Source organism: Candidatus Acidiferrales bacterium, from assembly GCA_035934015.1.
Lineage (GTDB): Bacteria > Acidobacteriota > Terriglobia > Acidiferrales > UBA7541 > DAHUXN01.
Window position 1 is genome coordinate 173,015 of sequence record DASYYH010000003.1, and the last position, 230,686, is coordinate 403,700.

A 230,686-nucleotide genomic window follows, 5' to 3' on the forward strand; every position below is an offset into this window, starting at 1 on the left:
GTGAACACGGCGAGGCTGACGGTGACGATGAAAAACAGCTCAGCGAGAGTGGCGTGAGCGGCGGAAACGGGAGGGTCGAGGAAAGTCTTTACGGTGAAGCGGCCAAGGAGAGCCTGAGCCACGACAAGCAGAAACGCAGCAACACCCAAAATCCTGACCCAGTGGCGCGATTCGCGCAGCCAGATGAAAACGGCGAGAATGGAGGTGAGTATGGCGACCGTGGCGGCAGCGAGGCGATGGCTCCATTCCCAGCGAATGCCCCCGACCATGGGCGGAAAAACGGTGCCATAGGCGAACGGCCAGGTGGGAATGGACAAGCCGGCTTGGTTGCTAGTGACCAGCGCGCCGGCAATGATCAAAAGAAACGTGCAGAAGGCCGTCAGCACGGCGAAGCGATGCAGCGCGGGATTTCCTGCTTCTCTCAAAACTCGATCGTCCCTACACTATGAAGCAAAACTCGAAACAAATATTTCCGCGAGCCGCGAGGCGTTCACAAGGAAAAACAGCTGCACTGCATGGGCTCTTGAGCAACCCACCCTTCGCGACAGCAGCGAAGGATGGGCCACCCACGAAACCTGGTTAAAGCGCACAGGCTAAGAGTCTGTGCCACTCAAATACAATTACTGCGCCTTGAACGTAAAGTCCGACGTGGCGGCCTGGCTGGCGGCAACGGTTACCGTCTGATCGAGAACGCCGTACTTTTCCTGCCAGGCTTCGACTGTGTACGTGCCCGGAGGAACGCCCTTAATTTCGAACTTGCCGTCCTTGGCGGTGACAGAAAACAGCGGATTGGCCATCACGGCAAAATAACCCTTCATCCACGGGTGGACATTGCACTTGACGGGAATGGCGACTTCGGGCCGCGCAAAAGTATCCGTAATGGCCGGAGCATTAGGCGGCTGAGATTTGTTCCATTCGCGATTGTCGGCAGGCGTCGGATGAATATTGTGAGTGGTTGCGTCGCTATTGAGAACCTGAAGCTGCTGGCCGACCATGAGCGCGACGACGTGCGGCGTATACATGCAACCCTTCTGGTCGAAGGTGACGGGATCCGTGGGCGTGGGGAAAGAATAGCCCTCGGCACCGGACTTCACATAGACGACAACATTGGCGAGCGTGCCGCCATCGCCGGTGACAACTTCATCCGGGAAGACCGGCTTGGGATTCGCCTTGACGCAATAGGGATCCGCGCTCATGTTGATGGGCTTATATTTCGGTGGCGCGCCATCGAGCTTTACGACACCGCTGATGGAGCCGACAGTAGCCATATCCACGGTCTTCGTAGCGGCAGGCGCGGCGGACTGCTCCTGGCTTGACGATTCATTCGAACTCTTGCTGCATCCCACGACGGCGATGGCAAAAACAAATGCAGCCATCCCACACAACCATTTGCGATTCATAATGCGATGATTCCTCCTCGTTTAAACTTGGTCCGGCTATGGAATTGAAAACGACCCAACGAAAATCTCGCCTTTATAGGATATTACTTTTTGGCCGAGGATGAACCGGAATTCGGCGCAGACGGGGTGCGCCCGGTCACCATCGCCTGTTCCTGCGGCGTCATTTCAAAGAGATAGCGCGTGAGCAAATCGGCTTCGTCGCCCTTGTATTGCTTTGCGGCGGCGGGAAGCGGGCCATTGAAAACCCAGCGATCGTCCTGACGGACAAACAAACCGGACGGCATAGCTGTGCCGGGGATGATCGTGGCCGGCTCCGTAATCCAGCGCTGGGTCCACGGAGCGCGAAGACGCTGGCCAGCCAGCAACAAATTGGGTGCAGTGGCGTTTTTGTCGTGCGCCAGATTGCCGGTCATATGGCACTTCAAGCAGGGAGCGGCCGGACTCGTGAAGATGCTGCGAGCGAGAGAGCGCTCCTGATCGGTGAGCGGCGCAAGATTTTGCGGAATGAACGGCTCCTGCTGCGACGACAAAGCCTCAAAAAAGAGCACGAGCTTGCGGATCTCGTCATCGGAGAGGAAGAACGTGGGCATGCGGACTTTCAAATACTGCCGCACGCCGTCGCGATCGACGTCCGTGGCACTGAGCGCAGGGTTGGCGAGAAAGCCCTTGAGCCATTCCGGATTGACGCGTGCGCCCTCACTGGTGAGCACCGGCGGAAGGTTGATGGCGTTATCGCCCTGATACATCGGCAGGCCCATCAGAACGGTTTTCTGGCCTATATCGACCTGATGGCAGCCGATGCAGTTGTATTTCGTGACGATCCACCAGCCTTGCTGAATGTACTTGCGCTGGTCGCTGGGCAAATACTGATAGCTTGGCGGAAGCGTGGATTCCGTGCTGCCGAGCAGGAAGGAAACCAGAGCGTCGCGCTGCTGCCCATCGATATTCGGCTTGGGCATGTGCAGCCGATCCATCGGGTCGGGCTTGTACTTGCCTTCGTCGAAAATCTCGGGGTTCGAAAGCTTCTCGTCAAAGAAACCCTTCAGGTCATACCAAGAACTCGGCTCGCCGTCGCGCATCAGGCGCTTGCCGTCAGGCAGAATGCCATCCTGAGCTTTGGTGTAAAGCAAAGCGAAATCGAAGCGCTCGATGGGTTTGCTGCCTTCCTGAGTGAGATCCGTTCCGACGCGCGCAGCGTCTTCGAGACCGGAAATTTCGTGACAGCCAGCGCAGCCATAGTGCTCGACAAGAGTGCGGCCTTTGTCGAAGAGCTTCGGATCGTTGATATACGAGGCCTGATCGTAATGCGCGCTGGGATCTTTTTGCGTCATCAGATAGCTGGCGATATCGCGCGCTTCCTCCCAGCTGAGGCGGAAGTCCGGCATGATGGTCTGCTGTTCGACGACCAATTCGTGACCATCGACAGGACTCGTGGAATGCTGAAGATCGAAAACGAATGGGAGGCCCTTCTTGGCGTAATCCGCAGGCGTGAGATCCCGGTGAAGATAGGGATCATAAGGCGCGGTGCGCGCGCGCGGATCGTGAATCCAGCGAACCAAATAATCGTAGTTGGCCTTTTCGCCGACGCGGCTGAGATTGGCAGCCACATCGCCGCCTATTTGCTGCGAGCCGCTGCCCATGGAATGGCAGGCGAGGCATCCGAGGGAATTGAACAGATCCTTGCCCTTGGCGGCGTCACCGGCGGGCTGCTTATCGAGCGCTGGGCCCTTCAACCCTTGCTGCCAGATGAACGCAGAGATAGCCTGGACTTCGTCGGGCTGCAACTGGAATTGCGGCATTTTGGTCGTGGGATCGAAATTCCACGTGCGGCTCAGCCAGTACGGAATCCAATTCGGATTGAGCTTCATGCGGACTTCTTTGAGGTCCGGACCGACGCGCTTCACTTCCTGCTGCAAGCTGTGGCTCAATTCGTCGAGCTGTTCAACGCGCGCGTCAATTTTACTGACGCTGACCGTGAGGTCGGTTGCCTCGGCATAGAGTTTCTGCGCCGTGGCGTTGTCCGGGGCCTGGTCGCCTTGCTTATTCAACTGGGGAATTTCCTGATTGTCCGCGTCCTTTTCTTTTTCGAGACTGGCGATTTCGCGAATGGTGTCCTGCAACTGATCGGTCTGGCTGTCAAATCCGGAATAATTGTGGCAGCCGATACAGCCCTTTTCACGGAAGAGCATCTTCGCTTCGTTCAAGACAGGAGCGTGTTCGGTCCAGGCGTCAGCGGAATGGCATTGCTGGCAGCCAGCTTCGTAATTTTCCGGATAGTAAAGAGGCCAGAGCCAGTGTTCATAGCGCCCGTGGGCTGTTTCTACAGTGTCGAGAGCGCGGCCATTGCCGCCATGGCAGGGCGAGCAGCCGAATGTATCTAGCGGATGCCACTTGAAAAGATCTTGATCGGGATGGCTAGAGAACGGAGCGTCTTTGCTTTTCGCCATGCCGAGATCGGTTTTCGTGAGAGTGAAGCCAGGCGGCACGTATTTCGGGTTCATGCCGACGTGGCAGGACTGGCAACGATCCGTGAGGCCAACGCCGCCGACATCGTTGATTTCGTGACCCGGCGGATTGACATTGATCTGGACCAGCGTGACGTCCATGGAATGAACCGTGTTCAGCAGACCCTCTAACTGAGAAGAGTTCAGACCCGCGAGCTTTCCGCCCAAGTACGCATCCAGAGCGTCCTGCGCATCCTTCACGGGCTTATTGGCGTCGCCTTCGCTGGCGGTGAGCTGAGCTTTCTTATTGAGCAGATCGTTAAAACCGTCGTTGAGCTGCTGATAATTCATCTCGCGCGGCGTGGTTTTGCCGCCGGCTTCGGGCCAGTCCACCGAATAGGTTCTGGCTTCGGCGTCGAGGACATCTTTCAAACGGCTCTGTTTTTCGCTCTTGTATTCGGCAGTATTCGGAACAATCTCGTAATCGTAGATGAGCGAGCCGACCAAGCTGCGGTCGGTTTGAAAAGCGTGGAGGATGGCGGCGCGCTGGAGATCCACGATGGCGATTCGCTGTTCGATTTCGGCATCTTTGGGCTTGGCCGCATCCTGAGCCTGCTTCAGACTGGCTTCCAGCTTCTGGTAATCAGCGGAGGAGGAGACAGCCTTTTCCGCCGCCTTGCGAGTGCGAATTTCCTTCTGCAAATAGGTGGAATAAGCGGAAGCGAATTCGCGTTGATAGCTGCGCCACGGGCGCAGGCCGATGAACTCCTGATACATGGACCAGCTCACGCAGAGGAGCAAGACGAAGAATGCAATCAGAATAACGTTGGCAAACGACCGGCTCTTAATCGGATCGTCTGGCGGAAGTTCAGGCAAACGGAATCTCCTCTAAGCGGGCGCCGACAGCAGCTAGATGCTGAACCATGGCGTCTCCCAGATGTACTTGATGCGGAACACGAGCCGGAGAAAAATCGTCACCGGCAGAAAAAGCATGGTGATCAAGAAAACGTACATGGTCACGGTTTGAAGCAGACTCATCTTACGATAAATTTTGCGGCTGTACTCCGTACGCATGCAAATCCAGTGAATGAACAGAACCGCGAGGACGCCGTAGACGACCATGGGAATAATTCCGAAGAGGCCCTTGGCAATCAGAGGAGCGCTGGCCTGCCAGCTCGACGGCAAAATATGCGCGAGCCATGTGCCATCTACGTGAAAGACCTGATCGAGGTTCTGGTTCACGTTGAACTCAATACGATCCGGGTCCCAAGTTTGCGTGGGCCAATACCACATGAAGCCAGGGCCGCGGATGAACGTGCCGATGGAGACGAGCACGAGCCAGATAGCTTCGAAACCGATCAAATACGTCCAGACGGCGTGGCGGCGCTGCTTATAGGTGTAATAGCCGTTGCCGAGCGGATTGGCGTCAATGAACGGAATGGCCATGAGGCCAACGATGATCAACGTGGGAATGATGACGCCGGCGATCCAGGGATCGAAATATTCGAGCATTTCCTGCAGGCCCAAAAAATACCACGGCGCTTTCGCAGGATTCATGGTGACACTGGCGTTGGCAGGCTCTTCGAGCGGCGCGTTCAACGTCATTGCCCAGATCATCAGAATGATTGTAACGATAACCGCGGCGAGCAATTCCTTGCGCATCAGGAAGGGATTGGTGTGCAGCTCGCGCTCCCAGCGGGAGTTATAGGGATACGTGGTGCGATGGTGGGTGCGGGCCAATTGCGGATCGGCCTCAAGCTGCGCGATCAGGCGATCATTGGCCGATGCGTTGTGGAACGCGTACCACGTGAAAAATGGCACGAGGATCAGCATGGCCACGATCGGAATGTTATCCGGCGCGGATATGATCACCCAGAGCTGGTGCCAATCACCCCACATCTTCTGCGTTTAGTTCCCTTCTCTAAATTTTAGGCACTTGGTCAGTTTGAATTTTAACTTCTTGTGTCACGATCAAGAAAATTCAAACTGACCTGCCAAATTTTCCTTGCCACTCACGCATCTCGCGGCGCGGCCAGGGGCGAGGATACCGCCCGGCTACCCCTAAACTTTGGCTTCCGACTCCAACATCACCGGAGACGGCCCGGAGATGCCGCCGTCTTTGCGGACGCGCCAGAAATGCACACCCATGAAAATCGAAGCAATCAATGGAATCGCGATGCAATGCCAAATATAAGCACGAAGCAGCGCGTTGGCGTCAACAATCGAGCCGCCCAACAATCCGAAGCGGACGTCGTTATAGGACGTCATGCCTAATTGCGGACCGAACGGCCCCTGCGAACCAAGCAGCGGCGTTGCGCGCGCCATGTTCGTTCCGACCGTGACAGCCCAAAAGCCGAGCTGATCGTCCGGCAGCAAATAGCCGGTGAACGAAAGGAGTAAAGTCAAAACCATCAGGAGGACGCCGATGCACCAATTGAATTCGCGCGGGCGCTTATAAGAACCCGACATATAGACGCGAAACATGTGCAGCCAAACGGCCATGACCATCAAGTGTGCAGCCCAGCGATGCATATTGCGCAGCAGGCGGCCGAAGGGGACGTCGTTTTCGAGGTACAGAATGTCGCGAAAGGCCTGAATCTTTGTGGGGTGGTAATAAAACATCAAACACACGCCGGTGAAAACCAGCACGATGAAAAGATAAAACGTGATGCCGCCCATACCCCAGGTGTAGCTGTAGCGCGTCGCATCGCGATTTACTTTTGCGGGATGAATGTGAAAGAAAAGGTTATTGAGAGTGGAGAGCGCGCGATTGCGCGGCTCGTCATTATGCTTAATACGGAAAATCGCGCGATAGAGCTGAGTTTCCTGGGGCTTCTTCAGCTCTTCGGCCTGCTCGCGAGCTTTACTTTTTACCGTCTCGCCAAGCTCTTGCGTTTTTTCCTTCAGGGTGTCGAGAACGCCGGTTTTCCGCCCGTTCTCCCCGCTCTCATCGGCCATTTATAGCTTTTTGTCCTTCCTGACCCTTCTACAGTTCGAAACATTTGGAAACGATGCTTCCTGCGATTTCAGACGGCGATATACGCACCCGGGTCATTAAACTGGTTTGTGCCCGCGGCCGGATCCATGATGTAACGTCTGCTTGTGTCTACAACGATTTGACCAGACGGATCGATCTGAACAAAGCAGCGGTCCATCGGGCGCGGCGCGGGGCCCGCGAAGTTGACGCCTTCGCTGTCGTACTCGCTGCCGTGGCAGGGGCAATGAAAAATGTTCTGGGCCGCTTCCCAGTCGGGAGTGCAGCCAAGATGCGTGCACTGGGCGAAGATCACGAAAAGGCGGCCCGGCTCGCGCACGACCCAGCAGCGCTCCGATTGCAAAAAACGCTGATCAATTCCGAGGCTGAAATCCGCCGGATATCCCGCGTTATAGATGGTGGGAGGCTCGAAGAGGGCGCGCGGGAAAAAATACCGAAGGAACATCAGAAAATTGACGCCGAGATAACCCCAAAGGCAAGTCCAGATAAGACGGCGACGCTGCCGATTGACCACTTCAGGCGAATCCGAGGAATTGGATTTTGCAGCGGCGGCTGGCGATGGAGAAGCGCCAGGTTTTTCAGCACTCTTCGGCTGTATTTGTTCCGGCATCGTGCGATCTAACTGCTTACTCGCGCGTGTGTATCAATATGAATTCTATGAGCGCGTAGCAAAGATACTTTTATATTCTGACCGGCAAGCCGTGTCAAGAGCTTATACGGCACTATTTTCTGATGCATCGCGGCACGACAGAGCGATGGACCTTGCTATTGCATGGCCTTCAGTGTGAGGTCGACGAGGGCACTGATGAAAGTCGGCGAATCGTTGAGCGAGGGCATCATGAGGAATTCCCTGACGCCGAGGTGTTCGGCCTCTTCGCGGGCCTCGATATTGATTTCGTGGAGCGTTTCGATGTGCTCAGTGACGAAAGATATGGGGACGATGAGCATGCGGCTTACTCCGCTCTTCGCAAGCGATTCGATTGTGCTAGTGAGCGAGGGCTCAAGCCATTTCTGACGGCCGACGCGGCTCTGAAAGCAGAGCGTATGAGGATTTTTCCAGCCGCCGGCAGATATCACAAGACAAACGGTCTCCTCGATTTGCTTTGGATATGGGTCACCGCGCTCGATCAGGCTCAATGGCAAGCCGTGAGCGCTGAAGACAATGTGCAACGACGACGGGTCCGAGGCTTTGGCGAATGCTTCGTTCATTTTTTCGACCAAGGCTGCGATATACAAAGGATGCGCATGGAAATCTCTGACGGTGCGGACTGGCATGCCATTGTTGCGATAGAGACGCTGCCATTCTTTCAGGCTGCTGCCGGTCGTAGCGAAACTGTAGTGCGGGTAAAGAGGCAGGAGGACAAGCTGCTCGAATTTCGCGTCCTGCAATTGGGCGACGGCCTCTTCCGTGCGCGGATGCCAGTAACGCATGGCGACAACGACTTTGGCGTCAACGTGAGGCGCAAGAGCTGCGCCGAGAGCGGCGGCCTGGCGATTTGTGAGATCAATGATCGGAGAGCCGCCGCCGATGGCCGCGTAATGCTCCTTGACGATTTGCGAGCGGCGCGAAGCGATCCATTTGGCGAGCGGCCGACGCGCGAGACTGGCACCCATGAAATTGATGATTTCGGGATCGCAAAAAAGATTGTAGAGAAATGGCTCGACGGCCTCGAGCGTATCGGGACCGCCAAGTTGAAATAAAACAACGGCGATTTTTTTGCGCGATTCCATTTGCAGCTTGCGGAAGCCTTTTCCGGCGAGACTCTCCTTACTTGCCGGGCAACCGGCGCTTCAATTCGCTAAGGTCCTTTTCGACGCGCGCGATGCGGCGAGCGACGGTAAAATCGTAGATAAAAAAAATGGCCCAGACCGCGATATATGCGGCAAACAAACTGCCAAAATTCTGGATGTGCATTCTGCCTCCTAAGAATTTCGGATCGCAGCCGCCGATTCGGAAGCCTCTTCGACGGAAAGTCTCAGTTCCTCGGCTTCATGGCGCAGGCGCTCCAAACGATAGCGCTTGATCACGAGGAGAATCATGAGCAGAGTCATCACACCACTGCAATAAAAAAATACTTTGGCCATCGTGGGATCGAGGCCGGAATTTTGTCCGCCGAAAATCACAGGCTGCGGGTGCTGCGTGCGCCAGATGCGGATGGAGAGATAGTCGAGCGGGACACCGAGAAAGACGAAAATGCCGAAGACGGCGGAAAACACGGCGCGGCGTTCCGGATCGGAAAGGAGAGTACGAAAAATCATGTAGCACAGGTAGAGAATCCAAATGACGAGAGTGAGCGTCAGGCGCCAATCCCAGGTCCACCAGACACCCCAGACGGGATGCGCCCAGATCGGTCCGGTGACCAGCATGACGGTCCAAAACGCCACGCTGACCTCGACGGCTGAGATAGCGAGCCAGTCCCATTTCAAATCGCGCTTGGCCAAATAGGCGATGTTCGCGAAGAAAACAATCATTGACGCTTCCATGGCAGCCCAACCGGAAGAGGCGTGAAAATAAAAAATGCGCTGAATGGCGTGCATAGTGGCTTCGTCGGGAGCGATGAAGAGCGCGGCATAGCCCGCGAAAACCATCAGCCCTGCGAGAATCAGCGCGAAGATGCCGTAGCGTTTCATGGCCCGTCATTCCTCCAACAAATAATCGCACAGCAGCCACGACGCGGTGAAAAAAACAACGTCGAAGGCGATCAGCATGGAAAGCCAGGTCCGATCGAGCGCCGCGGGTTTTTCGAAAAGCCCTGCCGTTGCTTCGACGGCGGCGCTCAGGAGCGGAATCATCACCGGCAACAACAGCAGAGGCAGGAGCAACTCGCGAAGCCGCGCCTGCGTGGCCAGCGCCGAGAAAACCGTGCCGACAACGACCAAGCCAAATGTGCCGAGTAAAAGCACCAGCGCAAGGCGGCCCAGCACGGGAAGCACGGGCACGTTATATAGCACGGAGAAAACGGGAACGAGAATTATTTCGGTGATGGAAAGAAACAACAGATTCGCGAGCGTCTTGCCGAGGACGATGGCGAACGACGTAGCGGGCGCCATCCGCAAAGCATAGATGGTGTCGTTATTTTGCTCTTTGGCGAAAGACGGATTCAACATCAACGACCCCGCGAAAAGCAGCGTGATCCAGATCAGGCCCGGGCCGATGCGGCGCGCTTCGGCGACGTCAGGCTCGAAAGCGAAATTGAAGAGCGTGACGACGATGATTACAAAAACGATGGTGGTTTGCAGGAGCTCGCGCGTGCGCATTTCAGCGCGGACTTCCCTGCCGAAGACAATCGCGGCGGCGCGAGCTGTGGTCATTCAGGCGCTCGCTTGCATTTGCGCGAAGAGCGGGCGAGGATCGCCGCCCGTGCCGGTGTCGCGCTCGACGCGGCCACTGGCGATGAGGATCGCGCGCGTGAAGATGTCGAGAGCTTCATTGCGCGCGTGAGTGCTCATGAGGATGGTGCGGCCTTCGGCCCGGAGACGGCGAAGAGTCTCTGCAAACCAGACCGAGCCCTGATGATCGAGGCCGGCAGCAGGCTCGTCCAAAAGCAAGAGTGACGGAGAAGATAGCAGCGCGCGAGCGATAGCCAGGCGCTGGCGCATGCCGCGAGAAAATGTGCGCACGAGACTCATGGCACGAGTTGCGAGACCGACGGCGTCAAGAGCTTCGGCGGCGGATCTTTTGGGCGAATCGAGATCGTAGAGACGCGCGAAGAACTCGAGATTTTCTTTCGCGCTCAATTCGTCATACGCGAGGATGTTGTGGCCAACCATGCCGATGTAACGCTGAACGGCGATGCGATCCTGCGATTTCGCTCCGGGAAAGGAGACGCGGCCGGAAGAAGGGCGAACGAGAAGCGCGGCGGTTTTCAGAAGGGTCGTTTTACCGGACCCATTGTGGCCGAGCAAAGCCACACATTCGCCGGGCAGAATTTCCAGAGAAATTTGACGGAGAGCGAAGAACGCGCCGTAGCGTTTTTCGACTTGCACGAAGGAAACACCGATGGAGTTGTTCGGTTGCAAAGTCGGCAAGGAGGTAGCTCAGCCCTTCACCAAATCGCGGAGAATGGCTTCGGTTCGCTGGCGCTCGCGGGCGTAATCTTCTTCGCTGATTGTGCCTGCCTGATGGCGCAGCTCGAGACGAAAGAGATTTTCCTTCAACTCATCGAGACTATGCGTCACTTCGCGCTGCACTTGAGCGACGGATGCGGCAGAAGCCTTTTCTTCCGCGGCCCGGCGCGGGAAGCGCTTCCCAGGCGCAGCAGGCGGCGCGCCAATAGCCGCGCCGGACGCAACCGGCACAGCAGCAGGCTTGCGCCACAAAAACAGCACCCCGAGAATGAAAAGCCCCGAAAATCCGGCAATGAGGATGTACTTCAAATTGTCGTCGAGACGCGGCGGAAGCGTGGTGACAGAAGCCGCAGCGTCACTGGAATCGGCTCGCGAGTTTACGGAGGGATCCTGCGTGTCACCGGGCGAAGCTGCCGCGGGCTCGGGGGCCGTCCCAGAGACAGCGATGCTGATCGGCGTATTCGCGGCCACGGAGTCGCGCGTATAGACGTTGTAACCCTGCTCCGTGCCAGCGGGAGCGAAACCCTCACTCGAAACCTGAAGCCCCGGAGGCGCGACGAGAAGCACGCGCTGGACGTTGTAACGGGAGGAATTCTGAAGCGTCGCCTGATTTGAGGCATAGGGAAGCTGATAGGTGATGCGGATGCCATTGTCGCCGGGACGGAATGGCCAATCAACAGCTTCAAGGCCTTTACCCAAATCAATTGTGCCTTGAATGACGGGCATGCCCGTCGCGCCCCAAGCAGACACCTGATTGAGCTGACCACCGGAAGGAACCTGGAATTTGAACGTGCCATCCTTCAAGAAATAGGCGACAGGAGGGTTCGACTGATTCTGAATGTCGTATTCTTCGCCGACGAGCAGATCGGAACCCTTTGGCTGAAGAATGATAGCGCGAGAGGTGACCGTAAACGAGTGCGGGTCGCTTGTTGGCTCATAGATCTCGACGTCGGCGGTTGTAGCACCGGGCGAAATCGGCTGATGGTACAGGACGCCCTTATAGGGAACGCGAAGAAGCATGGGAGAGCCGCCGAGCGCGTCGTTGGTGATCGAAAAGTGGCCGCTGGAATCGGTTTTGGCCGTGGCAACGGGATCCATGCCCCCCTGCAATTGGAGCAGGATGACTTCGGCGCCGGCGACAGGTTTATTGGTTGTTCCGTTGCGTACCGTGCCGGTGACCGTGCCCGCGACGGCGAGCATCGCGCCGCAAAATGCAAAAAACAAAACGACAGACCCGCTCTTTATTGCGCGCCGCCAACCGGGAAACTGATTGCCTGCCACGATCTCTCCTGTCCTATATCCCGATGCTAATCTTATAACGCGAACGGCATTCATGCTGGATTTTCCGGAAATTTCATCGGCGCGATCTCTCCGCCATAGCCTGCCGGACGGCGGGCGTGGGCGCGCCGCCGGTGAGTTTGTCCATCTCGCCGATGACTTTAGCCGCCTCGATTTCCAGCGCGCGCCTCATTTCTTCGAAATCTTCTTCGGAAAATTTGCCGGCGCGATGCTCGAAACGAAGATCGCGCAGGTTTTCGTAAATGATGTCGCGCCGCTCGAGCAATTGATCGAGCTTCGAGCGATGCGGCGCGGTGTCGGAGGCGTCCAAGCGAATGCCGAACACGAACCATAAAGTGCCGATCGCGAGAACAATGCAGCAGACGGCAACGAGAATCCATTCGGCGGTCATATAATAATCATTAGTCGTCGAGGCGACGGTCCATTTCGCTTTGCGCGCGCGCCAAGAGCTCGGGCGAAATCTTCGGCGCGCCACTGAGCGCCACTCTCTTCCTCCAGCGCATAACCACAAAAAACACAAGGGCGATACCGAGCAAAGGCATCACCACGGGCATGGCCCATGCCCAGAAGTCAAAGCCGCCCGCACCCGGAGAGATTAAGACCGTTGGGCCGTATTCCTGCACGAACGACTGCAAGACCAAATCATCGGATTGGCCGCCAGCAATGCGGTCGGAAATTTCCTTCATTTCCTTCTGCGCGACATCGCACGGGCCGGCAAACGCGCCACCCATGTGATTGCACTTCCCTGCAGTTTCGTTGCAACCACCGCACATGCACATGACGCGATCGTTGAGGGCCTTGGCGCGTGCGTCCGGTGAATTTTGCGCAACGGCAGGGAAAGCCAGAGAACCGGCAAAAAAAAGTCCCGCTGCGAACGCGGCGAATTTGCGAGGCAGGGACATGGCGTCAGTCATCTCCTGGGTGCACAACAGCAACAGGTACGCGGCGCGACTCTGCCGGCGACATTTCCGGCGCCGCGTGCAAGGCAATCTGGAGCTGGCGGCTGGGAATCAGGGCAAGGACGGTTCCCAAGACCAAGACGAGGCCGCCGAGCCAAATCCATTTGACGAGCGGATTCAAGTATACGTGGAGAACGGGCGTATTGTCCTGCGGACTCGTGCCCGCGTAAACGACATACAGATCGCGTGCGAGAGTCGAATGCAGAGCGACAACCGTTTGCGTGATACCGCTTGCCGTGTAAAGGCGGCGCTCTGGGTAAAGCATCATGATGGATTTGCCATTTTCGAGGACTTCGACCGTGGCGCGATCAGCGGTGTAATTTGCGTTGGAAGTTTCGTCGAAATTCTGGGCGACGAGTTGATAGGGACCAATCGTCAAAGAGGAACCGACTTTCATTTCCTGCTGAACGTCGCGGTTAAAAGCCTGGCCGGAAATGCCCACAAAAATCATAACCATCGCGAGATGCACGATATAGCCGCCGTAGCGGCGCGTATTGCGCATGGTCAATTGACCGACGGAGACAAAAAGGTTTTCGCCGCTGCGAACGGAAAGGACGCGCGCGCCACGGAAAAACTCCGAGAAAATCGTAAGCGTCACGAAAACGCCGAGGATAAGGCAGATGAGGGCGTAGAAATTGTTGTCACCGAACGCAAACGCAACGATGCCTGCGAGAAGGCCGCCAGCGAGGGGCCAGGCGAAATTGCGTTTGAGGCTCGAAAGCGACGTTCTGCGCCAGGCGAGGAGCGGGCCTACACCAGTCAGGAATAGCAGGAAAAGGGCGATGGGGATGTTCACTTTGTTGAAGAAAGGCGGGCCGACGGTGATCTTGCTACCCTCAATCCACTCGGAGAGGACCGGGAAAAGCGTGCCCCAGAGTACGGCGAAGCAGGCGGCGAGAAGAATCAGATTATTGAACAGGAAGCTCGATTCGCGGGAAACCACGGAATCGAGCTGATTGTCGGTCCGCAGATAGTCGCGATTTTTCCAATAAGCAACGAAGCAGACGACGAAAATCAACGCAAGGAAGCTGAAAAACCAAGAGCCAATCGACGATTGAGCAAAAGCGTGGACCGAACTGACGATGCCGGAGCGCGTCAGCGATGTTCCAAGGATGCTCAGCATGAAGGTGATGAAAACGAGCCAGACATTCCAGACGCGCATCATGCCGCGTTTTTCCTGCATCATGACGGAATGCAAGAAGGCGGTTTCCGTGATCCACGGCAGAAGCGAAGCGTTTTCGACGGGATCCCACGCCCAATAACCGCCCCAGCCGAGCACTTGATAGGCCCAGTGACCACCAAGCAGGATGCCGACGCTCAGAAAAGCCCAACCGACCATGGTCCAGCGGCGCGTAATGTGAATCCACTTTTCGCCGGGATAGCGGCCGAGCAGAGCGGCCAGCGCGAACGCAAAAGGAACCGTGCAGCCCGTGTAACCGAGATACAGCATTGGCGGATGGATGACCATCTCGGAGTACTGAAGCAGCGGCGTCAGACCGTGGCCGTCGGCCAGGGTGACAACATGCGTGGCCCCGGCAGCGCTGACCGTCCCCACAAGGCTGAAGGGGCTGGCCACGAAATTGTTCAAAATCAGGAAAAACAATTGAATGCCGCCGAGAATGACGCCGACGAACGGCATCAGCTCGGGATGCTTTTTGCGGTTGGAGAAAATTGCGATGAAGGCATAGATTGAGAGCAGCCAGCTCCAGAACAGCATGGAGCCTTCCTGCCCGGCCCATAAGGCCGCAAATTTATAGAAAAGCGGAAGAGCACGATTGCTGTGCTCGGCTACGTAAGCGCTGGAAAAGTCGTTGCGGAAAAAAAGTGTGAGGAGAGCCGCAACGCCGACGGTCACCAGCGGAAATGTGACCATTCCCGCATTGAGCGCGCTCCTTGTGACGAGAGCGCGGCGCGTCCGTATGCCAACGATTCCGGCGGCAAATGCGTATCCGGCCGCGAGAAGCGCAAGGACTAACGCAAAGGAACCGATGATATCCACTGAATTTTGTTGCTCCCGTTAACTACGCGGGCCTGCCGTGCCCGCTGGCTGAGCCTGAGTGGTTGACTTGGCTGGCGAAGATTCCGCAGGCTGGCCGCCTGGAGTTGCCTGATATTTCGAGGCGCACTTCGCCTGGATTTGTTCGGCGACAAAGCGGCCATCGGGCATCAGTTTACCTTCGGCCAACGCCTGCGCGCCATCCTTGAACGTGTCCGGCAGAGGTGCATCGCCGACATAACTTACCGGAAGCGTCTTGCCCTCCTCGGTGAGCACGAAATCGATGCGACCAGGCAGGCGCTTGATGGAACCTTCCTCGACATTGCCACTGACGCGCATGCGCTGGTGCAGAGCCGATCCTTGCAAAGATTGCAGCTCCCTAATCGTGTGGTAATAAGTCTTACTTTGCGAGGCGCCGACCCATCCGAGCCACACCAACGTACCCACGATGATGACGGCACCGATGGAAAACTTTGTACGGGCGTTCATAATTATGAGGGCCCCCATAAAAGAGACTATGACTCTTATAAAGGAGCAGTCTACCACAGTCGGTGACGGGGGACACAAAGACCCGTGTCAGAGATCACACGCGCGTCACAAGGCGCTATGACCGACCCGCGGCCTTTTCACGGGGAGTACCTTTTACGAGCAATGCAGTCAAATCCGCTTGAAAGCGCGCGACCGCAACGGAGTCGCTGAAGTCCGGGAAGTCCAGCGGCTCTGCGCCTTGGAGGACGAGGCTTTCTCCCAATGAGGATTCACGAAGCGCGGACAGATGAGGGGAAAGGCGGTGCGAAAGAGGGATGATGCGCTTTGGTCGGTACGAAAATCTGATTCGACGAACGACGGAGGGCAAGAGATTGCGCAACGTGCCGTCGGCGACGATGTGCGCGCTCTCCGGCGGACACTCCGACCAATCCGCAAGAAAACAGCCGGCTCGCTGGAATTCTTCCAGCAGGGTCTTCTCGTCCCGACACGGCGAGGCATCAATGCTCGCAGCGGAAAGCACCGCGCGGAAAAAACCTCGCGATTCCACGCCGCGGTCATCAGAAGACTTGGAAGGTCTGTAGAAGTAATCTTCAAAACGCGCTGGCGGCGAAGGAATCAGAATCAGCGCATCGATGTGAATTGGCCGGAAGCGCGTGGCAAATTCGAGGCGAGAGACACGGAGGCGCAGGTGATCGCCAGTGACAAGCGCACCACAGCCATCGCAGCAAATCTCCTTATTCGGATTCATCGCGGCAAGAATCGCACGCGAAACACGCGGAAAGCAAGCTCGCCCGTCAGGCGCCCAATTTGTTTTTCAGACAGGCGTGCAATTCGGGAGCGAGTTCGGTGATATTCATGCCGGGAGAAACCATGAACTTGCAGCTTAGAATCGGACGCGGAGCATCTTCGTCAGGGAGCTGGCACATGACGCGGCAATACTGGCACTCCTGATTCCAGCAGAAGCGGCCGTAGGGAATCGTCTCAGGACTGATGAACTGGAAGCAGCGCAGGAGAGAGTTTTTTTCCGGAACGAGAAAAGTCTTCCCCAGAACGGTGATTTCAACCAACCGCTCATACGGCCGAAACACTTCCCCTGACGCCATCGCCCCCGCCTCGCCTTCCATGTGAGTCCCCTCCACCGCCTCACGCTATGTCAGGCGAAAGCCATGAGCAACTGGCGCCTGCGGTAAAGTGTCCAAGTCGCAAACACCAACTGCTGCCGGATGGGAACTGCTCAGGCGCGGGCCATGTTGCGATACTCGATTTCGGAAGACGCCGGCAGCAAAACCCAGAGCGTATAAATCCCCAGAGCCGTACCCAAGGGGAAGCGCAGAAGCGACAGAATGCCGGCGATGATGCCCACAATACGCCCCCAGTTTTGGCGTTCAAGAAGTCCCCAGGCTGTAATGAACGCGAGGGCTGCCTGCAAAACGAACAGCGCCGACGCAAATGCGATTCCTCCCATAACAACGCGATCAAGCGGAGATCCCTGCGTAAATCCGGGAAGCACGGAACCGAGTACGGACGGTACGATCATTCTTCCCGCAAACCAAATCCATCCGACTTCCAGCAAACGCAATAGTGCAGCGACTACCCAAAGGATTCCCAAAGTACGGATGTGCGCATCGACGCGACGCTCAGGCGCCGACGCAACGTAACCATACTGCACCGGCGCGCCAGCAAAACGCGCAGGCTGACCGACCGTTTGGACGGCCATAGCACGGCCGCAGTTGGTGCAGAAATGTGCATCCAGCGCCGCTTCCCTGCCACACTGGTCACAGAACACGGGTCACCTCCCGGGCTTATTGCAAGCCCAACTAAATACAGGTACGCAACGGGTTGCGAAAAAGTTTCGAGCCGCGATCGGTCGCGGAGGGTTAAAAGTCAGCTCCTATATATCAAAAGCGATCAACGGCTTTGCTTCAAGGGCTAAAGTCCCCATTTTTTGCCGATTTATGCAGAGCTAAAGTCTGCCTGTGCGGGCGGGCTCCAACCTTCTGAAACTATTTGTGAGGTGACTTCTAGAAAAACAGACCCATTTTGCGGAACTTCACGTAACGAGCTTCCAGAAGATCTTTCGGCGGAAGCTTGGAAACTTCGTCCAAGGCGCGCGTCAGGGCAACATCGAGGAGTTTCGCGGCAGCGTCGTGGTCCAGATGGGCGCCGCCTTCGGGCTCGGGGACAATTTCATCAATCAATTTCAAGGTCAGCAAATCGGTGCCAGTAATTTTCAAGGCTTCTGCAGCAACTTCAGCTTTGGAGGCATCTCTCCACGTGATGGAAGCGCAGCCCTCCGGTGAAATTACGGAATACACGGAGTTCTCCAGCATCAGAATGCGATCGCCAATAGCGACGGCGAGCGCTCCGCCGGAGCCGCCCTCGCCTGTAATTGTAACGATGATAGGAACGGGCAGGCGCACCATTTCGCGCAGGTTGAGCGCGATTGCCTCCGCCTGTCCGCGCTCTTCCGCATCGACGCCGGGATATGCACCGGGCGTATCGACGAAAACTACGATTGGACGGCCGAACTTCGCGGCCAGCCGCATCGCGCGGAGAGCCTTGCGGTAACCCTCGGGCTTGGCCTGGCCGAAATTGCGCTCGACGCGCTGCTTCGTATCGTGGCCCTTCTGATGGCCGATCACCATCACGGGGCGGCCATGATAGTCCGCCATGCCGCAGACAATGGCAGGGTCGTCGGCGAAGCTGCGGTCACCGTGAATCTCGTTGAAATTTTCGAAAAGACGCGGGACCAAGTCGAGCAGATACGGGCGCTGGGGATGTCGCGCAATCTGGAGCCGCTGCCAGGCGCTCATGTGCGAATAAAACTCAGCCTTCAGCTCAGCGATTTCGCGGCGGAGCCGATCGAGTTCCTGGCTGGCCTTGACGTCACTGGGCGCCAGAGGAGCGAGATGCTCGACATCGCGCTCGAGTTCGTCAATTTCGCGTTTGCGTTGTCTATCTTTCAAAATGGAATTCCCGCAGCAGCGGCCGTGGCCATCGCGCCATTTGCGCTCACAAGCGTTACCGAATCCGCGCCGCAAATCTCGCGTACACGCGCCAATACCTCTGGCGTTGGCTCAATTCTCTTCTCGGCATCCAGCGTGGCCACCGTCCCATCGTCCGACAGAAGATCGAATGCAACATGGCATTTGCCCGGACACTCAGCGAGCACCCGCTGCAACTGATCGAGCACGCCAGTGTCCACGGCCATGAGGTTGACGCGAATGCGCATTAGGCCTGGAGGGCGGTTGCCGTTCATTTGCCCAATTTTTTCGATGAGGCGCACGTCCAAAGCGACGAAGCGAGTTCCGGCTTCTTCGACGTTGACGCGCCCACGGACCAAGATCGGCGTCGCGCTTTTGAGAAGATTCTCGTACCGCTGAAAGGTCTCTGGGAAAACGAGCACCTCCACGCCACCTGTGCGATCCTGCAAGCTGCAAATGGCCCAGCGCGCTCCGCGCCGCGAGCGCATCGAGCGTGTCTGCACGACGATTCCAGCGACCGTCAACTCTTCGCCATTGCGCCGGCCCTCCAATGCGCCAAGCTCGATGGCGCCCAAATCTTTCAACTGGCCTGCGTATTTGTCGAGAGGATGGCCGGAAACATAGAATCCAAGGACAGAATGCTCTCCCGAAAGCATTTGTTCTTCGGTCCAATCTTCGGCAGGCAACAAAGTGTTTTGTGGCTGGTCTCCCGGAGCGGCCGCAGCGCCGCCCAAAAACAAACCATGCTGGCCAACGCTGCGCTGCCGGTCCATTTTCTGCGCGTGACTCATCGCACCTTCAATAGCGGCCCAAAGGCGCGAGCGCGGAACGGCGAAACAATCCATCGCGCCGGCTTTCACCAAACTTTCCAAAACACGGCGATTCAAGAAGCGTGGCTCAATGGCGGCACAAAAACCGTAAAGATCAGCGAAGTTTCCGTGCGTGGCGCGCACATCGCAGATGGCCTTTGCGGTGTTTTCGCCGACATTTTTGATCGCAGCCAAGCCAAAGCGTACATCTTCGCCAATGGGCGTGAAATACAAGCTGCTTTGATGCACGTCGGGAGGCAGGACGCGAATGCCCATCCCGCGGCACTCATTGATGTACTTGACCACTTTTTCCGTGTTGCCCGTCTCCGAAGTCAGCATCGCCGCCATGAATTCGACAGGAAAATGCGCCTTCAAATAGGCGGTCTGATAGGCGAGGAGCGCATACGCGCAGGAATGCGACTTATTAAATCCGTATCCGGCAAACTCAGCCATGAGATCGAAAATCTTTTCGGCCTTTTTCGCGGGGACTTTTCGCGCGGCGCATCCCGCCAGGAACTTTTCGCGTTGCGCGGCCATTTCTTCGCGTTTTTTCTTGCCCATAGCGCGCCGCAGAATGTCGGCTTCGCCAAGCGAGAAACCCGCAAGGCGATTGGCGATTTGCATGACCTGTTCTTGATACAGGATGACTCCATAGGTTTCCGAGAGGATCGCCTCAAGCTCCGGCAGATCATAAGACACTTTCTTTTTACCGTGCTTGCGGGCAATGAAATCGTCGATCATCCCGCCCTGAATCGGCCCGGGGCGATATAGAGCGTTGAGCGCGGTCAAGTCTTCGAGACGCGCGGGCTGATAGCGACGCAGAATTTCGCGCATTCCGTGCGATTCAAACTGGAAGATTCCGGTCGTGTCGGCCTTGCCGAAAATCGCGTAGGTATCTTTGTCGTCCAGCGGCAATTCAGAGAGCTTCAATTCCAAACCACGATTTTGCTTAATGAGCCCAACTGTATCTTCAAGCACGGTAAGCGTCGTCAGGCCCAGAAAATCCATTTTCAGCAGGCCGATGCGCTCGAGCGCGTTCATGTCGTACTGCGTGGTGATTTCATCGCGCGTTGACCGATAGAGCGGGACAATCTCTGTAAGCGGACGCGGAGAAATTACCACGCCGGCGGCGTGTGTAGATGCGTGCCGCGCCAGTCCCTCGAGGCGCATCGCGACTTCGACCAATTCCTTGACGCGCTCGTCGCTATCCCGCTGAGCAGCGAGCGGCGAAGCCCCGGACAACGCATCCTCGAGCGTGATATTGAGCTGATTCGGCACGAGTTTGGCGAGACGGTCAACCTCGCCGTAGGGCATGTCGAGTGCACGACCGACGTCTTTCAAGGCAGCCTTCGCCGCCATTGTTCCAAACGTAATGATCTGAGCGACATTTTCCTGGCCATATTTCTGGCGCACGTAATCGATCACTTCGCCGCGACGGCGCATGCAGAAATCGATATCAATATCCGGCATGGAAATGCGCTCAGGATTCAGAAAACGCTCGAAGAGAAGATCGTACTGCAGAGGATCGACGTCCGTGATGCGCAGCGCGTAACTAACCAGACTGCCCGCAGCTGAACCACGGCCAGGCCCGACGGGCACTCCCTGCGCGCGGGCGTAGCGAATAAAGTCCCAAACAATCAAGAAATAGCCGGAAAATTGCATTTTCTTGATCATCTCGATTTCGCTGGCCAAGCGCTGTTCGTAGACAGCGAGCGGATAGCGCAGGCGATTTTCTTTCGCCTGCTTTTCGAGTTGCGGGGCGTGTTGCGCGAAGCCTTCGCGCACGACGCGCTCAAAATAGGAATCCGTTGAGTCGCCTTCTGGAACGCGGAAAACCGGAAACGGATCCTGCACACGCTCAATTTTGACGTGACAACGTTCGGCAATCGCGAGGGTTCGGGAGAGTGCGTCAGGCAACTCGCGAAATACCTGCGCCATCTCCTGCGCGGTTTTGAAATAAAACTGGTCAGTGGCGAAACGCATGCGACTCGTGTCGCTCATCGTCTTGCCGGTCTGAATGCACAGGAGAACTTCCTGCGCGTGTGCGTCGGATTTGGTCAGATAATGGCAGTCATTCGTTGCCACGAGCGGGATGCCCGTTTCTTTTGCCAGGCGCACTACACCCTGATTGACGCGCTTATCGACATCGAGACCTTGATCTTGAACTTCGAGAAAAAAGTTCTGTTTACCGAAGATTTCCTGGAGGCGGTAGGCTGAAGTTCGTGCCTGTTCGTGGCGCTCTTCGAGAATGTGTTCGGTCACTTCACCGCGCAAACATGCGGAAAGCGCAATCAGGCCGCGGCTATGTTTCGCCAAAAGTTCGTGGTCGATGCGCGGCTTGTAATAGAAGCCTTCGAGGAACCCTGTGGAGACCAGACGAATCAGATTGCGATAGCCTTCGTCATTTTCACAGAGAAGGACAAGATGATTGGAGCGCTCGGCATCAGCGCCTTTATTCTTGTGGCTGTCTGGCGCTACGTAGACCTCGCAGCCGATGATCGGCTTCACGCCGTGCGTGGCCGCTTCGTGAAAAAAATTGGCTGCGGCAAAAAGATTGCCGTGATCCGTGACGGCGACGGCAGGCATCTTCTGACGCGCAGCCTCGGCCGTTAATTCCCCAATCTCGCAGGCACCATCCAGGAGCGAGTAGTCCGTGTGCAGATGTAAGTGAACAAACTCTGCAGAACCCATGCTGGCCTTCTTTCTAAACCGATGAATGCGACTTGGCTACGAGCGATAGCCTACCGCCGCGATTCCGCCGTTCATCGTCGTGCGTGCTTTTTAGTCTTTCGCGACGGCTTCGTGCGTTTTCGAACCGCTGGACGCGGAGCATGCTTGTGCGCTGCCGCCGCGGGCGCTTTGGCGCTGGCGGCAACCTTCGCCGGAGCTTGCCCAGCGACTTCGCCGGCTGTCTCGTTTTCCGCCGCATGTTTCGCGGCGTGCTTCTGGCGCACAGCGTGAAGTTCTCTGCCGCGCTTCTTTCTCTCCTCCTTAGCCGACTTCTTAGGCTCTTCCTTGATTCCGGCAAACTGCTTTAGGAGTTTGGTGACATCCTCAGGCGTACGACCTTTTCCGCGAAGTTGGGCTTCAAAAAGCTGTTCGATGACTTTATCAAAATTCGCTCCGCGCGGCACTCCGAGGTTGCCTAATTCCGTTATGGGCAAATTCAAACGCAGCGGGCGCCACTTCTGCAAGTAATTGCGAATCTTGCTCGCCGCTCTTGGATTTCTGAACTCTGCTTGCATAAATACCAATCGCTCGTTAGGAGTCCGTAAAATCAAGTCATAGGCTTCCCGGGGTGTTTTGGTTTTGTTTCCACGAAGTAATTGCAGCAATTTCCTGGCTTCGCTCGGAAGATGTTGGACGCTTGCCACGGTCGCGGCGGGAATATCCAGACCTTTCATTACGGAGGCCATGCGCGGTTCGAGCTTTCGAAACATGTAATAGAGGGAGGCCGTCACGGGACGAACTTTCAACCCAACAGACGTAAAGTCTTCTTTTGCCTTCGTAAGCCTTGCCAATCCGTCATAATCCGGGCGCCGCCTTTGTAACTTCGGATGAATAACTTCGAGAAAATCATGTTCTTCGAATTGTTTCAGTATCGCGGCTGGATTTTCGTCACGCGCCACGTCCATCGCTTCCTGACCAATGGCGTGCCGCTCGATGGTTTCGTTCAAACGGCGCTCGATCGCCAAGTCGAACCATTCCTGCGTCCGCTGCTCCATTTTGAAACCCATCCGTGCGCAGAATCGCAACGCCCGCATAAGGCGGATAGGTTGATTTGTGAAAGCATGGATGGAAAGCGCACGAACTTCGCGGCGCTCCAAATCCGCGAGGCCATTCGTGGGATCGAGGAGCAAGCCGCGCGAATTGGGATTCAAGGAGATGGCCACTGCATTGATGGAAAAATCGCGTCGCCGCAAATCTTCCATTGCCGTAGACCAGCGCATCTCCGGCTTGGCGCCGGGACGCGCATAGAATTCGTCGCGAGCCGCGGAAATCGATCCATCAACGTCTCCCACGAAAATCAGCTCGTAATGGCGGAGACGTTCATCCTCGGACACTATATGCGCACCGCCCTTTTCCAGTTCGCGCACCATGCGCACGGGATTTCCTTCCACAGTGAAATCCAGATCGCGCAACGGCATGCCGCAAAGCAGATCGCGGACCGCCCCACCCGTCAAATAGATATTCGAATCCTGAGCCCGTGCCAATTCCTGAACACGCAAAAGAAGCGCGCGCTGTTCAGGCGAAAGCCGGCTTTCCAGTAAATACATGTAATCAGGCATCGAAGATTCTGCCTCCCGCAGAGCATACCCATGTATGCACTAAAGCATGATGTTGCCCCAGTCTGAACGCGCCCCGCGCTCAGGCTCGAGGATGATGCTGCTTATAAACTTCCTTCAGACGATCCTTCACCACGTGCGTATAAATCTGGGTCGTTGAAATGTCTGCGTGCCCAAGCATCAATTGTACCGAGCGCAAATCCGCACCTCTTTCGAGCAGATGCGTCGCGAAACTGTGCCGCAACGTGTGCGGTTTCAGTTTGATCCGAAGTCCTGCGGACCGGCCATATTCTGAAAGCTTCTTCCAAAATGCGATTCGGCCCATTTTCCCGCCGAAACGATTTAAAAAAACGTACGGCGAAGTCTTGCTTCCCAGAAGCTTCGGCCGCGATCGCGTTAAATATTCTTCAAGAACGCTGACCGCTGAACGACCCATCGGCACGAGCCGTTCTTTGTTTCCTTTGCCGATGCAACGCAGACGGCCCGCTTCCAGATGAATGTCGCTGGCCTGCAGATTCATAAGTTCGGAGACTCGCAATCCTGTCGAGTAAAGCATCTCGATCATGGCTCGATCTCGCATCCCTCCGACAGCCTTCGTGTTCGGCTGCGCAAGCAGACGATTTACTTCTTCGCTTGTCAAATGTACCGGCAGTCGCATGCGAAACCGAGGCGCTTCCACATTAGCGGCGGGGTCCTCTACGATTAAACCTTCTATTTCTGCAAATCGAAAAAAGTTTCTTAACGAAACCAAATGCCGGGCGACAGAGCGGCTATCGAGTCCCGCGCGATAGAGTGTGCGAAGGAAATCAACCACATCGTCGCGACTGATTTCTTTGAGATCACGACCTCGCTTCTCAGCAAAATGGTCGAATTTCTTCAAGTCACGCCCGTAGGCCAGGATCGTATTCTTCGACAAACCCTTCTCAATTCGCAGGTAGTTGAGGAAACTGCGAATCAGACCCTCGATCGAGGTTCGAGGGTGCGCCTGAGTGGCGATAGCCTCTTTCATCATGCCGCTGCCCCCGCCGGCCTGCGCCAAACTTTTTGCAATTCGCGCAACTCCTCGCATCGGAATAGCCAGGCCAGACAAAGATACAACGCGACCGCTCCCACGATGCCGGCGGACAGCAGCCCGACTCTCGGCAACAAGTGCCCCTCAGGACTGAAATGGACGTACCGCAAGAAAGCCGCGCATGCAAAGCCCATGGCCGTGGATGCAGCCACCACACGCCCCAGGGACGCCATGACTTTCTTGAAACCCAACCGTCCAAAACGCTTTCGGAAAATCCAGAGCAACACAAAAAAATTGACATAAGCCGCCAAGGATGTGGCCAGGGCGGGACTTCCGTTGTAGAACGTGCGGAAAAAGAGCCCCAGGAAAAGCGCGTTCAATATCACATTAATGAGCAAGACGAATCCCGCAACTTGTACCGGCGTTCTGGTGTCTTGCGCGGAGTAAAACAGCGGCACCACCATTTTCACGGCGGCAAAAGCAGGCAGCCCCAAACCGTAATAAAGGAGGGCGCGCGCGGCGAGCGAAGTGGACTCCGCGACGAATTTTCCATGCTGGAAAAGCACCTGAACGATGGGTGCGCGCAACAAAACTAGCCCCACCGCAGCCGGAATCGTGATGAATGAAACCAAACGCAGCGCGAAGGTGAATGTTTTCTTCATTTCCTCGTGCTTCTGCGCAGCCGCCTGGTGGGACATCATCGGCAATATCACGGTTGACATGGCAATTGCGTAACTTCCAAGAACCAATTCCATAATGCGTTCCGCCACGTAGAGCGAGGTAACGCTACCGCGCGGCATTCGAGATGCGGTAGCAAAAATTGTGTCCACAAAAAAATTGATTTGGTAAATTCCAATGCCGAAAAAGCCGGGCCCCATGAGCTTCCCTACCTGGCGCACACCTGGATCTTTGAAGCTGATTCCAAAATCGAAATGCATTCCGCGCCGAACCAATGCCGGCACCTGCGCAAGAAACTGCAGCGCGCCGCCCACTAGGATTCCCACAGCCAGCGCGACCGCCGGAGTGCGATATGCCTGGGGCGCCCATTTCATGATGGGCCGATATAAAGCGCCGACGGAAAACAGAATGACCGAAAGATTGAACAGAATTGGCATAGCCGCGGGCAGGGCGAATATCTGAAAGGAGTTGAGGATGCCGATGGCTAGTGCGGCCAGGGAAACGAAAAAAATGTAAGGAAAAATGATGCGATTCAGATATACGGCAAGGCCCCAGTGACCACTGGAATAGCCAAATATCGTGAAGATGTGAATGAGCTGGGAGGAAAAAATCATCCCCAGAATTGCTAACGCCCCCGCGAGGAGGGCAAGCGTCCAAAAAACGCGATTGGCAAACTGCCAGATGGCCTTTTCGTCTTGGGTCTTGAGGTAGCGAGCAAAGACTGGGATGAAAGATGCGGATAACGAGCCTTCTCCTACTAACCGCCTCAAAAGATTAGGGATACGGAATGTCAGAATAAACGAATCCGCCGCAACCGACGTACCCAACAAAAGGGTGATTCGCTGGTCCCTGAGATATCCGCAAATACGGCTAATCAGGGTTACCGCTGTGACAACGGAGGCCGATCTGAGAATCTGCCTATGTTCGGTCAATCGGCAGCCGCTCCGTTCCTAACCCATTGAAAAACAATAGGTTGACAACAGGCGATGGCAACAATAACATAGCTCTGTTCCTTTCGCAACATCTTTCCAGCTTTCCAGCGAGGCCCGGCTCTAGTGATGAAGCGCGCGGCGAGCACAACGCACAAGAAAGTGGTGCTACTGCTACTGGATCTCTCGCGCGAGCAGGGTTTTCTTAATCCTACCGGACTTGGAAGGACGGAAACCGTCGAGATTTTGTCTCGCGAAGGCGAATATCACACTCTGGACCTCGCCAAAATCAAGTCCATTCACTTTGTCCGCGATTTTGCAGAGGATTTTCAGTTGGAGAGAAAGACATTCCTGAGCCGCCCAAAACTCGATGGACTATGGGTGCGCCTTCGGTTCCGCGACGGTGATGAGCTGGAAGGCATTATCTCCAATGACTTGCTCGATCTGCTCGAAAACGGTGTCCGGCTGACGCCTCCTGACCTTCATGGCAATAGCCTCTGGGTTTTCATTCCGCGAACCGCACTTGCGGAAATGAACGTTCTTGGAGTGGTAGGAGTGGCTCGCCGCCGTCCTGCGGTCGCGGTACCTTCACAGCCAAAGCTTTTCAGCGAATAGCCGCGCTTCTTCCGCTGCAACTGCACGCTCGTTTCCGGGCATCACTTTGATGTACATTTTCCGCGCGCCTTTGCGCGGCGGCTCGGCGACATTTCCCAGGTGCATGGACGCGAAAGCGCGGTGATGGAGGAAATTATGAAGCTCGGAGAAATTGCGGACCGGCTCCAGTGCCACCTTGATGGAGACCCGGAGATAGAGATTCAGGGCGTCGGCGCAATTGAGGACGCTACACCGGGTCAGTTGACATTTCTCGCCAACCGGCGTTATCGCTCGGCGGTCTCGACGACTCGCGCATCCGCCATCATCGTCCCTAAGAACGAGCAAGACATACCGATTCCCGCGCTACGCGCTGACGATGCCTACCTGGCGTTCGCGCATGCCATCGAGTTTTTTTACAAAGCGCCGACATATGAGCCAGGACTTCACCCAACGGCCGTCATTTCCAAATCAGCACGAATCGGCACGGAGGCACATATCGGACCCTATTGCTTCGTTGACGACGACGTGGTGATCGGGAGACATGCTGTTTTACACAGCTTTGTCAGCATTTACCGCGGGGCGTGCATCGGGGACGATTTCTTCGCGCATAGCCACGTGGCGGTGCGCGAGAACTGCCAGATCGGCAATCGTGTCATTTTGCAAAATGGCTGCGTCATTGGTGGAGATGGTTTCGGCTTTGCGCGCCGGGCAAACGGTTCGTGGCACAAAATTCAGCAATCCGGAAGCACTGTCATCGGCGATGACGTGGAAATCCAAGTGAATAGCGCCATTGACCGCGCCACCGTTGGAGAGACGGTCATCAAACGCGGAGCGAAAATTGACAATCTCGTGCAAGTAGGACATGCCTGCGTTGTTGGCGAGGACACCCTTCTCTGCGGACAAGTAGGGCTCGCAGGATCGTCCGTGATTGGCAATGGCTGCATCATGGCTGGGCAATCCGCTGCCGCCGGGCATCTGAAGATCGGCGACCGTGCCATCCTTACCGCGCAGAGCGCTGTGTCGCATGATGTTCCGGCCGGTGCCACTTATTCTGGTTCACCCGGGCTCGAAAACAAGACATGGCTGCGTTGCGTTGGTGTGTTCAACCGGCTTCCCGATTTACAGCACGAAGTACGCGCCCTGGAAAAAGAAGTGGCACGCCTTCGCGCGGCTTTCAAAGAATCCTGATTGCTCTTTGCGTTTCCTGGGACGATTACAGCGTCATTCTGGCGCGCGATCTTGCAATCCCGCAGCGACAGCGTCGCGCACACGGCGCATCAGCTCATCGCGGTCATCGAGGCCGTAGCGGCCGATTTCGATCGGCGGTCCGAAGCGAAGCAGGATTTCTCCCGGAATCGTAGCGAGTTTTCCCTTTGGCATGCGCTCCCGGCTACCGAGAATGGACACAGGCACAACCGGCACGCCGGCTTGAATGGCCATCACAAATGTGCCTTTTTTGAATGTCATTAGACTCCCATCGTTGCTGCGGGTGCCTTCGGGAAACACGAAGAACGAAATACCTTCGCGAAGAATAGCGATGGCCTGATCGATGCTCGCCATTGCCGCCTCCCTATCTGCGCGATCCACGGGAACAATCTTCCCTAGGCGCAACGCCGTGCGCACGACCGGGATTTTGAAAACTTCCTTCTTTGCAAGGAAAGAGATACGCCGGGGAACACCAATAAGTGCGGCTGGCGGATCCAGGTTGCTTACGTGGTTTGCCGCAAAGATACATACGCCAGACGGGATATGCTCAGCGCCCTCCGCACGGACACGCACTCCAGACAGCCGCATCGCAAAGCCAATTCCCCATTTTCCAGCCCGATAGAGCAAACTGCTGCTCTGCCTCAGAATCGAGTACGCGATTACAGGCAATCCGACGACGACAATATAAACTGCGAGGAAACTTGCGCCTGCCAGGGTTCGAATCATTGTGAACGTGAGCTGAATAAGATTCTAATTTGTGACGCCGCGCAGCATGCCGTCGCGAATTCGCTTTTGGCGCGCGTTCGCGGTGGGAATCTCGGATATCGAATACAACAGGACGACTCGCTTTCCGAGTGGATAGGAAATATCCCTCTCGATTCCATTTCTTTCAATGCGCAACCTGACTTCATTCCCCGGTGAGCCCTGAAGGGCATATTGCAAGGCCTGACGTCCAAAAGGCCGGCCATCGACTTGTAATATGGCATCACCAGAGCGGAGTCCCGCTTTTTCCGCGCTGCTTCCCTGGGTCACAGAGGAAATCGCTCCGGTGGCGAAGGAGCCACGCGAAATCTGGAAACCCAAATCGGCTACGGCGCGCTGTTGCGCTTGAGCCTGCAACCCGGCCGCGTGGAGAAAGTCGTTGTACGGAATTTCCTCCGTACCAGCGACGTACTCTTCGAAAAACTCCTTGAAGTTCCTGCCTGTAATCTTCTCGACTTCTTCCTCGACCCCTGCGCTATCGTTATAAAAGTGGCCCTGGCGCGCGTAATCATCATTCATAGCGCGCATCACGTCGTCGAGAGACCTATGATTATCCGTTGCGTCGCGAATGGCCAAATCAAGCATCACACCCAAGATTTGGCCTTTGGTGTAATACGAAATGCTCACCTCCGGACGATTGTAATAGTCGTAGAGGTCCAGCCATGTATCCAGACTCGACTCCTCGGCGCTCTGCCATTTGTGAGCGGGACGAGTTTCCAGCCCCGTGAACTGCTGCGCAAGGTCGGAGTAAAACTGCTTGCGATCCCAGAGGCCGCTCCGAACCATCGTAAAGGATGCGTACGTGCTCGTCACGCCCTCGGCGAACCATAACGCGCGCGTCCACATTTCTTTCGTGTAATCCACGGGCTGAAGTGTCTGTGGGCGAATGCGCTTCACATTCCACAGATGGAAAAACTCGTGCGCTGCGACGTCAGCGACCGCGTCTCCTGACGAAACTGCGATCGCTGTGCAATTCGAATGTTCCATTCCGCCGCCGCCCATCTCGGCATACGGCCCAAAGTGAAAAACGAACATATATTCGCGAAAAGGAATGTCGTGCATCATTCCGGTCTCGTAGGAGACGATTTTCCGCAAAGTGTCGCTCAAATCACCCTGATTCCAGTCTTCGCCATCGACTACGACTCGCAGATGGGCGCTTCCCGCGTCGATTTGGAATTCGCGAAATGCGCCGATTTCCGCCGGCGCATCCACAAGCGCATCGTAACTTGCCGCCGTGAAGCTCTGTGGAGCCTGAGCCGCGGCAAGTTCCTGCGCGACATGCCAATTTGCCGGCAGATCCGTGTATTGGACGACGGTCTCTTCCGTGCGCCGAGCCGGAACGTAGAACAATACTTCGGCGAGATTCATATACGCGTGGTGTTCGTTGAGCTGCGAGGAGAATGGCCCGACATCATCCCAGTAATCATCGTACTGAATTGTGACATCGCCAAGATTTGATGCAGAATTCGCACTCGTCGCGGTAATCCGCCAGGTTTGCTTGTCGAGTTTTTCCGCATGCAACGGTGCGGAATCACTTCCACCGGCCGCCCGCACTTGCGTTACACGGTAGGCAAAATCGCGGATGTCGTATGTCGCGTTCCACGCGGGCATGGCGACCACGAGTTCATGGCCAACGGCTGGAACGCTCATGGTGACGTGAAATATGTGCTGGCCTGGTTGCGCCAAAGAAACCGTATAGCGAATCGTCGCATTCGCCCGCATGGCAATGCACGAGATGAGCAAAGCGAAGTCGATAAACGTACGCAATGAAATTCCCAAGCGCTTCTTCACGATTTGTGAGCCGCAAGTCCTTTCTCGATCGCCTCAACCAGTTTTGCGCAGAGACCGTCGAAACTGCCGTTCGACATCACCAGAACCAAATCGCCCGGCGCCAACTGCGGTCCAACAAATTCGGCAATTTCTGCCGCGGAGCGGAAGGAATGCGCTGATTTCCCCTGTTCTCGAATCGCAGCTACGACACGCTGGGTATCCATGCGCTCGGCATCGGAAAGCAGATGCGGACGGTTCACGGGGCCGAGGACAACGCAGTCTGATGTTGCAAGCGCCTCGGCCAATTCACCTTCGAAAATTCTGCGGCGCATGGTGTTCGATCTGGGTTCAAAAGCTACCCATATCCGGCGGCCTGGCCAGCGCGCACGAGCAGCTTCGATTGTCGCGCGAATGGCCGTCGGGTGGTGCGCAAAATCTTCAACGATCGTCACGCCATTCGCTTCGCCTTTGATCTCCAGCCGCCGGCGAACGCCGTGAAATTTCTCGAGCGCGGCTTCAATCGCTTCGCATTGCACGGAGCGGCCAAAAGCCAGAGCCACGCACGCCACGGCATTCATGACATTATGACGGCCAACGAGCGGTAGGCGAATTCGAGCAACTTCCTCCCGATGGTAGACGACGCGAAAATGAGTCATCCCGTCGCGCCACTCAATATCGCCCGCATGCCAATCCATTTCGGACGACAAACCGTATGTTTCTACAGGGCAAAAAGCCTTTTTCGTGCACGCAACTAGATTCTGAGCTTTGCCCCAAACTAAAATCTTGCCGCGCCGGGGGATGAGATTCACGAGCCGCTCGAACTGCAACTCAATCGCGGCGAGATCGGAGTAGATATCCGCGTGATCAAATTCCAGAGACGTCAGGATGAGTTCGTCGGGATGATAGTGCAGAAATTTCGGAGCTTTGTCAAAATAGGCTGAGTCGTATTCATCGCCTTCGATGATGAATTCCTCTCCGCCCCCAAGGCCGTAGCTGCGATCCCCGAAATTGGGTACGACGCCGCCGATCAAAAAATCCGGCCGCCGACCCGCGACGTGAAAAATCCATGCAAGCATGGAAGTCGTTGTGGTCTTTCCGTGCGTGCCGGCGATCACAATCGACGTGTGCCCCGGCAAAAAAAGCTCTTCGATTATCTGCGGCATCGACCAATATGGAATGCGTCCGTCGAGGACTGCTTCGAGTTCCGGGTTGCCGCGTGAGATCGCGTTCCCAACGACAACCAAGTCAGGAGTCGGCCGCAAATTTTCTGCGCGAAAGCCTTCATTCCAGCGGATCCCAAGGGAAGCGAGCAGTGTTGACGCCGGCGGATATACACCCGTATCGGAACCCGTCACCGTGTAGCCACGTTCCTTCAGCATGCCGGCGACTGGTGCCATCGCCGCGCCGCCGATGCCGAGCAAATGGATATGTTCCAGAGAGCGATTCAGAAGCGCCGTGGCGTTTTCCCTCGAATGTTTTTTTCTTCCGAAGAGCCCACGCAGGCTGGCTCCAGTATGTCCAGGCGGCCGCTGCCCTGCGCCACAAGCCGCGCCTTAACGCCAAGAGGAATCGTCAGCATGGCTCTTGCCGTGTGACCCACAGGCGCGCCCCAAACTACAGGAATCCCAAGCGGCTTCAGGATGCGCTCGCAGACGTCGCGGACGGTCGCACCGTCCGGCGGCACCTGACACTCCGGAAATTCCCCGAGCAAAATTCCCCGAACGCCTCTGAATTTTCCCGCCTGTTGCAAGTGCACCAAGGCGCGATCCACCTGATACGGCTTCATGGCGACATCTTCCAGCAGAAGTATCGCGCCAGACGTTTGAATTTCCCACGGCGTGCCCAAAGTAGCCGCGACGAGCGTGAGGCATCCGCCAAGAACCGTACCTTCGGCACGTCCAAAAAACAGCGTCTCGCCTTCCAGGTTGAGCACCCAGCCGCGACTTGCTTGCGTCAGAGCCTGCTGAAATGAAGCAAGATCATAACCGCCAGCGACGTCCGCTCCTTTATCGAAACCCGAAGCAACCATAGGACCATAGAAACTCACCCATCGTTTCTTCCGCCACAGGAAAAGTTGCAACAGCGTGACATCGCTATAGCCCAGCAGTGCTTTTGGCTGCTTCAATCTTCGCGGCTCGATGCGATCCAGCAAATATCCCGATCCGTATCCGCCGCGCGCGCAAAAAACCGCCCGCGATGAATTTTCCTCAAACGCCAGCGTCAACTTTGCCAGCCGCTCTTCCGCTGAACCTGCGAAATATCCTTGACGGGCCAATACTCGCGGGTCCCATCGCGGCTCGTATCTTAGCCGCTCCAGCTCCGCGCATCCTTTGCGTAATACAGTCTCGTCCACGGGACTCGCCGGCGCAATAATACGCACCTGGTTTCCTTTTTCGAGCGCGGGTGCCTTAATTGTTTTCGGCATGTACCGCAAACGAGCATAGAAAACTTTGGCAGGTGAGTCCAGTGACGCGACGGCACACGCATCCGATTAGTTCATAAGGCCTGAAAAAATCATTCGTTTAGGCGGAAGCATTCGGCCGACAACTACAGACGAATGTGCGTCATTTTGACGAGTTCGCGCGCCCTGTTTTCCACATCTCGCCGCTTCAATGTTCGCAAACGCTCAACTCCTAGCTTCTCGACGGCGAAACTTCCCAGAACCGACCCGTAGACCATCGCTTTGCGCATAAACTCGTAACTGCTCTTTCCCTGACTCGCGAGGTATCCCATGAAGCCGCCGGCAAAACTGTCGCCCGCACCCGTGGGATCGTAAACCTTCTCGAGCGGATAGGCAGGGACTGCCGCAATTGTGTCGCCTTGAAATAGCATCGCGCCGTATTCCCCGCGTTTGATGATCACTGCGCTTGGGCCCATCGACATCACTCTCCTTGCTGCGCGGAGAATATTGTGTTCGCCCGCCAGTTGGGAGGCTTCTTCGTCGTTAATCAACAAGGCATCGATCATTCGGAGCGTCTTTGCCAACTCCTCGGAGGAGCCAGCAATCCAATAATTCATCGTATCGAGTGCCACGAGTTTTGGCCGGCGCCGCATCTGCGCAAGAACGTGCCGTTGCAGCACAGGATCAATGTTCCCCAAAAAAACATATTCTGAATCCTGATAAGCTGCTGGCAGCTTCGGCTCAAATGCCGCAAAAACGTTCAATTCTGTCGTCACCGTTTGGCGGGTTCTTAAATCGTCACTATACCGGCCCGACCAGAAAAAACTCTTTCCCGGGGCGCGCTCCAAGCCATCCAAGTCGATTTTTCTGCCGCGAAACGTGGCTTCATCGGCCGCGCTGAAATCATCTCCCACGACACCCACTAACCTGACCGGCGCCATCAGGGATGCCGCCAGCGAAAAATACGTCGCGGCGCCGCCGAGCGTGCGGTCCGTGCTTCCAAAAGGAGTTTGCAAGGCGTCGAATGCAACTGAACCCACGACGAGAAGTGACATTTGATGTATTTCTCCTGATCAGGAAATATATTTCCTGATGATCGGGGCGAGACGCCGCTTTGTTGCAGTTGGGATCAGCTTACGATCCGTTAACAGCGCGTGTGCCAGGGCTGATCCGCACTTGCAATCTCGCGCATCGGGAAGGCTGCGGATCGCTTCGCGCAGGACACGCTGCACATTCTCGGCATTTCGATTGAGATTGTTGATGATGTCCGGCACGGAAACTGTGTCGTGCTGCGGATGCCAGCAGTCATAATCGGTGATCATCGCGACGGTTGCGTAACAGATTTCCGCCTCGCGCGCCAGCTTCGCCTCGGTCAAATTGGTCATGCCGATCACATCGAATTTCAAATGCCTGTAGGTGTGAGATTCGGCGAGAGTCGAAAACTGCGGCCCTTCCATGCATACATAGGTCCCCTTCGCGTGTACCTTCACACTAGCTCTCTCACACGCAGCGGTGAGCAATTTGCCCAGCTCGAGGCATGTCGGCTTGTCGAATCCCACGTGCGCGACAAGCCCGCTGCCGAAGAACGTTGCGATGCGACGATGCGTGCGGTCAAAAAACTGATCCGGGATCAAGAATTCCAGTGGATGCAAATCCTCCCGCAAGGAGCCCACGGCGCTCACCGACAAAATGCGCTCGACGCCAAGAGTTTTCATTGCGTAGATGTTCGCACGATAATTAATTTCACTTGGCATGATGCGGTGACCGCGTCCATGACGCGCGAGAAATGCTACGCGGCGCCCTTCCAAGTCCCCGAGCACAAAAGCATCCGAGGGCTCTCCGTACGGGGTTTTCACCCGCGCTTCCCGCACGACACTAAGGCCTTGCATCATATAAAGACCGCTCCCGCCAATGATGCCGAGCGTGGCGCGCTCTTTTGCCGCGAATTTTCCAGGACTCTTTTTTCCCTTTGCCACTTTTGTCGCCTTACTTGTTGCTATTGGGAATTGCCGGCCAGTCTAATCAATAGAAACGGGTTCGGCTTCGTAATTGTCTTTGTTTTTGCGAAGGTATGCCGCTCGCACCTTCGTATCGTGTGCGAATAAGGCGAGCCAGCCATATTTCGCAATCTGCGGCAGCCATTTCTGCTTTTCTTCAAGCGTCGTCAATGGAAAAAGATCAAAACCCATGATCCATGCCATCGGCAAATGTGCCGTTGTCGGCACAAGGTCCGCCAGAAAAATCGCCGTCTTTCCGCCGCCCTCGAGCTTCACGCACTGCATCGCCGGCGTATGGCCAGGCACTGGAAAAACAGTCACTCCAGGGACAATCACTTTTTCACCTTCGAGCAGATTCCATTGCCGCGCCTCTTCCACCGGGAGGTAATTCTCGAAGAGGTAGCTTGCGCGGTCGCGCAGCGTCGGGTTCTTTGCGTGCGCGAAATCGCCTTTCTGGATGATGTACTGTGCATTCGGAAACGCCGGGCGCGCTTTTCCATCAACGATACGCGTGTTCCATCCGCAATGATCGAAGTGCAGGTGCGTGTTGATGACAAAATCCACGTCGCCGGGCTTGACGCCATGTTGCGCGAGTTGCTCCGGCAAACGCGGCGCGCCTTCGAGTGCGTAAATGTCGCGCAACTTCGCGTCCCATTTGTCTCCCGCGCCGGTTTCCACCAGGATTGTCTTCCCGCCCACGCGAATCAGGAGACAATTCATTCCGAGCACGATGCGATTTCGCTCGTCGCCCGGAATTTTCTTCTCCCACATCGTTTTTGGCACAACCCCGAACATGGCCCCACCATCCAGCCGCAGGGTGCCGTCGGTCAGCACCAGAAATTCCAAGTCGCCGAGTCTCAATGTTTCTCCCTCGAGGCAGATTTTTCCATAATTTCATTCACCGCAGAATACGGGTCACGCTTCCGTTCCGCCACTTCCGCTGCGAGCCTTTCCAAAAGGTTTTCGCTTGAAACGTGCGCCAAAGCCAGCCGCACCAACTGCTCTTGCAACAGATTGAGCAAGCGTTCCTTCCACAAGGAGATTTCCTTTGCTCTCTTTTCCGCTTTGCCGCCGAAATGTTCACGAAAGCGGTCGATTTGCCTTGCCAGCTCCGCGACTCCCTCGTTTTGCGTGGCAACGGTCAATACAATTGGAGGCCTCCAACCGTCGCGTTCTGGAATGAGTTGAAGAATCGCACGAAGCTGCTGCTCGAATCGATCGGCGCCCTCGCGATCGGCCTTGTTCAGGACAAATACATCTCCGATTTCCATTAGGCCAGCCTTTAGGTTCTGTACGTCGTCGCCCATCCCCGGAACGAGAACGACCAACGTACAATCGGCCAAGCGTGCGATCTCGACTTCCCCCTGACCGACGCCAACCGTCTCAATCAGTACCAACTGCTTTCCGGCCGCATCGAGGAGCAAGGCTGCATCGCTTGTCGCCTGCGATAATCCACCAAGGGAGCCGCGCGTAGCCATCGACCGGATGAAAACGCCGCTGTCGGATGCATGCCCTTGCATTCGAATCCGGTCGCCAAGTATCGCCCCGCCCGTGAATGGACTCGAAGGATCGACTGCGATTACGCCAACCGTTTGAAGCTGCGATCGATAGTATGCGGCCAGCCGATCGACAAGAGTGCTCTTGCCCGTCCCCGGCGCACCGGTGATTCCGATGCAATACGATTTGCCCGTGTAGGGAAACAATTCGCGCAAAAGATTTTCCGCGCCCCGCGTCCGGTTCTCAATCCCCGTCATCGCACGCGAAATAGCGCGCACGTCGCCCGCGCGCACTTGCTTTGCCAACTCTTGAATGTTCTGCGTCATGGGCTGGACCGGGAGCGCAGCAGGCATTCTTGTGCGCCTAGCCCTTTCCGAGAAGCTGCCGCGCAATCACGAGGCGCTGAATTTCGCTCGTGCCTTCGCCAATCGTGCAGAGCTTCACATCGCGGTAGTATTTTTCTGCCGGATAATCCTTCACGAAACCGTAGCCGCCAAAAATTTGGACCGCCTCGTTGGCCACGCGTACAGCCACTTCCGCCGCAAACAGTTTGGCCATGCTCGATTCGCGTGTGAATCTTGTTCCTCCGCCCCCCTGCCGCAGTGATTTGTCCGCCAAGTAGGCTGCTTCCCAAACGAGCAGTCGCGCGGCCTCGATCTCCGTAGCCATGTCCGCGAGCTTGAATTGAATGGCCTGAAACTCGCTAATTGCTTTGCCGAATTGCTTGCGCTGCTTCGCGTACTTCACCGCCGCTTCATACGCGCCTTGCGCCATACCTAATGCCAGCGCCGCTATGGAAATTCTGCCACCATCCAGGATTTGCAGGCTATTGATGAAACCCTCGCCTTCTTTGCCCAGCAAATTTTCGGCCGAGACGCGGCAGTCGCTGAAAATCACTTCCGAGGTGTCGCTCGCGCGCATTCCCAGCTTGTTTTCCTTTTTCCCTGGATGAAATCCTTGTGTCCCTTTTTCCACGATAAAGGCCGAAATACCGTGCTGCTTCTGCTCCGCGGCGGTTACAGCCATTCCCACGCACACATCCGCATAGTGGCCGTTCGTGGTGAATGTTTTCGCACCGTTCAGTATCCAGCCACCGTCTTTCTTGACCGCGATTGTGCGCGTCCCGCCGGCATCCGAGCCCGCGCCTGGCTCCGTCAACGACCAGCAGCCCAGTTTTTTGCCTTGCGTGAGCTGCGAGAGGTATTTTTCTTTTTGATTTTCGCTTCCGAACTTGTAAATGTGATTGGAGCACAGCGAATTGTGGGCAGCGACAATCAGACCCACGGACCCATCCACGCGCGCCAGTTCCTCAATTACAATCGAATACTCAAGGTAGCCCAGGCCCGCGCCGCCATATTTTTCCGGAAAGATAACGCCGAGCAGCCCCATGTCTCCGAGCTGCGGAATGATTTCCTGAGGGAAATGCGAAGCTTCGTCCCACTCCATCACGTGCGGCGCGATTTCGCCTTCCGCGAATTCGCGGACGGTGCGCTGTAGCTGCTGCTGTTCCTCAGTTAGTGAAAAATCCACACCACCTCACTCTGGCCGTAACTCCGCCGCGCGCAAAAACTTTACCACATCGCGCATCGCCTCCAAACGACGGAAGACTATGCGTGTGTTTTGACGGCGGCGCTGCAAACCTCGCTCAATATTTCAATGGCGCGGTCCATGCCCGCGCGGTCCACATCGTAGTGCGTGACCATGCGGACCAAGTATTTGTCCGTCGCTGCGCAAAGTACGTTGCGCTTTCCAAGTTCTCGGCAAATCTCCGCGCCTGTCCTGCCGGTCCCGCCCACATCAAAGATCAGGATATTCGTCACAACTTTCTTTGGGTCAACCGCGATGCCCGCAATCCTCGCCAGCCCCTCGGCCAAGCGCCGTGCATTTTCATGGTCTCGATGAAGGTTTTTCGGTGATTCCTCGAGCGCAACCAGTCCGGCTGCCGCGAGCACGCCTGCCTGGCGCATTCCGCCGCCAAGCATCTTGCGATTCACGTGCGCTTTCTCAATGAACTCTTTGGAGCCCACGAGCATCGATCCTACCGGCGCGCCAAGCCCCTTCGACAAGCAGAACATCACCGAATCACACTTGCGGGTTAGTTCCTTAACACTTTTGCCCAAGGCAACAGAGGCATTGAAAATCCTGGCACCGTCCATATGCACACGCAGCCCCGCCTCATGCGCGCAGTCGCAAATTTCCTCGACGACTTGCGTCGGGTAGAGCGTTCCACCAGCCATATTGTGCGTGTTTTCCAGCGTAACCAGTCCGGTTTGGGAATAGTTCGGATTCTTGGCACGAATCAGTGACTCGACGACAGGCCAGGTCAAAATTCCATCCTGCGCGAAAGCCGCTCGCGGAAAGCACCCCGCCACGGCAGACATAGAAGCCAGCTCGTATTGATTCACATGCGCGCGCTGCTCACAAATCACTTCCATCCCGGGCTGTGTCCACGTCTTTATCGCGACGAGATTTCCCATGGAACCGCTCGGCACAAAGAGTGCAGCCTCGCGATCAAAGATTTCTGCGGCACGCGCTTGCAGATGGTTGACCGTCGGGTCCTCGCCGTAAACGTCATCACCCACTTCCGCTTCCGCCATAGCACGACGCATGGCCGGCGTAGGCCGCGTCACTGTATCGCTGCGCAGGTCAACGGTCGCTTTGCCCCTTTCGTCTGGTCCTTTGGAGTCATACATTGGCGTCTCCCGCTACCCCAGCAATTCAACAAACGCTTCATTCGAGATCGTGAGCTTCCCCGGGCTCAGGCGAATTCTCTCGGAGTTGCGCTCAATCAAACCATTATTGATCAATTTGGTCACACGCGCAGTCAGATCGGCACCGTACTGCTTTTCGATGCGCGTCAGGTCAACGCCCTTCAACTCGCGGAGTCCCAAAAACAATTCTTCTTCGAGCGCCTGTTTTTGTGTCACCGTCTCTTCCTGCTCGCGCACCGATGCTCCGGTCTTTATTGCCGCGGTATAGGCCGAAGGGTCGTGAACATTCGCCCAGCGCCGTTTACCATCAAAAGAATGCGCGCCCGCTCCGAAACCAATGTATGGCTCTCGTCGCCAGTATTTCAGATTGTGTTTCGACGAGCGCGCTGGCTGCGCCCAATTTGAAATCTCGTAATGCTCGTATCCTTCCGCGGTGAGCCTGGCGCAGCCTTCATCATAGAAAGATGCCATTTCATCGTCGCTTGGCACCGCGTTCGCTCCATATCGCGTCCCACCCGCAAGGATTTCTCTTCCGAGCCTGCTCGCTTCGTCCACTTCCAAGAGATAAATCGATATGTGCTCGGGGCGCAACACAATCAGTTCATCCAGCGACGATTTCCAGCTGGCGCTTGTTTGATGCGGCAATCCCGCAATCAAATCCATGCTAATGTTTTCGATTCCTGCGCCGCGGCATATCTCATTCGCGAAGTGAATATCCGCTCGCCGGTGCATCCGCCCGGCTGCGCGCAGTTCCTCATCACAAAACGACTGTGCTCCCATGCTGATGCGATTAATGCCGGCGGCGAGCCACGCTTCGGCCCTTTCAGACATGATCGTTTCCGGGTCGGCTTCGAGCGTGACTTCCTGCAAGTCATGCGGGTACGCCAAACGAATCGTGCCAAGAATTCGCGCTAGATCGGACGGCTCGAGCAGGCTGGGAGTCCCACCGCCGAGATACACGGTGTCGACGGTCAGATCGCGCAAATCACGAGACTCGCAAATTTCACGGCAGACGGCGTCTACGTATGGGCGGTACAAACCGCGTGAAAAGGCTCCCGTGTGGAAATTGCAGTAGGTGCATTTCGTCTGGCAAAAGGGCACCTGCACATAGATTCCGAGTCTGGAAGATGTCGTCATTGCGTTGTATCCGGTACAACTTTCACGCGCACTTCTCTCCGCCGCGGCCCATCAAATTCGCAAAAAAAAATTCCCTGCCAGCGGCCAAGTTCAAGTTTGCCATCCGCGATGAAGATGGTCGCAGTTGTCCCGGTAATGGCCGCCTTGATGTGCGAATCTGAGTTCCCTTCTGCGTGACGATAGCTACCCGCCGTCGGAACAAGCCGGTCTAGCGTCGCACCGATATCCCTGGCCACATCCGGATCGTCTCCTTCATTGACGATCACACCCGCCGTTGTATGCGGGACATAGACGTAACAAACGCCACTTTGACAGCCTGACTCTGCGACAACACTTTCGACTTCATCTGTAATCTTCTTGAGCTGCGTGTGCTGCGACGTCTGCACGCCGATTGTGCCCGTCATCGTTCGAGAGGAACGGGCGTGCTCGGCGTCGTTCTTCATCACAGGCTCGCTCAAGCCAATGCCGCCGCAGAGGCCGCGCCATAAAATCCATACCACGGCTTGGCCGCTCGTAGTCCGCGATTGACGTTCTCGATGTTTTTCACGCCCTGGTCCGCCAGCCAATCCTGAAAGGCACTCAATCCCTGCTTCGCATAAATCGGGACGCCATCCTTCCACGTCGCCCGCCCGCACAACACGCCAGAGAAATTCACCCCCGCTTCGCCCGCCAATTGCAGCGTCTCAATGAACGTATCGTTGCTAACCCCCGCCGAAAGATAAATGAACGGCTTCTTCGCCGCTGCCGCTGCGCGTAGAAAATGCTCTTCGGCTTCTTCCTTCGTATAGGCGGCTTCTCCTTTGCAAGAGCGCGCACCAGCGACGTATGCCATGTTCACCGGTACTTCCACTTTCAGAATGTCGATTCCATATTGTGGTTTCGAAAACTCTTCCATGCTGCGCGTTACGATCTCCGGCTTTTTCCTGGCGAAGTCGATGCCCTTCTCGTCCGCGCCTTCCTGATACCCGACAAACTCCGCGAACAGCGGAATGTCTTCACCGGCGCACTCTGCGCCGACGCGCTCCATCCACGCATGCTTTACTTCATTAATAGGCGCCGGATCGAACGGCGTGTAGTACATCAAAATCTTAATGCAGTCCGCCCCGGCTTCCTTCAGGCGGTGCACCGACCAATTCTCAAGCAAATCCGGTAATCGTCCTGCGCGCGTGTTGTCATACCCACTATTTTCGTAGGCCATCAGCAGACCGGCATTGTTGGAACGCCACCGCGCAGGCTGCAAGCCGTATTCAGGATCGAGCAGAATTGCGCTAGCGTGGGGCGTCAAGACCCGCACAACCGCTTGTTTGAATTCGCTCAGCATCTCCGGCGTCACGCCGTGGGGGTCAATGCCTTTTTCCTTGGCAATCGCCTTCCTTAAGGAGCCGCGCTGATCCATCGCCGCAGCGGCAATCACCCCTGCGGAATTCGAAACTTTTTCGAGTCCCTTCAGCTTGCCCGGTGTCATTTTCATCTTATCGCCTCCTCAAATCGCCACACACCGCGTTGGCAGCACATTTCGTCCGAATGGACGGCCAGCAACTCTGCAAGTCAGTCGATTTTATCATGGGGCTTCATCAGGAGGCAGTCATCGTTAACTTGTTACGAAATCCAGCAAAACCCCAGGTGCATAATTTACAGCATCACAACCCTATGCCCTGCGCACTGTTTCTCCATCTCTTTGGCGAGGCGGTCCAGTAGTTCCATTCCTTGGCTCGCCAGAAAAGGCAGCAGGCACATACTACGTTCTTGCAGGCCCCGATGCGGATACAGCGAGCTCAGAATCTGGCGTTCATGGCGGTCGAGGATCCCCGTTCGCAGGTTTTCCGCATTCCCCGTTTTTCCCTGCAGCTTCGTAAATTGGTGGAGCATTTTTCGCTCGGCCGTATCCAGCGCCCCGATGAGAGTCTTGTCCAACTTGCCGAGCGGTTTGCGATAGCCAACCAAGATCCGACGCAGCGTTTTTTCGTCGCGCGCGAATCGCGCCGCCAATCCTCGGGGAACGTGCTGCAGTCTCATTTTTCGAAGCAGCGATTGCCGGCCACCAAGGACTTCGCGAAAGTCCAATCCATATCTTTCCAGCGTGCGCTTCACTTCGGAGGGGATCAGCGTAAAGCTTGTGCGAGGAAGGATCGCCGGCATTCGCCCCAGAATGCGCTGGTACGTAACCTGCGCTTGCGCCATGTATGCGACTTCCGCCGGACCGCCGATGTAAGCCGCCGTCGGCAAAATCGCATCTTGCAAAACAGGCCGCAGGAGTACGCTCGCCGTCAGCGATTCCGGCTGTTTGTCAACTTTCTCGACCATCTCTGACGGGCTCAACTTCATATCGCCGGCAACGAAATCGCCATTCCGCCGCCGCACGGCTACGCGCTTACCATTCACATCGAAGAACAAAAGCGTTCCCTGCGGCGTCACTTTTACCTGTGCGTGAAAACCTCGCCGGTCCAACAATTTGCTGCGCGCCATCAACGCTTCATCAAGTTTTTGCGAATCCTCCACGGCTTGGCGATACACCGCGCGTGCAAGTTCGTGAAATCGCTCGTCAAGCGGATCGAGCAGAATCAGTCCGCGTCCTTTGAAAAGACGCGCGGACAATTTTCCGAATGCGGAACCAAATGTTTCATTGGAACCGTATGATTTCTGGAGCGCGTCCGCAATCGTTTTTGCGTCCGGCCCTTCGAGAAGCTCAGCCGCATGTGCAACGGCTGTCTCTGCCATCGGACCGAGACCAATTCGACCGACGCTCGCTCCCACTATGTCTTTCGGAAGTGGCAGCTCAATCCGCGCAACTCCCTCGCGCTGCCCGAAGTTTGCTTGATTGACTTCGGCCAAGTCGTGGTCTTCTGTCGCCATCCAAAAAATAGGCACGGCATCGACGCCGGCTTTCGTCAATTTCGCTGCCCACCGAATCGCGTCGAGCGCTTTGTAGATGCTATACGCAGGGCCGCTGAACAACCCCACCTGCTGACCGGTAACAATCGCCACCGCGCCACCCGCAAGCCGGTCGAGATTCGCATCCGTTTCTTGCGTTGAGCCAAACAGCCGATTTTGCTCGCGCAGAACTTGTGCCACGGCGGCGCGCGTTTTAGGGGCGAGGTGAACTTCGTTCGCCGCCGCACGCACACCAGCTTCATCCGGGGTGTGCGCATAGAATTCCTTCACGCGATTAAAATCACTGAGATAGGTTGAGAATAATTTCGTGGTTCCCGGAATTTCGTCGAACTGAAGACAGTGGCACTCCATGGAGGATGTGATGATACACGGCGCTTTCGGTCGCAGCAAGAAGCACAGCTTCTGCGGACAAGGCTAGAGTTATGCGGCGGAAATAGCTCATCGAAAAGCGCAACGGATTTGAATGATGCCGCGAATTGCTGAAGGAAAGGCCTAGCTCAGCACGTCCTCGGTTTTCATGGAAATGAGCAGCGTATCGATTTCCCTTTTCGCGTCTTCCGACAAGGGAAGCAACGGTGCGCGCGGTTGTCCACCAAAATAACCCACTCGGTCCATAGCGAATTTGAGTCCCGCAACTCCAAATTTTGTCGTAATCGTCCCCGCTGGATTGATCGCGCGCTTCTTGATCTGCTCGACTCGGCGCACATCGCCGGTTTTCGCCGCGTCGTATAATTCGACGCACGCTTCCGGAACAACACAGGCAATGGCCAGAATTGCACCCGACGCACCTTCGTTCAGCGCCTCTTCCAAAGTCAATGCAGACCCGGTCAGCGCGCTGAAAGTCTTTGGGACGGAAGCCACGATTTCTTTCATTCTCTGCACGTTCCCTGAACTGTCTTTGATTCCGACGATGTTCGGATGCGCGGCCAGCTTTGCGGCCAGAGGAGCTTCGACGGTATAGTTCGTGAAGACGGGAACCGAGTAAATCAGCACCGGGATCGGCGAAGCGTCCGCAACGCGCAAGAAATGCGCTGCTTCTGCCTCGAATGTCATGAATGGCTTGTAATAGCTTGGCGTGCGCACGAGCGCAGCTTGATATCCGAGGGCTGCGGCGTGCTTTGTGTGGCGGATCGTCTCATTTGTCGCTTCCGCGCCAGTGCCCGCGATCATGGCTTTTCCTTCTGCAGCGGCCTCTCGTGCGACAGCCCAGGTGCGCTCGATTTCCTCCCAGGTCAGAAGCACGGACTCGCTGGTGGAGCCATTCATTACATATCCGGCCAGACCGATCCTGTTATAGCGGCTGATGTTTTCCTTTAACCGTGACAAATCGACTTCACCATCCGGAGCGAATGGTGTCGTGACTGGCGGAAAAATTCCCTGGAGTTTCATTGCCTGCGGATTTTACCAGAATCGCGCTCTACTATCCCAGATAGTAGTTGCGCTTCAGCTTCCCGAAGAAACGCGCTGCGCTGCCGAAGAATTCGTCAGCTCTTTCGCATGCAAGTCTTGCAGCGCCGCAACGCCACCAAATCCCTCCGAGAGTGCGCGTATCCCTCGCGCCGCGGCAATCGCCGCAGAGAGCGTCGTAATGCAGGGCAGCATGTGGCGGACTGCAGCACGGCGAATCGATTTTTCATCATAGAACGACTCGCGTCCAAGCGGAGTGTTAATGATTAAATTCACTTTTCCTGTTTTGATCAAATCCACAATATTGGGCCGGCCCTCATTTACCTTGTATACGGGATCAACCTGCAATCCGGCCGCGCTGATCGCCTGATATGTCCCGCGTGTGGCGATCAGTTTCAAGCCCGCGGCAATCAGATCCTTAGCCAGCGCCAGCAAGTGCCGTTTGTCATGATCATTGACGCTAATAAAAACCGTTCCTTGCCGCGGGAGCCGCTGCCCTGCGGCCAACTGCGCCTTTGCAAATGCCAGCCCGAAACTCTGCGAAACCCCCATCACTTCGCCGGTTGAACGCATTTCCGGACCCAAAATCGTGTCCACACCGCGGAATTTGCTAAACGGAAACACCGGCGACTTCACCGAAAAGTATTCGCGGCTACGCAACTCCGCCACGCCGTTGTATTCCGTCACCGGCAATTTCATATCCGCCAGCTTTTTGCCGGTCATTAGTCGCGCCGCGACCTTCGCCAGCGGTACGCCTGTGGCCTTCGAAACGTAGGGTACGGTTCGAGAGGCGCGCGGATTCACTTCGAGGACGTAGACTGTGTCGCTGCCTCGGGGAATGGCATATTGGGCGTTCATTAAGCCCACGACGCGCAGCGCCCTGGCCAGCTTGGCCGTATATTCACGAATTCGCGCAAGATCGGCAGGCTTCAGCGTCACCGGCGGCAGGACGCATGAAGAATCGCCGGAGTGAATGCCTGCCTCCTCGATGTGCTCCATAATGCCCGCGATCACAACGTCACTTCCGTCGGCAAGCGCGTCCACGTCCACTTCTACGGCGTCTTCGAGAAACTCATCCACAAGTATCGGCCGAGGAACTCCGCCGCTGCTCATCAACGACGCCTGCAGCGCCGTGCGCTGCACCGTTTCCATGTCGTAGGCGATGACCATGGCGCGCCCGCCAAGCACATAGCTTGGACGGACAAGCACTGGCAATCCGATCTCTTGAGCCACGCTTACAGCTTCGTTTGGAGTCAGGGCTGTTCCATTTCGTGGCTGAGGAATGCCCAGCTCTTCGAGCAACTTGCCGAATCGCCTGCGATCTTCGGCCAAGTCGATCGACTCGGGCGCCGTTCCAATGATTGGCGCACCATTACGCTTTAGATCCAGTGCCAAATTCAAAGGCGTCTGCCCGCCGAACTGAACTATGACGCCCTCGGGCTTCTCCCGCTCCATCACCGAGAGCACGTCCTCAAGCGTCAAAGGCTCAAAATACAGCCGATCCGATGTGTCGTAATCCGTGGAGACGGTCTCCGGATTACAATTCACCATCACTGTCTCATAGCCATCTTCTTTGAGTGCGAACGCTGCATGGCAGCAGCAATAATCAAATTCGATTCCCTGCCCGATACGGTTCGGCCCACTGCCCAGAATCATGATTTTTCGCCGCGCCGTCGTCTCCGCCTCATCCTCATCTTCATAAGTTGAGTACATATACGGTGTGAAGGACTCGAATTCCGCAGCGCATGTATCCACGCGCTTAAACACGGGCCTCAAGCCGTGCTTTGTTCGCACGGCTCGCACTTCCGCGGCCGTCGTATTCCAAAGCTGCGCTAGTTGTTCATCGCTTATTCCTGCGCGCTTTGCTTCTTTGAGGACAGTCTTCGAGACCGCAGGAGGACTTACGGAAGTAATTTCCTTTTCAATCGTTATGGCTTGTTCCATTTGGCGCAGAAACCACGGATCAATTTTCGTCAGCGCCACAATGTCAGCAACTTTCATTCTCTGCCGGAGCGCCGTCAGGAGCCAGTGAATCCGATCCGGCCCCGGAACATGCAATTTTTCGCGCAGCACCGCATCGCTGATCTCGTCCGGCGCGCGCCAGGGCGCGTGCGGTTCCAGGGAACGAATGCCCTTGCCGAGAGCTTCCGCGAACGTCCTCCCGATGGCCATCACTTCGCCCACGGATTTCATTTGCACAGAGAGGGTGGGATCCGCGCCCGGAAACTTTTCGAATTGCCACTTGGGAATCTTCGCCACAACGTAATCAATCGTCGGCTCAAACGACGACGGCGTTTTCTTTGTGATGTCATTCGGGATTTCGTCGAGCGTCATGCCTACGGCAAGCTTCGCCGCGATTTTCGCGATGGGGAATCCGGTCGCCTTACTCGCCAACGCGGAGCTTCGCGAAACGCGCGGATTCATCTCAATCACCACCATCCGCCCCGTTGCTGGATCGACCGCAAACTGAATGTTCGATCCGCCTGTGGCCACGCCAACTTCGCGGATCACAGCCGCAGCGGCGTCGCGCATGCATTGATACTCTTTGTCGGTCAGCGTCTGCGCCGGCGCCACGGTAATTGAGTCTCCTGTGTGGACACCCATGGGATCAAAATTCTCGATGGAACAAATCACCACGAAATTGTCGCGATGATCGCGCATCACCTCGAGCTCGAATTCCTTCCAGCCGAGCACCGATTCCTCGATCAACGCTTCGTGCACAGGGCTCGCATCCAGCGCCCGGGCGATCGCTTCCGTGAATTCTTCATGGTTGTATGCGATCGAGCCGCCAGTGCCGCCGAGGGTGAACGACGGCCGAATGACCACGGGATAACCCATCGCGTCGGCAATTCTTACAGCCTCTTCAATATCGTGAACCACTGCCGATGCTGGCACGTCCAATCCCACGCGCTGGCACGCGTTCTTGAATTGCAAGCGGTCTTCGGCAATGCGAATCGCCTCGAGCGACGCTCCGATCAACTTCACACCGTACTTTTCTAGAATGCCGTTTTCCGCCAGATCCACGGCAGTATTCAGCCCGGTTTGGCCGCCGACCGTCGGCAGCAGCGCGTCCGGCCGCTCTCGCGCGATAATCAGCTCCAGATACTCCTTCGTCAGCGGCTCGATGTAGGTTCGCTCCGCAATTTCCGGGTCGGTCATGATCGTCGCCGGATTCGAATTCACCAGCACTACTTCGTAACCTTCATCGCGTAGCGCCTTGCACGCCTGCGTGCCGGAATAGTCGAACTCGCACGCCTGGCCAATCACAATTGGCCCCGAGCCAATGATCATGATTTTCTTTATATCAGTGCGTTTGCCCATGTGCCTATGATTTCTTGAATGCCAGTAAAATCGTGAATCCGGCGATAACAAGTGTCAGAACCACCAGAACAATCGTCAGGCCGATGAGCCAACACGTAAGCGTTCGGCTCGATTTGTCAAACTGCCTTATGGCGTGTAGCAAACGGCGGGTCAGTTCCAAATCCAGCATGTGCCGGTGGTAGTCGCCGGCACCGGCCATCCACGTATACAACTCCCGACGTTCGTCGTTAGACAGACGCTCCGCGCGGTCCAGACGACCGAGCACTTCCTCTAGGTCCCTAAAGTTCATGTCCGGTGCTGCTTCATCAAAGTAACGAACTGTTCAAACAAATAGCGCGCGTCGTGCGGACCGGGCGACGCCTCCGGATGGTACTGCACGCTGAACATCGGCAAATTCCTGTGCCGCATGCCTTCATTCGTGTGGTCGTTCAAATTTACGTGCGTAATTTCCACGTCGCTCGACGGCAGCGAATCCGGGTCCACACAAAATCCGTGATTCTGCGCGGTAATCTCCACTTTTTCCGTCAGCAAATTCTTCACTGGGTGATTCGACCCGTGATGGCCGAATTTCAGCTTGAATGTTTTCCCGCCGAGCGCCAGCCCGCACAACTGATGCCCGAGGCAAATTCCAAAAATCGGCACACGCCCCATCAGCTTGCGAATATTCCGGATGGCAAAAACGGCCGGCTCGGGATCACCAGGGCCGTTGGACAGAAACACGCCATCGGGCTTCATGGCCAAGACGTCTTCCGCTGCAGTTGCCGCCGGAACCACCGTCACGTCACAGCCGTGGTCGACCAAGAGGCGCAAAATGTTTCGCTTAATGCCAAAATCGTAGGCCACCACTTTGTGCTGCCGCCCTGCAGCCTCATCTCGCACTTTTGCCGAAACCGCTGCTGCTTGCCACAGCGGACCTGCTCCCACCGCCGCTTGTGCCGCGAAGCCCGCCGCCAGAGGAATCGAGCCGCGCTCCCAGCGATACTCCTTCGCACACGTCACTCGGCTCGCCAGTTCTTGACCGGCCATCGAAGGCAGCGCTCGCGCCTCCGCGACAAGAGCCTCCACGTCGCTTCCATCCGTGGACACCACACCGCGCAGCGCTCCGGTGATTCGCAAATGGCGCACCAGCGCACGCGTGTCAACATCCCAGATGACGGGAATTTTGTGCCGTTCCAGATAAGTATTCGCGGTTTCGCTCGCACGCCAGTTCGATGCCACTTGAGAAAAATCGCGCACCACGAGCGATTCGATGTAAGGGCGCGGCGATTCCTCATCGTCGAGGTTCGCGCCAACATTTCCTATGTGGGGATACGTGAGGCAAACAATCTGGCCTGCATAACTAGGGTCAGTGAAAACTTCCTGATAACCGGTAAGACTGGTATTGAAAACGACTTCGCCGCCGCGACGGCAACGTGCGCCCGCCGCGCGGCCCTTAAATACTCTTCCGTCTTCGAGCGCGAGTATCGCGCTCTCTTCGTGCGACCGCTTCAGTGTGTCCTCCGGTTGCACTCATCTTATATCAGCTTCTCGCACTATCTCGTGTCACAAAATTAAGGTGCGGAAATTTCCCCGAACCGCCGGAAGGGCCAGTACGCGAACACAGCCTTTCCATAAATATATTTTCTCGATACCGGCCCGAAAATCCGAGAATCGTTCGAACTATCTCGATGGTCACCCATAACAAAGTATTGGTTCCGCGGAATCGTCACCGGTCCGTAGCTCGAATCATCAAAATATCGCCTTGGAACATAAGGCTCGTTCACTTTCTGGCCATTGATGTAAAGCTTGCCCTCGCGGATCTCGATGGTATCTCCCGGCAAGCCAATCACGCGCTTGATGAACGATTCCGATCGGTCCAGCGGATACCAGAAGACGATTACATCGTCTCGATGAATTGGCTCAAATCGATAGACGAACTTGTTGATAAAAATTCTTTCTTGGTCGCTGAGCAACGGCGCCATGCTCGTGCCTTCGACCTTCACAGGCTGGTACAGAAATACGATGATGACGAGCGCCAGAGCTACGGCGAACGCAACGTCGCGCAACCATACCCACATTTCCGCTTTCAAAGAAGGATGATGCTGCTGGTCTATTGGGGAGGTGAAATTAGGGCTTTTTTCGTCAGCCATTCTTTGCTTCCATCCAATATAACATCCGAGAGTTAGCTCGCCAACCTAAATCTCGCATGAAGCGAGCCACCGGATTCTGGGTGCTCGCAGCACGTTAGTGCTGTAAGATGCGCTTTACCCCATCCGCGTTCACGGCGTCAAACAGCGAAAACCTGCAACCGAACTACCTATGAAGAGATCCGTTCAGTTCCCGTGTCAGCAGCACTATCGAGAAACCAGATCTCTTCGCCTTCCGGGCGCAGCATCGCAACGGGGAGCCCCTCAATTTCCTCGGCCAAATTCCGCTGAAGCGTGGCGACGATTCCTCGCTTATCGGCGCCAGCCACCAAAAAATACGTAGCTCGCGCGCGACGCAGCACCGGAAAAGTCAAGGTAATGCGGAGTGGCGGATCAGCCGGCGCGCGGACACCCACGACCCATCGCTTCTGTTCTGCAAGTGCAGGAGAACCTGGAAACAGCGAGGCAGTGTGCCCCTCAACCCCTACACCAAGAAACAACACGTCGAAGGATGGACCTGTGTCCCCGATAAAGGTTCGCAGCACTTGCTCATATTCTTTCGCGGCGACCTCGGGCTGGCTCGCGCCTGTCTGTATTGGATGAATGTTTTCTGGAGGAACAGGCACATTTTTGAACAGCGTCTCGCGCGCCATGTGATAGTTGCTCTTCGGGTCGTCCGGTCCGACAAATCTTTCGTCACCCCAGAAAAAATGCGTCTTCGCCCACGGCATCTTGTTGCGGTATTCGTCTGCCCAAATTTGATTCGCCCGCTCAGGGGTGTGACCGCCAGAAAGGGCAATCAAGCATCTTCCCCTGATGCTCACAGCTTCGTTCGCCACTCGAACGCATTCTTCAATCGCCGCGTGACTTAAAGCGTCTATATCAGGAAAAATCCTCGCGCATTGCTTCAGGCCTTTGTCCACGTTCGTCCCAGATCCTTCAACAAGTTATCTGCCTCCGCCGGGCCCCAACTCCCCGCCGCATACGGCACAACCTTCGGCTTCTCCTCGAGCAGCGGCGTATAGAGTTTCCACGACGCCTCGACCCAATCGTCGCTGACAAACAACGTCGAATCGCCGCGGAACACATCGAGCAGCAAGGTTTCGTACGCCTCTGGCAGAGGCCCAAATTCCTCTGAATACCGGAAATGCAAATCGCTTCGCTGTATCTTAACGTCCTGCCCCGGGGCCTTGATTTCGAAATAAAGATCGAACCCCTCGTCGGGCTGGATTGTGATGACCAGTGAATTCGATTGAATATCATCGGCTCCAAACGGTTTGAAAATCCAGACCGGCGGCCGTCGAAAATTCACCACAATCTGGCTCGCGTGCGCCGCTAATCGTTTCCCCGTGCGAAGAAAAAACGGCACGCCGTGCCAGCGCCAGTTTTCGATTTCCAGGCGCATGGCGACAAAAGTCTCCGTTTGCGAATCATTCGCCACGCCAGGCTCCTCGCGGTATCCCGGCACAGGTTTTCCGCCAATCGTTCCAGCCGTGTACTGGCCCAGAATCACATCTTCCACGCGAACGGGTAACACCGAATGCAAGACCTTCACTTTCTCCCGCCGAATGGACTCTGCGTGAAACGCCTCTGGCACTTCCATGGCCGCAAGAGTCGCGAGTTGCGTCAAATGGTTTTGCACCATATCTCGCAGCGCGCCAGCGGTCTCGTAATATCCGGCGCGATGCTCCACGCCCAACGACTCCGCGACGGTGATCTCCACACTCTCGACTCGATCACGATTCCATTGCGGCTCGAAAAGTGCATTTGCAAAACGGAAAACCAATAAATTCTGCACCGTCTCTTTGCCAAGATAATGATCGATGCGATAGACCTGTTCTTCCTCGAAATGTGCGTGCACCACGCGGTTTAAATCCTGCGCGGACTTCAAATCCCTTCCAAACGGCTTCTCGATCACCAGCCGAATCCAGCCGTTGCTTTTGTTCAAACCTGCTTTTCCCAGCCCGGCAATCGCCAAAGGAAAAACCTTTGGTGGCAGGGCCAAATAAAAAACGCGATTCCCTGGCAAGCCAAATTGCTTCTCGATGTTTGCAACGCGACTGGAAAGTGTCTTGTATTCCTCATCGGTTCCCTTTCCGATCGTTTGATAAAACAAGCGATTCTCCGAAGTTACGTTTGCAATCTGATCCTTCGGAATGTTTTCTCCTTCCAGGTCACCACGGCATTTCGCCCGAAAGCTTGCATCGTCCAAATCCGTCTCGATACCAACGCCAAGAATCACACTTTTGGGACCCAGGGCGTTCCGCGCGATCAAGTTATTTAATGAAGGCAAAAGTTTCCGCCCGACCAAATCACCGGTTGCGCCCATAATCACGAATAAATGCGGATCAATTTGCGCTTCCATTTGTGTCCCCTTTTCCCAGGCCGTACTGCGCCAACATTTCTCTACGCGAACTCCACACCGTATTTCCTCAACTCTTCCTCCATCTGCGTCGCGTGACGAAAGTGAATTGTGCGCATTCCCATTTCACGTGCGCACTCAAGATTCAGCCCGCGGTCGTCGATGAACACACATTCCTCGGCCACACGCTGCGTAATACTCAGCGCCAGATGGTAAATGGCCGCGTCCGGCTTACGCACACCTAAGTAACACGAACTTAAAAACACATCGAAATATTTCCTCAAATTGAACCGGCGGATGCGATATTCATTCAAATCGCGCGACTCATTATTCAGCGAACCCAACAAATAATTCCCAGTTGCTGCTAAACGCCGCAGTACCTCCAATGTTTCTGGAATCGGCTGCGACTGTGCATAAATAAAATCTGCGAAATCTTTCTTGGTAAACGACCGGTCGCGATAAAAAACGACCCGGTCCAAATAGGCATCGAGGCTTGCTTCCCCAATCTCGAATGCGTTCAGCATCAGCTCGTGCCGGTCTTCAAAATCCTCCCAATCCAAATGGAATTTTACCGCCGCCTCGCGCCGCGCAGCTCTGTCCCAACCATTCGAGAGAATTACCCCGCCGACATCCGAAAATACCGCTGTTACTGGCGTCATTTCTACCTCGCGCTTGCACAACAAGTCCGGCTTCCGTGCCACCTCAATGCAATTCAGTCTTGCAATCGGTTTGAAACAGGGTAAATCATACCAAACGCGGCATCAGTTCAGAGAGTCGAGTGCTCTGTGCGGTCTCTTATGAAGCCTCTCATTTTCACCATCGGCCATTCGAACCGTTCCGGAGGCGACTTCCTCGCGCTTCTGCGCGCCCACAAGATTCAACGCCTCGTCGATGTGCGGACAATCCCGAAGTCCCGTCACAATCCACAATTCGACGGCGAAGCACTGGCCGCGGCGCTTCGCGCGCAGCAGATCGCTTACACGCATCTGTTTAAGCTCGGCGGCTTGCGGCGCGCCGACCCCAATTCTGTAAACACAGGCTGGATCAACTCAAGTTTTCGCGGCTTTGCCGATTACATGCAGACTCGCGAATTCGCCACGGCGCTCGCCCGCCTGGAAAAATATGCCGCTCATAAAACCTGCGCCATTATGTGCGCGGAGGCCATCCCCTGGCGTTGCCACCGTTCTCTCATCGCGGACGCACTCAGTGTGCGCGGCCATGCTGTCAGACACATTATGACTGCCCTGCGCGCCGACCTCCACGAGTTGACGCCTTTCGCGCGCGTCCGCGGAATGCAAATCACTTATCCGCCGAACAAAACTACGCTCGCCTATGCCGCCAAGAGGCTTCGGTTGAACAAAGGAAAAGTTTTCCAGCGTAAAAGCTCGCATGCTTCAGCTGAAAGAAGAATCCTAAGGACAATTACGAAGAAAAATAAGTAATGGACAATGGCTTCGTGAGCAACCCGCATCGCTGTGGGTGCTCACGCGGCAACTAATGAATTCCACTTCCCGCGTTGGGTCGCGCGTAGAACCCCATGCTCTCCGGAGAAGGAAGCTCTCCCAAGACCGAGAAGTTTTCTTCCAAGCCATCGATGCTTTCGATTTTTTTCTGAATGTTTTCTGCCGCACTATCGTAACGAACCAAAACGTTTTCCAGCCAGCCTTCGTTGTTTTCCGCGAGCCAACGCTTGCTGTATTCACGACGCAATTCCATCAGGCTCTCGCGCAAGTCTTGCAAATCTCCGTTGATCGAACTGAGAACCTCTAGGTTTCTCATCACATTGCTTTTTTCCTTCATGTCCAAGAACGCAGTCCAGTACGCCTCACTCATTTCCTGTGTGTACTCGAATTTCATTCCCAGCATATCCAGACGTTTCGCAGCAAAAAACAAGTCGTCTAAGGTGCTGGCGTTCATCTTTGCCTTGCTACGATTTTCAAGAAGCGATTCCCATGCCCGCTCTGCATCCACGCGCAATTCATGCGTTACCGGCTCGGCCGTCGTCGCGTCGTTGGCTCCGATTTGCGAAAAAGGGTCGCTCCAGAAATACCGGACGTGCGTCGCATCCATCTTCAAACTATTCAGAAGTGTGTTCGTAGCTGCAAGTTTGTTTAGAATGTCCTCGAACGTATGGTCTTCGTTGCGGTAAAACGCCCAGTCATAGTTGTCGCGAAATTGCTCGATGGATGACTCGCCCGCCTGCCATCCACAGGCGGCGCCAAATACCAGACCTGGCCAATCCATCCCACCGAGTTCTTCGCCGCGATCCTTCCATTCTGTATTTAGGATTCCGATCGCGCCGAACTTCTGACCATCACGCGTTAAATTCGCGATATTCCGGAAAGCCGCGTTGAAATCAGGATACAGTCGTCGCCAGTTGGAAATCCCCGGCGAAACAAAAATCGGCAGCCCGGCTTTTTGAAACGGTGCGAGCCGATTGTCGTACGAATCCTCCGGCTCGTACGCCCAAACTACGGCAATCAAGTCCTTCGGCAAAGTCGGCAGAAGGTCGGAAAACTTTTCGGCGATGTCCGCCCAAAACATGGTCTGCTTCTGGTACGGCTTCAGCATCGCATCTAGCTTCGCGATGTGCGCGAGATACACTTGGCCGAGGCCTTTTTCTGCAATGAGTTGTTTGGTTTGCCCTTGGCCAAGTTCAAATGTTTCATCCGCACCGATGTGAAAAAACGGTCCAGTGAATAACTTTGCCATCGGCTCGACTAACTTCTGAATCAAGTCGTACGTTCCCGGTTGAGTCGGCGTCAGCACCGAGCCGTGAGGGATCTCGGCCAGGTCGCTATAAATGTCGTAACGCAAAATATTATGTACATGACCAAAGGTTTCGAGCTCCGGCACAATCGCGACGTAATATTTTTTTGCGTATGCGACGAGTTCTGTGATTTCTTGCGCCGACAAGGCGTCCGGTGGCGCAAATAATTCGTTCCCCTCAACCTTAAACACATCCTCCATGTACAACCCATAGAGGTTGAGCTTATATCCCGCGAGCACGCGAATTTGGTTTTCCATGAACGCCAGCGTCGGGATCGGCCCGCGGCTGATGTCGATGCTCACACCGCGCCATTTCATTGCCGGCCAATCGCGAATCGTCACAGCAGGACAATTTAAGTTTTCTTCCGCACGCTTTCCATCTGCTGCCGCCGGATGGAGCAACTGCCGCAAGGTTTGCACACCATAAAAAGCACCTTGCTCGCTCGCGCCTGCAACGAGAATACGGTGACTGTCGGCTGATATCGCATACCCCTGCGTATCGAATTCTTTGTGCATCGCCAAACCTGATGTTCGCAGCGCGTTGCGCAACTTCGCGTCTTCCATCGCATCGCCGATGTAAATAAAATCGGATCCGCCGGGCATTTCTTTTGCATCCGTTATTCTTGGCTTCCAGCCTGTCCATCGTGTGATTTCTTCGGCTAACATTTGCGCGCCCTGGGAATTTGCTCCGCCCATGGACCTCTCAACTACAACGCGTGTGTGCCGGGTCACTGTGAAGGCGGCGCCGCCCATTTCTTTCACTTCTCTAGGCTGTGGTATCAACTTCAAATCTGCGGCGCGCGCCGACTGCGCACAAATTGCGCCTGCTAAAATCGCCACGCTGCAAATCCATGCGTTTCGAAGCTTCATTCTCTCGTCCTTATTTCGTTATTCATCTGGCGTCGCAGCCATGACAGTCTCCGGCGCTTGCCAGAATTTTGTTGCGCTTTCCCGCCACGCTCGGAAGTTGCGTAGTATACCTGCGACAGGCAACGCGCCACAGAAATCTCTTGGCCGATTCGCCTCCTAGCGCTCGCCGCAGGACGCAAAAAAAGGTGTGAAATGTGGCGATTAGAAATGCACCGGTCCTGTGTTTTGTGTAAGTTACGGGCAATTCTAATTTCAGATGTGTGGCGATTAGAAATTATGCATTTTCGGGGGATTCTCTCTGCAGAAGGGCTGCTCTGGGCCTGCCTTCCGCCGCAGCGGGCAAGCAGCAGGCAGAGCGGGTTTTGCTTGGCGTATGGCCTGCTCACCCGGCTCCTTAACCGATTCAATTAACGACACAACTAGCAAAGCATAGATGCCACGAAAATGCCAGAGGCAGCGGGTGTGGATACGGTGTCGCGCAATGCGGGGCGGCCCCAACAAACTGGCCCACTGCGACAGTGTGAATTAGCGCGACGCGACCAGAAGCACACCGGTTTATCGCATCAAAAAATCGCCTCGCGGAAAGCCCAAAGTGCGCGCGATGGTTTCAGTACACTACGTCTTAGGAAAAAGCCAGTACGACAGATGCAGCAGCCCCGTGCGGGCAAAGAGCGCTTCGCCATCACGGCGAAATCCCAGCTTTTCGAGAACGCGATGCGACCCAGCATTCTCGGGATGACGCCCGGCGAAAAGCTTCCGCGCGCCGAGCGTGCCGAAAGAATAGTCAATGATTGTGCGGCCTGCCTCTTCTGCCAGGCCCCTACCCCAAAAAGCAGGACGAAAATGAAATCCCAACGTGAAGATCTTTTCGTCGAGATGATAAGGACGCAATCCGCAACAACCCGCGAATTCGCTGCCCTCGAGGAGAAAGACCGGCCAATATTGAAATCCGTTTGCCTGCTGGCAAGCCATTTCGCGCGCCACCCTCTCCTGCACTTCGGCGCGCGAATACGGGCCGCCGATGAAGCGCATCACATCGGGATCGCAGCAAAGAGAAATCGCAAGGGGAAGGTCGTCAGGCGACCAGCATCGAAAACCCAACCGTACTGACTTCAGGAAATAACCGGTCCCGGGCGCAGCAGGCACACAAAAAGTTTATTGCGACGGCGATTCGTGAACAAGCACGAAAATGCCAGCCAGCGCCACGCCGTAGCACATCCCTGTGGCCAAAAGCTGAATTACGTCGACGGTATGAAACGCTTGAAAGCGCGGGCGCGCCGTGAGATTGATAAAACCGATCGACCCGACCACGACAGGAAGCAGGATGGAAGAAACAACGGCCTTGGAACGGGCCAACATAGACCCTCCTTGGAAGCACGCAAGCTAAGTGAGGTGACACTACGCTTGAACTCCAAGGGCGTCAAGTAATCACCTGCTGCAATGCTCGCAAGCCGCGCCGTTGGAGAAGAGTCACGACGACAGACCAACCCATGATGAATGCGATGCGTCGAAATAACGTGGCTTGAAAGTCGCGCGGAAAATTGTCACCCTTAGTCCTCCAGCCATTTGCTTTCACTGTTTGTTGGGCGAGCATTGCAAAAATGAATTTGGGCTCAACGCCCGGGGAGAGGTCCCATTATGTTGAGGCGGCTTGTGATGGCGTGGGTGATGTTTTTCGCGGTGACTCCCGCCTGGGCACAAGCTCCAGCGCACGGGATGCACCGAGGGTTGACCATTGAGGTCGGAGGCGGCTATGCCTTCACGCAATTCAATGCGGGTCCAGGATGGCCGAATGTGATCGGAGTGTATGGCTCCCTCGCCGTGAACGTCACACCCTGGATGCAGATTTATGGCGATGGTGTCGCGCAATTCCGCTCCTATTCGAACACGAGTACGAAAATCTACACGAACGATTTTGGGCCGCGCTTCTTTATTCACCGAAAGTCTCTCCCTCTGACGCCCTTTGCCGAGTTCTTTGTCGGCGGAGCGCGCTTGGACTTCAACGTCACAAGCTCGGGCACGACAACAAAATATTCTCAGAACGGATTTTCTTTCAAAACCGGTGGTGGATTCGATATTCCGCTCACGCCGCATTGGACCTTTCGTGCGATTGACGTCGATTACTTCAGCACTCCTTTTTTGAATACACGGCAGTCGAACGTCTATTTCGCTACGGGTATCGTTTATACCTTTGGACGTCGAAACTATCCGCGCTAGGCATTACCGCTAGCGGCTCCAGTCCAAGCCCGATTTATCCCCTCGTATAAAGAATTCCATTGCGCGCGGCAATCAAACTCGATAATTCTTTATACCTCGCGCCCGTAGCTCAGCTGGATAGAGCATCTGCCTTCGAAGCAGAGGGTCGGGAGTTCGAATCTCTCCGGGCGCGCCACTTTATCGCGCACCATGTTGGCACTCTTTCGCGATTTTTTCTCGTTTCGCTTTTTATCTAGGGTAATCAAATAGGTCTTCCCTTCAGGGCCACAGGAAACGACGCCGCCACTCGTTCGGCCTCCGCTGACGTTCACGAGCATTCGACTTTGGGCAAATGCATGGCAGGCCCAGGATTATAACTGCCGCATTTTAAACACGTACGCTAAGTTCGACTTTACGTAATTACGAATCATTGACATAGCCAAGTGGGGATGTTATAGGAATGAAGCTCCCTTACAGAGAATTACGGTGACCCAGCTCAGGCCTAGAACAACCGTTCCTCGGCATATGCGTACCTTCAGCCAGACCTCATTGCTCTGCGCAAGAGGCGCTTTTCTGCTCTTTTCGCGTGGGGCCCCCCACGCCGACCACAACGGTGCTCTCTGTACCAGCTGTGAAAATACCTCAGGCTTCCACCCTGCCGCTTACAGCCACGATCAGTCCGGGAAAAACTGCCACGGGACTTGTAACTTTCACGTTGGGATATGACCACTTTGCACAGGTGCCCGTAGCTGGTGAGGTGGCGCAGACGGGTGTGCAGACAGATGAAATTGGTACATATGTCCTCAGTACACAGTACAGCGGCGACGTGAATGACCTGGCCTCTCAGAGCGGGAACCTAAGCGTCGCTTTCACTGGAACAACCCAGCAGCAAATCGTGGCGCAAACCGGCACGCTTGCCCACTCGATTACCGTGAATGTCACGGTCCAATAGGCGCCCGGGACCGGCGTTTTAACGGACAAAGACATCTTGCATAACTTACAATAATCTCAAGCCGCCGACGTGTAATCGAGAGCTCACGAGTGTGGCGCTTCAGTGATTGCCGCGAACGCCATTCGCACCGCTGAGTTGCGCGTCAGCGGCTTGCCGCATCGTGCTTGCGGGCGGAAGGAGTCAGTTTTTTGATGAGAAATTCCTGGAGGAGATTATCCGCGGCTGTTAGGGCAATACCGACGCCTGTGACTTCAAATGTCAATGCAACGCCATTTTGACTCTGGGGCGGGTAGTAGAGATTTGAAAGGCCGCCGGACGCGAGGTTCCCCAGAACGCCCGAATAATTCGGCTGCCAATGCCCATTGTCGCCTTTGCAGATGACCGCGTTGGCGATGGCATATAGAATCCGCGAGCGCTTGCTGCCTGTTCCCTTATAGAAATAACGCGGATCCTGCTTGAGAATCGCGGGAAATATAACGCTTCCGAAAAGCGTACCGGTGGCGAAGTCAGCATAGGAAGCGCCGTAGCGTTTGCCATAGCCTTGCGCGCCTTGGCCGTACCCGGGAAACTGATCATCCGATTGTTGAATTCCGGCGATAGCTCCAATGAGGACGAACGTGACCGGATCTACGGCGTCTTTCCAGGAAAGCTCGGCCTTCTGTTTAGCATCCAGCGGAGCCGCATTAGGAATATAACTGACATAAAAATTCGGAATCACTTTGAGGACGCGCTGCTGTTCTTCCACTTTAATTTGACGTTCGGCGACTACGTTCGTTGGCTCCACATGTATGACCGTCGTGACTGTTGCGAGCGTCACTATGATGGGCGGCACCATGAAATTCTGCCCCGAAATCATCGTCCCGGAGTATGTTTCCGTAGCGTAGGCTGGCGCTTCAATGCTCAAATGGAATGGCCCGGGAGCAACGTTAAAAAAAACGAACCCCCCGTCATCGCCCGACTGGACGACTTGTTTGGGCGATTGATCATCTCGCGTGAGCGTCACTTGAGCGCCGGAGATGACGTTTCCATCCTTGTCGGTCACCCTACCACTGATGTTAGTCGGCTCTGGTTGACTGGTTTGCTGCTGCCCGAAGGCGGTCGGCACAAACGAGCACAGAACCGCGGCAATAGCAACGAAAGCAATCCCAAGCACAAGCCGGCTGACAGCGCTCATTTTATTCACTATGCCAAAACTCTCTCGCCATATCGAGCGAACGATCCAGCGTCCTCACAGTAATAGTTACGGCCGTTTTGATTCGCGAAATCGAACAATGGTTTTGTCGATTGCGTTTCGCTATGCCTACCGGCTGTGGATTATGCGCAATTACTCCCGTGAACATGCCGGCTCCTATTTGAGCCTCATCTCCGCCGACCGGTGTATACTCCCGGACATCTGACAATGTTGCGAGAACATCATTATTTTTAAATCTTTAGGCGAAATTTTTTGTGGAGGACACCGTCATGAATGCCAAGAAAGCCCTGGGTGCAATCGTTGTAGCTTATCTCGTGCGCATCGGTCTGCAGTATTTTGTCTATAGCGTTCTCATGAGGCCAGAATTTGCGGCCAGTGCCGACGTTTGGCGCTCCCAGGACGACCTCATGCACCGCATGTGGATCATGCTGCTGGCCCAGTTTATTTTCACCGTCGGAGCGGTGCTCATCTATCAGCGTGGAATCGAGAAGAAGCCTTGGCTCGGCCAGGGAATTCGCTTCGGCATACTGCTTTCGTTCGTGAGTGCTTTTCCCTTCGCGATGTCACAGTATGTGGCCGTACCGATACATCACCGCGTCGCTCTGCACGAAATCATCGCTGAGACATGCATTTCAATTCTCATGGGACTGGTTATCGCCGCGATCTGCAAGAAAGAAACCAGCACAAACTAGCTTCCAGATTCGTGCGATATTCATTGGTTCAAGCAAGCAGTGAAGTGATCTTTTTCGACGACGAAAAGCCGCCGTCAACATAACCGAAAGGTCCGCAGATAACCAACTTCCCGGCACGCTACATTCCTGCCACAGTTCCACAATAGAATGCATCCTTACATATCGTATAGAATCGTCTTGTACTGACGCTTCTAGACGCATTAATATGCGCACTCCGTTTGCGGATGGATTGGAGATGTGATTATGCGTAGGGGCATCTTGGGCTTGGGTATTGTTTTTGCATTTGTTTGTTGGGGGCCGCGCGGTTTCGCACAAACAGGCGCACAAATCTCTGGAATGGTAATCGACCAAACCGGGGCTGTGGTTGCACATGCGGCTGTGACGGCGACAAATTTGGAAACTGGCGAAGTTCGCACGGCAGAGACGGACAGCACCGGCAGGTTTCAGTTATCGGCCCTGCCGGTCGGCGTGTATGAAGTCCAGTCTTCCAAGGCTGGATTCGAAAGAGAAATTCGAAAGGAAATTCACCTTGTTGTGGGACAAGACGCGACGATCAACTTTCGCTTGAATGTCGGCGAGGTAAGCCAGCAAGTCACAGTCAATGGAGAGCCGCCGGCCGTGGCCGTTACGACCGCGGACATTTCCGGTCTGGTGGGTGAGCGCCAAGTGAAAGTTCTTCCGCTCAACGGCCGCAGCTACGATGAATTGATGACACTCGATCCGGGGGTGGTGAATTTTACGTGGGAGAAAACGGGCGGCGTAGGAGTATCAAATTCCACAGTCGGAAATATGTTCTCTGTCTCCGGGAATCGTCCGCAGCAGAATTTGTTTTTATTGAACGGAATCGAGTTTACTGGCGCTGCGGAAAATAATATGCAGCCCGGTGGGACCAGTGGCTTGCTGCTCGGCGTGGACGCGGTGAGAGAATTTAACGTCCTGCGTGATTCCTACGGCGCAGAGTACGGCAAACGCCCCGGAGCGCAGGTGGTGATGGTCACGCAATCCGGCACGAATGCACGGCACGGTTCCACATATGAATTTTTCCGCAATAATGCCCTGGATGCAGCGAATTACTTCGATCACGGAGGGACCCCGCCCCTGTTCCAGCGCAACCAGTTTGGCGCCTCTCTGGGAGGTCCAATCAAAACGAATAAGACGTTCGTTTTCTCGAATTACGAGGGCTTTCGGCAGCACTTGCATGAGACGAACGTGACCCTCGTCCCCGACACGAATGCGCGGAATGGCATGTTGCCATGTGCGCTTGTGACGCCAGCGCCCAACCCATGCCCCGGCAACGGGCTATACGACGTCGGCGTTGCGCCGGGAGTAGCGCCTCTGTTTAACCTCTGGCCCGCGCAAAGCTCGACGGCTCCGGACTTTGGGGGCATTGCCGAGACCTTCAGCAATCCCCTGCAGACAATTCGCCAAGATTTTGGAACCACACGTCTCGACCATATTTTTTCGGAGACCGATTCTCTGAGCGGCGTCTACACGATCGACGATAGCGCGGATACGACTCCGACGAGCAACCCCTTCAGCACGGATATCGAAAGCTTGCGCGAGCAGGTTTTGAGCTTCGAAGAAACGCACGTGTTCAATTCGAACTTGATCAATACAGCCCGCTTCGGCTTCTCCCGCGCCAGCTATTTTTACACTGGTGAGCCCACGCCAGGCACCTTGGCCGCAAGCGTACCCACATTTTTGACCGGCGATCCTGTCGGCGCGGTGGTTGTGGGAGGCAGTGCGGCCTCGAATCCCGCAGCCCAGCTCAGCCTTGCCGGCAGCAACAATGGCAGCAATCTGGACGTCAATCGAAATATCTTTACTTACGAAGATCAGGTTTCCTTCACCAAGGGACGGCATCAATTCTCCTTTGGCGCATCATTTCAACGCTTACAATCAAACGAGAATCTAGCGTTGAGCCAATACGGTCAGGCGACATTCACCGGTTTGCAGGGTTTCTTGCAAGGCAACGCCAATTTTCTCTTTGACCCCACATCTACGCCGCTCGGATGGCGGACACTTCTCGGAGCGTTTTATGCGGAAGACATAATCCGCGTGAACTCAGAACTTACGCTTTCTCTCGGGCTGCGCGACGAATTCACCACCGGCTGGAACGAGGCATCCGGCCGAGCGTCGACATTTGTCTTCACCAACGGCGTGATGCAAACGCAGCCACGGATCGGAGATTCGGCGTTCACGACAAACAACGCCACGCATCTCTTCCAACCGCGCATCGGCATGGCATGGAGCCCGTTCAGTTCGAAAACAGTGATCCGAGCGGGATTTGGGATGTATAACGACCTGCAGGACGCACTCGGCTATCGCATGGATCAAAACGCGCCCTTTAATCCGACCTATAGCGTCGCGTTGCCAGTATCGCAGTTCCCTCTTACACCGAGCGCGCCCGTACCGGCAGGAACTAAAATTCTCCCCGGCGGAGTTCAGCCGGATTTGAACACGCCGACGCTGGTTTCGTACTCACTGCGAATCGAGCAGGCCTTGGGAGCTAATACGTCCGTGAGCGCAGGCTACGTGGGATCGCACGGCTATCACGAAATCGTCAGCTTGGATGCCAACGAACCGATCCCCAAGATTTGCCCGGCGGCCGCATGCCCCGCAACCTTGCCGACTGGCCAGCCTGTTCCTGCCGGAACGTTTTACATCCCCGCAGGAACGCCAAAAGCAAATCCGGCGCTCGGAAACTCGTGGGGCTGGCATTCGGAAGGATCGAGCTCGTATAACGCACTGCAATTGGACATGAATCATCGTTTCAGCGAAGGGCTTGCGTTTCGCGTCGCGTACACCTGGTCAAAGGCGCTTGATGACGGCGATTCTCTAAACGCCACGGCCGCGGGCAATGCGCCTGGGCTGGTGATGAATCCGTACGACATTCGGGCCGATTGGGGACCGGCGACTTACGACGCGCGCAATGTTGGCGTAGGAAACGTAACTTACGCACTGCCCTTTGGCCAATCGCAGCGATGGCTTGGCAACTGGAATGGATGGCGCGGTACGATGGTGAGCGGGTGGTCGGTTAACAGCATCATCACGCTTCAGGGCGGCTTTCCTTTTACTCCGCAGCTCAGCTACAACCCGTCGAACAACGGCGACACACGAAATCCTGTGCGGCCATTCGTCAATCCCGCGTTTACCGGCAACGCGATCGAAGGAGGAGTCACCCAGTATTTCAACCCCGCGGCGTTCATCGCTCCGCCGCTGAATAGCGGATTCTATGGGAACCTTGGCCGCGATGCGCTCACCGGACCCGGCCTGGCAACCTGGGATTTCTCTGCAATGAAGGACACGCAAGTGGCCGAACGAATACGGCTCGAATTTCGCGCGGAAATTTTCAACCTTCTCAATCGCGCGAACTTCAATACGCCGAATCCCATCGTGTTTACCCCATCTGGAGTGTCGCCAACGGCAGGCGTGATCACGAGTACTTCGACTACCGCCCGGCAAGTGCAATTCGGCCTCAAGCTCCTATGGTGAGCGGCGCATAGGGTATACTCTGCGGGCGGCAGACAGCGAATGGTGGCCGAAACCGCCCTTCCGGAGGCGCTCCGATGCGACGATCAGAGATTGCCCTGACTTGCGTGATATTTATTTTCGCACTTCCCTTTCTTGCTCAGCTTGCCCATGCCCAAGAAACATCCGTACCGGAAATCCAGTACGAATCAGTTCCGAATTTCCTGAAGCTTCCACCGAATTTGTATCTTGGGGAGGTTTCTGGCGTTGCCGTGAACTCCAAGGGGCACGTGTTCGTCTTTTCGCGCGGCAATACAACTGGCCCGGCGTACGGCGCGACGGCCGCACAACTGCTCGAATTCGACGCGAATGGAAATTTCGTGCGCGAGATTGGCCACAATCTGTACGCGTGGTCCTTTGCGCACACCGTAAAGATCGATTCGGAAGACAACATTTGGGCGACGGATAAAGGCTCGGACATGGTTATTAAGTTCGATCCGCAAGGCCGCGTGGTGATGGTCTTTGGTCGCAAACAAGAAGCAGCCGATGAACACACCGGCCCACTCGCCCATCCGAATCCGCCTTTGCCCCCAGTCGATGGGCTTTTCCGCCAAGTCACAGACGTCGCTTGGGACGCCGCAGGCAATACTTACATCAGCGATGGCTACATCAATTCACGCGTGGCGAAGGTAGACAAGGACGGCAACTGGCTCATGTCCTGGGGCGGGCCGGGCGATAAGCCGGGCCAGTTCAATACTCCGCATAGCATTGCCGTTGACGCCGCGGGCCGTGTTTACGTCGCAGATCGCGGCAATCGCCGCATTCAAGTCTTCGACGGCAATGGAAAATTCCTGCGCCAAATCACCATTGACGCCCCGGCGCCGCCCGATGCCCGCCCCCCGATTGGAAACAAGGCGGCGAATCCCCGCGGTACGATGGCGCCGGGCGCGCCCTGGGCCATTTGCATCACGCCGGGCCCGCATCAGGTGCTATACAGCGCCGATGCATTTCCAGGGCGCATCTATAAGCTGAGCCTCGACGGGAAAATTCTCGGAATGTTTGGCAAATCAGGCAAACAGCCCAAGGAATTCGGCTGGATTCATGAAATCGCGTGCCCTTCCGAAAACGAACTTTACGTCGCGGAAATACTCAACTGGCGTGTGCAGAAACTGATTCTTCGGCCGAACCAATAACGTGCGTTCAATGACGCTTCGAGTGGGAACTCCGAGAATTCAACTTTGAGACTTTTGCGATTTGTATTATAGAGGGCTGCTCACTGGCGCGCGGTCCTGAAAACTGCCGCGCTTATGCGACCTAGTATAAAGTGAACGACTGCAATCTTGGGGGTGTGAATTGAAAGCTACAGAACCGTCATTAATCACGTCTGGAAATCTTGCCGCCGGTGTCTTGCTGATTCTGTTTGCCATCCTCTCGTGCGTTCCTGCTCGCGCGCAGCAGAAGCGCCCTCTTAGCCTTGACGACCTCGCGCGCATGCGCGATGTTCGTGATCCGCAATGTTCGCCTGAGGGCAAGCAAGTCGCCTACGTCGTGAGTACTATCGACGTAAAAGGCGACAAACATAGTTCGCACATCTGGATGGTCAGCACCGACGGTTCGAGCGATCGCCAGATTACGGAGAGTCAGGAGTCCGAGAGCAGCCCGCGGTGGTCTCCCGACGGGAAATACTTGGCGTTCACTTCTGGACGCCCGGGCGAAACTAAGGGAAGCCAGGTCTGGCTTCTCAATCGCGATGGTGGCGAGGCAATGCAGATCACAAATGTCACCAAAGGCCATTTGCAATCCTACGAATGGTCGCCCGATTCAAAGCGCCTTGCGCTCGTGATCAAGGATCCGAATCCACAGCAGCCCGAGCAAGAGGAAGAAAACGGCAAGCCGCAACCTCCCAAACCCATCGTCATCACGCGCTATCATTTCCGGCAGGACGTCGTCGGCTATGTGCTCGCCGATCAGCGCACGCACATCTATCTCTTCGATATCGCCACGAAGAAAATGGAACGCCTGACAACGGACAATTCGCATGACGAATTGGGCCCCGTGTGGTCTCCGGACGGAGCGCGCATCGCATTCTTGAGCAATCACGAGCCAGATCCTGATCGCGATCCTGTCCCGCAGATTTTCGTCGCCGAAGCACGACCCGGCGCGCCGGAAACTCAAGTCACCCACTACGCGACGCGCGGAACACGCGGGCGCCTCGCGTGGAGCCCGGATGGAAAATGGATCGCTTTCTTGCTTGGCGATGAAAAGAAGTGGGACGCGTATGGCATGAGCCGTCTGGCCATTGTCTCCTCCGACGGCTCCGCCGAGCCGGCCGTCCTCACTGAGAAGCTTGATCGCTCCGTTTCCGCACCCTATTTCAGCACCGATGGAAAATCGATCATCGTTGATGAAGAGGACGATCGCTCGGAATATCCGATCTCCGTGAATATCGCTGACCACAGTGTCCAGCGGCTTCTCCAACCGCCCATTGTCATTGGCAGCATCTCGCATTCCAAAGGATGTCTTGCTGGCCTTACAGGCGGCGACTACAAAGCGACTGAAGTCTACTCATGGGATGGCGGTACGCTTCGGCAACTGTCCCATCAAAACGACGCGCTCTTCTCTCAGCTCGAACTGGCAAAGACCGAGGACGTCAACTACAAGTCTCCCGATGGAACGGAAGTCCACGGCTTATTGACCTATCCCTTGGGATACACCCAGGGCACGAAAGTCCCACTGCTCCTGCGCATTCACGGCGGCCCGAATGGACAGGATGCACATTACTTCAGCTTCGAGCGCCAGATTTTTGCTGCCAGTGGATACGCCGTGCTCAACGTGAATTATCGCGGCAGCTCTGGACGAGGGCAGAAGTTCCAGCGCGCGATTTTCGCCGACTGGGGACACTACGAAGTCGAAGATCTGAAAGCCGGAATTCAGCGCGTCATTTCGATGGGCGTTGCCGACCCAGACCACATCGGCGTGGGCGGCTGGAGCTACGGCTGCATACTCACCGACTACATGATCGCGAGCGATCCTACGCTGAAAGCCGCAACGTGCGGCGCCGGCACGGGCTTCACCGTGGCGCTTTACGGAGTGGATCAATACATCATTCAGTACGACAATGAAATCGGCCCGCCCTGGGAGCCGAAGGCCTGGGACACCTATCAGAAAATTTCGTATCCGTTTCTGCATGCCGATCGCATCAAGACGCCCACGATCTATTTCAGCGGCGATAAAGACGCCAACGTTCCAATGATCGGCAATATGGAAATGTATCAGGCGCTTCGCAGCCTGGGCATCCCCACCGAATTCATTATTTACCCGAACGAGTTTCACGGCATTCAGCGGCCCAGCTTCCAGCGCGACCGCTACGAGCGCTATCTGGCGTGGTACGCGAAATACATTAAAAATGGCAACGCACAGTAATAAAATCGGCGGCAAGCGACTCTTTTTGCGCCAACGAGCTGATTTCATTTGCGGCATAAGACGGCAGTGATGCTTTTGCGCGCAGTTTAGGACTATCGGGACTTTTCGTCCGCATCTGCTCGCCACTGTCTGAATCTGCGCGACATTCCAGTCTGAGTCTCCTTACGATGAATTGGCCCCCGCACAATTGTGGTGGAGGCCGGCGCATGCGCGGAGAGAGCCTTCGGCTAATGCATCTTGACGCGTAGCCGGAGAATCTAATGCGGACATTTGTGCCAGTTTTACGGGAGGAGCCTTGATCGATCGTGCCGATCATGTTGTTGCGGTGATTTTTGTTTTGAGCGTCGTGCGTGGGAACGAGACCATAGGGAAGCCGCAACCGAATGAACCGCTGGGTTCGTTTCGCCGGCGCTTTGCCGGAGCGGCGATGCTGGCCTTACTCTGTCTTGCCGCGGCGATCGGCGGCGGAATATTCACGCGACAGACTGCCCACGCGGCTGCTCCTCCGCAAGGGCAGATGAAATCGCATATCTTCGGCAATCCGGACGTCTGGCATTGGGCGCCCAGCCGGACGTACCACGTGGAGAACTATAAATTGGCATTTCATTTTGATGAACCGAAGGGCAAAGTCTTTGGCGACGAGGTCATCACACTCCGTCCATTCGATCAGCATTTTCACAAATTTTATTTGAACAGTGCGGGACTGCGGATTGAATCGGTGACCTTGGAGCCTGCGCAGGGCGCCGCCGTGAGGCTCGCCTATGACGCTGACGGTAAAGATTCGCGCCTGTGGATTACACTCAATCGCGAATACAACCCTGCGGACTCGCTGCGTGTGCGCATCGTCTACCACGGCCTTCCGCGCACCGGCCTTTTTTTTGTGAATCCCACAAGGGACTATCCGAATTTGCCGCGCGAGGTCTATTCACAAGGCGAGCCGGAGTTCAATCAATACTGGTTTCCGTGTTGGGATTATCCGAATGACATGGCCACGAGCGAAACGATTACGACCGTTCCCGAGGGACAAGTCGTCGTTTCCAATGGCAAACTCGTGAAAGTCACTCGCGCAGCCGGACAAGTGACCTACGACTGGGTGGAAAGCATTCCCCACAGTTCCTATTTGACTTCGCTCGCCATTGGCCCATGGCATAAAATCTCAGATAAGTACGAAAACAAGCCCGTCGATTATTATGTCCCGCCGTATATTGATGACGCCACGACGCGTCGCTCCCTGCATCTGACGCCGGACATGATTGCATTTTTCTCGCGCGCTACCGGCGTCGATTACCCCTACGAGCAGTATGCACAAACCATGGTGCACAATTACGTTTTCGGCGGTCAGGAGAACGTTAGCGCGACCACGCTCACCGATTTCCTTTTGCACGATGCTCGTGCCGAGCAGGATTACCCGAGCACGGACGTTGTCTCCCATGAACTCGGCCAGCACTGGTTCGGCGATTATGTGCAGGGGTACGACTGGCCGGATATCTGGCTGAATGAAGGATTTGCCACGTACATGGAGGCACTTTACACTCAGCACCACGAAGACTATGACGCCTATCGCTTCGCTATTTACAACGATCAAATGACGGAGCAGACGGAAGGCCGCGAAAATTACTCGCGCCCGATCGTGGACCGTCACTATAACGATCCCCTCGATATGTTTGACGCGACAACGCACGAAAAGGGCGCGGCAATCCTCGACATGCTTCGGTATCTGATCGATGGCCCCGAGGCAGCCTCTCACGAGCCGTCGCAAAATGAACTATTTTTTCGCGCTTTGCATCACTATCTCGTAGCACACCACGAGCAAGTTGCGGACACTGCGGGTCTGATCTCCGCGTTCCGTGACACAACCGGACAGGAACTCGGCTGGTTCTTCCACGAATGGGTCTACATGGCCGGTCATCCGGCGTATCGTGTGCAAGCGACATACGACGCCGCGGAAAAAATGGAAAAGATCAGCGTCGCGCAGACTCAGCACGTGGACGCAGAGACGCCTGTCTTCGACATGCCCATTGAGCTTGCCTTCTACGGCGCAAACGGCGAACACAAGCAGATTCAAGTTCGCGATAATTTGCAGCAGCAAGAGTTTTTTGACGTTTCGCTGGACTTTACGCCTCAGTGGGTGGACTTCGACCCCGATGACTTCATAGACAAAATCGTGGACTTTGAAAAGCCGGCGGCCATGCTGGCAGCAGAGGTGCAAAAAGACCCCTCGATGATGAGCCGCCTCTGGGCAGCGCAGCAGCTCGGCAACGAAAAGAGCGCTGATGCAGATGCCGCCGTCGCAGCGTTGGCTTGGACGCTGGCCAACGACAAATTTTACGCCGTACGAGCTGCCGCAGCTTCCAGCCTTGGAAATCTTCGAACCGATCAAGCGAAAGCCGCGCTCCTCGCTGCCTTGCGCCAGCCTGACAGCCGCGTCCGCACGGCAGTCGTCGAAGCGCTTGGTAATTTTTCGCAGGACAAGACAGTTTACGACGCCTTCGTTAACGAACTTCACAGTGACGATAGCTATGCAGCCGAAGCTGCAGCAGCCGAGGCTATCGGCGCATCGGGCAATGCACAAGCATTTGAAGTCCTGCAAGCTGAAAGCGCGTCGCATCTGGAAGTTCACGTGATGCAAGCCACGCTCGCTGGACTGGCGGAGACAAAAGATCCCCGCGCTCTTTCAATACTGCTTGCGCAATCGCGTGCGGGCGTGGAAGAACGCGTCCGCATGACCGCGCTCGCGCTCTTGCCAACGTTTAAGGACGCAATGAAACGCGAGCACGCGCAGGAACTTGTTAACCTTGTCCGCACGGCGCTTGACGATCCTTATGTTCCCGTGCGCATGGGCGGTGAACGCCTCGCGGCGTCGTTTGACTTGACACAGTTCCGGACCGATATTCAGGCCGATGTCGATGCCCCGCTCGTATTTCGACGCGAACTCGCGCGCAAAGTTCTTGAGGAATTAAAGACATCCAAACAATAAACCGAGGATATGCTTGGAAACGAAATATGAATTCGGCCGCGGCCCAACGCAAGAAGGATGCACCGTTCGCCGCTCTGGCCCAGCCGATAGCCAACGAATGGCGAATTTTTCCGGCCAGCTCGGTTATCCTTCCACTGCCAAGGAAGTCCGCGCTCGGCTGGCGGAAATTCGGCGATCAGATGATTGCGCCGTCTTCGTCGCGGAACTCGCCGATGGTCAAATCGCAGGATGGATTGGCGTGTATATTTTTCGAAGCGTTGAAATGAATAAGCTCGTAGAGATCAGCGGCCTTGTCGTGGGAGAGGGGTACCGCTCTCGTGGTATTGGGAAGGTTCTTCTGGATGCCGCCGAAGAATGGGCGCGAAGTCGCGATTGCAAAGTGATCTCCGTGCATTCAAACGTCAAGCGCCAGCGAGCCCACGGATTTTACAAGAAAAACGGCTACGGGTGGTGCAAAACTCAGGAATTGTTTACGAAAGACCTTTGAATTAAACGGTCGATGTCGCAACCACGTTTCTGCAAAACATTTTCGAGTCGCCGCGAGCGCCTTCGCCGCAGGCTGCGGAAAAGCGATCTTGTCCTATTTTGCGAAATCAGCTTGGCCCAGGGACTGCGTTGAGGTCCGGCAAGCAACCACCAGACGTCGCCTCCTCCCAGCAAGCCAAAAGCACGTCCACTTCCCCTCATAACCTGCGGAAAGAACTCAATCTTTTCGATGCCGTGGCTATCGTCGTCGGGACAACGATTGGATCTGGAATTTTTCTCATTCCCAGTTCCATTGCCTCGGAATTGAATTCCCTTGGCATTGTTCTTCTCGTCTGGATTATCGGCGGGGTTTTGACCATTTTTGGAGCTTTGTCTCTGGCCGAACTCGGCTCGATCTATCCCGGAACCGGCGGACTCTGCACGTACTTGCGTCAGGCGTATGGCCCATTCGTCGCATTTCTCTATGCTTGGGGTCTGCTTTTCATGATTCACTCCGGCAGCATCGCGGCGCTTGCGGTTGGATTTAGTCTGTATGCCGGGCAAATTTTCCCACTGACATTAATTGACGAAAAACTTTTGAGTGCCGCTCTAATCCTGATCTTCACGTTCATCAGTTGCCTTGGAATCCGCGGCGGCAAACTCACGCAGAATCTCATTGCCACGGCGAAAATCACTGGCCTTGCGGGAATCATCCTCCTTCTATGCTTTAAAGGCACGCGCCCGATTCATCTTTTCAACGCGCTGGCGGACCCGGGCGCTCCGGCGTTTTCTTTCGCAGAATTTGGTATTGCATTGGTCGCAGTGCTCTTCGCCTACGAGGGTTGGCATGTCATTTCGTTCGTTGCGGGTGAAATGAAGCGTCCGCAAATTGATCTGCCGCGTGCCCTTTTCTATGGCACCGCCATCATTATGCTGATTTATCTGACGGCGAATATCGGCTACTACCATTTGCTCTCGCCCGCCGAGATTCGTGGCAGCGCCGCCGTCGCAGCATATTCTGTCGGAAAAATCCTGGGGCCCATTGGCAGAAACGGTATCTCCGTTCTCATCCTCGTCTCCATTTTGGGCTCCATAAACGGCATGGTGCTTACCGGTCCGCGTGTGTATTACGCAATGGCCCACGACAGCGCGTTTCCTCGCATCTTCGGCCAGATCAACGATCGGTACCGGACGCCGATGCTCGCTCTGATCGTGCAAGGAATCTGGTCCGCCGTCTTGGCGCTGTCCGGCACATATCAGCAGCTTTTCACCGACGTGATTTTTGCCGCGTGGATTTTTTATGGCTTGGCCGTCGCCGGAGTTCTGGTTCTCCGTCGCAACCGCCCGCAACTCGAACGGCCGTTTCACGTTCCCGGATACCCGTGGATCCCGCTTCTATTCTCCATGGCTGCCATTGGAGTCGTGCTCAGCACGATTATCGAGCGGCCCATTGGGGCGCTCGTGGGGACTGCTCTCGTGGCTAGCGGCGTCCCGGTTTATTTCTTTGTCGTTAAGCGTGCAGCGCTGAAAACGCAGCAGATCGATCGCGCAGAAACCTGAAATGAGAGTTTCCGCGGAAATTTTGGAATAAGTGTCCCGCGCAAAGAATGAGGAAAGCGGCGGACAACATCTGCGGCCAGATACCAGTCTTAATTTAGCGGGCGAATCTATAAGCCGGATTTTGTACGTTTCGCGCCGCCTTCGAATTGCTCCGAAGACAAACGAAAAACGCGGCGATCATTCCTCTGGGCCTTCGATCGCTCGAAAGCTCGATGCGGCCTACCCGAGGGTAAATCCTTTTCGAAGCGGCGAACCGCCTCTCGAGGATGAGGCTCGCGAACTGATTTGCAGTTCTCGAAGCCTCGTCGGGCCGGGCCAGCCCTTCCCTCCTATTTGGCCTTGCTCCACGCGGGGTTTGCCGTGCCTCCAATGTCGCCATTGGAGCGGTGGGCTCTTACCCCACCGTTTCACCCTTGCCTGTGCGGCTGCCCAAGAAGGCCAGCGAGAGGTTTTGCCTCATGCCGGCCGCCGAGGCGCGATCCTCACCGGCGGTTTACTTTCTGTGGCGCTTTCCGTGGCCGGACCCTTGCGAGTCCTGCCCCCTGGCGTTACCAGGCGCGTCGCCCTATCCGTTCCTAAACGGCGGAGTCCGGACTTTCCTCCAGCGCAGCCATCTTTCGACGGCTGAACCAGCGATCACCCGATCCGCCCGCTACTGCAATTATAGGCGCCCGCGCATCATCAGGCAACCTGTCATCATTAATGTTGCCCGTTGCATGATAACTGTGCCGGGGGTACCATCGTCGCAAAGACCCTAGGGACCTGGCGAGCGTCCGGCGCAGAACGTCTCGAACGTGGCGCTCCCCGCGCAAACAACGGAAAAGCGTGAGTAACGCTGCTCATTCCTCGAAATCCACAGCCGAAAGGGATCTCGTTGGAAAGACTGTGGGCCGCTTCGCCATAGATGCAAAGCTCGGTTCCGGCGGAATGGGCGAAGTTTACCGCGCACGCGACACCAAACTGCGCCGCATTGTGGCGCTCAAGCGCCTTGCCGCGAATCTCTACACCAATCAAAACTCGCGCGAGCGTTTGTGGAAAGAAGCCGTATTCGCCTCGCGGCTGAATGACCCGCACATTGCGGCGATTCATGACGCCTTCGAGGAACAACACGAAATTTTCATCGTAATGGAATACGTCGAGGGCCAAACCTTGCGCGACCGAATGCAGCAACCGATTTCCCTGCGCGAGTTCTTGCCCATTGCCGTGCAGTGCGTGGCCGGTCTCGAGGCGGCACATCGCGCCGGAATTCAGCATCGCGACGTCAAACCGGAGAATATCCTGCTGACTCGAAATGGCCACGTGAAGATTCTCGATTTTGGAATCGCCCGTCGTTTGCCCGGCGACACCGAGGGTACGACGGTGGATACGTTGGCAAGCGGCGGCATGATTGGCACGGTTACCTACATGGCGCCGGAGATCATCGAACAGCAGCCTGCCGATAGCCGCGCGGATATTTTTTCCCTTGGCGTGGTTTTCTATGAGGCTCTCACCGGGCAGCATCCTTTTCGCACTTCCTCATTTTTCGAAATTTGTAACCGCATCCTCAAGCACACTCCGCCTCCGGTCAGCTCGTTAAACGCCGATGTGCCACAAGCGCTTGACGCCGTTGTCTCCCGCATGCTCGCAAAGCGGCCTGCCGATCGCTACTCAACAGCCGCGGACATTCTCGCGGACCTGGAGCAACTTCAAGAATCGCTCGATATAACCCGCGAACTGCCGCCATCTCCTCCGCGGCTTGCAAGGGGCTTTGCCTCGAAAAAGACTTGGGCTGGGATTGCAGCCATTGTGCTGGCGCTGTCCGCCGCATCGTGGTTTGCATACCGCCGCGTTCAAAAGCCGGTGCTGACGGAGCATGCTTCCATCCTCATCGCGGATTTTGAAAACCACACCAGCCAGCCGCTTCTGGACCAAACTGCCACCGAGGCGGTGCGCGAATCGTTGGAGCAGTCGCGTTATTTTCGCGTGATTCCACGATCTCAGATCCACGAAGCGCTGCAACTGATGAGCAAGACCAATACCATGCGAATAGACCGCTCCCTCGGACGCGAGCTATGCCTGCGGGAAAACTGCAGCGCGGTCCTCGCCGGCTCCATTTCCAATTTCGGCCAGAAGTATGAAATTTCCGAGTATCTGATTGATCCCCAGAAGGACACGCCCGTGCTCGTGGAGAGCGCATCCATGAATTCCGTTTCGGACCTCTATGCTTCCATTGACGCATTGAGCAGGCAATTCCGTAAACGTGCAGGCGAGTCCATCGCGCAGATCTCCCATGATAGTCAGCCGCTCGCCCGCGTGACCACGCCCTCTCTCGAAGCTCTGCAACGATATTCTCGCGGGCTTGACCTTTACGCCTCGACAGATCTCAACGGGTTTTTGCCGCTCGGTGAGAGCGCCGTTCAATTGGACCCCAACTTCGCGATGGCTCATCTTTATCTTGCCCGCGCCTACGATGCGCTCGGAAACGAACCCAGAGCTCTGGAGCATCTCGCAGCGGCGGAGCGGGGATTGGATCATGTAACGGATCGCGAGCGCGATTTGATTTTGGCTGATGGTTTCGAAATTCAAGAGGACTACGACAAAGCTGCGGAACAATTCCGCCTGCTGACGGAAACCTATCCGGATGATATTCAGGGATTCAGCGGGCTGGCGGCGACTTCCATTTGGACGGGCCGCTTGGAGGAGGCTGTTCCGGCTGAGGAGCATGCACTCGAACTTTCGCCTCACAGCGCAATTGACCATTTTAATTTGATTCTTGATTTGGATCGTTTGAACCGATTCGATGAAGCGCTCGATGCCCATGCGGACGCCAAAAAAGACGGCGTCGATATTCCCTTGCTGCACTGGGGAACCGGTCTGGCGTATTTGGGTAATGACGATGCTCAGCAGGCGCAAACGGAATTCGAACTACTGGCTTCTCAGGGAGGGCCTTCGGGCGAAAACCTCGCGTCGTTCTACCTGGCGCGTATCCTGATGTATCAAGGTCGCCTGCGGAGTGCCGCTAAGGAATTGCGCAGGGGCTTGGTGCTTGACGAAAAGATGAGGAGCGAGTCCTACATGCCAGTGCGGCATTATCTGCTCGCGGAGATAGCGCTGATGCGCGGCGACACCGCGGGGGCACGAAGCGAAGGCCAACAGATGGCCCGGGAGGCTCTTCGCAATCCTCAGTCGGAGGACCTTCGTCGCGCAGGTGAGATTTTGGTCCGCATCAAAGATCTATCTGCCGCCCAGACAGTGTTGCGCGGCCTGGGAAAGTTGCGCGCTGAGCACGACAGCGAATTCGTGCAAAGCTGTTATTACAATCTGGATGGAAGCCTGAAGTTAGCTCAAAATGAAGTTGCGGACTCGATTGAAAGCCAGCGCAAAGCTTCCATTTTCTTCCCGCTGTACGATGCCTACCTTGGCTTGGGCGATGCGTTGGCAGCACGGCGTGATTGGAATGGCGCGGCCCAGGCGTACAGCAACTATTTGAACTTCAAAGGTGAGATATTCGAAGACGACTCACCCGCCACTTGGGTCCTCGCCCATTTGGCCTTGGGCAGAACTCTCGCTCACGAAGGCAAAGATGCGGATGCTCTCAAGTATTACAACCAGTTCCTGCAACTATGGGCCAACGCGGATAGCGATTTGCCTCCGCTCCAGGAAGCTCGCTCGGAGCGTAGGCGGCTAAGTACGAATGGAAAGACAGCCCCAGCACAAGCGTCGGATGTCTTGCAGCACCGCTAAATAAACTTCGCATGGAGGCAGATATGTCAAGCGCAGATGCAGCCAGAGCAAAAAGCAGGATGCCACTGACCGAGGAACAACTCGAACACATGCTGGAATACCATGTTACTGCTCACCTTGAAAAGGACAGGAACATGATGGAAATTGGATGGGCGGTCAGCTGTGGCCACAAAACCTGCCCCATTCCCCATAAAGCCGTTGCTTTCTATTACTGTCCGTGCAGGCCTTGTCCGCCGACAAGTTGAGGCCGGACAGCGCCGGGTAGCTGGCGCCGAAAAATATATGCGCGGCCCGAAAACGTCCACGTGATCTCGGGCATGGGCGTTTCTGTATTTTCTCGCAGCCTGTCAATTCAAACGCTCGGCGAAGACGAAACGCCTCAGGGTTCTCACTGAAACTTTTCCTCTAGAGCATGCGTCAATCAATCGGGTAAGAACTCTGATACGAACGATACAGGCTAAGCCAACAAATCACGCTTGGTCACGTTCCAAGCATATTTTTCGCGGAAGCGCCCGAGGAGGCGATGCATGACCGAACATTCGAGAATGCGAACCTTGATTCGACCCGTCACTTTTTACACCACGGCCCTTTTACTGGCAGCTACACTCATCTCGACAACAAGAACTACAGCAAAAAATCACCTCGTCTCGCCACCCATGCAAGCAGCGGCAACGTCAGGTTATCACTTGATTAAAACCATTCCCGTATCGGGGGATAGTTTTTGGGATTATTTGAAATATCAGCCTTCGACGCATCGCCTGTTTATCACGCACGGAGACCACGTCGCCGTCGTGAACGCTGAAACCGGCGAGCTGGTGGCAAACATCGGCGGAATGCAGGGCATTCATGGAGTCGTGCTCGCGCCAGAATTCAATCGCGGATTTGTGACCGATGGCCGCGCCGCGAAGGTTTGGATTTTCGATCTGAACACTCTCAAAGTTATCGGAAGCGCTCCAGCAGATCCTGACGCAGACGGCGAAGTTTACGACCCCGCCTCGAAGCGCGTATTCACGATGAATGGCGATTCGAAATCGTCCACGGTGATCGATGCCAAAACAGGAAAAGTTGTTGGCCATATCGATCTCGGCGGTGGACCCGAATTTCCCGTTGCGGATGGACAGGGTCACGTCTATGCGAACATCGAAACGACGAGCGAAATTATAGAAATTGACTCGCACACAATGAAAATCACGCATCGCTGGCCGCTCGCTCCCGGCGAATCGCCGAGCGGGCTGGCGATCGACGTCAAGAATCGCCGCCTTTTCTCCGGTTGCCGCAATAAACTAATGATGGTGATGGACGCGGACAGTGGAAAAGTTGTCGCGTCGCTTCCGATTGGCCAGGGCGTGGACGCAACGCGCTTCGATCCCGGAACAGGCTATGCGTTCAGTTCGAATGGCGATGGAACGCTCACCGTGATTCATGAAGATTCGCCGGATAAATTCAGCGTGGTAGAAAACGTCAAGACGGAGCGGGGGGCGCGGACCATGGCGCTCGATCCGACGACGCATAATGTTTATCTCGTGACCGCTCAGGTGCAGCGTATCCCGAACCCGCCGCCGCACACGCGGCCATTCCGGATGGTGCCGGGAACATTCCACGCGCTCGTTTTTGGAAAAGACTGAAGCAGTCGAAACAAATTCAGACGCCGGGCGTCGCCATGCGGCGCTCGCCGTTTATTTTTTGCCGAGAAGTTTTTCGAATGCGGCTTCGTCGATTATAGGGACGCCGAGGGATTGGGCTTTTGCCAGTTTCGATCCCGGATCGGCGCCGGCGACGACGTAATCCGTTTTCTTGCTCACGGATGAGATGACTTTCCCGCCGTGCGCGACAACAAGTTCGGCGGCCGTTTCGCGGGGATGGCGATCGAGCGTTCCGGTGAAAACGAACGACTTCCCTGCCAGGCGGTTACTCGCGGGCGCGCGGCGCTCTTCCTTCATGCGCACGCCTCTTTCGCGCAGGCGCTCCATCAATCTACGATTCGCTTTTTCTGAAAAGAAATCAGAGACGGATGCGGCGACTTTCGGGCCGACCTCCGGCACCTCCGTCAGTTCTTCGACGCTGGCATCGGCGATTTTTTCGAGCGAGCCAAAATGTGAAGAGAGCAGTTGGGCCGTGCGTTCACCGACAAAGTCGATTCCCAGAGCGTAAATTAACCTGGGTAATTCATTTTTCTTGCTTGCGGCAATTTCATCAAGAAGATTCTGTGCAGATTTGTCGGCCATGCGCTCAAGCCCGGCAACCTCATCGAGCTTCAGATCATAGAGATCGGCATAGTCTTTGACGAGACCTTTGCCGACAAGCTGATCAACGATTTTTTCACCGAGACCGTCGATGTTCATGGCATGGCGGCCCGCAAAATGAATCAGCGATTCCTTGCGGCGCGCCGGACACGCCGGATTCACACAGCGATACGCGACTTCGCCTTCGACGCGATGAACGCGCGTGCCGCATTCAGGGCATTTCTCGGGCATGCGCACAGGCTTTTCTTCGCGGCCATGCTTCACGACCTTGAGGACGTGGGGGATCACATCGCCGGCGCGCTCCACGAGAACCCGATCCCCTTCGTGAATATTGAGGCGCTCGATTTCATCCATGTTGTGCAGAGTGGAGCGGCTAACGGTGACGCCACCGATGGGCACAGGTTCAAGAATTGCAACGGGAGTGAGTGTGCCAGTGCGGCCGACATTGAATTCGATGGTCTTGACCAGAGTTTCAGCCTGGCGCGCTGCCCATTTATAAGCGATGGCCCAGCGCGGGGCTTTCGAGGTGTAGCCAAGCTCATTCTGCAAACTGATTTCGTTCACTTTGATGACGACGCCATCGACTTCGTAGGGCAGCTTGTCGCGCTTAACTTCCCACTTGTCGCAATATTTCTCGACGGCTTCGACTCCGTGGCAGATTTCGAAATCCCCACTCGCCTTGAATTGCAGCTTCGTCAAATCTTCCAGAGCCTGCGAATGGCGCTTCACAGGAACGCGCCCTTCCGAGAGCAAGTAATACGCAAAAAATTCGAGTTTGCGGGATGCGGTAATCTGCGGATCGAGAACGCGGACGGCGCCAGCTGCAGCGTTTCGCGGATTGGCGAAGCGTTTGCCGCCGGCGGCATCCTGCTGGCGATTCAATTCTTCAAATGCAGCGCGCGGCATCATGGCCTCGCCGCGAACTTCGATGTCGAGAGGCAGGCCGAGCTTCTTAAGTGTTTCGCGTTTCAGGCTTAGCGGAATGGTGCGAATGGTGCGCACGTTCGCGGTGACGTCCTCGCCGGTCTGGCCGTCGCCGCGCGTTACACCGCGAACGAGAACCGCATCTTCATAGATGAGCGCGAGACTGAGCCCGTCGAATTTGTGTTCGGCGACGTATTCAACTTTCTCGCGGCCAGTCAATTCACGAACGCGGCGGTCAAAATCACGCAAGGCCTCCCGCGAGAGCGCATTGTCGAGGCTCATCATCGCACGGACATGACGGTAGGTTTGAAAACCTTCGCGAGGTGCGCCGCCGACGCGCTGCGTGGGGGAGTCGGGGGTGGCAAATTGGGGATGCTCGGCTTCTAGGGCCTTGAGGCGGGTCATGAGGCGATCGAATTGCGCGTCAGAAATCTCCGGCGAGTCGAGGACGTAGTAGAGGTACTCGTGCTTGCGAATTTGCTCACGGAGTTTTTCGACTTCCCGGGCGATGGTTGCCGTGGCGGCCATCAGGGCTTCACCGGGTTGAGATTGTCTCGCGAGATGACAGGTGCGAATCCGAAAAACGCGCAAAAGTTTACGATTAGAAAATGACTGGTCCTTTGTTTTGTGTAAGTTACGGAAACTTCTAATTTCGCGGTGTGGCGATTAGAATTCAGCCCCTGAGACCCCCGACAAAGGCTCTGGAGCGGCGAGAATCGCTCACAATTGCCCCCCTTGAACGCCGGAGCTTTGTTGGAACCGGGATTCGCAGCGGAGGTCAGGTGGGGGGCGCATAGAGTGGACGAAGGCGCGGTGGCGCGAAAGGCTCGTGAACCGGAATTTCTTTTGCCAAGCACCAGATTCACTTTCACCGTCAGCCTCGATTACAGCCTAATTAGGCTAGCACGAAGCGGAGAAATTTTCAGTGGGCGTTGGGTGTAAGACGCGTCGGTGTCCGGGTAAGTGGTTGGACAAAAAACAGAGCAAGCCTCACACCAGAGAAGGCGGGGCGTATTATACAATGCGCGGTGGCATGTGGCGGATCAGAAGATCTTGAGAACGAGCAAGGCAACGGGAGACATGAGTCATCAAGGGACAGGACGAGTTGGGGACAGCGTTCGGAACGCCGTAATCATCTACAACCCGACGAGCGGAGGACAGCGCGCACGGCGGCTCCGAGAACTCGAAGACGCGGCGCGAATTCTGAAAAACGCAGGCGTGAGCGCGGAACTGGCGCCCACGCAGCAAGCTGGCGCGGCGACGGAGCTAGCGCGCGATGCCGTGAAAACGGGGCTGCAGATGGTGATTGCGTGCGGCGGCGACGGGACGATCAATGAGGTGATTAACGGGCTGGCGGGGAGTGATGTGCCGCTGGCGGTGCTGCCCGCCGGGACTGCAAACATCCTGGCCAAAGAAATCGGCATTCCGTGGAATATTCCTGCGGCGGCGCGATTAATTTCGGGCGGTAAGCTGGCGAGAATCGCGCTGGGAGAAATCATTTGGCCAAACGGAAACCATACAGCCCTGGAAGGTTCGAGCGGGCCTGCGCAGAGATATTTTTTGTGCGTCGGCGGAGCGGGGCCGGATGGAGCGATTGTGCAGGCGATCGATACAGAAAGCAAATCGCGAGTGGGCATTCTCGAGTACTGGAAACAGGGATTCCGGCAATATTTCACTTACGGATTCCCGCAGTTTCGAATCGCGACGAACGAGAAGGAAATGACAGGGAGTCTGCTCGTCGTGGGGCGAACGAAATATTATGGCGGGCCGTTTCGAATTACGACGGGAGCGAGCCTGTTCGAGGATGCATTTGAAATCGTGGCCTACAGTGGACGCAACCGACTGACGGTGCTGCTTTGCTTGCCGGCTATTTGGCTGGGGCTTCTCCACCGGGTACCGGGGATCCACGTGTGGAAGACGCGGCGAATTCGTTGCGAAGCCGTGAACGGCGACAGAATTTTCGCGCAGGTAGACGGCGAAGCAGCAAGCGCGCTGCCGCTGGAATTTCGCATTGTGCCGAACGCTCTGACTCTGGTATTACCGGCGGCTGGCGCGCAACGATAGATGCTCTAGCCGCGCTGGATAAAAGATTTGGACCCTTTCACACATGCTCTGGCGTCCGTTGCGCTGGATCGGGCGGGACTGAGCCGCATCAGCCGGATGGCAATGGCCATTCTGGTCATTTCCGGCACGGCGGCGGACCTCGACTGGCTGAGCTACCTGGGCGGTGCGGGCGTTTACTTTCATTATCACAGCACCGTGCTGCATTCGATTGCGGGAAGCGCGATTCTTGCCCTGATTCTTGCGCTGATTATTTGCTGGGCGACGAAAAAATATGCAAAAACCCCACTAAAATTCGAACGCGTCCTATTGCTCTGCGCGATTGGCGCGGCAGGACACCTACTGCTCGATTTGGCGACGTCAGACGGCGTGCAGTTGCTCTGGCCATTCAGCGGCCGCTGGTTTGCGTGGGATTTACTCACCGGAATGGATCCGTGGATTCTGGCAATTCTGCTGGCGGGACTGCTGGTGCCGGGACTGCTGCGGCTGGTGAGCGAGGAAATTGGCGAGAAGAAAAAAAAGCCGGGGCCATCACGAGGAGCAGTTGCAGCTCTCGTGCTGATGGCGCTGTACATCGGCTGGCGGGCAGACTTGCACTATCGCGCGGTGCAGATGCTGCTGGCGAATGACTATCACGGAGCGATGGCCATGGTGGCAGGCGCCTTTCCGGACACGGATTCGCCGCTCACGTGGCGCGGCGTGGTGGACACGGAGAACACCATTGAAGAGGTAAACGTGCCCTTCGGGCCGGGGGCTACTTTCGATGCCATGTCGAGCCTCACGCACTACAAGCCGCGGAATTCGCCAGTGCTGGAAGCGGCACGAAGCGCTCCGCTGGCCAGAGAGTTTCTGCGCTATGCGCAGTTTCCTGTGGCGGAGGAGGAGGACCTCGGGGATGGGTATCGAGTCACGCTGCAAGATATGCGTTTTCCCGAGGGTGCGAGCACGCCGGACGACTTGATTGCGGTGATTGACCTCGACAATGGACGCAACGTGCGCTACGAAAGAATGCGATTTGCGAGGGAAAGCGGCCGCCGCTCAAGGTGAAGCGAGCGCTCAAGGTTCGTTGGAAGAAGCCGGCGAATGCAGCGAACGCACGACGATGTAAATCAGAACGATCGAGACGATTGACGCGCCAACAGTGACAAGTTTGTTCTGCAACATGAAGCTTTCGACGCGCTGACCGAATTCAAAAGCAAAGACGCCCTCCACGCCATAACGCAAGCTGCGTCCCGCGAGAAGACCGAGAACGAACGTGCGCAGGGGAACTTCGGCGATACCTTCGGCGATAACGAAGGCTTTGAAAGGCGCGGGAGGGGGCAAAAGCGACGGCACGAAGACGCTCAGGAATGAGTGACGCGCGACCCAGCGGCGAATGCGACCGTCGGGTTTCTCGCCGCGACGGCGGCGGTAGGCTTCGCCGCCCTTCTTGGCCAGCAAATACAACCAGATACACCCCGCGAGAGATCCAATTGTGGCCGCAGCGACGTAATAAAGAATGCGGGCGGGACGCCGGATGACGAACTCCATGAAGAGCAGATCGGTGACAAAGGGAAAAGAAAGAACGGACGAATCCAGGAACGCAACAACGAAAAGCCCTGCGCCGCCGAGTAAGGTGACGATGCGCGCGAGCCAGCCGGGAATTTTGGGAGCAGGCGAGGAGATGATGTTCATTTTGCGCTGTGCATTAAATGCGAAGCGCGCATTGTAACAGAGTTGATGCCAGACGCGCGGTGCGGACTGGCCGATTCTGTTGGAACGGCGCCCGTGCGAGGAACTGAGTTATACTGGCGATGCAATTTTTCACTGAGGAGGATACTGATGAAAGCCAGAATTGCAATGTTTGGAGCGCTGGTTGTGGGGCTCGCGGTCTTTGCCATGAATGGCTATGCGCAGCAGGACAAGAGCAAGCGGCCAAGCCCACCGGCGCAAGCGCAGTGCAAGTTTGCCGATGGCAACACGATAACGACCGATTATTCCAGCCCGCGAATGAAAGGGCGGAAGATTTACGGCGGGCTTGTTCCGTGGGGCAAAGTGTGGCGCGTGGGAGCGAATGAAGCGACGACGTTTGTGCCGACGGTGAATGTCGTGGTGGGAGGAAAAGAGGTCGCGGCGGGAAATTATACGATTGACGCCATACCCAATGCGGACAAATGGACGTTTATCGTCAGCAAGAAGACGAAAATTTGGGGAATTCCCTACCCTGGGGAGCAATTTGACCTGATGCGCACGGACGATGTGAAGGTGTCGCAACTCAGCGCACCGGTGGAAGACTTCACGATTTCGTTTGAGCCTGCGGGCAATGTTTGCACGATGAATATGGATTGGGAGACGACGCGAGCGTCGATTGAGATTCAGGAAAAGAAGTAGCGCGGAAGACTTTCGAGTATCCAGTTGCCACCGTCTCCATGCGAGAACCGCAGGTTGACGAACGGCGGGAATCCTGCTAAAAACACTTGATTCGATACCTGTCTGCATTCGCTCCGTAGGCTCCCTGAAAGGAGTCGTAATCGCTTGGCGAAAGACATCGGTGGACGAGTGGGCCGATCTGACGACAGGTGTGACTGGATTGTCCACAATTATTAGACTAAACAGGGAGGATTTTGATGCGTAACTGGCTCGGAGGCATTCTGCCGCTACGAGGCCGAATTGGAAAGATTAGCGCAGCTAGCGCGATGACTTTGCTGAGCGCCGCGGCGGCGCACGCCCAAGGGGCATCGGAAAGCACGGGCGAAGCGAATTTGAAAGTACCGGATTTGTCGCAGGTGTCATTCCTCGGAATCAACGGGCACACGCTGCTGCTATGGGGGATTCTGTTCTGCGTTCTGGGCCTGCTTTTCGGATTGATGATGTATTCCCGGCTGAAGAATTTGCCCGTGCACAAGTCCATGAAGGACATGTCGGAACTGATTTATGAGACGTGCAAAACGTATCTGATCACACAAGGCAAGTTCCTCCTGCTGCTGGAATCGTTCATCGCGGTCATCATCATTTTGTACTTTGGCGTGTTGCGGCACATGCCGGCGACGAGCGTGATCATTATTCTTGCCTTCAGCGTGCTGGGAATTTGCGGCAGCTACGGCGTGGCGTGGTTTGGAATTCGCGTCAATACGTTCGCGAATTCGCGGACGGCTTTCGCGGCGCTGCCTGGGAAACCCTTTCCGATTTACCGCATTCCGCTGAGCGCAGGGATGAGCATCGGGATGATGCTAGTGAGCGTCGAGTTGCTGATGATGCTCATTATTTTGCTGTTCGTGCCGGGCAGCTACTCGGGGCCGTGCTTTATCGGATTTGCGATCGGCGAATCGCTGGGCGCGGCGGCACTGCGCATCGCGGGCGGAATTTTCACGAAGATTGCGGACATCGGCGCGGACTTGATGAAGATCGTTTTCAAAATCAAAGAAGACGACGCACGCAACCCAGGCGTGATTGCCGATTGCACGGGCGACAATGCGGGCGATTCGGTGGGGCCGAGCGCGGATGGATTTGAGACTTATGGCGTGACGGGCGTGGCGCTGATCGCGTTCATTCTACTGGGCGTGAGCAATCCGGTTGTGCAAGTCCAACTGCTGGTGTGGATATTCGTGATTCGCGTGGCGATGCTGGTGGCGAGCGCAGTGGCGTACTTTGTGAATGACACGATGGCGAAAGCGCGGTACGGCAATGCGACGCACATGAATTTCGAATCGCCGCTGACATCGCTGGTATGGATCACATCGATCGTGTCCATCGCGCTGACGTTCATTATTTCGTATTTCATCATCCCGGACATCGGCGGCGATCCTTCACAGTGGTGGAAGCTATCGGTCATCATTTCGTGCGGGACGCTGGCCGGAGCGATTATTCCGGAACTTGTGAAGGTATTTACATCCACGGAATCGCGGCACGTGAAAGAAGTGGTCAGTTCGGCGCAGGCGGGCGGCGCGTCACTGGATATTCTGTCAGGATTCGTCGCGGGAAATTTTTCGGCGTACTACCTCGGACTGACGATGGCCATTTTGATGGCGATCGGCTACCTGATCAGCACGCTTGGGCTGCACAATCTGATGGTGGCGGAGCCGGTGTTCGCATTTGGACTCGTGGCCTTCGGATTCCTGGGAATGGGCCCGGTGACGATTGCGGTTGACTCATATGGACCGGTGACGGACAACGCGCAGTCTATTTACGAGCTTTCGCTGATTGAGCAGATCCCCAACGCCAAACAGGAGCTGAAAAACACTTATCAGATCGACGCAAACTTCGAGCGGGCCAAAGAAATGCTCGAAGCGAACGACGGTGCAGGCAACACGTTCAAAGCGACGGCAAAACCGGTGTTAATCGGCACGGCTGTGGTGGGCGCGACGACCATGATTTTTTCCATCATCATGGACCTCACGAATCAGCTCACGACAAACGTCGATAAGCTTTCGCTGCTGCATGCTCCTTTCCTCCTCGGAATCGTATGCGGCGGGGCGATGATTTACTGGTTTACGGGCGCTTCGACGCAGGCGGTGACGACAGGCGCGCATCGCGCGGTCGAGTTCATCAAGGCAAATATCAACCTGGAAAACGCACAAGCAGCGTCCGTTTCGGACAGCAAGAAGGTCGTGGAGATCTGCACGCAATACGCGCAACGCGGAATGCTGAATATTTTTATCGCGGTGTTTTTTGCGGCGCTGTCGTTCGCATTCATCGAGCCGTTTTTCTTCGTTGGCTACCTGATTTCCATCGCGATGTTTGGGTTGTATCAGGCGATGTTCATGGCCAACGCGGGCGGAGCCTGGGACAACGCCAAGAAAATCGTGGAAGTGGAGTTGAAGCTGAAGGGCACGCCGCTGCATGATGCGTCCATCGTCGGCGATACGGTGGGCGATCCCTTCAAGGACACTTCTTCCGTGGCACTGAACCCAGTCATCAAGTTCACGACTTTGTTTGGGCTGCTGGCGGTCGAGCTGGCTGTGCAACTGACGAACCAGTTCGGCGGTGCGACGTTTACGAGGATTCTCGCTGCGATATTCTTTGCGATTTCGTTCTTCTTCGTTTACCGGTCGTTTTACGGGATGCGAATTCGATCCGGCAAAGAGGCATAGAAACCGAGAGCGGAACAGACTGCATTTGAAACTTTCGAACAGGAAGAGAACGGGGCCGGCGAAAGCCAGCCCCGTTTTTCTTTATCGCATTCGTCTCTGCGCTAAGCCTTCAGGACGTTCAGGAACTTGCGCGGATCGTTTTCGAAGCCGGGAAACACGGGGCTGAGGTCGCGATTTCCGAGATGTTTGTAAATAATCTCGCCGAGGACGCTGCGGAAATCGGTGGTCACGGCGAGATCGCGATCCTGATAGAGCTGGCCGTCGCTCATGCCCGGCCATTGCGTATAGACCTTGCCGCCTTTCACTGAACCACCCATGACGAACATGGCGTTGGCATGGCCGTGGTCGGTACCGCGATTGCCATTTTCGTGGGCGGTGCGGCCGAATTCGGACATGCTCACAAAAACAATGTCCTCCATGCGGTCGCCCAAATCCTGATGAAACGCAGCGATGCCCTGCGCCAAGTCGCGGAGCAAATTCGATAACTGCCCTTGCACGCCGCCTTCATTGACGTGATTGTCCCAGCCGCCGCTATCGAGAAATGCGATTTCCATGCCGATATCGGCTTTGATGAGCTCGGCAATTTCCTGGAGGCTTTTGCCGTAGCGGCTCTTGGGATACTCGGCGCCGTTTTCGGGCTGATAGCTGTCAGGGTCGAGTTTTTTGAGCGAGTCCACGGCTTCAAAAGTTTCCTGACCGACTCCGTGCAATGCTTGATCGACCGTGCTCGCGTACATGGATTCGAAGCCGCCCTCGGTGACTTGCGGATTTCCGAAAAGGCGAAATTGCTTGAGGTCGGGAATGGCGATGGATGAAGCGCTGCCGCGGAGAGTCAGCGGCAGATACGGCCCAAAGGCGACGGCGCGAAATGCGGAGACCTTCGGTTCGGGCAGGCCTTGCAAACCGCGATTCAGCCAGCCATCTTCCGTGCTGCGAACGCCGGGAGTGCCGGATTCCATGAAATCCTGCGCGTCAAAATGCGAACGGCTGGGATCCGGCGAACCAACGGCCTGAGCGACAGCGAGATTTCCGGCCTGAAACAAAGGCTGTAAGGGCGCGAGGCTGGGATGGAAGCCGAAGAAGCCATCGAGATCAATGGCAGCGTCTTGCGCACCACTCTTTGGCTGGGGAATGGCGATGGTTGGGCGGAGGCGATAGTAATTCGGCTCGGCGAAGGGAACCACGACGTTCAAGCCGTCCATGGCGCCGCGCTGGAAGAGGACAACGAGCTTCTTTTTGTTAGGCGCGGGCGTATCCGCAATAGCACGGCGCAGAAATGCAGGCATAGCGGCCATGCCGACCATGGCTACGCCGCCGCTCTTTAGAAATATTCGCCGAGAGATCTTCATAATGACCTACCTCCTTGGCCGAAATAAACCTTACTAGCGCCGCTGAAACTCCGGCGCACCAAGAACGAGGCCGGCGATCAGGCCTTCATTGACATGCTTCACGGGATCGTCGAGCCGAGCCTGCAAAATTTGAGGATCATTGAGCTGCTTTTCGAGCGTGCCCTGCGTGGCGGAAGAAACCTGGCCACCGAGAAAATCATTCACGGCGCGCGTGAGGACGAGATTGGGATTTGCAACAGCATCCTGTCCAAAAAGCGACGGAAGATTCGTCTCGACGCCGGGCATGTGATTTGTGGCCAGCGTGAGCGCGAAATTCAGGCGATTCAGAAGCGCGCCCGCGTTGACCCAGACGTCGGCGGTGTCCGCGTAGCCGGTCGGCGGCTCGCAACGATAGAGCGGCTGGCCCATACGGCCAACCCATTGCACAAGCTGAGGAGAGACGGACGTCTGAACGTCGAGAGCACGCGCGGCACTGACGGCAACTTCGAAAGGCGTTTTGATTTTGGCGCGATAGGCTTCGCGGGACCAAAACTCCGGAGAATAAATCATGGTTCTGAGGACGGCGCGAATGTCGCCATCGCTCGAAAGAAACGCACTTGCCATGCGATTGACGAGCGCCGGGGGAGGATTATCGGAGACGAAATGCTGCGCGAGCTGAAAGGAAATGTGATGCGCGGTTTGCGAGCTCGTTGCGAGCATGTGAAGCGCTTCGAGGCCGTCTTTTATGCCGCCGTAATTGAACGTAACGCCCATGACGACTTTCGGCGACTGATCGTGGATGCGGTCGTCGAAAAAAAACTGCGGATCGCGGCGCGGGGCGCGAATGGTCCAGCCAGTGAGGCAGTCTGCCATCTGGATGACATCAGCTTGCGTATAGCCGCCGTTGACGCCGACGGTGTGCAGCTCCATGATTTCGCGGCCGTAATTTTCGTTCAGGCCGCGCTCCTGTTTGCGCGGCGGGAGCTGACCTTGATTTGCGCTATTGCCCGGCTGAGGAAAGTCACGCTGGGCGGGAGGCGTCATACCTGCGAACAATCCCTCGAAGCGCCTGCGACGCGCGGCCAGCTCGGCTTGCATCTTTTGGAACGCGACGGGATCAGCGCTCAGCCAGTTATCGAGATAAAAAAGCATGGCCGGGCTCTTGGCCGTAGCGACAAGCAGATCCTCAAATTTGCCCATCGCGTGCGGGCGGATGGTGTGCTCGACGTAGTCGCTGATAAGCCAGCGATCGGCGCCTTTGTCCGCATTGACATTGAAATGATTGAACCAGAAATTGGCCATGACCTCGTAAAGCTGGCGATTGGAGTAAATGGCGCGGTCGATGGTGGCGAGGTCGAGTTCGACTTGAATGCGCTGCGGACCAGGAAGCGTGTCGAACTGAATGGTAGCGGGGTCAATTCCCTGCTGGCGCATCTCCTGACGCTTTTGCTGCATTTGCTGCTGAAACTGTTCGCGGTATTGCTGCGGATCGAGACCTTGCTGCTTCGCAACCTGGTTTGGTTCGGGGTATTCTTCGAGCAGCTGGGCTGACGACATTTTGAGCGTCTTGAATTGCGCGAGACGGGCGCTCATGTCGGAATCATCGATGGAGTCGTAGTTGAGTTGCTCATCAATCCATTTTTCGAGGCCGATATTGCGGATGCGTTCCATGTCGCCGGGACGAGGACCGTATGCGAGGCGATCGAGCGCGTGAAGAATGGCCTCGTCTTCAGTAAGCTGGGTGATGGGCAGTTTGCCTTTGAAGGATTTTGGGAGACTGTATTCAGGCTTCGCGGCACTCGCGCCGCGAGAATCTCTTGCGCCGCCTCCAGCGTGAACGTCCGGCGGCAACACAAATAAAGAGGAAACGAGAACGACGATAATTACCGCGCAAGACGTGGCATCAAGGCCGAGACACAGGCGCGAAGGAGCCAGCCCGCAAGATTTGCTGCGACGAGACAAACGGAAAAGCCGCGAATGACGAGAAGTTCGCACAGTTCCTCTCCCGATCTGTGACCTAGATTTTAACCCTGCGCGGTCAGGAAAGTTGCGGCGGGCGAATGGTACTACGCGAAGGCGGCAATACCCTGGCCTTTTCGGCGGATTCTTTGCGCTCGGATACAACATTGACCGCGAAGGCGCTGTGCCGTATATAGGATGCCGTTTCGGGAGTGAGGGCGAGTTGGTACGCGAGCTGATCTTCTGGCTGTCTAAAAAACCGGCAGTGACGCAGGCCATCGCGCGGCGCGGGATGAAAAGCGGATTTGCGCGAAGATTTGTGCCGGGCGAAACGCTGGCGGAAGCGCTCGGCGTTGCGGAAGAAATCTGCGGGACGGGACGGCGAATCAGCCTCAATCAACTCGGCGAGAGCGTGAAAACTCCGGAGGAGGCGCGTGCCGCACGGGACAGCTACATCACGATGCTGCGGGAGCTTTCAACGCGGCATATCGACGGCAATATTTCCATCAAGCCGACACAGCTTGGACTGGAGCAGGACCGCGGGATGTGCGAATCCCTGACGATGGAAATTGCACGGACGGCAAAAGAATTGGGTTTGACTGTCGAGATGGATATGGAAGGTTCGGGGCTGACCGACGCAACGATCGAGATCTTCGAGTCGGTTTGCGGAAAGTTTGACAACGTGGGTATGGCGATTCAGGCGTACCTGTTTCGGACGGAAAAAGATGTCGAACGGCTGGCCCGATTCCGTCCGAAGATTCGGCTGGTCAAAGGAGCCTATCGAGAGCCGGCGAAGATTGCGTACCAGGGCAAGAAGAACGTAGACGCCAGTTATCACAAACTGATCGACCGACTGCTGGCCGGCGATTTTTTCCCTATCTTTGCGACGCATGATCCGGTGATGGTCGAGCACGTGCGCCAGGCCGTGCGGGAGCGGAACTATCCAGCGGATCGCTACGAGTTTGAGATGCTCTATGGGATTCGTCGCGATTTGCAGGAGGAAATCCACGCGGCCGGCCAACCGTTGCGCGTCTATATTCCGTTTGGGAGCCAGTGGTGCCCGTATTTTATGCGGCGACTTTCGGAACGGCCTGCGAATTGCCTGTTTGTGCTGCGCAGCTTGATTGCGGAATCGGCGCAACAAAAATCATCGCGAGATTGAGAACGCAGGGAATGCACTTCTATGACTTTCCACTTGTGGCACGGAAGGCTTCGATGGACCAAATGTCGTCGGCTTCGCCGTGGCGGAGGACATACGTATTGCCATCGCCGGCGATGACGCGGAAGTAAGTCGCGCAGGGGGAATACCACTTGTCGTCGAGGCGCTCGACGGAATAGATGAGGTCGCCAATGCAAAAACGCAAGGGACGCTCGTCGGCGCGATAGCCTGAATAGCACTCAACGCGAGTCCTCTGCATCGTCTCACACCTCGCGCACTGCAGCGACGAACAGTCGATGCGACATTATAACTCGCCGCTGCCGCTATTGCTGCGCAGGAGCAGGAGGATTAGACTCTTTGTGACGCCAAAAAATGAATGAAATTCGCTCCTGAAAAGAATTACGCATGACGACCTCAGCGAAAACGAGAAACGGGCACCGGTGATGAAGCCAGATACAGGACGCAACAGATTGTGGAGAACGACTACGGTGCTGGGCGCACTGATGGCGGCCGTCACCATAGTTCCTCTGGTTCGAGCGCGAGTGACTGACACAATTACGTGGAAACCGATTGCCGAAGCCAGCCTGAAAATTACCGGCAGAAAACCACCAAAGGCTTGGAACGTATACCAGGATGAAAAAAACAAGAATCGCGTCCTAGTGCAGATCGACAACCGCTGTCTGGTGGTGGATGCAAAAATAAAGCAGGTCTACGAAATCGGGCCGACGGAATTGCAGGATCACGGCAAACGGCTCGAGAGCCCGAATCCAGAAAGCAGGCAAAACGCACTACTGAGCGACAATTGGGATATGCGCGACATCGGACCGGCGGAGCGCATTCAGTTTCAACTCACAAAGGAAAACATTTATCTCGATGTAGAGCTTCCCCACCCACTAATTCTGCGAACAGCTCACTGAGACAGCGAAACATCCGAAACAGGCCCGGGCGAATCCGCAGCGGATTGCGCAGGACCTTTCATCTCCGCCAGCAGAATCCCAATGAATACAAGCGCGGCACCCAAAAGCACTCTGCGGGAAATGACTTCGTGGGCGATACATACGGAAGTAAGCGCAGCGAAAACAGGCTCGAGGCTGATGAGAATCGCGGTGTGAGTCGGCGTCGTATATTGCTGCGCCCAGACCTGAAGCGAAAAGCAAAGCGCCGTGGCACCTACGGCAGTGATCAAGACTGCGAAGACTAAATTCGGCGTCCAATGGAGGCGCGGCGGCTCCCAGCGCGTGGCGTCGAGAACGGGAAGGCAGAGAGAAGTGAATAAGGCCGTCATGCCAACCTGCAGGAGACTTAGCGCGCCGACAGAATGGCGCGAGCTATAGCGGCCGATAACAATAATGTGAAGCGCGAACATCACAGCGCAGCCAAGAGCCAAAAAATCCCCGACGTTCAGGGCTTCGAAACCGGAGCGCGGGACGGTCAGATAATACAAGCCGACAAGTGCGGCCAGAGCGCCCGCCCAGACCCAACGATGGACGCGACGCTTCCAGAAAATCGCGAGCAAGACAGGGACCATCACTACGCCTGCGCCCGTGATGAACGCGGCCTTGGAGGGAGTGGTGAATTTGAGCCCGAGCGTCTGGAACGTGTACCCGCCAAACATGAAGCAGCCAATGAGCGCGCCGGCGAAAAACGTTGCGCGATCCATTTTGCGCAACGCGCGCCAGTAGACGAGAGCCATGACCGCGGCGGCGAGGGAAAAACGCAACGCGTTGAAAACGAAAACAGAGGCCGCCGCTAGTGCGTCCTTAACCACGACGAACGTCGCACCCCAGATGAGGGCACAAAGCGCCAAGGCAAGATCGGCTTGAATGCGGCGCGACTTCACAGCGGGCATTGTATGGGGATAAGGCTGAGCTTTCCAGTCATCCGGACAACCCGCGCGACTGGCTGGAGCAGAACAAGCCAGTGCACTATTCGTGGCGTTCGTAAACGACGCGCCCGCCGGTAATGGTCATATCAACGGGCGTGCGAAGCAGTTCCGGGGGCGCGACGGTCAAAATGTCAACGGGATAGACAACAATGTCGGCAAACATGCCGGGCTTGATCTGGCCTTTGCGGTTTTCTTCAAATTCGCCATAGGCCGAGCCGACGGTGTAATCGTAAATGCAGACGTCGCGAGGAAGCTTTTCCTGAGGCTCCCATCCTCCCGGAGGACCTCCTTTCGGCAGTTCGCGGGTCACGCATGCATAAATCCCTCGAAGCGGATTGATGCCTTCGACCGGAAAATCGGTGCCGAAGGCGAGATGCACACCATGCCGACTCATCGTATTCCAAGCGTATGCGCCCTTGGACCGCTCCGGGCCAATTCGCGCACCGGCCCAGCGCTCGTCATCGAGCAGATGGACGGGCTGCATCGAGGCGATCACATTCAGATCGGCAAAGCGACGAAAATCACCAGGGGCCACGATTTGTGCGTGCTCGACGCGATCGCGGCGGTCGCGCGGGCCATTCGCCGCGCGCACGGCAGCAAATGCATCGAGCGCAACACGGTTGGCCTTATCACCGATGGCGTGGAAATTCAGCTGGAAACCGGCACGGTCGCGTTCAATCGACATCTCGTTCAGCTGCAGCGGGTCCATGCGTAAAATGCCGGAGGTGGATGGGTCATCAGAATAGGGCGAAAGCATAGCGGCCGTGCGAGAGCCGAGGGAACCATCCATAAAGGCCTTGAGAGAACCTGTTTTCAGCCACGGATCCGTCATTCCGCCCTCGCGACGCTCCTCCTCGAGCTTGGAGAGCGGCTCCGTGAAGGTGAGCCATTCCGTGATGCGCAACGGCAACTTCCCTTCCTGCTTGAGGTCACGGTAAATCAGAAAATCCTGCCAGGTCGAATAGTCCTGAATTGACGTCACGCCTTGCGAGACAGCCTCCGCAAGGGCAAGTTCAATCGCACGACGGCGACGCTCTGGGCTGGCGGGAGGAACGTGGCGATAGACGAGACTCATTGCGGCATCTTCTTCCAACATTCCGTCCGGCTCGCCGGTCTGGTGGTCAAGTGCGATATGGCCGCCGCGGGGATCCTTTGTGTTTTTAGTGATTCCGGCAATCTTCAGTGCAAAAGAATTTGCGACAGCAACGTGACCATCAACGCGGCCGAAGATCATTGGGTGATCTTTTGAAACAGCATCGAGGTCCCATCGCGTCGGGAATTTCTTCTCCGGCCACAGCGTGTGATCCCAACCGCTTCCTGTAATCCACTCGCCCGGCTTGTAGTTTTTCAGCGAATCGCGGATGCGCTGCTGAAATTCGGCCAGCGATTTCGCACCTTCGAAATTAACGGTCAGCTTGGCCATTCCGCCCGAAGCCAAATGCGTATGGGCATCATTGAATCCAGGCATAGCGAAGCGGCCATGCAAATCGACGACTCGCGTTTGCGCGCCAATAAATGGGCGGATTTCTTCGTCGGAGCCCACAGCGATGATTTTTTCGCCGCGAATCGCAATGGCCTGCGCGTGCGGATGAGCGGATTCAACCGTATAAATATTGCCGTTTATAAGCGCCAAATCAGCTAGCGCTTCGGCGCGTGGTGCAGCATTCATGCTCTTCCCCATTTCAGGATTGATTCGACGGCGCGGGCGGCCATTCGATGAAATACAAAGAAACGCTCCGCAGAGGACAGCGGTGATGAAAGCAACAAATGAAATCAACCGGCGCAACAAATTCAGGGTTGGACTCCTGCGATACCAAATAACGTTAACAGCACGCGCTTCATACCGAGTTCGCGGCCAGCGGGATCATACCACTCCTCAAGCGAATGCGAACCGCCGCCCTGCCCTCCTCCACCAATGGCAATGGCGGGAATGCCGATGGAAAGCGGAAGATTCGCGTCCGTCGAAGAACGCTCAAGACGGGAACGATTGCCGAGAAAGCGATCGGCGTTTTCGATTGCAGCGAGCAAGGGCGAATCCGCGGGCAATTTTCCTCCCGGACGGATGCCGATCACGCTAATCTTCAGACGCAACTTTTCGCTTCCCGGAGCCGCAGCAGCCATTTCCTGATCCACGGCACTGGCAAACTTGCTGCGAATTTCGTTGTCCATCCGCAAAAGCTCGGCCTCGTCCTCCGAGCGCAAATCCACCTTTACGCTGGCTTCGGCAGGAATCGAATTTATAGAATTGCCACCTTCCATCACGCCAAAGTTGAATGTGGTGCGCGGCTCCTCAGGAACAGGCGCAGCGGAAAATTGAACGATTCCACGCGCGAGGGCTGTGATCGGATTCGGCGATCCGAAATCCGACCAGCTATGGCCGCCGGGACCGGTGACTTGAATATCCAGACGACGGGAGGCAAGACCGATCGTCGTGACGTAATCCGCCGCGGCGCCGTCAAGAGCGATCACGGCGCGGACGCGGTTTTTGTATTCGTTCATCAACGCGCGAATACCACGAAGATTGCCTTCGCCTTCCTCGCCCACCCCAGCTACAAATAAAATCGATGTCTGAGGCTTGAGATGCGCTTGGTCGATGGCGCGTAAAACGCCGGCCATTGAGGCGAGGCCGGCACCGTCGTCGGAGATTCCGGGAGCTTCGAGGCGACCTTTCACGCGCTTCACGCGCACGTCGGTACCGGCCGGAAAGACCGTATCGAGATGTGCGACGACGAGTACGACATCGTCACCGACCGAGCCAGCGAGCTCGCCGATGACGTTGCCAACCGAATCCGTATGCACATCCAAGCCATTGGCATGGAACAGCTTGGCCAGATACGCGCCGCGCTCTTGCTCGTGGAACTCCGGTGCGGGGATTTCCGTGATGGCGACCTGTTGATCGGTGACCCAGCCTGCATTGCCGTCGAGCCAGGCCAAGGCACGAGCGACGCGCTTGTCCTGAGCGAGAGCGTCAATGGGATTTGCGGGACGCGCAGTCAGCGTTGCCATGGCCAACAGGATACCCAACAGCGGAAAAACTTTCACGGATTTAATGAGGGCGCGTTTTCCCGATGCATTGCATACGATGCGCGGATTTTGCGAGGAATGCAAATTACGATTTCACAGACGCTTTTCGGTGTGTCGCTGAGCCGCACAAAGCGAAAAGTTCCGCGTCCGTCAAAATGCGTTCAGCATGCTTAGCCGCCTGAAAGATACGGTCGACAAGTTCGTCCGTAGCATCGATGCCTTGCTTCTCGAGCCAATACGTCACGTTTGAACGTCCGCTCAGTGGGCCGATCTCAATGATCTGCTCCAGGCCGAAGAGATGCGCGGGTACGCCGCTATAAACGGAGTCGGCCAAAACGACATCGTTCTTGCGATAAGCCTTAATGATCGCCGCGGCGTGAACTCCCGTTGCAGTGCGAAACGCATCGCGACCAACAACGGGATAATTCGGCGGAACAACTGTGCGCGTCGCGCGCGCGACGGTTTCGGAATACTCCTTGAGCTTCGATAGGTCACGATCGATTAAACCCATCAGTCGAAGATTCACGAGCATCAGTTCCATAGGCGTATTGCCCACACGCTCGCCCAGCGAATTTGCGGCAGCGTGAACCTGATGCGCGCCAGCGGCCAAGGCCGCAAGAGAGTTAGCGATGGAAAGGCCGCGGTCATTGTGCCCGTGCCAGTCGACGCGAATTTTCTCGCCGGAGGGCTTCACAACTTCATCGATTGCAAACTTCACAAGATTGAATGCGCCGCGAGGCTCAGCGTGGCCGACTGTGTCACACAGCACAATTGAGCGCGCACCGCAGCGAATCGCGGTGGAATAAAGAATCTTGACCGTCTCGGGGTCGGCGCGCGTTGTGTCCTCCGTGACGTACATAACGGGAAGACCTTCCGACACGGCGAACTTCACTGCGTCCTCGGTAGTGCGCTGGAGATGTTCAACCGTCCAGTCTTCTACCAGGCGGCGAATGGGGCTTGAGCCGAGAAACGTCGCGGCTTCGATGGGCATTCCGACTTTTTGCGAGATTTCGGCGATGGGATGAATGTCGTTTTTGTGGGTGCGCGCGGCGCAATTGGGCCGAACGCGCATGCGACAAGACACAATTTCTCTTGCCAGCGCTTCGGTGTCCGCATACGCGCGCGGGCCAGCGCCAGGGAGGCCGATGTTGACCGTATCGATGCCGAGGTCTTCCATCAGATGCAAGATTTGAATTTTTTCCTGAATGCTCGGATCGCGCACGGAGGGGTTTTGCAAACCATCGCGGAGCGTTTCATCGTTGAGCAGTACATTGCGCCCCGCCGGAATGTCGCGACCTTTGACGATGTTCCAGTCGTAGATTAAATCGCTATGATTCACTTCGACTCCGCCCGTTTTTTTGCAGCTTTGAAACGCTGCTTTTCTTGAACAGCGGCATAAGGGAGTGACCGTCGCTCGCCAGCGCCTTCCAGCGACGCTTCCAACTTGGCGCAAAAAGTATTTCGGTGAAACGATCTGCGGCCTCGGCGAGGCCATCGCCATAACGATACCACCAGGACTTCGCAAAACGCGGCAGCAACTCCTCATCGATGTACTTGACATGAGTCATTTCAAGCAAGCCGAGACGGGAGTGCACGCAGCCCCAGCCGCTGGCCCCGCGGCCGCCATGAGGAGCTTCGGTAATTCCGTAATAACTGGCGACATCGTTGACCATTACAGAACCGACGCGAAGGCGAGAGGCTATCTTGCGCCCACGTTTCGCGTCGCGAGTCCACACGCTCGCGGAAAGGCCAAATTCGGAATCGTTTGCGAGGCGCACGGCTTCTTCATCGTCAGCGACAACTTGAATCGCGATGACCGGGCCGAAGGTCTCTTCGCGCATCAGGCGCATGGTATGGTCAACGTTTGTGACAATCGCGGGAGCGAAGAAATTCGCGCCCTTTTCCGGGGTGCGCACGCCGCCAATCAGAATTTTTGCGCCGCGCGATACGGCGTCCCGCAAGTGCGCCTCGACTCGCTTAATTTCCTGATTGCGCACCATCGGGCCGATGTCCGTTTCCGAATCAGCGCTCGAACCTACTCTTAGATCCCTGGTTTTCTGCACGCATAGAGAAATGAATCGCTCGGCTACAGATCGTTCGACATATACGCGCTCAACGGACAAACACGCTTGACCACAGTTTGTGAGGCCACCCCAGATAGCCGCGCTCGATGCCTTATCGATATCCGCGTCGGCAAGAACGACCATGGGATCCTTGCCGCCAAGCTCAAGAACAGACGGAATTAGATGGCGGCCACACGCTTCGGCGACTTTACGTCCGGTCTCCACGCTCCCAGTAAAGAACACCTTGTCCGGGCGAGCCTCAATGATTGCGGCGGCGACTTTTCCTCCGCCCTGCAAGACCTGAACAAGCCCTGCAGGCGCACCTGCCTGTTCGCTGAGTTCGGCTATGAGAGCGCCTGTCCACGAAGTCAATTCCGACGGCTTGAGGAGCACAGCGTTGCCAGCAACGAGCGCGGGAAGAACCTGGCCAACAGGAATGGCGAAAGGATAGTTCCATGGAGTGATCAGTGCGACGAGGCCTAGAGGTTCATAATGAAGCCGCCCACGCTTGGACTTGAGCGCCCAATTGTGATGAGGAACTCGCTGCGTCTTGAGGAAGCGGGGAGACTTCCGAGCAAGGAAGCCCGCGGTGTCGAGCGCGAACATGATTTCGGCAAAAATGGCTTCGGCACGCGGCTTCCCTGTCTCCCGGCAAATGATATCGGCAATTTCTTTGCGGCGATCAAAAACAACTGCTTGAAATCTGCGGAGGAATGCGCAGCGTTCGGTAAGAGACATCGCCGCCCAAGCGGCTTGAGCCTCACGCGCACGAACAAATGCCGCGGGAATCTCCGAAATCGGTATCGCCTGAAACCGCGCGATTTGCTCAGCGGTTGCGGGGTCAATGGACTCAACAAAATCACCCGATTGCGCGGGACTCTTGCGAAAAGATGGAGCGGGAGCGCTCATGGTTACGTGAATTCTAACCGATTTTCCATGACTCAGGGTACTTCAAGGACACGAGATAAAGGCCATCTGGAGGAACGGTGGGACCAGACCGCGAGCGGTCGCGCGCCTCAAAGAGATTTGGGATGTCGCTGGGGCACAGTTTACCGCGGCCGACGTCAAGCAGCGTGCCGACGATCTTTCGGACCATGTAACGCAAAAATGAGCGACCGGTGACTAGGTAGACGAGCTCTTCCTGCTCTGGTTTTCGCGCGAATTCCGAACAAAGGATTATGCGCACCGGAGAGCGATCCTTATCTACATCTTCCGATCCGGAGGACGCAGCGAAAGACGTGAAATCGTGCTCGCCTTCAAAAAGCTTTGCGGCATTAACCATCGCCGCCTCATTCAGCGGATAGGGATAGTGCAAGACGCGGCGAAAATCGAAAGGAGAAAGAACAGAGCCGCGAAAAATGCGGTAGTGATACGTCTTTTCGAGCGCCTGCCAGCGTGCGTGAAAATCCGGGCCAAATTCTTCGGCAGCCACGACGCGAATCGTTGACGGCAACAAGGCATTGCATGCGCGCTGCAATTCATCAGCCGCGAGAGCAGATTGTGTTCTAAAGCTGGCCACCTGACCCAAGGCGTGGACTCCGGTGTCTGTGCGGCTTGCTCCGTGGATGGAGATATGCTCTTGCGTGATCTTTCGAATGACATCGGTCAGCGAACCCTGAATCGTCGCCAGCCCGGGCTGGATCTGCCAGCCGTGAAACGCCGAGCCGTCATAGGCAAGCGTCAGCTTGATATTTCGCATGCAAGGAAATTATCGCATGAGGGAACAGTTCTCGCAGGGACAAAGGGGAAACTATGCGGCATGAATCGTGCGGGAGACGCGCGGCTTCAGCCGCTTATATGGGAAGTACGTGAGACCCATGCAGACCGGTTCAAAGTCGTCTTCGATGCCGCTGCCGGTATAGTTCACGTGTGCGCGCTCCGAACGCGTAATGAAACGAATTGCGCGGAAGCGCCAGTCAGCACGGAGATCGAACCAGTGGCGAACACCAGGTCCCACTGAAAGCAGATCTCCTGGCTCGAGCTCCACCATGACGACGGGTCGATCGATAGGATGAATATTACAGAAGCCGCGTGCCGCCAGTACGAAATGCGCTTCGTCTTCGTTGCGCCAGTGCTCCCGCCTGAAATTCGCGAGCATTTCTTCGAATCCGCGAGAGTCGGGAGACAGATCGACGATATCGTAGCCAGCGAAGCCGCGTGCTGTTTTGTATTCTTCCAATTGAGGTCTATAGGCGGCCAAAACCTGACGGGCTGGAGCCCACACAGAAACAGGGTTTCGCGGCGACCATCGAGCATAATCCACGTCAATTTCGGCAAGGAGAAGTTGAATCTCCCGGGGCATGATGAAAGTGCGGCCGACTTGTGGAACCTTAACGATCGCCACGACAAGACGCCTGCCAATCCAACAGAAAATTCAATAAACGGAAAAAACACAGACACCGAAAATGAAGCTCTCGAATCGTGCTAGAGACACTTGCTCCAGAGGCTTTAGGAAAGTTGCGAAGCACCTACCCTCTAAGTAGAGCCACGCAAGGAATATGGCGCAGATGATCTTCCTAAATGAGAAAAGGCGCAAGCTTTTTTATTCGCGAGAGTGGTCAGGTTTCGGCGCGAACAAAATGGCTTCCCGGCTTGGTGATCGCTTCTCCTGCACGGCATTGGGGACAATCGAACTGCTCGTAGCTTGGGATGTTGATCTCGATCAAGGCGCGAGCGGGAACAGCGAGTTCAAGCCGCCCGCCGCTGCGGTCAATCAGGGCGGCTGCGGCGACTACGCGTCCGCCTGTCTGTTCGACAATGCTCATCGTCTCGCGGGTGGAACCGCCGGTCGTCCATACATCTTCAACGACGAGAACTTTTTCCGCTGGTTGCAGAGTAAACCCACGGCGCAGGGCCATGCGTCCTGAGGAATCTCTTTCGACAAAAATGGCACGAACTCCAAGTCCGCGTGCGACCTCTTGCCCGACAAGAACGCCGCCAAGCGCTGGAGAAACGACGCAATCGATCGCAGAATCGCGGAATTTATCCGCCAGGGCGCGGCCCAGTCGTTCTGCAAGGTCAGGGTACTGGAGGACAAGGGCACATTGGACATAGGTCGAACTGTGACGCCCACTGGATAGTTCGAAATGGCCGTGCCTTACCGCGCCAGCGCGCTCAAATATGGACCTGGCTTCATCCGCCTGCATCGCCCGCATCTCCCAGAGATAAAAGCGTCTCGATAGCCTAGGGCAGCCAGGAATCGTTGTCAATGCAAGGCATCAATGTTAAACTCAGCGCTCGACTTGTTCGATTTCGGGTGATTGTGTGCGGTTTCGAACACTCGCCCAAATACTGTCTTCTGTCTGCTCGGCACGTACAACGCAGATGCGGTTGATTGCCGCTTGGCATCGAATCAGTTGAAACAAATCATTGCTCCGGCACGTTTCATCCACTTAGGGCATTCAACATATTTCTCAATCAGATGGAGAGGAAGAAAACTATATGACTGGAAGGCTGATTCGTATAGCCGTTGCTCTTTACCTTATGACATGGATGGCTGTGGGGATGCCTGCTTATGCCCAGGCGGCGGGCCAACAATCCACGCAATCGAATGGACAGGCATCGAGCAGTGCGCAGGCGCCGAGCTCGATTCCTTACCCGAATCTCTTAGCAGGACAGGACTTTTCAAAGGGAAAGAGAGCTTTCCCCAATTTTTTTGCGCCTTATACACGGCGCTTTGTGCCGCAGCCCAATCTGGTCAACACGCCGACCATCTACGGGCTGGTTCGCGACGGCAAGTTGGATCTGAGCCTACAGGATGCCATCGCCCTGGACCTCCAAAACGATCTGAATATCACCGTGGCAGAGTACACCCCGTGGATTGACCAGACACAACTGCTCAACGCCGAAGGCGGCGGAACTCCGCTTGGCCAGTTCGTGATCGGCGGCGGTGGCGGCGGCACGTTCGACCCAGTCGTCTTCGCGGGCTCGGGCATTAACGACAGCGTGATTCCTGTGAATAACGCGCTCATCAGCGGCGTAGGCACAACGCCTACTTTCTTCAGCCTTCAGGATCATTCCTCGCAATTCAATTTCGGATACGCACAGCAACTCCATACTGGAACATCACTCAACGTGACGTTTAGTAACACCCGAACTTCTTCTTCGATTTCAGAGAACTTTTTCAATCCGGCAATTCAGTCGACGTTTACGGTGGGTTTCCAACAGCCTCTGTTGAGGGGATTTGGCCTGCTTCCAAACATGCGGTTTATCCTAGAGGCAAGAAACACGACCAAAGTTGGGAAGCTCCAATTCGAAGAGTCCGTGATTGCAGAAGTTACGCAAGTGGAGACGCAGTATTGGATTCTCGTGGCTGATCGGCAGGCCGTGGACGTCGCAAAACAGACGCTGGCGGTCTCGCAGAAATTATACGATGACGATCAGCGCCAACTTCAAATCGGGACCCTGGCGCACCTAGACGTGGTGACCGCGGAGTCTGAGATCGCAGCAAATAACCAGGCACTGATCGCAGCCCAGACAAGCGCCCTCCAGCAAGAGACCGTAGTTCTCAATTTAATTACAAAGGATCCGATGGATCCCAGGCTTCAAAATGTTGAGATCGTTCCGACCACGACCCTTGATGAGATTCCGCAGGTGCCGAATATTTTGATTCCGGATGCCGTCAAAGAAGCCTGGACGAACCGTCCCGAGTTAAAAGTTGACCAACTTGTGCTGGACAATGACGGTGTCGAAGTGAGGGCAACGAGAAATGCTCTGTTGCCATCGCTGACATTGTCGGGCAGCTACTCGAGCACTGGGCTCGCCGGCATTAACACCAATGCGATCTTCACGCCGAACGGGACGCTTTCCCCAATTCTCACCGAACCTATCATCGATCAGAATGGCAATCCGGTTCTATCTGGTGGCGTGCCCACATTCGTTGGGACTCCGAACGGCACTGTCGCCAGGAATACGACACAAAGCGGTGTGGGGACGGCCTATTCCGATGTCTTCCACAATCGTTTCCCGACGTATCAGGCGAGTTTAAACCTGAGCCTCCCGCTGAGGAACCGATCGGCACAAGCTGCCAATGCTCAAGCGCAATTGTCCGAACGGGAACAGCAGGTGTCTCTGCAGCGGGATAAAAACACCATCGTAGTCGGCGTCAGACAGGCTCTCACGGCGTTGCAACAGGACGCCGCACAAGTCGTTGCAACGGCGAAAGCTACTCAGCTTGCGCAGGAGACTTATGACGATGAAGTGAAGAAGTTTGACCTCGGTGCATCGACGACCTACAACGTCGTGCTGCAGTCCCGCGACTTGAACGCCGCCAAACTAAATGAACTGCAAGCGAAGACAAACCTAGCGGCGGCTTTGGTCAATTTCAATCAGGCGATGGGCCGAACGCTAAGCGCGAACAACATTTATATCGCAGACAACGTGCATATGCCGATTGACTTCACTCCGGTCGCGCCCCTAATCCCGGGCACGATTAACGGTCAATTGGCTGGCAGTGATGTGTTCGGGATTCGCGCAAATCAATAGCACCAGTACCTGCAAAAGGCCCCGAGGCAGCATCTCCGGGGCCTTTTGTTTGTCTTGCGGAAATGTGCGCCCAAGCGCTTGCCCGCTTTTTCTCATTGCCCTACAATGAACGAAGGATTGAAGCAAGGTGTGGCGGGCCGCTCGAATAGACCAGGAGCCGGGCGAGATGAATAAACAAAGCCATGTTTCCTCTGTGACAACAAACGTCGAGCAGGAATCGGCTCGCAAGCCATCGCCTGCCGAGGCCGAATGGGAGAAGAACGTTCTCCAGTCCACATTGGAAAAATCCCCAGAGCGCTCCGAGCACTTCACAACTATCTCCGATTTTCCGATCCAGCGTCTTTACACGGCCGCTGATTTATCCGGATGGTCGCCTGAAAAAGACCTTGGCAATCCGGGCCAGCCTCCCTATACGCGAGGGATCCATTCCACCATGTACCGAGGTCGGCTGTGGACAATGCGGCAGTTTGCAGGCTTCGGGACGGCAGAAGACACGAACCAGCGATTCCGCTACTTACTTTCTCAGGGCCAGACGGGACTGTCCGTCGCGTTCGACCTTCCTACATTGATGGGGTACGACTCGGACCATATCCTCTCGGAAGGCGAAGTCGGGAAGTGCGGCGTGGCTATCAGTTCATTGGCAGACATGGAAGTGCTTTTCGACAAGATCCCAATGGCGGACGTCAGCACTTCAATGACAATCAATTCGCCCGCCGCCGTAATCTGGGCGATGTATCTTGCGGTGGCAGAAAAGCAGGGAGCAAGCTGGAAAAAAATCTCGGGAACACTCCAAAACGACATTCTCAAGGAATACATCGCGCAAAAAGAATACATCTATCCGCCGGGACCATCGATGAGGCTGGTCATTGATACGTTCGAATTCGGCGCGAAAGAGACGCCGAAATTCAATGTGATCTCGATCAGTGGATATCACATTCGCGAAGCCGGCTCGACAGCGATTCAGGAACTCGCGTTCACGCTGCGCGACGGCATCGAATATGTGGAGTGGGCGCTGCGGCGCGGACTCGACGTGGATGACTTTTCGCCTCATCTTTCGTTTTTCTTCAATGCTCACAGCGACTTTTTCGAGGAAATCGCCAAATATCGTGCCGCGCGGCGCATCTGGTACAAGACAATGCGCGAACGGTTTGGCGCGAAGAATCCTCGTTCGTGGGCATTACGCTTCCATACGCAGACTGCGGGCTGCTCTCTCACGGCGCAGCAGCCATACAACAACGTAGTGCGCACGGCGCTTCAGGCACTGGCGGCCGTGATGGGCGGCACGCAATCCCTGCACACAAATTCCCTCGATGAGGCATGGGCGTTGCCGACGGAATTCGCAGCTACGATCGCTTTGCGAACACAGCAAATCATCGCGCATGAGAGCGGAGTTGCGAATACGGTTGATCCACTTGGAGGCAGCTATTTTGTCGAAAAACTGACAAACGACGTGGAACGCGCCGCCTGGGATTACTTCGAAAAAATCGACGCGTTGGGCGGGATGGTGAATGCAATTGAACGCTCGTACCCGCAGAGAGAAATCGCGGAGGCTGCCTATCGTTATCAGCTATCCGTCGATCGCAAGGAAAAAATTGTGGTCGGCGTGAACGATTTTGCCGCCGAAGAAAGACCGCTTGAGATTCTGCAGATCGACGAAACGGTCGCACATCGGCAGGCTGAACGCCTTCGCAAACTCCGCGCGGATCGGTCAATGGCGGAGGTTGATCGCCGTTTGAAGTCCCTGCGCAAGGCTGCTCAAGGGACTGAAAACCTGATGCCGCACATTTACGAAGCAGTGAAAGCGTACGCAACCCTGGGCGAAATCTGCGACGCGTTGCGAGATATTTTTGGAACGTATGAAGAGGTCGCCATTACATAGGAGCGCTCCACCTTCACGCTTCTGCAGATGCAAGTCTTCGGTACACAAAGCGACGCCAATTGAAGTATCCTTGCTAAGCCAATGACTGAAAAAAAGATACGGGTCTTGATCGCGAAGCCAGGACTGGATGGACATGACCGCGGTGCAAAGATCATCGCCCGGGCGCTGCGCGACGCTGGGATGGAAGTGATTTATACAGGTTTGCGCCAAACTCCGGAAATGATTGCCTCTGCGGCGGTGCAAGAAGACGTGGACGTGATTGGGCTTTCGATTCTTTCCGGCGCACACAATGCGCTTTGCCCGCGATTAATGGAGCTGCTGCGCGAAAAAGGAATGAGCGATGTCACCGTGCTAATTGGCGGGATCATCCCAGAAGCAGATATTCCGGCACTGAAAAAGGCGGGGATTGCCGAAGTATTCCTGCCAGGCACGTCTACGCAGGATATTGTGGACTTCATCCGCAAACGCTTAACGGCGAGCACACCGAAGGCATAAAACCGCGTGAACTCTTCCGTGCGTAGTTTTATGGGTCAGCGGCTCACGCCACGCAAAAGAGGCTCTTGAGATCGGTTTGGCCCACACGACTGCTGCGACCGTAGACGTTATTTCCACGTCTATCCAGATTGATTTGTAGCGGCGTTCGTTGAATTTGGAGCTCTTCCCCACCCGAACTTTACGAGCGAAATGATACAATGCAAAGCTCTGTAGCGGTTCAGCCAACGATCTTGGGCGAGGATTCGCGTTGTCCGACTCGGTGATTGAAACTCACATCAAGACCACTTCTCCCGATTTTGAGAAAAATCGGCGCGCGCTCATCGAGCGCCTTTCCCGAATCAAAACTGAAGAACAGCAGATTCAGCAAGGCGGAGGCGCAAAGGCAATTGAATCACAACATCAGAAAGGGCGTCTGACGGCCCGGGAACGCATCGCAAAGCTTATCGATCCGAAAAGCCGCTTTTTCGAGATCGGACTCTACGCCGCCTATGAGATGTACGAGGAGTGGGGTGGAGCGCCCTCTGCGGGAACGATCACAGGGCTGGGGCGCGTAGCTGGCCGACAGGTGATGATTATTGCCAACGATGCGACAGTTAAGGCTGGGGCATTTTTCCCGATGACCGCCAAGAAAGTCATTCGCGCGCAAAACATCGCCATCGAAAACCGGATTCCGACGATTTACTTAGTGGATTCCGCCGGCGTTTTTTTGCCTCTCCAAGAGGACGTTTTTCCGGACACGGACGATTTCGGACGCGTATTTCGCAATAACGCAGTGATGTCGGCGATGGGCATACCACAAATTACGGCGATCATGGGAATGTGCGTTGCCGGCGGTGCATATTTGCCGGTGATGTGCGACCACATTCTGATGACCGAAGGCAGCGGCCTTTTTCTCGCCGGACCCGCTCTCGTACAGGCTGCGATTGGGCAGAAAACTTCCGCAGAAGATCTTGGTGGCGCGAAGATGCACGCGCAGATCAGCGGCACAGTTGATTTCCGCGAACCTGATGACGATTCCTGTTTGACGCGCATTCGCGGCCTGGTCGAAAAAACAGGACATCGCGCGAAAGCGCCTTTCGATCATCGGGAGCCGGAGCCACCTAAGCATCCCGAAGCGGAAATTTATGGCGTATTTTCTTCCGATCCCGTAAGGCAATACGATATGCGTGAAATCATTGCGCGCATTGTCGACGGTAGCCGCTGGGATGAATACAGGCGGGAATACGGGCAAACTGTCCTGTGCGGTTTCGCGCGAATCGGCGGCTGGGCCGTGGGAATCGTCGCGAATCAGAAGAAAAGCGTTCAGGTCGCAGCTCCAGGAACCGGCGAGCGGCGCGTGGAGTTCGGCGGAGTAATTTACACAGAATCGGCGGACAAAGCGGCGCGTTTTATTCTGGATTGCAACCAGAATTTGATTCCGCTCGTTTTTTTGCACGACGTGAATGGATTCATGGTCGGCAAAGAAGCGGAATGGAGCGGGATCATCCGCGCGGGAGCCAAGATGGTCAATGCTGTCGCGAACAGCGTTGTACCGAAGATTGCGGTCATTTGTGGCGGGAGCTTTGGCGCTGGGCACTATGCGATGTGCGGAAAGGCTTACGATCCGCGGTTTATTTTCGCGTGGCCGAGCGCGCGCTATGCCGTCATGGCCGGCGAATCCGCCGCGGGGACGCTGGTGGAGATCAAAGTTAAGCAACTCGAGCGCGACGGGAAAAAACTCACTGAAAAGGAACGGAAGGAGCTTTACGAGTCCATCCGCTCAACTTATGAACATCAAACCGATCCGCGCTACGCTGCCGCGAGGCTCTGGGTCGACGCAATCATCGATCCAGCGCAAACACGAGAAGCGATTGTGGAAGCGCTCGACGCGGCTTCGCACAATCCAAGCGTCGCAGAATTCAAAACAGGAGTACTGCAAACATAGATGGAGCCTGTAACAATTATTGAGTGTCCACGCGACGCCTGGCAGGGGCTGCCACAAACCATTCCTACGGAAGTCAAGATCGAGTACTTGAGCCGGCTGATTGCGCTCGGATTCCGGCACATCGATGCGGTCAGCTTTGTATCGCCGAAGCATGTGCCGCAAATGGCGGATAGCGAGGAAGTAATGGCCGGACTAGCGAAACACGTCCCTGCCGACATGCCCGCGCCTGAAATTATCGGCATTGTAGTCAACGAGAAAGGTCTGGAACGCGCCCTGGCGACCCCGGGCGTCACAACGATCGGGTATCCCTATTCCGTTTCAGCATATTTCCGCCGCGCCAACGCAAATATGTCGCGCGCCGAGTCGCGCACACTAGTGGAGACGTTGCGCAGCAAGACGAAGGCCGCTGGACGAAATCTCGTGATCTACATTTCCATGGCTTTTGGCAACCCCTACGATGAGCCCTGGGGACCCGAGATCGTCGAAGAAACTCTGGTCTGGCTGAAGGAAATAGGAGTACAAACGGTGTCGCTGGCTGACACTATTGGCACAGCATCGCCGCACGACGTTGCGGCACTTTTTCAATCGGCCAAGAAATGTGCGGCCGGAGTCGAGATTGGCGTGCATCTTCACAGCCGGCCGGAGAGCGCCGCCGAGAAAGTGCTCGCCGCATTTGAAGCGGGATGCCGGCGATTCGATGGGGCGCTAACTGGTCTCGGCGGCTGTCCTTTTGCGGGAGATGAGCTGGTTGGCAATATTCCGACAGAGACTGTACTGGCGACGCTTGCTGCGCGCGGTGTTTCCACCGGCATTGATACGAAATCGCTTGCCGTGGCGTGCGCACTCACGGGGAGAATTCGCTCATCGTATGCGCACGCGGCCGATGCACCGAAACCAAACTGAAAATAATTCATGAGCTATAAAACGCTGCAATTCGATGTGACTGGCGAGCTTGCTACGATCACGCTCAACCGGCCTGAGCGCCGCAACGCAATTTCGCCGGAGATGATTGACGACATCCTCGGCGCGCTCGACGAGGCGGAGAAAAGCGAAGCTCGTGTCGTTATCCTGACGGGCGCAGGAAGAGCGTTTTGTGCGGGAATGGACCTCGATGCGCTGCAGGCGCTTGCCACTCAAACGCAAGACCAACATATTGCTGATGCCGAGCGCATGGGCAAGATGTTTCATCGCGTTTATAGTTTCCCGAAACCTTTGATTGCCGCTGTGAATGGACCGGCAATCGCAGGGGGGACGGGGCTGGCGACGCTGTGCGACTTCACTCTCGCTATTCCAGAGGCAAAGTTCGGATACACGGAAGTGCGCATCGGGTTCCTGCCTGCGGTCGTTTCCGTATTTCTACTGCGGCAGGTAGGAGAGAAAGTGACGCGCGAGCTCTTGCTTACAGGAAGGCTTTTCGATGCCACAGAGGCGCACCGGCTGGGATTGGTTACGGAAATCGTTTCTGCGGATAAGCTACTCAATGCAGCGCACGAGCTTGCACGAACGTTGATCAGCTCGAGCCCGACAAGCTTACGCATGACGAAGCGCTTGATTTTGCAGTGGGATGCTCCGGAAATTGAGCGGGATCTTGCGATTGCGATTTGTGAAAGCGCCGACATTCGCGGCACAGAGGATTTTCGTGAAGGATTGTCGTCGTTTCTCGAAAAACGGAAACCGCAGTGGCGAGGGCGCTGATGCGCCAGGTGCAGTTTGCTAAAAGTCGCGCTTTCTATCAAGGGTGAGCTTCGATAGAAATGAACACAATTGGCGAAACGACCGTCCGCGTGCGCTACGCAGAAACCGATCAGATGGGAGTGGTGTATTATGCGAATTTTTTCGTGTGGTTTGAAGTAGCGCGAGTCGAACTGATGCGCCAAATGGGATTCAGTTACAAGCAGATGGAACTGGAAGACGACAGTTACGTCGTGGTCGCTAAAGCTAGCTGCATGTACAAACGCCCGGCAAGGTTCGACGACGTGATTCGCATACGCACGCGCGTTACCGAGGCACGGAGGCGCACGATCGCGTTTTCTTACGAGATTTTTAACGGCGCAACTCGCGAACTGATCGCAACCGGCGAGACGCTCCACGTGATTTGCGATCAGAATGGACGTCCCAAGAGTTTGCCAGACAAATATAGGCACTATTTCCCGATCGGACGTTCAAAAGACACCATCGTGGCAGGTGCTACGTGACACCCGCGAAAAGAACGATAGCGATCTCCGGAAACGACCTTACGCTTTCCCATCTGTACCAGGCTGTGCTTGAACGCTTCGAGGTAACTCTGGCAGATGACGCACGCGAACGCATGACCGCTTCGCGCGCGGTAGTCGAACGTCTGGCAACCGGAGCGGACGCGGTCTACGGCATTAACACAGGCTTCGGTGCGCTCGCCTCAGTCCGGATTCAACCTGACCAGATTCGTGAATTGCAATTCAATCTTGTGCGCAGCCATGCCTGCGGTGTCGGCGCTCCGCTGAACGCCGAGGAGACGCGCACGGTCATCCTTCTACGCGCCAATGCACTTGCGAAGGGCTTCAGCGGCGTGCGGCCTGTCGTTGTAGAGACTCTACTTGCCATGCTGAATGCCGATGCGTTGCCGGTCATACCGTCGCAAGGCTCTGTCGGTGCATCGGGCGACCTTGCGCCGCTTGCCCATCTGGCGCTCGCGGCAATTGGAGAGGGCGAGGCTACTTACAAAGGCGAAAAGCTGACCGGTGGCGAGGCATTGCGAAAGGCGGGGATCGCGCCGCTAAGTATCGAGGCCAAGGAGGGTCTGGCGCTTCTGAACGGGACGCAGGGCATGCTTGCGTTGCTATCGCTTGGTCTCCGCGAAGCGGAAATATTGATTGATAGCGCAGACGTGGCCGCAGCTCTTTCGCTTGACGCGCTGCGCGGAAGCCCGGCGGCGTTCGATGAAAGGATTTCACGCATTCGGCCATATCCCGGGCAGGCGGCCACTGCTCGGAACCTCATCCGCCTGAACCGCGGCAGCGAAATTCGCGAATCACATCGTTCAGCGGAGAAAGATCCGCGAGTGCAGGATGCGTATAGCCTGCGTTGCACCCCGCAGGTGCATGGTGCGGTGCGTGATTCCCTTTCGCAAGTGCGGACGACGATTTCCATCGAGTTGAATAGCGCCACCGACAATCCCCTTGTATTCGCGGACTCGGGTGAAGTTGTCAGCGGCGGAAATTTTCACGGGCAGCCTCTGGCCATGGCAGCGGATCAAGTTGCAATTGCGCTTGCGACAGCGGCAGGAATATCCGAGCGCCGCATGGAACACATGACGAATCCGCACACGAGCCTTCTGCCGGCCTTTCTGACCGCTGATCCGGGGCTCAATTCCGGCTTCATGATCGCGCAAGTCGTGGCGGCATCTCTCGTCAGCGAACTTAAAACGCTTTCGACGCCGCATTCTGTCGATTCAATCCCCACATCCGGCGACCAGGAAGATTACGTTTCCATGGGAATGAGCGCCGCGCGGAGACTGGGACGCATGATTGAAGCTCTCAGAAACGTGATCGCCATAGAACTGCTCGCCGCATGCCAGGGCATCGACCTTCAGGCTCCATTGCGCACGGGCATGGAGGCGCGCAAGGCATACGCACTCGTGCGCGAGGTTTCACCTGTCGTTCACACGGATCGTTCCCTTGCCCCGGATATTTCCGCTGTCGGACGATTAATTGCAGAAGGCAAATTTCAGAAGCTGCTCGCCTGAACTAACGCGCTAGCTGATAAACAACCGATTCTGTTGCTCATTTCAGGTTCCGCTGTAAGAACTTCCCGAAGCGCCAGCCGACGATCCATTTGAAGGGGGCCTCGCCAAGAGAATAATGCCCGCATGGCAAGCGAAGAGAAACACAGGAGACGCCATTTCGACGCGTTGCGGCAAGAAATTCATCAGACAAGTCGACGGGGAAGGTGGGGTCGTACTGTCCGCTAATCGCAAGCAGTTTTTGGCCTATATGTCGCAGCTTCGAAATGTAAGGAATCGGGCTTATAGGCTCCCAGAAACGGCGAATCTCTTCGACTGAGACGTGCGCCGCGAGGGATTCCCAGACGTTTTTTGTGGTCAGCCCTCTTGCGACCACGTCGCCAAAATTCGTCGAGACGTGCAGTAACGCCGCCGCGCGAATTAGTCGCTCGTGTGAGGCAGTAACGCAGGAGATGCACGACCCGAGACTCGTACCGAGAATTCCCAGCGGCCCATAGCCACGTGAGTCGAGCCAGCGCAACGAACAGCGAGCATCACATACAGCCTGGCGGTTGGCCTGTAGCGTCAATCCGATATTCGGCCCTACGATATAATCAGCTCGCGGATGGCCGGGCACGGCGCGATGGTCGTGATAAGGAAGACTAAGGCGTAGCGCAGAAATTCCGAGACGGTTAAGCCATCGGCAAACATCGATGTAGGCGTCAGATGTTGCATTCCACTGTGGCAACAAAATAACAGCCGCTCCGCTCGTCGCGGCTGGGAAAAAACGGCCATAAACTCGATTGTTCTCTTCCCATGGAGAGCACACAGCACTCGTAAATGTTAATTCCCCGCTCCAGGCTGCCCTATTTGGTATCAGCTCATAGTGAAAATCAGCAGGCGTTTCGAAGGCAAACCATTCGTCGCTATTTGCCAGCGTTTCTTCGGCAAAGCGTGCGAGAAAATCTCGCGGCTTATTTTCGTCGGCCTTGCCGCCTATATGTTCGAGTCCCCACGCAAATGGCAAAACAGGGCGGTTCGGCTCCGCAGCCCAGCGGCGATGCTCGTAACGCAGGATTCTTTCTGCGTACCAGCGCGTATTCGTCAGTGGAATCAAACTACCGAATATAGCTTAGCGATAACCATCACCGCCATCTTTGCCATCTGCAAAAGTTTGCTGGCGCTGGGAATGCAGACTTTAGAAATCGGGCACGCTGTTCGCCGGTATTGTTGAGGGGCGTGCTTCCTTGTGGCAAAGTCGCATTATGCTTCCCACTGGTCTGATTGCTACATTCGTTTTCTTGCTCGGCCTAATGATTGGCAGCTTTTTGAATGTTTGCATCAGTCGGCTTCCGCAAGGAAAGTCCGTGGTCAAGCCAAGATCGCATTGTCCAAGGTGCCGGGCCGCGATTAAACCTTGGGATAACATTCCCGTGCTGAGCTACGTTTTTCTGATGGGGAAATGCCGCGCGTGCAAGGCGCGCATTTCGCCAATTTATCCAGCAGTTGAAATGGTCACAGGACTGCTTTTCCTCGCCTGTTATGCGGCCTATGGAAATTCTGTGGTCACGGCCAAGTGGATTGCCTTCTGCGCCATTCTCGTTGTGCTTGCCTTCACTGACTGGCGGGAGCGTCTGCTGCCAGACAAGGTTAACTTCACAGGACTTGCGATCGGCTTGCTTTTCAGTTTCTTCGCGCGTCCGGAAGACAGCACAGCTCTCTGGCTGGCAAATCATTTGTTTGAATTTCCTCCGCCGACACGGGTGATTTCTTTTGCGGACGCGCTGATCGGCGCCATTGTTGGGGGCGGGATCCTGTGGGTTATAGGAGAGGGTTATTTTCGGCTCCGGGGACGTGAGGGTATGGGGCTTGGCGACGTCAAAATGATGCTCATGGCCGGCTCTTTTCTTGGACTTCGCAGAACGATCCTCACAATTCTGATCGGCGCTGTGCTGGGCATGGTTTTTGGCGGAATTTTCATGCTCGCGTCGCGCAAGGGATCGGATTACGAATTGCCTTTCGGCACGTTTCTTGGAGCCGCGGCAATTCTCGTGATCTTCTTTGGCACTCCCATTATCGTGTGGTACCAATCGCTTTTTCAGATTCGATAGGACCGCAATGGTTTTCGCTCCGCCCAGTTCAAACTTCAAATTTGAGGTCGGATTCGGCTTGTTTTTCTTCATACTCGTTTTCCTCGGAATGATCGGGGTGCTCGTTGCAATTCGAAAATCGCTCGGAGGAAAGGACTCCAGCATTAAAGAAGGAGATGGAGCCTTTCGCGTCAATGCGGAAAATCCATCCGCATTCATGACTGCTTCCATGCAGGGTGTAATTCAGCGGCTGCGTGATCAGGAACAGGAACTCGCACGCCTTCATCGAGCGGAAAAGGAGCGCGCGGAGGAAACGGAACGGCTGAGCGAAGCAGTTACCCGCAATATGCCGGCAGGGCTTTTGCTCATCAATGCCACAGGGACAATCGGTTCTGCCAATCCCGCGGCGGAGAAAGCGCTTGGAATATCCGGACTTCAATATCACCGCTACTCAGAGGCGCTCGGCGCCAATTCTCCGCTTTCGCAAATGATCGCTGCCAGCTTGCGCGATGGTCAAACCTTTCAGCGGGATGTGGTTCCACACACGACCTCCGCGGGGGAAACTCGTCAGTTGGGCGTAACCATTTCGCCGATCTACCGCTCGATGCGCAACACCCTAGTTCAAGGGCCGACAGCTCCAGTTATCCAGACAATTATGGGTGCGATTTGCCTAATGAGCGACATCACGGAACTGGCCACGCTGCAAAAACAGATGCGCTGGAAAGAGAATCTGGCGGCATTGGGAGAAATGTCCGCCGGAATAGCACACGAATTCAAAAATGCGCTGGCGACGATTTCGGGCTATGCCCAGATGATCCATAGCGAAGCTGCATCGTCAGAAGCGGAAGATTGTTCGCAGAAGATTCTTGACCAGACCCGGTCACTTGCCCACGTTGTGACAGAATTCCTGCGTTTTGCGAGGCCGCTCGAGCTTACAAACGAAGATTTTGCATTGTCCGGCGTTATCGAAGGAGTCGTCGAGGAAATCGGAACGAGCGTTCCCGACGTCACGGTTTGCACTGAAGGTTCGTTTGGTGAGGTTTCCGGTGACTCCGGGCTCCTCAGGCAGGCTATCCTGAACCTTGCGAGGAACGCAGCGGAAGCGGCTTCGAGCAACGGGCATCGCGGCGAGGTTGTTATTGCTGGTATGAAAGAAGAGCATTCAGGCCGGTCCTGGCAACGGATTGCCGTCAGGGATAACGGCCCCGGCATCCCTCCCGGAGACATCGATAAGATCTTTGTGCCATTTTTTACGACCAAATCGAGCGGCACTGGTCTGGGGCTTGCCGTTGTCCAGAAAATTGCGCTACAGCATGGCGGACGCGTGGAAGTACGGAATCGGGCGACGGGTGGAGCCGAATTTGACCTATGGTTACCTTTGCGGCAGCAAGCGCCTTTATAGCCGTTCCCCCAGAGTGCAAAGACCATCTAAAATTAAGTGAAAAAGCATAGACACGTGGCACTTCAGAGGTGAACGCCATGCGAAAAACGATTTGGCTCGCAACAATTTTGCCGCTTTTGGCTCTGCCGCAAGCGCTTATGGCCCAGTCGGCGTCACAACAACAAGCACAAAGTCAGTCGCAAACCCAATCACAAACGCAGACGCAGTCTTCTTCAAGTTCAAGCGCCGATCCGCTTGCCGAAGCAGCGCGCAAGGCTCGCCAAGCTCAGAAAACCGCGCCTAAGGCAGCCGTTGTCTTTACAAACGACAACCTGCCCGCCTCCGCCTCAGGGGTTTCGGTCGTGGGCAGCACGTCTTCCGCATCTGCAACGGGAGACAAGAGTGCGAAGGGCTCATCCGCGGCATCGCAGGGAAAGAACGATGAAGCATCCTGGCGCAAGAAGTTCGCCGATGCACACCACAAGCTTGATCAGGACCAGTCCGAGCTAGCGATCATGCAGCGCGAGCTCAGCGAGCTTCAACTCCAGTACTATCCAAACGATCCAACCAAGGCGCTGATGCAATCGGTGACGCGCTCGGATATCACCAAGAAACAAGACGCCATCGACAAAAAACAGAAGGACATCGCAGCCGACAAACAGGCCATTTCCGATCTGGAAGACGCCCTTCGTCAGGCCGGTGGCGACGCGTCCTGGGCTCAAGACTAGCGAGTTGATATGGAATCAATCCTTCTGGTCGAGGACAAGCCTGAACTGCGCGCTATGCTTCGGCGCGCGCTGGAAAAGGCTGGCTACTCGATTGACGATGCCTCCGACGGAAACGCTGCGACTGAGAAAGTCCGCAAGCGCCGCTACCTGGCCGTCCTAACGGATTTAAAACTTCCGGGCGCTTCTGGTCTCGATGTCTTGCGCGAAGCGCGCCGCGCAGACCCCATGATTCCTGTAATTCTCATTACTGCGTATGGATCTGTTGAAGACGCGGTTACGGCCATGAAGGAGGGCGCTTTTGACTTTATTCAGAAACCGGTCGAACTTGAGCATCTGAAGCTACTGGTCGCGCGCGCCGCGCGCCAGCAGGATCTCCTTCGCGAAAATCTGCTTCTCCGCGAAGAATACGCCGAGCGTTACGGGTTTCCGCGAATCGTCGGAGAACATCCCTCGATGCAGGCTGCGAGCCAGATGATTCAACGCGTCGCCCCTACCGATTCCACTGTTCTTCTCCTCGGAGAAAGTGGCACGGGCAAGGAGCTGTTTGCTCGCGCCACGCACAATCTCAGCAAGCGACGTGAAGGCGCTTTTGTGGCGCTCAATTGCGCTGCGATTCCCGAAGGACTCGTGGAAAATGAATTATTCGGTCATGAACGAGGAGCCTATACGGGTGCGGGGACGCGAAAAATAGGCAAACTCGAACTGGCACACCGCGGCACGATCTTCCTGGATGAGATCGCCGAACTACCGCTCGCAGCCCAAGGGAAACTGCTCCGCGTTCTTGAGGAACGCCAATTCGAACGTGTGGGCGGAACTCAATCGATCGACATTGATGTGCGCATCGTGGTTGCGACGAACAAAAATCTTCAAGAGGCAGTAGCACAAAAAACCTTTCGCGAGGATTTATACTTCCGTGTCTCGCCGGTTCCTGTGACGATCCCCCCTTTGCGCGAGCGCGGAGATGATGTGATTTTGTTGGCCACTCATTTCTTGGAACGTTTTCGCCGCGAGTTCCACAAACCTGGATTGGAGTTTGCGGAAGCGGCACGCGCGCGGCTTCGCGGCTACCATTGGCCGGGCAATGTTCGCGAGCTTCAAAATACGATCGAGCGCGCATCCATACTCGCAAGCACGGACGAAATTGGCCCAACCGACCTCCAACTTCCTGCTCCTCGGCCAAATGCAACGGAAATGCCAGAGGGGATGCTAAACGAAGAGTTTCCCTGGGACGGCTCGCTCGAGGACGTGTCCCAGCGCGCTGTGCATCATGTCGAACGATTCAAAATTGAAACTGCCCTGCGGGAGGAGAGGTGGAATAAATCCCGTGCTGCGGAAAAACTCGGCGTTTCCTATAAGACTCTGCTACACAAAATCCGAGCATTGGGGCTCGAAAACTAACTGTCTGAAACTTCACTCATTTCCTTACCGCGGAATGCAACGCGACTATGCCGCAAGTCCAGCGTTCGAATTCCGTGTCTCGAAATTCCAGTTTTTCCATCCAATTTGCCAGCGTTTCAGGCCGTGGGAACTTTTTCACGGAATTCGGCAAGTACGTATAGGCCTCACGATTCCGCGAAATGGCACCTCCGATACGGGGCAGGACTCGCGTGAAATACAAGCGATACAGTTTCCCAAGAAATCCATTCTCAGGCTCGCAAAATTCCAAGATTCCGAGCCTTCCCCCGGGGCGCAATACGCGAGCAATTTCACGAAGGCCATTTTCGTAGTTCGTCAAATTGCGAAATCCGAACGCCGTTGTAATCAAATCGAAGCTGGCATCCCGGAATGGTAAGACGAGGGCGTCCACGGCGAGAAAAACGACATCAAGGTGAGCCGTGCGCTGTTTTTTTTTCGCGATTGCGAGCATTGGGAATGCGAAATCGGCGCCTATGAATCTTTTGCTAGAAACGCCCGCGCGCGGCCCACTTTGCTCCGCTTGACGCGTTAGAGCCAAGATCAAATCGCCCGTTCCGCAGCATAAATCGAGCACCTGTGCGTCGGGGCGAGACAAGATATCCGCAAATCGTTTGGCAGTTCGCCGCCGCCAAACCCGATCCAATGAAGCGGAAAGCAAATGGTTTAAGAAATCATATCGAGGCGCGATGCGAGTAAACATCTCGCGCACCTGCTGTCCCGCTTCGCGTTCATCACGGGAGCCCTCAGGACGGGTCCCGGGCGCAGCGTTGTGAGCCTCTGTATCCATTCCGTCACTTCCATCGCTGGTTGACCGGCTCACGCGGCTACATCCCTGCGCGCCTTCGCATAGAATCTGGGCAATTCGCGCCAGACCATTTCGACGAGCACGGCCGGCACTTCCATTCCAATGTCGGCAGCCCCGATTCGGCTCGGAATCACCCATCGCATATGCCCATGGCGGGATTTTTTATCTCTCGCCATTGCATTGAATAGCGTCGATGGCGGGATGGATGGCAGGGCCGGCAACGGCCCACACCGGGCAATCAGCGACGCGATTCTGCAGGCCGAGCGTTCGCCGATGCGATCCAGACCGGCACCGATCAAGGTCGCGCCGAGCATTCCCCATCCCACGGCTTCGCCATGCAGAAATCGCTCATATCCGGTCAAGGCTTCTAAAGCGTGACCCATGGTGTGGCCGAAATTCAAAATCTGGCGCAGGTTGCTTTCCCGTTCATCGAGCTTCACGATTCGCGCTTTTTGGCGCGCACACCTCTCGATTACGAATTCGAGCGCTCGATAGTCCTTTGCCATGATTTGTTTCATCTCGCGCTCAAGGAAATGGAAGAGTCCTGCATCTCCAATCACGCCGTACTTGATGACCTCATGTAACCCAGAACAAAATTGGCGCGCGTTCAAAGTCGTCAAAAGGGCGGGATCAGCGAGTACAGCTCTTGGTTGGTGAAACGCACCAATCAGATTCTTGCCTTCCGGCAGGTCGACGCCGGTTTTTCCGCCGATTGCGCTATCAACTTGGGCCACGAGCGTCGTCGGGACATGCACGATGCGCACACCTCGCATGTAGCTTGCCGCGACAAAGCCGGCCACATCACCTACAACACCACCACCGATGGCCACGAGCACGGCCTGTCGGTCTGCACTACTCTTTGCAAGTTTCCGGCATATACCCTGGACGGTCGCGAGCGTTTTTGCGATTTCTCTGTCATCAAACAAAATCACGCAGTTTCCAGGCACGCGCCCCAATCGCCGTTGAACCTCGCGACCCCAAAGCCCCCAAACACGGGGTGACGACAACAAAAACACCCGACCACCGCAGCGCAAATCTTCGACAGTATCCCTAAGCCGGGAGAGCGCACCATGGCCGACAATCATTGGATAGCTTGCTGAAGTGGTGCGAACAGAAATTGTTTTCACTTGGAGAATTTTGTCTCGAGCTCGCCGACTGTAGCCAGCACAACGTGTCCAACAATCGCCAGGCTTTTTGGACTGATCTTGTCTATCGTATCTTGGGTCGTGTGCCAATACCCTTCATTCTGATAATCAGTGAGGTCAATCAGGTCAACGGAGGGTATTTTCAAAGCCAAGAATGGGTCGTGGTCATCGTCGACGGCATCCGCTTGCGAAATAAACACGTCCTTGTACCCCAGTTTTGCAGCCGCGGACCATATCAGATCCGTGAGCCATGGCGTGGATGTGGTCTCTTTGGAAATATGCAGCCCTCTCTGTCCCACCATATCCACCAAGATGACAGCCTTGACGTCTTTCACCTCTCCCGTCAGCTCAAGATTGGCCGCCATTTGACGACTTCCATATGTGTGGTCGTCATCGCCCCAATCCGGATTCACTGCCTCTTCGCCATCGAGGAAAGCCATCCAAATCGCAACCTGCTGTTTTTTGCCACACAAGAGATGCGCCGCTTCAAGCATCAATCCCGTTGACGAACCGCCATCATCCGCGCCGACAAAGTCTTGTAAGCGTTTCGTGTCGTAATGCGTGAGGAGCAGGATTATGCCTTTCCCTTCGCCCGGGACCTTGGCAAAAATGTTTTTCATCGCGATTGTCCCGACCGGCGTCTGCGCATGAAAAGGATCGTCGGAGACATCGCAGCCATCTGACTTCAGCTGCTTTTCGATGTAATTCTGCGTCAACTGAATCGCAGCAGATCCCGAAGGACGCGGCCCGAAGCTGACGAGCTTCGCCGTATACTCATAAGCCTTCTGGCCATCGAAACCTCCCGTCTGTTGCGCGGGCGGCGCCTGATCGTTTGCGTCAATTACAGGCGCGGCGACGGCGGAAGCACTGGATGACATTGCGCTAGTTTTGTTCCCACTACCGCCGCATCCGGCAGTACAGGCCAGCGCCAGAATTGTCATCATACAGAGTCGAATCCTACTGCGCATATCAGCTCACTCCCTGACGCACCAGGTCGCGTTGACGCTTCCTGCGAAACACCATATAGGAAACCCCGATGCCAACAAAATACAAACCAATCATCGGCGTCATGAAAATGAGCATCGTCGTCATATCAGGAGTCGGCGTAACAAAGGCAGCGATAATCGTGATGATCAGAATAGCGTAACGGAAGTTCCTCCAGAGCCATTGTGGCGTCACAATGCCAAAAATGGAAAGCACAAAAATGAGCACGGGGAGCTCAAAAATTGCACCCAAGCCGACCATAACAATCAAGATCAAGTCAAAATATTCGCTGATGCTGATTAATGGCTGAAACGGACCTTGGGGCCCCTGAAATGTGATCAGGAATTTGAGGACAAACGGCAGCACGATGAAATACGCAAAAGCCACGCCGCAAAGAAACAGAAAGACCGACGAAAAAATAAACGAAAGGACGGCCTTGCGTTCATGCTTGTATAACCCCGGCGCAATAAAAAGCCATATCTGATGGAGCACCACCGGCAGCGCAAGGATAAGGCCAAGATAAAAACCCACCTTGATCAAAAGATTCACATACTCGGCAGGACCCGTGAAAATCAGCTTGTCAGGAAAGTGAGCTTGCTGCAGTGCAACAACCATCGGCTTTGCAACATAGTTGATCACCCATTTCGCAACCGAAAAACCAATCACGAAGCCGATGCCGATCGCGATGGCGGAGTTAAGCAGGCGCTTACGGAGGTCTGTCAGATGCTCAAAGAGAGACATCCGCTCAGAGTCTTCATTGCTGGACTGGCCGGGTTGCGCGGCTCCCGGCTGGCTAGGAGTCGCCATGGTCCGCCTTATGGATCATCGCCTCGTTATTCGATTGGTCTGGTGAACTGGAAGTCTGGGAGGTTTGCTCATGCGCAGATTCCTGTGCCGGCGGAAGAATTTTGTTTTCAACGAGGGGTTCGGCTGGCGATTCGGGCAAGGCAGGAGATGCTTGTTGAACCGCAGCGGATGAGGCGGCGGTCTGCTGTTTCTTGGTCTCAGACACGCGGGCTTCACGCTCAAGCTCTCTCATGTGCTCTTCGAAGCCGGCGCGAAGGTCTCCCGTCGCTCGCTTAAACTCGGCCATCACCTTGCCAAAATTGCGCGCTAGTTCGGGCAGTTTTTCCGGGCCGAATACGATCAGAGCGACGATAAAAATGACTATAAGATGGGGTAGGCTCAACATTTTTTGTGCGCAAAACCCTTCTTTTGCATCATAGAAGAGGCTGCCGGGTGTGTCAAACCGCCCGGAAATGTATGCTATACTTCGCTGTGCCCCGATGGGGGCGTGAAACGAGGCTCGGATGCATTCATCAAAACGCGGCGGCATTCTGCTGGCCACCATCCTAATTATCGCCGCGATTTTGGGCGGATTATGCGGGCCTCCTCTCAAGGCCACTGCTGCTGATGCTAACGACCTGCAGGATTCCGTCGAGTCTTTCGCCCGAGTGGTTTCCATCGTTCAGCAGAACTATGCCGAACCTGTTGACACAGATACTCTTGTATTCGACGGTGCAATTCCCGGCATGTTGCATGTCCTCGATCCGCACTCCTACTTTTTCGACCCGAAAGCCTGGGCTCTCCAGATGGAAGTTCAGCGCGGCAATTATTATGGCGTGGGCATGCGTGTATTCCAGAACGCTTTGAATCAAACCGAAGTCCTTTCCCCTTTTCCTGGTTCTCCGGCAGACAGGGCAGGAATCAAGGCCGGAGACATTATTCAGGAAGTGGATGGTAAGGATTGCTCTGAGCTCAACACTACTCAGGTTGCCGACCTACTCAAGGGACCCAAAGGAACCGTGGTCACCATCGCACTGAACCGTGAGGGATATTCCAAGCCCATTGCTGTAAATGTGATGCGCGATGAAATTCCGCAATCCGCAGTTCAGTACTCGGCGCTGCTGAGGCCTGGCATCGGCTATGCTCATGTTACCGGATTCAGCTCTGAAACAACCGACTCCGATCTCGCGGCGGCGATGAAGAAACTCGACTACTCGCATCTGGATGGCTTCATTTTGGACCTCCGAGACAACCCCGGAGGCCTGTTGATGCAAGCTATCGGAATGGCGGACATGTTCCTGTCGAAGGACCAGCTTGTGGTCTCGCAAAAGGGCCGTGCGTCACCTGAGCGTCGCTACTATGCACTGCGCGGGAACGACGGGCGCGAGATCCCGGTCGTTGTGCTTATCAATGGCGGGAGCGCTTCGGCGTCTGAAATTGTTGCCGGATCATTGCAGGATCACGACCGCGCCCTGATTGCCGGCGAGCGCAGTTTCGGTAAAGGCCTTGTGCAGACGCAGATGCCTTTGGCTGACGGAACTGCCCTCCTGCTGACAACCGCGCGTTATTACACGCCGACGGGGCGGCTGATACAGCGTGACTACAAGAACGTCACTCTTTATGATTACGAATTCAACCGTCAGCCAAATAAGGAACCCGAAGTCAAGCTGACGGACAGCGGCCGCAAAGTTTACGGTGGCGGCGGGATTACACCAGACGTAGCGGATCCCGCGCCAATGTACAACCCCTTCCAGACGCTTTTGCTGGCTCGCGGTGTGTTTTTTCCCACGAATGAGGGCGTTGGAAACTTCACACGCTACTTCATGGGGACTCGCCCTACAGTCACCAAGGATTTCACGGTCGACGACGCGGTCGTGAAGCAGTTCTATGGCTATCTCGATCAGCAGCACATCAGCTACACACCCGACGAGGTTAAAGCCAACGAGGATTGGATCCGACTTCACATCCAGCGCGAAGCCTTGACGTACGCGCTTGGTTTACCAGCGGGCTTCAAGGTTTCCGTTGATAACGATCCGCAGATCGAGAAGGCGATCGAGCTAATCCCTCAGGCGAAGGCGCTTTACGACAATGCGAAAAAAATTGTCGCTGAACGCCAAGCTTCGGAACTCGGCCAGCCGCAATAAACCGAACGCGCCTGCTGGTCCTCATTACCAGATCTGTACGAGATCTCTTCCTGAGACTTACTCGCTCGGCGGAATAGTCTCGCCCTTCACAAGCACGCGCTCGAAGAAATCCGCAGTCGCGGCATACGCTTTCATCCACGTCTTCCACATCAGAAAACCGTGAATCTCGTCAGGAAACACAATCTGTTCAAAGGGAACGTGATCGCCACGCAGCCGCTGCACAAGGTCCACCATTTGATCGAACGGCACATTGCGGTCGTCGTCTCCCTGAATCAGTAATACTGGAGATTTCCATGTGTCGATTGACGCGTCCGGCGAAGAACTGAAGGCTAGCTTCACCGCTTGGGCCAGGTCGGGCGCACCTTGCGCTTCACCACCCTCATAACGCGTCCACCGCGAGAGAAAAACGGACCAGTCGTGGACACCGTGCATGTCCACGCCGGCCTTGAAAATGTCGGAATTCCTCGCCAAACCCATAGCGGTCAGAAATCCTCCGTACGAACCGCCCCAAAGACCGATCTTGTTGGGATTCACGTAGGACAGTCCTTGCAGATACTTACCCGCGGCTACAATGTCCTTATACTCGGAAGCGCCTCTCCAGCCGCCATCCACCGGCTCGCGAAACGCGCGGCCATACATGATCCCGGTTCGGTAGTTCACGGACAGCACGACAAATCCCTTGCTCACGAGATACTGATTTTCCGCGTAGGCGTAGTGGTAGTAGTCCATATAATGGAAACCCAGCATCATCTGACGCATAGACCCGCCGTGCATGTATACAAGCGCTGCAGCATGCTCTAATCTCCCTCGCGGCACAAAGAGCTGGCCATGAATCTCAAGCCCATCCAAGCTCTTAAAAATGACCTGCTTCGGAGTCACGAGTTGAGCGGACGGAAAGTCACTGGGCAACTCCTCGCGTGCAATCATTTCGCGGCCGCTCGACGTGATTCGATAAGGCATCGCCGGAGTAGTGGCGCTGGAGCCAAGACACAGAACATACTTGCCGTCGCCGGTTTCGACAGGAAACCACTCGATTGTGTCGCCTTTGGTTAATGCTTCGGGCGGTGTGCCGCCAGCGATGCTTACGCGCCAGATGTGTCTGCGATCCACGTCGTTCTGGTTGGACTCGTAATAAAGCGTTTTGCCGTCAAAGCTCAGCGTGACGCCCTTCGCGTCGAAATCGCCCGGTGTTAACAACACGACGTCTCCACCGTCAGCCGAAACCGAATAGAGATGATTCCGGCCGTCTTTTTCCGAGGAAAAAGTGATTCGATTTTCTGCGGCAAAATGAAATGAATCGGCTTCCGTGAGACGAGGGATGGAGTCGTCCATAGTATTGCCGCTACGCCAGACCAGGTGGGCTTCCCCGCTAACTGGATTCCCAACCCAAATTGACCACGGCTGCGGACGCAAAGGAATGATTGGAAGGCCGCGCTCGGCACCGTTTGTCTTTACATAAGCGATACTCTTGCCGTCCGGAGACCAGCGGGGCAAGCCATCGCGATCTACCGTCGGATGCAGGTAGTGGATCGAGTCTTTTCCAAAGTTGTAGACGGCAATTAAACTGTGACCTCCGCGATTGCTCGTGAATGCGATCTCTTTACCGTCCGGAGACCATCGAGGATCGGAGTTGTCTCCTCGCACGTAACAGAGCTGATGGGCCTGGACAGCACCAGACACGGGAGCAATCCAGAGAGCGTCACGCGCAGCCCATACAGCGAATTGTCCATCGGGAGATAGCTCAATGTCTTCGCAGCCTTCATGTCCGCACTCCAAGGTGCCCAGCAGGCGCGGTTGACCACTCGCAACGCCAACGGCCCACACCTGCTGCTCGGGTTTCTGCACATCGCTCGTCGGATCGGCCACTTCATTGACGGAATTTGTTTCGCTGCCGCGCGCATACACGACTGCTTTTCCGTCCGGGGTTAGGCGAACGCTCGCGATGGCCTGGCCATCGTCTTCCGAATAATGAGTCACTTCGCGAGCGGCAAAATCCGGCGCATCGGCGACCCAGATATTTCGAACTCCCTTGATGTCGAAAGTCCAAGCAACGCGGTCTGACCCGCCGGAAGAAGCAATGTTGTCCGGAAAGGCGAAACTCATGACTTGTTCGAGCGTAAAACCATTCGGGGCCGCATATAGCGCATCCGCCAAAGCAAATAAACACACCGCCGCAACGATCAGCGCAACTTGCAGACTCCGAACATTCAGATATCGACGAAATTGCATCTGGCGCTCCTGAATGAGATTTTGCGCGTGCATAATACGCCGACAGGGTCGGAAAGAAAAGGAGAGTATCCCGTGGCAGCGATACTTTTAGCGGCTCGTCAGAAACTTATATTGCGCAGCCGTCAATGGAACAACGCTCAGCCTGGCCTGGCGAACTAGAGGCGACACTGCGAAAAGCTTTTTGCCTTTGATCTCCGCAAGCGTCGTCGCGTCCAAAGACTCACCTGCCCTAATTTTCACGTGAGGATCTTTTGGATTGTTTGCCTCAACCGAAATTACGATGGCAGTCCCGACGGAACTCTTTCGATCTCCCGTTTCATAAATCACCAAACGGTCGCCGGGCTTCATCTCTCTGAGATTCTTTACTGCGGCTGGATTCGAGACGCCATTCCAAATTGTGATCTTGTCACGCTGTAAATCCGCGAACGAATATTCGGAAGGTTCTGTCTTAAGCAGGTAATCCATATCCAATCTCCATCGGAGGGCTTGGCGACTCCCTCACAGTCATTAGAGCGTTGTCCATAATACACAGACCGCGCGGCCCGCAGAACTACTGCTCATCTTGAGGCTCGAAGGGTACAGGTTCTTGCAGCACGCGATAGCGACCGTTCCCTTCCCGCCCGAGAGTTGGCGCGTAAAGCCCCAGTAGTTTTCGTGTCCACCAATCTCCCGTCTCACGCTTCGTCGCCATATCCGTGAACCAATATTGCCAGATGACGCAGCGAATGACCTGCGGCGGCCCGTTGGGAAATGGATTGCGCGCAAAGAGCGAAAGCACTTCGGGACTTCCGTCAAGCAGTGATTCCTCCGTGTACACCACAAAATGGTATTGGCGCCAAGTACCCAAGGATGCGAACCACAAATTCCAATCAAATCGTGGCTGATACGGCGCGTAAATCCCCGGCGGTCTAGTCACGTCTTGGGGCTTATACTGAAACGGATAGGCAGTCCATGTCGCGCCGCCGTCGTTCGAGCCTTGAAACTCGATTTCATAACGTGCCCTGGTCATTACTTCGAAGAGCCCATACTGATTGGCAATCCGGAATGGTTCCAAAGCTTCCACCGGCCATTCCGGAAGATGCAGATTTTGCAGGGGCATCCAAACCAGTTGCGCCGTCGTCGCATAAAACAGCCAAGCGAAGCAAATTCCTGCCGACGTCATCCAAACTGGCTTAAAGATGCGTCCACCTCGCAAACGCCATGCCACAAGCCGGGTTCTCATATTTTCGAAAGTCGTCTTTCGAAGCAAAATCGATCCTGACGTTTTTTCATCGGAGATCACTGCGGCGGGCGCGAAATCCTTAGTTCCCGCCGTATCTTGGCGTCCGCCTGCGGTCAATCTCGCCACGGCAGCACGATACCGAGGGAACCACTTCACCGAAATTATTCGCAAAAGAAATTTGTCGTCGAGCAGCAAGAAACCGAGCGAAAGCACAAGATAATTCAAAAACGCGTAATTTGCCGTGAGTATCACGCCAATCTCCCACAGCGTCACGATGAAGAAGCAAATCAGCCGGAATCGCCGCGGCAGGAAAACCAACAGAACCATTCCCATCTCCATTACGAGCGTGGCGAGCGCTGCAAGCCAGTGAAACCAATGCGGGGCATGCTGCACATACCAGCCAATCCATGTGGGCAGAGGGCCATTCTGGTAATACTCGTACATTGCGGTCAGATGGCGCCATTCGGGATCGCCGCCGAGCATTTTCCCGATGCCGGACTCGAAATAAATGCGGAACCACTCCCACAGGAGCAAACCCAGACATGCTCGCGCTGGCGCCGAAGACTCACCCCAGCGTGGCAGCCAACCTCTGGGCGCGAAGAAAAGGCAGAGAAATCCCGCTTCGAGCAACATCCCGTCAGACTGGTAGCTTGAAAAATCCTGCAGCACACCAATGAAGGAAAGAAAACAAACAAAGCAAATCCCAGCGGAAAGTTGCGGCCAAACATTTAATATGAGGGCAATGGCAGCAATCAGCCCAATCCAACAAACGATCATCAGCGCACGGTCCGTCGAGCTAAACCAAAACACGGACGGCGCATACCACAACCTCGCGACGCCCGAAACGGAATGACGAATGGCGTCCAGGTAATTGTTGGCCGGCAAAATGCCATTCGGCCCAACCAAACCCTTGACCTGATATGCCAGGGAATAGAATGCGGAAAAATAAATTACGCCCAGCGCACGGAGAAAAATCCAGCGCGGGCCCAAATGGCCAGGAGTTTTCCCCGACTCCGGCCCCAAAAGCCAGTTAAAAAAATCGACAATACGACCGCCCACGCCGACATTATACAGGCCGCTTTACATTTATGGTCGTCGTGGATTTGCCGAGCGGGAAAATTGGTGGACGGCAGGGGATTCGAACCCCCGACCCCCGCGTTGCGAACGCGATGCTCTCCCAGCTGAGCTAGCCGCCCACCGAGGCAATTTATTTTAGCAAACGGCGCATCCAGCGCCAACGTGGAAGCGGCGCGCGGTTGTCAGAAAAATGCGCCTTTACTTCTGTGAACCCAGGGCAATCAGCCGTGCACGCCCCCCGGCCACGACCTTATCGAGTGAAGCCATGTCGGATACCGTACCCTGAGCGAACACTTTACTGCCCCCGCCTTTTCCTCCGACCGCAGCCAGCAATTCGCGCAGCATGGCGCCCATGTCACCATCGAGCTCCGCTGATTGCGCCAGCACAACCGTTTTTGCGCCGCGGCTTGCAAGGATCGCTCGCACACCGGAGTTGACAACCAGCTTCGCCGCGAGCATCGCTAAATAACTCGCCGTGGCATCCTGGGAGACGACGCTCACGATTTTTGGTGCGCCATCGGCAGAATACTTTGTTTCGTCGCCAAGCAATTCCGCTGCTTCCAACTCAACGAGACGCTCTGTCAGTTTTCTGGCTTCCCTCTGGAGCGACCGGCGCTCCTCCTGGGCTTTGCCAACCATTTCCGGCAGCTTGGCCATCGCGCAACCAAACTGTTCAGAGGCTTTTTTCAGCACCACCAGATCTTCGCGCGCGGTCGCAAGCGCTCGAAATCCTGCGACAAACTCGATACGCCAGTTCTGCTTTTGCCGTTCGCATTTCCGAATGAGCAACAAACCCGCCTGACCCGTCCGAGACAGATGCGTGCCTCCGCATGGCTGTCGATCGAAGCTCTCGATTTCGACCACGCGCAACGTTCCTTCGCGATCGACTTTCTTGCGGATCCCATCCGCGGCCAATTCTTCAGCAGTCCCATAGCGAACCTTGATCGGCCGATCTTCACAAATAATTTCGTTTACGCGCGACTCCGCGTCTTCCAGATGGCGCGGGACAACGGACGGAGTTGCCAAATCGATTGTGGAGATGTCCCGGCCCATGTGAAATGAAACCGTTTGAAACTGAAATCGTTCGATGAAAGCCGCTGAAAGCAAATGCTGCGCGGTGTGCTGCTGCATGTGGTCGAAGCGGCGCGTCCAGTCGATAACGCCATGAACTGCTGTTCCAGCATTGAGAGGTTCTTCTGTGAGGTGAATCACATTATCGGCCGCATCGTCCAGCACTTCGACGACGTTCACGCGATTCAATGTTCCGGTGTCGAACGGCTGACCACCTGACGTGGGGTAAAACGCAGTTCGATCCAAACGAACGCGCCATCGGCCGTCCGCTGGTTCGCAAGCGACGACTTGCGCATCGAATTCGCGCAAGAACGAATCGTTATAGTAAAGACGTTCCGTCATTTCATCGCTTCAATGCGCTTTCAAGGTTTTTTGCCATGCTTCGGTATACTTGTATCCGCAACCTGTATTGAAAAGCACCACCGTTTCATTTGCTTCAATCCATCCGTTTCCGGCGAGCTTCCGGGCGGCAACGACTGTCGCACCGCCCTCCGGAGCGGCGAAGATTCCTTCCTTGGCGGCTAGCTCTTTCGTCGTCGCCAGAATATCTTCATCACTCGCGGCGACTGCCGTACCTTTGCTTTCTCGAATTGCCCGCAATATCAGGAAGTCTCCAATGGCTTTTGGCACCCGCAGACCAGACGCAATCGTTGCGGCGTTTGGCCACATTGGCGCGTTCTCCTCACCCTTTTCAAAAGCGGCAACGATGGGCGCGCAGCCTGCCGACTGAACCGTGACCATTCGCGGTCTCTCTTTGCCGATCCAACCCATTGCTTCCATTTCTTCGAATGCTTTCCACATCCCAATCATCCCCACGCCGCCTCCCGTGGGATAGATGATCACATCGGGCAGACTTCCCTCGGATTGCTCCCAGAGCTCATACGCCATGGTTTTCTTGCCTTCAATTCGGTACGGCTCCTTCAATGTGGTTACTTCGAACCAGCCATTCTTCTCTTTGTTTTCTGCGACATACTTGCCGCAGTCGGAGATTAGGCCGTCGAGTTTGCGGACGTCGGCGCCGAACGCGCGGCACTCCATCTCGTTGGCAAGGGGAGTATCTGCAGGCATCACGATCACGCTGGGAATTCCCGCTTGTGCAGCATAGGCCGCGAGCGCTCCGCCGGCATTTCCTGCCGTCGGTGTTGCAAGCGCCTTCGCTCCTAACTCTTTTGCACGGCTCACCGCCGCTGAAAGTCCGCGCGCTTTAAACGACCCGGTGGGATTCAGCCCTTCATCCTTGATGTACAGCTTATCCAGGCCGAATGATTGGCCGAGTCGCTTTGCATGCAGGACGGGTGTCATACCTTCCCCAAGGCTGACGGGCTCGCGCGACGGCAGCACTTCCGCGTAGCGCCACATCGTCGCAGAGCGCGAACGCAGAGCATCTCGCGTCAGCGTCTTTGCCGCCGTTTTCAGGTCGTAGCGTGCGAGCAATGGTCCGCCGCAATCGCAAAGATTCCAAAGTTGATTATGAGGATGCTCTTTTTTACATCGGGAACATTCCAAGTGAGTGATGGCAGTCTGTAGTGGTTTGGTCATAAGCGAAAAAGTCTAGCACATCTTTTTGTCATAGGTTCCCAACTCGCGCACTCGTCGCGCCTCATTCACGATACAATCTTTTGCATGCCAATTCGGCTCATCGCCATGGACATCGATGGCACGCTTCTTGACAGCCGCCACGAACTCCCCGGCGCCAACCTCGATGCCGTCTGCGACGCGGCCAAACGGGGGATCGAAATCGTCTTTGTTACAGGGCGGCGTTTCGATTTTGCCTGTCCTGTCGCCCAACACTTTTCTTGCGACATCACTCTTGTCGTAAACAATGGTGCACTGATCAAATCGAAGTCCGGGGAAACGCATCTGCGGCATTTGCTCCCCAGTGCGCTGGCTCACGATGTGCTTGCTGCCACTCGTGAGTTTCGGCCTGGTGCAGCAGTCATATTTGATCGGCCCCTTAAAAATCAGGTGATTTTCGAACAGATCGACTGGGAGGACCCTGTGAGCGCGGGATACTACCGCCGCAATCGAGAATTTATTTCCGAATGCGTCCCACTCGAAGAATGCCTCAGCGAGGATCCCATTCAGGTTATGTTTGTTGGTAGTGTTGCGCGTGGACGAGCCGCCCTCGCGGCTTTATGTGCAATGCCGCGCTCTGCCGAATTTTCGCTGGCACATACAGAATACGAGCAGCGCGACCTCAGCATACTCGACGTGATTGAAGCGGGCTGCTCCAAAGGCGCCGCGCTCGCCGAATGGGCCCGACGCCGCGGCATTGCTCGCGAGGAAATCATGGCCATCGGCGACAACTGGAACGATCGCGACATGCTGGAATTCGCGGGTTTGCCAGTAGTCATGGGCAACAGCGTTGACGGACTGAAGTCGCTTGGCTGGGCGGTCACACTGTCTCATGACGACGCTGGCGTCGCCGCGGCTATCCGAAAATACGCTTAGGACAGCAACGAAGCCGGTCGCAGAAATGAATTTGTCTCAACGACGCATGTGGTTGGCGCGCGACGACGAAACTCCGCCAGTCAAAACCGAATTCCGACGATATTCTTAGCTGACGACGCGTGGTCTGCGCACCACGAGTGCATGCGAAAATCTATTGCGGTTGTTGTGGTATCTGCGGTTGCTGAGGTGGTTGCTGCGGCAGTCCCAACGGATTGGTTGGCTGCTGACTCCCCGGCACGGATGGGCCGATTGACCCACCAGAGATCGTCTGCACCTGCTCGAGCGGATTGAAGATAAATTCCCATTGCTTGTACGTTGTACCGCCTTTATACACCTTGATCGAGCTCTTCGCGATCTTGCTTGCAACACCGATGATGAAGCCGCCCATGACTTGCCCAGAATCATCAGTTTGCGGAGTTGAGGATTCGCTGATGTTCATCCCTCCTGTGGGCCCCGTGCTGCCTGTCAACGCTCCCTGGTCAAAAAACGACGGCGTCGTCTGCTGACCGTTGGTAGGGCTTCCGTTCGGCGTGTTTGGGGCATTTGGCGTCGGCGATTGGCCGTTCTGACCCTGCAACAAGGTCTGCAATGCCTGCGCCAGAGGGCTGCCAGGAGTTGGACCGACTCCGCCTGAGCCCAACGCTGCGCCTTGACTCACCAAGCCATCAGTCGAATTGTCGCCGCTTGAATTGCCCGTCGGCGCGCCGGTAAGCGTGGCCGATCCCGAGGTAATCCCCAGCTTGCGTTGCTGGTCGACGAAAGCCATCTGCTGCAATGATGTGTACTGAACGCTCCCGATCAGTTGTCCGGTCGGCGTAACGTAGATGAAGCGCCAAGAACCGTCCTCTTTGTTCATGGGATCTTTGTACGCTTCGCGCAAGCAGCGCGGACCGCCATTCTGCGACTTCAAAAGATCATCGACAGAGGTGGGAAAGCGCCCAAACTTTCGGTAAAAAATGCCGACGGCTCGCTGGTATTGTTCTCCCCGCCAGATCATATCCGCTTCTCTGTCCCGTAGCCCTTGCGTATAGATGTCAAGAACAGCAGTCGACATTCCAATGGCAACTGTCGCAACGAGGAAAAGAACGAACAGCAGCGCATAGCCGTTCCGGCTTCGCTCACACGGTCTGGTTGCTTTTCTCATAAACGAGAGCGAGGGGGCGGCATGCCCTGCGCTGAATTGACGTCTCGCAACGTCAATGTCGTCTGGCGCCCGGAGGAAATGTCCTGAAGGTCCACAGAGTTGTTGTTGATTTTCAGGACGCGGAATTGATTGAGCAGAGTGCCGCCCTCAGGAAGAATGTAAACGTCATCCTGATTCGCTGAAAAACAAGCCTTGCGCCGTCCTGTCGCCAAGTCTGTCACGATGCCGTAAAAAGTCGCGGGGACGATCAACGGCGGCGGTGCAGCCGGGACAGCGGCGGCAGCCTGGGCAGCGGCAGCGGCCTGTTGCGTCTTCACTTGCTGCGGCGTAGGTGCCAGAGCCGGCAGCGGCTCCGCGCTGAAAATATTTCGGTGCGCGCCGTTGTATTGCTGCTTTTGAATGTTCTGGAGCAAGTCTAGACGCAGCGACGGGTCAGGCACGGCTAGCGGTTCGAATTTCGCATCGTTCGCCTGAACGCCTCCAAATCCATCGTCCCGCGAGCGAACGGAATAATATACGACGGCCAGCAATATCACGAGCAGCGCCGCTAGAATAAATGCCTCGAATTTCGTTTTCTTAGTCATCGCTTCATCTGCGAAGGTACGTCCGCAACGCTACTTGCAATTTGATTGTTCCGGACGATTCGGACGCAAGTGTCAGCCCATCGAGCACGTAGAAATGAGACGAATGCTCGAGTTCATTGATGAGTCGTACAAGCCCCTGATAGTCTCCCTGTACAGCCGCCGTAATCGTCACTTCATTCAGCCCGCGATCCTTCACCGTTTGTTCCTTGAAGGATACACCGCTCGTCTGTACACCTGCATTCTTGGCCATTTGGCCCAAATCGGCAACCAGCGTCGAGTATCCCGAAGATTCCGGCAGCAAATTGCTCTGATAAAACGAGTCACACTCTTTTCCGACATCGGGAAGATCTTTTTCGATTTTCTTTCCCTTCTCCACGTCCGCCGAGAGCAACTTCGCCCGCGCCGCCAATCTGTCTCGTTCCGTCTTCTGGACTTGCGGCTGTTCGCCAGCCGCCTGCCAGCTCACAACCATCAAAGCAACGTCCATCGTGAGAATGCAACCCAGCGCGATCTTTATCGCCAGTTTCCAGCGCCGGGATTTGTTCTTCCCGCTCATATTGCGTATCGCGCCTCGAGCTGAAATAGAACGGTCGTCGCAGTATCGTTTGCATTTTTCTTCGGGTAGGTCTCTTCGGTGACCTGTACATTGGAAAAGACGGGCGACGCTGTGATCGTCCGAACAAACTTGTCTTTTTGCTCGTCGTTATCGGCACCGATTATCAGAACCACCTTCACCGCGCCGTCTTTCTGCATCTGCGGTGAAATGCTAATCACACGCACGCCTGGCGGCAGCAGTTTTTCCAGGTCGGCGAACATTTTCGTCCAGGGAAAAGTTCGCTCCTCAATCAAGCGGTTCAAAAACTCTGAGCGCTCCATCACTTCAACGGTATGTGGATTTCGAAAAACTGCGCGCAGCCTTTCCTGTTGCGTCTGTGACGCGCGAATCTGGCTTTCCAGCGATGCGATCTCCTTACGTATCTCCCGACTTACTCTGCGCGCACGCACAGCATGAACTGATAGCACGGCAAGCGCCAAAAGTGCAGCCACTCCCAGCGCGACCGAACCGACAATAAACTGCCGGTTGTTTTCTAGCGGAGACGTTGCGAGATTGAATTGCGTCCTCATGCCCTATCGTATCCTCGGCTTCATCCTCCAAGATTCATCTGCCAGCCAACCAGCGCTTCCAGCCCTTTTGCTGCAAGCGATGTCGCCTCGGCGGGAAGATGCGTCGTCACTGAAAGCGGCTGCGATGAGCAGCTGACTTCTCTCGCCAGTGCTTCAATCAATTCTCCCTCAATCTCCCCAAATCCGGCCACTTTCACTCGTTCAACCTTGCCTCCCCACGTATCCTGGTAAAAAGCGATCGCCGGAAATACCTCGTCCAAAATCGATTGCGAACTGACGTGCCCTTGAGTCCTATCCATCTCCGTGGACCGATAAACGCACAATGTGTCGCCACTAGTAATCACAGTTGTGAGATTCCTATCGCTCATTCGCACTAGCAGCGTCGTCAGCTCTCTGTCGAGCATCGGCAACGTGGCCAGCGTTGAACTCTGCACAACGCCCACAGAGATTCCTTCCTCTTCCGCAGCGGATTCATACTCCCGAATAATCCTCTGGCGCGCGATGGTCGCAACGATCTCCGGTTTTCCTCCTCGGTTCGACTGTTTCATCCATGAAATGGCGGCCTCCTCGGCGTCGAATGGAAGGCTTTTCTTGAGCCGCCATCGCAGCATGGGAAGAGCCTCTTCGGCTCGCCGCGGGAAACTATCAAAGGACAAGATAAATACACGGATCACCGGATCCGGGACCATCAATGCGACGGGCTGTCCTTGGCTCGGTACTCGAGAGACAACGCGTCGGATCGCTGCACGAACGGCAGCCGCGTCGTTTATGTTCGCCTGGGTGGCCGAAGGAACGATTGCACCTTCCGGCAGCTTCTCGACGGCCGACGCTGCCAGATGCGAAATATCCCTTCCCCAGCGGGCCGCCGCGACGTGCGTTGCGGCGATCTCCAGCACAACGCTCGGATGCGGCATCGCATTCAGCCATTCGGAAAAGCGACTATGCTGGTTCGTTTTCAGCCGCGTCTCGGATGCAGCCGGGTTAGTCAATAAAAGTCACCTTATTGATTTCCCGGAATGTCGTAATCCCCATCCGCACCCGGGAAAGGCCTGATTCGCGCAGAAATTCCATCCCTTCTTCTCTTGCCGCTCGTTTGATTTCCGATGTTGGCCTGCGGTCAATAATCATCTCGCGGATGCGATCCGAGAGGTCCAGCAGCTCGCAAATCGCAGTCCGGCCGCGGTAACCGCTGCCGGAGCACTCGAGGCAACCCACTCCCTCAAAAATAGGCACATCCGCCCACTCTTTGGGATCGATTCCCGACTCTTCAAAAGCACTCGCGGGAAGATGCACGCGCTTCTTACAGCTCGGGCAAATTACGCGGACCAAACGCTGGGCGAGAATACAATTCAGTGCAGAGACGAAATTGTAGGGCTCAACGCCCATGTTAATAAATCTCCCAATCACGTCCGTCACGTTGTTCGCATGCACGGTGGTAAAGACCAGATGGCCCGTCAGTGCGGATTGAATCGCAATCTGCGCTGTTTCCTGGTCGCGGATTTCGCCCACCATGATCTTGTCCGGGTCGTGGCGCAGAATCGAGCGCAGTCCGCGCGCGAACGTGAGACCTTTCTTCTCGTTCACCGGAATCTGCGTAATCCCCTGCACCTGATACTCGACGGGATCTTCGATCGTGATGATCTTGTCTTCATCGGATTTGATTTCGTTGATCGCGGCATAAAGCGTCGTGGTTTTGCCCGAACCAGTTGGCCCCGTGACGAGCACCATTCCGTATGGCTCGTGAATGTAGCGTCGGAATTTCCGCAAATCCTCTTCAGCAAAACCAACAACATCCAAAGTCAGATTCCGAAACTTCTCGCTCAGCGTTTCTTTGTCCAGGACGCGCAGAACAGCGTCTTCTCCGTGGATCGAAGGCATCACAGACACGCGAAAATCAATGAACCGTCCCTTATACCGGACTCGGAAGCGACCATCCTGCGGCACGCGCCGCTCAGCAATATCCAGTTCGCTCATCACCTTGATGCGCGACAATATGGTCGAATGCCACTCCTTGGCGAGCGGCTGCATCGCATATTGCAGCACGCCGTCAATGCGGTATTTCACGGCAACTTCCGAATTACGCGTCTCAATATGAATGTCGCTGGCTCGTCGTTCGAGCGCCGTAAAGATCACGGTATCAACGAGGCGCACAACGGGACTCACGCCAGTATCCCGCGTGAGCTTCTCCATCGAGATGTTTTCGTCGCCGTCCTCGTCGCCAACCACTTGCAGCGTGAAACCCTCTGTCGCCTGGTCGAGAACGCGCTGCGATTGCTCCGTTCGCTTGAGCAAATCGCCGATCTGTGTAGCCGTGGCCACCTTGATCGTCAGTTTTTTGCCGAGCAACAACGCGAGCTCATCATTTACGAGGAGTTGACTGGGGTCCGATACGACCACAACCAACGAATTGTCATGCGATTCCAGCGGCACAAAGTTGTAGCGAAACATCAGCTCGGCCGGAATCGATCGAAAAAGTTCCGGGTCAATCCGCTGCTCCGCGAGATCGATGAACGGCACACGGTACCGTTCCGCGAGCTTCTGCGTGCGGTCGCGCTCGGCCGTGTCTTCGCGGACTATCGTCGGATGCGACTCTCGGTTTGTTGTTGCCATCTCGCTCGTCCTTTATCCGCCCGCGGAAACGGAAAATAGCGGCAGGTACAGCGCAATCAAAATAAACAAAATAATCAGCGCTATGATAACCAAGACAACTGGCTCGATGATTGAGATCAGTACCCCGGTCTTTAAATTCGTCTCTTCCTCGTAGAATTGCGCGACGCTCCCCAGCATGGGCGCCAGCGCGCCAGATGCTTCTCCCACTTCGATCATGTCGAGCGCGAGAGCGGGGATCATGTTTGTATCTGCCAATGCCGCGTGCAACGCGCCGCCCTCGCGCACCTTTTGCGCTGACCTAAGAACCGCTCTCGAGACTAACCGGCTGGTCATGGCATTCGCTGCTGTTTCCAGTCCGTTCACTAAGGGCGTTCCTCCGCGAAGCAAGGTGCCCAATGTGCGCGTAAACTGGGCCATCTGAAATTTCATCCAGACATCCCCGACCACGGGAATCTTCAATTTCAGACGGTCCACAGCCAAACCGCCTGCGCTTGTCCTCGACCAAAAAAACAGAAGGACGAGTCCAACCGCGGCAAGCACAACAGCGGTCAAAATCCACTTGCCGTAGCCCATCACGAGCGTGATCAAAAATTGCGTAGGCGCAGGAAGTTTTGTGCCCAAATCTGCATACAGTTTGGCAAACTGTGGGATTACATAGGCAACCAGATATGAAACGATGCATGTCGCAGCGACGACCAGGAAAGTCGGATAAACCAGAACGCTGATGAGTTTCTTGCGAATCCCCGATGTCACGCGTTGATAGGAGATGTAGTCATCCAGAACCCCTGGCAGATCGCCGCTTTTCTCGCCGGCTCGCAGCGAGGCAATGTACACGCCGGGAAACATCCCCGTCGCTTCGACTGCGTCCGAAAGCAATTCTCCTTCGCGCACCTGGCTGCGAACTTCGCTCAGCAGCGGGCGGATCTTCGGCTGGGCGGCACGGTCCGCCAAGAGGTCGAGCGCCTTCAAAATCGGCAAGCCGGCCTTTATCAGAGTATTAAACTGCTGATTGAAGATCAGGAAGTCACCTGGTGGGAGTTTCCGATTGCTTCGAAGCCCGCCAAATAGTCCGGCGACAGTTAGGTTCGGACGGACCGTATAAACGTAAAATCCTCGATCGGCCAGCTTCTGACGAGCTTCCGTTTCGCTCTGGGCCGTCTCCAATTGCTGGAAGACGTTTCCGGTCGCATCCCCGACTTTGCACACAAATTCAGCCATAAATTGTGGTTTACGCTCGGTGTCCGCGAGCGCTAAGAACAGATTTTAGCATAGCGATTCTGCCGCGCATGTCTCTCCCGTCATTCTGTGCGCAGACGGCAACTGCGCCTTAAGAGATGACTGGCACTAACAGCCTTATGGTAGGAGTCGCTACAGGGGCTGATGGTTGGCCGGCGGCAAGCTATTGAACGCTGCGGGCCAGCGCCGAATCATCCACAATGGCTACGCCCACGGGAGGAGTAAAGTGGAATTTCGCCTCTTCAATTCGAACATTTTCATGCCAATCGCCAAAGCGGAACTCAGTTTCGATGTCCCCCGGTTGCCGGATTGCCACTCTAACGAGCTGATCTCTTGGGTTTACTTCAAAGACGGCCTTCGTAAAGGCGTCCGCATCTTCTTTTCGGGGACTGCAAACAAGAACAGCATTGCCTGCCTCTGCCGGACGTTCCTCAGAACCCCCCGTTCCAGAACCTAACCTCAGACTTCCGCAGATTCGCTCTAAATTTGCCTTTCCCGCCAGCAGCGCCAGTGGAGTGCGCCAATCCGAACTTTCTTTGATCGACGTGCGGCTCGCCGTATGGTTTGCCGGCACGTAATACCAGACATTCTTGCCATCCACTAAGAACATCTTCGTCGACGGCGAATCATAATCCCATCGCATGCGTCCGGGCTTCTCGAAATATACCGTGCCGCTCTCGACGCTAATCGCGGACCCGCCGGAGGTGTACTTCTCGAGAAAAATTCCGACCATGCTTTTTGTTCGCCCGTAATGCTGCTCGAACGCGCGCGCTACACCTTTCGCAGTCACTAAAGAAAAGAGTTCGGAAGGACTGGCCACAGTTCTGGGCTCAACTGAGCCAAAAGCAAGCAGAGTGAGCAGAAGCCAGAGGGTCAGCACAAAAAACAGTTTAGCAGCAGTGCGGAGTTCCAGCAAAACGCAACAGGGTCGAGCGCGAACTACAGCGTCGGCAGGGCGTCGCACTGAGCTGCGCTGGTGATGGCCGCTCCGGTGATGTCAAAATGAATCGCGCCGGGCAAATCGCTACAGAAACTGCGCTGGCCGCTTGAGCCTAGCGTGATTGGGACGGCCGTTGTCAAGTAAGAGTAGAAGCCCGCCGGGCAGCCGGGTACCACGGGCGTGTTGGAGCCAACCCCTTGATAGCTGAAAATATATCCAGATTTGGCAAATGGCGGGGAGGTAATCAAAGAATCCAGCAAGATGGCCTGCGTACAAGTTGCCGTTGCACCGACCCCACCCAAGGTGGGTAAACTCGCCGGGTAGCCGTTGTTCCAACTGGTGTTGTAAACGGTTGCGGCAGTGCCTATGGCCCGGACGTGCTCCACAGCAGAAGCCTCATTGGCTGCCATTTTCGAGCGGAGATAGTTCGGAATCGCAATCGCGGCGATGATCAGGATGATGGCAATCACGATGAGCAGCTCGATTAGCGAGAACCCTTGCACGCTTCCCGCTCGTCGCAATCTCAGTTCGACTTTTGTCAGCATGCACACGGCGCTCCTCTGTTTCCTCCATTCCTTAGGCGACAAAAAAGGGAGGAACTGGATGGTCCCTCCCCTCTTTAAGCAAGCGAAGCTACCCTAGTTGCCGAGCGGATTCACCCAACCGTCAGCAGCACACGAGCTTCCACCGTTCGCGTGGGTTGCGCCAGTCGCATCGAAGTAGATTGCGCCAGCTTGGTCATCGCAGAACGAGCGCTGCCCGGTTGTCCCGACGGTAATCGGAGCTCCCTCGACTTCAAACGTCTGATCGTCCACGCCGTTGCACGCGGTCGCGGGCACAACTGCCGGGGCACCAGCTACACCCAAGGTAAAGTTGTAGCCCTGTCGCGCCGGGGTGGCAGCGTTGAAGGTCGGGTCAAGCAATTGCGACGCGGCGCAAGTAGCCGCGGCACCAGCAGCACCGCTGAGCGCCTGGAAAGTTGTTGCATAGCCCGTATTGTACGTTGAATAGTACGTTACTTGCGCCGTAATGATCGTGCGCAATGCGCCGACCGCGGCGGCTTCGTTCGCGGCCATCTTCGAACGGAGCAGGTTCGGAATCGCAATCGCCGCGATGATCAGAATGATCGCCACGACGATCAAAAGCTCGATTAACGAGAAACCCTTCTGGTTCTTTTTCATTTTCTCTCCTTAAATTTTCCTTCAAGTCCCTTGATTTCGAGTGCTCTTCAGAATCTTGTAGACTGCGTAGCGGCGTGCAGCATAGAAATCTGCAAATCCGATTCCAACCTCTCGATGCACTATGCCGCGAATGTTCCATACTGATTCTAGAAGAGTTATAGTGAGAACTAGGCCCTTCGTGCTCCTCCAATCAGCACCACGCATTCCCGCATCAGAGAAAGTGACATTTTTTGTCCTTATATTATGACGTTTTCTCGTAGTGAATCCAAGCCCGCAGGATCAGGGTTAGATGCCATATTTCTTAGCGTAATGCCGGAACGATCTGTATGTCATTTTGAGGAGCTGCGCAGCTTTCGTCCTTATCCCGCCCGCGCACTCCAGTGCTCCTAAGAGATAGGCCCTCTCCATCTCGGCGATGTGCTTCTCGAGGTCGATTCCCGATTCGGGAATCAGCCGCTTCGGCTGGTCCGCCAATTGCCTATCCCCAAAGTGGTTCTGATAGTAGAGTAGAATTCTCTCCGGCAACCCCTCCAAGGAAATTCTCTTCTCTGTTTCAAGAGCAACCGCCCTTTCGATCGTGTTTTCCAGTTCCCGGACGTTTCCCGGCCAGTCATATGACTCAAGCCTTTCCATGGCCTTGGGTTCAATCCCCTCGATTCGCTTGCCGGTTGAATTTCGAAACCGCTCGAGAAAGCTTCGCGCCAGCAGCGGGATATCTTCCCGCCGCTCCCGCAGAGGCGGCAAATGGATAGGGATGACACTCAGGCGGTAATAGAGATCCTCGCGAAACCGCCCTTCCGCGATCTCTTTCTCCAGATCCTTGTTGGTTGCGGCGATCACGCGAACATCCACGTCCGTTTCCTCTGTGCTGCCGATCGGACGCACTTTACCTTCCTGCAAGACTCGATAGAGCCTCACCTGCATCGTCGAGCTCATATTCCCGATTTCGTCCATGAAAAGCGTGCCAGCATCGGCGGCTTGGAAGAGTCCCGCACGATTTTCGTTTGCGCCTGTAAACGAGCCTTTCATGTACCCGAACAGTTCCGATTCGAGCAGCGTCTCCGGAAAGGCTCCGCAATTTATGGTGATAAATGGCGCACCTGCCCGCGCACTGTTCTCGTGAATCGCTCTGGCGACGAGCTCTTTACCGGTTCCACTTTCTCCCGTAATCAGAACGCGGCTGGATTGCGGCGCAATCGTTTGAATCAGATCAAATATCGCGCGCATCTTTGCGCTTGTGCCGATGATGTGATCGAGTCCAGTGAGCCGGCGGATCTCACGCCGCAGGATACCTGCCTCTTTCTTTAATCTCAGATTGTCCGCAACCTGCTGGACAGCAGGCCGCAATTCGTCGAGCAACTTGTCACCTTTGATTGCATAGCGGTCAGCGCCGAAATTCACCGCGTCAATAGCGGTGCCAATTGTGGGAACACCGGTGATCAGAATGAAAACAGTTCCCGGCGACACTTCCTTGGCAAACCGCAGAAGGTCTACGCCAGTCATATCCGGCATGCGGATGTCCGAGATCACCAGGTCATAAATCTGCGACTCAAGCCGCCTTTTGGCCGAATCTCCGCTAGTGGCTACCTCCACCCGGTGCCCCTCTTTGCGGAATGTGATTTCCAGCAGCTCGCAGATCGATTTTTCATCATCAACAACCAACAGATGCGCCATTACCCCTCACTTCCCTCTCGTTGATGCTAGGCCCGCGTTCAATTCCTGCCCGTGCACTTCTTGCATCGGTACGGATCGCTCCTTGCGTGGCAATTCGATGACAAACTCCGCACCGTGGCCCTTTTCGGACTCGACGTGAATATGCCCTTCATGCGCTTGCACAATTTGATACACAATCGCCAAACCCAGCCCTGTTCCCTGCGCGAAACCCGACTGGAAGGGCTCGAACAGCTTCGCCGCTTGCCGCGCGTCGAAACCGACGCCCGTATCACGAATTCCGATGCGCACCCAGGAGGTGTCCGCCTCCATCCGAACGGTCAGCGTGCCGCCCTCGGGCATAGCTCGCCGTGCGTTGTTGCAAAGATTCCAAAAAACCTGCCGAATGCGGTCGCGGTCGACGCGCGCATTGGCATGATTCACCAAGAATCGCCGTTCGACGCGGTATTTTCCTTCCACGCCGTATTCGCGTTCGATGAGAGTCAGAGTTTCGTCAATCAGCGTGAGAACATCCGTATCGGTGAACGAATAATTCTTCTCGCGCGAGTAATCCAGGAAATCGCTGACAATTTGATTGAGCCGTTCCGATTCGCGGCTCACAATTTGCACCAGCCGCTTGTCATCGTCATCCAGGGGCGCGAGGCGCGCGAGTTCCTTGAGCGCTCCGGCCATGGCTGTCAACGGCTGCCGAATTTCATGGGCAATCGCCGCCGAGAGCCTTCCCACGGCTGCCATGCGATTTTTCGTCTCCACTTCGTGCTCCAGGCGTTTTAGTTCGGTCAAATCCTGGTAGCTAAAGACGTAGCCGCTGACCTGATTCTGCCCAGAGCGCAAGGGAGCTACGGATACGCCAAGATATCGCCGCTCGCCGGCAGGCGTATGAAATTCCGTCTCCTTTCGCGACGCCAAGAAGCCCAACTCTGTGTCGGCATCGGTCAGCCAAAATCCCGGCAGTACTTCGCGAATTTGTTTTCCCGTCAGCGTCGCGGGTGAGATGCCGGCGATTTCCCCACCGGCGCGATTTACGAGCAGGATTCGTCCGTCGAGGTCCGTGGTAATCAATCCGCCGCGCATCGAGCGAATGATGTCTTCATTGAACGCCTGCAGGTCGCGCAACTCCTCGCGCTTCTCCTCGAGTTCCACGCCCTTGCTGCGCAGCATATGCGCGAGCAGGCTTCCAAGGTACGCGACGGCAACAAACGCCAGAAAATTACTGAAAATCCAAAATTCCAGCGTTCTTTCGTTCGGCGTGGAAAGAGAGGTCTGTGGTACTAGCCCATAATGAATCAGCTCGACCATCGCACCGAGCAAAACGAACGCACCGCCGGCGACCAAAAATACGTTGCGCCGTTCGAACAGCACGCTGGCCATTAGGATCACCAGCAGGTAAAGCGAGATGAAGTAACTCTCGTGCGCGCCGGTCGAATAGACAAGGCCGGTAACCAGCACAAGGTCTGCAATGATCTGTAGCGGAGCGTGCCAGCGAGCTTCAGGAATCCATTTCAAAAGAATGACGAAACATACAGCGAGAAAATACCACAGCAGAATCACCGGCACGAAATAACGCGCGATCAGCGGCAGCGGTGACAGTTGGTGGACCGCAAGAACAATGGCCAACAGAAAACTGATGACGAGAAACCGCACTCGTCCCAGCCATCCAAGCCATTCCAGTGTGTTTTGTGAAAGTTGCATTCCCGATCCGCCCCCGACCGCTCACCCCAAGGAATCGGGACTCCGTTTGAGGCTCATCCCGCTTAAGATAACGGCGCGGCTCCTGGCCCTTCTGTGGTTAATGTTGCTCAGCCAGAAGCCGCGCACCATCCGATAAATGGGAAGTTCGTCACGCCCTTCCCGCATTTGCAATAACGTCTAGCTGCCCCCGCCTGCCAGCTTGCCGATCAGCGAGAACAGTGGCAAGTACATCGATATAACGATGCCGCCGACCACAATTCCCAAAAACAAAATCATGATCGGTTCGAGCAGGGTCAGCAAATCTTTTACCGCAGCGTCCACTTCGTCCTCATAGAAGTCCGCAATCTTCTGCAGCATGGTGTCCATCGCGCCCGTCTGCTCTCCGACGGCGATCATCTGTGTCACCATGCCGGGGAAAACTTCCGTTTCCTTCAGCGGGTCCACCAAAGAACGTCCAGCCTCGACCGCCTTCCGAGTCTTTTGGATGGCTCGTTCCACAATCGCGTTGCCGGAGGTCTTTGCCGTAATGTCCAATCCTTCGAGGATCGGCACGCCGCTCGAAATCAACGTTCCCAATGTTCGCGTGAACCGCGCCACGCAAATCTTGCGCAGGAGCATGCCAAGTATGGGAAGCTTGAGCAGCGTGGCGTCAATGGCGTATTTCCCTTGCGGCGTCCCGTACCAGACTTTCAACCCGATCCCGCCTCCGACGAGAACCACCAAGATGAATAATCCATAGTAACTCCCGACGAAGTTACTCAGCCCGATAACGATTCGCGTTGGCAAAGGCAGATTCGCTCCCAATCCGGCGAACAACGTCACGAAAATGGGCACGACCTTCCACAGCAACAAAGCAATGACGCCCGCTGCTATGCCGATGACCGCGCATGGATAGATCATCGCCGACTTCACGGCGCGTTTTAGCTTTACGTTTTTCTCAATATACGTCGAGAGCCGCTGCAAAATGGTGTCGAGAATACCGCCCGTCTCGCCCGCCTCCACCATGTTGTAGTAGAGCGGATCGAAAACCTTCTCATACTGCCGCATGGAAGAAGACAGCGTGGATCCCCCTTCCACGGAAGAGCGCACGCCGGTCAGCACTTTTTGGAACGTCTTGTTCTCCTGCTGCTGTGCAAGGATCTCCAGACACTGGACGAGTGGCAATCCGGCGTCAATCATCACGGAGAACTGGCGGGTAAATATTGCCAGGTCCTTGCTCTTCACGCCTCCGCCAAACGTCGGAACGGCGAACTCCTTGCCCTTCTCCGACACTTTGCTGACGTTGATCTGCTCGCGCCGCAATAGTGTCTGCAGCTCCGCCTTGCTGGACGCAGAGCGCTCCCCGGCGATCTTAGTCCCGGCCCGGTTAACCCCCGTATATGTGTAGACCGGCATGTCCTTGCCTCCTATCCCTGTTATCCGCGACGTCTATCGGCGCGAGAATGTTTTTCCAGTTGGCGCCTGAGATGTCGTCGTCACTCCACGATTGATTAAGTCCTGCAACTCGTCCGGATTCGATGAACGCAACAATGCCGTTTCCAGACTGATCGCTTTCTGGAAATAGGCATTCGCCAGCGATTGGTTGAATGTCTGCATACCTGTCTGTCCTGTTCCCGTTTGCATGGCCGAGTAAATTTGATGGATCTTGTCTTCGCGGATGAGGTTCCGAATCGCAGCGGTCGGAATAAGGATTTCCATAACCATGGCGCGCCCCCGGCCGTCGGACCGCGGCAGGAGCGACTGGCATAGAATTCCTTCCAACACCATGGACAACTGTGCGCGAACTTGCGGCTGCTGGTGGGCCGGGAAGACATCCACGATACGATTGATCGTCGATACCGCCGAGTTGGTGTGCAGCGTGGCAAAGGTCAAGTGGCCAGTTTCCGCGATCCGCAGAGCCGATTCGATCGTCTCCAAGTCCCTCATTTCGCCGATCAGCACAACGTCCGGGTCTTCGCGGAGCGCTGCTCGCAACGAATTCGCGAAGGAATGCGTGTCTGAATGCACTTCGCGCTGATTGACCAGGCATTTCTTGTGATTGTGAAGAAACTCGATCGGGTCCTCGATCGTAATCATGTGCTCTTCGCGCTCATTATTAATTTTGTCGAGCATCGCGGCGAGCGTCGTTGACTTTCCCGACCCCGTTGGTCCAGTTACCAGAACCAGCCCGCGCGGCTTGTCGCAAAGGCTGCGCACGACGGCCGGGAGCCCCAATCCTTCAAAACTCTTGATTTCCCATGGAATCGTACGAAAGACGGCGGCGACAGCCCCGCGCTGGTGAAAGATGTTTCCGCGGAATCGCGCCAGGCTTTTCAAGCCGAATGAAAAGTCCAGCTCCAAATTCTCTTCCAGGCGATGCTTCTGCGCGTCCGTCAACACGCTGTAGGCCAGAGCCTTCGTATCCGCAGCTGTCAGCGGCGGCATGTCCAGCGGACGCAGATGTCCATTCACGCGCACTCTCGGCGGCGTATTAGTGGACAGATGCAGGTCGCTCCCGCCCATTTCAATCATCGTCTTCAACAATTCACTCAGCGAAATACTCGCCATCTGAATTCCCTCCGCCTAGAGCACCGTCTCACGCACTACCTCTTCCAATGTCGTCATTCCCGCCGCAATCTTGAGCAGCCCGCTTCGCCTCAGCGTAATCATTCCTAGCTCCAGAGCCTTTTTCTTCAATTCCAAAGCCGACGCGCCCACCAAAATCAATTCCTTCAACTCGTCATTAATCTCCATGACTTCGTATAAACCGACGCGGCCCTTATAACCAGTGTTGTTGCACGTCCCACACCCACGCCCGTGGTAAACGGTTGTGACCTTCGACTCTTCCGGCGTGTACCCTGCATCCACCAGAGCTTGGGGTGTGATCGTCATCGGTTCTTTGCATTGCGAACACACGCGCCGCACAAGGCGCTGCGCGCAAATCAAGTTCACCGAAGTCGCTACAAGGAACGGCTCAATTCCCATGTTCATCAAGCGGCTGATGGTCGAAGGCGCGTCGTTGGTGTGCAGCGTCGAGAGCACCAAGTGGCCGGTCAGCGCGGCTTTCACCCCAATTTCCGCCGTCTCGAAGTCGCGGATCTCGCCGACGAGAATGATGTTGGGGTCTTGGCGCAGAAAAGCCCGCAGGGCCGACGCGAAGTTCAGCCCAATCTGGTCTTTCATCTGCACCTGGTTGATTCCGGGCAATTGAAACTCGACCGGGTCCTCCGCGGTCATGATGTTGGTGTCCATGGTGTTCAGCCGCGCCACAGAGGAATACAACGTGTTCGTCTTGCCCGATCCGGTCGGGCCAGTCACGAGCACCATCCCGTACGGCCGCAGAATCGCTTTCGTGAACTTGTCCAGAGACTCTTGCTCGAACCCCAGTTTGGTCATGTCCAGCCGCAGATTTTCCTTGTCCAGCAACCGGAGAACGATTTTCTCGCCGAAGAGCGTCGGAACCGTCGAAACACGGAAGTCCAGCTCCTTCTTTTTTCCATCCTTGGCGTACTTGATCATGATGCGGCCGTCTTGCGGCAGCCGCTTTTCGCTGATGTCCAGCTTCGACATAATCTTGATGCGGCTTGTGATCGCATCCTTCAGCTTCAACGGGGGCGCCATCACGTTCTGCAATACGCCGTCAATGCGGAACCGCACGCGATATTCCTTTTCATACGGTTCAACGTGAATATCGCTCGCGCCACGCTTCAGCGCGTCGGTCAAAACCAAGTTCACTAGCTTGATGATTGGAGCTTCTTCGGCGGCCTTTTCGAGCGAGGCCAGGTCCATATCGGCCTCTTCTTGCGAAAGTTCCAGCGCCGCCTCTTCCCCGGCAAGGTCTTTCATCACCTTGTCAAGTTCTTCGACGCTCTCCGCTGCTCCGTAAAATTTCCCGATCGCCTCCGAAATCGCTGTTTCCGAAGCGACGACAGGCTCCACGTTGAATCCCGTCATGAACTTGATATCGTCCATGGCGAAGACGTTTGTGGGGTCCGTCATCGCGATCGTCAGCGTCGAGCCCACGCGCGACAGCGGCACGATCTGGTATCGCACTGCGGTTTCTTGCGGGATTAGCTTGATGACCGTGGGGTCGACTTCATAGAACTTCAGGTTAATCGAAGGAACGCCATATTGCCGAGAGAGGACCGCCGTAATGTCTTCGTCGCTGACCAGCCCTAACTTTACAAGACAGGTCCCCAGTCGTCCGCCTTCCCTTTTCTGGTAATCAAGTGCCTGCTTCAGCTGATCGGAGGAGATCAGGCTGTCGCGAACCAGTATTTCTCCCAAACGGGACGACATTCACAGCACTCCTGTGCGCGAACTTGTCGCGGAAGTCCAAAGGTTAACATGCACAGAAGTGGGAATCTGGATTCCCGTTCGGAGTCGTTCTGTAACAGGAACCTGTACACTGGTACAGGGTGTGCCACTCTGCTTGCGCGCTTTCTTGACTTGCCATTTTTTGCTCGTTATCGTGTCAGAAGATGTCGCAACAGCCGATTATCCACGAGCTGGTAGCCAAGGACGGAACTTTGGAGCGCCCTGAAACATTCCCCACACGCGCCAAATCCTTGCGTCAATACTACGACGCGCTCTTCCGCCGGCTCGGGCCGCAGTCGTGGTGGCCCGCGAAAACCCCCTTCGAGGTAATTGTCGGTGCCATACTCACACAGAACACGTCATGGAGTAACGTTGAACGTGCCATAGCAAATCTACGCCGCGAGCGCCTTCTCACTCCACGCTCGCTCGAACGTGTTCCATTGCTGCGCTTGGCCATTTTGATTCGGCCGTCGGGCTATTTCCGGCAGAAAGCACGAAAACTCAAGGCGTTTGTCCGTTTTCTTCGCAAAGATTATTCCGGTTCGCTCGCACGCATGTTTCAAACTCCGACACTCGAATTGCGCGAAAAGCTTCTCGTCGTTCACGGCATTGGCCCGGAGACCGCCGATTCAATCCTTCTTTATGCAGGCCAAAAACATGTCTTTGTTGTCGATGCTTACACCAAAAGGATTCTTTCGCGCCACGGCTGGGTCCCTGAGGATGCAACCTATGAGGAAATGCGCGGTCTCATCGAGTCTGAGTTTCCGCGCCACGTCTCGCGATACAATGAGTTTCATGCGCTTCTCGTCAGCGTGGGCAAGAACTGGTGCCGTCCGCGCGAGCCGCGCTGTTTCGAATGTCCCTTGCAGCCTTTTCTTGAGCCTGTGAAATGAACAAAACGAACTGGACTCGTCGCTTATGGCTCGCATTAGGGGGTTTGTGCGTCTCTCTCCTTGCTGCCGCTATTTTCACGCTTGGGTCGCTCAATGCGCCTGTTCGCCCTGATAATGTGCATGATTTTATCGTCCTGTTTTCCCTGTCCGCTTTCGCCTTCGAAGCGTTCCTTGTATTCAGCCTGATCCTCGGGCGGAATATTGTTCGGCACTTGGCGGAGCATCGCGTCGGCCTCCTCGGCTCCCGTTTTAAGACCAAAATGGTCTTGGGAGCGATGGGCGTATCGCTTCTTCCCGTTGTCTTTCTTTTCTTTTTCAGTTATGCGCTCATGAACCGAACGATGGCGATTTGGTTTCCCAAGCCTCTCGAAACCGCCAACGAACAAAGCCGTGCTCTCATCAACGAAATGAGCAGCAAGGAGCGAGACAAACTAAACAGCCTCGCGCAGGACGTCGCCGCGTGGCTTTCCACCCCTCGTCGCAAACACGACTTGCGCCATTATGCGATCCGCCCTGACTCCGAATTCGATGTTGTGTGGACCTCAAACGCCGCTGGAGCAAAAATCGAGAGCGTCCCCGCATTCCCGAGCACAGACCAATTCAATCGGGAAATGACGTTCCCAAGCGGGGCGCAAATCTGGCAAATTGGGCGCAAGCTGTATCTTACGGGGCGCGCTCCTTACCGTGGTGGAGATGTGATGATTGGGCGCAGTTTGCCTGACGATTTCCGCGAAAGACTGAACGACATTGAAAGCGACGACCTGACGTATCACGCTCAATATCAGCACCTTCGCCTTTTCAAGAACGAAATCGTTCTTGGCCTGCTTCTGATCACTTTGCTTCTCCTCTTCGCAACCATGTGGGTCGCTCTCTTTCTCTCCAAGCGCGTGACAGTGCCGATTCAAGCTCTCGCGAAGGCCACCGGCCAAGTCGCGCACGGCAATTTGGATTACCGCATCACAATCCGCGCACACGATGAACTGGGCGTCCTCGTCAATTCCTTCAATGAAATGGCCGCGCAGCTGGGACAGTCGCGCCAGCAAATTGACGAATTTACCCGCAATCTACAGCAGGCTCTCGAAGAAATCGAACATCGCCGCAAGCTGATGGAGACGATCCTGGAGAACATTCCCACCGGGGTCATTTCGCTCGATGCCAATGGAGCGGTCAACCGCATCAACTCCGCAGCAGCCAAGATTTTTGGCAAAGAAACGGCGGTGGCAAAGTCGCTTTCCGAACTGGCCGGCGAAGAGGTCTCTCGCCGCATTCTTCATCTGATGCGCCGCTCTCTGCGCATGGGCGTGGCGTCAGATGAACTCGAAATTGCAGCCCCTGGACGTTTCCACCATGTCGCCGTTACGGTGAGCCCGCTTGGCTCTGGTTCGGCTAATCCCGGTTTTGTCGTTGTGATTGATGATGTGACCGAACTTCTCCGGGCGCAGAAAACCGCCGCATGGCAAGAAGTCGCTCAGCGGATCGCGCACGAAATCAAGAATCCCTTAACGCCGATCCAACTGTCAGCCCAGCGCCTTCTACGGCATCTCGAACGGTCTTCTCCGGCGCGTCGCCGCGAAGACCGTTCCGAGTGGCCATCCTTGGTCTCCGAATGCGCGCACCTCATTCAGCGCGAGGTGCACACGCTGGAATCTCTGGTGAATGAATTCTCTCAGTTTGCGCGATTTCCTGCCGCTCGACTCGCGCCAGCCGACGTCAATTCCATTGCCTCCGACGCGCTCGATGTTTTCGAGGGCCGCCTCGAAGGCGTCGCGATCCACCGCGAACTTTCATGCGTTTTACCCGCCGTCAAAGCCGATTCCGAACTCCTCCGCCGCGTGATTGTCAATCTTATCGACAACGCTGCCGAGGCCCTTGAAGGCGCCACCCTTCGCAGCATCACCGTCACAACGCGCGTAGCGGGACAAGGCGACGCAATCGAAATTGAGGTCTGTGATACCGGCCATGGCATATCGCCCGAAGACAAGGACAAACTCTTCCTCCCGCATTTTTCGACGAAAGACCGCGGCACCGGCCTCGGCCTCGCCATCGCCAGTCGCATCATAAGCGAGCATCACGGCACGCTGCGCGTCGAAGATAACGTTCCCTCTGGCACTCGCTTCATCATCCGTTTGTCTGCTGTGGAAGTTGCAGCGCCGCAACCAAGCGCGAGCACACCATCATGAAGACGTCCACGGCATCCGTCGACAAGAAGCTTGAAGAATTAGCAGACGCAATACCACCCCGGGTTCTGAAGTATTTCTATCTGCTTTCTTTCGTTGCGGGCGCCATTTGCTCCCTTCTGTGGACTGCAGGCCTCATCCTCATCGTCGCCACTCACCGTTCGTGGGTGACTCTCTTTCGAGGATCGGAATCATTGTTCGCACTTGCCTTCTTTATTTGGGCGACACGAGAAATGTTTCGAGCTTTTAGGGATGTCACCAGCACTGGCGATCGAGGCCAAGAGCCAAGGTAAACTGATCCTCCTATGCCTGCCTCCATCCTCATCGTCGACGACGAGACTGGCATTCGCCAGTCGCTCTCGGCGCTTCTCCGCGACGAAGGCTATGAAGTTCAAGCCGTCTCTTCCGGCGAGGAATGCCTCGACGCAGTTAAGCATCGTCCATTTGATCTCATTCTTCTCGACGTTTGGCTCCCGGGCATGGACGGCCTCAAAACGCTCGAGCTCCTCAACGAACGCGATGGCAACATGCCCATGGTTCTGATGATCTCCGGCCATGCAAAAATTGAAATCGCCGTTCGCGCTACAAAACTCGGCGCCTTCGATTTCATTGAAAAACCTCTTTCGCTGGAAAAAACGGTTCTCGCGATCAAGAACGCGCTCGATTATCTGCGCCTAGAAAAAGAGAATCGCCGCCTTCGCGCGGAACTCGAGCAGCGTTATCAAATCCTCGGCGACAGCGTCCCCATGAAAGCCTTGCGCCAGCAAATCGCACTCACCGCCCCCACGACTGGCCGCGTCCTCATCTACGGCGAAAGTGGAACGGGCAAGGAACTCGTCGCGCGGGCCCTTCACGCACAGAGTTCGCGCTCCAACGCGCCATTTGTGGAAGTGAATTGCGCGGCCATCCCCGAAGAATTGATCGAATCCGAACTTTTCGGCCATCGCAAAGGCAGCTTCACTGGCGCAAGCGAAGACAAGGTTGGCAAGTTTCAGAAGGCTGCCGCTGGAACGTTATTTCTGGATGAAGTCGGCGACATGAGTCTCAAGACCCAATCCAAAGTCCTTCGCGCTCTCGAAGAGCACCGCGTCGAGCCCATCGGCTCAAATGAAATGGTTGCGGTGGACGTTCGCGTGATCGCCGCCACAAACAAAAAACTCGAAAATGAAATCGCACACAACGCTTTCCGCGAGGATCTTTTTTATCGTCTGAACGTCATCCCGTTCACCGTCCCGCCTCTGCGCGATCGCGTGGAAGACGTCCCCACGCTTGCCCGTCATTTCCTCGCCGAGTTCAATGGCGCTTACGGCCGCAAGCCCAAGGAGCTTACTTCCGCCGCCATGGAAATCCTCATGCGTTATCCCTGGCCCGGCAACGTTCGCGAACTGAAGAATCTCATCGAGCGTCTTGTCATCATGTGCCCCAGCCAGCACATTGAGCCTCATCATCTTCCGCCCGAGGTATTCCGTGGCGCTGCGCGCAGCCTTCAAAATCCTTATGCCACGTTGCAGGAGGCGCGAGCGGCTTACGAGCGCGAATTCATCCTGCACAAACTGGAAGAAAATCAATGGAACATGACGAAGGCAGCCGCTGCGATTGGCCTCGAGCGCACCCACCTCTACCGCAAGATGAAATCTCTTGGAATTGCTCCTTCCAGAGCGTAATTGCAATGTGAAAAGTCAAACGGCTATTCGTCGCCTTCTTCGCTCATCTGCTCGAGTTGGTGATGCCAGTCGAGTTGCTTCACCACTCCACGGTCTCCTCGCCAGTTTGCATGCACTGCGGCGTTCAACTCCAGATAAATCTTCACTCCGAGCAGCTCTTCCAGCTCTTTCCTGGCTGCTGTTCCGATTTCTTTAATCATCGTGCCCCCGCGCCCAATCACAATTCCCTTCTGTCCTTCGCGCTCGACGTAAATCGTCGCGCGAATCTTCACGAATTTCTCGCTCTCCTCCCACTCGTCCACGAGCACGGCCACAGCGTGCGGCACTTCTTGCCGAGTCAGCGCCATCGTTTTTTCGCGGATAATCTCTGCAGCCAGAAATCGCTCAGGCTGGTCCGTATGCAGATCCGTCGCGAAGTAAGGCGGATGGACGGGTAATCGCGCAATCCAGTTTTCGACCAGCGCCAGCGTTCCTTCGCCCGTCCGCGCGGAAATGGGAAAGATCTCCTCGAAATCGTGTTCGCGCCGCCAGCGATCAATCAACGGCAGGAGCCGCTCCTTGCGAACGCGATCGATTTTGTTCAGCAGCAAGTGCGCAGGCCCGGAAAATCGCTTCATGTGCTCCAGCGAGTAGCGGTCTGCTGCTTGAAAATCCTCCGTCGCATCCACAACCAGCGAGACAATATCCGGAGCGTCCAGCGCCGCAGCAACTTCTTGCATCATCTGCCGGCCGAGCGCATTCGTGCCGCGATGAATCCCCGGCGTGTCAATCAGGACGGCCTGCCCGTTTTCGCGATTCAGAATTCCTTGAATGCGATTTCGCGTCGTCTGCGGCTGCGGCGAGACAATGGCCACCTTCTGCCCTACAAGGGTATTCACAAGCGTGGACTTCCCCGCGTTCGCCCTTCCGATAATGGCAATGAAACCAGAGTGAAATTCCATGAGGAAGGGATACTAGCCTTCTGAGCGGGACTCATGCACGGGATATTTTCCGCAAATCGCCGGAATCTCTATCTTCTGCTGCCACGAACGAGGGAATTTTCTCTTGGTGGCTATCCATACGGTCTGACCCAAATTCTGCTTGTCGCGGGCTTCCCCAAGTACAATTTCTTGGCCGACCCTGCCAGCGTCACCGTCATTGTCTCGTCGTACTCGCGCTTATGGACGCGCACCCGCGCTCCCGGCAGCAGACCCAGGCCTCCCAAAAAAGCGAGAAATTCGGGTTCTCTTTCATAAACACGTAGCACTTCATAGCTGCGCCCTGCCCCCGCCTCCGCCAGTCGAATCGCGCCATATCGCTTTCGCAGCTTCGCGAGTCCGCCAAATAGCGGCACGCCATGCGGGCATCGGCTCTCGCGTCCAAAGCGTTTCAATAGCAGCTCAACCACTTCCGGCGACATCCCGTGCTCCAGCTTCTCCGCCTCCTCGTGCGCGCGTTTCCAATCGATCCCGATCACTTCCGTCAGCAATTTTTCCGCGAGCCTGTGCCGTAACACAAGATGCTGCGCGATTCGTCTGCCTTTCGCTGTCAGCGCGATTCGCCCGCTTCTTTCAACGCGTAAAAATCCTCCGCGCGTCATCCGTTTCAACGCCGCTGTTACGGCAGGAGGCGTCACGCCCAAATCCTCAGCGAGCCGCGCGCTGATCGGAGACTGCTCCTCCTGGACCGTTTCCCATATCTCTTTCAGATAATCTTCCTGAGAGACGCTCGTCTTTTCGCGCCTCATCCCCGTTTGCCTTTCTTCAGCTCCTCTGCCAGCGCCTTCACCTTCTTCTCGATCTTTTCGTAAACCGTTTGGTATGTCGCTGAGCCGTCTCCAAACGGATCCTCGATCTCCCAGTCCAGCATTTCAGTCCCGTCAAACCTTCCCTCCAGCCGCCGGCCCGACATATTCACGATAATCTGCGGCGCAAAAATCATCATCGCGTCATCGATTCCTTTGGAATAATGGCCTTCCGCGCGAATTCCATTCTGTTGCAGCGTCGCCAGTGTCTGTGGAGCGACATATCCCAGCGGCGAAATACCCGCGCTTTCAACTTCCATCACGTCTGCCGCAATATGCCGCGCGATTGCTTCCGCCATCTGGCTCCGGCATGAATTGCCAATGCAAATGAAGAGCACTCTGGCTTGTTCGCTGCCGCCGCCCTCTGAGCCCATGTCTGCTTTACTTTCTGCCGTTCTTCGCCAGTTTAATGAATCGCTCGTGGATCGTCGTATCCTCGGTCAGCTCAGGATGGAACGTCGCCGCCATAATCCGTCCCTGCTCGACGAGCACTGGCTTTCCATCGCGCTCCGCAAGCACGGTTACGCCGGCGCCGATTTTCTCGATCACTGGCGCGCGGATGAAAACCATCTCCAGCGGTTCATTTTTCAGTTTGGTTGGCAGCAGAAAGACGTCGCTCGACAACTGTCTCCCATACGCATTCCTCACGACCGTCATGTCCATCAGTCCGAGCGATTTCTGCTCCGGTGCCTTCACGTCGCGCGCCAGCAGGATCGCTCCCGCGCATGTGCCGAAAAACGCGCCTCCATTCGCCGCCATCTCGCGTATCGCTGGCTCGAGCCCCGTTTCGGCCAGCAGTTTCATGTGCGTTGTGCTCTCGCCGCCGGGCAAAATGAGAGCATCCACACCTTCCACATCTTCGGGCGTCCGCACATAAACAAACTCCACGCCGAGCCGCTCAAGCACCTTCGCGTGCGCCTCGAAGTCGCCCTGTATCGCCAATATCCCGATCAGCATTTGCGAATCCGCTATCCTGGATCTCAGTTTAGCACTTCGCCTGCACGCAAATCATCGCAACCAGTGCGCTGCAAACCAGCCATTTTGGTTGAGCCGCCCACTCATAGAGGCGAATCAGGCAGAGGATTTGGCATTGCTCTCACGCGGCGGTGCTGGCTCCCGTTGCGGCGAATTATCCGGCGCGGCGCGAAGATACTGCGCCGGCCAGCTCATAATTTGTCCCAGCTCTCGCGCCGCGCGCAACGGCCAGTACGGGTCGCGCAACATCTCGCGCGCCAGCAGAACGATGTCCGCCTGCCCCGTGCGAATCACGTGATCCGCCTGAACCGGCTCGGTAATCATTCCCACCGTTCCGGTCAAAATTTCCGCTTCTCGGCGAATCTTCTCTGCAAACTTCGTCTGATAACCCGGCCCCATAGGAATCGCCACGCCGGGAATTAATCCGCCAGAGGAACAATCGATCAAGTCCACGCCCAAATCCTTCACCTCGCGGGCCAGTGCGACCGACTGTTCACCGTCCCATCCTCCTTCTTTCCAATCCGTCGCGGAGATTCGCATGAAGAGCGGCTGGCTCTCCGGGCACTCTTCGCGCACAGCGGCTACGACTTCGCGCGCCATGCGCGCGCGGTTCTCGAGAGAGCCTCCATATTCATCCTTGCGCTGATTGCTCAATGGCGACAGGAATTCGTGAATCAGATATCCGTGCGCACCATGAATTTCGATAATGTCGAACCCGGCGTCGATTGCCCTTCGCGTGGCGGCCGCAAATCCATGCACAACGTCGCGAATCCCTTCCCGCGTGATCTCCCGCGGCTGCGAATAATCCTCTTGAAACTTGATCGCGCTCGGCGCGACCACATCCGTCCAGCCTCCTTCGCTCTCGGGAACGGTACCCCGTCTCGCGGCCCACGTTCGGTATGTACTCGCCTTTCGTCCGGCGTGCGCCAGTTGAATCCCCGCAAGGCTTCCCTGCTCGTGAACAAAACGCACGATTCGCGCCAGCGCTTCGGCGTGCCGGTCGCTCCAAATGCCCAGGTCCTGCGGACTGATTCGCGCTTCTGGCAACACGGCTGTCGCTTCGCAAAAAACAATTGCCGCTCCTCCCACGGCGCGACTTCCCAGATGCACGAAATGCCAGTCGTTCGCCAGCCCATCCTCGCACGAATACTGGCACATCGGCGAAACGGCAATCCGGTTTCGCAGCGTTACCCCGCGAATGGTGAGCGGTTCGAATAAGTGTGGCATGACGGAATCATCGTACTAGAGGCAGTGAGTACTAGCGAGCGATAAGTAACAAATAAAGTTATCAAGCCGCTGAACGCTACCAGTCAAGTTTGCGCAGGAGTTCAGCAGTGGGCGGATGGGTTCTGAGCGTGGCTAGAAAGGGACCGAGGACAACATTACCGCTCCAGCCGGTACCGCCGCCCTCTTCGAGGTGCTCAAGGAGGTCGCGCCGTGAATTCTCTAAATCATTCAAACCAACATCGATGTTCAACAGGCAAAAGGGAGCGACATACTCGCCCGCTTCACGCCGGAGCAATAACTCACGGCGAATCGCCAGTGCCTTTTCGCGCTGGCCAGCGAGAGCGTAGGACATGGCTAGCAGGCCGCAAAACATGGCGGCGTGACGCGTCAGAGAAACCAGCCTTTCGCCGATCTCGATGGATTCATCCCAACGGCTTAGAGCCGCAGTGGCTCGCTGCTTGGACCACATGCCGAGAATGTGATTTGGTTGGAGCTCAAGCGAGCGATTGGCGCTGCGCAAGGATTCATCGTGTCGTCCTGCAGTGAAGTAGGCAAGGGCCGCGATTCCATGGATAAAGGGGGAAAGGGGATCGAGTTCCATCGCTTTGCGCAGCGGCGCATCCATCTCCTCCGGACGCCTGCTTGAAAGGAACAGGCCATAATGGGCATGGGCTATGGAGGATCGAGGATCAAGTTCGACAGCCTTGCGAATATGCGGCTCCGCCCCAGCCAACCGAGCGCTGAACGCAATGGTAGAAAGTCCGAGAGATAGATGCGTATCTGGAAGATCGGGGGTGAGAGCGATGGCCTTCTTGATGGCCACCTCAGCGGGCCCCCGGCCTTCTGACGCCGGAATATAGCCGTAAAACGCGAGGACGGAGAACGAGTCGGCGAGGCCCGTATACGCCAGCGCATAATCGGGGTCCAGATCAATGGCCGCACGGAAACATTCGATGCTGGCGCGCAGGTTGCTTTCCGAGCGCAAGCTCCACAGGGCGCGGCCTTTCAAATAGAGTTCATAGGCAGCGATGTTTTCGGAGTGGCGGCGCGGAAGCGAGGATTGCTGGCCGGCGAGTGTAGGTTCGAGGGTTTTGACTATGGCGCCGGTGATTTCATCCTGAATTTCGAAGATGTCCGTAATTTCCCGGTCGTAACGTTCGGACCAAAGGTGATATCCGTCGGCGACGTTGATGAGTTCGGCAGTGATTCGCAGACGCTTGCCGGAGCGTCGAACGCTGCCCTCAAGGACCGCTTCGACGTTGAGCTGGCGGCCGATTTCGCGAATATCCGTGTTGCCTCCGCGAAAGCGGAAGGCGGAAGTGCGCGAGGCGACTTGCAAGCCCTGAAGGCGTGCGAGAGCGGTGGTTAAATCTTCGGAAAGGCCGTCGCTGAAATAATCGTTGTCGTGATCGGCGCTGAGATTGGCGAACGGCAACACGGCGATCGAAGGGATTTTACGCCGCGCGCCGCTTTTGCCACTCGATTCCAGATGCCGGTTCCGCTGAATTTCCTGAATGGCTTCCACGACCTCACGCGCGGCTTGATAGCGATCGCGAGGTATTTTTGCCATGAGCCGCAGAACGGCGCTGTTGAACGCTGGGGGAATTGCGGGGATCACTTCGCTGGCAGACTGCGGCTGGCGATTCAGAATAGAATCAAAAATCACGGCGGAGGTAGATCCTTCAAAAGGACGCCTTCCGGTGGCCATCTCGTACAACACAACGCCAAATGAGAACAAATCGCTTCGTTCGTCGAGATCTTCGCCGCGCGCCTGTTCGGGAGACATATAGGCTACGGTGCCAACCGCCGAACCCGGGCTTGTGACGTACGCGGCTTCGCTCACAGTCGGCGTATCCAGAGCCAGTTCGTTCAGACGCGGCCTGCTGCTTTTCGCAAGTCCAAAATCGAGGAGCTTCGTGTGCCCATCCTGCGTAAGGAAAATATTTGCGGGCTTTAGGTCGCGGTGAATGAGTCCTGTGCGGTGCGCTTTGTCGAGTGCGTCGAGAATCTGTAGGGCTATGACGAGAAGTTGTTCCAACTCAACACGCCCGCGAGCGAGACGACTAGCAAGAGTTTCGCCTTCGAGATATTCCATGACGAGATAATGCGTGCCGTCAACCGCACCGATATCGTAGAGATGGCATATATGTGGATGGTTGAGCGAAGAAATGGCGCGCGCTTCGCGCTGAAATCGCTGCTGCGCCTCGAGATCAGAGGATAGATGCGATGGCAGAATCTTGATAGCGACCGTGCGATCAAGGCGCACATCGCGGGCCCTATAGACTTCTCCCATTCCTCCCGAGCCGAGAGGCGCAACAATCTCGTAGTGCCCGAGTCTTGTTCCTGAATCGAGTCCCATTTTCTAGCTGCCTGGAGGCCGATGAAAACGATGATTTGCTTACGGCGATGCGAGAAGAAATATACTTCGAATGTGGTTTGCACGCAACGAGCAGCGTGGCTTCGCCCAATTCATCCGACGCGGCTAGGCTTTCGTCGCTTCCTATCCCTTTGTACTGCACGCGCCAATGCTATCTCGCAATGGACGCCGACGTGGATGCCCGAAGCATAAGAAACGAAATGCCGCCAACGCGGTAAATGACCTTGCCGGCGCCAGCGGGAGTTGACCGAATCTTGCCGGCGCGAGGGCAAGCGCACAGAGGATCAGGAAAGCGTGCAGGCAGCGCAACATTCCTTCACCAGCCACGCGTCTGCAGCAAATCTTTCTCATCCATCTGCCGCACGTCGAGCCCCTTCATCGCCTCGCCCAATTCATCTGACGCTTCGAGCACTTTTTTCGCGTCCTGATAATTCGTCGTAGCGTACACAATCGCCTTCGCGCGCTTCGCCGGATCCGCCGACTTGAAAATCCCCGATCCCACAAAGACCGCCTCCGCGCCCAACTGCATCATCAGCGCCGCGTCTGCGGGAGTCGCGATTCCGCCCGCCGAAAAATTCGGCACGGGCAGCTTTCCGTGTTTCGCGACGTGCTGCACCAAATCGAGCGGCGCGCCCAGTTCTTTGGCTTCGTGCATCAGCTGTTCCTCGCCCATCGTCGTCAGTTTCTTCATCTGGCTGACAATCGTCCGCATGTGCCGCACGGCCTCAACAATATTCCCCGAGCCTGCTTCGCCCTTCGTCCGAATCATCGCCGCGCCTTCGCCGACTCGCCGCAGCGCTTCGCCCAGGTTCCGCGCGCCGCACACGAACGGCACCTTGAACCCATGCTTCCACACGTGATTTTCTTCATCCGCCGGCGTCAGCACTTCGCTCTCGTCGATGTAGTCGACTTCGAGCGCTTGCAGCACCTGCGCCTCGGCGAAGTGCCCGATGCGCACTTTCGCCATCACCGGAATCGTCACCGTATCCATGATTTCGCGAATGACTCGCGGCGACGCCATGCGCGCCACTCCGCCTTCTTTGCGAATGTCCGCCGGGACGCGTTCCAGCGCCATCACTGCACATGCGCCAGCGTCCTCCGCGATCTTGGCTTGCTCCGCGGTCGTGACGTCCATAATCACGCCGCCTTTCAGCATCTCCGCCAGCCCGACCTTCACCCGCCACAGATTCTCTTGTCCCTTCTTCTCGCTTCCGTTTTCCATTGTCCTTTTCCTTCCTTCTCGTTGGATGAAACTCGCTGCTCTTTCGAATCTCCGATTCCGTCCTCGCGCTGCGGACACTTTCTATGTGATCCCAGGCACGCTGAACAGTTTCATGATCTTCTTCGCGCATTCTTCCACGAATCGCACGTCCTTCTCACCAAACGCATTCTCTCTCTCGCTCGCGATGTTGATTGTTCCGATGACGCTCGCGCCCGGCCCCAGCACCGGCACAATCATCTCCGACCGCATTTTTGTGTACGCCACCAGATACCTCGGATCCTTGCTGACATTGCCGACCACCAGCGGCGCACGCTCCTTCACGACGGCGCCGGTCAGCCCTTTCGTCACAGCAAACCGCAAGTGCGCCGGCTCTTCGCTTCCGGTCCAGCCAAGCGCGATGATTTCCTTTTCCGTCACGGCATAAATCGTCACGGAGCCATACCCGGCGGACAATCGCAGAGTTTGCGCGATCCGCTTCGCCGTCTCCTTAGGCGCGGCTCCCTCATTCATCGTCGAGCCGATTTCGTCCAGCACCGCTTGCTCGTTGTTCACGCAGCGCTCCTTCCAGGATTCGATTTTGTCTCAACTGGCATCGGCAATCACCACAAACCTTCCCTTGCCTCGCGCCAGAACTCTCCCTGCTTCGTTCCGAATTTCTCCGCGATGCATCAGGTTCCTGCCTTCGCGCGACACTTCCTCCGCTTCCACCGTAATTTCCTGATCCACGGGCACCGGCCGCAAGTATTCGACGCTCAGCTCCGCCGTCACCGCGCGCACATTGTGAAACCGGTTCATCTTCCCCATCGCTTCATCCAGCAGCAACGCAATAATTCCGCCGTGCAAAATCCGGTTGCTTCCCTGATACCGCTCGCCCAGCCGGAACCGCCCGACGATCCTCCGCTGTTCGTGGTCCTGCTCAAATGTCAGCTTCATCCCTTGCGCATTTGCCGCTCCGCATCCGAAGCACGGATTATCCGCCTTCGGCTCCAGCCTTTCCGTCGCCATTCAGTCTCCTATCTGCATTTTCTTCTTGCCGAGTCGTCTTTATCTAGCGTCCAATCTCCAGCTTCCAGCGTCCAGAATCACTCATATCTCAGCGCCTCCATCGGCTCGATCCTCATCGCCCTCCGCGCCGGTATCCAACACGCCGCCAGCGCCACCATCACCAGCAAGACCGCCACGCCCGCAAACGTCGTCGGGTCCGTCGGCTTGATTTCAAACAGCAAACTTTGCAGAAACCTCGTCAGCGTCAGTGCTCCGCAAATTCCCGCCGCAATGCCAGCGCCCGCTAACAGCATGCCTTCGCGAATCACCATTCCCAACACATCTTCAGGCTGCGCTCCCAGCGCCATTCGCACTCCGATCTCCCGCGTCCTCTGCGTCACTCCATACGAAATCACGCCGTAAATCCCCACCATCGCCAGAATCAGCCCTAGCGCGCCAAACGAGCCCAGTAGAAAAGTCTGATATCGTTGCTCATCAACGCTCGAGGAAACAATCTGGTCCATGGTTAGCACATTCGTGATGGGCGCTTCCTTATCCACCGACCAAACCGCCCGCCGCAGTGCGGGGATCATCACCGTGGGACTCTCAGAAGTGCGCGCGACAAAACTCGGCCGCGCACCGTAACTGACTTGTGCGTAGGGCATGTAGATCTCCCCACTCAAAGGGCTTTCCGCATCTCTGTCGTGTACGCTCGCGGCCACCCCCACAATCTGCATCCATACGGGATTGCCCTTCTTATCTTCGCCTCTGCTGATGCGTCGTCCCAGCGCGTTCCCGCTCAGATACTTCTTGGCGAACGTCTCATCCACAACGGCAACGCGCTGCGAGCCAGCCGTATCCGCATCCGTGAAATCGCGGCCGCTCAACAGCGGTATCCCCAGCGTTTGAAAATAGGCCGTCGAAACATCCCGCTCAGTAACCATCTCTCCGGAATTCAACGAAACGCCGTGTGCCTGTCCTTCGATCTTGAGATCGGTAATAAGTTCGTACGGCATCAGGGGCGTCGAAGTGGTCACTGTCGCGTCCTGTACTCCTGGAATTTCCCGTATTCGTTCCAGAACATCCACAACCGCCGCTTTGCACCCCTCAAGCTTCTTCTCATTCGCTGGGTCGCAAACTGATTTGCTGAAGTTCGCATTCATGGTAAGGATGTGATCCGTGCGAAAACCGAGCTTCACGCTCGTAAGTTTTTCGAAGCTCCGCGCCACCAGCGTCGCGCCGATCACCAAAATCACCGCCAGCGCAATTTCTACCACCACGAGCACGTTGCGCAATCGCCGCGGCCGCCGCGACACCGCGCCCGCGAGAGATCCAAAGCCATCGCGAATCGCTGGGCCGGCCCGCCGGCTCGATGCCTGCATCGCTGGCGCAAGCCCAAACAAAATTCCCGTCAGCAGCGAGACCGTAATCGTGAACCACAAAATATTCGCGTTCAAATCGAAATGGCCATGCTCCGGCAAATTCTTCGGCGTGATGCCGCGCAGCACGTGAACTCCCCACACCGAAAACAAAAGTCCCAGCGCGCCGCCGGCCAGCGCCAGCAAAACGCTCTCCGTCATAAATTGCCGTACGATCCTCACGCGCGACGCGCCGAGAGCTTCGCGAATCGATACTTCGCGGCTTCGCGCCCATCCCCGCGACAGGAGCAACGCACTCACATTCACGCACGCAATCAGCAATACGAATCCCACTGCGCCAAGCAAAATCACCAGCGCCTTATTGAGATCGCTGAAATGCTTCTCCAAAGGCTGTGCAATAAAATACGTCCCGCTCCACTCCCCGCCAAAGTTCTTGTCCACCGCAGTCGTCAGAATTCGCGGGCTCACCGTCTTAAGCTGTGCGTTCACAGCCGCATCACTGACGCCTTTCTTCAGGCGCGCAATCGGGTACACATCGGCATCAGTGCCCTTCTGCCCCGGTACAGGAATCAGCGGAAGCCAAACCCCCTCATCGCTCTGCACCGTCGAAATCGGATAGTTGAATCCCTGCGGCATGACGCCGACGACCGTGTACCCTTTGTCGTCGAGTGTAATCGTCTGGTTCAGAATCGCGTTGCTGCCGCCCCAGCGCGCTCGCCACAGCGCATAACTAATCACCGCGACGCGCTTCGCGCCCGGCTGCGCATCCCCGGGCAGTATCGGCCGTCCTAAGAGTGGCTTCGTGCCCAGCAGGGGGAAAAATTCACTGTCCACTAGCGCCGCAGAGACACCTTCCGGAGCCGCGCCTCCCGTCATGGTGTACCCGTCGCGGTCCCACAGCGCCATTTGCATGATAGAAGGAATCTGCGGCCGCATCTTCACCCAAATGTCGGCGGAAAAATCCATCGAGGCTTCGAGGCCGCCCGGAAATTCCTTGACCGCATAAAGGTCGACCAGTTGCGATGGCTTCGCGTACGGCAAGCGCTTCAGCAAAATGCCGTTCACTGCACTGAAAATCGCCGTGTTCGCGCCAATCCCCAGAGCCAGCGTCAGCACCGCCACCGCCGTAAACCCCGGCGCCTTTCGCAGCATCCTCAATCCATACTTAATATCCTGCCACACGGTTCCTCTGCCTTCCGCCAGACGGCCAAATCTCAGTGCCGCGCACCATCGCTCTCTCACTCATTATGCTTCTATGGTTGTTCTTTTCCTTCCCCTTCTCAAAAGTCCTGCGCTTTCGATTTTCGCTGGCCACTGATCACTGTCCACTGGTCACTTGTCTCTTCAGATTAACGCCACGCGCGATCTGGCTCCGTCTGCCTGTTCAACTGCGTGTCTCGACGCGCCCCGCTGCTTCTTCCGCATCTCTGTCTCAATGACCTGTCCCAATGTGACAAGCCCTCGAACAATATCCTGCTCGTCCAGCCCCGCAAATCCCAGTCGCAAGGTGTTCGGTTGCGGCTCTTGAAAATAAAAATATCTTCCCGGAACAAACAGCACGCCGCGTTCGCGCGCATGCAGGAGTAATTCTCCCGCATCGAGTCCCGCCGGCAGCGTGATCCACACCGACATTCCGCCATCCACGCGCGACCACTCCACCCCTCCAGGCAGATGCCGTTCCATTGACTTCTCCAGCACCTCGAGCCGCCGCCGGTAAATCCGAATCATCCGTTTCATGTGCTGCTCAAGCATCCCGCGCCGGACAAATTCCGCCAGCGTCGCCTGCGCCAGTTGATCCGTATGCAGATCGCTAGCCTGCTTCAGCAGCCGCAATCTTTCGATCACTCGCTCCGGTCCCACGCACCACCCCACGCGCAATCCCGGAAACGCCACTTTTGAAAAACTGTCGATCTGAATCACTAGCCCGTTTCTGTCCATCGCCTTCAGCGACGCCACAGGATCGCCGCGCAGCCGCAATCGTGCGTAAATGTGATCTTCCACGATTGGGACTTTGAATCGCGCCGCCAGTTCCAGCAATTTCTGCCGCTCCGCCACGGGCAAGGTCGCGCCCGTGGGGTTTTGAAAATCCGGCGTCACCAGAATCATCTTCACGCGATTCTGTTCCAGCACCGCCTCGGCAACTTTCAGGTCCAGCCCTGTGTAGCGTTGCTTCGCGTGGCTTGTCTCCACGCCAGCGGGCAAGCAACGCACGCGCGCCGACGTCAGGATCGAGAGCGCGCCCGGATACGCCGGATTCTCGACGAGCACCGCGTCGCCGGGTCGCAGGAACGCTTTCGCGAGCAGGTCCAGCGATTGCTGGCAACCGTCCGTAATCAGGAGCTGTGAGTCGCGCGCCGCAATGCCTTCTACGCGCAAAATGTTCAGCAGAACTTCTTTCAGTGGCGCGTAACCATCCGACGCGCCGAGCTGCAGGATTTTCTTGCCTTCGCGCCTCAGCACAGCATTCGCGCACGTCCGCACATCATCGACTGGAAAGAGATCCTCCGTGGGCTTCGCGCTGATGAATCCGATCGCGTCGCTTGGCACTTCCGGCATCAGCCGGCTCAGCCCGTCGCCCGCGCGCTCGTCGGCAAAAAGCGCTTCCCATCGCAACGGGCCGCTCGCCTCGCGCGGCGGCGGAGAAAACTGTCGCTGCGTCGCCGGCTCGCGGATAAACGTCCCGCGGCCCACGTATCCGACGATCAGCCCTTCCGATTCCAGCTCCGCGTACGCCGTCGCCACCGTCGTGCGGTGAATCCGCAGTTGTGTCGCGAGTTCGCGGCTCGCCGGGATGCGGTCGCCGGGCTCGAGTTCTCCGGAATGCACCAGCGCGCGCATCTGGTCGCGCAGTTGCGCGTACAGCGGAATTTCGCTTTCCGGCTGCAAATGCAGTGGTATGAATGGCCTGTTCATACAGGCCAATATAGACCCAAAAAACACCCTGGAAAGAGCCAAATTGTCTCTTTGGACTGGTCGCTGTGTTCAGCCGAAGTGCTGTGCGATCAATTGGTTACACCGCGAAGGCGAAATCGCTGGATTTTTCCGGTAGCCGTTTTTGGCAAATTTTCGACGAAATGGATTTCTTGCGGACACTTAAAAGAGACCATTTTTTTTCGCAGCCATTCGTGAATTTCTTTTTCCAATCCGTTGCGATTTTCAATTTCGTTTTTCAAAACGACGTACGCAACGGGATGCAGCAATCCATTTTCGTTCGCGCGCGCGACGACGGCGACTTCCGCGATCAACGGATGAGCGAGCAATGCGTTCTCGACTTCGCCCGGAGAGACCCACATGCCCGCGACCTTCATCATGTCGTCCGCGCGGCCGCAATAATGAAAAAATCCATCGGCGTCTTTTGTAAATTTATCTCCGGTGAGGACCCAGTCGCCGCGTTTTGTTTGCGAAGTCAGTTCCGGCTTGTTCCAATAACCGGCGAATGCAGCGCCACCGCGGACCCACAAATTTCCGATTTCGTTTGCGGGCACTTCGTTTTCGTGTTCGTCCACGATTTTTGCATCGCAGCCGGGAACTTCCGTGCCGCAGCTCCCCGGACGCGCCTTGCCGGGACGGCTCGCCAAGAACATGTGCAGCATTTCCGTCGAACCGATGGCGTCAAGAATTTCCACGCCGAATTTCTTTTTGAACTGTTCGAAGATTTCTGCGGGAAGAGCTTCTCCTGCGGACACAGCCATGCGCAAGGATGAGCAATCGATCTGCAATCCACGCTCGGCCTCGCGAAGCAATGCGGCAAAAAAAGTAGGAACGGAAAATAAAACGGTCGGACGGTATTTCGCAAGAATTGCGGCGGTTCGTTCCGGCTTTGGCCGCGACGGATCAAGGATCGTGCCTGCGCCGACGGAAAACGGATAGTACATTCCGTTTCCAAGGCCATAAGCAAAAAATAATTTAGAGACGGAATACGTCCGGTCTTCCGGACGCAGACCGAGAACATCCTGCGCATAACTTCGGCTGGTATACATCATGTCCGCATGGCGATGGACCGCGGCCTTGGGCGTTCCGCCGCTGCCCGACGTATAGAGAAAAAACGCAGGGTCCGTTGACGCCGTGGGATGCGCAAGGCAATTCGCTGGCTCCCGTTCGCATTGCTCTTCCCAGGATACCGTTGTGCGCGCGGCGAGACTTTCAACCATGGAGCGCTCGCGGTCTGCTGTTTCCGAAGCACATTCGCCAGCAACAGCGACAACTTGCAATCCAGGAGGCCATGCATCAGAAAAGCATTCAAAGAAAACGGCCTTATGAACTATGGCGATTCGCGCGCCGGTGTCGTTGAGGTAGTATTCGTAATCCGACGCGCGAGCCATAGAATTTACGGGCACAACAACTGCACCGATTTTTGCCGCACCGAAAAAAGCAGCGATAAATTCAATGGAATCCGGAAGAATGATGAGGACGCGATCGCCGGGCTTACAACCCCAATTGCGAAGGACATTGGCCGCACGATTGACGGCTTCGTCGACCTCGCGATAGGTGAACGCGCGAGGCTCGCCGAGGATGGCGACGCGTTCCGGATGCGCACGGGCCGGACGCGAGACGAACTCGTCGGCGATGTTGAGCTGCGCCGGGATATGAATGCGCGCTGAGGCGTCCGCCATATTCGTGATTCTACTCCGAGGTGGAATGTTGCCCAAGCTGAAGCATGGATGCAAGCGCATCTCTCCGACGCCGCAGGCACGAAAGTGGCATAATCGGTGCGAGCGTCGCAGCGCTTGGAACGCGGCGCGGAAGGAGCCACGGTGAAACTCAGCCAGGTTTTTTCGAGGCGGTACAAATTAAACACTGCGGGCGCAGCGGGAATCGCGGCGGTTGGACTTTTTGCGCTTGTGGCGATGGCGACGACGCGAAAAGCGGTTGAGTTCTTGCCGCTCAATGTTCACGTGGGCGAAAAAGCGCCAGATTTTGTCCTGCCTTCGGCAGGAGGCGGCACGGTCCGGCTGTCGCAGTTCGCGGGGCACAACGTGTTGCTCAATTTCTACGAAGGCTATTGGTGAACGTACTGCAGCGTCGAACTCGGCGAGTTCGCAAAGCACTATGCGGAATTTCAGAAGCTGAATACGGTCATCATTGCTGTGAGCACCGATCCGATGGACAAGGCGCGCTGGGACAAAGACAAGATTCACCTTCCTTTCCCTGTTTTATCGGACCACGATCGCGTGGCGATGAATTTGTATAACACCGTTTCGCTCTCGACGTATCCCGCGCCGGACGGCGGCAAATACAATCATGCGACACTCATCTTGATCGATGCGACGGGAACGATCCGGTGGATTTACCGCAATCCGGATTATCGAATTCGCGCGACCGTGGCGGAAGATTTGGCGGAGATTCGCAAACTTCAATAAAGTTCAGGGCAAAGCAACACCGGAGGAATTCAAGATGATGAACCGGCGTGAAATGAGCAAACTGCTGGCGCTGGCCGCGGGCGCGCTTGCGACAGGATCGGCAAACACGTTGTCAGAGGAACTGCGAACGCACACACAGGGGACAAGCATGCGTTCGAGCGATTCGATTGACGTGCATGATCTAATGAGCGAGCCGCTTGCGCAAATGCAAAATCCGGAAGTCACAATGCTAACGCTCACTCTCGCACCGGGCGCTACATCACATCCGCATCGCCACACCGGGCCTGTGTTCGCGTACATTCTTGAGGGATCGATATTGAACCAAGTCGATCCCGAGCCTGCAAAGACCTACCACCCGGGCGATTTTTTCTATGAGCCACCCATGCACGTTCACCGCCAGTTCAAAAATCTGAGCACTACGGAAAGCGCAAAGGTCCTGGCGATAGAAGTACGCGAAAAGGATAAAGAGTTTACGATTGACGTATGAACATTACGTCGCAAATGGACCTCTGACGACAAGCGGACCGCAAGCCCCCCCGAGCCTCTTCGCTCCGAAACTTGCCACGCATGCAATGCAACTCTTTGCGCAATTTATGGCCAAGGCGCACTGCGACCGAGAAAAGCGTTGACTACGGCGACGAATTTATCAGGCTCCTCGAAGAACGGCATGTGGCCGCTTTTTTCGAAGACGACGAATCGTGAGCCGGGGATTGATTTGTGAATGTTGTAGGCGATGAGCGGCGCAACATTCATGTCATACCGGCCACAGCCGACGAGCACGGGAAACCGGTATTTCGCAATTTCCGGATTGAGGTCGAAGCGGCGAACGTCCTGATTCACGAGACGATTGATTTCGCGATATTCCTTATCATTGGCCATTTTGGCGAGAAATTCGTCGCGATGCTCGGGAGCATAGAAGAGCATCGATTCGTAGAGGCTCGTGGAGGCCTCCGCAGCGGCATCGGAATCTTTTTCATTCAGCGCGGCTGTGAAGGCATAGCTGTCTTCCTTGGCAGTGATGTCTGGAAAAACATCGTGGAAGAGGAACAATGTGTCGCTCCACTTAGGCGCGGCAGAATCGAGAATAATAAGACGCTCGATGTGCTGCGGAAAGCGTGCGGCATAGGCCATAACGAGAAAACCGCCCCAGGAATGACCGAGGAGATTGATTTTATCGTAGCCGAGATGCGCGCGGAGGGCGTCGAGGTCATTGATTTGGTCAGCGAGAGTGCAAGTCTGGCCGGGCTTGAGCGGGCCTGAACGGCCAGTGCCGCGCTGGTCCCACATGACAATCTTGCGATTCAGGCCGAGTGTGTCCCAGGCGGCGGAGACATGCAGATAACTGTGGTCGAAGCCAGGACCGCCATTGGCGACGAACAGAGGAGTAGCGTCGCCGGACCCAAAGACTTCGTAATAGATCGTCGCTGTCGGGGCGTTGAATGTGGTTCCGTGCTCATCATGAGCAAAGACGCGCGGCGCAACGAGGCAGATTGCCACAGCGGCGAAAAATCCAAGAAAAGAGAGACGCCGAACCAACGGAGCGATCATAGAAACCTCCCGTATATTCAAAATTCAGCGCGGCAGACTAGCACGGGAAAGCGGCGCGAGGGAAGCGTTACGAAGGAGAAAAAATCAATTCGGCGGCGACAACCAGCGGGACAGCCGCGATGATTTGACGACAATTGACGAAACGCGCGGGAGCACGGCGCGTCTATGAGACTGGCGCGCGAATGAAAGTCAAAGGCGTCTAGTCCGCCAGAAGCGTAAACTCTGCGGAGCGAGGTGAGGAACGTGAAACACGACCGATGGCGTGCAATTTTGTTTTCTTTCGTGATGATGGCATTTGGCACGGCGTTCGTAGCCGGAACTGCAGCGGCGCAAGACCCGGCGGAACCGCCGAACGGCGCACCGAAAGTGGATTTGCTGCCGCGGCCCGCAGGAAGAATCGATCGCGCGTCGATTGATGAGAAACTCATGCGCGAAGTCATCGAGGAACAAGTGGCATGCGGGACGCGCGACACGTTTTCGTCGTGGACGGACCCGAAGCGCGGCGTCGGCTGCGGGCGCGACCACGCGCTGGCGCGCTTCCAGGAAATCGCCAAGGAATCGGGCGGACGGATGCAAGTGGTGGTGGATAAGTTTGACATGACTTTGCGCACGGGCGAGAAGGCGCATTTGGAGAACGTGTACGCAATTTTGCCGGGCAGCGATCCTTCGCTGGCGAAGACCGTGTTTATCACGAGCGGCGATTTCGATTCGCGACCGTCGCAGACGAACGATCCGAATGCGGACGCGCCGGGCGCGGATGACGATTCTTCCGGCGTTGCCGTGGCCATCGAGTCGGCACGGCTGCTGGCGAAGGGAACGTACCGTGCGACTCTGATTTTTGCAGCGCTATCGGGCGAAGAACAGGGACTGCTTGGCGCGCAAGGAATGCTGAAATATTTGCAGAACAACGGCTACACCGTCGGCGGATATTTCGACAATGACATTGTCGGCGCTGATCCCGTGCCGGGCGGGCCGCACCGGCTGCGGATGTTTTCAGGCGGAGGGCCGGATGGCGTGGATTCGCCGTCACGAGAACTGGCACGCGCGACAGAAGAAATTGACGGGCGCGAGAACATTCGACTGATTTTCCGCATTGACCGGCTGGGGCGCGGAGGCGACCATATGCCGTTCGTCGCCGCGGGATTGCCGGCGGCGCGTTTCACGGAACCGCAAGAGAATTACGATCATCAGCATCAGACTCCGCGGACAGAGAACGGAGTCGAGTACGGCGATCTGGCGAAGTATCTCGACTACAAATTCATGGGCAATGTGGCGTGGGACAATGCCGAAGCGTTGCGTGAGCTGGCGCTGGCACCGGCGCCGCCTACGGAAGCGACGATCACTCACGTTCCGCGAACGGCGATGGGATACGCGTTACTGAGATGGTCGGCAGCGGATGATCCCGATCGCGCAGGATTTGAGATTCTATGGCGCGACACGACGGAGCCGCGCTGGTCGGTGTATGAGTTCGTGGCGTCAGGAAACGAATTAACGCTGGACGGCGTTTCTCCGGACAATCATTTTTTTGCCATACGCAGCGTTGGCAAAAACGGAGCGCGTTCGATTGCTGTGCCGGCGGTGATGCCCGCGCGGCGATTCATGCCGCCAAGCGCAGCACCCAAGGCGAATTAGCGCGCCATTTGCGAATCAATTTTGAGGCTGAAGCTCGAGCGTCTCGCGGACCTTGATGGCGAGCGAATTGAGCGTGAAAGGCTTCTGCAGAAGAACTGAGCCGCGACCAAGAATGCCGTGGTGAACGATGGCTTCGTCGGTATAGCCGGACATATAGAGGATCCTGATTTCGGGGCGCAGCTTCTGCATTTCTTCGGCGAGCTGGCGGCCACTCATCCCGCCCATGACGACGTCGGTAAAGAGCAAGTCGATCGGGCCAGCGTGATTTCTGGCGAGTTCGAGAGCTAGCGCGGCGTTGCTGGCCTGAAGGACGCGATAGCCAATTTGTTCCAAATACTCGCGGGCGAGTTCGCGGACGCCCTTTTCGTCTTCCACGAGCAAAATCGTTTCGGAGCCGCGTGCGGGCGACTGCGCCTCAGATTTCGGTTGTGACTCCTGTTCGGCTTCGCTGACGCGGGGGAGATAGACCTTGAAGCTCGTGCCCTTGCCGACTTCGCTGTAGACCCAGATATAGCCACCGCTCTGTTTGACAATTCCATAGACAGTGGCAAGACCGAGGCCGGTACCCTTGCCTTTTTCCTTGGTGGTGAAAAAAGGCTCAAAGACGTGCGCTTGCGTTTCCGAATCCATGCCGCAACCGGTGTCACTGACGGCGAGAAGGACGTATTCACCGGGCTCGACAACGGCATGGCGCGAATAGGAGTTGTCGAGTTCGACGTTGGAGGTTTCGATGGTGAGCTTACCGCCATCGGGCATGGCGTCGCGCGAATTGACGGCGAGATTCAAAATGACTTGCTCGATTTGGCTGCGGTCGGCCTTCACGTGCCAGAGATCCTGCGGATTCGTAGTGACCAGCTCGATATCTTCACCAATCAGGCGGCGAAGCATTTTTTCCATGTCGGAGACGACCGACTGGATATTGAGCACCTGAGGAGCGAGCATTTGTTTGCGGCTGAAGGCAAGCAACTGGCGCGTGAGCGATGCGGCGCGCTGCGAAGCGTCGTGGATTTGATCGGCATTGCGGCGGAGAGGATGCTGAGCGCCAAGTTTATCGAGCAAAAGCTCCGTATAGCCCTGAATGACCATCAGAAGATTATTGAAATCGTGAGCGATGCCGCCGGCAAGGCGGCCGACGGCTTCCATCTTCTGGGCCTGGCGAAGCTGAGCTTCCAATTGTTTGCGGTCGGTGATATCCAGCGCCATGCTGATGACGCCAAAGATTTCGCCTTGTTCATCGCGCAAAGGCTCGGCATGGCAGGCATAAGAGCCGCCGCTCCATTCGACGTGAAACGTGACAGATTCGCCATGGAGCGCGCGGCGGTGAGCGGCGATGGGAAGAAAAGTGCGGTCGTCGGTGTGGAAATACTCGTAAAGGGACTTGCCAACGACTTCCTGAGGTTTGAGGCCGAGGCGCGCAAGGCCGGCGCCGACGGAAGACGTGAAGTGAAGATCGCGGTCGGTGGTCCAAAGAACCGCGGGAAGCTGCTCGATCAAAACGCGCAGACGGGCTTCACTCTCGCGAAAGGCAGTTTCCGTCCGTTTGCGTTCGATCGCCAGAGCGATCTGCGCGCCGACGGATGCGAGGAACTCCAGATCACGATGCGTATAGGCACGGCTATCTTCGTAGTGTTGTACGACGAGAACACCGATGGTGGCTGAGGGCGTGCGCAACGGGACGCCGAGCCAGGAAGGCGAAGGCGTGCCCACCAACTCCACTTCTCCCTGGGCGACGAGCTGGTCGAAAACCTCCTGTGGAATCAACATCGCCTCGCCCTTGCGGAAAACGTACGTGGTACAACTGCGCCCCATATTCTGAGGAGACGGCGCCTTGTCATACCGGTCGGCGAAGAAGGGAAACTCGAACTTGCCGGACGCAGGGTCAAAGAGCGCGACGAAACAATTCTCGGCGTAAAGAACGCGCTTCAACGACTGATGAATCCGGTGGAGAAGTTCGTCGAGGTTTTCCGTCACGTTCGCCGCATGAACAATCTCGAAAGACACCTGACGCTCGGCTTCGGCGCGCTTTCGCGAAGTAACATCTTCAATCGTTCCCTCGTAATAGCAAACGCGACCGACGACATTGCGGACAGCACGGGAATTTTCGGCAATCCAAATTTTCCTTCCGTCCTTGCAACGCACCTGAGCTTCGGCGCTGGCGACTACGTCGAACTGCTCCATGTGGTGTTTGAATTCTTCGCGATGAGCAGTGTCGCAGTAGAGCTGGCGGGCAATGTCCGTGACCGTCTCGACCATTTCCGCGGACGATGCGTATCCGAAAATCCGCGCCATTGCCGGATTCACGCTAATGAAGCGGCCATCGGGGGTCGATTGATAGATTCCTTCGACGGCATTTTCGAAAATACTGCGGAATCTTTCCTCCGCCTGCTTCTGAGCCCTCTCGGCGCGCTGGCGCGCCGTGATGTCGCGGAAGGTGACAACAGCGCCGACGATCCTTTCTCCTTCGCGAATCGGCGTACTAATATATTCGATGGGGAAACTCGAACCATCCTTGCGCCAGAAAACGTCATTGCTGCCGTGGCGCGTAACACCATCCTTCAAAACCGCAAGGAGCGGAGACTCTCCGACAGGATTCGGCGTCCCGTCCGGTTTTGTGTGATGCCAGAGCTTGTGGCCATCACGGCCGATGACTTCTTCGGGTTCATATCCGAGCATGCGAGCGGCCGCGCGATTGACAAAGGTTGGAGTGCCGTGGGGATCGAGGCCAAAAATTCCGTCGCCGGCGGAATCGAGAATCATGTTGGTCTGGCGGCTGAGCCTGAGGAGCGCAGTCTCGGCCTCACGGCGGTCCGTTACGTCGAGCATGAAACCGTGGAGGAGGTCCTTTCCATCCGGTTCGCGGACGATCATGGCGCGTTCGCGGAACCAAAGCAGCCGGCCATCGCGAGCCAGCATGCGGTATTCGATGTCCATGACTTCGCGGTGAATGCGGCTGTGCTCCTCGGCTTCCATGACTCGTTCGCGATCGTCTGCATGAACCAAACTGAGCCAGAGCCCCTTGGCTGCGAGCCATTCTTCCTGCGAATAACCAAGAAACGTGGAAATTTGCGGACTGACGTAGCGCCACTGGCCATTCGGGCCGAGATCGGCGACATAAGTAATGGCGGGAAGCTGATCAACAATCTGGCGATAATGGACGCCGTCCAGTTTGGATTTATTTTCCGACGAGGCGAGCATGCCGGTTGCGGCGCGAGACGCGGCTTTATTCTTCTTTTTCCTGGCTGGCGCGGAATCGAGCTTGGATGGCATGCTGTTCAAAATTCCGGCATCTGCTCACAATGGATCGGGCAGAACAGACCAAAGATCTCCTCTGAAATCGTACGCTGCGAACTCAACAAAATTGCATCGAAAGGCACACAAGAATCCTACGGCTCTGCCCAACACATATTTAAGCCTCTGCCGCAAGGGACGACAATGGGAAATTGGTACCAGAGTATCCAATTCGGGCAATATTCGTGCGGAGGCGTGCGGACCGCTTTTGCCCCTGCCTGCTCTGCTCAACGCGCCAGAAAGCTAACGATGCGAGCCAGATTGGGGCTTTGAGGACTTGAGTGTGACGGGTAACGCAGGAGGAGGCTCGGGAATCGCCTCGCCGTCTTTGCGAGGATCAGAGGCGCCGAAATTCACGCCGGTGGAGAAGTTGCGTTCGACAGCCTGACCACCGCCCATATCGGCGGAATAGGCGCCGCGAAGCTGAATCTGGTGGCCGCGAGCTTCGAGAGCCGATCGAACGTCGGCGGGAATGCGATTTTCCATTTGGACGTCGCAACCGGTGAAAGTCATCTTCGTGAAGCGCGCGGCTTCCATGGCAGCCTGGATGTTCATTCCAAAGTCGACGACATTGGAAACGAATTGGGCGTGGGCCTGCGCTTGATTGTAGCCGCCCATGATGCCGAAGGCGATGCGTGTATCGCCATGGACCATGAAGGCAGGAATAATGGTGTGCAGCGGACGCTTGTGGCCGGCGAGAACGTCGGGAGAATCGGGATTGAGATTGAAAAGCGCGCCGCGATCCTGAAGGACGAAACCGGCGCCTTCGGGGACGAGGCGCGAGCCGAATTCTTCATAATTACTTTGAATGAGCGAGACCATGTTGCCCTGCGCGTCGACGGCGGTGAGATATGTGGTATCGCCACCGGGCGGCAATCCGGTAGAGACGTCACAATTCGCGCGAGACATGTCGACGAGCTTGGCGCGTTCGCGCGCATATTCATCGGAGAGCAAGCCAGCGATGGGAATTTTCGCGAAGCGCGGGTCGCCGACGTAGCGGCGAAGATCAGCATAGGCGAGCTTCTTTGCTTCGATCATGACATGAAGAGCATCCACGGAATTGTGGCCGTACTGCGCGAGAGGAAACTGGCTCATCATGTTGAGCATTTCGAGTGCGGCGATGCCCTGGCCGTTGGGAGGCAATTCGTAAACGGTCCAGCCATGATATTCCGTGGAAAGCGGCTCGACCCACTCGGCGGAAAAATCGGCGAGGTCCTCGGCGGTCATAGCGCCGCCCTCGCGTTTGAAGAGAGCGAGAATGCGGCGGGAAATTTCGCCTTTGTAAAACGCGTCGCGACCGCCGCGGGCGACTTGCTGCAAAGAATGAGCCAAATCTTCGTTGCGAAATATTTCGCCGACTTTCGGAGCTTCGCCGTTCAACAAGTAAAGATTTGCGGTGCCCTGATTTTGAGCGAGAAAATGCGCGGCATTGGCCCAATAGGCAGCGTCCCACTCAGGAACGGGGAAACCTTCGTGAGCGTAACGGATCGCGGGAGCAAGATCCTGCTCGAAATTCAATTTGCCGAAGCGATTGAGAAGCTTTGACCAGCCATCCACGACGCCGGGAACGGTGACGGAGTCGATGCCAAATGCGGGCATTCTTGTGACGCCCTTGCTTTTCAAAAACTCAGGAGTGAGAGTCTTGGGGGACCAGCCGCTGGCGTTGAGGCCGTACAGCTTGCCGGTTTTTGCGTCGTATACAATCACGAAGAGATCGCCGCCGATGCCATTCATCATGGGTTCGACGACACCCATCACGGCATTCGTCGCGACGGCGGCATCGATGGCATTGCCTCCGTGCGCGAGAATTTGCGCGCCAGCCTGAGCGGCCAAGGGGCTTTCGGCGGCGACGATGCCGTACTTGGTCGTCACCATCGAGCGGCCCTGATCGCGATCCTGCGAGCGCGCGAGCATCGTGAAGCTCAACGCCGCGACAACGATGAGCAGCAAACGAACAAGGCGATCTCCCGTGAATTGCACGCTATCTCCCTCATGCTTATTTTTTCGGGCGCGACTCCGGCGGAACGACATTGTTATTGCGATAGTAGGTGACGAGATTTCCGAAATGCTCGCCGGAGTGCTCGATGATGCCCACCCAATTGGCGAGATATTTCAGAGCGTCCGCGTCGCCACCCTTTTCGAGCGTATCGGCGCCCTCGGCGAAAGATTTTTTCACGAAGGCGACGATTTGCATCTTGGTCTCATAACCCTTCGGATCGCCCTGGAGGTCTTTGGTGCTTTTGCCCTGAACGGGGTTGATCGCGAAGTAATTCGCGGCCGCGATGTGGACGAGAATCTGACCGAAGGTGCGGACTTGATCATTGGGACGATAATTGTACTTGTCGGCAGGCCAGTCTTCGGCCATGGCAATTATTTTGTTGCCGATGTTATTCCACTGCCGCAAGAGTGTCTGTTCGGGGCCTGGAGCTTTTTTGGCTGCAGCCTGAGCAGATACAACAGTGGCGCCAGTGGCAAGAGCGAACAACAATACAGCGAAAAGCGGTGCGACTCTCTTCATAAGAGAATCCTCCTCAGCAAAACGAGATTCCCCAGGCGAAATAGCCTACCTGCGCGGCCCGGTTCTGTCCAGCGTCGGGAGATGCGGTCCCGCGGGAGCGGATGCTCCCGACACGCGCGACGCGAACGCGTTGGTGCAAGGACACGCAGTCCGCTAGAATGGTTGCAAGGCAGTCGAGGGGGCGCAGTCTGAAGATTGTAGACAAGCCGAATACCACAGCAGAGACGGTAAATTTGGCCGTGGACGCGGAGATTGAATCGCTCGTTCGCGCAGAGAATTCGGATCCGTTTCGCGTTCTGGGACCGCACATCGTCGAAAAAGCTGGCAAGCGCAGCGTCGTGATTCGGACATTCATGCCGCATGCGGCGAACGTAACGGTGCTCTGGGGCGCTGGGCACAAAGCGCACGCAGCGGAGCGCGTGCATCCCGACGGTCTTTTTGAAACGACTATTCCGTTGCCCGGCAAGGCTTGGAAAGTCAGGGAAATCGCGCCGACGGATTACCAATTGCGAGTCGCCTATCCGGACGGGAATTCACAGGAAATCCACGATGGATACGCCTTCCCTCCCCTGCTGACGGATTTTGATTTGCACCTCTTCGCTGAAGGAACGCACTACGAGATTTACGAGAAGCTGGGCGCGCACGTTCGCGAGGTGGCGGGCGTGCACGGCGTGCATTTTGGCGTGTGGGCGCCGAATGCCAAGCGCGTGAGCGTTGTTGGAACTTTCAACAACTGGGATGGCCGCGTGAATCCGCTGCGCAATCGCGGAGCGAGCGGCATCTGGGAAATTTTCATACCAGAGCTCGGCGACGGAGAACTTTACAAGTTCGAAATCCGGTCGCGAGTCAATGATATTTTGACCTTAAAAGCCGATCCCTACGGATTTGCCGCGGAAATGCGGCCGAAGTCGAGCTCTGTGGTTGCGACGATTGACGGCTATGCGTGGCGGGACAACGAATGGATCGCAGCGCGAGAAAGCTTCGACTGGCAACATGCGGCGATTTCGATTTACGAAGTGCATTTTGCGTCGTGGCGGCGAAAAAAAAATGGGAACTGGCTGAGCTACAGCGAAATGGGCGACGCGCTGATTCCTTACGTCAAGCAAATGGGCTATACGCACGTCGAATTGCTGCCGATGATGGAGCATCCGCTGGATTTGTCGTGGGGCTACCAGACGATAGGCTATTTTGCAGCGACGAGCCGCTACGGAGCGCCGAAAGAGTTCATGGAATTCGTGGACCGATGCCATCAGGAAGGCATCGGCGTGCTGCTTGACTGGACGCCCGGGCATTTTCCGCGGGACGCGCACGGACTTTCGCTTTTCGACGGCACGCATCTCTACGAGCACGAAGATCCGCGGCGAGGATCGCACCCGGATTGGGGAACACTGATCTTCAATTACGGGCGAAATGAAGTGCAGAATTTTCTGCTCTCGAATGCGCTTTTCTGGCTGGAGAAATATCACATCGACGGGCTGCGCGTGGACGCCGTGGCCTCGATGCTCTATCTCGATTATTCGCGACAACCCGGCGAATGGCTGCCGAATCAACACGGCGGGCGGGAGAATCTGGAAGCGATCGCGTTTCTGAAACGCATGAATGAAATCGTGCACGCGCGGCATGCAGGCGTGCTGACGGCTGCAGAGGAATCGACGGCATGGCCGGCCGTGTCGCGACCGACCTACGCCGGCGGGCTGGGATTCGATTTGAAATGGAACATGGGATGGATGAACGACACGCTGCGGTATTTCGCGCTCGATCCGATCCACCGGAAATTTCATCACGGCGAACTAACTTTTTCGATGCTCTACGCGTTCAACGAAAACTTTATTTTGCCGCTGTCGCATGACGAGGTGGTGCATGGGAAAAAGCCGCTGCTGGCGAAAATGCCCGGTGACGACAAACACAAGTTCGCGAATTTGCGCCTGCTCTATGGCTACTTCTACGCGCACCCGGGAAAGAAACTGCTTTTCATGGGCGACGAAATTGCGCAGTGGAATGAATGGTGGCAAGACGGGAGCCTGGACTGGAATTTATTGCAGTATCGTCCGCACCAGGGAATTCAGCGTCTGGTGAACGACTTGAATCGCCTCTATGCGCGCGAAGCGGCGCTGCATGAGGTGGAATTCGAGTGGCAAGGATTCGAATGGCTCGAAGTCCACGACGCGGACGCGAGCGTGATTGCCTTTGTGCGCAGGGCCCAAAGGCCAGAGGATTTTCTGATTGTGGTGTGCAATTTCACGCCGGTGACACGCGACAACTACCGGGTTGCCGTGCCCGAGAATTTTTTCTATCGCGAGGCACTCAATACGGATTCTTCCTTTTACGGCGGAGACGATGCCGGAAATCTCGGCGGCGTGCGCGCGGAGCCGATTCCGTGGAACGGCCGCCCCTTTTCCATCAAACTGCGGTTGCCGCCGCTATCCGTATTGTTCCTCAAACCACAACGATCCTAGGCAAACCATCTTTCGATTCCCCGCTTGCATCCATATCTGCTCAGCGAGGGAACCCACGGCCAGGCAACTGGAGGAAAGCTGAATATGCGGTCCACGCGATCGCACGCGAAGCCACGAATGCAAAAACGCGCGACCTTTGCGAGCTTCATTTTGCCTGCTGCTGTACTTTTCATTTTTTTCTCGGCAAACCTGACGGCACAAAAGCACCGCTCTGCCGTCGAAGAGTTCCAAAGTCTTACTTCAGGCATGCGTCAAGCACACAAGAGCGGAGACTGGAAGGCATTTCACGCGAGCGCGCTGAAGATGGTTCAGTTTCTGAATGGCTCGCCGGATACTCTGCTCGATCTGGCGCGAGCAGATGTCCATATCAGTGATCCAACGGATGCGTTCAAGCAGCTGCGAATATACGCGGAGATGGGGCAAGCCAATGAGATTGTGAAGACGTTGCCGGATTTCGCCGCTCTTCGCGCGAGTGCTGATTTCGAGAAAATCCTCGAAAGAATGGCTGGGAGTGTGCAACCCACCTCGCATGCGACGAAAGCGTTCACGATTCCCGATGCGGGATTGGTCCCCGAAGACATTGATTACGACGGGCAGAGCAAGCGGTTTTTCCTGACGAGCGTGGTTGAAAGAAAGATCGTCACTCTCGGTGCCGATGGTCATTTGGCTGATTTTGCGAAAGCTCCGGACAACTGGCCGATGCTGGCCTTAAAGGTTGATGCGCGGCGCCGCATCGTGTGGGCTACGGAAGTCGCCATGGATGGCTTCATCAGTGTGCCCAAGGCGGACTGGGGGCGGTCGGCGCTGCTGGGCTATAGCCTCGATGACGGCAAACTGCTGCGCCGCCTCGAAGGGCCGAGGCATAGCAACCTCGGAGACATGGCACTCGACGCGAATGGAGACCTTCTGATCTCTGATGGAACGGGCGGCGGCGTCTATCTGGAACGCACGGGTAGCACGGAATTGAAACGCGTCGATAAAGGCGATTTCATTTCGCCGCAAACGCCAGCTTTCGTCCCTGGCGGCCAAGCCTTCGTTGCAGACTATGTGCGAGGCATCGGTTTGCTGAATCTGCGAACTGGCGACGTACGCTGGATTCCGATGCAGGACAAATATGCGCTCGAAGGCATCGATGGCATGTACTTTGACCACGGCTGGCTGATCGCTGTGCAAAATGGGACGACACAGGAACGCGTGATGGCCTTCAAGATTGACGCGAATTTTGCGCGCGTGACGATGGAGCAACCGATTGAAAGCGCGACGCCGGAACTTGACCCGACGCACGGGGTCATTGTGGGCGCCGAATTCTATTTCATCGCGAACTCGGGATGGAATGAGCTGGACGATAACGGAAGCGTCCGGAAAGGCGCTCTATTGGCGCCCGCGCGCATCATGCGCGCCCAACTGCCAAATTAGAGGGCCAGAGGCTCGCGCTGCTCCCGGCGCCTTTGCCATGAGAAGCTCCACCGCGCAAGTCAAAGAACCCAGATAACCAGGGAACTTTTTTGAAGGGCTCTACGTAACTGTAGCTGGACGCCCAAGGAGGCGTCCGAAGATGACAAAGACTCTACGAATTGGACTCGCGGGCCTGGCTGCACTGTGCTTGAGCGGGGCTGCGCTGGCAGCGCCGCCGTCGCGCTATCTGCACGTAAGGGTCGACGACGCATCCAATCAGGAAAAGGTGCGGGTCAACATCCCGCTGTCACTGGTTGAAACGGTGCTTCCAGCCATCAATCATGGGCAATTTCACGGCGGCGAAATCGACTGCGGCGATTTGCGCGCGAATGGCGTCGATTTGCGGATGATTCTGGATGCCGTGAAAAACACTCCGGACGGCGAATTTGTGACGGTACAGGCGCCGGACAAGGATGTTCGCGTAGCCAAATCGAATGGCAACCTTCTTGTGCACGTGATCGACAAGAACGAGAAAAAGAAGGTGGACGTGACGATTCCGTGGGCCGTAGCACAGGCGCTTAGTTCCGGCAGCGACAAGCAGATTAACATCGAAGCCGCGATCGAAGCTTTGGAAAAGGCCGGAGACACGACGCTTGTGACCGTGGCGGATGAGGACCAAACCGTGCGCGTGTGGATCGATTCGCGCAATACGGCCGACTGAGCGGCGCTGCCGCCTCGTGCAGCGAAGGAGGAGCGCAGATGATACTGCTCGCCAAAATCGGATTGGGATTTGTTGGCACCGCGCTCGTCGCCGGAGCTGTGGTCTCGAGCGAAGGATTCATTCACGTGAAAGTCAACGAAGTGCGCGCCGACGGGCACCATATTTCGCTTCTGGTGCCCGCGATGCTCGTGCCCTTGACCTTGGAAATGGTGCCAAAGCATTACCTGAAGCCCGCGGCGCAAAATCTGCAGCCCTATATGCCCGTCGTGGACGCGGCACTCTCAGGACTAGCGAACTGCCCGGATGGGACGCTGGTAGAAGTGACGGATCACGAACAACACGCCACGGTGGTGAAGCAGGGTGGGTCAATTATAGTTGACGTACAAGACCCGGAGGAAACGGTGCACGTGGCTGTGCCGCTGCGCGCGACGCGAAATGCGATTCATGAAATCGCGGACGCAGACGGAACGATTTAGAAGCAGTGACGAGTGGCAAGTGACGAGTGACCAGAAAGAGCACTCGTGCGCCGAAAACGAAGTGCGGCTCTCCCCTGAAGGGAAGTACCAGAGGGGCTTAAGGCGGCATGGGACGCGTTACGTTATGGCTGTCTTGCCGTTGGAGATGGCCGACGGCTATTTACGAGGCAAAACCCTTAGGACTGAGCTTCCTTGGCCGGAATCCAGTAAACCTCTTCGCGGATGGATTCCTTGGGAAAACCGCGGCGGCGAAGAATTCCCTTGCTGTTGTCGATCATTTGCGGATGACCGCAGAGATAGACGGAAGTATTCGAAGCGCTAAGACCCCAAGCGTCGGCGTATTTGCGCACTAAATCTTCGACGCGGCCTGTTTCCCCCTTCCAATCACCATCCTCCCACGGGCGGCTGATGCTGGCGACATAGGTCAGCCAAGGAAAGGCTTTGGCGACTTTTTCGAATTCCTCACGATAGCCGAATTCGTGCGAGCGGCTCGCGGCATTGATGACATAGAGGTGATGCTCGCCGCCAAATTTGCCCTCGCGAGCGTCCTTTTCGAGCGAGCGGATGTAGCTCACAAAAGGCGCGACGCCGGTGACGGTGCAAAGCAGAAGATGATTCATGCGTCCGCTTTTCGTGTCCAGTGTGAAGCGGCCCTTGGGAACTTTGCGCATGGCCAGTTCATCGCCGGGATGAAGTTTATAGAGCAAAGGAGTCAGCTCACCCTGCGGGACAAGCTCGATGAAAATCTCCAGTTCAGGCTCGTGCGGAGCAGAGACAATTGAATAGGCACGCTCGACGAGTTTCTGTTTCTGCGGGTCTTCTACGCCCAGTGTGGCGTACTGGCCAGGCTGAAAGCGGAATTCGCCACCGGGATTGATGCGAACCATCCAAAGGTCTGGTGCGATATCGGCACGATGCGTGACTCGCGCGCGATAAAACTTATCTGGCGGCAAATTCATCGCAACCTTTTTACCGGAAGTGAGGCCAACTGGCGAGGAGTTTTTCGCAGAAAAAAAGAGGCGCTTGACGAGTGTCAAGCGCCCCGGAAATCCACGAGCCAGCCGAATTGGAATCTACGGCTGCGGAGGACGACCCATACCCATCGGGTTGAAGGGCTGAGGGGTACCAGTGATTTTATCCTTTGCATCGGTGACAGACTTGACCATGACCATCGTTGTACGTCCTTTGTCTGAGACGGACTTGACCAATCCATAGGGGCCCCCGGCATTGGGAGCGAGCCATGCGTCGCCGGATCCGTCTTTGGCGCGGAAATGTTCGCAGTCGAAGGTGCCAGCCGGAGTGGTTACGGTTTCCTTGCCAAGGTCTTCGGCGTTCTTGCGATAATCAACGACTTTAGGTTCATCCTGCGAACTCATCCTTTGAGTCATCATGTCGGGCATGAGCATGGGAGGCTGGCCGGGCATCTGGATGACGGCGCGCCTGAGAGTCAGAGTGTCACCGTCGCGGGAGAACAGGTCCTTAATGATTACTTCGCCTTGCCCCTCGCCGTGGCGGGCGGTCATAGAGATTTCCAGCCAATACGCGTCGCTGCCATCGACGGACTCCTTTCCGACGATAGCGACGTCTACATTTCTCTTCGTGCCGTCCGAATACTGCATTTCGTAGGTGGCACCGGCGCCGACTACGGGATTCCAGACGCCGGCGACTGACGGCATACGGATTCGAAACTGAGCGCTGACCGAGCCAGCCACCAAAGTCAAAAGAGCAATCGCGGACGCGGTTTGCAGGAAACGCTTCATAAACTTCCTCCTCAAGAGGCAACGATATTGTGATAGGGGCCGTGACTTCGAGTAACACGGGCCGATGACCAGAACTGGATCAGCGATACTTCCACAGCAGAGCTTGGACTGGAAACGTTCTAAAAGTCCTGTCCTTTTTCGTCCACCATCTTGCGCGTATCAAACGTATTGTGCAGGTCGAGACCTTTCACTTTGCAGACAAACTCGAGACCCTTCTCCTGGGCAGAAGCCACGTCCTGGCCGCTGGCCGTTTTTTTCGGGAAGAAGAATATCAGGTTGGCGGTTTTGCCGTTGGCCCCTTGCTGGATTTGGATCTTGATTGGCGCAATCTTCTGCTTCGACTGCTTGCCCTCAAGATAGGAAACGGACTTCAACTGATCTTCCGTGAGACTCTGAAAGGGGGTCATGTCCGGGCCGAGAAGGACAACTTCATACGCTGTGACCGGCTCCGCGAGAAACTTGGCGCCATCGGCTTCGGACATTTGACCTTTCAAGACCGCTTCCCGGACCAAGGCCTCGCGCATGACGCGGGATGAGTACCACCGGATATAGAACGGAGTCTGTGGGATCATCCCTTCGGCAGGCTGGTCTCCGGTGTCTGCCGTCCTTCCGTTATTGGGCAACATTGCGGAGCCCTTCGGCTGGTTCTGGGTGGCACCGTTCTGGTTCCCTGCGGACGCAGCCGCTCCCCCTTCGGACTGAGACTGGCCGGATTGATTCATGTCCTGAAATTGGGCAGGGCGCCAGCTCGCCGCAACGATCAGACGCTTGCCCCACGGAGAGCTGTTGAGAATCTGATCGAGGTCGTGCTGATCCCACTGCTGATAGGGCTTGGTTTTCCACGGTTCGTTCGACGCCCAAACCAAGCCCGACAGAATCAGAACACAGAAAACGGCAAGCGCTTTTCTACACATAGCCCATCCTAGAAATCCTCGCCCTTTTCATCAACCATCTTGCGAGTATCGAAGACGTTGTGGAGGTTGAGGCCCTTCAATTTGCATACAAACTCGATTCCCTTCTCCTGCGCGGAGGCCACGTCGGCACCTCCCGCGGTTTTTCGGGGGAATAAGAATACGAGGCTGTAGGTGATGCCTGCAGGATTCTTGTTCAACCGAATGGTGGCGGGTACCACTTTTTGCTTCGATTCTTTCCCTTCCAGGTAAGAATCAGATTTCAATTGATCCTCGTTGAGATTTTGAAAGGGAGTCATATCCGGGCCGAAGACAATGATTTCGTAATCAGTGACCGGCTCGGAGAGGAGCTTGGCGCCTTCCGCCTCTGTGATCTTGCCGCCGAGTACCGCTTCGCGGGCAAGGGCCTCACGGATGACGCGCGAGGAGTACCAACGGATATAGAACGAGGTCTTCGGTGAAACGGCATTGGAGGAATTGTTGGTCGAGCCGACCGAATCCATGCTTCTGTCCGGCGGCGCAGTATCGGGCATGCCGCCCTTTTGAGTGTTCATGTGGCTGCGGAGCTCGACATTTTGGTCGCTCTGAGCCATTACGGCTGGAGACGATCCGTTGGATTTCCAATTCACATCGACTTGGACTTTCTTAGCCCAAGGAGAATCGTTGAGAATGATCTGGATGTCAGATTTGTCCCACTGCTGGTAAGGCTTGGTCTTCCAAGGTTCGTCGGCCGCCCACAAAAGACTGGCTAGAATAAGTAATGCCGCAGGGACGAAAATTTTCTTGTGCATGACTTGCTTTTGCCCTTTCGGCCGCCCCAGTCGGCAAGATAAACGCTGCGGGATTGCGTGGCGCGAATTCCGACAGCGATATTCCTATAGATAGCAGATTTAGCGAGGGCGCGCAATCGGGATGGCGTCAAGACGGGAGTTACCCGGTGGCGTGGCCCCCGACATGCGCTCAATGCGATACACGGGAAGCTGGTGCGCTTCGAAATAGTTGCGCATCATCAACTCGCCGAGAAGCCCAACAGAGAGGAACTGAAATCCGAAGAGGCACAGCAGCAAGCCAAGAATCAAAAGAGGACCGTGCTGGACGAAGAGTTGCGCTCCGCGGAACACTTTGTCGATGAACAAAAACCCGAGAATGGAACCGCCAGTCAAAAAACTGATAACGCCGACGGGCCCGAAAAACTGCAAAGGGCGCGCCATATAGCGGAGGAGGAATCGAATGGTGATCAAGTCGAAGAAAACACGCGAGGTTCGAGAAATACCATAATGCGATTTGCCCTCGGGGCGAGGAATATTGCGAATGGGAACCTCGATGACCCTGGCGCCGTTCAGCGACGCCAAAGCCGGGATGAAACGATGCAATTCGCCATAGAGGCGCACGTCCTTGATCGTTTCGCGACGATACACCTTGAAAGTCGTACCAAAGTCGTGGATGTTCACGCCGGAAAGTTTGGCCATCGCCCAGTTCGCAACCCGCGAAGGGACGCGGCGGAAGAAAAAATTATCGACACGCTTCTGACGCCATCCGCTGACGATATCGCAATCGGAAGATTCAAGGGCATCGATCATCCGAGGGATATCGGCGGGATCGTGTTGCAGGTCGCCATCCATGGACAGGATGATCTCGCCCGCTGCGTAATCGAAACCAGCGGCCAAGGCTACGGTCTGCCCGTAATTCTTCTTCAACCGGAGAAAAGTGACCCGCGGATCTTCTTGTGCCAAATCGGAGAGGATTTGCGGCGTAGCATCGGAGCTATGGTCGTCAACAAAGATAAACTCGACGGGATCATAGTGACCTGTCATCACCTCGGAGAGGCGACGATGCAGTTCGCGGATGCTCCCTTGCTCGTTGAGCATGGGGATGACCACAGAGTATTTGGGAGGTGTCGTAGCGATCTGGCGCATGGCGTTGCTCAAAGTTGGCGAAAATCAATCAGCTGTATTTTATGCTTCTTCACTGCATCTGACACAGATGCATCGACCAAACCTTTCAATTCCGTTTCGCGCTCCCTCTTCAGGCGAGTCGCTGAGCCTTCCAAGTCCTGGTCATACTCGCCCGGGTGACACATGAGCTCGCTGGTTCCCTCGGGCAGCGAAGCTGCGGTATCTATAATCGCCAGAATGGCCTGCCGATTCAATGCCCCCGTTGCGGCAACACCCCAGAAGTAATCAGGGGAGCGCAAACCATGCGAACGGGAAAGTTCATCAAAGCGGCCTTCCCAGCGACGAGCAGCGCGAGCCAACGCGCGTTGCTTCCAAGATGCCTTCCTGCGAGCGCGCGGCCGCGGAGGTGCGCCGGTGCTCTCAAATGGCCTGCGAATTCGCGTAATGCCGTGTTCGCCGGCTACGACCATGAGAGCTTCCATGACCTGCGGATGGCAATGCGTATGCTTGTGCGAGTCAAGATGGGTGATTTCGATACCGGCGGACCTTACGCGCTCAATTTGAGCGCGGATCTCCTGCCGAATGTCTTCTTTTCGGATTCGATTCGTCGTCAATTTCGCGACGAGAATTGCCAAAGATGAAGGAAGATTCCCATTAGCGTCCGAAAGAGAGCTCCGTCCTTGCATGCGGGAGACGGCTTTGCCGCCAACCAAGACCAAGTGACAGCCGACTCCGAGTTTCGGATTGGCGCGGGCAAGCGCGACTGCATCTTCAAAGGCTGAGCCGGAGGCCATGATGGTCGTGCTGGTGAGGATGCCATGAAGATGCGCGCGAATGATGCCAGCGTTGACGCCGCGCGTGAAACCAAAATCGTCCGCATTGACGATGAGACGTCTCATTCATTCAAAATTTTCATCTTGTTGAAGACAAATCATATCACGGAGTAGCTGTGCCGGCGGAGCATGCGCATCCTGGCCGCGACAAATATCCGACGAGCTCTGCGCGTGCCAATCTGCAACGTTTTTCTTGAGATGCGCCAAGCAGCGACAGATTTCAACAGTTGTGTTGAAAACCTTGTGGAAAATTGTGTTACGCGCATCTTAAACGCGCGCGATTCAAGCGCCTAATCCTCTTTGCACAAAGTTAGTGCATTCAGCGAAGCCAAGCGAAGCACGCTTCATGGACTCAAGACGAGAAGGAGAGCAACAGAAAAGGCAGTTTCAGTACCAATGGTAAGGCGGTTGCATGGTGATGTTGATTGTCATTTTGTCTTTGTCGAGGACATAATACTGGCCAAAGGGCTTCCATCCGTCCTTCACAACTTGGATCATGATTTTCTTTTGCGGGACATCCTTCACTCGGGTAATCCCTTTGAGGTCCGTCTTCAAGTCCAGCTCAATCTGCTCTGGATGCCGAAGGAAACGCGGCTCATCGTAGCGGACATAGACGCTGGCGTTGTCAATTGGCACGGCCTTGGGCGCACCTGTGATGATAATCTTGAGGTCAGTAACGGCATCCTTTGCATCGCCGGCGCTCTTTGAAGGCTTCGCCGAAGACTGAGCGAGAGAGGCTCCTGCTGCTAACGCAAAGAAGAGCACGGGAAGGGCGGCGTTTCGGAAAAACGATCGCATTGGAAGATTTTTCATAACCAATGGCGCGCAGCGCGCGCTGGATATACGCCTAGCGACCCCCGATTGACGGCTGCACATCCTCTGCGATACTTTCAATCGGCCGTTTACGGCTGTGACGCAAAGTTCGAGGTCCTTATTTCTTTTATACCCGCGGCGGGGATTTCGCAACGGAAATCGAAGCCGCCAATGAAACTGTAGGCGGACATTATGCAATTCTCCGCAGCCCATGAAAAGCCAGAGGAGGCTTCGCGATGGGATTTTCGACGGACGCCATTCACGTAGGGCAAGAACCGGATCCTTCGACAGGGTCAATCGTTGCGCCTATCTATCAGACTTCGACATACGTGCAGCCTGCGCTGGGCGAGAATAAGGGATACGACTACGCCAGGACGAACCATCCCAACCGCAAAGCCCTGGAACGAACCATTGCGAAACTAGAGGGCGGAGCGGCGGCGTACGTTTTCACTTCGGGAATGGCAGCAATTGACTGCGTTTTCCGCTTGCTGCGGCCGGGCGACCACGCCATTCTCTCGCGGGCCGTATACGGCGGAGTTTACCGGCTATCGACCCAGTTTCTTGTACAGCTTGGACTGGAATTCAGCTTTACAGACACTTCCTGCCTCGAAGCGATCCAACGAGATATACGCCCAACAACCAAGATGATTTACGTCGAGACACCTACGAATCCGACGATGATCGTGACGGATATTGCGGCGATTTCCAAGCTGGCGCGCGAGAAAAATATTACGGTTGTAGTGGACAACACCTTCATGAGCCCCTATTTGCAGCAGCCGCTGAGCCTTGGCGCGCACATCGTTGTGCACTCGATGACGAAATACCTGAACGGGCACAGCGATTGCATCGGGGGAGCGGCGATTTTGTCGCGCAAAGAAGATGCGGAGAAAATATACTTTCTGCAACGCTCGGCTGGCGCGGGACTCGCGCCGATGGATTGTTTTCTCGTGTCGCGCGGAATCAAGACTTTGGCCGTGCGCATGGAACGGCACAACGCAAACGGAATGGAAGTTGCCAAGCACCTGGAAGCGCATCCGAAGGTGAAGCGCGTGATTTATCCTGGGCTTGCCTCGCACCCTCAGCACGCAATCGCGAAAAAGCAGCAACGCGGGTTCGGCGCGATGCTGTCGTTTGACGCCGGTTCGCTCGACGCGGCGCGGAGCGTTCTAAACAATGTGAAGCTCTGCTCTCTGGCGGAAAGCCTGGGCGGAGTCGAGACGCTGATTTCCCTTCCCGCTCTGATGACCCATGCTTCCATGCCGAAAGATGTCCGCGAGCAAATCGGGATTACGGACGGGCTGATCCGACTATCTGTGGGGATCGAAGACGTCGAGGATATCATTGCGGACCTCGACCACGCGCTGGCGAAAATTTAGCGCGAATTTAGCGATGCTTGCTGCGGACTGCCTTCCTTGCAGGACGAACGGATTGTTTAATCCAACGCAAATATGGTTCTGAGCCGCTCACGACTGGCAGAGCGATGATTTCGGGCACCTCGTAGCTGTGGTGCCGGCGAATTTCGCGCTCCAATTCGCGGAAATGCGACCGCGTGGATTTGATTAGCAGCAAAATTTCATTCGCGGTTTCAATTTTTTCCTTCCAACGATAGACGGAATGAATCGGACTCGGGAAAATATTTACGCACGCGGCAAGCTTCAAATGAAGTAAGGCGCGGGCAAGGCGATTGGCCTCGCGCCGCGTTCCACAGGTCACGAAAACGACAATTTCACTGGCCATGATGTGAGTATTTCCTCGTCGCGCGCGCCACGAAACAAATCTCTGCTCGCGTTACCCTTTCGCGCGCACACATTTCCCCAATGGTGCGCGCTCGCGCGGCAAGATACAATATGCCGCGCATGGCTGGCAATGCGATCCATTTCGGGACTTCGGGATGGCGCGGAATCATCGCGGATGATTTCACGTTCGAAGGCGTGCGCATCGCCGCGACAGCCATCGCCGGACACGTCCGCAGCATTTCCAAGCGTCCCAAGCTGCTCGTCGGTTACGATACACGATTTTTTTCCGAGGAATTTGCGCGCGCGGCGGCAAGAGCGCTCGCAAACGCACACTGCGGAGTCCTTTTCTGCGGCGGACCAACGCCGACGCCGGCGATTGCGTACGAGATTTTAAGGCGCAAATTGCAAGGCGCAGTCAACATCACGGCGAGCCACAATCCGGCGGCATACAACGGATTGAAATTTTCAGGCCCCGACGGCTGTCCGGCGCTACCGGAAGTCACGCACGACGTCGAAGGGCGGGCGCGCCGTCTCGCGGACCGCATGACAGAGGCGGACGAGCATCTCGACGGACGTGAATTCGAGAAAATTGACTTGCACGAAAATTATCTGAAGCGCATTGGCGAGCTGGTGCGATTTGACGCGATCGCGGCGTCGAAAATGAGTTTTGCCTTCGATGCGCTGCACGGGTGCGGCGCGGGCTGGCTCGACCGCGCACTGGAGCAGCATGGAGTCGCAGTGCAGGCGATTCGCACGAAGCGCGATGTGCTCTTCGACGGCTCGGGACCGGATCCATCGGAAGAAAATTTGAAGCCGCTCGCGAGAGCCGTCTCGGAGGCAAAGGCTGTCGCCGGTCTGGCGACGGATGGCGATGCAGACCGCTTCGGCGTGCTCGATGGCGATGGAACATTTGTTTCGCCGAATCACGTGCTCGCGCTCGTTTTCGATTACTTGATCGAAACACGCGGCTGGAAGCTAGGCGCGGCGCGGAGCGTGGCGACGACGCATCTACTTGATGCGGTCGCGCGGCATCACGGCGTGCCGGTGTTTGAGACACCGGTCGGTTTCAAATACATCGGGCCGTTCCTCGAACGCGACAAAATCACGCTGGGCGGCGAAGAAAGCGCGGGGATGACGATTCGCGGGCACGTGCCGGAGAAAGACGGCATTCTGGCATGCTTGCTTGTCGCGGAAATGGTGGCCACGCGACGAAAGCCGCTCGCGGAACAGTTGCAAGCTCTTTTCAAGCGCGTGGGACGCGCGTATTGGCCGGTGCGCATCAATTTGCATTTTGCGCCGGAAGTTATTTCTGGCTTGCCGCGGCGGTTTGACCGCGCACCTTCCGAATTTGGCGGACGCCGCGTGGCGCGCACTGATCGCACGGACGGCTTGAAGCTCGTGTTTGACGACGACTCCTGGGTATTGATGCGGCCGTCGGGAACGGAGCCGCTGGTGCGCGTGTATGCCGAAGCGGCGTCGATTGCAAAGGCCAATGAAATGGCGGAGGAGGCGCGGAAGTGGATCAGCGGATGAAGAGCGACCGCGAACCGTCGTTTTTCCGGCAAAACGCGCGATATTTTTTCGCGCTGGCTTTTTTTCTGCTTCTGCTGCAAGACATTTTCGGGACGCACGGATTGATGGCCATGCACCGCTCGAAAGCGCAGATTCAAGAAGTGCAGGCACAGATTGCGCAACTCGACAAAGAAAACGCGGATTTGGAGCAGCACATCAAAGACCTCAAAACCGACCCAGCAGCGATTGAAAAAATCGCGCGCGACCGCATGGGACTGGCGCGGCCGGGCGAATTGATTTTCCGCATGCCGGACGCAAAGGGCGGGCAAACTTCTTCAACGCCGACGCAACCGACAAGGACTCCGAAGAAGTAAATCGGAAATGCACGAGAGGAAGAGAGATGCTCGCTAGGATTGCGCCGCGGGGCGAAGTGCACGGCGAAATTTCTGCAGAATTTCGCCACCACGGCCTTTGGTGCGAATGCGCGCGAAAGCGAGAAGCGTCATCGCCGTAAAAATAATGAGCAGGCCCAACGAAGCGCCGGTGATGCTCATCCCGTGCTTGGTCAAGATGGAAAACCTGCCGTAAACGAATTCGATGTGTACCCAATAGACGAGAAGCGACGCTTGGCCCATAACGACGAGCGGGCTGAACTTCCACTGCCCCGCGCCCCAACGGCACCAGGCGTAACTCAAAAATAAAATCATCATCAACACACCGACGCGAATCAGGACGAATTGCGGGCTGCTATGCCAGAAATCGTACGTTGCGTAGATGCGAACCGGCAGCGAATCAAACCACAAGCCCAATCCGTAAAACGCCGCGCCGAGAAGACTCAAGATCAGAAGGGCTTTCCATTCGCGCTGGCGCGCCCAATCGCTCAGGAGAAAAAATCCTACGGCAAGGCCCGCGAATGAAAATGCCGCCCAAGGAAAAATCGGAAAAAGCCAATGCTGCGGCACGCCGAGATTGTGAACGCCATTGATATAGGACTCGACCGGCCACGGCAGCCAGCGCAACCGCCAAGTGGTCCAGAGCGGTGGCGTGACGAGCGCAATTCCGATGGCGACGGCAGCAGCGAGCGCTGCGTTCGTCGGACGGCGGCGCGCGAAACGGCATACGATGCCCATCAGCATCATGGAAATGCCGATGGTGTTGAGGATGTCGACGCGGAGAAGATCGGTCCACGGCGACCACGGATAGCCGAGCGCGAATTCCTGAACGCGAAAGAGAAGGCCGAGGCCAAAGATTTCCGCGCCGCGGCGAATGGTCGTGGCGGCAATGTCGTTCGCCGAAGCGCCTTTATCGCGCATGCGACCGGTGACGAGCGCGAACGAGATTCCCGCGAGAAATAAAAACAGCGGCGCGGGAAGCGTTCCGCCGAGCTGCGACCAACGGAAAAAAGAAGTGTTGCGCGCCGTCGGACTCAGCCAGGAGTCGTAACAGTGCGTCTGGAACATCGCCACGCACGCGAGGCCGCGCATCCAGTCGATATAAGCGATTCTTTGCTTTGCAGCTTCGGGCATTCCAGGAAAAGAATCGCCGAGCGCGAGTCGCAAAGCAAGCGTTTCCGAACACTGCACTATCCGAGAATTCTCAGCGAACCGAGGCGATAATCCCTTCAAATGACGCGGATGGTTTTGAATTACACTGTTGCGCGATGAGCGCGGCGGCACAAAACCGACAGTTCCCTTTTGCGGGCGCGGCGATCCTGTGGGCCGGGCTGCTGCTGTTCGGAACTTTCGGCGGATTGTGGCTCGGATATGGCGGGCGGCGGTTCGCCGTGGCGATGGTCGCGGCCACAGTTTTGCTCGGCGGCGAATTGTTTCTTGCAAGCCCGCGAACGCGAGACCGGATTCTTGGATTTCTCCGCGGCCGTGGATTTTTTCTCGCTGCACTCGCGCCGCTATGTGCTTTCCTCCTCTACGCGCTCGCAGGCCGCGAGATTGGCTGGGTCGAAGCCGGCGCTGGCGTCCTGTACGTTGTGATTCCGGCGCTTCTGGCCGCGAGCGCACGCGGAAAATCAACGAGTTGCTGGGAAGACTACGCGGCTCTGCTGATGATCTGGCTGCCCGTGGAATTTCGCTGGATGTACAGGCTGTGGCCGTTTCCGCACGAGCTGACGCACACGCTGACGATTCTTTTTGCGGTCAATACGGCGATTGCCGTTTTTCTCGCGATTCGACGGTTCGATGGCGTTGGTTACGGAGTCGAATGGCGGCGCGGATTCGGCTGGGCCGTGGCGATCAATTTCCTTTTCCTGGCCGTCATTATCATTCCGCTCGGCGAAGCGATTCACTTCATCCACTATGGACCGACTCTGCACAGTCTGAAAGCGACGCCGCTGACGGGACTTGAGATTCTGGTGTTCACGGCGTGGCCGGAGGAATTTCTGTTTCGCGGGCTGCTACAGAATTTGCTTTCGCGGTCAATGAAGAATCGCTACGCAGGATGGGTCGTTGCTTCGGTGATTTTCGGCTTCTCGCACATACTGCACGCGCCGGCGCCGAACTGGAAGTACGTCTTCCTGGCGACAATCGCCGGATTATTTTATGGCCGCGCGTGGATGAAGACGGAATCGTTATTTCCCAGCGCGATTGTGCACGCGCTGGTGGACACAATCTGGTTTGGATTTTTTCCGCGTTAATTGGTGCAACAGAGGACTGCTTGAGGACACAAACCGAGCTTACAATTTAATTTTTTACCACGGATTCGAAAAAAGCGCAAGTCCTTTGCCTTGTGCGAAAAATCGTCTACGGTAAAACGCGCGACGGCGCAAAATTTCGCCTTTTATGCTAGCGCACGACGCCGGAGAGAGGGCTCGAAGCCGTGGCGTACAGTTTTTTCGCGATGCGACCGGCGAGGAACGCTTTGCGGCCAGCTTCGACGGCGGCGCGCATGGCTTCGGCCATGAGAACGGCATCCTGAGCGCCAGCGATGGCTGTGTTCATCAGCACGCCATCGGCGCCAAGCTCCATGGCGACGGCGGCATCAGATGCTGTGCCGACGCCCGCGTCAACAATCAGTGGAACTTCCGTGATGCGTTCGCGCAGGATGCGAAGATTCGCCAGATTTTGGATGCCCATCCCGGAACCGATGGGCGCGCCGAGCGGCATCACGGCGGCAGCGCCTGCGTCGATGAGCTTGCGGGCGACGATCAGGTCGTCATTTGTGTACGGCAGAACGATGAAGCCTTCTTTGACCAGCGCCTTTGTAGCGCGGATTAATTCTTCGGTTTCGGGAAACAGCGTCTGCTCGTCGCCGATAACTTCGAGCTTGACCCATTCGGAGAGCCCCGCTTCGCGGCCAAGACGCGCGGCGCGAATCGCGTCGTCAGCGGTGTAACAGCCCGCTGTGTTGGGAAGAATGAAGAGCTTCTGGCGATCAATATAATCGAGCAACGATTCCTTGGCGCGATCCGATAAGTTCACACGGCGGACGGCGACGGTGACCATCTCGGCGCCGGAGGCTTCGTGGGCACGGGCCATTTCCGGCAGGCTGCGATATTTTCCCGTGCCGACGATCAGGCGCGAGCGAAACGCGCGTCCGGCGATGACGAGACTATCTTCATTGTGGCTTACGGTTCCTGTGGACATCTGATTGGCTCCTATTGAGACATTCTAGCAGGAGCGCGAAGGAAGCGCGAAACGAAGCGGAATGTTTCTGGTGCGACGAAACGGCTCAGGCTCGACGGCCAGATTGCGGACGCGGCTCCTCGAGATCGGCGTAAAGGGATTCGATGACATCGCGATAGCGCGCTTCCACGACGCGGCGCTTCAATTTCAGCGTGTGCGTCAGCTCGCCGTCAGCGAATGTGAAATCCTTTTCGATGAGCGCAAAGCGCTTGGGTCTCTCATATTGCGCGAAGCTTTCGGTGAGGTGAGCGAGTTCGCTTTCGATCAGCCGATGCACCCAGGGATCGGTGCAAATCGCGCCGGCGGAGAGATTGACGTTTTGCGCGCGGGCGTAGTCCTGAATCGCAGCCGCATTGGGCACAATCAGCACGGAGCAGAATTTCCGGCGGTCGCCGACGACCATGGCGTTGGAAATAAATCGGCTGGTTTTCAATTTGTTTTCGATGGGCGCGGGAGCGACGAATTTTCCGGCAGCGGTCTTGATTAACTCTTTTTTGCGGTCGGTGATCACAAGAAAACCATCCGCGTCGAGATGGCCGACGTCGCCGGTGCGAAGCCAGCCATCGGAAGAGAGCGCATCGCGCGTGGCATCGGGCTTATTGTAGTAGCCGCGCATGATGTTCGGGCCGCGGGCAAAAATTTCGCCATCCTCAGCGATTTTTACTTCGCAATTGCGGATTGGCGGACCGACCGTGCCGACCTTGTTGGCCTGGGGCGTATTTGTGGAAATTACGGGCGAAGATTCCGTCAGGCCGTAGCCCTGATAAAGCGGCAGGCCGATGGTCCAGAAAAACTCCGCCAGACCACGCTCGAGCGGAGCGCCGCCTGAATAGAAAAAACGCAAATTGCCGCCGACGCCGGCGCGAATTTTGGAGTAAACGAGGCGATTGGCGATGCTCCATTGGAGCTTCAGGGACAAGGATGGCTTTTCGCCGTAAGCCTTCCATCGCGAAGCGGCCGAAGCCACGCGAATGGCCCAGTCGAAAATTTTGCGGCGGATTCCCTTCTCCTCATGGCCCTTGGCGAGAATGTTGGCGTAACTTTTTTCGAAGACGCGCGGGACGGCGGCGGCGATGGTGGGACGGATTTCGAGCAAAGCCTTGGCCAGATCATCGATTTTATCGAGATAAGCGATGCTGACGCCGTGGAATAACGCGGTGTAGTCGAAGATGCGTTCATAGACGTGAGAAAGCGGCAAAAAGGAAAGCTGCAGATCGTCGCGGAAATAGCCGATGGTCGAAGTAGCATCGATGGAGTTGGAAGAGAGATTCGAATGCGTCAGCATCACTCCTTTCGGTTCGCCGGTCGTGCCTGACGTGTAAATCAGCGTCGCGAGCTGGCCGGGCTGCACGAGAGCAGCGCTGGCGCGGTAAGCGGCGATGTCGCTGTCATTGGCGCTGGCGATGAGCGCAGCGTAGTCAAGAAAATCTCCACGCGGAGGCGCGGAGCCGCCGCAGACGATGATCTTCTCCAGCGCAGGAATTTTGCTGCGAGAGGCGGCGATTTTTTCTTCCTGCACACCCGCGGAAACGATTGCAACCTTAACGCCAGCGTCGTTCCAGATGTATTCGAGGCGATCCGGAGATTCATTGTAATAGATTGGAACATCCACCGCGCCGAGGCCGAGGATGGCGAAATCGGCGATGTGCCATTCGGCGGAATTGGGCGCGAAGATTCCGACACGATCACCGCTTCGCACGCCCAGCGTGCTGAGCGCCTTCGCCAGACCCGCGACTCGACGCAGCATTTCAGCGGAGGAATGCGCCTGCCAGTTCCCTTCTGACACGCGATAGATCTGGGCGCGAGGATTCGGGTACTGGCCGGCCGCGTCGAGAAATAACTTTGTCAACGATGGGTAATTGCCGGGGCCGCTCATCATCGGTGGGTCACTCTAAACCACGCGAGTTTTTCACGCAACAACAGTCGAAGAACGAACGCGCGAAGGCGTTTCGGCGGGGGGAACGCAGATGCCGCTACCGGAGAGTTCGGCACTACTCATCCCGGCACACAATGCGCTAATATGGCGGCGTTGGGAGGGTTCATGGCGAAGCTGGCCATCGAAGAGCGAACCGGTTATCAGCCAATGCGCGCGCCGCGCGGAACGGCAATCTCCTGCAAGGGCTGGCAGCAGGAAGCCGCGTTGCGCATGTTGATGAACAACCTCGATCCGGAAGTCGGCGAGCGGCCGGAAGACTTGGTCGTTTATGGCGGACGCGGAAAAGCCGCGCGGAACTGGGATTGCTTTCACGCGATTGTGAACTCGCTTCGCAGCCTCGAAAACGACGAGACGCTTCTGGTGCAGTCCGGCAAGCCCGTCGGGATTTTCCGCACGCACTCCTATGCGCCGCGCGTGCTGATTGCGAATTCGAACCTTGTGGGCCACTGGGACGACTGGAAGCATTTTAATGAACTCGAGCGCGCGGGTCTGATGATGTACGGACAGATGACTGCGGGAAGCTGGATTTACATTGGCACACAGGGGATTTTGCAGGGGACGTACGAGACGTTCGCCGCTGCAGCGCGAAAGCATTTTGGCGCGAATGCGGATCTTTCCGGAAAACTGGTTGTCAGCGGCGGCATGGGCGGTATGGGCGGCGCGCAGCCGCTGGCGGCGACGTTGAACGGCGCGGCGTTTCTCGGTATTGAAGTCGATCCCGAGCGCATCAAGAAACGCCTGAAGACCGGCTATTGCGATGTGATGGTGAACTCGCTCGACGAGGCGCTGCGCATTTTGAAAAATGCCGTGCGCAAGCGCGAAGCGACGTCCGTTGGACTGATCGGAAATTGCGCGGATTTGATTCCAGAACTGGCAAAACGCGGCGTCGTGCCCGATCTGCTGACCGACCAAACCAGCGCGCATGATCCGATCGGCGGTTACATTCCGCAAGGCCTGACGCTCGAGGAAGCGAAAGAGCTGCGCGAGCGAGATCCTGAAACTTATCGCCGGCGCGCGATGGAGTCGATGGCGAAGCACGTCGAAGGAATGCTCGAGCTGCAAAAAATGGGCGCGGTGACATTCGATTACGGCAATAACATTCGCACCATGGCGTTCGAGCAGGGCGTGAAAAATGCATACGATTTCCCGGGATTCGTGCCGGCATATATACGGCCGCTTTTCTGCGAAGGACGCGGACCATTTCGCTGGGCGGCGCTCTCCGGCGAGGCTTCGGACATTTACCGGACGGATCAGCTCGTGCTGGAACTGTTTCCGCAAAACGAATCTCTTTGCCGATGGATCCAACTGGCGCAGAAGCGCGTTCATTTTCAGGGACTGCCGGCGCGCATCTGCTGGCTTGGCTATGGAGAACGCGACAAGTTTGGCGTGGCGATGAATGATCTCGTGGCGCGCGGCGAGCTGAAAGCGCCGATTGTGATTGGCCGCGATCATCTCGATTGCGGCTCGGTCGCTTCGCCCTATCGCGAGACGGAAAGCATGCGCGACGGCTCTGACGCCGTGGCCGACTGGCCGATGCTCAATGCGATGCTGAATACGGCGAGCGGCGCAAGTTGGGTTTCGATTCACGATGGCGGCGGCGTGGGAGTCGGCTATGCGGTGCACGCCGGACAAGTCACCGTCGCCGATGGCACAAAGGAAATGGCCTCGCGCATCGAGCGCGTTCTGACCAATGATCCGGGTATCGGCGTGGCGCGGCATGCGGATGCGGGTTATACCGAGGCGATCGATTTCGCGAAGAAGAAAAACGTCCGAGTTCCGATGCTCTGAAAAGCAGAGCGAGGAGTAATGCTTCCGTGCATTTCCCGGCAGCGAAATTCGTCACTTTGGCCGTGATCGGCGTCATTGCTGCGACCATGAAGATTGTCTCGACTGTTCGAGTGTCGCGCAGCGCTGCGGTTTCAAAGGCTGCGCGCGCGGTATATCTTGTCCAAACCATATTTCTATTCACTTTGGTGGGATTGGCGCTGGCCAGATTCTTCTTCCCGCCGGTTTGGCAATTCTCGATCTTTGACACGAGGACATTCGTGGTGCTCATCGGAATTTTGGTGATCCTCTGGCTGGCGTATCTAGCCTTACTGTGGAGAGGCCGGAAGACCATGTTGCAGAAACATGATGCTGCGGAGATTCGTTGAACACAAAACTGCAATTCGGGTTGCTGGCGCTCATGGCGCTTTCCGCGCTGGCGGCGATTAGTGTCAGCATCTTGATCGCGCGAAGACAGGATCTCGCCGTGGCGGCGCGACGGGCTTTTCTCCTCAGCAATGTTGCGCTGATTTTTTGTCTTGCGTCGGCGATTGCAGGAGTGTCTGTTTACCGCGCTTCCCATTTATGGGGAAACATTCTGCTTGGAGCCGCTGTAGCCTTTCTGATTCTTAAGTTCATCCTTGTGCGCCAGTTTGCGCATCTCATTCGACAGGGACAACCGAAAAACCGGCCCGGCCAAGTTTTGCGTTCCGCTGGTAAAAGCTAAGCGAAAGCGACGAGGAGGCTGCCATGATCGTAATCACAGGAGCCACGGGAAATACAGGGAGTCCGGCGGCGGAGGCGCTGCTGACTGCGGGAGAAAAGATTCGCGCCATCGGACGAGACGCGGCGAAGCTCGAACGGTTCAAAGCGAAGGGCGCTGAAGCGTTTGTAGCCAACGTCGAAAATGCGGAGGAGATGGCGCGCGCCTTCGACGGAGCGGACGCTGTCTACCTGGTGATTCCCCAGGCACTGCAGCGCGAAGATTTCCGCGCGTATCAGGGGCGCATCAGCGATGCATACGCCTCTGCCGCGCGTAGATCCGGCGTGAAATATGCCGTCGTGCTCTCCAGCATTGGTGGGCAGCATGCAGCGGGAACCGGCCCCGTCGTCGGGCTGCACGAAATGGAGGAAAAGTTGAATGGCATCGCCGGCCTCAACCTTCTGCATCTTCACCCGGCATCGTTTATGGAGAATTTTCTGATGAGCATCGAAGGGATTCGCATGATGAACGCCCTTCCGGGCGCGGCTCCCGCCGAAGCTCCACAACCCATCGTCGCAACCAAAGATATTGGCCTTTACGCAGCGAAGCGGCTGGCGAGCCGGAACTTTTCTGGGCATTCGACGCAAGAACTCCTTGGTCCGCGCGATATCACGATGAAGGACGCAGCCAGCATTATCGGCCGGGCGATCGGCAGGCCACATCTGGCTTACGTTCAATTGCCACTGATCGTGCTGGAATCGGCGCTGACTGGCTTGGGCCTTCCAAAGAGTTCCGCCGCCCTCTTGATTGAACTGTGGAACGGCGGAAACAAGGGACTGCTTGCGCCGCAGGAGCCGCGTTCGCAAGAAAACACGACGGCGACAACGCTCGAGCAGTTCGCCGAAGAAACCTTCGCTCCGCAATATCAACGCCGCGCCGCCGGCGCTTAGAGCGCGAACTGGATGCGCAGGGATGGCGGCTGATCTCCGCAGAGGACGCAGCTCTGTGGAACTATTTTGCTATGGATTCCGTATCTCCAGTCAGAAAGCGGAGGTGCGCCCCGTGACTTCGAAAATGTCAGCCAGAGCTGCTTTGTTTCTTTTCATACTGCTGCCGACGGCCGCCGCCGCACAAGGAAGCCGGACTCTCTCCGAACAGGGCGGCAATCCATTTACAGCCGACTTCCCCAGCGGCGGCCAGATTCGCATGGATCTTCGTTCCGCGGGCGTGACGGTCACCGGAAGCGACGAGAATAAAATTCAGGTGCGCGTTTCGGCGCGCGGCTCCGGCGATCTCAGCAGCGTTCGCATTTCTCTGAAAACGAACGGAAATCGCGGAGAACTGAAAGTGACGGGAGGACCGAGCGATAATTTCCAGATAGACATTCAGATTCCGCGAAATTCGGACCTATATGCGCGCATGTTTGCGGGCGAACTGGATATCCGCGGAGTCGAAGGCAACAAAGACCTGGCGGTCCACTTCGGCCAAATGGACATCGCCTTGGCTCATCCCGACGATTATGCTCCCGTGCGGCTTTCGGTAAGTTCCGGGGATTTGGAAGCAGCGGCGTTCAACGTATCGAAGGGCGGGCTGTTCCGCTCGTTCGAAATGGATTCGACGCTGCACAAGAGTTCGCCCGGCAGATACTCGCTCTACGCGCACGTTGGCGCGGGTGAGATCGACATCAATTAATCAGCACACAGCTCCGCGAAGTGTGCCCGTGCGCGGTTATTTCTTTGCCACTTCTTCGCGCGCGATCTGAAGCTCCGGGCGATCCGCATCTGGGCTGCAAACCTTCACCAGCTTCGCCAAGTATCCCCGCGCTTCCGTCGCGTTTCCGGCAAGCTGTGCCGCTTGCGCCGCGCCATAGAGCGCGTTAAAGCGATTCGGCGACTCGGCAAGTGCGGTCTTATAAGCCGCCAGCGCATCGGCCGGGCGTTTCATTTCCAGAAGCATGTCGCCGAGCATTTCGCGCGCGGGAGTCGACAGTGAGTCCACTCCCTCCTTTTCCTCCTGCGCAGCAGCCGTACGTATCGCCGTTAGCGCCTCTGCGCTTTTCCCTTCGGCGAACGCTACCCAGCCCGCCGCTTCCTGCTCGCCTATGGTGTCGCTCGAAGCCACACTGTAGCCGGCGGCCTGCTTCTGGGAACTCGCCACCGCTTCCTTGTACTTTGCAAAATTCTGCTCCGCAGCCGCCGCGTCACCCATGCGTGCCGCGCCAACTGTCTTCACAAAATATGTGATTTCCAGCGCGCCGTTATCCTCGCCAACCGGAAGCGCCGCCGCTTCCTTCCACTGGTGCAACTCGTATGCATTTCGAGCTGTCAGCCATGCGGTATTCTGTGCAACACTCTCAGATTTCAACAGCATTCGCGGCACGGAAACATCAACATGCTCGTCGGCAACAGCACCCGGCACATTTTTCAATTCGCTGACAACATCCTCCGCTTTGGCAGACTGCCCGCTCTGCAAGTACGCGTAGTCAAGGAAATCCATGGCGTGGAATTGATAACTCGGGTCTGCGTTGCCCGCTTTCGTTGCCTCAGCGGCTGCGGCCGCGGCAGCGATGTTGGATTGAATGGCTTCCTGCCACAGGCCGAGGCGCACAAAAATGTGCGAAGGCATGTGCAGCGCGTGGGAAGAGTCGGGAGCGATTTTCGCATAGCGACGCGCGGCATCGAGTCCCTGCGGCGCAAGTTCTGGTGTATCCGCGGCATGAATCAGATAGTGAGCGACACCGGGGTGATTCGGCGCGACCACGAAGAGCTTGTTGAGAATAGCGATGGCTGCTTCACGATTCGCGGTTTCATCCTCGCCCTTGCCCTGCAAAGTGATCAGCGAAAGAGCATAGAACGCACCCGCGTCGACGTCATCGGGATATTTCGTGAAGATGCGATTCATCCAATCCGAATATGCCTTGATGCGCGCGGCTTTGCTCAAATTGGGGTTGTCCTGGAAGAAAACTCCGGCAGCGACGATGTACATGCGCTCGCGCTCAGTCTTCGCGCGAAGCTTCTGAGCCTGCATGGTGTCCTGAAAACCTTCTTTGAGCGTAGCGTCACTTGGCCAATCCCAAAGCTGGTGGTAAAGCGACATGGCCTTGCCCCAATAGGCCATCGCACAAGTGGGATCTTGCTGCGCCACTTGCGTGAAGGTTTGCTCGGCCTGCTGGTATTGGAAGGAATGCAGCAGCGCGAGCGCTTGATTAAATGTCACCTGCACGGCGGGATCGCAGGAAATGGCGAAATTGACTGCACCGAGGCTGCTCGTCTGCGCCGCTCTGCGAGAACGCGGAGAGCTTCCCGGGCGGGGCGCTGCGTTCACGACAGAAATGGAGACGGCGAGAAACAGCGATACGCAGAGAAAACGATACCGTGTGATCCGCTGCATGGTCAGAACACCTCGGCCGCAATTCTACGCTATTGCGCGCGTCCTGTGTAGCCGGGGCCATAAAGGACCTTGCCCGGCAGCGCGTTGGTCATTTTGCCATCCGCAATCACCGGCACGCCATTCACAAGCACGTAATCCATTCCAACGGCGAGCTGGTTGGGATTCTCATAGGTTGACGTGTCCCGCACCTTCGCGGGATCAAACACCACGACATCCGCCCACATTCCTTTCTTCAGCACGCCGCGATCCGTCAGATGCTCGCGCTGCGCCGCGAGCGCCGAAAATTTGCGGATGGCGTCCGGCAGCGTCAGCAAATGCTCCTCGCGCACATATTTCCGCAGGATGCGCGGAAACGTTCCATAGGCGCGCGGATGCGGATGGTCCTGGCCCAAAATTCCCGTCGGCGACGCCCCCGACGCGTCGTTATCCACCGACACCCACGGCTGTTTGAGCGTTAATTGCACGTCCGGTTCGCTCATGCCGAATGTCACGACATACGTTCTCGCTTTATCTTTGATGATTAAATCCAGGATCGCATCAATCGGATCTTCATGCCACATCTGTGCGATTTCCGCGATGGTCTTCCCCTGCAAATTCAATAAGTCGCGGTTGTCCACAGTCGCAATCATGATTCCCTGCGGCCCGGCGACCTCTTGCCATTCGTTGTCCCACTCTTTCGTCGGAGTCACCATGTCTTTGCGAATTCGCGCGCGCGTTGCGGGATCTTGCAAGCGAGCAATCAACTTCGCGTCACCGCCATTATTTGCCCACGGCGGAGTGTAGGCAGCCAGGTCATTTTCCCAAGCTGTGTAGGCGTATGTATCCGCGCTGATGTCCAGCCCTTCGCTGCGCGCTTTATCCAGGAACGCGACAACTTGCGGCATCTTCCCCCAATTCGGCTTTCCGGCGGCCTTCAAATGAAAAATCTCGACGCCCGTATGCGCTTCGCGCGCGATGCGCTCCGTCTCTTCGAGCGCAGCCATTTCACCATCGCCTTCATTGCGCATGTGCGTCGCGTAGATGCCACCGTACTGTGCGCTCACCGACGCGAGCGCGATCAGTTCATCCGTCGAAGCGTATGGCGCCGGCGGATATTCCAGCGCGCTCGACAGTCCCATTGCGCCTTCGCGCATCGCCTCCGCCACCAGCTCTTTCATCTTGTCAAGCTGCTCTGGCGTGGCTTTCACATCGTCCTCGCCGATGACGACTCGGCGGACCTGCGTCGCGCCGACGTATGTGCCGAGATTGATTCCCATACCCTGCTTTTGCAGGCGCGCAAAATACTCGCTCATCGTGTGCCAATCGCACGTAATCCCGTAGTGCTGGCATTGTGGCTGCATCTGCCCAAGAGTTGCATCCGTCTGCGGCCCGACCGTGTCGCCCTCGCCGGTAATCTCCGTGGTAATTCCCTGGAAAATCTTCGACGGAAGGTGCGGATCCACCAGCATGGTGATCTCCGACTGGCCGAGCATGTCGACGAATCCGGGAGCGACGACGCGGCCTGCTGCATCAATGGTCTCCTTTGCGCGCGCGTCCGAAAGGTCGCCAATCGCCGCGATATGGCCGTCGCGTATCCCGACGTCTCCCGCATACCACGGCGAGCCTGTGCCGTCGATGATGTGCCCGTTGTGGATTACGATGTCGTATTCTGCCGAGGCGACCGCCGCATTCTGCGCACGCGTCCATCTCGCGGATGCAAATCCAAACACAATCGCTGCCACGCTAGCCATCGCAACGAACGCCACTGCCATCATCCTGCGCTTCATTGTTCCTCCCCGGCTTTTAACGCTGCGCGGCAAAGTATAGCGCGAGGTATTGCGCCTCGCCTTGCTTTTCAGTACCGTGAAGAGCCGAACTTCAAATGCACAGTCCGCACGCGGAAACGTCCTGGCTTATAACCAACTGCTGCGAAATTCTGACGCTTCGCGGCAAAGCGCCGAAGCGCGGGCGCGATCTCGCCGATACCGGGCTGGTTCGCGATGGCGCGATACTCGTTCGCGAGGGACGCATTGCTGCGATTGGGCCGCGCCGCCGCATCGAAGCGCTGCGCGATTCGCGCCGTGCGCGCAAGCTGGACCTGGGCGGACGCGTAGTTGTCCCCGGTTTCGTTGACTCGCACACGCATTTCATTTTTGCCGCGTCGCGCGCCGCGGAATATGAGCAGCGCATCGGTGGCGCGACGTACGAACAGATTGCGCGCGCCGGCGGAGGGATCGCGAACAGCGTCCTCCGGCTGCGCAAGAGTTCGTCGGATGATTTGAAATCGCGCGCGCGAGCCCATCTCGCGCAGTTTGCCGCGCATGGCACAACGACGGTCGAAGCGAAATCGGGCTACGGCCTCGATTGGGAAAGCGAGCGCAAGATTCTCGCGGCGCTGCGCGAACTCGGCAATGAACAGCCCATCGAAATTGTGCGCACGTTTCTCGGCGCGCACGTTGTGCCCCCGGAATTTCGCGGCCGTGCCGATGCGTATGTCGAATTGCTATGCAAAGAGTGGATTCCGAAGGTTGCCGCTGAAAATCTCGCGGAATTTTGCGATGTTTATTGCGACCGCGGAGCTTTCACGGTCGCGCAATCTCGCCGCATTTTCACTGCGGCGCGTGCCTGCGGACTTGGTTTGCGCGTGCACGCGGAGCAGCTCGCGCGCACCGGCGCCGCGCGGCTTGCCGTGGAATTGAACGCTGCAAGCGCCGACCATCTGGAAAAAATATCCTCCAGCGACATACGCGCCCTCGCTCGCTCGAACGTCGCCTGCACGCTGCTTCCCGGCTGCTGCTTTCATCTCGGCTTGGCGCATTATGGACCGGCGCGAAAGCTGATCGAGGCCGGTGCCATCGTCGGGATTGCCACGGATTTCAATCCCGGCACGAGCCCCACGCTTTCGATGCCGATGATCCTCTCGCTTGCGTGCACGCAAATGCGCATGACTCCCGCCGAAGCCATTGCCGCTGCAACTATCAATGCCGCGTATTCGCTCGGACGCCACGACGGCATCGGCTCGCTCGAAGTTGGCAAGTTCGCCGATTTTGCTGCCTTCGATGTGGCCGACTACCGCGAGATACCCTATTATTTTGGCGTGAACCATTGCTGGCTGACGATGAAGCGCGGCCAAGTCATTTACTCGCGGAGGTAAATTCGGCATGAGTCACCGACGTATCTCACTTTTCCTGATGATTACGTTTACGGCGGTGGCCGTTTTCGCAACTTCGAGCTTGGCGCAGCGGTCGTGCGAAAGCCTCACGGCTCTGAAACTGGCTGACACCACGATCGTATCGGCTGCGGAGGTCGCTGCAGGTCCATTCAGTGTGCCCCGCGAAGGTCCCCTGCCGCCGGAATCCCTCACCGTTCCAGCCTTTTGCCGTGTGGGGGGCGTTATCAAGCCGACTGCCGATTCGGACATCAAGTTCGAGGTGTGGATGCCAGATCACGGCTGGAATGGAAAATTCGAGGGCGTAGGCAACGGTGGCTTCGCAGGCTCGATTAATTACCGAGACCTCGCTACTGCTTTGCGCGCCGGTTTTGCCGCGACTTCCACGGACACCGGGCACGAAGTAGTCGGCATGCCGGAAAACGCAAACTGGGCCCTTAGCCACCCTGAGAAGATCGCCGACTTCGGCTATCGCGCCATTCACCTGACCAGCGTAATCGCCAAGATCATCGTTCACGATTTCTATGGCAGCGCGCCTCGCCAGTCGTACTTCTCGAGCGGTTCCAACGGCGGCCGCCAGGGGCTCATGGAAGCGCAACGCTTCCCGAGCGACTATGACGGAATCATCGCCGGAGCGCCGGCGAATTTTTGGACTCATCTGATGGTGGACGCCATTTGGTTAGCTCAAGCGCTCTACGCGAATCCCGTAAGCTACATTCCCGCAACCAAGCTCCCTGCCATTCACGATGCGGTGCTTGCCGCATGTGACGCCAACGATGGCGTTAAGGACGGCATCATCAACGATCCCAGACAATGCCATTTCCGCGCTGAAACCCTCCTGTGCCATGGTCCTGAGACTGACGCTTGCCTTACCGCGCCTCAAGTAACGGCCCTTAAGAAAATTTACGCCGGGCCGACTGACTCCAAAGGCCAACAACTCTTCCCGAGGACAGTGCCAGGCGGCGAGCTTGGTCCAAACTCCTGGAGAATCTGGATTACCGGCCATCCCCCCACCAACAAGGGCGTCGGCTTCTTATTCGGCACTCACTTTTTCTCCGATGTGATTTTTGACAATCCGACATGGGACTTCCGCACCTTCAACTTCGATGCAGACGTTCAACTCACAGACAAGAAAATGGCTCGCGTCCTCAACGCAACCGACCCGAAGCTCACAGCGTTCAAAGCTCGCGGTGGAAAGTTGATTCTGTATCACGGTTGGGCCGACCCGGCGATTTCGCCCCTCAACACGGTGAATTATTACAATAGCGTGCTCGCTACCATGGGACGCGAGCAAACGGAGAGTTTTGTTCGTCTCTACATGGTTCCTGGGATGACGCATGGCCCCGGTGGCTCGGGCCCCGATTCCTTCGGCGCGCTTCCTGAACCGAACGCCGATCCAAGCCACAGCATGTTTAGCTCGCTGCAACAATGGGTCGAGCGCGGCATCGCTCCGCATGCGATCATTGCAACGAAGTACGCACAACCGCCAGGCGCTGCGCGAGTTGCCGAGATGACTCGTCCTTTGTGCCCTTATCCGCAAGCCGCGCAATACAAAGGTAGCGGCGATATCCATGACGCTGCCAACTTTGTATGTAAGCTGGAGCAATGAGAATGAATAGAGGCTGATTCCCGAATGCCACGACTGATTGAATGCGTGCCGAATTTTTCTGAAGGGCGCGACGAAGCCAAAATTGATGCGCTGGTTGCCGCGATGCAATCCGTCGAAGGCGTCTACGTCCTCGACCGCGAAAGCGACGCAGATCACAACCGCTGCGTCATTACCTTGGCCGGTGAGCCTGAGCCGGTTGCGGAAGCGGCGCTGCGCGGCGTGGGCAAGGCGCTCGAACTTATCGACCTGACCAAACACTCAGGCGCACATCCGCGGCTTGGCGCGACGGACGTTGTGCCGTTTATCCCCGTTGACGGCGTGACTATCGAAGATTGCGTTACGCTCGCGAAAAAAATTGGGCAGGAAATCTGGAGCCGCTACAAGGTCCCGGTCTATTTTTACGAAGCTGCCGCCGCGCGGCCCGAACGCGCCAATCTTGAAAATGTCCGCAAAGGACAATTCGAAGGCGTGCGTGAGGAGGTGCAGAAAAATCCCGACCGCGCGCCGGACATTGGCGAACCGCGTTTGCATCCGACGGCTGGAGCCGTGATCGTCGGCGCGCGAAAATTCCTGATCGCCTACAACATCAATCTGAATACGCCGGATGTTTCCATCGCCAACAAGATTGCGAAGGCCATTCGCTTTTCGAGCGGCGGCCTGCGCTACGTGAAATCCATGGGCGTGGACCTGCGCGCGCGGCATGTGGCGCAGGTGTCCATCAACATGACCGACTACGAGCAAACGCCATTGCATCGCGTCTTCGAAATGGTGCGCATCGAAGCGGCGCGCTACGGTGTCTCTATTATTGGGAGCGAAATTGTCGGCCTGATTCCCAAACGCGCGATTGAGATGACTGCGGATTTCTATTTGAAGTTCGAAAACTTTTCGGCGGCACAGGTTTTCGAAAACCGGCTGGCTGGGGCGCTGCGAGGAACGCCGCTCGAAACCGGCCCGGGGAAATTGGCTGCGCTGGCGCGGCCGTTTCTCGATGCCGTCGCCGAACCGACGGCGACGCCGGGAGGAGGCTCGGTCTCCGCGCTTGCGGGTGCGCTGGCCGCGAGCCTCGCGCAAATGGTCGCGGGACTCTCGCGCAAGAAAAAATCGCAGGCGGCATACGCGGATCGGCTCAGCCAGGCGGTCGCCGAGATGCACGCAGCCGCCGCGGAACTCGCAGAAGCCATCGACCGCGATGCGCGGTCGTATGACGCGGTTCTTGCCGCATTCAAGCTTCCCAAGGAAACGCCCGAAGAGGAGCGCCACCGGCAGGAAGAAATTCAGAAGGCGACGCGCGGCGCGGCGCAGGTTCCGATGAATGTCGCTCGTAAATCTTTGGAAATTTTCGAACGGCTCGGGCAACTGGAAGCCATTTCCAGCGCTTCTATGCTTTCAGACCTTCGCGTAGCACGATTGATGGCCGCGGCTGGAGCGCGCGGCGCGCTTGCGAATGTGTCAATTAACCTGGATTCGATCACCGACGCATCATTCGTGGCCGCAATGCGCAAGGACATAGCGGAGATTGAATCGCGGCTGACGGCGAGCCGGATGAGCGCGTAACCGGACGGAGGGATTACGACCGTGAAATTCTGGGGCAACTGCAAAGCAATGACTTTCCTCGCGGGCGCCGCTCTGGCGTGCGCGATGCTCGCACCATTGCAAGTGAAAGCGAACACATTAGGGACCGATATCATCGGAATGTTCCCAAAAGACATGAGCGAGTTTGCGTACATCGACATGAAAGCCGCGCGGCAACTGCCGTGGTTTGCGCAACTGCAACAGCAGATGCTGCCTTCGAACTTTCGGGAGTTCGAAACGTTTTTGCGTTCGGCGGGAGTCAATCCGGATGCGCAAATCGATGAACTGGCCTGGGGCACGTCCTCAGCAACTTCGCAGCATCCGTATGAAATCGCGGGCGTCGCGCTAGGGTCATTTTCGCCTGATTCCACGGAGGCGTCTTTTGCGCAGCAAAAGCTGCCCCATATTGATTTCCACGGCTACAAGCTCTGGGCGTTTGGCAGCGGCGCCGGTGCGAACGATATTCTCTTTTTCTTCCTCGACAGCAACACAGCCGCCTTCGGCCAGCGTGACATTTTGCAAAGGCTCATCAACGTTCATTTCGGCGCAGCCGAGAGCCTGCTGAATAATGACGAGATTTTTCCGCTCATCAGCGCGGCGAATGGCAATGGCATGGTCTGGGCCGTGCTCGACAAAGCCAATACGCAACTGGCGCTGCATCAGCTTTTGCCGCAGGCGAGCCAGTTTCCGCAGGCCGCGGCGATTCTCAACCGCATTCGAAATATGGAGATCCACGTCCAGGCCGACGACGGCGTGGACGCAAAATTTCAGGCCGTGTGTGATTCTCCCGACGACGCCAATCAGCTGGCGGCAATGATGCAGGGCGGGATCATGATGCGGCGCTATCAAGTGCAACAAACGGATCCCGACCTCGCCAACATGCTTTCCAATGTGACGGTGGCTCCGTCCGGCGACAGCCTGAACGTCGATCTTCCTGTCAGCAATGATCAAATTGGCGCGTTGATTCGCAACCGCGCCTTTGCGGTTCCCATGTAGTTGGCGCGCGCCGACCCCGGCGGGTTCGCTTTTTCCTTATTTTACGAGATAGATTCTACGAGCGCGCGGGATCGCTCTGGAAGTGTTTGACCAGGGGCGCAGAGGCAGACGGAACGGGGCCGTTTGCTGGTGCGACGACCCGAATTTCTATGCGGTCCTCGAAGGAATCGATCGCGACCTCGCAAAAAGCTTCCTTCGAACCGCCAGCCGACAGCTTACACTGGCATTCGCGCTCCGCTGCGAGGGCGAATTCGATCTGATCGGCTTTTCCTAAACCGTGTTGATTGGAGATGTGCTCGATCGCGCCACGCAAGCCCGCGAATAGCCTTGGATCGTTGGTGATTTTGAATTCGATGTGCATCGTTTCAGCGTTCGCTCTGCTCCGCGAGGTGAAGCTCGCAGGCTTCCCGGCATTCGGGACAATAATACAGCCCATCGTCACACAGGCGGATATTGTGCTGCGACTGGCAGTACGTGCAATACTTATCGCACGTGCACTGCCCTTCCCTCTTGTCGCATTGCGCGCAGACGACCGGTGCACTCATGGGATTCTCCGCACCCCGACAAGCTCAATATAGGGCAACGGCACACATGCGACAAGCAACTTCTCCGTCTCTGTTATTCTGGCGTGCAACGCGCGGTAAACATTCGTTTCACTCGATCCAGCCAGCCCTTTGACGCCCGCCGGATGGCATTCGTTGCCTGACGCGATCGGCCTGTTGCAGCGAGCGCTTCACGGTTATTATCGGACGGATATGAAATTTTCAGTTCGCGACTACCAGCCAAAAGATTTCGACACGCTCTATCTGGTTGATCGTGCCTGCTACGAACCGGAAATCGCTTACACGCGCGAAGAGCTTCGCTGGTATCTCCATCTGCCTTCGGCAGACTGCCTGGTTGCCGAGGCACGGCTTTCCGCGAAGAGCCTGGCCAGTCAAATTGCCGGGTTTGTCATCGTGGCAAGCCAGAGGACTCACGGCCACGTCATCACAATGGATGTCGTCGAAAACTTTCGCCGCGGAGGAGTGGGAACCTCTCTGTTGCGCGAAGCCGAGGCCAGGCTCGTTCGGCGCGGGGTCAGCGAGGTATGGCTGGAAACGGCAACGAACAACGATCCCGCGATTGCCTTCTGGCACAAGCATGGCTATCGTACATGCGGCCGCATTCGCAATTATTATCCGGGCGGGCTCGGCGCGTTCTCGATGTCGAAGCCTCTACCCAATTCCGCGGCCGAGGAGAATTGAAAATTGCTGCACCTCTATCAGGCGATCCTTCTGGCGATTATTCAAGGACTGACGGAATTTCTCCCTGTCAGTTCAACCGCGCACTTAATCCTGTTCCCGTGGCTCGCGGGGTGGCCCGATCCGGGCCTCGCGTTCGACGTCGCCTTGCACGTGGGCACGCTTTTCGCCGTGCTCCTTTACTTCCTTCGCGACTGGACGGAATTGATCGCCGCGGGCCTCGGGTTTCATTATCCGCGAGGCGCGAGCTACGAGTACATCGAACACCAGCGGAAAATGTTCTGGTATCTGGTCGCGGGAACAATCCCGGCGGCGATTGTGGGAGTGCTTTTTCAGCATCGGATTGAAGACCGGCAGGGAGAGTCCTGGTACATTTTGGCAATTGCTGGCGCGCTGATTGCCGTGGGTCTGCTGATGTGGTATGGCGAATATGCCGGGCGCCTCGACCGTCCGATGGAGCGCGTGAATTTCGTCGATGCCGTGATTATTGGCCTTTCGCAAGCGTGCGCGCTTTTCCCAGGCGTGTCTCGCTCCGGAGCGACAATCACGACGGGACTTTTCCGTGGGCTGACACGCGAGGCTGCGGCGCGATTCTCATTCATTCTCTCCACTCCCATCATTGCCGGCGCCGCTGTCGTGGAGCTTCCCAAACTAATGAAGATGCACCGCGCCGGGACGCTTCTTCTGCCGATGTCCACAATCGCAATCAGCGTGGCCGTTTCGGCGATTGTGGGCATGATTGTGATTGCTTTTTTCCTGCGTTATCTGCAAGTACGAACGCTGAAAATATTTATTTACTACCGGATTCTGCTCGGTATAGTTATCCTGTTGCTGGTGTTCCTCCACATGGGTCACGCGTGATAGCGCCCACGCTCCCCATGCGATACTGAGGCCTTCCCCACAGCCCAGGAGAGCTTGTGCGCATATTCGAACCAACTGAAAATCGCCGCGTCAACGAATTGATCGGATTTGTCGGCATCACGCTTGCCGCCTTGCTGGCGTTGAGCCTGCTTTCCTATTCGCCGCAGGATGCGTCATTCAACGTTTCTGCCGTGCCGCCGGTCTCCGGCCCGTCGCATAACTGGATCGGGCCTGCCGGCGCGTACACTGCGGATTTGTTTTTCCAGGCGCTCGGCTACGCGGCATTTCTCTTCCCCGTAGGAATTTTTCTCGTTGCACTGCGCTGGTTTCGCAGCAAAGCGATTGCCGCGCCTATCGCCAAGCTGATCGGCTGCGCGCTATTCGCATTTTCGCTGCCGGCAGAATTCTCGCTGATCGGCGTGCCGGACGTTCGCGGCGCGCTGCCGCCGGGGGGAATGTTTGGCGAGCTGCTGTCTCATGGCCTGCGCGCCGTATTCAATTCCGTTGGCGCACACATGGTCGCGCTGGCCTGCATTTTTGCAGGGCTTTTCCTGACGACGCATTTCACGTTTGAAGGCACAGCAAAGAAAATGGGCGGGCCGCTCGGCGCCGAAGGATTCATCGGCCGCCACATTTACGCCCTCATCGACCGCTTCAAGGATTGGCGCGAAGCGCGCGAGTCGGAGAAGCTTCGTAAGCGCGTGGAAGAAATCAAGATTGCCGGACGCCCCGCCGTTCCCACGCAAGTGAAATCATCGAAAGCTGCGCTGGAGGAAGAGACGGAAGCGGAGGAAGCGCCCGCGTCCTCGCGCACTGCGCCTGTAATCACATTCAGCGAGCGACTGGATTCCGCGCCAGCGCGCAAATCCGCAAGCGAGCCGAAGATTGCAAAAGGCAAGACTTCGTTTCGCCTGCCTTCGCCAGCGCTGCTGCATCAGGCGGAGCGCAGCGAGCGCATGACGGAATCCGAGCTAAAAGAATACGCCCGCGCCATCGAACAGAAATGCGCGGAATTCGACGTCGCCGGTCACATTACGCAGATCAATCCCGGCCCGGTGGTCACGACGTTCGAGTTGAAGCCTGAGGCAGGAATCAAATACAGCCGCATCACTGGCCTCGCTGACGATCTTTGCCTGGCGCTGAAGGCAGAGTCAATTCTTATCGAGCGCATTCCGGGTAAATCCACGGTCGGCATCGAAGTTCCCAATCCGCATCGCGAGACCATCGCGCTGCGCGAAGTGATCGAGTCGCAGGAATTTTCGCATGCAGGCACGAAGCTGGCGCTGCCGCTCGGCAAGAACCTCGTCGGCCAGATTCGCGCGGCGGATCTGGCGCAGATGCCGCACTTGCTCATCGCCGGCGCCACGGGAACGGGCAAGAGCGTGTTCATCAATTCGATGATCATGGGCATGCTCTATAAATGCACGCCTGACGAAATGAAGCTCGTGCTCGTCGATCCCAAGCGCATCGAGCTTGGACTCTACGAAGACATCCCGCATTTGTTCACGCCCGTAGTCACGGATCCCAAAGTCGCGTCCAACGTCCTGCGCAACGCCACGCGCGAAATGGAGCGGCGGCTGAAGCTTCTCGCACAGCGCGGCGTCCGCAACATCGAGCAGTACAACCGCGCGTTCGACAAAGGCCAGTCGCTTTCGCTTTTCGACGAGACCGAAGAGACCGAGCACAAGCCGCTGCCCTACATCGTCATCGTCATCGACGAACTAGCTGATTTGATGATGGTAGATACAACCAACGTCGAGGAATCCATCACGCGCCTGGCACAAATGGCGCGCGCCGTCGGCATTCATTTGATTCTCGCCACGCAGCGGCCGTCGGTTGACGTCATCACCGGCCTCATCAAGGCGAATTTTCCGGCGCGCATTTCCTTCCGCGTCGCCAGCAAGGTGGACTCGCGCACGATTCTCGACACCAATGGCGCGGAATCTCTCCTTGGCCGCGGCGACATGCTTTATTTGCCTGCCGGTTCATCGCGCATCCATCGCATTCACGGGCCGCTGGTCACGGAGTCGGAAGTCGCCGCCGTCTGCGAATTCTGGCGCGAGCAGGCCAAGGCGATTTACAACGAAGAGTTGCTCAAGCCGCCGAAGGACGAGAACGCATCCGGCAATTCCGATGCGGATGCCGGTGGCGCGGACGATGTGGATGACGATCTCTATCAAGAGGCCGTGCGCGTCGTCTGCGAAATGGGCCGCGCTTCGACTTCCACGCTGCAGCGGCGACTGCGCGTCGGCTACGGCCGCGCCGCGCGTTTAATCGACATCATGGAGAAGGACGGCATCGTCGGCCCACCGGATGGCTCGCGCCCGCGCGAAGTCTTGAAGAAAAAAGACTGGATGCGCGAATTCGACGAATCGATGAAATAGCCCTCATTTCGCGCAATTCAATCCGAATTGACACGCCTGCCGCGCGTCCGTAAGATGATTAGACGTCCCGTGCCGAGGTAGCTCACCGGTAGAGCGCGGCCCTGAAAAGGCCGGCGTAGGCAGTTCAACTCTGCCCCTCGGCACCACTTTCACCGCAAGTGTTTTCCCACGGCCAGTTGCTAGTGCTCGATCTGGCGGCCAATTTCCCAATGGTGCCCGAAGGGGTCAATCACGCGCCCCACTCGCCAGCCATGTTCTTCGTTCACCGGGTAAACTTCCGATGCGCCGGCGGCCAGCGCTCGATTGAAGACCGCGTCCGGGTCCGCGACAGTCAGTATGATTCGCACGGTGCAGCCCTTCAAGCCTTCCGGACTGATGTTGCCATTCTCCGGCGATTCGTCGCTGAGCCAAAATTCCGCGCCGTCAATGGACATTCGGGACACGATTTCGCCATCCGGCGATTCCACGTGGTGTAGCTCGATAGCTCCAAACGCGGCTTTGTAGAACTCAATCGCGCGTTTGCCGCGGCGAACTTCAAGCCAAGGAGCAATTGCCGTTGTAGTATTTCGCATCCCGAATCTCTCCTTCGAGGCGCCGAGCTTCCTTCGTGTAGGTCTGGATCAGACTTCCTTGAGGGCCCGGATCATCTGGGTGCTCACACCTTAAGCGTCGCCGAAGGCCATGTGCGTGTTTGCGCGCACCTCGTAGTGCATTGCAACGGCCTCGATTCTGGAGAGTAGCGCTTTCGCTTCGGGTTCGAAGACCGGAACCGAATAATCCGGGCCTGCAAATCGCTTCACTGCCTCCAGAGAGTCGAACAGGTTGACCACCACGAACTCCGCTTCGTTTGGGCCGTCGCAGCGAAACACGTATCCGCCTCGATAGCCTTCGATGGCCCGCATGCCGGGAAGCATTTTGTTCTTCAGAAGAGCCTCGTAGGCGTCCGCGTTGGGGATTTTAGTCCAGCCTCGCCAGTGGCGTGCAATCATGTTCGTTCTCCTTGCTCTCCGCCGTTGGAAGTCTGTACGCGTTTCAGACTTCCTTGAGCGCCTGAATCATCTGCGTGATCACGCCTTGTGCATCGCCGAAGACCATGTGCGTGTTCGGGCCGAAAAATAATTCGTTCTCGATTCCCGAAAATCCTACACCCTTGCCGCGCTTGATGACCAGGACTTGCCTGGCCTGGTCGGCATTCAGGATCGGCATGCCGTAAATTGGGCTGCTCTTGTCGCTGCGCGCCGCGGGGTTCACAACGTCATTCGCGCCGATCACGAGCGCCACGTCTGCGTTCGCAAAATCGCTGTTGATCTCTTCGAGATCGTAAATCAGATCGTAAGGCACGCCCGCTTCGGCCAGCAGAACGCTCATGTGCCCGGGCATGCGTCCGGCGACGGGATGGACGGCAAATTTCACTTTGACGCCCTTGGCCTGCAGCATCTGGACGAGTTCCCACAATTTGTGCTGCGCCTGCGCCACGGCAAGCCCGTAACCCGGCACGACGATGACGTTTTCCGAATATGCCATCGTTGCCGCTGCGTCGCGCACTTCCATCGCATTCATCGTGCGCGCCTCGCCGCCCGCAGCCGCGGTCGCTGCCACGTCGCCGAATCCGCTGAACCACACGTTCAGGAACGAGCGATTCATCGCGCGTGCCATCAGCACGGTCAGCAAACTTCCTGCTGCGCCGACAATCGTGCCGGCGATAATCATCGCCGGATTCTGCACCACGAAACCTTCGAAGCCCACGGCAAGGCCAATGCACGCGTTGTACGTCGAAATCACCACGGGCATATCCGCGCCGCCAATGGGCAGCGTGACAAAGATTCCAAGAATCAGCGAAACGACGAGGAAAATGCTAATAAGCACATCGACAGAAAGGTTCAATCCTGAAACCCAGTCCGGATGAATGCTCGCCAGCGTCAGCGCCAGCGCTGCGAGCGAAAGAATTCCGTTGATGAAATGCCGCCCGGGAATTCGCGGGCTGCCCATCCAGCTCTGAAGTTTCAGGAAGGCCACCACGCTGCCGCCGAAAGCTGTCGCGCCAAAGAGCGCGCCGATGACGGCGATAATCGGAAACGCCAGCGAGCCGCTATACGCGCGGCCGCTGTACATCTCCACCGCAGCGATGGCCCCTGCCGCGCCGCCGCCAAGGCCGTTGTAAATGGCCACCATCTGCGGCATTTCCGTCAGCGGTACTCGCCGCCCGGTCCACCACGCGGGAACCGCTCCGACAGCGACCGCAAAAAAAATCAGCACGAGGCGCTGCCCGGAATTCCCCGGTATGATCAATTCCGAGACTCCGGGGATATAGACAAACGTGACCGCCACAGCGATCAGCATGCCGACGCCGGCCCACAAGATACCGTTGCGCGCCGTGCGCGGCGAACTCATGCGCTTGAGGCCCAGAATCAAGAGCAGCGTGGCGATGAAGTAGCTGGCTTGCAGGGGAAAGGCTGTGAGAATGTGGCTCACTATGCTTTCTCCTTCTTGCTGTGGAACATCTCGAGCATGCGCTCGGTGGAAACATAACCGCCGACGGCGTTGCCCGTAGCCATCACCACGCCCACAAAACCCACAAATACTTCGAGCGGCCCGCGCGCTTCCGCCAGCGCCAGCATCGCGCCGACGAGGACGATTCCGTGGACGAAGTTCGAACCGGACATCAACGGCGTATGCAGAATCACAGGTACGCGGGCGACGATTTCATATCCCGCGATAGCCGCAATCAAGAAAATATAGAGCGCTACGAATCCGGTCATGATTTCACTGCTCCTTGAAGAAGTTCGCGCGTGGGTTCGTGCTTGATTTCGCCCGCGAACGTAAGAACGGTCCTGGCGATCACTTCGTCATTCCAGTCGAATGAAATGTTTCCGCCTTTTAGAAACAGGCTGAGGAGGTTATAGAGATTCGTCGCATACATCTGGCTGGCGTCTTCGGCGAGCATGCTGGCCACCTGCAAGACGCCGAGGATGGTCACATTGCCATGGTGAATTTCCTGCCCGGGCTGCGTGAGTTCGCAGTTCCCTCCCGTATCCGCGGCCAGGTCCACGACGAGTGAGCCTGACTTCATCGCGTCAACCATCGGCCTAAGCAAAATTTTCGGCGCTGGGCGTCCAGGAACGTTCGCGGCACAGATGACCACATCCGCCTGCCGCACATGCTGCGCCAAAACTTCCTGCTGCGCCTTGCGCTCCTCGGCGGTCAACTCGCGGGCATAGCCGCCATCGCCTTCCGCGCGGATATTCGCGGAGACGAATTTCGCGCCGAGGGATTCCACTTCTTGCTTGCTGGACGTTCGAACGTCGTAGCCTTCCACTTGCGCGCCCAGCCGCCGCGCCGTGGCCATTGCCTGCAGGCCGGCGACGCCCGCGCCAATCACGAGCACTTTCGCCGGCCGGATCGTGCCTGCGGCGGTCGTCAGCATGGGGAAAAATCGCGCCAGATGGTTCGCGGCAATTAGCGCGGCTTTGTATCCGGCAACCATCGCCTGCGACGACAGCGCGTCGAGGCTCTGCGCCCGCGAAATTCTCGGCACGAGCTCCATTGCAAACGCCGTGATCTTGCGATCGCATAGCAGCTTTACTTCTTCGGTGTGCTGCTGAGCGTAGATGAAGCTCGCGAGAATGGAATTCTCGCGCATCATGCGAATTTGCGAAATATCCGGCGCCTGCACGCGCAGCGTGATATCCGCTTGGGCGTATAACTGCGCCGGATCTTTCACTACGGTCGCGAATCGCTCATATTCGGAATCGGGAATGCCGCTCGCCGCACCCGCGCCGGATTCCATCAGGATCGTCGCGCCCAGTTTCGTCAGGCGTTCGGCGACTTTCGGCGTCATGGCGACGCGTTTTTCCCCCGCGCGCGTTTCCCGGGGAACCGCAATTTGAATGGCCATTAAAAACACTCCTCTGAAGTACGACCATCGTTGGCCGCCTGTTCAGCTATGATTTCCTTCGATTTACAAAAATTCCAGGGCACGCCAATTCGGCGAAAAGAAAAAAATCTGACCGAAAAATATCGAGTGCCGCCTCATCGGCGCGATTGGATTTGGTGCGAAAACAGCCTGGTTTGCGGATATTCGACAGAGTCACGGGATTTCGACGATCCGGATCATTCGCGCATTTCGTTCTTGCTTCCTGGGCCAGCGCCTTCTTCCTGCATCATCCAAACGAATTAGCATATCAGATGCAAGCGCATCTTGCCTCCGGCTGTTTCGGATTCTTAAATGCCACCGGAACCGCTCCATTTCTCGCATCCCGGGCAAAACTCAAGGCTCGGGGCACGTTTTGGATAGCTCAAGGCGCTCCCGTGGCGTAAAATCCATGCGGAGGCCCGGAAATGAGCGAGACTTGCGCACACACCAGCGAAATTCGGAAGGTCACGCCCAGCGGCAAGGGCTGCAAAGAGTGCCTCGCTACGGGCGATTCGTGGGTCCACCTGCGCTTGTGCCTGATCTGCGGGCATGTTGGCTGCTGCGACTCCTCCAAGAACAAGCATGCAACGAAGCATTTCCACGCGACAAAGCATCCGATCGTTCAATCGTTCGAGCCGGGCGAAGACTGGCGCTGGTGCTACGTGGACGAAATGTTTTTGGAGTAACATACGCGACCGCGAACCGATGGCTGCCAGTCGCCGGAGATTGAGAGTTCATCCGTATGATGCCTGAAGCCAAATCCGCGGAGGCAAGCGCCTGGCCGGCCCTGCCGCTGAAGGAATGGGAGCCGACACGCGCTACGCTGCACATGTGGGTGCAAATGGCCGGCAAAGTTCGCATCGCGCTTTCGCCGCGAATCAATCATTGGTGGGACGCCACACTTTACGTCAACAACAGCGGCCTGACGACTTCGCTGATTCCCTACGGCCAGCGCGCGTTTGAGATTCAATTCGATTTCCTGCGCCACGTTTTGGAAATTCGCACATGCGAAGGCGACTCGCGCACGATTAAGCTGGCTCCAAAATCCGTCGCGCAGTTCTATCAGGAATTCATGGGCGCGCTTGCTTCGCTCGGCTTTCCCGTAAAAATCTGGCCCATGCCGGTCGAAGTTCCCAATCCGATTCGCTTCGATCAGGACCGCACGCACGCGTCCTATGATCCCGAATACACCAATCGCTTCTGGCGCACGCTCGTCTCCGTGGATTCCGTGTTTAAGGAATTTCGCACGCGTTTCATCGGCAAATCGAGCCCCGCGCATCTTTTCTTCGGCAGTTTCGATTTGGCCGTGACGCGTTTTTCCGGCCGCCGCGCTCCCGAGCGCCCCGGCGCGGATGCCGTCACGCGCGAAGCCTACTCGCACGAAGTCATTAGCGCGGGATTTTGGCCGGGGAACGAAGGCGTGATCGATGCTGCGTTTTATGCTTATGCAGCGCCCGAACCGCCCGGCTTCGCCGAAGCGCAGCTTCGCCCTGCGGCGGCTTTCTACAACAAGCAGATGTCGGAATTTTTCCTGCCCTACGAAGATGTCCGCCGCAACCCCGACCCGCGCGCCAGTCTCCTCGATTTCCTGCAGACGTCCTATGAAGCAGCCGCAGATCGCGCCGGATGGGATCGCGCCTCCCTCGAGCGCCAGCCGAACACGAACAAAGAGTCGGTTGCATGAGCGCACAGGCATTCGATGTTCTTGTCATGGGCGGCGGGGCGACGGGGCAGCTCGCTGCGGCGTACCTGCGGATGCGATTCCCGCAGATTCGCATCGGCGTCATCGAAGGGCCGCACAAAAATCGGCCAATCGTCGGCGAATCTTTCGTCGAAATCACCATTGATTTTCTTCTCGAACTCGGTCTCGGCTACTACCTTATCGAAAATCATTTCCCAAAATACGGGCTCACTTACTATTACAAACCCGACATCGACAATCCCACCGACCGTACTTACGTTGTCGATGAAACTGCTACGGTGCCGCCTCTGCTCTCGTTCCAGGTTAACCGCTTCACATTCGACCGTCACGTTCGCGAACGCAACTTGAAAACGCGCGTCGAATTGCTCGACGCCACAGTAACGAACGTGAATCTCGGCCACAACGGCGGATTGCACACGCTCACCGTGCGCGATTCCGCGCAGCAGGAAAGCACGCTTCAAGCGCGCTGGCTCATCGACGGCACGGGCCGCAATCGCGTACTCCAAAAATTATTGGGACTTCAACAAACAGTCGCTGAGCAGAAGGACGTTTTTTGGTTCCGGCTGAAGAATTTTAATCCCGAAATCCTCGCGCGCATTCGCGCGGTGAAAAAAGAAAATCGCGCTTTCGTTCCCTATTTCGCCACGCACCATTTTTTCGGCAAAGGCAACTGGATCTGGCTGATCCCCATGCGTTCGCCCGACGGCGAGCCGTTCATCAGCATCGGCATTACGTATCGCAAAGACATTTATCCGCACGGCCAGATTCACACGATGGAGCGCTTTCTGGAATGCGTCGGACGCGAGCACGAAATGATCGTCGAGCTTGTGCGCAGCGGCACGGTCGCCGACACGAACGTCTACAGCTCGTACATGTGGGAGTGCGCGCAGCGCTATTCGCCCGACCGCTGGTACATCATCGGCGACGCGGGCGACACGGTCGATCCGCTCTATAGCGTCGGCATGGCGTTGTCGTCTGTGCAAATTCGCCAGATCGCCGCGATGATCCAGCGCGAAATGGATGGCCACGATACGCGCGAATTCACCATGGACCTCGACACCGCGATCATCGCGCTGCAACGCAGCCTGACGCGCGATACGACGCGCTTATACGAGGCCATGGGCGACGCCTACCAATGCCATCTGCGCGTGCATTTGATCGTCACGAAACTTTTCCATCTTGGGCTGCCGCTGCTGATGAACGACTACCTCTGGGACCCGCTCGGCGCCAAACTCATCAATCGCTTTGCGCCGCTCCAAAAACTCGAAGCCGAATCGCGGATGTTCCACGCCCTCATACGCGAAGTTGCCGCGAATTCCGAGAACCGCGCCATCGGCAATTTCATCAAAGTACAGTCCAGCGATTCGATGAACTACGCATTTTACGAATATCACCGCGAAGAAGATATTCCCGCGTCGCTTTCCAACATGCTTTTCGGCCTGGCGGCGCTGCGGCTCGATCTTCTCGCCAAGCTCGGCTGGCGCGGATTTCTGCGCTTCGATCAGCACCGCGCTCTTTTGAAAGATATTTTCCGCGGCGCGCTCCTTCTTCCCTTCCACGGAACAAAATTGCGCAAGAGCCGCCTCGTCCGCAGAATGTTTCCAATTCATGAGGGAATGCGCGAAAGCGGAGCACAAATGCGCGAGCCTTTCCGCGAAAAGATGGAGTCCTCTGTTCCTCCTTTGCCGATGGATCAGGTGATGGAGCGGAAGACAGCCGACTGAGTTCTCTTTTCGATCGCTAGCTCACTGCTGAAGTGGCGCCCACTCAAACGGGAAAAGCTTGCCCGCTGCGGCAGGATCGAGCTTCGCGCCGGCAAGCTGCGCCGCCTGCGCGAGCGCAGGATCGCGACCGGCGGCGAGGTCCGCACCCGTCGGCACGATCAACTCATCCGGCGTTACGCCAACGCTTTCGAGGCTCTTTCCATCCGTCATGATGAGGTTATCGTGCGTAATCGAGGCAGCGTAGAAGACGATGAGGTCGTTGCCTCCCATGACTCCAATTTGAAATGGGTAAATTCTCGATTCCATGACTGCGCCAGCGCTCAAATCTCCCACTACGACCCCTCTGTGATTGAGTTGCATGGTGCGCGCAAAAAGCTCTGCTGCTGACGCGGAACCGCTGTCGACAAGAATAAATAGTTTTCCTGTGTACGTCTTGCCGCGAGGCTTAGCGACGAGATCCTTATCTCGCTTCCGACCAACAGGCGACGCAATCGTTATGTCATGATCAAAAAAGTGTCCGACGAGATATGAAAGGGCGTCGACCGCGCCTCCAGGGTTTCCGCGAAGGTCGATGACAAGCGCTGCGTGCTTGTCGGCCTTGCCCATAATGTCATCTGTTACTCCCTGGTCCATATTGAATGCAGGAATTTTCCAGATGAACGTATCGCCAATCTCAGCCCAGCGCTCTCGAAGGAGATGGATTCTGCTTTCCTCGTCCAGAATCAGATTCCAGAAACCGGTATCGCCCGTTTCAAAGGAGACGTCAATGAGTTTTTGTTTGGTGATGAATTTCGTGCGCACCTGCTCCGTCCGCATAGTTCCTTGAGGATCGCGGAGAGAAAGCTCCAAAGCACCTTGAGGCGAGAGCGAATTCAGATAGTATTCGATATCCGAAAAATCCTTTCGGTTGACCGAAAATGCACCGACCTTAAGTATTTCATCTCCTGGATGAATCTTGCTGGCGGCGTCGGTCTCAGGCCGCACTTCCGTGACGAAACAGCGATCCCCGATCATCTGCATTCGAAACCCATAATCGAAATTGTAGTTTATGGACGGCGGCACGAAGAAGGTGTGCGAATCGTGAAGGCCTGAAAGATAGCCCGCGATAACGTGGAAGGCCTCACCCAGTGTGGGCGCGTTCTTAATCGCCGCTGCGTACTTCTGGTAGCGTGCGTCCATATCCACGCCATGAAAAGTAGAATCGTAATAATCCTTCTTCACGGCATCATGAACCTGCTGAAGCATCTCTTCCGCATGGGCGCGATCCATGCTCGAGAGCTGTTGCGCCTTTCCCTGAGCACGTGCACGCGAAATCGCAGACATCGCCAAAGCGACAAACAATGCGACGGAGAGAATCGGAAGGGCGCGCTTCATGGAAGAAGCACCTCGCTTATCTTTGAAGGAGCAGGCAAAAAAATAACTCGCTTGCACGCAACAAGCGAGTTTATAGCAAATTTATATAACATATCTCCAAAAAAAAGCAAGCCTTTTCTTTGTATCGCAAAATCGTCTACGGTGAAAATCCCCCAAAGCTCGATTTTCGGTGAAAACGCGCAGGGCGCGCCGAATCCCGACGTTCGAGTCCCAGCGCGCTCCAGTTGGGCGGCGATCTAGTACCGATTCGCCGCTGGCATCGATTCGCCCTTGACGATCACCGCGCGCACGCGTTCGAGTGCGTGAATGTCGTCGAGCGGATTGCCTTCCGTCGCCACCACATCGCCTTCTTTCCCGACGGCGATCGTGCCGAGGTCGTCATACCCGAGCAAGTCCGCCGAACCCCGTGTACCAAAGTAGAGCGCCTGCTTTGGCGTCGCGCCGAAACGCACCTCGGTCATGATTTCGTCGCGAACCGTTCCCTTCCCGGGTTCGTAACTCTGGTCCGAACCCGCCGCGATTTTCAGCCCTGTTGCCAGCGCGACTTTGAAGCCTTGCAATTCGCCTTGCCAGATGAGATTTGCCTTGCGAATCGCGTAGTCCGCCATGTGCATCTTCGGCCCGTTTTCGACGATGTTGTTCGCGATGTAGAGCGTCGGCGTCAGGTACGTGCCGTGCTCTTTCATGTAGTTCGCCGCGTCCTGATCCAGTCCCGCGCCGTGCTCGATCGAATCCACGCCTGCATGCAGCGCGGCCCAAATCGTCGGAAGATTCTCATCGTGCGCGGCGACTTTTACGTGCGCATTGTGCGCCTGCTCGACGATCACCTTCAGCTCTTCAGCCGAAACCTGTTCCGCCAGCGGCGAATCGAGCGGCGAAAGCACGCCGCCGGACGCGAGAATCTTGATGACGCGCGCGCCGTATTTGAGCTGCCAGTGAACGGCGGCTTCGGCATCCGCAGGCGAATTAATGAATCCGTTTTCCGGCGTATAGAAATCCTCGGGCATGAGATCCGGCGGAAAATCGTAGAAGTCGCCGTGGCCGCCGGGGATGGAAATCGCGTGCGCCGCAGGATCGAGCCGAGGGCCAGGAATCGTGCCTTCGTTGATGGCGTTCATCAGCGCGACATCCACGAAGCCTTCGCTTCCGAGGACGCGCGCGGCGACAACGCCGGAATCAACCGCATACGCCATGGCCTTCGAAGCGCGCAGCGTGGCGAGCGGCAGCGACGGATATTGTCCGCGCGGGCCAGTCCACAAATGAATGTGCGCGTCGATCAGCCCGGGAATGCATGTGTATTTCGTCAGGTCTTGCTGCTGCGCGCCGGCGGGCGCGGTGAGGTCGCGGCCAACCGCCGTAACTTTTCCGTCGGCGATGATGATTTCGCCGCCGTCGATTGCGGGCTGATCCACATCGGCAATCAATTTTCCGCAGCGGACGAACATCGTACTCTTCGCGGCCGTCTTCGGCATCCCATCCGTATCCTGCGCCAAGACGTTCGGCGCGAAGAACGCGCACGCTGCAAGCGCACAAACAATGGCAATCTTTCGCTTCATGCTTCCTCCCGTTGTCGTATGGCGAATCTCACTCACACATTCCGGCCAGCGCACCACCCGCTGGCAGCGAGGCTCGAAAGCGTATTCTGGCCGGGCTTGCGTGTCAACGAAGAGATATTCGAACCTGTACCGCCTATGCCGCGATGCAAGGAAGCGTTGAATAGGAGCCGCCGCGCGTGATATGCATCTACCGGCTGTGCAGTGGCACGTTCGCGCTCGCAGCGGATTTTTCCGGGGAGAAAGAGCGATGAAGAACATTTTTCGCATTCCTTTTCTGATTTTTGCCCTGCTTTTCGCGCTGCCATTTCCCGCTTCTGCGCAAACCGCAGCCTCGCCGCGGGCGTGGCCCACAAAGGAAGGCGACTACGTGGTTCCGGAATTCCATTTTCGCGATGGCGAAACGCTTGCGAACGTGCGCCTGCATTACACGACGCTCGGCGAGCCGCGACGCGACGCCTCCGGGCGCGTGACGAACGCCGTGCTGATCATGCACGGCACGGGCGGCACGGGACACCAGTTCTTGCGGCCCGTTTTCGCCGGCGTGCTCTTTGGACCGGGCCAATTGCTCGACGATTCGAAATATTTCATCATTCTGCCGGACGACATCGGCCACGGAAAATCGAGCAAGCCAAGCGACGGAATGCGGATGAAGTTTCCAAAGTACGATTACGCGGACATGGTGCAGGGCGAATACGACGTGGTTGCTGACGGCCTGCACGTGAATCATTTGCGCCTGGTAACGGGAACTTCGATGGGCTGTATGCACACGTGGCTGTGGGGCGAGACGTATCCGAAATTCATGGACGCGCTCATGCCGCTCGCTTGCCTGCCCGTGCAGATCGCGGGACGCAATCGCATGACGCGCAAAATGATTATGGATTCGATTGAAGACGATCCGGCGTGGGACGGCGGAAATTACAAGACCGAGCCAGTCAATGGGCTGCGCGCCGCTCTCGATGTGGAGTTGCTGATGGTCAGCACGCCGCTTTACTGGCAGCATGAGTACCCAACCGGCGTCGCAGCGGATGCGTTTCTGGACAAAAGTCTCGCGGAACGCCTCAAAGGATTGGACGCCAACGACATGATTTACGCGTGCAATGCTTCGCGTGACTACGATCCTTCGCCCGATCTGACCAAAATCGAAGCGCCGCTGCTGGCGATTAATTCCGCAGATGATTTTGTCAATCCACCGGAATTGCACATTGACGACGAACTGATTCACCGCGTGCCGCACGGGAGATTTGTGCTGCTGCCGATTACAAATGAAACGCGCGGCCATGGCACGCACACGCTCGCGGCCGTGTGGAAAAATTACTTGGCGGAATTGCTGGCCGAGAGCGGGCCGCAGCCCTGACACTTTCGCATCGTCCTATCCCTGTACGTCGGGACAGTTCTTTTTCGGAATCGCCAGATTCTGAAACGCTTGTTCCATGTTGTGTGCCACGCGACAATTTCCTCAGTGCTCCGCGATTCAGGCGACACTGCAATACACGGCAGATGCGCTGCGGATTTGGTTCGAGGGGGCTATTGGGATGTCGCGATTGACAAAAACAATTTTGCCTAACCAAGCCGAAGAAACAAACGAACGGCGCAACGCCATACGCTACCAACTGACCGTCTCTGCGGAAGTCGTGGAAATCAAGTCGGGCACGCGATTTTCCAGCCGCACCACGGACCTCGGTCCCGGCGGATGTTTCGTGGACACGCTGATGCCGCTGCCGGTGAATTCGGAAGTGCGCGTCCGGCTGCACAAAGACAATTTCAGCTTCGAAGCCATCGGAATGGTGACGTTTTCGCAAGCCGGCCTGGGCATGGGCATCGCCTTCAACGAAATGCGCCCGGAAAAACAGAGCGCACTGGACGCGTGGCTTGCGGAATTGACGATGGCGCGCCCGGCGAATCTGGAGCGCGAAAGCACGCCAGCCAAACCGGCGGGAATGAGCGATGCTTCCGCTGCCGTGCTGGCTCAACGGCTGATCCGTTTGCTGGCCAAGCGCGGCGTTATCAGCGATGCGGACGCTGCGGCCCTCCTTCGCGAACACCTGCTGTAATCAATCCTCAGAGCATTCATGGTTGTTTCGGCTGGCTAATCTTCTCGTTCGCCGCGACGTGGAATTTCTGGTAGCCGTAGTAATGGTCGATTTCGTCCGCGCGAACTGTTTTCAGCATCAAGAGCCTCGCTCCCACATGAATTTCATCGTAGGAAGGAAGCCAGACCTCGTTGTTCACAAGAGACTGTTCGAACTGAAACGCGGAGCCCTTCTGCAACGACGCCAAGATGCCTCCGATCCTCATTGAATTATCGAAGCGCGCTTCGAGGCGCACGACGTCCTGCGCCTGCGCATCCACCCAGACGGTCCCGACGAGGTCATAGATCAGCTTTTCGACGAGCTTCTTGGGCTTGAAATCGGGATTCGGACCAAAATCGAAAACGACGACGTCCTGCCCCCGGAAACGTTCCCAGCGCGGATTGGTAAAGTGGGAGATCCGCAGGAAATCGGAGATGCCCACATCATCGTCGTTTTTCTTGGGTGGACTCGCGGCTTCTTTGTCGTAGCGGTCGATGCCTTTTTTGATGCGGTCGTCCTCCTTCTGTTGCTGAGCGGGATTGAGAGGCTTACCGTCGACCTCCGTCTTGCGGTCAATTTCATGCCCGGCGATATAAGAAACCTGATAGAGAGTTGCGGTGCGCTTGGTGACCTGGCCCTTGCCATTTGTCTCGTCGTTCTCTTCGAGCTTCATGCAGGCGTAGTCCTTTTGGATTTCATCAATGTGTTTCTGATTTTTCTGAACAGCCGCAAGAAGCTGGGCCACGTCGGGCAGGGGTTTCCTGGAAAGATTTGGAAACTGGAATGAAGATGCATTCACGCTCGAATTCAGAGAGATGCGATCGAGGGAAACTTGAAACGTCCGGCCGCCTTGCTGGATTGTGAGCCGAAACGGTTCCATCACGCCTTGCACGGCGCGGTAATCCGCAAAATCGATTTCTTGCGCTCCGCCCGCGGAAGGCGCTTCGGCAACTTTCGACAAACGCCCGGCCGGCTCCCGTTCTTTGCTTTCCGCAGGAGATACGCGCGCTGCATCGACAACTTCTTTCACAATGAGATGGCTTTTCTGGTCGAAAAAAACGCGGCGGGTTTCCCCGGGAGGAATGGAAAGCTCAACGACATCGGCGGACTGGCCGTTGACACTTTCCGTGTCGACAAACCGCGCCTGAATCTTTTGCTTCTTGTAGTTGGCCAGGGCGAAGTTCAAGTAGTGGCCGGTCGCCTCAGCGCGTTTTTCCTCCGCACCGAAAAAAGTATAGAGATTTCCGCTCCCCTGCTCGCCCCAGCAGGAACTTGTGTTGCAGGCTTCGGCGATGCGCTCCGTTCCGAAGACGATTTCGCGATAGAACTGGCCGGGCGCGGCGGTAATCAAAGTGAATTCGCCCGTCTCGGGGAGGTTGGATTCCCTGACGGTTCCCTCCCATAGAGACGAATGGATTTTTGCGAGCGCCTTTGCGCCTCCGGAAGCGCGGAGGGATTGCTGAATGATTTTGTCAGCGGACTGCGCGCAGCAAGGATTCGCGGCGATGAGGAAAATCGCGGCAGCAACGAGGGCATAAGTGAGGTGCGGAATCGAGCACGGCATTTCTCGAATTGGATGCGGAAGCGAAAAAAATTGCTTCAAGAAATGCCTGAGGAAGCAGTGAAATTCGTCCCGATTAGAAAGGCATGCCGGCGTTTGTTTTGTGTCAGTTACGGGAATCTCACTGGAGTTTTGTGTCCCGATTATAAATTCAGCTGGTCGGGCGTAAAGCCGGCGAGGGGGATTCGTTTCACTTACGAGAGAGCGGGACAAAGGACCCGCGAAAATTTGGCGATTAGGAATTGGAACGGGGCTTTGCTTTTTGTGAGTTACAAAAAATTCTAATTCCGGCGTGTCGCGATTAGAAATGGCACCGGCAACCCTCCGCACACTCTGATCGTTTCCTGCGTCAGGGCAAACAGGAGGGGACGTCGTGCCGTCTCTCTTCGAGTTATTTGCCGCAGCCATTTTGCCATCCAGGCGGTCAACGCACGCCTGAAACCACGCTAGCATGAAGGAAGGACGTGTGGGAAGGTGTAGTGGAAGTGGATTCTCAGGTCCGATCGGCGATGGGTTCACGCATGGTGCGACAAGTTGTGCGCTGCGATAAAATCGTGCAGACATTCGCCGGCCGAGTTGCGCGGAGAGCAAACCGAATGCAGCCGAATCCGAAAGAAAACACGCGCATGGAAAGCGAACGGCAAGTGCTGCGATTCTTGTGCGCAGGCGGAGCAGACGCGGCAGCTCAGCAAAATGTCGCGCGCAGGCTGGCCGATTACTCATGGCGCGACGCGGACCATGAAATTCTTTTTGAGGCTATCGGTGAACTTCTCGCGCGCGAGCCGCGTCGAATCTTGCGCGAATTGCCCGCTGCGATTACGCGGCGGGGATTTCCGGATATCGCGTGCGAATGGCTCGCGGAAGATTCCGCCATGGACAGCACGGATGCCATGGAGCTGACCGAAAAACTGCTGCGCGCATCTTAGAAAGAAATGAACCAACGGGCGCTGCGCATACTTTCGCTTATCGACGTGACTGGGATTCCGATTTTCACGCTGCTATTTATCTGGCGATGGGAATTCACGGCGCGCCGCGTATGGATTATTTTTCCGGTGTGGGTCGCCGCGACCTTCTTGCTGCATCGCGACACGCCGAAGACGCTGGGCTGGCGCGCGGATAATTTGTGGCCGGCGACGAAATGGGCGCTGATCGCATTTGCGATAATGGCCGCGGCGCTGATTGCGACGGGATTGGTTCTTGGACAGCCATGGCACATTCCAGAGAATCTGCGCTCGACCGAGCGGCTGTGGAGCTACTTCGCCTTTTGCCTGTTGCAGCAAGTCGCGCTCAATTCTCTGCTGATGAATCGCTTCCTGTCGCTCTTGCGGCGCGAGTGGGTCGCGGCGCTGCTTGCCGGAGCAATTTTCGCGGCGTGTCACTGGCCGAATCCGGTGCTTGTGCCGCTTACATTCGTCGGCGGCGTAGTGTTCGCGCGGCTATTCGCGCGGCACAGAAATATTTTACCGCTTACGCTGATTCAAGCCATGCTTGGAACAATCGCGTGGTGGAGTTTTCCGGTGGCCTGGCATCACAGTCTGCGCGTCGGGCCGGGATACTACAGGCCGTGGAAATAGCGAGCGAAAACGCGCGCGGCTTTCTGACATTGCGTGCCGATTTTCAACGCGCGCAGCGAGATGCTATTGGCTCGCGGGAATCACCTGCGCAGATGGGCAGCCAATCACGTCGCCCTGATAAATCAGAGCACTCTCATCGCTGAAAAAAGAGAAGCGACAGGCCTTGTCGTCAACATTTCGCAGAGCGAATTCATAGCCGCGACGGTCTGCGGAGGCAATCAGGTTCAGATTCCAGCCGGGGACGACTTCAGGACCAGCGGTGATTTGCAAGCCGCTGAACCGCGGCTGCATTGACGCGTCCCCATTCACGATGAAACGGTACAGCTCGCTCCAATCGGCGTAAGCGCCATGCTGCGATTTGTATTTCGCTTCGGCGGTGTTCAGCATGCGAACGACGTCGATGCCGATCAGGCGGC

The 230,686-nt window shown here is 56.3% G+C and carries 194 protein-coding genes, 3 tRNA genes, 1 other RNA gene and 1 pseudogene (2 of these 199 cut by a window edge); 70 read left to right on the forward strand and 129 right to left on the reverse strand.

The window, feature by feature from the left end; translation table 11 throughout:
* The 24 genes and pseudogenes from VGR81_01045 to murJ form a co-directional block, all read right to left on the reverse strand.
* On the reverse strand, positions 1–425 hold the start of the coding sequence (locus tag VGR81_01045) for a COX15/CtaA family protein (GenBank protein HEV2287520.1). Its footprint begins 490 nt before the window's first position; only the first 425 of its 915 coding nucleotides appear in the window; the start codon lies at positions 423–425; the stop codon falls past the left edge of the window.
* Between the two features lie 195 nt (positions 426–620).
* The gene (locus tag VGR81_01050) at positions 621–1,400 is read right to left on the reverse strand and encodes a carboxypeptidase regulatory-like domain-containing protein (GenBank protein HEV2287521.1); all 780 of its coding nucleotides are present in this window, start codon (positions 1,398–1,400) and stop codon (positions 621–623) included.
* A gap of 83 nt (positions 1,401–1,483) precedes the next feature.
* On the reverse strand, positions 1,484–4,720 hold the full coding sequence (locus VGR81_01055) for a hypothetical protein (protein ID HEV2287522.1): 3,237 nt from the start codon (positions 4,718–4,720) through the stop codon (positions 1,484–1,486).
* 33 nt (positions 4,721–4,753) lie between these two features.
* Positions 4,754–5,743, reverse strand: a complete 990-nt coding sequence (locus tag VGR81_01060) for a hypothetical protein (GenBank protein HEV2287523.1) — start codon at positions 5,741–5,743, stop codon at positions 4,754–4,756.
* Positions 5,744–5,905: 162 nt separating this feature from the next.
* Positions 5,906–6,802, reverse strand: a complete 897-nt coding sequence (locus tag VGR81_01065) for a cytochrome b N-terminal domain-containing protein (protein HEV2287524.1) — start codon at positions 6,800–6,802, stop codon at positions 5,906–5,908.
* A gap of 68 nt (positions 6,803–6,870) precedes the next feature.
* The gene (locus tag VGR81_01070; GenBank protein HEV2287525.1) at positions 6,871–7,449 is read right to left on the reverse strand and encodes a Rieske 2Fe-2S domain-containing protein; all 579 of its coding nucleotides are present in this window, start codon (positions 7,447–7,449) and stop codon (positions 6,871–6,873) included.
* Between the two features lie 155 nt (positions 7,450–7,604).
* Positions 7,605–8,570: a ferrochelatase gene (gene hemH / locus VGR81_01075; GenBank protein HEV2287526.1), complete on the reverse strand. Its 966-nt coding sequence runs from the start codon at positions 8,568–8,570 to the stop codon at positions 7,605–7,607.
* Between the two features lie 37 nt (positions 8,571–8,607).
* On the reverse strand, positions 8,608–8,754 hold the full coding sequence (locus tag VGR81_01080; protein ID HEV2287527.1) for a CcmD family protein: 147 nt from the start codon (positions 8,752–8,754) through the stop codon (positions 8,608–8,610).
* Between the two features lie 8 nt (positions 8,755–8,762).
* Positions 8,763–9,470 carry a cytochrome c biogenesis protein gene (locus VGR81_01085; protein HEV2287528.1) on the reverse strand — a complete coding sequence of 236 codons (708 nt, stop codon included), beginning with the start codon at positions 9,468–9,470 and terminating at the stop codon, positions 8,763–8,765.
* Between the two features lie 6 nt (positions 9,471–9,476).
* A complete protein-coding gene (locus VGR81_01090; GenBank protein ID HEV2287529.1) occupies positions 9,477–10,151 on the reverse strand; it encodes a heme exporter protein CcmB in 675 nt (224 codons plus the stop codon).
* Entirely contained in the window at positions 10,152–10,868 is a 717-nt protein-coding gene (locus VGR81_01095; GenBank protein HEV2287530.1) for an ABC transporter ATP-binding protein, read from the reverse strand.
* Positions 10,869–10,877: 9 nt separating this feature from the next.
* A complete protein-coding gene (locus tag VGR81_01100) occupies positions 10,878–12,188 on the reverse strand; it encodes a carboxypeptidase-like regulatory domain-containing protein (GenBank protein HEV2287531.1) in 1,311 nt (436 codons plus the stop codon).
* A 73-nt stretch (positions 12,189–12,261) separates the two neighbouring features.
* Entirely contained in the window at positions 12,262–12,597 is a 336-nt protein-coding gene (locus VGR81_01105; protein HEV2287532.1) for a hypothetical protein, read from the reverse strand.
* A 10-nt stretch (positions 12,598–12,607) separates the two neighbouring features.
* Complete coding sequence (locus tag VGR81_01110) at positions 12,608–13,108, reverse strand: cytochrome c-type biogenesis protein CcmH (GenBank protein HEV2287533.1); 501 nt, start codon at positions 13,106–13,108, stop codon at positions 12,608–12,610.
* 4 nt (positions 13,109–13,112) lie between these two features.
* A complete protein-coding gene (locus VGR81_01115; protein ID HEV2287534.1) occupies positions 13,113–15,164 on the reverse strand; it encodes a heme lyase CcmF/NrfE family subunit in 2,052 nt (683 codons plus the stop codon).
* A gap of 18 nt (positions 15,165–15,182) precedes the next feature.
* A complete protein-coding gene (locus VGR81_01120; GenBank protein ID HEV2287535.1) occupies positions 15,183–15,650 on the reverse strand; it encodes a cytochrome c maturation protein CcmE in 468 nt (155 codons plus the stop codon).
* 115 nt (positions 15,651–15,765) lie between these two features.
* Positions 15,766–16,398, reverse strand: coding sequence for a hypothetical protein (locus VGR81_01125; protein HEV2287536.1), 633 nt, complete (start codon positions 16,396–16,398; stop codon positions 15,766–15,768).
* A gap of 46 nt (positions 16,399–16,444) precedes the next feature.
* Positions 16,445–16,774: a hypothetical protein gene (locus tag VGR81_01130; GenBank protein ID HEV2287537.1), complete on the reverse strand. Its 330-nt coding sequence runs from the start codon at positions 16,772–16,774 to the stop codon at positions 16,445–16,447.
* 110 nt (positions 16,775–16,884) lie between these two features.
* Positions 16,885–17,367, reverse strand: coding sequence for a hypothetical protein (locus VGR81_01135; GenBank protein ID HEV2287538.1), 483 nt, complete (start codon positions 17,365–17,367; stop codon positions 16,885–16,887).
* A 304-nt stretch (positions 17,368–17,671) separates the two neighbouring features.
* Positions 17,672–18,616: an acetyl-CoA carboxylase carboxyltransferase subunit alpha gene (locus VGR81_01140; protein HEV2287539.1), complete on the reverse strand. Its 945-nt coding sequence runs from the start codon at positions 18,614–18,616 to the stop codon at positions 17,672–17,674.
* Positions 18,613–22,134: a DNA polymerase III subunit alpha gene (gene dnaE / locus VGR81_01145; protein HEV2287540.1), complete on the reverse strand. Its 3,522-nt coding sequence runs from the start codon at positions 22,132–22,134 to the stop codon at positions 18,613–18,615. The genes VGR81_01140 and dnaE overlap by 4 nt, the downstream gene beginning before the upstream one ends.
* Before the next feature lie 71 nt (positions 22,135–22,205).
* On the reverse strand, positions 22,206–23,732 hold the full coding sequence (locus VGR81_01150; protein HEV2287541.1) for a hypothetical protein: 1,527 nt from the start codon (positions 23,730–23,732) through the stop codon (positions 22,206–22,208).
* Positions 23,733–23,811: 79 nt separating this feature from the next.
* A pseudogene (xerD, locus tag VGR81_01155) lies at positions 23,812–24,678 on the reverse strand (site-specific tyrosine recombinase XerD).
* Positions 24,679–24,737: 59 nt separating this feature from the next.
* Positions 24,738–26,351, reverse strand: a complete 1,614-nt coding sequence (gene murJ, locus VGR81_01160) for a murein biosynthesis integral membrane protein MurJ (GenBank protein HEV2287542.1) — start codon at positions 26,349–26,351, stop codon at positions 24,738–24,740.
* 126 nt (positions 26,352–26,477) lie between these two features.
* Between murJ and VGR81_01165 the strand changes: the two genes are divergently transcribed.
* Entirely contained in the window at positions 26,478–26,963 is a 486-nt protein-coding gene (locus tag VGR81_01165; protein ID HEV2287543.1) for a hypothetical protein, read from the forward strand.
* Positions 26,964–27,098: 135 nt separating this feature from the next.
* Positions 27,099–28,130 carry a UDP-3-O-(3-hydroxymyristoyl)glucosamine N-acyltransferase gene (gene lpxD, locus VGR81_01170; GenBank protein ID HEV2287544.1) on the forward strand — a complete coding sequence of 344 codons (1,032 nt, stop codon included), beginning with the start codon at positions 27,099–27,101 and terminating at the stop codon, positions 28,128–28,130.
* Between the two features lie 33 nt (positions 28,131–28,163).
* On the opposite strand, the gene VGR81_01175 is transcribed toward lpxD, so the two are convergent.
* From VGR81_01175 to VGR81_01280, 22 genes are all read right to left on the reverse strand, one after another.
* Entirely contained in the window at positions 28,164–28,874 is a 711-nt protein-coding gene (locus VGR81_01175; GenBank protein ID HEV2287545.1) for a lysophospholipid acyltransferase family protein, read from the reverse strand.
* A gap of 24 nt (positions 28,875–28,898) precedes the next feature.
* The gene (locus tag VGR81_01180) at positions 28,899–30,701 is read right to left on the reverse strand and encodes a PDZ domain-containing protein (protein HEV2287546.1); all 1,803 of its coding nucleotides are present in this window, start codon (positions 30,699–30,701) and stop codon (positions 28,899–28,901) included.
* Positions 30,698–32,101: a UDP-N-acetylmuramate:L-alanyl-gamma-D-glutamyl-meso-diaminopimelate ligase gene (gene mpl, locus VGR81_01185; protein HEV2287547.1), complete on the reverse strand. Its 1,404-nt coding sequence runs from the start codon at positions 32,099–32,101 to the stop codon at positions 30,698–30,700. The genes VGR81_01180 and mpl overlap by 4 nt, the downstream gene beginning before the upstream one ends.
* A gap of 23 nt (positions 32,102–32,124) precedes the next feature.
* Positions 32,125–33,060: an LD-carboxypeptidase gene (locus tag VGR81_01190; GenBank protein ID HEV2287548.1), complete on the reverse strand. Its 936-nt coding sequence runs from the start codon at positions 33,058–33,060 to the stop codon at positions 32,125–32,127.
* Positions 33,061–33,227: 167 nt separating this feature from the next.
* Positions 33,228–34,136 (reverse strand): PfkB family carbohydrate kinase, encoded by a 909-nt coding sequence (locus VGR81_01195; protein HEV2287549.1) that lies wholly within the window; start codon positions 34,134–34,136, stop codon positions 33,228–33,230.
* An 18-nt stretch (positions 34,137–34,154) separates the two neighbouring features.
* Positions 34,155–35,057 carry an S-methyl-5'-thioadenosine phosphorylase gene (mtnP, locus tag VGR81_01200; protein HEV2287550.1) on the reverse strand — a complete coding sequence of 301 codons (903 nt, stop codon included), beginning with the start codon at positions 35,055–35,057 and terminating at the stop codon, positions 34,155–34,157.
* A 42-nt stretch (positions 35,058–35,099) separates the two neighbouring features.
* Positions 35,100–35,939: an MBL fold metallo-hydrolase gene (locus tag VGR81_01205; GenBank protein HEV2287551.1), complete on the reverse strand. Its 840-nt coding sequence runs from the start codon at positions 35,937–35,939 to the stop codon at positions 35,100–35,102.
* Positions 35,936–36,928 carry a methylmalonyl Co-A mutase-associated GTPase MeaB gene (gene meaB / locus VGR81_01210; GenBank protein HEV2287552.1) on the reverse strand — a complete coding sequence of 331 codons (993 nt, stop codon included), beginning with the start codon at positions 36,926–36,928 and terminating at the stop codon, positions 35,936–35,938. The genes VGR81_01205 and meaB overlap by 4 nt, the downstream gene beginning before the upstream one ends.
* Positions 36,929–36,938: 10 nt before the next feature.
* Entirely contained in the window at positions 36,939–38,105 is a 1,167-nt protein-coding gene (locus VGR81_01215) for an acyl-CoA dehydrogenase (GenBank protein ID HEV2287553.1), read from the reverse strand.
* Positions 38,106–38,182: 77 nt separating this feature from the next.
* Positions 38,183–39,268 (reverse strand): low-specificity L-threonine aldolase, encoded by a 1,086-nt coding sequence (gene ltaE / locus VGR81_01220; protein ID HEV2287554.1) that lies wholly within the window; start codon positions 39,266–39,268, stop codon positions 38,183–38,185.
* 12 nt (positions 39,269–39,280) lie between these two features.
* Entirely contained in the window at positions 39,281–40,423 is a 1,143-nt protein-coding gene (hemW, locus tag VGR81_01225; GenBank protein ID HEV2287555.1) for a radical SAM family heme chaperone HemW, read from the reverse strand.
* The gene (locus VGR81_01230) at positions 40,420–40,881 is read right to left on the reverse strand and encodes a secondary thiamine-phosphate synthase enzyme YjbQ (protein HEV2287556.1); all 462 of its coding nucleotides are present in this window, start codon (positions 40,879–40,881) and stop codon (positions 40,420–40,422) included. Before VGR81_01230 ends, hemW begins: the two co-directional genes overlap by 4 nt.
* Entirely contained in the window at positions 40,878–41,894 is a 1,017-nt protein-coding gene (locus VGR81_01235; protein HEV2287557.1) for a tagatose 1,6-diphosphate aldolase, read from the reverse strand. The genes VGR81_01230 and VGR81_01235 overlap by 4 nt, the downstream gene beginning before the upstream one ends.
* Before the next feature lie 161 nt (positions 41,895–42,055).
* Positions 42,056–43,705, reverse strand: a complete 1,650-nt coding sequence (gene bshC / locus VGR81_01240) for a bacillithiol biosynthesis cysteine-adding enzyme BshC (GenBank protein ID HEV2287558.1) — start codon at positions 43,703–43,705, stop codon at positions 42,056–42,058.
* A 102-nt stretch (positions 43,706–43,807) separates the two neighbouring features.
* Positions 43,808–44,704, reverse strand: a complete 897-nt coding sequence (locus tag VGR81_01245) for a dihydrodipicolinate synthase family protein (protein ID HEV2287559.1) — start codon at positions 44,702–44,704, stop codon at positions 43,808–43,810.
* A 54-nt stretch (positions 44,705–44,758) separates the two neighbouring features.
* Positions 44,759–48,043: a carbamoyl-phosphate synthase large subunit gene (carB, locus tag VGR81_01250; protein ID HEV2287560.1), complete on the reverse strand. Its 3,285-nt coding sequence runs from the start codon at positions 48,041–48,043 to the stop codon at positions 44,759–44,761.
* 4 nt (positions 48,044–48,047) lie between these two features.
* Positions 48,048–48,332: a hypothetical protein gene (locus VGR81_01255; protein ID HEV2287561.1), complete on the reverse strand. Its 285-nt coding sequence runs from the start codon at positions 48,330–48,332 to the stop codon at positions 48,048–48,050.
* Positions 48,329–49,552, reverse strand: a complete 1,224-nt coding sequence (carA, locus tag VGR81_01260) for a glutamine-hydrolyzing carbamoyl-phosphate synthase small subunit (GenBank protein ID HEV2287562.1) — start codon at positions 49,550–49,552, stop codon at positions 48,329–48,331. The genes VGR81_01255 and carA overlap by 4 nt, the downstream gene beginning before the upstream one ends.
* Before the next feature lie 41 nt (positions 49,553–49,593).
* On the reverse strand, positions 49,594–50,172 hold the full coding sequence (gene lepB, locus VGR81_01265; GenBank protein ID HEV2287563.1) for a signal peptidase I: 579 nt from the start codon (positions 50,170–50,172) through the stop codon (positions 49,594–49,596).
* A gap of 167 nt (positions 50,173–50,339) precedes the next feature.
* Complete coding sequence (gene pgl, locus VGR81_01270; protein ID HEV2287564.1) at positions 50,340–51,092, reverse strand: 6-phosphogluconolactonase; 753 nt, start codon at positions 51,090–51,092, stop codon at positions 50,340–50,342.
* A complete protein-coding gene (gene zwf / locus VGR81_01275; protein HEV2287565.1) occupies positions 51,077–52,534 on the reverse strand; it encodes a glucose-6-phosphate dehydrogenase in 1,458 nt (485 codons plus the stop codon). Before zwf ends, pgl begins: the two co-directional genes overlap by 16 nt.
* A gap of 41 nt (positions 52,535–52,575) precedes the next feature.
* The gene (locus tag VGR81_01280) at positions 52,576–53,214 is read right to left on the reverse strand and encodes an HAD family phosphatase (GenBank protein HEV2287566.1); all 639 of its coding nucleotides are present in this window, start codon (positions 53,212–53,214) and stop codon (positions 52,576–52,578) included.
* A 114-nt stretch (positions 53,215–53,328) separates the two neighbouring features.
* On the opposite strand from VGR81_01280, the gene VGR81_01285 reads away from it, so the two are divergent.
* Positions 53,329–53,973, forward strand: coding sequence for a DUF488 domain-containing protein (locus tag VGR81_01285; protein HEV2287567.1), 645 nt, complete (start codon positions 53,329–53,331; stop codon positions 53,971–53,973).
* 52 nt (positions 53,974–54,025) lie between these two features.
* On the opposite strand, the gene VGR81_01290 is transcribed toward VGR81_01285, so the two are convergent.
* The 3 genes from VGR81_01290 to VGR81_01300 all read right to left on the reverse strand — a co-directional run bounded on the left by VGR81_01290 (position 54,026) and on the right by VGR81_01300 (position 57,529).
* Positions 54,026–56,170, reverse strand: coding sequence for a beta-N-acetylhexosaminidase (locus VGR81_01290; protein HEV2287568.1), 2,145 nt, complete (start codon positions 56,168–56,170; stop codon positions 54,026–54,028).
* A gap of 615 nt (positions 56,171–56,785) precedes the next feature.
* Positions 56,786–57,316, reverse strand: coding sequence for a GNAT family N-acetyltransferase (locus tag VGR81_01295; GenBank protein ID HEV2287569.1), 531 nt, complete (start codon positions 57,314–57,316; stop codon positions 56,786–56,788).
* A gap of 9 nt (positions 57,317–57,325) precedes the next feature.
* The gene (locus VGR81_01300) at positions 57,326–57,529 is read right to left on the reverse strand and encodes a hypothetical protein (protein HEV2287570.1); all 204 of its coding nucleotides are present in this window, start codon (positions 57,527–57,529) and stop codon (positions 57,326–57,328) included.
* A gap of 279 nt (positions 57,530–57,808) precedes the next feature.
* Here VGR81_01300 and VGR81_01305 point away from each other — a divergent pair, with 279 nt between their 5' ends.
* The 3 genes from VGR81_01305 (at position 57,809) to VGR81_01315 (ending at position 59,318) form a co-directional block, all read left to right on the forward strand.
* A complete protein-coding gene (locus VGR81_01305; protein ID HEV2287571.1) occupies positions 57,809–58,387 on the forward strand; it encodes a hypothetical protein in 579 nt (192 codons plus the stop codon).
* Positions 58,388–58,485: 98 nt separating this feature from the next.
* Positions 58,486–58,562 (forward strand) — tRNA-Arg (locus VGR81_01310).
* Between the two features lie 435 nt (positions 58,563–58,997).
* Positions 58,998–59,318 carry an Ig-like domain repeat protein gene (locus VGR81_01315; protein HEV2287572.1) on the forward strand — a complete coding sequence of 107 codons (321 nt, stop codon included), beginning with the start codon at positions 58,998–59,000 and terminating at the stop codon, positions 59,316–59,318.
* A 142-nt stretch (positions 59,319–59,460) separates the two neighbouring features.
* Here VGR81_01315 and VGR81_01320 read toward each other — a convergent pair whose 3' ends face one another.
* Entirely contained in the window at positions 59,461–60,492 is a 1,032-nt protein-coding gene (locus VGR81_01320; protein HEV2287573.1) for a carboxypeptidase-like regulatory domain-containing protein, read from the reverse strand.
* A 287-nt stretch (positions 60,493–60,779) separates the two neighbouring features.
* Here VGR81_01320 and VGR81_01325 point away from each other — a divergent pair, with 287 nt between their 5' ends.
* From VGR81_01325 to VGR81_01355, 7 genes are all read left to right on the forward strand, one after another.
* On the forward strand, positions 60,780–61,202 hold the full coding sequence (locus VGR81_01325) for a hypothetical protein (protein HEV2287574.1): 423 nt from the start codon (positions 60,780–60,782) through the stop codon (positions 61,200–61,202).
* Between the two features lie 336 nt (positions 61,203–61,538).
* Entirely contained in the window at positions 61,539–64,697 is a 3,159-nt protein-coding gene (locus tag VGR81_01330; GenBank protein ID HEV2287575.1) for a carboxypeptidase-like regulatory domain-containing protein, read from the forward strand.
* A gap of 74 nt (positions 64,698–64,771) precedes the next feature.
* The gene (locus VGR81_01335) at positions 64,772–65,866 is read left to right on the forward strand and encodes a peptidyl-alpha-hydroxyglycine alpha-amidating lyase family protein (GenBank protein ID HEV2287576.1); all 1,095 of its coding nucleotides are present in this window, start codon (positions 64,772–64,774) and stop codon (positions 65,864–65,866) included.
* Positions 65,867–66,026: 160 nt separating this feature from the next.
* The gene (locus VGR81_01340) at positions 66,027–68,096 is read left to right on the forward strand and encodes a S9 family peptidase (protein HEV2287577.1); all 2,070 of its coding nucleotides are present in this window, start codon (positions 66,027–66,029) and stop codon (positions 68,094–68,096) included.
* 295 nt (positions 68,097–68,391) lie between these two features.
* On the forward strand, positions 68,392–71,073 hold the full coding sequence (locus VGR81_01345) for a M1 family aminopeptidase (GenBank protein HEV2287578.1): 2,682 nt from the start codon (positions 68,392–68,394) through the stop codon (positions 71,071–71,073).
* A gap of 13 nt (positions 71,074–71,086) precedes the next feature.
* Positions 71,087–71,560: a GNAT family N-acetyltransferase gene (locus tag VGR81_01350; GenBank protein ID HEV2287579.1), complete on the forward strand. Its 474-nt coding sequence runs from the start codon at positions 71,087–71,089 to the stop codon at positions 71,558–71,560.
* Between the two features lie 128 nt (positions 71,561–71,688).
* Positions 71,689–73,098 carry an amino acid permease gene (locus tag VGR81_01355; GenBank protein HEV2287580.1) on the forward strand — a complete coding sequence of 470 codons (1,410 nt, stop codon included), beginning with the start codon at positions 71,689–71,691 and terminating at the stop codon, positions 73,096–73,098.
* Between the two features lie 94 nt (positions 73,099–73,192).
* On the opposite strand, the gene rnpB is transcribed toward VGR81_01355, so the two are convergent.
* Positions 73,193–73,750: RNase P RNA component class A (rnpB, locus tag VGR81_01360), an RNA gene on the reverse strand.
* 173 nt (positions 73,751–73,923) lie between these two features.
* Here rnpB and VGR81_01365 point away from each other — a divergent pair.
* Together VGR81_01365 and VGR81_01370 are read left to right on the forward strand one after the other, a co-directional pair.
* Complete coding sequence (locus tag VGR81_01365) at positions 73,924–76,821, forward strand: protein kinase (GenBank protein HEV2287581.1); 2,898 nt, start codon at positions 73,924–73,926, stop codon at positions 76,819–76,821.
* Between the two features lie 527 nt (positions 76,822–77,348).
* On the forward strand, positions 77,349–78,446 hold the full coding sequence (locus tag VGR81_01370; protein ID HEV2287582.1) for a hypothetical protein: 1,098 nt from the start codon (positions 77,349–77,351) through the stop codon (positions 78,444–78,446).
* A gap of 51 nt (positions 78,447–78,497) precedes the next feature.
* On the opposite strand, the gene ligA is transcribed toward VGR81_01370, so the two are convergent.
* Positions 78,498–80,516 carry an NAD-dependent DNA ligase LigA gene (ligA, locus tag VGR81_01375; GenBank protein HEV2287583.1) on the reverse strand — a complete coding sequence of 673 codons (2,019 nt, stop codon included), beginning with the start codon at positions 80,514–80,516 and terminating at the stop codon, positions 78,498–78,500.
* Between the two features lie 525 nt (positions 80,517–81,041).
* Here ligA and VGR81_01380 point away from each other — a divergent pair.
* A complete protein-coding gene (locus VGR81_01380; GenBank protein ID HEV2287584.1) occupies positions 81,042–82,052 on the forward strand; it encodes a diacylglycerol kinase family protein in 1,011 nt (336 codons plus the stop codon).
* A gap of 27 nt (positions 82,053–82,079) precedes the next feature.
* A complete protein-coding gene (locus tag VGR81_01385; GenBank protein ID HEV2287585.1) occupies positions 82,080–83,096 on the forward strand; it encodes a metal-dependent hydrolase in 1,017 nt (338 codons plus the stop codon).
* A gap of 9 nt (positions 83,097–83,105) precedes the next feature.
* On the opposite strand, the gene VGR81_01390 is transcribed toward VGR81_01385, so the two are convergent.
* On the reverse strand, positions 83,106–83,723 hold the full coding sequence (locus VGR81_01390) for a VTT domain-containing protein (GenBank protein ID HEV2287586.1): 618 nt from the start codon (positions 83,721–83,723) through the stop codon (positions 83,106–83,108).
* A 147-nt stretch (positions 83,724–83,870) separates the two neighbouring features.
* Between VGR81_01390 and VGR81_01395 the strand changes: the two genes are divergently transcribed.
* Positions 83,871–84,419, forward strand: coding sequence for a DUF2911 domain-containing protein (locus VGR81_01395; protein HEV2287587.1), 549 nt, complete (start codon positions 83,871–83,873; stop codon positions 84,417–84,419).
* A gap of 305 nt (positions 84,420–84,724) precedes the next feature.
* Positions 84,725–87,118 (forward strand): sodium-translocating pyrophosphatase, encoded by a 2,394-nt coding sequence (locus tag VGR81_01400; protein ID HEV2287588.1) that lies wholly within the window; start codon positions 84,725–84,727, stop codon positions 87,116–87,118.
* 101 nt (positions 87,119–87,219) lie between these two features.
* On the opposite strand, the gene VGR81_01405 is transcribed toward VGR81_01400, so the two are convergent.
* Together VGR81_01405 and VGR81_01410 are read right to left on the reverse strand one after the other, a co-directional pair.
* Positions 87,220–88,467, reverse strand: coding sequence for a DUF1501 domain-containing protein (locus VGR81_01405; protein ID HEV2287589.1), 1,248 nt, complete (start codon positions 88,465–88,467; stop codon positions 87,220–87,222).
* A 33-nt stretch (positions 88,468–88,500) separates the two neighbouring features.
* A complete protein-coding gene (locus tag VGR81_01410; GenBank protein HEV2287590.1) occupies positions 88,501–90,441 on the reverse strand; it encodes a DUF1800 domain-containing protein in 1,941 nt (646 codons plus the stop codon).
* 187 nt (positions 90,442–90,628) lie between these two features.
* Here VGR81_01410 and VGR81_01415 point away from each other — a divergent pair, with 187 nt between their 5' ends.
* On the forward strand, positions 90,629–91,567 hold the full coding sequence (locus VGR81_01415; protein ID HEV2287591.1) for a proline dehydrogenase family protein: 939 nt from the start codon (positions 90,629–90,631) through the stop codon (positions 91,565–91,567).
* Positions 91,568–91,586: 19 nt separating this feature from the next.
* On the opposite strand, the gene VGR81_01420 is transcribed toward VGR81_01415, so the two are convergent.
* Entirely contained in the window at positions 91,587–91,823 is a 237-nt protein-coding gene (locus VGR81_01420; protein ID HEV2287592.1) for a hypothetical protein, read from the reverse strand.
* A 184-nt stretch (positions 91,824–92,007) separates the two neighbouring features.
* Between VGR81_01420 and VGR81_01425 the strand changes: the two genes are divergently transcribed.
* Positions 92,008–92,481 carry a hypothetical protein gene (locus VGR81_01425; GenBank protein ID HEV2287593.1) on the forward strand — a complete coding sequence of 158 codons (474 nt, stop codon included), beginning with the start codon at positions 92,008–92,010 and terminating at the stop codon, positions 92,479–92,481.
* Here the strand turns inward: VGR81_01425 and VGR81_01430 are convergent.
* From VGR81_01430 to VGR81_01460, 7 genes are all read right to left on the reverse strand, one after another.
* Entirely contained in the window at positions 92,475–93,413 is a 939-nt protein-coding gene (locus tag VGR81_01430; protein HEV2287594.1) for a DMT family transporter, read from the reverse strand. The two genes, VGR81_01425 and VGR81_01430, sit on opposite strands and share 7 nt — an antisense overlap.
* Before the next feature lie 76 nt (positions 93,414–93,489).
* Positions 93,490–95,118, reverse strand: a complete 1,629-nt coding sequence (locus VGR81_01435) for an amidohydrolase (protein ID HEV2287595.1) — start codon at positions 95,116–95,118, stop codon at positions 93,490–93,492.
* Between the two features lie 122 nt (positions 95,119–95,240).
* A complete protein-coding gene (locus VGR81_01440) occupies positions 95,241–96,455 on the reverse strand; it encodes a M20/M25/M40 family metallo-hydrolase (protein HEV2287596.1) in 1,215 nt (404 codons plus the stop codon).
* Positions 96,456–96,558: 103 nt separating this feature from the next.
* Entirely contained in the window at positions 96,559–97,812 is a 1,254-nt protein-coding gene (locus tag VGR81_01445) for a LeuA family protein (GenBank protein HEV2287597.1), read from the reverse strand.
* Positions 97,802–99,445 (reverse strand): aldehyde dehydrogenase family protein, encoded by a 1,644-nt coding sequence (locus VGR81_01450; protein ID HEV2287598.1) that lies wholly within the window; start codon positions 99,443–99,445, stop codon positions 97,802–97,804. Before VGR81_01450 ends, VGR81_01445 begins: the two co-directional genes overlap by 11 nt.
* Before the next feature lie 13 nt (positions 99,446–99,458).
* On the reverse strand, positions 99,459–100,235 hold the full coding sequence (gene truA / locus VGR81_01455; protein HEV2287599.1) for a tRNA pseudouridine(38-40) synthase TruA: 777 nt from the start codon (positions 100,233–100,235) through the stop codon (positions 99,459–99,461).
* A 51-nt stretch (positions 100,236–100,286) separates the two neighbouring features.
* Positions 100,287–100,880, reverse strand: a complete 594-nt coding sequence (locus VGR81_01460) for a hypothetical protein (protein ID HEV2287600.1) — start codon at positions 100,878–100,880, stop codon at positions 100,287–100,289.
* Positions 100,881–101,034: 154 nt separating this feature from the next.
* Here VGR81_01460 and VGR81_01465 point away from each other — a divergent pair, with 154 nt between their 5' ends.
* The 9 genes from VGR81_01465 to hutH all read left to right on the forward strand — a co-directional run bounded on the left by VGR81_01465 (position 101,035) and on the right by hutH (position 112,039).
* Positions 101,035–101,403, forward strand: coding sequence for a hypothetical protein (locus tag VGR81_01465; protein ID HEV2287601.1), 369 nt, complete (start codon positions 101,035–101,037; stop codon positions 101,401–101,403).
* Between the two features lie 574 nt (positions 101,404–101,977).
* The gene (locus tag VGR81_01470) at positions 101,978–104,020 is read left to right on the forward strand and encodes a TolC family protein (protein HEV2287602.1); all 2,043 of its coding nucleotides are present in this window, start codon (positions 101,978–101,980) and stop codon (positions 104,018–104,020) included.
* A gap of 166 nt (positions 104,021–104,186) precedes the next feature.
* The gene (locus VGR81_01475; protein ID HEV2287603.1) at positions 104,187–105,899 is read left to right on the forward strand and encodes a methylmalonyl-CoA mutase family protein; all 1,713 of its coding nucleotides are present in this window, start codon (positions 104,187–104,189) and stop codon (positions 105,897–105,899) included.
* Positions 105,900–105,980: 81 nt separating this feature from the next.
* Complete coding sequence (locus VGR81_01480) at positions 105,981–106,394, forward strand: cobalamin B12-binding domain-containing protein (protein ID HEV2287604.1); 414 nt, start codon at positions 105,981–105,983, stop codon at positions 106,392–106,394.
* Positions 106,395–106,641: 247 nt separating this feature from the next.
* Positions 106,642–108,318, forward strand: coding sequence for an acyl-CoA carboxylase subunit beta (locus VGR81_01485; GenBank protein HEV2287605.1), 1,677 nt, complete (start codon positions 106,642–106,644; stop codon positions 108,316–108,318).
* Complete coding sequence (locus VGR81_01490) at positions 108,319–109,221, forward strand: hydroxymethylglutaryl-CoA lyase (GenBank protein HEV2287606.1); 903 nt, start codon at positions 108,319–108,321, stop codon at positions 109,219–109,221. It abuts the gene before it with no gap.
* A gap of 9 nt (positions 109,222–109,230) precedes the next feature.
* Positions 109,231–110,013, forward strand: coding sequence for an enoyl-CoA hydratase-related protein (locus tag VGR81_01495; GenBank protein HEV2287607.1), 783 nt, complete (start codon positions 109,231–109,233; stop codon positions 110,011–110,013).
* A 59-nt stretch (positions 110,014–110,072) separates the two neighbouring features.
* A complete protein-coding gene (locus VGR81_01500; GenBank protein HEV2287608.1) occupies positions 110,073–110,513 on the forward strand; it encodes a thioesterase family protein in 441 nt (146 codons plus the stop codon).
* Complete coding sequence (hutH, locus tag VGR81_01505; protein ID HEV2287609.1) at positions 110,510–112,039, forward strand: histidine ammonia-lyase; 1,530 nt, start codon at positions 110,510–110,512, stop codon at positions 112,037–112,039. The genes VGR81_01500 and hutH overlap by 4 nt, the downstream gene beginning before the upstream one ends.
* A 37-nt stretch (positions 112,040–112,076) precedes the next feature.
* Here the strand turns inward: hutH and VGR81_01510 are convergent, their stop codons facing one another.
* Positions 112,077–113,132 (reverse strand): hypothetical protein, encoded by a 1,056-nt coding sequence (locus VGR81_01510; protein ID HEV2287610.1) that lies wholly within the window; start codon positions 113,130–113,132, stop codon positions 112,077–112,079.
* 196 nt (positions 113,133–113,328) lie between these two features.
* Here VGR81_01510 and VGR81_01515 point away from each other — a divergent pair, with 196 nt between their 5' ends.
* From VGR81_01515 to VGR81_01530, 4 genes are all read left to right on the forward strand, one after another.
* A complete protein-coding gene (locus VGR81_01515) occupies positions 113,329–114,126 on the forward strand; it encodes a prepilin peptidase (protein HEV2287611.1) in 798 nt (265 codons plus the stop codon).
* A 7-nt stretch (positions 114,127–114,133) separates the two neighbouring features.
* On the forward strand, positions 114,134–115,507 hold the full coding sequence (locus tag VGR81_01520) for an ATP-binding protein (GenBank protein ID HEV2287612.1): 1,374 nt from the start codon (positions 114,134–114,136) through the stop codon (positions 115,505–115,507).
* A 137-nt stretch (positions 115,508–115,644) separates the two neighbouring features.
* Entirely contained in the window at positions 115,645–116,214 is a 570-nt protein-coding gene (locus VGR81_01525; protein ID HEV2287613.1) for a hypothetical protein, read from the forward strand.
* A gap of 9 nt (positions 116,215–116,223) precedes the next feature.
* Complete coding sequence (locus VGR81_01530; protein HEV2287614.1) at positions 116,224–117,612, forward strand: sigma-54 dependent transcriptional regulator; 1,389 nt, start codon at positions 116,224–116,226, stop codon at positions 117,610–117,612.
* A gap of 16 nt (positions 117,613–117,628) precedes the next feature.
* On the opposite strand, the gene ubiE is transcribed toward VGR81_01530, so the two are convergent.
* The 5 genes from ubiE to VGR81_01555 all read right to left on the reverse strand — a co-directional run bounded on the left by ubiE (position 117,629) and on the right by VGR81_01555 (position 121,900).
* Positions 117,629–118,417, reverse strand: coding sequence for a bifunctional demethylmenaquinone methyltransferase/2-methoxy-6-polyprenyl-1,4-benzoquinol methylase UbiE (gene ubiE, locus VGR81_01535; protein ID HEV2287615.1), 789 nt, complete (start codon positions 118,415–118,417; stop codon positions 117,629–117,631).
* A gap of 29 nt (positions 118,418–118,446) precedes the next feature.
* Positions 118,447–119,520 carry a 3-dehydroquinate synthase gene (gene aroB, locus VGR81_01540; GenBank protein ID HEV2287616.1) on the reverse strand — a complete coding sequence of 358 codons (1,074 nt, stop codon included), beginning with the start codon at positions 119,518–119,520 and terminating at the stop codon, positions 118,447–118,449.
* Between the two features lie 38 nt (positions 119,521–119,558).
* Positions 119,559–120,458 (reverse strand): M28 family peptidase, encoded by a 900-nt coding sequence (locus tag VGR81_01545; GenBank protein HEV2287617.1) that lies wholly within the window; start codon positions 120,456–120,458, stop codon positions 119,559–119,561.
* Positions 120,459–120,549: 91 nt separating this feature from the next.
* Complete coding sequence (gene tatC / locus VGR81_01550; protein ID HEV2287618.1) at positions 120,550–121,371, reverse strand: twin-arginine translocase subunit TatC; 822 nt, start codon at positions 121,369–121,371, stop codon at positions 120,550–120,552.
* Entirely contained in the window at positions 121,358–121,900 is a 543-nt protein-coding gene (locus VGR81_01555) for a twin-arginine translocase TatA/TatE family subunit (GenBank protein HEV2287619.1), read from the reverse strand. The genes tatC and VGR81_01555 overlap by 14 nt, the downstream gene beginning before the upstream one ends.
* On the opposite strand from VGR81_01555, the gene VGR81_01560 reads away from it, so the two are divergent.
* Positions 121,875–123,494, forward strand: coding sequence for a S41 family peptidase (locus tag VGR81_01560; protein ID HEV2287620.1), 1,620 nt, complete (start codon positions 121,875–121,877; stop codon positions 123,492–123,494). The genes VGR81_01555 and VGR81_01560 overlap by 26 nt on opposite strands.
* A gap of 57 nt (positions 123,495–123,551) precedes the next feature.
* Here VGR81_01560 and VGR81_01565 read toward each other — a convergent pair whose 3' ends face one another.
* From VGR81_01565 to VGR81_01590, 6 genes are all read right to left on the reverse strand, one after another.
* The gene (locus VGR81_01565; protein ID HEV2287621.1) at positions 123,552–125,723 is read right to left on the reverse strand and encodes a prolyl oligopeptidase family serine peptidase; all 2,172 of its coding nucleotides are present in this window, start codon (positions 125,721–125,723) and stop codon (positions 123,552–123,554) included.
* 87 nt (positions 125,724–125,810) lie between these two features.
* Positions 125,811–126,188, reverse strand: coding sequence for an EVE domain-containing protein (locus VGR81_01570; GenBank protein ID HEV2287622.1), 378 nt, complete (start codon positions 126,186–126,188; stop codon positions 125,811–125,813).
* 85 nt (positions 126,189–126,273) lie between these two features.
* Positions 126,274–128,004 carry a lipase maturation factor family protein gene (locus VGR81_01575; GenBank protein ID HEV2287623.1) on the reverse strand — a complete coding sequence of 577 codons (1,731 nt, stop codon included), beginning with the start codon at positions 128,002–128,004 and terminating at the stop codon, positions 126,274–126,276.
* A gap of 61 nt (positions 128,005–128,065) precedes the next feature.
* Positions 128,066–128,141 (reverse strand) — tRNA-Ala (locus VGR81_01580).
* Positions 128,142–128,220: 79 nt separating this feature from the next.
* A complete protein-coding gene (locus VGR81_01585; protein ID HEV2287624.1) occupies positions 128,221–129,435 on the reverse strand; it encodes a DHHA1 domain-containing protein in 1,215 nt (404 codons plus the stop codon).
* Positions 129,436–129,444: 9 nt separating this feature from the next.
* Entirely contained in the window at positions 129,445–130,632 is a 1,188-nt protein-coding gene (locus VGR81_01590) for a threonine synthase (GenBank protein ID HEV2287625.1), read from the reverse strand.
* 84 nt (positions 130,633–130,716) lie between these two features.
* Between VGR81_01590 and VGR81_01595 the strand changes: the two genes are divergently transcribed.
* A complete protein-coding gene (locus VGR81_01595; protein HEV2287626.1) occupies positions 130,717–131,544 on the forward strand; it encodes an HAD-IIB family hydrolase in 828 nt (275 codons plus the stop codon).
* A gap of 151 nt (positions 131,545–131,695) precedes the next feature.
* Here VGR81_01595 and VGR81_01600 read toward each other — a convergent pair whose 3' ends face one another.
* The 15 genes from VGR81_01600 to pilB form a co-directional block, all read right to left on the reverse strand.
* Complete coding sequence (locus tag VGR81_01600) at positions 131,696–132,541, reverse strand: hypothetical protein (protein ID HEV2287627.1); 846 nt, start codon at positions 132,539–132,541, stop codon at positions 131,696–131,698.
* Positions 132,542–132,684: 143 nt separating this feature from the next.
* Positions 132,685–133,272 (reverse strand): hypothetical protein, encoded by a 588-nt coding sequence (locus VGR81_01605; protein ID HEV2287628.1) that lies wholly within the window; start codon positions 133,270–133,272, stop codon positions 132,685–132,687.
* 4 nt (positions 133,273–133,276) lie between these two features.
* A complete protein-coding gene (pilO, locus tag VGR81_01610; GenBank protein ID HEV2287629.1) occupies positions 133,277–133,828 on the reverse strand; it encodes a type 4a pilus biogenesis protein PilO in 552 nt (183 codons plus the stop codon).
* Entirely contained in the window at positions 133,825–134,307 is a 483-nt protein-coding gene (locus VGR81_01615; protein ID HEV2287630.1) for a hypothetical protein, read from the reverse strand. The genes pilO and VGR81_01615 overlap by 4 nt, the downstream gene beginning before the upstream one ends.
* Before the next feature lie 110 nt (positions 134,308–134,417).
* Entirely contained in the window at positions 134,418–135,386 is a 969-nt protein-coding gene (locus VGR81_01620; protein HEV2287631.1) for a hypothetical protein, read from the reverse strand.
* Positions 135,379–137,007: a GspE/PulE family protein gene (locus VGR81_01625; protein ID HEV2287632.1), complete on the reverse strand. Its 1,629-nt coding sequence runs from the start codon at positions 137,005–137,007 to the stop codon at positions 135,379–135,381. The genes VGR81_01620 and VGR81_01625 overlap by 8 nt, the downstream gene beginning before the upstream one ends.
* A 12-nt stretch (positions 137,008–137,019) precedes the next feature.
* Complete coding sequence (locus tag VGR81_01630; GenBank protein HEV2287633.1) at positions 137,020–138,225, reverse strand: type II secretion system F family protein; 1,206 nt, start codon at positions 138,223–138,225, stop codon at positions 137,020–137,022.
* 181 nt (positions 138,226–138,406) lie between these two features.
* Positions 138,407–138,976 (reverse strand): outer membrane lipoprotein carrier protein LolA, encoded by a 570-nt coding sequence (locus VGR81_01635; protein ID HEV2287634.1) that lies wholly within the window; start codon positions 138,974–138,976, stop codon positions 138,407–138,409.
* A 206-nt stretch (positions 138,977–139,182) separates the two neighbouring features.
* Positions 139,183–139,728: a prepilin-type N-terminal cleavage/methylation domain-containing protein gene (locus VGR81_01640; GenBank protein ID HEV2287635.1), complete on the reverse strand. Its 546-nt coding sequence runs from the start codon at positions 139,726–139,728 to the stop codon at positions 139,183–139,185.
* A 93-nt stretch (positions 139,729–139,821) separates the two neighbouring features.
* Positions 139,822–140,364: a prepilin-type N-terminal cleavage/methylation domain-containing protein gene (locus tag VGR81_01645; GenBank protein HEV2287636.1), complete on the reverse strand. Its 543-nt coding sequence runs from the start codon at positions 140,362–140,364 to the stop codon at positions 139,822–139,824.
* Positions 140,365–140,649: 285 nt separating this feature from the next.
* Entirely contained in the window at positions 140,650–142,038 is a 1,389-nt protein-coding gene (locus tag VGR81_01650; protein HEV2287637.1) for a sigma-54 dependent transcriptional regulator, read from the reverse strand.
* Positions 142,039–142,044: 6 nt separating this feature from the next.
* The gene (locus VGR81_01655; protein ID HEV2287638.1) at positions 142,045–143,727 is read right to left on the reverse strand and encodes an ATP-binding protein; all 1,683 of its coding nucleotides are present in this window, start codon (positions 143,725–143,727) and stop codon (positions 142,045–142,047) included.
* A 177-nt stretch (positions 143,728–143,904) separates the two neighbouring features.
* On the reverse strand, positions 143,905–145,122 hold the full coding sequence (locus VGR81_01660; protein ID HEV2287639.1) for a type II secretion system F family protein: 1,218 nt from the start codon (positions 145,120–145,122) through the stop codon (positions 143,905–143,907).
* Between the two features lie 33 nt (positions 145,123–145,155).
* A complete protein-coding gene (locus tag VGR81_01665; protein ID HEV2287640.1) occupies positions 145,156–146,274 on the reverse strand; it encodes a type IV pilus twitching motility protein PilT in 1,119 nt (372 codons plus the stop codon).
* 15 nt (positions 146,275–146,289) lie between these two features.
* The gene (pilB, locus tag VGR81_01670; GenBank protein ID HEV2287641.1) at positions 146,290–148,005 is read right to left on the reverse strand and encodes a type IV-A pilus assembly ATPase PilB; all 1,716 of its coding nucleotides are present in this window, start codon (positions 148,003–148,005) and stop codon (positions 146,290–146,292) included.
* 182 nt (positions 148,006–148,187) lie between these two features.
* On the opposite strand from pilB, the gene VGR81_01675 reads away from it, so the two are divergent.
* The 3 genes from VGR81_01675 to VGR81_01685 all read left to right on the forward strand — a co-directional run bounded on the left by VGR81_01675 (position 148,188) and on the right by VGR81_01685 (position 152,757).
* Positions 148,188–148,916, forward strand: a complete 729-nt coding sequence (locus VGR81_01675) for a hypothetical protein (GenBank protein HEV2287642.1) — start codon at positions 148,188–148,190, stop codon at positions 148,914–148,916.
* Entirely contained in the window at positions 148,913–151,096 is a 2,184-nt protein-coding gene (locus VGR81_01680) for an ATP-binding protein (protein ID HEV2287643.1), read from the forward strand. Before VGR81_01675 ends, VGR81_01680 begins: the two co-directional genes overlap by 4 nt.
* A gap of 302 nt (positions 151,097–151,398) precedes the next feature.
* Entirely contained in the window at positions 151,399–152,757 is a 1,359-nt protein-coding gene (locus tag VGR81_01685) for a sigma-54 dependent transcriptional regulator (protein HEV2287644.1), read from the forward strand.
* A gap of 23 nt (positions 152,758–152,780) precedes the next feature.
* Here the strand turns inward: VGR81_01685 and era are convergent, their stop codons facing one another.
* The 12 genes from era to VGR81_01745 all read right to left on the reverse strand — a co-directional run bounded on the left by era (position 152,781) and on the right by VGR81_01745 (position 167,317).
* Positions 152,781–153,698 carry a GTPase Era gene (gene era, locus VGR81_01690; protein HEV2287645.1) on the reverse strand — a complete coding sequence of 306 codons (918 nt, stop codon included), beginning with the start codon at positions 153,696–153,698 and terminating at the stop codon, positions 152,781–152,783.
* 110 nt (positions 153,699–153,808) lie between these two features.
* The gene (locus VGR81_01695) at positions 153,809–154,483 is read right to left on the reverse strand and encodes a metal-dependent transcriptional regulator (protein ID HEV2287646.1); all 675 of its coding nucleotides are present in this window, start codon (positions 154,481–154,483) and stop codon (positions 153,809–153,811) included.
* Entirely contained in the window at positions 154,480–154,914 is a 435-nt protein-coding gene (locus tag VGR81_01700) for a hypothetical protein (GenBank protein ID HEV2287647.1), read from the reverse strand. Before VGR81_01700 ends, VGR81_01695 begins: the two co-directional genes overlap by 4 nt.
* A 7-nt stretch (positions 154,915–154,921) precedes the next feature.
* On the reverse strand, positions 154,922–155,497 hold the full coding sequence (gene pdxT, locus VGR81_01705; protein ID HEV2287648.1) for a pyridoxal 5'-phosphate synthase glutaminase subunit PdxT: 576 nt from the start codon (positions 155,495–155,497) through the stop codon (positions 154,922–154,924).
* Between the two features lie 114 nt (positions 155,498–155,611).
* Positions 155,612–156,742: an NADH:flavin oxidoreductase/NADH oxidase gene (locus VGR81_01710; GenBank protein HEV2287649.1), complete on the reverse strand. Its 1,131-nt coding sequence runs from the start codon at positions 156,740–156,742 to the stop codon at positions 155,612–155,614.
* Between the two features lie 76 nt (positions 156,743–156,818).
* Complete coding sequence (locus VGR81_01715) at positions 156,819–159,101, reverse strand: protein kinase (GenBank protein ID HEV2287650.1); 2,283 nt, start codon at positions 159,099–159,101, stop codon at positions 156,819–156,821.
* Between the two features lie 334 nt (positions 159,102–159,435).
* Positions 159,436–160,341, reverse strand: a complete 906-nt coding sequence (pdxS, locus tag VGR81_01720) for a pyridoxal 5'-phosphate synthase lyase subunit PdxS (protein ID HEV2287651.1) — start codon at positions 160,339–160,341, stop codon at positions 159,436–159,438.
* An 81-nt stretch (positions 160,342–160,422) separates the two neighbouring features.
* Complete coding sequence (locus tag VGR81_01725) at positions 160,423–160,893, reverse strand: GAF domain-containing protein (GenBank protein HEV2287652.1); 471 nt, start codon at positions 160,891–160,893, stop codon at positions 160,423–160,425.
* 30 nt (positions 160,894–160,923) lie between these two features.
* Positions 160,924–161,346 (reverse strand): PaaI family thioesterase, encoded by a 423-nt coding sequence (locus tag VGR81_01730; GenBank protein ID HEV2287653.1) that lies wholly within the window; start codon positions 161,344–161,346, stop codon positions 160,924–160,926.
* A gap of 77 nt (positions 161,347–161,423) precedes the next feature.
* The gene (locus VGR81_01735; GenBank protein ID HEV2287654.1) at positions 161,424–163,946 is read right to left on the reverse strand and encodes an ABC transporter permease; all 2,523 of its coding nucleotides are present in this window, start codon (positions 163,944–163,946) and stop codon (positions 161,424–161,426) included.
* A gap of 102 nt (positions 163,947–164,048) precedes the next feature.
* A complete protein-coding gene (locus tag VGR81_01740; GenBank protein ID HEV2287655.1) occupies positions 164,049–165,617 on the reverse strand; it encodes a PLP-dependent aminotransferase family protein in 1,569 nt (522 codons plus the stop codon).
* 89 nt (positions 165,618–165,706) lie between these two features.
* Positions 165,707–167,317 carry a benzoate-CoA ligase family protein gene (locus VGR81_01745; protein ID HEV2287656.1) on the reverse strand — a complete coding sequence of 537 codons (1,611 nt, stop codon included), beginning with the start codon at positions 167,315–167,317 and terminating at the stop codon, positions 165,707–165,709.
* Positions 167,318–167,551: 234 nt separating this feature from the next.
* Here VGR81_01745 and VGR81_01750 point away from each other — a divergent pair, with 234 nt between their 5' ends.
* Together VGR81_01750 and VGR81_01755 are read left to right on the forward strand one after the other, a co-directional pair.
* Positions 167,552–168,064, forward strand: coding sequence for a peroxiredoxin family protein (locus VGR81_01750; protein HEV2287657.1), 513 nt, complete (start codon positions 167,552–167,554; stop codon positions 168,062–168,064).
* Between the two features lie 34 nt (positions 168,065–168,098).
* Complete coding sequence (locus VGR81_01755; protein HEV2287658.1) at positions 168,099–168,551, forward strand: cupin domain-containing protein; 453 nt, start codon at positions 168,099–168,101, stop codon at positions 168,549–168,551.
* A 104-nt stretch (positions 168,552–168,655) separates the two neighbouring features.
* On the opposite strand, the gene VGR81_01760 is transcribed toward VGR81_01755, so the two are convergent.
* The gene (locus VGR81_01760; GenBank protein HEV2287659.1) at positions 168,656–169,612 is read right to left on the reverse strand and encodes an alpha/beta fold hydrolase; all 957 of its coding nucleotides are present in this window, start codon (positions 169,610–169,612) and stop codon (positions 168,656–168,658) included.
* A gap of 243 nt (positions 169,613–169,855) precedes the next feature.
* Between VGR81_01760 and VGR81_01765 the strand changes: the two genes are divergently transcribed.
* Positions 169,856–171,244, forward strand: coding sequence for a M28 family metallopeptidase (locus VGR81_01765; protein ID HEV2287660.1), 1,389 nt, complete (start codon positions 169,856–169,858; stop codon positions 171,242–171,244).
* A 15-nt stretch (positions 171,245–171,259) separates the two neighbouring features.
* On the opposite strand, the gene VGR81_01770 is transcribed toward VGR81_01765, so the two are convergent.
* The 3 genes from VGR81_01770 to VGR81_01780 all read right to left on the reverse strand — a co-directional run bounded on the left by VGR81_01770 (position 171,260) and on the right by VGR81_01780 (position 177,050).
* Positions 171,260–174,511 (reverse strand): PAS domain S-box protein, encoded by a 3,252-nt coding sequence (locus tag VGR81_01770; protein ID HEV2287661.1) that lies wholly within the window; start codon positions 174,509–174,511, stop codon positions 171,260–171,262.
* A 264-nt stretch (positions 174,512–174,775) separates the two neighbouring features.
* Entirely contained in the window at positions 174,776–176,512 is a 1,737-nt protein-coding gene (gene ggt, locus VGR81_01775; GenBank protein ID HEV2287662.1) for a gamma-glutamyltransferase, read from the reverse strand.
* 16 nt (positions 176,513–176,528) lie between these two features.
* The gene (locus VGR81_01780; GenBank protein ID HEV2287663.1) at positions 176,529–177,050 is read right to left on the reverse strand and encodes a DinB family protein; all 522 of its coding nucleotides are present in this window, start codon (positions 177,048–177,050) and stop codon (positions 176,529–176,531) included.
* A gap of 158 nt (positions 177,051–177,208) precedes the next feature.
* Between VGR81_01780 and glgB the strand changes: the two genes are divergently transcribed.
* The 4 genes from glgB (at position 177,209) to VGR81_01800 (ending at position 182,098) form a co-directional block, all read left to right on the forward strand.
* A complete protein-coding gene (glgB, locus tag VGR81_01785) occupies positions 177,209–179,506 on the forward strand; it encodes a 1,4-alpha-glucan branching protein GlgB (GenBank protein HEV2287664.1) in 2,298 nt (765 codons plus the stop codon).
* Positions 179,507–179,623: 117 nt separating this feature from the next.
* Positions 179,624–180,922, forward strand: a complete 1,299-nt coding sequence (locus tag VGR81_01790) for a hypothetical protein (GenBank protein HEV2287665.1) — start codon at positions 179,624–179,626, stop codon at positions 180,920–180,922.
* A 139-nt stretch (positions 180,923–181,061) separates the two neighbouring features.
* Positions 181,062–181,622, forward strand: a complete 561-nt coding sequence (locus VGR81_01795) for a hypothetical protein (GenBank protein HEV2287666.1) — start codon at positions 181,062–181,064, stop codon at positions 181,620–181,622.
* Between the two features lie 38 nt (positions 181,623–181,660).
* The gene (locus tag VGR81_01800) at positions 181,661–182,098 is read left to right on the forward strand and encodes a hypothetical protein (protein ID HEV2287667.1); all 438 of its coding nucleotides are present in this window, start codon (positions 181,661–181,663) and stop codon (positions 182,096–182,098) included.
* 176 nt (positions 182,099–182,274) lie between these two features.
* Here the strand turns inward: VGR81_01800 and VGR81_01805 are convergent, their stop codons facing one another.
* From VGR81_01805 to VGR81_01835, 7 genes are all read right to left on the reverse strand, one after another.
* A complete protein-coding gene (locus VGR81_01805; protein HEV2287668.1) occupies positions 182,275–183,057 on the reverse strand; it encodes a ferredoxin--NADP reductase in 783 nt (260 codons plus the stop codon).
* A gap of 114 nt (positions 183,058–183,171) precedes the next feature.
* Positions 183,172–183,858, reverse strand: coding sequence for a hypothetical protein (locus VGR81_01810; protein ID HEV2287669.1), 687 nt, complete (start codon positions 183,856–183,858; stop codon positions 183,172–183,174).
* 119 nt (positions 183,859–183,977) lie between these two features.
* Positions 183,978–184,772 (reverse strand): hypothetical protein, encoded by a 795-nt coding sequence (locus VGR81_01815; GenBank protein ID HEV2287670.1) that lies wholly within the window; start codon positions 184,770–184,772, stop codon positions 183,978–183,980.
* A gap of 8 nt (positions 184,773–184,780) precedes the next feature.
* Positions 184,781–185,560, reverse strand: coding sequence for a hypothetical protein (locus VGR81_01820; protein HEV2287671.1), 780 nt, complete (start codon positions 185,558–185,560; stop codon positions 184,781–184,783).
* 99 nt (positions 185,561–185,659) lie between these two features.
* The gene (locus VGR81_01825; protein ID HEV2287672.1) at positions 185,660–186,685 is read right to left on the reverse strand and encodes a glycosyltransferase family 2 protein; all 1,026 of its coding nucleotides are present in this window, start codon (positions 186,683–186,685) and stop codon (positions 185,660–185,662) included.
* An 8-nt stretch (positions 186,686–186,693) separates the two neighbouring features.
* Positions 186,694–187,563, reverse strand: a complete 870-nt coding sequence (locus VGR81_01830; protein ID HEV2287673.1) for a ChbG/HpnK family deacetylase — start codon at positions 187,561–187,563, stop codon at positions 186,694–186,696.
* A 321-nt stretch (positions 187,564–187,884) separates the two neighbouring features.
* Positions 187,885–188,295: a hypothetical protein gene (locus tag VGR81_01835; protein ID HEV2287674.1), complete on the reverse strand. Its 411-nt coding sequence runs from the start codon at positions 188,293–188,295 to the stop codon at positions 187,885–187,887.
* Positions 188,296–188,546: 251 nt separating this feature from the next.
* Here VGR81_01835 and VGR81_01840 point away from each other — a divergent pair, with 251 nt between their 5' ends.
* Positions 188,547–189,686 carry a PLP-dependent aspartate aminotransferase family protein gene (locus VGR81_01840; protein ID HEV2287675.1) on the forward strand — a complete coding sequence of 380 codons (1,140 nt, stop codon included), beginning with the start codon at positions 188,547–188,549 and terminating at the stop codon, positions 189,684–189,686.
* 7 nt (positions 189,687–189,693) lie between these two features.
* On the opposite strand, the gene cutA is transcribed toward VGR81_01840, so the two are convergent.
* A complete protein-coding gene (gene cutA, locus VGR81_01845; GenBank protein ID HEV2287676.1) occupies positions 189,694–190,047 on the reverse strand; it encodes a divalent-cation tolerance protein CutA in 354 nt (117 codons plus the stop codon).
* Between the two features lie 110 nt (positions 190,048–190,157).
* Between cutA and VGR81_01850 the strand changes: the two genes are divergently transcribed.
* Positions 190,158–191,579: a phosphoglucomutase/phosphomannomutase family protein gene (locus VGR81_01850; GenBank protein ID HEV2287677.1), complete on the forward strand. Its 1,422-nt coding sequence runs from the start codon at positions 190,158–190,160 to the stop codon at positions 191,577–191,579.
* Entirely contained in the window at positions 191,576–191,932 is a 357-nt protein-coding gene (locus VGR81_01855; protein HEV2287678.1) for a septum formation initiator family protein, read from the forward strand. The genes VGR81_01850 and VGR81_01855 overlap by 4 nt, the downstream gene beginning before the upstream one ends.
* Positions 191,933–191,965: 33 nt before the next feature.
* Here VGR81_01855 and VGR81_01860 read toward each other — a convergent pair whose 3' ends face one another.
* Positions 191,966–193,084, reverse strand: coding sequence for a heparan-alpha-glucosaminide N-acetyltransferase domain-containing protein (locus tag VGR81_01860; protein HEV2287679.1), 1,119 nt, complete (start codon positions 193,082–193,084; stop codon positions 191,966–191,968).
* A 134-nt stretch (positions 193,085–193,218) separates the two neighbouring features.
* Here VGR81_01860 and VGR81_01865 point away from each other — a divergent pair, with 134 nt between their 5' ends.
* Positions 193,219–194,205, forward strand: coding sequence for a type II CAAX endopeptidase family protein (locus VGR81_01865; protein HEV2287680.1), 987 nt, complete (start codon positions 193,219–193,221; stop codon positions 194,203–194,205).
* Positions 194,206–194,353: 148 nt separating this feature from the next.
* Here VGR81_01865 and VGR81_01870 read toward each other — a convergent pair whose 3' ends face one another.
* Both VGR81_01870 and VGR81_01875 read right to left on the reverse strand, forming a co-directional pair.
* Positions 194,354–195,154, reverse strand: a complete 801-nt coding sequence (locus VGR81_01870) for a thiazole synthase (protein HEV2287681.1) — start codon at positions 195,152–195,154, stop codon at positions 194,354–194,356.
* An 85-nt stretch (positions 195,155–195,239) separates the two neighbouring features.
* The gene (locus VGR81_01875; protein ID HEV2287682.1) at positions 195,240–197,072 is read right to left on the reverse strand and encodes a long-chain fatty acid--CoA ligase; all 1,833 of its coding nucleotides are present in this window, start codon (positions 197,070–197,072) and stop codon (positions 195,240–195,242) included.
* Positions 197,073–197,234: 162 nt separating this feature from the next.
* Here VGR81_01875 and hutU point away from each other — a divergent pair, with 162 nt between their 5' ends.
* The 5 genes from hutU (at position 197,235) to VGR81_01900 (ending at position 201,288) form a co-directional block, all read left to right on the forward strand.
* On the forward strand, positions 197,235–198,917 hold the full coding sequence (gene hutU, locus VGR81_01880) for a urocanate hydratase (GenBank protein HEV2287683.1): 1,683 nt from the start codon (positions 197,235–197,237) through the stop codon (positions 198,915–198,917).
* A 26-nt stretch (positions 198,918–198,943) separates the two neighbouring features.
* Positions 198,944–199,282, forward strand: a complete 339-nt coding sequence (locus tag VGR81_01885; GenBank protein HEV2287684.1) for a hypothetical protein — start codon at positions 198,944–198,946, stop codon at positions 199,280–199,282.
* Positions 199,279–199,620: a hypothetical protein gene (locus tag VGR81_01890; GenBank protein HEV2287685.1), complete on the forward strand. Its 342-nt coding sequence runs from the start codon at positions 199,279–199,281 to the stop codon at positions 199,618–199,620. Before VGR81_01885 ends, VGR81_01890 begins: the two co-directional genes overlap by 4 nt.
* A gap of 23 nt (positions 199,621–199,643) precedes the next feature.
* On the forward strand, positions 199,644–200,546 hold the full coding sequence (locus tag VGR81_01895; GenBank protein HEV2287686.1) for an NmrA family NAD(P)-binding protein: 903 nt from the start codon (positions 199,644–199,646) through the stop codon (positions 200,544–200,546).
* A gap of 112 nt (positions 200,547–200,658) precedes the next feature.
* Positions 200,659–201,288 (forward strand): hypothetical protein, encoded by a 630-nt coding sequence (locus VGR81_01900; GenBank protein ID HEV2287687.1) that lies wholly within the window; start codon positions 200,659–200,661, stop codon positions 201,286–201,288.
* A 36-nt stretch (positions 201,289–201,324) separates the two neighbouring features.
* Here VGR81_01900 and VGR81_01905 read toward each other — a convergent pair whose 3' ends face one another.
* Both VGR81_01905 and VGR81_01910 read right to left on the reverse strand, forming a co-directional pair.
* Complete coding sequence (locus tag VGR81_01905) at positions 201,325–202,986, reverse strand: tetratricopeptide repeat protein (protein HEV2287688.1); 1,662 nt, start codon at positions 202,984–202,986, stop codon at positions 201,325–201,327.
* 29 nt (positions 202,987–203,015) lie between these two features.
* Positions 203,016–204,752: a D-aminoacylase gene (locus tag VGR81_01910; GenBank protein HEV2287689.1), complete on the reverse strand. Its 1,737-nt coding sequence runs from the start codon at positions 204,750–204,752 to the stop codon at positions 203,016–203,018.
* 95 nt (positions 204,753–204,847) lie between these two features.
* On the opposite strand from VGR81_01910, the gene hutI reads away from it, so the two are divergent.
* The 4 genes from hutI to VGR81_01930 are packed head-to-tail and all read left to right on the forward strand — an operon-like array spanning position 204,848 to position 210,311.
* Positions 204,848–206,119, forward strand: a complete 1,272-nt coding sequence (gene hutI, locus VGR81_01915; protein HEV2287690.1) for an imidazolonepropionase — start codon at positions 204,848–204,850, stop codon at positions 206,117–206,119.
* Positions 206,120–206,126: 7 nt separating this feature from the next.
* Positions 206,127–207,743 (forward strand): tannase/feruloyl esterase family alpha/beta hydrolase, encoded by a 1,617-nt coding sequence (locus tag VGR81_01920; GenBank protein HEV2287691.1) that lies wholly within the window; start codon positions 206,127–206,129, stop codon positions 207,741–207,743.
* Between the two features lie 24 nt (positions 207,744–207,767).
* Entirely contained in the window at positions 207,768–209,297 is a 1,530-nt protein-coding gene (ftcD, locus tag VGR81_01925; GenBank protein ID HEV2287692.1) for a glutamate formimidoyltransferase, read from the forward strand.
* 48 nt (positions 209,298–209,345) lie between these two features.
* On the forward strand, positions 209,346–210,311 hold the full coding sequence (locus tag VGR81_01930) for a hypothetical protein (GenBank protein HEV2287693.1): 966 nt from the start codon (positions 209,346–209,348) through the stop codon (positions 210,309–210,311).
* 55 nt (positions 210,312–210,366) lie between these two features.
* On the opposite strand, the gene VGR81_01935 is transcribed toward VGR81_01930, so the two are convergent.
* Positions 210,367–210,672, reverse strand: coding sequence for a hypothetical protein (locus VGR81_01935; GenBank protein HEV2287694.1), 306 nt, complete (start codon positions 210,670–210,672; stop codon positions 210,367–210,369).
* A 394-nt stretch (positions 210,673–211,066) separates the two neighbouring features.
* Between VGR81_01935 and VGR81_01940 the strand changes: the two genes are divergently transcribed.
* From VGR81_01940 to VGR81_01955, 4 genes are all read left to right on the forward strand, one after another.
* Positions 211,067–211,555 carry an N-acetyltransferase gene (locus VGR81_01940; GenBank protein HEV2287695.1) on the forward strand — a complete coding sequence of 163 codons (489 nt, stop codon included), beginning with the start codon at positions 211,067–211,069 and terminating at the stop codon, positions 211,553–211,555.
* 3 nt (positions 211,556–211,558) lie between these two features.
* Positions 211,559–212,413: an undecaprenyl-diphosphatase UppP gene (gene uppP, locus VGR81_01945; GenBank protein ID HEV2287696.1), complete on the forward strand. Its 855-nt coding sequence runs from the start codon at positions 211,559–211,561 to the stop codon at positions 212,411–212,413.
* 56 nt (positions 212,414–212,469) lie between these two features.
* Positions 212,470–214,797 (forward strand): DNA translocase FtsK, encoded by a 2,328-nt coding sequence (locus tag VGR81_01950; GenBank protein HEV2287697.1) that lies wholly within the window; start codon positions 212,470–212,472, stop codon positions 214,795–214,797.
* 71 nt (positions 214,798–214,868) lie between these two features.
* Positions 214,869–214,943 (forward strand) — tRNA-Phe (locus tag VGR81_01955).
* Between the two features lie 33 nt (positions 214,944–214,976).
* Here VGR81_01955 and VGR81_01960 read toward each other — a convergent pair.
* From VGR81_01960 to VGR81_01980, 5 genes are all read right to left on the reverse strand, one after another.
* Complete coding sequence (locus VGR81_01960; protein ID HEV2287698.1) at positions 214,977–215,369, reverse strand: VOC family protein; 393 nt, start codon at positions 215,367–215,369, stop codon at positions 214,977–214,979.
* Positions 215,370–215,459: 90 nt separating this feature from the next.
* Complete coding sequence (locus VGR81_01965; GenBank protein HEV2287699.1) at positions 215,460–215,786, reverse strand: hypothetical protein; 327 nt, start codon at positions 215,784–215,786, stop codon at positions 215,460–215,462.
* Positions 215,787–215,829: 43 nt separating this feature from the next.
* A complete protein-coding gene (locus tag VGR81_01970) occupies positions 215,830–217,269 on the reverse strand; it encodes an NAD(P)(+) transhydrogenase (Re/Si-specific) subunit beta (GenBank protein HEV2287700.1) in 1,440 nt (479 codons plus the stop codon).
* Positions 217,269–217,556 carry an NAD(P) transhydrogenase subunit alpha gene (locus VGR81_01975; GenBank protein HEV2287701.1) on the reverse strand — a complete coding sequence of 96 codons (288 nt, stop codon included), beginning with the start codon at positions 217,554–217,556 and terminating at the stop codon, positions 217,269–217,271. The genes VGR81_01970 and VGR81_01975 overlap by 1 nt, the downstream gene beginning before the upstream one ends.
* Positions 217,553–218,692, reverse strand: coding sequence for a Re/Si-specific NAD(P)(+) transhydrogenase subunit alpha (locus tag VGR81_01980; protein ID HEV2287702.1), 1,140 nt, complete (start codon positions 218,690–218,692; stop codon positions 217,553–217,555). Before VGR81_01980 ends, VGR81_01975 begins: the two co-directional genes overlap by 4 nt.
* 443 nt (positions 218,693–219,135) lie before the next feature.
* Here VGR81_01980 and VGR81_01985 point away from each other — a divergent pair, with 443 nt between their 5' ends.
* Genes VGR81_01985 through VGR81_01995 form a run of 3 tightly spaced genes read left to right on the forward strand, consistent with a single transcriptional unit; the run spans position 219,136 to position 222,136 of the window.
* A complete protein-coding gene (locus VGR81_01985; GenBank protein ID HEV2287703.1) occupies positions 219,136–219,396 on the forward strand; it encodes a UBP-type zinc finger domain-containing protein in 261 nt (86 codons plus the stop codon).
* Positions 219,397–219,452: 56 nt separating this feature from the next.
* Positions 219,453–220,394, forward strand: coding sequence for a DUF5996 family protein (locus VGR81_01990; protein ID HEV2287704.1), 942 nt, complete (start codon positions 219,453–219,455; stop codon positions 220,392–220,394).
* Complete coding sequence (locus VGR81_01995) at positions 220,391–222,136, forward strand: tryptophan 7-halogenase (GenBank protein HEV2287705.1); 1,746 nt, start codon at positions 220,391–220,393, stop codon at positions 222,134–222,136. Before VGR81_01990 ends, VGR81_01995 begins: the two co-directional genes overlap by 4 nt.
* A gap of 21 nt (positions 222,137–222,157) precedes the next feature.
* Here the strand turns inward: VGR81_01995 and VGR81_02000 are convergent, their stop codons facing one another.
* Positions 222,158–223,510 carry a S41 family peptidase gene (locus VGR81_02000; GenBank protein ID HEV2287706.1) on the reverse strand — a complete coding sequence of 451 codons (1,353 nt, stop codon included), beginning with the start codon at positions 223,508–223,510 and terminating at the stop codon, positions 222,158–222,160.
* 236 nt (positions 223,511–223,746) lie between these two features.
* Positions 223,747–225,066 (reverse strand): amidohydrolase family protein, encoded by a 1,320-nt coding sequence (locus tag VGR81_02005; GenBank protein ID HEV2287707.1) that lies wholly within the window; start codon positions 225,064–225,066, stop codon positions 223,747–223,749.
* 247 nt (positions 225,067–225,313) lie between these two features.
* Between VGR81_02005 and VGR81_02010 the strand changes: the two genes are divergently transcribed.
* Positions 225,314–226,420: an alpha/beta fold hydrolase gene (locus tag VGR81_02010; GenBank protein ID HEV2287708.1), complete on the forward strand. Its 1,107-nt coding sequence runs from the start codon at positions 225,314–225,316 to the stop codon at positions 226,418–226,420.
* A 178-nt stretch (positions 226,421–226,598) separates the two neighbouring features.
* Positions 226,599–227,117 carry a PilZ domain-containing protein gene (locus VGR81_02015; protein HEV2287709.1) on the forward strand — a complete coding sequence of 173 codons (519 nt, stop codon included), beginning with the start codon at positions 226,599–226,601 and terminating at the stop codon, positions 227,115–227,117.
* A 16-nt stretch (positions 227,118–227,133) separates the two neighbouring features.
* Here VGR81_02015 and VGR81_02020 read toward each other — a convergent pair whose 3' ends face one another.
* Complete coding sequence (locus VGR81_02020) at positions 227,134–228,738, reverse strand: hypothetical protein (GenBank protein ID HEV2287710.1); 1,605 nt, start codon at positions 228,736–228,738, stop codon at positions 227,134–227,136.
* A 554-nt stretch (positions 228,739–229,292) separates the two neighbouring features.
* Between VGR81_02020 and VGR81_02025 the strand changes: the two genes are divergently transcribed.
* Together VGR81_02025 and VGR81_02030 are read left to right on the forward strand one after the other, a co-directional pair.
* A complete protein-coding gene (locus VGR81_02025; protein HEV2287711.1) occupies positions 229,293–229,622 on the forward strand; it encodes a hypothetical protein in 330 nt (109 codons plus the stop codon).
* 6 nt (positions 229,623–229,628) lie between these two features.
* On the forward strand, positions 229,629–230,270 hold the full coding sequence (locus tag VGR81_02030) for a CPBP family glutamic-type intramembrane protease (protein HEV2287712.1): 642 nt from the start codon (positions 229,629–229,631) through the stop codon (positions 230,268–230,270).
* 63 nt (positions 230,271–230,333) lie between these two features.
* Here VGR81_02030 and VGR81_02035 read toward each other — a convergent pair whose 3' ends face one another.
* On the reverse strand, positions 230,334–230,686 hold the 3' portion of the coding sequence (locus VGR81_02035; protein ID HEV2287713.1) for a hypothetical protein. The gene runs 133 nt beyond the window's last position; only the last 353 of its 486 coding nucleotides appear in the window; the start codon falls outside the window, past its right edge — the gene reads right to left on this strand; its stop codon occupies positions 230,334–230,336.

Coding starts and splice junctions, on each gene's coding strand:
- meaB (HEV2287552.1), bottom strand. CDS start 36,928: ATGCCTGCTGCGCTCCCGGTCCAGCCCATGACGCAGAACATTCAAGAG.
- VGR81_01605 (HEV2287628.1), bottom strand. CDS start 133,272: ATGACTAAGAAAACGAAATTCGAGGCATTTATTCTAGCGGCGCTGCTC.
- VGR81_01810 (HEV2287669.1), bottom strand. CDS start 183,858: ATGAAGCGTTTCCTGCAAACCGCGTCCGCGATTGCTCTTTTGACTTTG.
- VGR81_01795 (HEV2287666.1), top strand. CDS start 181,062: ATGACAAAGACTCTACGAATTGGACTCGCGGGCCTGGCTGCACTGTGC.
- VGR81_01665 (HEV2287640.1), bottom strand. CDS start 146,274: ATGGCGAGTATTTCGCTGAGTGAATTGTTGAAGACGATGATTGAAATG.
- hutU (HEV2287683.1), top strand. CDS start 197,235: ATGGCGAAGCTGGCCATCGAAGAGCGAACCGGTTATCAGCCAATGCGC.
- VGR81_02030 (HEV2287712.1), top strand. CDS start 229,629: ATGAACCAACGGGCGCTGCGCATACTTTCGCTTATCGACGTGACTGGG.
- VGR81_01395 (HEV2287587.1), top strand. CDS start 83,871: ATGAAAGCCAGAATTGCAATGTTTGGAGCGCTGGTTGTGGGGCTCGCG.
- ubiE (HEV2287615.1), bottom strand. CDS start 118,417: ATGGATACAGAGGCTCACAACGCTGCGCCCGGGACCCGTCCTGAGGGC.
- glgB (HEV2287664.1), top strand. CDS start 177,209: ATGGTTGCAAGGCAGTCGAGGGGGCGCAGTCTGAAGATTGTAGACAAG.
- VGR81_01820 (HEV2287671.1), bottom strand. CDS start 185,560: ATGCACAAGAAAATTTTCGTCCCTGCGGCATTACTTATTCTAGCCAGT.
- VGR81_01290 (HEV2287568.1), bottom strand. CDS start 56,170: ATGAAGCTTCGAAACGCATGGATTTGCAGCGTGGCGATTTTAGCAGGC.
- pdxT (HEV2287648.1), bottom strand. CDS start 155,497: ATGCTGATCGGGATATTGGCGATACAGGGCGACTTCGAGGCGCACGCG.
- truA (HEV2287599.1), bottom strand. CDS start 100,235: ATGCGAAATATCAAGCTGACGCTTGCCTATGACGGCTCGGCGTTTCAC.
- VGR81_01480 (HEV2287604.1), top strand. CDS start 105,981: ATGACTGAAAAAAAGATACGGGTCTTGATCGCGAAGCCAGGACTGGAT.
- VGR81_01335 (HEV2287576.1), top strand. CDS start 64,772: ATGCGACGATCAGAGATTGCCCTGACTTGCGTGATATTTATTTTCGCA.
- VGR81_01655 (HEV2287638.1), bottom strand. CDS start 143,727: ATGCAACTTTCACAAAACACACTGGAATGGCTTGGATGGCTGGGACGA.
- VGR81_01060 (HEV2287523.1), bottom strand. CDS start 5,743: ATGTGGGGTGATTGGCACCAGCTCTGGGTGATCATATCCGCGCCGGAT.
- VGR81_01975 (HEV2287701.1), bottom strand. CDS start 217,556: ATGACCGGATTCGTAGCGCTCTATATTTTCTTGATTGCGGCTATCGCG.
- VGR81_01590 (HEV2287625.1), bottom strand. CDS start 130,632: ATGACCAAACCACTACAGACTGCCATCACTCACTTGGAATGTTCCCGA.
- VGR81_01080 (HEV2287527.1), bottom strand. CDS start 8,754: ATGCACATCCAGAATTTTGGCAGTTTGTTTGCCGCATATATCGCGGTC.
- VGR81_01940 (HEV2287695.1), top strand. CDS start 211,067: ATGAAATTTTCAGTTCGCGACTACCAGCCAAAAGATTTCGACACGCTC.
- VGR81_01555 (HEV2287619.1), bottom strand. CDS start 121,900: ATGCCGCCGCGTTTTGATGAATGCATCCGAGCCTCGTTTCACGCCCCC.
- VGR81_01390 (HEV2287586.1), bottom strand. CDS start 83,723: ATGAACATCATCTCCTCGCCTGCTCCCAAAATTCCCGGCTGGCTCGCG.
- VGR81_01740 (HEV2287655.1), bottom strand. CDS start 165,617: ATGAACAGGCCATTCATACCACTGCATTTGCAGCCGGAAAGCGAAATT.
- VGR81_01245 (HEV2287559.1), bottom strand. CDS start 44,704: ATGAAACTCCAGGGAATTTTTCCGCCAGTCACGACACCATTCGCTCCG.
- VGR81_01745 (HEV2287656.1), bottom strand. CDS start 167,317: ATGGCGGACGCCTCAGCGCGCATTCATATCCCGGCGCAGCTCAACATC.
- VGR81_01070 (HEV2287525.1), bottom strand. CDS start 7,449: ATGCCGGAACAAATACAGCCGAAGAGTGCTGAAAAACCTGGCGCTTCT.
- VGR81_01545 (HEV2287617.1), bottom strand. CDS start 120,458: ATGTCATCCAGTGCTTCCGCCGTCGCCGCGCCTGTAATTGACGCAAAC.
- VGR81_01235 (HEV2287557.1), bottom strand. CDS start 41,894: ATGAAAATGACACCGGGCAAGCTGAAGGGACTCGAAAAAGTTTCGAAT.
- VGR81_01440 (HEV2287596.1), bottom strand. CDS start 96,455: ATGGCAACGCTGACTGCGCGTCCCGCAAATCCCATTGACGCTCTCGCT.
- VGR81_01865 (HEV2287680.1), top strand. CDS start 193,219: ATGAGCGCGGCGGCACAAAACCGACAGTTCCCTTTTGCGGGCGCGGCG.
- VGR81_01960 (HEV2287698.1), bottom strand. CDS start 215,369: ATGCGAAATACTACAACGGCAATTGCTCCTTGGCTTGAAGTTCGCCGC.
- VGR81_01835 (HEV2287674.1), bottom strand. CDS start 188,295: ATGCGATCGTTTTTCCGAAACGCCGCCCTTCCCGTGCTCTTCTTTGCG.
- VGR81_01105 (HEV2287532.1), bottom strand. CDS start 12,597: ATGACCGCCGAATGGATTCTCGTTGCCGTCTGCTGCATTGTTCTCGCG.
- VGR81_02015 (HEV2287709.1), top strand. CDS start 226,599: ATGTCGCGATTGACAAAAACAATTTTGCCTAACCAAGCCGAAGAAACA.
- VGR81_01730 (HEV2287653.1), bottom strand. CDS start 161,346: ATGGCGACGGAAAGGCTGGAGCCGAAGGCGGATAATCCGTGCTTCGGA.
- VGR81_01895 (HEV2287686.1), top strand. CDS start 199,644: ATGATCGTAATCACAGGAGCCACGGGAAATACAGGGAGTCCGGCGGCG.
- VGR81_01305 (HEV2287571.1), top strand. CDS start 57,809: ATGTTGAGGCGGCTTGTGATGGCGTGGGTGATGTTTTTCGCGGTGACT.
- VGR81_01490 (HEV2287606.1), top strand. CDS start 108,319: ATGGAGCCTGTAACAATTATTGAGTGTCCACGCGACGCCTGGCAGGGG.
- VGR81_01625 (HEV2287632.1), bottom strand. CDS start 137,007: ATGGCAACAACAAACCGAGAGTCGCATCCGACGATAGTCCGCGAAGAC.
- VGR81_01255 (HEV2287561.1), bottom strand. CDS start 48,332: ATGAACTTTAGGGACCTAGAGGAAGTGCTCGGTCGTCTGGACCGCGCG.
- VGR81_01425 (HEV2287593.1), top strand. CDS start 92,008: ATGAAGCCAGATACAGGACGCAACAGATTGTGGAGAACGACTACGGTG.
- VGR81_01525 (HEV2287613.1), top strand. CDS start 115,645: ATGGCCCAGTCGGCGTCACAACAACAAGCACAAAGTCAGTCGCAAACC.
- VGR81_02010 (HEV2287708.1), top strand. CDS start 225,314: ATGAAGAACATTTTTCGCATTCCTTTTCTGATTTTTGCCCTGCTTTTC.
- VGR81_01400 (HEV2287588.1), top strand. CDS start 84,725: ATGACTTTGCTGAGCGCCGCGGCGGCGCACGCCCAAGGGGCATCGGAA.
- VGR81_01805 (HEV2287668.1), bottom strand. CDS start 183,057: ATGAATTTGCCGCCAGATAAGTTTTATCGCGCGCGAGTCACGCATCGT.
- VGR81_01640 (HEV2287635.1), bottom strand. CDS start 139,728: ATGCTGACAAAAGTCGAACTGAGATTGCGACGAGCGGGAAGCGTGCAA.
- VGR81_01560 (HEV2287620.1), top strand. CDS start 121,875: ATGCATTCATCAAAACGCGGCGGCATTCTGCTGGCCACCATCCTAATT.
- VGR81_01320 (HEV2287573.1), bottom strand. CDS start 60,492: ATGAGCGCTGTCAGCCGGCTTGTGCTTGGGATTGCTTTCGTTGCTATT.
- ftcD (HEV2287692.1), top strand. CDS start 207,768: ATGCCACGACTGATTGAATGCGTGCCGAATTTTTCTGAAGGGCGCGAC.
- VGR81_01065 (HEV2287524.1), bottom strand. CDS start 6,802: ATGGCCGATGAGAGCGGGGAGAACGGGCGGAAAACCGGCGTTCTCGAC.
- VGR81_01760 (HEV2287659.1), bottom strand. CDS start 169,612: ATGATCGCTCCGTTGGTTCGGCGTCTCTCTTTTCTTGGATTTTTCGCC.
- VGR81_01325 (HEV2287574.1), top strand. CDS start 60,780: ATGAATGCCAAGAAAGCCCTGGGTGCAATCGTTGTAGCTTATCTCGTG.
- ligA (HEV2287583.1), bottom strand. CDS start 80,516: ATGGCCGCCACGGCAACCATCGCCCGGGAAGTCGAAAAACTCCGTGAG.
- pilB (HEV2287641.1), bottom strand. CDS start 148,005: ATGTCGTCCCGTTTGGGAGAAATACTGGTTCGCGACAGCCTGATCTCC.
- VGR81_01675 (HEV2287642.1), top strand. CDS start 148,188: ATGTCGCAACAGCCGATTATCCACGAGCTGGTAGCCAAGGACGGAACT.
- VGR81_01855 (HEV2287678.1), top strand. CDS start 191,576: ATGAAGAGCGACCGCGAACCGTCGTTTTTCCGGCAAAACGCGCGATAT.
- hemW (HEV2287555.1), bottom strand. CDS start 40,423: ATGACGACATCTTCCAGACTCGGAATCTATGTGCAGGTGCCCTTTTGC.
- VGR81_01780 (HEV2287663.1), bottom strand. CDS start 177,050: ATGAAGAGAGTCGCACCGCTTTTCGCTGTATTGTTGTTCGCTCTTGCC.
- VGR81_01710 (HEV2287649.1), bottom strand. CDS start 156,742: ATGCCACACTTATTCGAACCGCTCACCATTCGCGGGGTAACGCTGCGA.
- VGR81_01650 (HEV2287637.1), bottom strand. CDS start 142,038: ATGGCGCATCTGTTGGTTGTTGATGATGAAAAATCGATCTGCGAGCTG.
- VGR81_01515 (HEV2287611.1), top strand. CDS start 113,329: ATGATTGGCAGCTTTTTGAATGTTTGCATCAGTCGGCTTCCGCAAGGA.
- VGR81_01585 (HEV2287624.1), bottom strand. CDS start 129,435: ATGACGGAACGTCTTTACTATAACGATTCGTTCTTGCGCGAATTCGAT.
- VGR81_01790 (HEV2287665.1), top strand. CDS start 179,624: ATGCAAAAACGCGCGACCTTTGCGAGCTTCATTTTGCCTGCTGCTGTA.
- VGR81_01330 (HEV2287575.1), top strand. CDS start 61,539: ATGGTAATCGACCAAACCGGGGCTGTGGTTGCACATGCGGCTGTGACG.
- hemH (HEV2287526.1), bottom strand. CDS start 8,570: ATGGAATCGCGCAAAAAAATCGCCGTTGTTTTATTTCAACTTGGCGGT.
- VGR81_01920 (HEV2287691.1), top strand. CDS start 206,127: ATGAGTCACCGACGTATCTCACTTTTCCTGATGATTACGTTTACGGCG.
- VGR81_01050 (HEV2287521.1), bottom strand. CDS start 1,400: ATGAATCGCAAATGGTTGTGTGGGATGGCTGCATTTGTTTTTGCCATC.
- VGR81_01465 (HEV2287601.1), top strand. CDS start 101,035: ATGGCGCAGATGATCTTCCTAAATGAGAAAAGGCGCAAGCTTTTTTAT.
- VGR81_01695 (HEV2287646.1), bottom strand. CDS start 154,483: ATGAGGCGCGAAAAGACGAGCGTCTCTCAGGAAGATTATCTGAAAGAG.
- VGR81_01930 (HEV2287693.1), top strand. CDS start 209,346: ATGACTTTCCTCGCGGGCGCCGCTCTGGCGTGCGCGATGCTCGCACCA.
- VGR81_01980 (HEV2287702.1), bottom strand. CDS start 218,692: ATGGCCATTCAAATTGCGGTTCCCCGGGAAACGCGCGCGGGGGAAAAA.
- dnaE (HEV2287540.1), bottom strand. CDS start 22,134: ATGGGTTCTGCAGAGTTTGTTCACTTACATCTGCACACGGACTACTCG.
- VGR81_01520 (HEV2287612.1), top strand. CDS start 114,134: ATGGTTTTCGCTCCGCCCAGTTCAAACTTCAAATTTGAGGTCGGATTC.
- carB (HEV2287560.1), bottom strand. CDS start 48,043: ATGGGCAAACGCACTGATATAAAGAAAATCATGATCATTGGCTCGGGG.
- VGR81_01800 (HEV2287667.1), top strand. CDS start 181,661: ATGATACTGCTCGCCAAAATCGGATTGGGATTTGTTGGCACCGCGCTC.
- VGR81_01175 (HEV2287545.1), bottom strand. CDS start 28,874: ATGATTCGAACCCTGGCAGGCGCAAGTTTCCTCGCAGTTTATATTGTC.
- VGR81_01300 (HEV2287570.1), bottom strand. CDS start 57,529: ATGTTGGCCCGTTCCAAGGCCGTTGTTTCTTCCATCCTGCTTCCTGTC.
- VGR81_01450 (HEV2287598.1), bottom strand. CDS start 99,445: ATGAGCGCTCCCGCTCCATCTTTTCGCAAGAGTCCCGCGCAATCGGGT.
- VGR81_01965 (HEV2287699.1), bottom strand. CDS start 215,786: ATGATTGCACGCCACTGGCGAGGCTGGACTAAAATCCCCAACGCGGAC.
- VGR81_01285 (HEV2287567.1), top strand. CDS start 53,329: ATGAAGCCTCTCATTTTCACCATCGGCCATTCGAACCGTTCCGGAGGC.
- VGR81_01475 (HEV2287603.1), top strand. CDS start 104,187: ATGAATAAACAAAGCCATGTTTCCTCTGTGACAACAAACGTCGAGCAG.
- VGR81_01405 (HEV2287589.1), bottom strand. CDS start 88,467: ATGAAGATCTCTCGGCGAATATTTCTAAAGAGCGGCGGCGTAGCCATG.
- VGR81_01500 (HEV2287608.1), top strand. CDS start 110,073: ATGAACACAATTGGCGAAACGACCGTCCGCGTGCGCTACGCAGAAACC.
- VGR81_02005 (HEV2287707.1), bottom strand. CDS start 225,066: ATGAAGCGAAAGATTGCCATTGTTTGTGCGCTTGCAGCGTGCGCGTTC.
- VGR81_01125 (HEV2287536.1), bottom strand. CDS start 16,398: ATGAATCCGAATAAGGAGATTTGCTGCGATGGCTGTGGTGCGCTTGTC.
- aroB (HEV2287616.1), bottom strand. CDS start 119,520: ATGATTGTCGGCCATGGTGCGCTCTCCCGGCTTAGGGATACTGTCGAA.
- VGR81_01660 (HEV2287639.1), bottom strand. CDS start 145,122: ATGCCGGTCTACACATATACGGGGGTTAACCGGGCCGGGACTAAGATC.
- VGR81_01370 (HEV2287582.1), top strand. CDS start 77,349: ATGACCGAACATTCGAGAATGCGAACCTTGATTCGACCCGTCACTTTT.
- VGR81_02025 (HEV2287711.1), top strand. CDS start 229,293: ATGCAGCCGAATCCGAAAGAAAACACGCGCATGGAAAGCGAACGGCAA.
- VGR81_01110 (HEV2287533.1), bottom strand. CDS start 13,108: ATGTCCCTGCCTCGCAAATTCGCCGCGTTCGCAGCGGGACTTTTTTTT.
- hutI (HEV2287690.1), top strand. CDS start 204,848: ATGCACAGTCCGCACGCGGAAACGTCCTGGCTTATAACCAACTGCTGC.
- VGR81_01985 (HEV2287703.1), top strand. CDS start 219,136: ATGAGCGAGACTTGCGCACACACCAGCGAAATTCGGAAGGTCACGCCC.
- VGR81_01995 (HEV2287705.1), top strand. CDS start 220,391: ATGAGCGCACAGGCATTCGATGTTCTTGTCATGGGCGGCGGGGCGACG.
- VGR81_01120 (HEV2287535.1), bottom strand. CDS start 15,650: ATGAACGCCCGTACAAAGTTTTCCATCGGTGCCGTCATCATCGTGGGT.
- VGR81_01600 (HEV2287627.1), bottom strand. CDS start 132,541: ATGATCTGGCGGGGAGAACAATACCAGCGAGCCGTCGGCATTTTTTAC.
- zwf (HEV2287565.1), bottom strand. CDS start 52,534: ATGGAAGCGCAAATTGATCCGCATTTATTCGTGATTATGGGCGCAACC.
- VGR81_01135 (HEV2287538.1), bottom strand. CDS start 17,367: ATGGCCGTCCAAACGGTCGGTCAGCCTGCGCGTTTTGCTGGCGCGCCG.
- VGR81_01680 (HEV2287643.1), top strand. CDS start 148,913: ATGAACAAAACGAACTGGACTCGTCGCTTATGGCTCGCATTAGGGGGT.
- VGR81_01570 (HEV2287622.1), bottom strand. CDS start 126,188: ATGGATTACCTGCTTAAGACAGAACCTTCCGAATATTCGTTCGCGGAT.
- tatC (HEV2287618.1), bottom strand. CDS start 121,371: ATGGCGACTCCTAGCCAGCCGGGAGCCGCGCAACCCGGCCAGTCCAGC.
- VGR81_01840 (HEV2287675.1), top strand. CDS start 188,547: ATGGGATTTTCGACGGACGCCATTCACGTAGGGCAAGAACCGGATCCT.
- VGR81_01825 (HEV2287672.1), bottom strand. CDS start 186,685: ATGCGCCAGATCGCTACGACACCTCCCAAATACTCTGTGGTCATCCCC.
- era (HEV2287645.1), bottom strand. CDS start 153,698: ATGGAATTTCACTCTGGTTTCATTGCCATTATCGGAAGGGCGAACGCG.
- VGR81_01645 (HEV2287636.1), bottom strand. CDS start 140,364: ATGAAAAAGAACCAGAAGGGTTTCTCGTTAATCGAGCTTTTGATCGTC.
- VGR81_01530 (HEV2287614.1), top strand. CDS start 116,224: ATGGAATCAATCCTTCTGGTCGAGGACAAGCCTGAACTGCGCGCTATG.
- VGR81_01935 (HEV2287694.1), bottom strand. CDS start 210,672: ATGCACATCGAATTCAAAATCACCAACGATCCAAGGCTATTCGCGGGC.
- VGR81_01715 (HEV2287650.1), bottom strand. CDS start 159,101: ATGGGACTCGATTCAGGAACAAGACTCGGGCACTACGAGATTGTTGCG.
- VGR81_01635 (HEV2287634.1), bottom strand. CDS start 138,976: ATGGTCGGAATTTTTCTCGAGAAGTACACCTCCGGCGGGTCCGCGATT.
- VGR81_01910 (HEV2287689.1), bottom strand. CDS start 204,752: ATGAAGCGCAGGATGATGGCAGTGGCGTTCGTTGCGATGGCTAGCGTG.
- VGR81_01860 (HEV2287679.1), bottom strand. CDS start 193,084: ATGCCCGAAGCTGCAAAGCAAAGAATCGCTTATATCGACTGGATGCGC.
- VGR81_01595 (HEV2287626.1), top strand. CDS start 130,717: ATGCCAATTCGGCTCATCGCCATGGACATCGATGGCACGCTTCTTGAC.
- VGR81_01815 (HEV2287670.1), bottom strand. CDS start 184,772: ATGTGTAGAAAAGCGCTTGCCGTTTTCTGTGTTCTGATTCTGTCGGGC.
- VGR81_02000 (HEV2287706.1), bottom strand. CDS start 223,510: ATGAAGCGCGCCCTTCCGATTCTCTCCGTCGCATTGTTTGTCGCTTTG.
- VGR81_01130 (HEV2287537.1), bottom strand. CDS start 16,774: ATGGAAGGCGAGGCGGGGGCGATGGCGTCAGGGGAAGTGTTTCGGCCG.
- VGR81_01195 (HEV2287549.1), bottom strand. CDS start 34,136: ATGTCACTTCTCGTCGTGGGTTCAGTTGCATTCGACGCCTTGCAAACT.
- VGR81_01165 (HEV2287543.1), top strand. CDS start 26,478: ATGAAGCGCGCGGCGAGCACAACGCACAAGAAAGTGGTGCTACTGCTA.
- VGR81_01430 (HEV2287594.1), bottom strand. CDS start 93,413: ATGCCCGCTGTGAAGTCGCGCCGCATTCAAGCCGATCTTGCCTTGGCG.
- pdxS (HEV2287651.1), bottom strand. CDS start 160,341: ATGGAAAACGGAAGCGAGAAGAAGGGACAAGAGAATCTGTGGCGGGTG.
- VGR81_01990 (HEV2287704.1), top strand. CDS start 219,453: ATGATGCCTGAAGCCAAATCCGCGGAGGCAAGCGCCTGGCCGGCCCTG.
- VGR81_01435 (HEV2287595.1), bottom strand. CDS start 95,118: ATGAATGCTGCACCACGCGCCGAAGCGCTAGCTGATTTGGCGCTTATA.
- VGR81_01470 (HEV2287602.1), top strand. CDS start 101,978: ATGACTGGAAGGCTGATTCGTATAGCCGTTGCTCTTTACCTTATGACA.
- VGR81_01150 (HEV2287541.1), bottom strand. CDS start 23,732: ATGCCTGATTACATGTATTTACTGGAAAGCCGGCTTTCGCCTGAACAG.
- VGR81_01755 (HEV2287658.1), top strand. CDS start 168,099: ATGATGAACCGGCGTGAAATGAGCAAACTGCTGGCGCTGGCCGCGGGC.
- VGR81_01875 (HEV2287682.1), bottom strand. CDS start 197,072: ATGATGAGCGGCCCCGGCAATTACCCATCGTTGACAAAGTTATTTCTC.
- lepB (HEV2287563.1), bottom strand. CDS start 50,172: ATGGCTGACGAAAAAAGCCCTAATTTCACCTCCCCAATAGACCAGCAG.
- VGR81_01905 (HEV2287688.1), bottom strand. CDS start 202,986: ATGCAGCGGATCACACGGTATCGTTTTCTCTGCGTATCGCTGTTTCTC.
- VGR81_01850 (HEV2287677.1), top strand. CDS start 190,158: ATGCCGCGCATGGCTGGCAATGCGATCCATTTCGGGACTTCGGGATGG.
- VGR81_01090 (HEV2287529.1), bottom strand. CDS start 10,151: ATGACCACAGCTCGCGCCGCCGCGATTGTCTTCGGCAGGGAAGTCCGC.
- ltaE (HEV2287554.1), bottom strand. CDS start 39,268: ATGTATGACTCCAAAGGACCAGACGAAAGGGGCAAAGCGACCGTTGAC.
- VGR81_01630 (HEV2287633.1), bottom strand. CDS start 138,225: ATGGCTGAATTTGTGTGCAAAGTCGGGGATGCGACCGGAAACGTCTTC.
- VGR81_01700 (HEV2287647.1), bottom strand. CDS start 154,914: ATGGGCTCAGAGGGCGGCGGCAGCGAACAAGCCAGAGTGCTCTTCATT.
- VGR81_01870 (HEV2287681.1), bottom strand. CDS start 195,154: ATGTCCACAGGAACCGTAAGCCACAATGAAGATAGTCTCGTCATCGCC.
- VGR81_01685 (HEV2287644.1), top strand. CDS start 151,399: ATGCCTGCCTCCATCCTCATCGTCGACGACGAGACTGGCATTCGCCAG.
- cutA (HEV2287676.1), bottom strand. CDS start 190,047: ATGGCCAGTGAAATTGTCGTTTTCGTGACCTGTGGAACGCGGCGCGAG.
- pilO (HEV2287629.1), bottom strand. CDS start 133,828: ATGAGCGGGAAGAACAAATCCCGGCGCTGGAAACTGGCGATAAAGATC.
- lpxD (HEV2287544.1), top strand. CDS start 27,099: ATGAAGCTCGGAGAAATTGCGGACCGGCTCCAGTGCCACCTTGATGGA.
- VGR81_01565 (HEV2287621.1), bottom strand. CDS start 125,723: ATGCAATTTCGTCGATATCTGAATGTTCGGAGTCTGCAAGTTGCGCTG.
- VGR81_01085 (HEV2287528.1), bottom strand. CDS start 9,470: ATGAAACGCTACGGCATCTTCGCGCTGATTCTCGCAGGGCTGATGGTT.
- VGR81_01495 (HEV2287607.1), top strand. CDS start 109,231: ATGAGCTATAAAACGCTGCAATTCGATGTGACTGGCGAGCTTGCTACG.
- VGR81_01830 (HEV2287673.1), bottom strand. CDS start 187,563: ATGAGACGTCTCATCGTCAATGCGGACGATTTTGGTTTCACGCGCGGC.
- VGR81_01420 (HEV2287592.1), bottom strand. CDS start 91,823: ATGCAGAGGACTCGCGTTGAGTGCTATTCAGGCTATCGCGCCGACGAG.
- VGR81_01770 (HEV2287661.1), bottom strand. CDS start 174,511: ATGCCATCCAAGCTCGATTCCGCGCCAGCCAGGAAAAAGAAGAATAAA.